The organism is Azohydromonas caseinilytica, from assembly GCF_012927045.1.
In the GTDB taxonomy this organism is placed as follows: domain Bacteria; phylum Pseudomonadota; class Gammaproteobacteria; order Burkholderiales; family Burkholderiaceae_C; genus Azohydromonas; species Azohydromonas caseinilytica.
Genome location: NZ_JABBFW010000003.1, coordinates 112,981 through 335,550, shown reverse-complemented (window position 1 = coordinate 335,550; position 222,570 = coordinate 112,981). Strand labels below are relative to the sequence as shown.

Here is a 222,570-nt window from a genome sequence, read left to right as displayed (position 1 = left end):
GGTGTCGCTGGACGGGCAGGAGTTCACCGCCGACGTGGACGAGAAACGCCAGTACGACGAGGCCGTGGCGCTGCTGCGCAATGCCGACTTCGCCGGCGCCGCCAACGCCTTCGGCGCCTTCCTCAAGCGCTGGCCGCAAAGCGGCTACGCGCCCTCGGCGCGCTTCTGGCTGGGCAACGCCCAGTACGGCAAGCGTGACTACAAGGAGGCGATCGCCACCTTCCGCGCCTTCGTCAACGCCTCGCCGCAGCACCCGCGCGCAGCCGAGGCGCTGCTGGCCGCGGCCAACGCGCAGGTCGAGGCCAAGGACACGCGCGCCGCGCGCGCCACGCTCAACGAGCTGGTGAAGAACTACCCGCAGTCCGAGGCGGCGGTGGCCGGCCGCGAGCGGCTGGCGGTGCTGAAGTGAACGCCACCGCGGCCCAGGGCGGCGAGGCGCTGCTGGCCGTGCCCGAGGCTGGCGCGCTGGACGAGGCCGACGACGAGCGCCGCTTCGGCGGCCTGCGCCGTCTGCACGGCCCGGCCGCCTACGCGCGGCTGCGCGCCGCGCGGCTGGCGGTGGTGGGCGTGGGCGGCGTGGGCTCCTGGGCGGCGGAGGCGCTGGCGCGCTGCGGCGTGGCTGCGCTCACGCTCATCGACCTGGACCACGTGGCCGAGTCCAACATCAACCGCCAGATCCAGGCGCTGGGCGCCACGCTGGGCATGGCCAAGGTGCAGGCGCTGCGCCAGCGCATCGCCGACATCCATCCCGGCTGCGAGGTGCACACGGTCGAGGACTTCGTCGAGCCCGGCAACTGGCCGGCGCTGCTGCCGCAGCCGGTGGACGGGCTCATCGACTGCTGCGACCAGTCGCGCGCCAAGCTGGCGCTGGCGTCCTGGGCGCTGCGCGAGCGCGTGCCCTTCGTCGGCGTGGGCGCGGCCGGCGGCAAGTTGCAGCCGCAACTCGTCGAGGTGGAGGACCTGGCCCACACCACGCACGACCCGCTGCTGGCCGGGCTGCGCCAGCGCCTGCGCAAGCAGGGCGCGCCGCGCCAGGGCGCCATCGGGCTGCGCTGCGTGTTCTCGCGCGAGAGCGTGCGCGCCCCCGAGGACGCCGCCTGCGAGGTGGACGGCAGCCTCAACTGCCACGGCTACGGCTCCAGCGTCACCGTCACCGCCACCTTCGGCATGGTGGCCGCGGCGGAGCTGATCCGCCTGGTGCTGGCGCGGCGCTGAGCCGCACCGGGGAGGGCGTCGCGGCCGGGCGGGCGCCGATGCGTGCGCACCGGACGGCCGCGCGCCCACGGCAGGCGCTTCGGTGCGCTCCGCAACCGCCTGCGCCACCCCCCGCAAACGTCACTCCCCAAAAAAAGATGGTGAGGGGTTGGCAAAGCGAAAAACCGCTGCTAGAATTCAAGGCTTCGCGAGTGACGACACGGGTTGTTAGCTCAGTCGGTAGAGCAGCGGACTTTTAATCCGTTGGTCGCAGGTTCGAATCCTGCACAACCCACCATCAATCGCGGTTTGCACGGGGGCTCTTAGCTCAGCTGGTAGAGCAGCGGACTCTTAATCCGTTGGTCGTAGGTTCGAATCCTACAGGGCCCACCAACAAACCCCGGCAAGATGGCAACGTGATTCGGCACGCGTGATTTCGGGCTCTTAGCTCAGCTGGTAGAGCAGCGGACTCTTAATCCGTTGGTCGTAGGTTCGAATCCTACAGGGCCCACCAAGATATTGAACCGGACAGCCCGCAGAAAACTCTGCGGGCTGTTTCGTTTTGGGTTGTCCATATTCCCGGACATACCCGCGCCGGTATTCACTGAATCTCCATCCCGATATCCATGCTGCTGTTTGCGGCAGGGATTTGCGCGCCCGCCATCAAAGGCCGGCCTAGCATCTCGCGCATCGTTGGAATGTCCGGGATCGCGAGAGGCGTGCCATGCCCATCCAGCTCAACCACACCATCGTCCACGCCCGTGATGCCGCCGCCTCGGCGCGCTTCCTGGCGCAGCTACTGGGCCGGGGCGAGCCGGCGCGCTTCGGGCCCTTCCACGCGGTGGAGCTGGACAACGGCGTGACGCTGGACTACCTCGACGCCGACGACATCCCGCTGGTGGAGCACTACGCCTTCCTGGTCAGCGAGGCCGAGTTCGACCAGATATTCGCCCGCATCCGCGAGCGCGGATTGCCCTATTGGGCCGACCCGGGCCACCGGCGCCTGAACCAGATCAATCACGGCGACGGTGGCCGCGGCCTGTATTGGAGCGACCCCGACGGCCACAATCTCGAAATTCTTACCAAGCCTTACGGCAGCGGCGGCTGAAATAAAAGGGTCGTCAAGGGAAGCTAAGCGGAGAAATTCCCCCCCCCCCCGGTAATTTCCCCAACTCCTGTGGACAACTCTGTGGGTGAATTGAACACAGCGCGCCTAACTGCTTGATGCACCGTTGGCGCGCTTGGAATGCCTCAAAAAGAGGCAATCTCAGTGCGCCAGCAGCACCGGCAGCGTCATGGACTGCAGCACGGTGCGGCTGGCGCCGCCGAGCATGAGCTCGCGGGCGCGGCTGTGGCCGTAGCAGCCCATCACCAGCAGGTCGGAGTTCAGGTCCGCGGCGCGCGACAGCAGCTCCTCGCCCAGCGTGACCATGGCCGGGCCCTCGCGGTGGTACTGGGCCTCGATGCCGTGGCGGCGCAGCAGCGGCTCGATCTCGTGCGGGTCGTTGTCCCAGGCCACCACGTGCACGCTGGCGCCTTCGGGGATCAGCGGCAGCGCCGCGGCCACGGCGCGCGCGGACTCGCGCGTGGGCTTCCAGGCAATCAGCACGCGGCGCCCGACCTCGTCGAAGCGCCCGGCATAGGGCACGGCCAGCACGGGCTTGCCGCTGTCCAGCACCACGTTCTCGACGAAGTCCGACGCCGTGCCGGCCACGGCGTCGTCGCGGTCGTGCTGGCCCAGCACCACCAGATCGTGCACCAGCGCCTGGCGCACGAAGGCCGGCACCGGGGCCTGGTCGGCGGGCACCTCGGCCCAGTGCGCCCGCGCGCCGGCCTGGTCGAACAGCGCGCGCGCCTGGGCGCGGCGCTCGGCATCGAGCGCGGGCGCCAGCACCAGGCTCTGGCCCTCGGAGAGCAGCTGCCGGCCGGCGGCGGGCGTGGGCGCCGCGGTGTAGAGCGCGGTCACGCCGGCGTCCAGCCGCTGCGCCAGCCGCGCGGCCACGCCCAGGCGCACGGCGCAACGCGGCGAGGCATCGAGGTGCAGCAGGATGGAAGCGATGGGGGTCATGGGGTCTCCCGATGAAGTGTGAGTGCGCGCAATCTAGGAAGCCGCCGCCGCGGCACGCTTGCGCCAGGTCAAGCGCCCCGGCCGCCGCAGGGCGGGTGTGCCGCGGGCGCGACGTACTCACGCCGCCCCGACTCCGCCGCTGTGCCTCAGCCGGCCAGCAGCCGCCGCAGCGCGCCGGCATAGATGCGGAAGACCGGGGCGATGGAGGCCAGCCCCACGGACTCGTCGGCCGCGTGCAGGTTCTGCCCCTCCACGCCGAAGCCGCACAGCGCCGGCACGCCCAGCGCCGCCAGGTAGTTGCCGATGTTGGACGGCCCGGCCACCGCCGTGGGCAGCTCCCGGCCCAGCACAGCCCGGCCGCTGTCGCGCAGCGCCGCCACCAGGGGCTGCGCGTCGGGCAGCCGGTACGCCGGCCAGCCGGGCAGCCACGCCACGCTGGACGCCGGCGCTGCCCAGGCGGCGTCATGCCGGCGCAGCACCGCCTCGATGGCCCGGCGCGCGGCCTCGGCATCCAGCGCCGGCGTCAGGCGCACATCCAGCGACAGCTCGCAGCGGTCGGGCACCTGCGTGAAGCCCGAGCCGCCGTGCAGCGCCGTGACGGTGAGCTGCGCCGGGCGCGGGAAGCCGGTGTCGGCACTGTCGCGGGCCAGCTCCAGCGCCTCCAGCTCGCCCACCAGCCGCGCCGCGCGCACGACGGCATTGACCCCGCGTTGCGAGCTGCCGCCCGAGTGCGCCGCGATGCCGGCCACCGTGACGCGAGCGCGCAGGAAGCCCCGCGCGCCAACGACGATGCGCTCGCAACCGGGATAGCCGATCAGCACCCCGTCCGGCCGCCGCGCCGGCGCGTCGAAGAAGCGTCGCGCCCCGCCGAAGCCGCCGCTGTGCTCGTCCAGGTCCAGCAGCAGGCCCAGCCGCCCGGCAAAGCGCTCGCGCCGCCGGCTGAAATGCCGCAGCAGGTGGCAGAACAGGGCGGCGCCGGCCTTGGAGTCCGCGCTGCCGCGCCCGTACAGCCGGCCGTCCTCGACCACGGCCGAGGTGGGCGCGTGGCGCCAGGTGCCGGGCTCGCCGAAGCCGGCGGTGTCCAGCGTGGCGTTGAGCACGACCCAGGGCCGCTGCGGGCCGGATGGCGCCGCCAGGCCTTCGAGCTCGGCATACAACCCCAGCGGCCGGCCAGCCTCGTCCTGGAGCCGCTCGACGGCAAGGCCCTGCCGCGCGTACCAGGCTGCCATGGCAGTGACGATGGGCTCCATCGCGTCCTCGCCGGCACGGCTGGGAATGCGCACCAGCGCGCTCAGCAGCTCGACGATTTCCGCCTCGGGCACGTCGGGCACGCTGCGGTGGGCAGGGAGGCTCATGGCGCGATTGTCCGGCCCCGCGCGCACGAGGCTTGCCAGGGGCCGGGTTTCACATGCGCGGCGCATCCTCGCCGGCACCACCCGGGAGTCCGTCCATGAATCAAGCCTCCAATTCCCACGGTCCGCGGCGCCGCTCGCTGCTGGGCGGCGTGCTGCTGGCCGGGCTGGCGCCGGGCGTGCTGCGCGCGCAGTCACGGCCGTCCCAGGGCGACGTCGAGCCCGAGGTCGTGACGGTCGCGCGCGGGCTGGAGCAGCCCTGGAGCCTGGCCTTCCTGCCCGACGGTCGCCTGCTCGTCACCGAGAAGGCCGGCCGGCTGCGCGTGGTGGCCGACGGCCGCCCCGGCGCGCCGCTGCAGGGCGTGCCGGCGGTGGACGACCGCGGGCAGGGCGGCCTGCTGGACGTGGTGCTGGCGCCGGATTTCGCTTCCAGCCGTGCCATTTATTTGAGCTTCAGCGAGCCGGCTCCCGGCGGGCGCGGCAACGGCACGGCGGTGGCGCGGGCCGTACTGGAGAACCAGGGGCTCAGCAACGTGAAGGTCGTGTTCCGCCAGGAGCCCAAGGTGAGCAGCACCGCGCACTACGGCGGCCGGCTGGTGTTCGCGCGCGATGGGCGGCTGTTCATCACCCTGGGCGACCGCTTCTCGCGCCGCGACGATGCACAGGACCTGTCCAACCATCTCGGCAAGATCGTGCGCATCGAGGCCGACGGCGGCGTGCCGCGCGACAACCCGCTGGTGAACCAGCCCGGGGCGCGGCCTGAAGTCTGGAGCTGGGGCCACCGCAACGTGCAGGGCGCGGCGCTGCATCCGCGCACGGGCGAGCTGTGGACGCACGAGCACGGGCCGCAGGGCGGCGACGAGCTGAACATCGTCACCGGCGGCAGGAACCACGGCTGGCCGGTGATCACGGCCGGGCGCGAGTACGGCAGCGGCGCCGTCATCGGCCAGGGCGAGACCCGCGCCGACGTCGCGCCCGCGCTGCGCACCTGGGTGCCTTCGGTCGCGCCCAGCGGCATGGCCTTCCTCACCAGCGACCGCTACCCCGGCTGGCAGGGCAGCCTCTTCATCGGCACGCTCAAGGCGCAGCGGCTGATCCGCCTGACGCTGGACGGCAACCGCGTCACCGGCGAGCAGCGCCTGCTGGCCGGCCTGGGCGAGCGCCTCCGCGACGTGCGCCAGGGGCCCGACGGGCGCATCTACCTGCTCACGGACAGCGACGAGGGCCGAGTCTTGCGGCTGGGGTGAGGCTTCGGGAGGCGGGCTGATCTGCGGCATCACGCCAGCGCAAGCGGCCCGCATCCTGCTTCCTCATGGCCGCCTGCGCGGGCATGACGGCATTTGTTCTACCGCCTGCTCCATTCATCGCCGGCTTCGAGCTTTTCTCCGGACCGCACTGGACTTTTTCGAGGCGTTTCCGCCCCGCATGCCGGGACGCCCCGCCGCTGCCTTGAACCCGCCGTCTTGAATCCGCAACGCAAGGCACCGCAAGTAATTGGTGCACCGCACAATCCCCAGCATGAGTGCCACCCCCGCGATTGCCGACTGCTCGCTGCCCATCGAGGGCCTGAACGGCGACGCGTGCGTGGCACGGGTGCAGCGGGCGCTGGCGGCGGTGCCCGGCGTGCGGCAGGCCGACGTCAACCTGGCCGCCGAAGCCGTGCATGTGCAGGCCGAGGGCGCGGTGTCGCTCAAGGCGCTGCGCGCGGCGGTGCAGCGCGCGGGCTACCGCCTCAGCGAGCAGCAGCTGCGGCTGCGCATCGAGGGCCTGAGCTGCGCCGCCTGCGGCGCCCGGGTCGAGCGCGTGCTGCAGCGCCAGCCCGGCGTCATCTCGGCCGGCGTCAATGTCGCCACCGGCATGGCCGACGTGGTGCTGGCCGCGCGCGATCCCGAATTGGCCGGGCTGGAGCAGGCCGTCGCGCGCGCCGGCTTCCAGGTCCGGCCGGTGGAGGAGGAGGGCGCCGCCGACATGCCCCGGCCCGATCCCGCCGCCAACGGCGCGCCGGTGCTGGCGGCGCTGCTGCTGGCGGCCCCGCTGGCGCTGCCCCTGCTGGGCCCGGCCTGGACGCTGCCCGGCTGGCTGCAGCTGCTGCTGGCCACGCCGCTGCAGCTGCTGCTGGGCGCGCGCTTCTACCGCTCGGCCTGGCAGGCGCTGCGCACGCGCGGCGTCAACACGGACCTGCTGGTGGCACTGGGCACCTCGGCCGCTTACGGCCTGAGCGTCTGGCTGCTGGCCACCGGCGGCGCGCGGCTGCACTTCGGGGCCTCGGCCGGCGTCATCGCGCTGGTGCTGCTGGGCCGCTGGCTGGAGGCGCGGGCCAAGCAGCGCGCCGGCGCCACGCTGCGCGCCCTGCGGGCGCTGCAGCCGGCCTCGGCGCGCGTGCGCCGCGAAGACGGCCGCGAGGCCGATGTGCCGCTGGCGCGCCTGCGCGGTGGCGACCTGGTGGTGCTGCGCCCGGGCGAGCGCATCGCCGTGGACGGCGACATCGTCGAGGGCCGCGGCGAGGTGGACGACTCCCCGCTCACCGGCGCACGCCGGCCCGGGCTCCGCGGGCCGGGCGAGCGCGTCAGCGCCGGTGCCGTCAACGGCGCGAGCCGGCTGCTGGTGCGCGCCACCGGCGTGGGCGCGGACTCGACCCTGGCGCGCCTGGTGCGGCGGCTGGAGGCGGCACAGGCGGCCAAGGCGCCGGCGCAGCGCGTGGCGGACCGCGCCTGTGCCTGGCTGGTGCCGGGCGTGCTGGCGCTGGCGCTGCTGACGCTGCTGGGCTGGGGCGCCGCCACGCACGACTGGCAGCGCGCCGTGCTCCATGCCGTCGCGGTGCTGCTGGTCGCCAGCCCCTGCGCGCTGGGCCTGGCCGTGCCCGCGGCGCTGCTGGCCGGCACCGGCGTGGCGGCGCGCCACGGCATCCTGATCCGCGACATCCAGGCGCTGGAGCTGGCGCAGTCGCTGTCGGTGGTGGCCTTCGACCCGGCCGGCACCTTCGCCGAGGACTGCGCCGAAGCGCCGGGCGGCGGCGATCGGCTCAAGGAGGGCGCCGTCCAGGCGGTGCGGCGGCTGCACGCCATGGACATCGACACCGTGCTGCTCAGCGGCGATGCCGCCGCCCGCGCCGGCGCGGTGGCGCGCGCGCTGGGCATCGCCGAAGTGCGCGCCGGGGTGCCGCCGCAGGACCGGGCCGCCATCGTGGCCGGGCTGCGTGCGCGCGGGCGCGTGGCGCTGGTCGGCGACGGCCTGGACGACGCGCCGGCGCTGGCCGCCGCCGACGTGGGCATCGCCATGGCCGGCGCGGACGGCGCGGTGCCGGCCGCGGGCATCACGCTGCTGCGCCGCGACCCGGCGCTGGTGGCTGATGCCATCGCCATCGCGCGGCGCACCGGCGCGACCCTGCGCCAGAACCTGGGCTGGGCCGGCGCGCACCACCTGGCCGGCCTGCCGCTGGCGGCCTTCGGATTGCTGGACCCGGTGCTCGCGGGCGCCGCCATGGCCTTCAGCAGCGTCGTCGTGCTCGGCAACGCCCTGGCGCTGCAGCGCTGGCGGCCGGGGCGGTGACACGGTGGTGGCCCGCGCCTTCCGAGGAGTCCCGAGTGATGAAGCGCGATCCGAATTCCTGGGCGTTGTCCGGAACGCCGAAGCGCCCCGCATCCCCTCGCCCGCACAGAGGGGCAGGGGTGAGGGCTGGTGGAGCCGACGAAACGCCGCGATGGCGTGGCGGCGCCGCCCTCGTCCTGGCCGCCGCGCTTGCTCTTTCCGCCTGCGCCGGCTACTCCCCCTCCAAGGTCGAGCCCGGCATGAGCGCCGAGCAGGTGCAGGCCATCATGGGCGCGCCCACCGGGCGCTACGCCAACCCTGACGGCGGCACGCGGCTGGAATACGCGCGCGGGCCCATGGGGCTGCACACCTACATGGTCGATCTGGACGCCAGCGGCCGCGTCACGGGCTGGAAGCAGGTGATGGACGAGCGCGAGTTCAACGCCATCACGCCCGGCATGCCGGTGCAGGAGATGCTGCGGCGCATCGGCCGCCCGGCCTACGTGCGCGGCGGCGGCTGGCAGCCCGGGCAGGTCTGGTCGTACCGCTACGACAGCCCGTTCTGCCTGTGGTGGCAGATCTCGGTGGTGGGGGACACCGTCAAGGACGCGGCCTACGGGCCCGATCCCCGTTGTGAACATCCGGAAAGGTTCAATTCGTGATTCGGCTCTACGGCATTCCCAACTGCGACACCGTCAAGCGCGCCCGCGCCTGGCTTTCCGGGCAGGCGCAGGCGCATGAGTTCGTGGACTTCAAGAAGCAGGTGCCCGACGCGGCGCTGCTGCGGCGCTGGAGCGAGGCGCTGGGCGGCGTCGAGGGGCTGGTGAACCGCCGCGGCACCACCTGGCGCCGGCTCGACGAGGCCCAGCGCGCCGGTGCCGAGCAGCCGGAAGGAGCGCTGGCGCTGCTGCAGTCGCAACCGAGCCTGATCCGGCGTCCGGTGGTGGAGTGGCCGGACGGCGCCGTCACCGCCGGCTTCGACGAGGCCGGCTGGCGCGAACGGCTCCCGGGCTGAGCCCCGTGGCGGCGCTCCGGCCGGGCTCAGGCCGCCGCTGCGCCGTTCCAGCCGCCCCTGCGCCGCGCCGCGCCCGCCACCACGCCCAGTCCGCACAGCAGCAGCGCCACCGTGCCGGGCTCGGGAACGGGCGGCGGCAGGGACAGGGGGGTGGCCTCGAGCTTGCCCCCGGCGGTGATCCCGGCCTGCAGGTAGCCCATCACCGCCGCGCCGCTGGCGTTGCTCAGGCTCAGGCTGAAGGCCGAGTCGAAGCCCTGCCGCGTCGGCGCGCCGTTCGCGGGCGTCACCAGGTCGTGGATGAAGCTGCCCACGGTGGAGAGCGCGGCGTCCTCCAGCGTGAAGTACACCGAGGCGTACGCCAGCTCCCGGGTGGCCTGGCTCGGCGCCACCGTGGACTCGGCCCGCAGCGAGGCGTGGCCGCTCCAGACCACCTGCGTGTACGGCGCGAGCAGGAAGTTGTTGGTGCCGCCGTTGCCGCCGACGACCAGGGCTGCCAGCGCCACCGCGTCGAAGAAGGTGCCCTCGCGGCGGCCGGCACGGGCGCCGTCGTTGAGCAGCTGGCCCTGCGCCGACAGGCTTGCGCCGTGCCCGGCCAGGGAGCCGCCGATGGCGGCCGAGGACGACACGCCCGGCAGGCCCGCCGTGGCGCTCAGGGGCACGAACATGTTCAGGCTGTCCTGGGTCCGGTCCTCCGAGCGCAGGGCGAAGCCGGCGGCCGAGAGATCGCGGTCGACCTGGAAGGCCCGCGCCGCGCCCAGGGTGCCGCCGTGGAAGCGCGGCGCCGTCAGCAGGGTGATGCCGGGGTCGATGCCGTCGTCGGGCCGCAGGTCGATGAGGCTGTAGCCGAAGCCGCTGACCACGGCCGAGCTGCGGATGTCGGCGCGGGCCGCGCCGCTGCCCAGGGCGAGGGCCAGGGCCGCCAGGGCCAGCGCGTGGGTCTTAGCGTGCATGGCGCGCCTCCCCGGCTTGCCGGCGCTGCCGGCGGTGGCAGGCGCCGATCACGCCCAGGCCGCACAGCGTCAGCCACGCCACGGCGGGCTCGGGCACCGGCTGGAAGGACTGGCCCTCGACCCGCATCTGGCTGCTCAGGACGGCATAGGCCGGGGCCGCGCTCTCGTTGGCGAAGAACAGCTCGATGTCATGGCTCGCGCTGGCGTGGCCGGGGCGGTACCTCGGCACTTCGACCGCGGCCGTGAACGAGTCGCTGAAGCTGCCGCCGTAGCTCCAGACGCTGATCCCGGCGCCGGCGTAGGCGGACTCGCGGCCGCCCTTGACCTTGGGCAGCGTGGTGAGCGCATCCAGTGCGATGCGGCCGGTCCAGACCACCTGCGTGAACGGCGTCAGCAGGATGGGCTGGAAGCCGCTCACCCCGCTGAGGCGCGCCGGTGCGGCGTCCACCAGGAATCGGCCGCCCAGGGCCGGGTCGGCCAGGGGATTGCGGGCCTGGCCCTGCAGGACGGCGCTGAAGCCGTGCTCGGCCAGCGCGCCGGACAGCTGCGCCGAAGCCTCGACATGGGGCGTGGCCACGGCCCGGCCGACACTGGGGAAGAACTGGTAGGCCTGTGTCCAGTCGCGGCTGCGGGAGAGCTGGGTGCGCGGGCTGCCGGGCTCCCCGGCCTGCGCCCACTCCGACGCGTTGGTGCTGAGCTCCGCGAAAAAGCTCACCGGGTTGACGCTCATGGCCGGCGCGATGCCGTCGTCGGGATTGAGGTCGATGAGGCGGTAGCCGAAATCCGTCAGCCGCACGCTGGCCGACGCGTCGGCCCAGGCCCCCGGAGGTGCTGCCCCCAGGGCGGCAGCCAGGGCCAATGCAACACGCTTGTCCATCGGGTACTCCTGAAAGCGGCAAAAGCGAGCCGCCCCCGACATTGAAAACAAATGTCCTGAATTTTGAATCCCGCTCTCATACTGCCGCAAATCGATGGAAATATTAAATTGCTGACACGCAGCCCAACAATGGAAGACGATTGATGACGGACAGAAATTTGATTTCGTGTCCTGGTGTATTGGCCTGACGCAACTATTTCATTTGTCCTGTGGCGGCTGGGCGCGCCATGGGCGACAGGCACGACGGCGCCGTGCTTGCCTCCAGGCCGGGCGGATGCGCCGCAATGGTGCGCCGCGCACCACGCGCCGCACCAGAACGGCCTTGCCGGCCACGCCGCGCCGCCGCGCGGTGCATGGGGGCGTGAATCCTCCGCACCATTGCGGGCACCGAACTTGCGGTGAAGGTGCATGCCGCCTGCAGGTGGTGCGAACACGGCGAACACGGCGCGGACGAGGGCCGCGCAACGGAGGAGCAATGGATCAGGTCAAACAGGGCACTGACGCCCTGTTCATTTTGTTGGGCGCCATCATGGTGCTGGCGATGCACGCGGGTTTCGCCTTCCTGGAACTGGGCACGGTCCGCAAGAAGAACCAGGTGAATGCCCTGGTGAAAATCCTGGTGGATTTCGCCATTTCCACCATTGCCTATTTCTTCGTGGGCTATACCGTGGCCTACGGCGTGAATTTCTTCAGCGGCGCGGAAACCCTGGCGGCGCGCAATGGCTTCGAGCTGGTGAAATTCTTCTTCCTGCTCACCTTCGCGGCGGCGATTCCGGCCATCGTCTCCGGCGGCATTGCCGAGCGGGCCAAGTTCCATCCGCAGCTGGTGGCCACGGCCATCCTGGTGGGCTTTTTCTATCCGATGTTCGAAGGCTCGGTCTGGGCCCACAGGTTCGGCTTCCAGGATGCGCTCAAGGCCCTGGGCGGTGCCGAGTTCCACGACTTCGCCGGCAGCGTGGTGGTGCATGCCGTGGGCGGCTGGATCGGTCTGGCCGCGGTGCTGTGGCTGGGCCCGCGCAACAACCGCTACCGCAAGGACGGCGCCATGAGCGCGCACCCGCCGTCGAGCATTCCCTTCCTGGCGCTGGGCGCGTGGGTGCTGGCGGTGGGCTGGTTCGGCTTCAACGTCATGAGCGCGCAGACCATCGACAAGATCTCCGGCCTGGTGGCGGTGAACTCGCTCATGGCCATGGTCGGCGGCACGCTGGTGGCGGTGCTGATGGGCAAGAACGACCCGGGCTTCGCCTACAACGGCCCGCTGGCCGGGCTGGTGGCGGTGTGCGCCGGCTCCGACCTGATGCACCCGGCCGGCGCGCTGGTGGTGGGCGCGGTGGCCGGCGCCATCTTCGTGCTGATGTTCACCCTCACGCAGAACCGCTGGAAGATCGACGACGTGCTGGGCGTGTGGCCGCTGCACGGGCTGTGCGGCGCCTGGGGCGGCATCGCCGCGGGCATCTTCGGGCAGCCGGCGCTGGGCGGGCTGGGCGGCGTGAGCTTCGTGTCGCAGCTGCTGGGCACCCTGGCCGGCGTGGCCTGGGCCTTCGCCGGCGGGCTGCTGGTCTACGGCGGGCTGCGCTTCGCGGTGGGCTTGCGCCTGTCGCAGGAACAGGAGTACGACGGCGCCGACCTCTCCATCCACAGGATCGGCGCCACGCCGGAGCGCGAGGCGAGCTGGTGAGGCGCTGGGCGGGACCACGCCGCCTGGCCCGTCCGCTGCTTGCACCCAGCTGAGGGCGGCCTGTTTTAGCGTGTGCCCGCAGCCACGGGATTGCGTCGAAAGCCGTTCCATTACCCTGGATTACGCCCTTGCCGCGACCAGGGAGACGCCGCCGTAGATTGGTGCCTTTATCCGCCCGGGAAGCCGCAGGAACGGACATGGACAACGGCGCAATCGGCCACGGCCGCGAATCGGAAGACGCCCTGGTGCTGCAGGGGCGGCGCTACAGCCTGACCGTGGCGCCGGCGTACCAGGACCCGCTGGTGCAACGGGAGAGCAAGAACGTGCTGCGGCAGCTGAGCCTGCACGACGTGACGGAGCACCTGGACCTCGCGGTGGAGCTGTTCCAGATGGCCTACCACGCCGCCGCCGGGGCGCGCTGCGGCGCGGTGCCGGTGGAGATCGCGGCCCTGCAGAGCCAGCTGTCGCTGCTGTGCAGCGACGCGCTCAAGACCATGGCGGGCTTCCGCGCCGAAACCAACCACATCGTCGGCCAGCTGGTGCAGACCTACCGTGCCCTGCTGGCCGGCCAGGAAGGGCTGGCCGCGCTGCGGCTGGCGCACTGCGCCGAGGCTTCGGCCAGCCTGTCCGCCGCGGCCGAGGCGCTGGCGATGCAGATGCGCCAGCTGCAGGTGGAGACGGCCAAGGTGCGCGCCAGCACGCTGCAGGCGCTGTCCAGCCAGCGCGAGCGCCAGCTCGGCGCCGAGAAGGCCGGGCTGGAGATGCTCAAGCGCCAGCGCGCCGAGCGCACGCTGCGCACCGAGCTGGTGGAGCAGCTCGCGGGCATGGAGGCGCTGCACCACGAGGCGCGCGCGCTGCAGGAAAGCGACTCGGCCCGCGCCCTGGTGATGGGCATGGTGTCGGCGCTGGCCGGCACGGCCGGCGTGGGCCTGGGCGCCTTCACCGCCATGCTGGACCCGGTGGACACGCTGCTGGCCGCCGATGCGGACGGCGCGGAAGGCGCCGACACGGCGCAGGCCCGGCGCGAGGCGCAGGCGTGCCGCGAGGCCGCGGAGGCGGGGCTGGGCCAGCTGCTGGAGGTGCGTGACCGGCAGGCCGGGCTGCAGGCCCGCGTCAACGAGCTCAGCAACCTGCTGGCGCGCATGAACCAGCGCATCGCCGAGCGGACACTGGGCGGCGGGGCCGGCCAGCCGGAGGCCGCGGGTGGCGAGGACGCCGCCGTGCTGGCGCGCTGGCGCGCGCAGCGCGACGCCCTCGGCGACGAGCTCTCCGCCGCCGTGAGCGCGCTGGCCGGCGTCCGCGGCGAGCTGCAGCCGCTGGAGCCCGCCGTCCGCGAGGCGCTGGCCGCCTACGCCGCGGCGGGCGCCGCGCTGCAGGAGCTGGCGCGCCAGGGCGCCACGCGCCAGCGGGCCGCCACCGGCGCGCACGACATCATTCGCGACGAGAAGCTGCGCGTGCTGCAGCGGCAGCTGACGCTGGAGCAGGACCGGCGCCGCTCGCTGCTGGTGCTGGCGGGCTACGCCCAGGCCCTGCACGGCTTCAGGGCCGTCACCGATGCCGAGGGCGCCACGCTGGCGGTGGGCACGCTGCAGGCGGCGGTGGAGGCGCTGGGGCAGGTGATGGGCTCGCTCACCGACGCCAGCCTGTACTGGAACCAGATGTCGGCCTGCTGCGACCGGCTGTCGAGCGAGGAATTCCAGGCCGAGATCCGCGAGCTCACCGACCCCGGCAGCGGCGTGGACGCCGCGCAGCGGCTGCGCGAGTACCGCGACGCGCGCGTGCTGCGCAGCTTCCTGCGCGACCTGTGCCAGTGGGTGGCCGTCAACGGCCTGGCCGCCGAGCAGCTGCAGGCCGCGGACGAGGCGCAGCGCAAGGCGCTGCAGGGCCTGGCGCCGTCGCCCTCGCTGGAGGCGGCGCTGCGCCAGGCGCCGGCGCTGGCGCGCTACCTGGAGGACCTGGTCGGCCGTCACCTGCGCGCCTCGCGCCGGGCCCAGGTGGCGCTGGAGCGGCAGCAAGCCCTCGTCGCCCAGGTGGCGGTGGCCTGAAGCCGGGCCGGACTCGGCGCCGGACCCGGACCCGGCCCCGGCCCCGTTTCAGCCGCCGGCCGCGGCGCGCCGGCGCGAACGTGCCGCGGCGCCGATGACGCCCAGCCCGCACAGCCACATCGCCCAGGTGCCGGCTTCGGGCACCGGGGGCGCATTCGGGCCCAGGGCCTCCTGGACCGAGCCGAAGGCGGCCACCCGCACGTAGAGATTGCCCAAGGCCGGTGCGGCAGTCTCGTTGGCGAAGGACACGCTCAGCGAGCCGCCGTCCGTCAGCAGCCCGGGCTCCGTCTGGACCAGCTCCAGGTTCTTGAAGAAGCCGTCGAAGGCCTCGCCGCTCCAGGGGTCCGCGGCCTGCACCGTCAGCGCGGCGGTGGCAATCTCGTTGCTGTCGGCGAAGCGGCCCAGCGTGGTCTGCGCGCGCATGGCGTAGTCGCCGCTCCACACCACGCGCGTGAACGGCGTGAGCCGGAACATGGTGGTACCGCTCCAGGGGTCGTCCGCAGGTTGCGTGATGGCCTGGTACGCCGAGCCCTGGTAGGCCGACCCGCCCGCGGCCTCGTTGCGCATCCGGCCCTGGGCTTCGAACAGGAAGCTGTGGTTCGCCACCGCGCCCTCCATGCGTGCCGAGGCCTCGATGCCCGGCGCGATGCCGACGGACGCGGCCATGGGCGTGAACATGCGCAGCCCGTCGGTCTTGAGCTCGCTGCCCGTGAAGGTGTGGCCTCCCGGGTCCAGCCGCGGGTCGCGGCGCCAGAACTCGGCCTCGACGCGCGAGCCGCCCGAGCCCAGGCCGGGCTGCACCGAGAACTCGATGCCGGTGGCGATGCCGTCGCCGGGGTTGAGGTCGATGAGCGTGTAGCCAAAGTTCGTGACCCGGGACCAGGTCTGGATGTCGGCCTGGGCCGGCGCCGTCGCCAGCCCGGCCAGCGCCACCAGGGCCGGCCAGGCCCTGCGTGCCTGCCGGCGCCGCCGCGCCAGGGCCAGCACGCCCAGGCCGCACAGCATCAGCCACGGCGTGCCGGCCTCGGGCACAGGGAGGTAGGTCTGGCCCCAGATGCCCATGTCGGCCCGCAGGAAGCCGAAGGCCGGGGCCGCGCCGGCATTGCTGAAGCTCAGCGACAGGTCGTAACTTTCCGAGATCCCGCCCGGCCCCCCGCGCGGCGTGCGGATCTCGGCATGGAAGGCATCGACGATGCCGGCGCTCTCCGAGTGCAGTTCCAGCCCGACATCGGCCGTGGCCCATTCGTAGCGCAGTCCGGGCCTGAAGCCCGTCTTCTGCGCATCCAGGCTGAGCTGCCCGGTCCAGACCAGCCGCGTGAACGGCGTGAGGGTGATGGCATGGCTGTTGGAGAGGGCGTAGCCCGAGGCGGGCTGGGCGCCGGCGATGAATTCCGTGAAAAACAGGCCGTCGCCGCGCTGGTTGCGGGCCCGTCCTTCCACCACCGCGCTGAAATCATGGGTGTGAATATCGCCGGACAGCAGCGCTGACGCATCGGCGCCGGACAGGCTGGCGGAACGGCCGATGTCGGGGAAAAAGGAAAAATCCGAGCGCCAGCTTTCCTCGCGGTAGACATTCCCGCAGCAGGGGCTGAATTGCTGGGTGACGCGGGCACGCACGCCGGCGCCGTGATTCAGGGCCTCGAAACTCACGGCCGGTGCAATGCCGTCACCGGGATTCAGGTCGATGAGCGAATAGCCGAAACGCGTGAGGCGTACGCTGGCGGTGGCATCGGCCGAAGCAAAACCCGGCGCGGCGGCCAGCACTGCGGCCAGGGTCAAGAATGAATAAGGGGAGCGCATGGCGGACCTCCAATCCTGAAAACAGCCGGCCGGTCCACATCATGGTAGGAAGGGATTTTGACGGACAGAATCCCCGCCTCGCGCTGGCGCAGGCCGGGGAACATATTCATGCCCGGAAACCGGCGGACGACGTTTGCAGAAGATTCATGACAGACGGACATGCCGAAATAAGGCAGCGGCCCTGCGCTCGGCGGGGCGGCCCGGCGCCGGTTTTCCTGCTGCAGGACCGGGGTGCGAATTGATTTCGTCCTGGCCTGTGCCGTGGAATTGTCAGCGTCGCGTCAGGATTCGCGGTGCTGCCATGGCGAGGGCGCCAAAAAGTGCGCGGCCGCGTCTTCCGCGTGGTGGTAACGCCGATGGCCGGTGCCAAAATCTACAGATGATTTACGGCATCACCGATCTGACCACCTTCATCCTCGGCACGGTCTTCATCGTGCTGCTGCCCGGGCCCAATTCGGTCTACGTGATGACGGTGGCCTCGCGCAAGGGCGTGGCAGTGGGCTACCGCGGCGCGGCCGGCATATTCCTCGGCGACACCATCCTGATGATCCTGTCCGCCACCGGCGTTGCCTCGCTGCTGCACAGCACCCCGGCGCTGTTCTACGCGCTGAAATACGCCGGCGCCGCGTATCTCGCTTGGCTGGGATTCAAGCTGCTGAAGGCGGCGTGGCAGGGCTGGAAAGGCGATGAGGTGAGGGCGGGCGAATCTGTGCCGTCGGACGAGGAAAAAAACCTGCGGCCTTTCCGCACCGCGCTGGTGATCAGCCTGATGAATCCGAAGGCGATCCTGTTTTTCGTCTCCTTCTTCATCCAGTTCGTGGCCCCGGGCTACGCGCACCCGGCGCTGTCCTTCCTGATCCTGGGGCTGATCGTGCAGTTGTGCAGCGCGCTGTACCTGACCGTCCTGATATTCGCCGGCGCCCGGCTGGCCGAGAAATTCCGGCGGCACCAGAAGCTGGCGGCGGCGGGCACGGGCGGGGTGGGTGCGGCGTTCATCGGGTTTGGCGTGAAGTTGGCTGGGGCGACGCTGCGCTAATCATTTTCATTATCTGGAGACACTCATGAGCAAACTCCGCCCGCAAATCACCATCGACATCCTGAACCAGCGCGGCCAGGAATACCTGCCCGGCTACCTGGGCATCGAGATGCTGGAAATTTCAGAAGGCGCGTTGCGCAGCCGCATGCCGGTAAAGAAACTCCACATCGCGCCCAACGAATTCCTGCACGCCGCCAGCGTGGTGGCGCTGGCGGATACCACCTGCGGCTACGCCACCATCGCGCATTTGCCGGAAGGCGCCACTTCTTTCACGACCATCGAGCTCAAGAGCAACCACTTGGCGACGGTCAGGGAAGGGGTGATTTCCTGCGTCGCCACGGCCCAGCACCTGGGAAGGAATACGCAGGTTTGGGATGCGGTGGTTTCGGATGAGGCGACCGGGAAGAAGATTGCGTTGTTTCGGTGTACGCAGATGGTGTTGTGGGGTGTCAAATAATTTGCTGAAAATCTAGTGGAATTGGGTGTTGTGGACAAACGGTGTATCGAATATTGACGCTGGATGGTGGACGGGTCAAGGGTTTTTATGCGTTGGGTGTTCTTGGTCAACTAGAGGCAGTGCTGGGAAGAAAGTCGCAAGGCGTAAAGTAACCAAAGTTACGCCTGCCTTCATAAATTGGCGCCACGCAAGCCAGTTGTATGGCTAATTTGAAATAACTGGGTATTGCAGCACCGTGAATGCAGGGCGAGGTCGCAAGCCCGGGGCGTGCTTTGTGCTTTGAATCCTTCAGCCCTGCCAGGGGTTCGAGCCGGAGGAGAAGGCTATGGCAAAGAATCGATGTTCGTCTGTCGCCATCGCATGCTTGGCGGCTTTGCCGGGCGTCGCGCTTGCGGGCAATTTTGCGACAGGGACTTCCGGGAGCAGTGACCGACTTGTCACCGACAACAGCAATTGGACCACCCTGAGAACTGTTTCTATTGCAATCAGTTCGTCCGACACCGCGGTACACGGCTGTGTCGTGAATGCAAGCGCGGACGTTTCCTTCGAGGTGGCTGACGAAGGCGTCAGAAACCGGTATATTTTCACCGTCACTCGGAACGATATCAATCCTCTTACTGACAGCGGCTTCGAGCGTACGCTTTTCTTTGTGGACAACCCGAATGTTCGCGACACCGGAATCAAGCCCGTGGCCACGACGGGCCAATTTACCGGGCTGACCCGGTCAAATGGCTTGAACGGGACCGGTACCCATACCTTCCGTCTTCTGGGAAGAAGGCTGACTGCCGAACCTTCCACCATCGCCGTGACGGATTCGTCCCTGACTGTGGTGTGCCTCCATACGCCCTAGAGATTCACACGGCTGCCGGCGCCGGGGTCATTGTCTTGGTGGTTGAGGTTTTATGTCGCGAACGTCTTTTCTGACAGCCCTAAGTATCGGACTGGGCGTGTTGAATATCATCCAATTTGGATACTGGAGTGTGCAGAGTGGGCAGGACGCGGCTCAGACAACTCCAGTGCCAGGATTGGCGGCAACTCCGGCTCCGAGGCCGATGGCTCCCGAACCGCTGTCGCAGGGGCAGGGCCTCAGCCCGGCTGCTGAGCCAGGCAAAGCCGTTGGCATTTCCGACGGTCTCCTCAGCCTGTCGGTCAAAAATCAGGCGCTGGGCTCAGTGCTGAATGAGATCGGGCGCCAGAGCGGAATTGACTTTCATGTGCCAGGCGAGATTGCCGCGCATCCAGTTTCCGTCTCCATGCGCGGCATGCCGGTTGAGCAAGGCTTGGCCCGGGTGCTGGCCCATTACGACAGCATCTATTATTTTGCTGCGCGAAATTCTGCCGCGCGCAGTCTGGTTTCAGTATGGGTTTATCCGCAAGGCCAAGGTTTCGCTGCGGGAAGCGATAACGGGCACAGGGACGCGGGTCGGCGACTCGACGCGGAATTGGCCTATCGCTCGCCTATTCGGTTGGCCACGGATGCCGATCCCGCCATTCGGCTGCAGGCCATCTCGACGCTCGCTGAAGGCAGTGAGGCGGGCGTGGATCGGGCCACGGCCCGGGCCGCCTTGGAAACCGCCCTGTCCGACCCTGATGCGCAGGTGCGCGCGCAGGCATTGAGTGGATTGGTGAGCAACGACTCGAACGCGGCGTTCGCTTACCAAATTCAGGGCTTGCGTGATGCCGACCCCGCGGTGCGGCTGATGGCCGTGGAAACACTCGCGGCGGAAGGCGAGGGCAGGGCGCTGTTGCAGTCGGCGCTCAACGATCCCGATGAGGCGGTGCGTCAAGCCGCGCGGCTGCAATTGGAGCCACACAGCCCAAAGTGATGGCCGCCTTGCCACTGCGGCTGCTTCCTGAAAGCACGCGCAAATTGCTGATTTCTTGAGCTGACATTCCAAGGCTGGTATTCGTGGCGGGGCAATTTGGCATCTCGCTCGAAGCTGAACTATTTCCTCGTCATGCCCACGCTGGCGGGCATCCACAGGGATTTACACGCAGTTTGGGAGCGCTGGCGTCGTGCGATACAGACCCAGGTCGCACCCCGGCGATCGTGGATGCCCGCCTGCACGGGCACGACGAAGGAGGGTGCGGGCCAGTTGGAACGGGCTGATGCCGAAGTCCGGTCGTCCCCTCGCTCACCCTCCGAATCAGCCATACCTCCCAACTGCTCACCTGTCACGCATCAAGCCACGCCGTCCCTCGGTTGCTATAGAAAAGCCGGCAGCGGAAGGAGGCGCGCATGGCGCTGTTGGTGGTGGGCTTGTTGGCCGGCTTCTGGCTCAGTTTCGGGGCCGCCCTGTGGCTGCTGGGGCGCTTCTGGCCGGAGCTGTCCTACGACACCGCCCTCACCACCATGCTGGGCGCCGGGGTGGTGGGAGGCCTGATCGTTGCACTGGCTCTGCGCCACTGGCGGCGGCGCCGGACGCGGTAGCGCGGGGCGGCAGGGCGGGGCCCCTGCCGTGCGTCCGGGCCGGAGCCGCGCCTGCGGGTTTGGGCTGATGACGCTGGGCGGCAGGCCTTGCGCTCCGCGCCCGCGGGCCGGCCTGCAGCCGATGCTCGGCACGCCGGACCAGGGCGCCGACGGCGGCCCGGCTGTCGCGCAGCTGCTTTGCGCCGAGGCGGCCTGGGCGTTGTGACTTTCGGCCTATTCGCGCCGCCGGCCAGCCCGGTAGAAAACGCCCCCAAGCACTGGTCCCGTATTCCGGTTTCGCGCGGCTTGCAATACCGCCGTCCGGAGTGCCCTGTCGCGGCCGCTCGCGGCCCATAACCCGGAGGACATACCGTGCGAAAAGAAGAAATTCGCAGCACCCTGGGCAGTCGCCCGCTCAGGAGCCTGCTGACAGCGCTGTTGACCGCTGTCGTGCTCGCCGCCTGCGGCGGAGGTGGGGATGGCAGCCACTCGGTTTTCCGGCCGCGGGTCGTGCAGCCTCCGCCTTCCGGGCCGGCGGCGGATGCCCGGAGCGAGATCTCCGATGCCGGCGGTACGCTGGTGGTGACTTCGCCCAACAGCCCCATCCGCGGCGCCAAGGTGGAGATTCCGGCCGAGGCCATGCCCGGCGCCAAGGAAACCATTGCCATCAGCCACCAGGACGCCTTGCCCGGACCGCTCAACGCCGAGGCCCTGGCCTTCGGCGCCAAGGCCATCAGCAAGACGCTGGTGCTCACCCGCTCCGGCACGATCGACTTCGGCCAGGCCGTGCGCGTCACGGTGCCCTTCGACAGGAATGCCCTGGGCGCGAACGCGGTGCCCATCGTCGTGGTCTGGGACGAGAACATCCGCGGCTACAGCCCCGTCACCATCCGCTCGCTGGACCGCGCCAACGGCCAGCTCAGCTTCATGACGGCTCACTTTTCCAAGTACGTCGTCCTGGTGCTGGACCGGCTCTTCGGCACCACGCCGCCGACGCCGGCCTCGCTGGCGACGAATGTCGGCTTCTCGCCCGCGGTGGACGGCTTTTTCGCCCACAACTTCGGCAGCTACGACTCGCCCGGGGGTAACTGCTTCGGCATGGCGGGCTTCTCGGCCTGGTATCACGTGGCCCGTAAGCCCTCCAAAGGCGCCGGCCTGTTCAGCCTCTACAAGGAAGGCAACGGCACGCTGGAAGAGGATGACCAGACCGTGCGCGAGCTGATTTCACGGGCCTACCAGGCCGGTAACCAGAAGGCCCACATCCAGGCCCTGGACTGGGCCAACGACATGAGCTTCCTGACCCGCGCCCTCAATGACCGCTTCACGGGCTTCAGCCTGCTGTCGCAGCTCATCGTCACGAAGCAGGCGCAGATCCTGGCCATGGGCGTGGGCGGCTTCTTCAAGTGGACCAAGGGCCATGCGGTGACGGTGTACGCCTACGACGGCGCGAAGAAGGCCTTCCTGTTCTACGACAACAACTTCCCGGCCGAGGTCGTGGAGCTGCCGTGGGACCCGGTGGCCGGCTTCGGCACCTACACGGTCAAGGCCACCACCTGGGACCGCTTCGCCTTCGCCAGCTTCAACCAGGCCTACTCCCATGCCACGCTGGACAACCTGTTCCAGGGCGCGGAAAGCGGCTGGGCCTCCAGCAAGTTCCCGCGCATCGCGCTGACGGCCCCGACCGAATCGGCCACCGTGAAGAACACCTTCGAGGTGGGCTCGGACAGCAACGTCGCCATCACCGGCGCCGTGCCCCGGGCGGCCGGCGCGCAGAACCCCAATGCCCAGCGCTACGTGCATGTCTACCTCAACGGCACGAGGTTCGGCAGCGCGGTGCCGGTGTCCGGCAGCGACAACACCTTCCGCATCAGCGTGCCCAAGCTGCCCGCCGCCGCGGGTACCGACGTGATGCTGCTGGTGTCGGAAAGCAGCAAGTCCTGGGGCGGCGGTTTCCATGCCTTCAAGCAGTTCAAGGTCCGCGTCGCCGGCCAGTTCTTCTTCCGCAACCTCGGCTTCGAGACCGGCGACTTCACCGCCTGGGCGTCGGAGCGCCATGTCTGGGGTGGCGGCAGCCAGGTCGTGCCCTCGGACAAGAGCGCGGTGGTGGCCGGTGGCAGCTTCGACCCCATTGCGACCGACCTGGGCACCTCGATGTTCGGGCGCTATGCCGGCCGGCTGAACAACCAGGACAACAGCTACCACATCAGTACCCTGGCCCAGGCTGCCGTGGTGCCGCAGGCCACCAACCCGGTGCTGCGCTTTTACTGGGCGGCGGTGCTGGAGGACCCACAGCACGCGCCCAAGGACCAGCCCTACATCGAGGTGACGGTCACGAATCAGACCAAGGGCACCACCCTGTACCACCGCCGCTTCTACAGCAATGACCCCAGCTACACCGGCTGGAAGTCCTACCGCAACGGGCAGTGGAAGTCGATTCCGTGGCAGCTGGTGGAAATTCCCGCCGCCGCCCACGTCGGCGACACCTTCGCGCTGAAGGTCGAGGCCGCCGACTGCGCGCTGGGCGGGCATGGCGGCTACGCCTACATCGACGCCGAGGAGTGATGCGGCCTGTTCGCCGTCAGGCCCCTACGGAAAGCCGCCCCGAGGGCGGCTTTTTTCCGCGCCGACGGTCCGGAGCTCACGCCGCCTGCAGCAGCTGCCGCAGCACGAACGGCAGGATCCCGCCGTGCTTGTAGTAGTCCACCTCGATGGGCGTGTCGATGCGCAGCGTCAGCGTCACGCGCTGGGTGGAGTCGCCGCGGCGGATCAGCAGCGTGGCCTCGCTCTGCGGCCGCACCTCGCCCGGCGGCAGCTCGATGTCGATGACCTCGTCGCCACGCAGGCCCAGCGAGCGCCAGGAATCGTCACCTCGGAACTGCAACGGCAGCACGCCCATGCCGATCAGGTTGCTGCGGTGGATGCGCTCGAAGCTGCGCGCCACCACGGCCCGGATGCCCAGCAGCTGCGTGCCCTTGGCCGCCCAGTCGCGGCTGGAGCCGGTGCCGTACTCCTCGCCGGCAAAGATCACCGTCGGCACGCCCGCGGCCTGGTACTTCATGGCCGCGTCGTAGATGAACATCTTCTCGCCCTGTTCCGGCCCGTCGAGCTGGAACAGCGTCAGGCCGCCTTCCTCCACGGAGCCGTCCGGCTTGGGCGGCAGCATCAGGTTCTTGATGCGCACGTTGGCGAAGGTGCCGCGCATCATCACCTCGTGGTTGCCGCGCCGCGAGCCGTAGCTGTTGAAGTCGGGCTTGAGCACGTGGTGCTCGATCAGGTACTGGCCGGCGGGCGAGGCCTCCTTGATCGAGCCGGCGGGCGAGATGTGGTCCGTGGTGATCGAGTCGCCGAACAGGGCCATGATGCGCGCCCCCTTCACGCCGCTGACCAGCGCCTGCGGCTGGATCGTGAAGCCCTCGAAGAAGGGCGGCCGGGCGATGTAGGTGCTCTCCGGCCAGTCGTAGACCTGCCCGGCCACGCCCGAGATCGCCTGCCACAGCGGGCCCGGCGCGCTCTCCACCTTGGCGTAGTTGGCCTTGAAGGCCTCCGGGTCCATGGCGTGGCGCATCAGCGCGTGGATCTCGTCGCTGCTGGGCCAGATGTCGCCCAGGTACACCGGCTTGCCGCCGCTGCCGTGGCCCACCGGCTCGCTCATCAGGTCCCTGAGCACCGTGCCGGCGATGGCGAAGGCCACCACCAGCGGCGGCGAGGCCAGGAAGTTGGCCTTGATGTTGGGGTGGATGCGCGCCTCGAAGTTGCGGTTGCCCGACAGCACCGCCGCGCACACCAGGTCGTTGCGCCAGATCACCTCGTTGAGCTCGGGCGTGAGGTCGCCGGCGTTGCCGATGCAGGTGGTGCAGCCGTAGGCCGCCACCGCGAAGCCCAGCTTCTCCAGGTAGGGCAGCAGCCCGGCCTTCTGCAGGTACTCCGTGACCACGCGCGAGCCCGGCGCCAGCGAGGTCTTGATGTGCGGCTGCACCGTCAGCCCGGCCTCCACCGCCTTCTTGGCCAGCAGCCCGGCGGCCAGCAGCACGCCGGGGTTGGAGGTGTTGGTGCAGGAGGTGATGGCGGCGATCAGCACGTCGCCGTTGCGGATCTCCAGCCCGCTGCCGGTGGTGGTGAAGACCTGCCGCAGCTTCTCCGGCGGCTGGTTGAAACCGTTCTGCGGCACCGGCTTGCTGAACAGCTCGGTGAAGGTGCTGGCGAGCTGGCCCAGCTCGATGCGGTCCTGCGGACGCTTCGGGCCTGCCACGCTGGGCTGCACGGTGGAGAGATCCAGCGACACCACCTGCGAGTAGTCGATGTCCCCGGCATGCGACACGCCGAACAGGCCCTGCGCCTTCCAGTAGGCCTCGAACAGCTCGATGTCGGCCTCGGGGCGGCCGGTGCCGCGCAGGTACTCGACGGTGCGCTCGTCCACCGGGAAGAAGCCCATGGTCGCGCCGTACTCGGGCGCCATGTTGCCGATGGTGGCGCGGTCGGGCAGGGCGAGGGACCGGGTGCCCTCGCCGAAGAACTCCACGAACTTGCCCACCACGCGGTGCTTGCGCAGCAGCTCCGTGACGGTGAGCACCAGGTCGGTGGCGGTGACGCCCTCGTTGAGCTTGCCGGTGAGCTCGAAGCCGACCACGTCGGGCGTGAGCAGGTACACCGGCTGGCCCAGCATCGCCGCTTCCGCCTCGATGCCGCCCACGCCCCAGGCCACCACGCCCAGGCCGTTGATCATGGTGGTGTGGCTGTCGGTGCCGACCAGGGTGTCGGGATAGCTCACGCCGTCGGCGTTGCGGTGCAGGCCGCGCGCCAGGTACTCCAGGTTGACCTGGTGCACGATGCCGAAGCCCGGCGGCACCACGCGGAAGGTCTCGAAGGCCTGCATGCCCCACTTCATGAACTGGTAGCGCTCGCGGTTGCGCTCGAACTCCAGCTTCATGTTGAGGTCCAGCGCCTCGGGCTTGCCGTAGTGGTCGATCATCACCGAGTGGTCCACCACCAAGTCCACGGGCACCAGCGGCTCGATGAGCTTGGGGTTGCGGCCCTGGTCGGCGGCGACGTTGCGCATGGCGGCCAGGTCGGCCAGCAGCGGCACGCCGGTGAAGTCCTGCAGCACCACGCGGGCGACGACGAAGGGAATTTCCTCCTGCCGCTCGCCATTGGGCTGCCAGCCCGCGAGCTGCTCGACGTGGCTGGAGGTCACTTTCTTGCCGTCGCAGTTGCGCAGCACGCTCTCCAGCACGATGCGCAGCGACACCGGCAGCCGCTTCACCTGCGGCCATTGCTCGGCCAGCCGCGGCAGTGAGAACAGCTTGCCGCTGCGCCCCGAGGGCGTGGAGAACTCGGTGAGGGTGTTCGCGAAGGCATGCGCCATGGCCAGGACTCCCGGGGTTGTGAGCCGCAAATGCCGGCAAGTGCCGCGCCTGCGCGGCGGGTCGCGGGCGTTGACGGCGAGCAGGCGTTGGGCGGAGCGGCCACCCCGGCTCAAGCCAGCCGCTCGCGCAGCCGCGGCACGGCCCAGTCCATGAAGGCGCGGATGCGCGGCGACAGCAGCCGCGCCTGCGCATGCACGAGGCTGACCTGCACCGGCGGCGGCTCCCACTCGCGCAGCACGCGCACCAGCTGGCCCGCGTCCTCCAGCGCGCGCGACTGGTAGCCCAGGAAGCGGCCCAGCCCCAGGCCCTGCCGGCAGGCTTCCAGCACGGCATCGACCTGGTTGGACGCAAGAACCTCCGGCACAGCGACGCGCAGGCTCTCCGCCCCGCGCGCGAAGCCCCATTCCGCGCCGCTGAGCCCGGTGAAGCGCACGGCGCGGTGGCTGGCCAGCTCGCGCGGATGGCGCGGCTCGCCATGCCGCGCCAGGTACTCGGGGCTGGCGCACAGCACCCGCGCGGTGTGGCCCAGCGCCACCGCCACCAGCGAGGAGTCCGGCAGCGGGGCGATGCGGATGGCCAGGTCCACGCCTTCCTCCAGCAGGTCGATGACGCGGTCCAGCAGCAGCAGCTCGGCGCGCAGCGCCGGGTACGCGGCCACGAAGCCGGCCACCAGCGGCGCCACGTGCAGGCGGCCGAACATCACCGGCGCCGTGATCACCAGCCGCCCGCCGGGCTGCAGCCGGCGCTCGGTGAGGGCGCTTTCCATCTCCTCCACCTCGGCCAGCACGCGGCGGCAGCGCTCGAAGTACTCGCGCCCCTCGTCGGTGAGCGCCAGGCGGCGCGTGGTGCGGTTGAGCAGCCGCACGCCCAGCGCGCGCTCCAGCGCCGCCAGGCTGCGCACCACGGCGGTCAGCGACACGTCCAGCCGCTGCGCCGCCGCCGTCAGGCTGCCGGACTCGACGATGCGCACGAACGCGGTCATGGCCTTGAGCTTGTCCATGGCCGTGCATTGAACCGCAAGGCGCAGTAATGAAGTGCGCTCGCCTCTATTTATTGCACTCGGCGTTGGGTCGAGCATCGGGGCTCCCGCCACCCGCCGAGTCCGCCGCCATGTCCAGACACTTCGCCGACATCGCCTACACCCCCGGCGTGCGCGCCATGCAGCGCCGCTACGCCGGGCGCGAGGCGCCCCCGCACCCCGGCCCGGCCGAGGCGGTGCTGGGCTCGCGCGAACGGGACTTCATCGCCGCGCGCGACAGCTTCTTCCTCGCCACCGTGAGCGAGACGGGCTGGCCGCATGTGCAGCACCGCGGCGGGCCCGCCGGCTTCCTGCGGGTGCTGGATGACACCACGCTGGCCTTCGCCGACTACGGCGGCAACCGGCAGTTCGTCAGCGTCGGCAACCTGCAGGCGCAGCCGCGCGCGGCGCTGATCCTGGTGGACTACCCTGAGCGCCGGCGCCTGAAGCTGCTGGCCGAGATGGAAGTCTTCGACCTGGAAGCGGCTTCACTCGGGCTGCGCGAGGCCGTGCTGCGCCCCGGCGCGCCCGCCGCGGAGCGCGTCATGGTGCTGCGCCTGGCGGCCTTCGACTGGAACTGCTCCCAGCACATCACGCCGCGCTACTCGCAGGCCGAGCTGGCGGCGCTGGGCGTGCCACTGCCCGATTTCCCATCACGCCAAGGAGGCGCCCTGTGACCGCGAAGCTCTACGACTTTCCCCTGTCCGGCAACTGCTACAAGGTCCGGCTCTTTGCCGCGCTGGCCGGCATTGCGCTGGAGCTGATCCCGGTCGATCTGCGCGCCGGCGAGCACAAGCAAGCGCCGCTGATCGGGCTCAATCCCTGGGGCCAGGTCCCGGTCCTGGTCGATGGCGAGGTGGTGCTGCGCGACTCGCAGGCGATCCTGGTCTACCTGGCCTCGCGCCAAGCCGACGAAGGCTGGCTGCCGCGCGACCCGGCCGGCCTGGGGACGGTGATGCAGTGGCTGTCCACGGCCGCCAACGAGGTGCAGAACGGCCCCGGCGCGGCGCGCCTGGTGCGCAAGTTCGGTTACGACCTCGACCACGAGGACGCGCTGCGGCGCGCGGCGCGGCTCCTGGGGCTGATCGACGCCCACCTGGCGCGCCACGACTGGCTGGCGCTGGGGCGGCCCACCATCGCCGACTGCGCGGTGTTCCCCTACGTGGCCCTGGCGCCCGAGGGCGGGGTGGCGCTGGAGGACTTCCCTCACATCGGGCGGTGGATGGAGCGCATCAGGGCGCTGCCGGGCTTCGTGCCGATGCCGGGGCTGTGAGGCCCGTGTGAGGGAGGCCGCGCAGCCTCAGCGCCCTCTCAGGAACAGCGCGTCCAGCTCCTTCATGCTCACCTGCCGCCAGGTGGGCCGGCCGTGGTTGCACTGGTCGGCGCGCTCGGTGGCTTCCATCTCGCGCAGCAGGGCGTTCATCTCTTCGAGAGTGAGACGCCGGTTCGCGCGCACCGCGCCGTGGCAGGCCATGGTGGCCAGCATCTCCTCGCGGGCGCGCTGCACCACGCGGCTGGAGCCCACCTGCGCCAGCTCGGCCAGCACCGAGCGCACCAGCTCGGGCAGGTCCGCGTCGGGCAGGGCGGCCGGGCGGCTGCGCAGCGACAGCGAGGTGGCCGACAGCGGCGCCACGTCCAGCCCCAGCGCCAGCAGCGCCTCGCGCTCGCCTTCGGCGGTGGCGATCTCGGTGGGCGTGGCCGGCATGGCCTCGGGAATGAGCAGCGGCTGCGCGGGCAGCCGGCCCTCCAGCGCCTGCGAGCGCTTGAGACGCTCGTAGACGATGCGCTCGTGCGCGGCGTGCATGTCCACGATCACCAGGCCCTGGGCGTTCTCCGCCAGCACGTACACGCCGCCCACCTGCGCCAGCGCCCGGCCCAGCGGCCAGGCCGCGGGCTCCGCGCCGCGCTCCACCGGCGCGGCGCGCGGTGCCTCGCGCAGCGCGGTGGCGGCGGCACTGCCGCCCATGGACGCCGGCACGGCGCCGGCCGCTGCCGCCGCGGGAACGAAAGCCGGGGCGGACGCGCGCGGCGGCACGGCCGATTCGCCGCGCAGCGCGCCCCAGGCCGCCAGGCCGCCGCTGCCCGAGGGCGTGCGCCAGGGGCCGTCGTCCCAGCGCCGCGGCGTGGGCGCGTCGGCCAGGGCCAGGCCGGCCTGGTGCCGCAGCGGCGGGGCGGACTCGATGCGCGGCGCGGTGATGGACACGCCACCCGGCGCGGCCGCCATCGCCAGGCCGGCGTGGACCGGGCGCGGTACGTCCACCTCGTCGGACGCGCGCGTGAGCGCCAGCGCCTGCACCAGCGCCTGGCGCACCGCCTGGTGCACGGCGCGGCTGTCGCGGAAGCGCACCTCGATCTTGGTCGGGTGCACGTTCACGTCCACCAGCTCCGGCGCGATGTCCAGGAACAGCACGTAGGCCGGCTGGCGGCTGCCGTGGAGCTGGTCCTCGTAGGCCGAGCGCACGGCATGGGCGACCAGGCGGTCGCGCACGAAACGGCCGTTGACGTAGAGGTACTGCACGTCGGCGCGGCTGCGCGCGGCCTCGGGGTTGCCGGCGCGGCCGTCGATGCGCAGCGGCCCGGCGGCGGCCTGCACCCCGCGGCTGGCGGCGATGAAGTCGATGCCCAGCACCTCGCGCATGCGCTGCGTCAGCGGGTTGTCCTCGGGCAGCAGCCCGGCGCCGGCGGCGCGCCACTGCGCGGCGAGCTTGCCGTCATGCCAGACGGAAAAGCTCACGTCCGGCCGCGCCAGCGCGTGGCGGCGCACGGCGTCCAGCGCATGCGCGAACTCGGTGCCCTCGCTCTTGAGGAACTTGCGCCGCGCCGGCGTGTTGAAGAACAGCTCGCGCACCTCCACCGTGGTGCCCACCGCGCGCGCCGCGGCCGTGAGCTCGCCGGTGCGCGCGTCCAGCCGGTGGGCATGCGCGGCTTCCAGGGCGCGGCTGGCGATGCACAGCTCCGCCACCGAGGCGATGGCCGCCAGGGCCTCGCCGCGGAAGCCCATGCTGCGCACGTGCTCCAGCTCGGAGAGCGAGGCGATCTTGCTGGTGGCGTGGCGCTTGACGGCCAGCGCCAGCTGCGGCGACGGGATGCCGCCGCCGTCGTCCTCGACCACGATGGCGCGCAAGCCCCCGCCGGTGAGCCGCACCGTCACCTGCGTGGCGCCGGCATCGAGCGCGTTGTCCACCAGCTCGCGCACCACCGAGGCCGGGCGCTCCACCACCTCGCCGGCGGCGATCTGGCTCACCAGGGCATCGGGCAGTTCGCGGATGGGGCGGCGCGGGGCCAGGGCGGCAGGGGCATTCATTGCCGGGATTGTAGGAAGCGGGCCGCGGGCGCCCGGGATAATGGGCTCCATGGACATGTTCGCCCAGCTCCTCGATTTCATCCTGCACGTGGACGTGCACCTGATGGCCTTCGTGCAGGCCTATGGCGCGTGGGTCTACGCGCTGCTGTTCCTGATCATCTTCGTCGAGACCGGCGTGGTGGTGATGCCCTTCCTGCCCGGCGACTCGCTGCTGTTCGTGGTGGGCGCGCTGTGCGGCCTGGACCTGATGAGCCTGCCGCTGGCCATGGTGCTGCTGTTCGTGGCGGCGGTGCTGGGCGACCAGCTCAACTACAGCATCGGGCGCTGGTTCGGCCCGCAGGTGTTCCGCTGGGAGAACTCGCGCTTCTTCAACAAGGCCGCCTTCGACGCCGCGCACCGGTTCTACGAGAGGCATGGCGGCATCACCATCGTGCTGGCGCGCTTCATGCCGTTCATCCGCACCTTCGTGCCCTTCGTGGCCGGCGTGGCCGAGATGACCCGGGCCAAGTTCAGCTTCTACAACGTCTCCGGCGGCGCGCTGTGGGTGGCGTCGCTGACGCTGGCGGGCTACCTGTTCGGCAACATCCCGTGGGTCCAGGCCAACCTGAACCTGATCATCTACGCCCTGATCCTCGTGCCCGCCGCCATTGCGCTGCTGGGCGCGTGGAAGGCGCGCCGGGCCGGGACGGCCTGAGGCTCGGCCATCAATGACAAAGCGGCCCCGAGGGGCCGCTTTCGTTTTGAAGGCGCGAACGGCCTACAGCGTGCGGTTGCGCGCCAGCGGCGGGTTCTTGGCGAAGTAGCGCCGGATGCCGGTGCTCACCGCCTGCACCAGCTCGGCCTGGTAATCGGCGCTGGCGAGCTTGCGCTCCTCCTCCGGGTTGGAGATGAAGGCCGTCTCCACCAGGATGCTCGGGATGTCGGGCGCCTTGAGCACCGCGAAGCCCGCCTGCTCGACCTGGCGCTTGTGCAGCCGGCCCACCTTGCCGATCTGGCCCAGCACCTCGTCGCCGAGCTTGAGGCTGTCCTTGATCTGCGCCGTGGTGCTCATGTCCAGCAGCGCGCGCATCACGTGCGCGTCGCCGTTCTTGAGGTTGGTGCCGCCTATCAGGTCCGAGGCGTTTTCCTTCTGCGCCATCCAGCGCGCCGCGGCGCTGGACGCCCCCTTGTCGCTGAGCGCGAACACGCTGGCGCCGCGCGCCTCGGGCGTGAAGAAGGCGTCGGCGTGGATGGAGACGAACAGGTCGGCCTGCACGCGGCGCGCCTTGTTCACGCGCTCGTGCAGCGGCACGAAGAAGTCGTCGTCGCGCGTGAGCATGGCGCGCATGCCGGGAATGGCGTTGAGCCGGTCGCGCAGCTGCCGCGCCACGGACAGCACCACGTCCTTCTCCTTGAGGCCGCTGGGGCCGACGGCGCCCGGGTCCTCGCCGCCATGGCCCGGGTCCAGCGCGACCACGATCAGCCGGTCGATCTTCCTGAGCTGCTCGGCCGTGGGCGGCGGGGGCGGGGCGGGCGTCATCGGCGGTGCCGGGGGCGCGGCGGCCACCTGCGGCGGCCGGCCTGCCGGGTTCGCCGGCTTGGGCGCGGGCGGCTTGGCGGCGGCGACGGGCGGCGCTTCGGGAATGCCGGGCCGATCCATGCGGCCGATGAACTCGCCCAGCGCGTCCTGCACCGAGCGCGCGGCCTGCTGCTCGGCCTGCGTCTTCTCGCGCAGCAGCGCCAGCAGCGGGTCGGGCGCCTGGGTCGGGTACAGGTCGAACACCAGCCGGTGCTGGTAGGCCGCCACGGGCGTGAGGCGGAACACCTGCGGCGCCGTGGGCTGCTTGAGGTCCACCACCAGCCGCACCGTGCGCGGCTGGTTCTGGCCCACGCGCACGCCGGCAATGAAAGGATCGTCCGCGCGCACCTTGCCCACCAGCTCGCGCAGCTCGGGACTGAGCTCCAGGTTGTCGATGTCGATCACCAGCCGGTCGGGTGACTCCATCAGCTGATGCCGCGCCACCAGCGCCTGGTCGGCCTCGATGGTCACGCGCGTGTATGCCTCCGCGGGCCACACGCGCACGGCCACGATGCCCGCGCCCCAGGCCAGCTCGCCCGCGCCCAGCAGCAGCGCCAGCGCGCCGCCGCGCTTCAACAGCCCGCGGCGGTCGAAGGAGGGATGCGGAATACAGCGCGGCTTGAAGTCGCTCATGCCAGCACCTCCAGCAGTTCCAATCCGCGCGCACTTTGCGCCCGGGCTTGCAGTTCGCGCGAGTCGTCGTCGCATATGCGCAACGTCAGCACCAGGTCGGCCGGCGGCAGCACGCCCGCGGCCTTGTCGGGCCACTCGGCGAGCTTGAGCCCCGGCGCGGCGAAGACGTCCCGGAAGCCCGCGTCCTCCCACTCGCGCGGGTCCTCGAAGCGGTAGAAGTCGAAGTGCGAGATGGCCAGCCCCTGCGCCTCGTGCGGCTCCAGCACGGCGTAGCTGGGGCTCTTGATGCGCCCGCTCACGCCCAGCGCGCGCAGCAGGTGCCGCACGAAGGTGGTCTTGCCCGCACCCAGCGGCCCGTGCAGCTCGATGAAGGCGTCACGCAGCGCGGGCGCGGCCGCCAGGCGCTGCGCGCAGGCGGCGGCATCGGCCTCCGTCGGCCAGTGGAAAAGGCGGCTTTCTAGAATTGGGGGATGGGATTGCAGGGTCATGAAGCGCTCGCATTGCTGGAGCCACTGCGCGGCTGGGCGCGCGAGCTGGGATTTTCCCAGATCGGCATCAGCGGCGTGGACTTGAACGATGCCGAGCCGGGCCTGCGCGCCTGGCTGGAGGCGGGCTTCCACGGCGGCATGCACTACATGGCTGCGCATGGCATGAAGCGCGCACGGCCCGCGGAGCTGGTGCCGGGCACGGTGAGCGTGATCACGGCGCGCATGGACTACCTGCCGCGCGCCACGCCCGATGGTTGGCAGCGCATCGAGTTCGAACGGCTCGACCAGCCGCTGGCCGCGGGCGTGTCGATGTATGCGCGCGGTCGCGACTATCACAAGGTGTTGCGCGCGCGGCTGCAGAAGCTGGCCGACCGGCTCGCCGCGGCCGTCGGCCCGTTCGGCCACCGCGTCTTCACCGACTCGGCGCCGGTGCTGGAGGTGGAGCTGGCCACCCGCGCCGGGCTGGGCTGGCGCGGGCGCCACACGCTGACGCTGGCGCGCGACGCGGGCTCGACCTTCTTCCTGGGCGAGATCTACGTGGACCTGGCGCTGCCCGAGAGTGAGCCGGCCTCGGGGCACTGCGGCGCCTGCAGCGCCTGCGTGGACGCCTGCCCGACGCAGGCCATCGTCGCGCCGTACCGGCTGGATGCGCGGCGCTGCATCTCCTACCTGACCATCGAGCACGACGGGCCCATCCCCGTCGAGCTGAGGCCGCTGCTGGACAACCGCATCTACGGCTGCGACGACTGCCAGCTGGTGTGCCCCTGGAACAAGTTCGCCCGGCGCTCGCCGCTGCCGGACTTCGACGTGCGCGCGCATTTTGAGGCGCCCACGCTGCTGCAGCTGTGGGGCTGGAGCGAGGCCGAGTTCCTGTCGCGCACCGAGGGCAGCCCGATCCGGCGCATCGGCTTCGACCGTTGGCAGCGCAACCTGGCGGTGGCGCTGGGTAATGCACTGCGCTCGGGGTTGGGCGCGGCGGACGAGGCCGCCGTGGTGCAGGCGCTCAGGGCGCGGCGCGAGGCGGCCGGCGAGCTGGTGCGCGAGCACATCGACTGGGCGCTGGCACAGGCCGGCGCGGCGGCAGCCGAAGGCCTGGAAGCCGTCGCTTAACCCTGCAGCCTGGCCAGCGACCACAGCGCCACCGGCACGCTGACCATGCCCAGCAGCGTGGACAGCGTCACCAGCCCGGCGACGAAGCCCGGGTGCCCGCCCAGCCGGGCCGCCAGCACGTAGCAGGTGGAGGCCGTGGGCAATGCGGCGAAGGCCACCACCACCAGCTGCTGCACCGGCGGCAGGCCCAGCAGCTGCACCAGCCCCAGCGCCACCAGCGGCAGCACCGCGTGGCGGATGGAGAGGAAGGCCGTGGCCAGCCGCGGCGCCTCGCGCAGCGCGCCCAGCTGCAGCCCGGCGCCCACCGCCATCAGGCCCAGCGGCAGCGCCGCGGTGCCGACGCGGTGCAGGCTGGTGGCCACCGCGTCTGGGAACTTCAGGCCGATCAGGTTGCCGGCGAGCCCGGCCACGGTGCTGAGGATGAGCGGGTTGCGCATCAGCTCGCGTCCGAAGTGCTGGCCGCCATGGCGCGCCAGCGGCCACACCGCGGCGACGTTGCACAGCGGGACGCAGAACGCGATCACCAGCGCGATGGCCGCCACCGCCGGCGCACCACCCAGGCGCTCGGCCAGCGCCAGGCCAATGTAGGAGTTGAAGCGGAAGGCCGTTTGTGCGCCCGAGGCGTGGGCAATGCGGTCCACGCCGCGCAGCAGGCCCAGCGCGTAGGCCAGCACGATGCCGCAGCCCACCACCGCCATGCCGCTGAACACCAGCGACAGCATCGCGCCGGGCTGCAGCGGGTTGCGCACGATGGCGTTGAACAGCAGCACCGGGAACAGCAGGTAGTACACCAGCCGTTCGGTCGCTTCCCACACCGGGCGGTTCAGCGCGGTGTAGCGGCAGATCACGAAGCCCGTGGCGATCAGCAGGAAGTCGGGCAGCAACAACAAGGCTTCGTTCATCCCGGCAGTGTGCCAGCGCGGTTTTCACGGGGCCGGCAGCGGGGCGGCGTGGGCCGGCACGGCAGCCCGCGATACGGGACGGGCCGCGCGGCGTCGGGCGCGTGGCTGTAACCATCGGCCACAATCACCCGGAGGCCGGACGGTCCGGCCCTTGGATGGAGACGAGCGGATGAAAAGACAACGTCTGCGGATGCTGGGCGCGCTGCTGGGCCTGGCCGCGGCCAGCCCGCTGCTGATGGCGCAGGGCTATCCCGCCAAGCCGGTGCGGCTGGTGGTGCCCTTCGCGCCCGGCGGCACCACCGACATCATTGCGCGCACCGTGTCCGAGCGGCTGGGCGCGGCGCTGGGCCAGACCGTCGTGGTCGAGAACAAGGGCGGCGGCGGCGGCATCGTCGGGGCGATGGAGCTGGTGAAGTCCGCGCCGGACGGCTACACGCTGGGCGTGGCCACCGTCTCCACCACGGCGGCCAATCCGGCCATCAACCCGCGCGCGGGCTACAACCCGCTCACCGACTTCACGCCGATCATCAACCTGGCGGCCACGCCCAACCTGATCGCAGTGCACCCGAGCTTCCCGGCGCACAACTACGTCGCCTTCATGGACCTGCTCAAGAAGAACCCGGGCAAGTTCAGCTACTCCAGCTCGGGCACCGGCGGCATCGGCCACCTGCAGACCGAGCTGTTCAAGAGCCTCACCGGCGTGTTCATCACGCACATCCCGTACCGCGGCGCGGGCCCGGCGCTCAACGACACGGTGGCGGGGCAGGTGCCCATCATCTTCGACAACATGCCCTCGGCCCTGCCGTTCGTGAAGGAGGGCAAGCTCATTCCCATCGTGGTGGCCGCGCCACAGCGCCTGGCCGTGCTGCCCAACGTGCCGACCTTCAAGGAGGTCGGGCTGGAGCCGGTCAACCGCATGGCCTACTACGGCATCGTCGGCCCCAAGGGGCTGCCCAAGGACATCGTCGAGAAGGTGTCGGCCGCGGCCAAGCAGGCGCTGGCCGATCCGGCGGTGAGGAAGCGCATCGAGGACACCGGCTCGCTGGTCGTGAGCAACACGCCCGAGCAGTTCGCGGAGCAGATCCGCGCCGAGTACGAGGTCTACAAGGGCGTGGTCGCACGCCAGAACCTGCGCCTGGAGTGACGTGACAGCAGCAGTACCCGACATCGCGGCCGCCGCGGCGGCCTCCGCGCCGCGCGAGGCCAGCCGCGTGGCCATCGAGCGCTTCGTGCAGGCGCTGTGGGTCGAGGACGGCCTCTCGGCCAACACGCTGGAGGCCTACCGGCGCGATCTCTCGCTGTACGCCGACTGGCTGGCCGGGGAGGCCGGGCGAGCGCTCGACGCCAGCACCGAGGCCGACCTGCGCGGCTACATCGCCGCGCGCCACGAGGGTACGCGCGCCGCCACCGCCAACCGGCGGCTGACGGTGTTCAAGCGCTACTTCCGCTGGGCGTTGCGCGAGCACCGGCTGCAGCAGGACCCGACGCTCAAGCTGCTGGCCGCGCGCCAGCCGCTGCGCGTGCCCAAGTCGCTGTCGGAGGCGCAGGTGGAGGCGCTGCTGGCTGCGCCGCCGGTGGCCGAGCCCCTGGGCCTGCGCGACCGGGCGATGCTGGAGCTGATGTACGCCAGCGGGCTGCGCGTGAGCGAGCTGGTGCAGCTGGGGATGCTGTCGGTGGGCCTGGCCGAGGGCGTGCTGCGCGTGGCCGGCAAGGGCGCCAAGGAGCGGCTGGTGCCCTTCGGCGAGGAGGCGCACGGCTGGCTGCGGCGCTACCTGGCCGAGGCGCGCCCGGCCATCCTGGGTGCGCGCCAGAGCGACGCGCTGTTCGTGACGGTGCGCGGCGAGGCCATGACGCGGCAGATGTTCTGGCAGCTGGTGAAGAAGCACGCGCGCGCCGCGGGCATCGACGTGCCGCTGTCGCCGCACACGCTGCGCCATGCCTTCGCCACGCACCTGCTCAACCACGGCGCGGACCTGCGCGCGGTGCAACTGCTGCTGGGGCACGCCGACATCTCCACCACCACGATCTACACCCACGTCGCGCGCGAGCGGCTGCGCGCGCTGCACGCGGCGCACCACCCGCGCGCCTGAGCCGCGCCGCACCAAAACGCACGGGCCAGTTGCCGGCTCAACCGCCCATGAAAAAAGGCCGGTCTCGCGACCGGCCTTCTTCATGCTTGCCGAGGCAGCGGGAAGCTGCGATCAGAAGTTGTGGCGCACGCCCACGGCGAAGGACGAGAAGTCGTTGCCCAGCGCAGACACGCCGCCGTAGTCGACGTTGTCCTTGTTGTTGATGCGCGTGTAGAAGGCGTAGACCTTGGTGCGCTTGCTCAGGTTGTAGTTGTAGGCCAGCGTGTACTGCAGGGCGCTGGTGTCGTCTTGCTTGACGCCGTTGACCTTGAGCTTGTTGGCATAGCCCACGTTGGCATGCAGCTCGCTGCCGCCGAAGGTGTACATGGCCGCCACGCGATAGGAGTCGCGCTTGACATCGCCCGAGCCCGCGCCAGCCACTTCCACGTCGAACTTGTCGCGGATGTAGTAGGCGCCGACGGTGACGGGGCCCAGCTCGTACAGGGCGCGCAGGCCCAGTTGCTTGGCTTCAACCGACAGGCCAGGGGTCCCGCCGATCGCGTCCGTCACGAAGTCCGGGGCGGTGCCGTCAAGATAGGACGCACCCAGGTGCAGCGGGCCGCGATCATAGTTCGCGACGACTTGAGCCGTGTTCTTGGCGCCGGCTTCCTTCAGGCCGAACTGGGCCTCGACCACCAGGCCGCCGAAGCTGGGCGTGTTGTAGGAGATGGTGTTCTGCTTGAAGCCCGAACCCAGATACAGGGCGTCCGAAGACGTGCCGGTGTCATGGTTGTGCAGGCTGATGTAGTCGGCCGTCGCGTAGTACGCGGCGGTGGCGCCCATGTTGCCCAGGCGCACGCGGCCGAAGTTGCCTTCCACACCGACCCACGACTCGCGGCCGAAGATCGCGCCAGTCTGCGTCTGGCGGCCATCGTCGGAGTTAAAGCCGCTCTCCAGCAGGAACAGGGCCTTCAGGCCGCTGCCCAGGTCTTCGGTGCCGCGCAGGCCCCAGCGCGAGGAGTTGTTGACCATCTGCGTCGAGGTCGCGTCGCCGTCCTTCAAGCGCTCGACGGACGTGTTGACGCGGCCATAGACCTGGACCGAGCTCTGGGCGAAAGCGGTGCCGGCGGCCAGCACGGCGGCCACGGCGATGAGGGAACGCTTCATCGAAGAATCCTTTGAATGTGATTCGGGTCTGTTTCGACCCGATGTCACTCATTCTAAAAAGGCCTTCCTGCATTCCTCCGGAGCCGACCGCCCGGCGGGCGTTTTCTGTGACTTCGGCGCAACAGTGGGATGCGGACATTGGATGTCCGCACAACCAGCTTGCCGGCAGCTCAGCGGCCGCGCAGGTGGGCCGGCGCTTCCAGCCGCTTGGCCAGCGTGGACAGCAGCAGCGTGAGCACCAGGTACAGCGCCGAGATGGCGAGATAGGGCTCCCAGTAGCGCGAGTACGCGCCCGCCACGGTGCGCGCGGCCAGCGCGAGCTCGGCCAGGCCGATGGCCGACACCAGCGACGAATCCTTGATGAGCGTGACGCCCTCGTTGACCAGCGCCGGCACCATGCGCCGGAAGGCCTGGGGCAGGATCACCTCGCGCATGGCCTGCGCATGCGTCAGGCCCAGGCTGTAGGCGGCCTGGGTCTGGCCGCGGTGGATGCTCTGGATGCCGGCGCGAAAGATCTCGCTGATGTAGGCCCCGGCGTTGAGCGTGAGCGCCAGCGCGCCGGAGAAGAAGGCGCCATGCTCCTGGCGGAACTCGCGCGCGGCGTCACCCGTGAGCAGCAGCCCGGTCTCCGGATGGATCAGCGTGGGCATCAGCGCGAAGTGCACCAGCAGGATCTGCACGAACAGCGGCGTGCCGCGGAAGAAGGTGACGTAGCCCAGCGTCACGGCGCGCGCGAGCTTCATCAGCCAGCGCACCACCGGCGCCTTGGGCTCGGGCGCGTCCGCGGAACTGCTCACCAGCCCCAGCAGCGCGCCCAGCACCAGCCCGGCGCCCACGGCCACCAGCGCGAGCTTGACCGTCATCCACAGCGCGGACGCGAACAGCGGGCCGTAGCCCGCCAGGATCTCCCAACGTAAATCCACTTCGGCCCGGCCTTACTTCGAAGCGGCCGGGGCCGCGTTGGCGGCGGCCGGGGCGCTGCCGAAATACTTGGCGTAAATGCGGTCGTAGGTACCGTCGGCGCGGATGCCGGCCAGGCCCTGGTTAATCATCTCCAGCACCGCGGTGTTGCCCTTGCGCACGGCGATGCCGTACTGCTCGGGCGTGAAGCTCGGGTCGCTCACGGTCTTGAAGCCCGCGCCGGCGTTGTTGGCCACGTAGTGGATGACCACGCCGTTGTCGGCCACGACCGCGTCCACGCCACCGGATTCCAGCTCCTTGAGCGCCAGCGGCGTGGACTCGAAGCGCTTGATGGCCGCGCTGTTCTTGCCCAGCAGCTTGGTCACGACCTCGTCACCGGTGGTGCCAGTCTGCACGCCGACCTTCAGCGGCTTGAGATCGTCGAACTTCGCGACCTTGGAGCCCTGCTTGACCGCGATGAGCTGCACGGCGTCGAAGTAGGGCGCCGTGAAGTCCATGGTCTGCTTGCGCTCGTCGGTGATGGTGATGGCCGACACCAGCACGTCGCGGTCGCCCTGCTGCAGGGCGTTGAAGATGCCTTCCCAGGGCGTGTTGACGAACTTCACCTGCACACCGGCCTTGGCGGCGATGGCGCTGACGACGTCGATGTCGAAGCCGACGATCTCGCCCTTCTCGTTCTGCGACTCGAAGGGGGCGTAGGCCGCGTCGGTGCCGACGACATAGACCTTGGCCGGGGCCGAGGCGGTGGCGGCGGGGCCCGACGCCGCGGGTGCCGTGGAGGTGGCGGTTTCTTGCTTGCCGCAAGCGCCCAGCAGCATGGCGGTAGCCAGCATGCCGGCGCTCAGAAAGGTGCGGCGGGTGGAAAGTCGGCTCATGGCGTGACCTGTCCGAAAATGGTGTTGTGGAATGTGGGGCGGGAGTGTAGGCCTTGCGTGCACGCACCATGCCCGCCCGGCGTCAAGCCTGCCGGGCGAAAGTTCACGGCGCAAGGCAGTCCCGGGCCGCGTTTACCCGGGCGTGCCGTCTTCAGGGCATGAGCCCGGCACGCTCAGCCCTGCTGCTCCAGCGCCAGCAGCTCGGCCTGCGTGAACTCGGCCGCCAGCCGCGCGGCATGGTTGAAAGGCGGGCGTGGGCGCGGCGCCTGGTAGCGCTCGGTGAGCACGGGATAGTGCGCGATCGGGTCCAGGCCCCGTTGCGCGCACAGCCAGCGGTACCAGCGGTTGCCCACTGCGACATGGCCAACCTCGTCGCGCAGGATCACGCTCAGGATCTCCACTGCGCGCGGATCGCCGGCGCGGCGGAATTTCTCCTGCATCGGCGGCGTGGCGTCGAGCCCGCGGGCTTCGAGCGTGCGCGGCACCAGCGCCATGCGCGCCAGCGCGTCGCCCGCGGTGCGTTGCGTCATCAGCCACAGGCCGTCGTGGGCCTCGAAGTCGCCGTAGTCGTGGCCCAGGCTGTGCAGGTGCTCGCGCACCAGGCTGAAGTGCAGCGCCTCCTCGGCCGCCACGCGCGTCCAGTCGCGATAGAAGGCTGGCGGCAGGTCGGCAAAGCGCCACACCGCGTCCAGCGCCAGGTTGATGGCGTTGAACTCGATGTGCGCCACCGCGTGCAGCAGCGCCGCGCGGCCGGCCGGGGTGAAGGGCGAGCGCAGGGGCACCTGCTTGGGCTCGACCAGGCGCGGCCGCGCCGGGCGCCCGGGCAGGCCCGGCGGTTCCTGCAGTTGCACGGCCGGGTCCAGCGCGAACGCGTCGAAGTCGTCATGCAGCGCGCTGGCGAGAGCGCACTTGGCGGCGGGATCGGGCTCGCACAGGGCGCGCAGCGCGGCGCGGCGCAGGCAGGGCAGATCGGTCATGGCGGTGGCGGCAGGCGCGGCGGTGGTGGCGTTCAGGCGGCGCCGAAGGGGGCGGCGCGGCCGGGCGCAAGTCTTGCCCTCGGGGCGGGGGTGAAGGCGGCTCCTAGAATTATCGGCTCGCGGCAGGCCGGGCTCGTTCCGGCCGCCCCTTTGCCGTGCCGCGCCCCCGGCGAGCGCATCGTCCGCACCCGAGCCCCGGCCCGGCGCGGCTTCCGCAGTACACAAACCCCAATCACGACACCATGAGCGATCTGCACAAATTCCTGTTCGAGGGCCTGCCCGTGCGCGGCATGCTGGTGCGGCTCACCGACAGCTGGCGCGAGGTGCTGCAGCGTCGCGAAGCCAGCGGCGGCTACCCGGCCCCGGTGCGCGAGCTGCTGGGCCAGATGACGGCCGCGGCCGTGCTGATGCAGTCCAACATCAAGTTCAACGGCGCCCTGGTGATGCAGATCTTCGGCGACGGCCCGGTCAAGATGGCCGTGGTCGAGGTGCAGCCCGAGCTGCATTTCCGCGCCACGGCCAAGGTGGTGGGCGAGGTGCCCGAAGGCGCGCAGCTGGAGGCCATGCTCAACGTCCACAACCGCGGCCGCTGCGCCATCACGCTCGACCCGCGCGACCGCCAGCCGGGCCAGCAGCCCTACCAGGGCGTGGTGCCGCTCTCCGCCATGGGCGAGGAGTTCCACGCGCTGCAGAGCATCTCGGCCGTGCTGGAGCAGTACATGCGCCAGTCCGAGCAGCTGGAGACGCGCCTGGTGCTGGCCGCCAACGACGAGGTCGCCGCCGGGCTGCTGATCCAGCGCCTGCCCATCGAGGGCGAGGGCAACCTCGAAAAGCGCGAGAAGCGGGCCGAGGCCGAGCTGCTGGCCGAAGGTTTCAACCGCATCGCGCACCTGGCCAGCTCGCTCAAGGCCGAGGAACTGCTGACGCTGGACGCCGAGACCATCCTGCACCGCCTGTTCTGGGAAGAGGACGTGCGCCGTTTCGAGCCGCAGCAGCCGCGCTTTGCCTGCACCTGCTCGCGCGAGCGCGTGGGCTCGATGCTCAAGAGCCTGGGCCGCGAGGAGATCGACTCCATCGTGGAGGAGCGCGGCGAGGTGGAGATCGGCTGCGACTTCTGCGGGCGCCAGTACCACTTCGACGTGGTGGACGTGGGCGAGCTGTTCACGCCGGAGCGCGACCAGCCGCCGTCATCGACGGCGGTGCAGTGAGATCGGTCCCAAGACTGTTTCCAGCGGGTTTACGGTTTTCGCAACCGGCACGCTGTTTGTGCGAAAACGGTGTTCTCTGAGTTGACAATCCAGCGACTCAGACGTCGCTGGCCTTGTGCCCCGTCGCCCGCAGCGCGTGCTCGCACTGCGGGTCGTCGCAGTCTTCGCACACCCACTGCCAGGCCGGCTGGGCCGCTTCGCGCTGCTGCAGCCGCGTGAACAGGCCCGCGCGCGGCGCGGGCAGCGTGCGCAGCCAGGGCGAGAGCGCGTCCAGCGCGTGCTCCAGGCGCGCTTCGCCTGCGCCGTGCACCACCGACCACGACAGGCCCTGGGCCAGCAGCAGGCCGCGCACGAGGCGGTCCACCGGCGCGCGCACCTGCGCGCCGTCGCGCAGGTGGGCGTCGGCGACCCAGGGCAGGTCCAGCGCGGTCAGCAGCGTCGCGGCGCAGCGGCGCTGGAAATCGGCCGCCATCGCGTGCAGCGAGCGGTCGTCGAAGAGGTATTCGCTGTAGACGGCGGTCATCAGCGGCGTGGTGTCGGCCACCACCAGGTCGTGCGCGGCGGCGACTTCCTCGATGCGCCGCTGCTGCGCCAGGGCGATGGCGGCCTGCTCGTCGGCGCGCGGCGTGCGTCCCTCGCGCTCGCACCACTCGCGCAGCACCTCCGGCACCCAGGCGGTGCGCAGGCCGGTGTCGCGCGCCAGCCGCTCGGCCAGCGCCTGCGCCAGCGCGGTCTTGCCGGTGCTTTCGGCGCCGAGCAGGGCGATGACGTTGAGGCGATCGGACATGAGTTAAGGACCGGCCAGCAGCCCGGCAAAGTTCATTGCAATCTCGCCTTGATCTTGAAATGACCCGTTCGCCCTGAGGTATCGAAGGGCGAATCGGCAAGGCTGCAATGGCGGTCGCACAGCGGGGGCCGTTCATCCTTCGATACCTCAGGACGAACGGAATACTTCACTGTGAGCGCAGAAATGATCAGGCGGAAGCGGGTTCCAGCCCCTGCGGCCGCCGCGCCAGGCGCGCCCAGCGCCGCCAGCCCACGGCCGAGAGCACCGCGAACACGCCATAGAGCAGCACGGTGAGCCACAGGCCCTTGAAGGCGAAGAGCGCGACGCTGGCGATGTTGACCACCAGCCAGGTCGGCCAGTTCTGCACGTACTTGCGCCCCAGCAGCCATTGGCCGGCCAGGCTGGCGACGGTGGTGAAGGCGTCGGCGTAGGGCACGTCGGAGTCGGTGACGCTGTGCAGCAGCCATCCTGCCAGCGGCCAGGCCGCCAGCGTGACGGCGCCCAGCCGCAACAGCCCGCGGCGGCCGAGGTCGCGCACCTGCAGCGCGCGGCCGTCGTCCTGCGTGCCGCGCAGCCACTGCCACCAGCCCCAGAAGGCGGCGGCGATGAAGACGAACTGCAGCAGCGCCTCGCCGTAGAGGCGGTTGCCGGCGAAGAGCAGGGCGTACAGCGCGCTGCTGGCAATGGCCAGCGGCCACGCCAGCGGGTTCACGCGCAGGTTGCAGTGCACCATCCACAGCGCCAGCACGAAGGCCAGCACCTCGGCGCGGCTGACCGCCACGCCCCACAGCGTGAACGCCGCCGCCTGCAGCCAGTCCATCACGGTGCCGTCAGTGCCGCGCCGGGCTGAGCTGCACCAGGATCTCGTCGGGCTTGAGCATGCCCAGCTCGGCGCGGGCGCGTTCCTCGACCATCTCCAGGCCTTCGCGCAGGTCGGCCACCTCGGTGGCCATGCGCTGGTTGACCTCGCGCGCCTGCGCGTTGGCCTGCTGCTGCGCCTGGACCTGCGCGCGCAACGCTTCCACGTTGCGCACGCCGCCCTTGCTCCACCACAGCTCGTAATGCACCAGCGCCAGCAGCGCCAGCAGCACGAGGGTCACCAACCGCATGACGGGCTCCTGGTGCTCAACGGCCGTCCGCCCGGTGGCGGAGCAGGGACTTCATGGCGCGGCGGACCTTCAGCGCAGGTTGTAGAAGGCGGCGCGGCCGGGGTAGACGGCGATGTCGCCCAGGTCCTCTTCGATGCGCAGCAGCTGGTTGTACTTGGCCATGCGGTCGCTGCGGCTCATCGAGCCGGTCTTGATCTGGCCGGCGTTGGTGGCCACGGCGATGTCGGCGATGGTGGAGTCCTCGGTCTCGCCCGAGCGGTGGCTGATCACGGCGGTGTAGCCCGCGCGCTTGGCCATCTCGATGGCGGCGAAGGTCTCGGTCAGCGTGCCGATCTGGTTGATCTTGATGAGGATCGAGTTGGCGATGCCCTTGTCGATGCCTTCCTTCAGGATCTTGGTGTTGGTGACGAACAGGTCGTCGCCCACCAGCTGCACGTTCTTGCCCAGGCGCTGCGTCAGGTGTGCCCAGCCTTCCCAGTCGCCTTCGGCCATGCCGTCCTCGATCGAGATGATCGGGTACTTGTCGCACCAGGTGGCCAGGATGTCGGTCCACTGCGCGGCGGAGAGCTTCAGGCCGCCTTCGCCTTCCAGGACGTACTGGCCGTCCTTGTAGAACTCGCTGGCGGCACAGTCCAGGCCGATGGCGATCTGCTCGCCGGCGGTGTAGCCGGCCTTGTCGATGGCTTCCAGGATCAGCTGGATCGCGGCCTCGTGGCTTTCCACGCTGGGGGCGAAGCCGCCCTCGTCGCCCACCGCCGTGCTCATGCCCTTGGCGTCGATGATCTTCTTGAGCGCGTGGAACACCTCGGCGCCGTAGCGGATGGCCTCGCGGAAGCTCGGGGCGCCCACGGGGATGATCATCATCTCCTGCAGGTCCAGGTTGTTGTTGGCGTGCGCGCCGCCGTTGATGACGTTCATCATCGGCACGGGCATCTGCACCGCGCCCATGCCGCCGAAGTAGCGGTACAGCGGCAGGCCGGACTCTTCCGCGGCGGCGCGCGCCACGGCCATCGAGACGGCCAGCATCGCGTTGGCGCCCAGGCGGCCCTTGTTGTCGGTGCCGTCGAGGTCGATCAGCGTCTTGTCCAGGAAGGCCTGCTCCGAGGCGTCCAGGCCCAGCACGGCCTCGGAGATCTCGGTGTTGATGTGCTGCACGGCCTTGAGCACGCCCTTGCCCAGGTAGCGGCTCTTGTCGCCGTCGCGCAGCTCGATGGCCTCGCGCGAGCCGGTGGAGGCGCCCGAGGGCACGGCGGCGCGGCCCATGGTGCCCGACTCCAGCAGCACGTCACATTCCACGGTGGGGTTGCCGCGGCTGTCCAGGATTTCGCGTCCGACGATGTCGACGATGGCACTCATGGGGAAGTCTCTCCGGTGGGGTTTCAGTTGGAAAAGGCACGCGCTGCGCGGCGTGCCGGCCGTTGCATGGACGGCCTTGGGGCTGGCCGCGGCGCCGTCAGGCGACGCCTTCGACCAGGATCATGCGCATCACACCCGCGCCTTCACGCAGGCTGCGCGCATGGGTGTAGGTCTCGCTGCGGTAGAAGCCCCGCGCCTGGTCGGCGTCGGCAAAGCGCAGCACCACCAGGCGCTCGGGCGTCCAGGGCCCTTCGAGCACCTCGATGGCGCCGCCGCGCACCAGCACCTCGGCGCCATGCTCCTGCATGGCGCGGGTGCTCCACTCGCGGTAGCGGGCCATCTTCTCGGCGTCGGTGATGGTCACGTCGGCAATGATGTAGGCGCTCATGGGCAGGGCTCTTCTTCTCAGCAGCTGAAGTCGTTTTCGAGCAGGGGCTGCGACTTGATGACGCGGTCCAGCGCCAGCAGCTGCTCCAGCAGCGCGCGCATGTGCTTCAGGGGCACGGCATTGGGGCCGTCCGACAGCGCCTTGGCCGGGTCGGGGTGCGTCTCCATGAACAGGCCGGAGATGCCCACCGCCACCGCCGCGCGCGCCAGCACCGGCACGAACTCGCGCTGGCCGCCGCTGCTCGTGCCCTGGCCGCCGGGCAGTTGCACGGAGTGCGTGGCGTCGAAGACGACCGGCGCGCCCGTCTCGCGCATGATCGCGAGGCTGCGCATGTCGGAGACGAGGTTGTTGTAGCCGAAGCTCACGCCGCGCTCGCAGGCCATGAAGGCGTCCTCGTCCAGGCCCTTCTCGCGCGCGGCGGCGCGGGCCTTGTCGATCACGTTCTTCATGTCATGGGGCGCCAGGAACTGCCCCTTCTTGATGTTCACCGGCTTGCCCGACTGGGCCACGGCGCGGATGAAGTCGGTCTGGCGGCACAGGAAGGCCGGCGTCTGCAGCACGTCCACCACCGCGGCCACGCGCTCGACCTCGGCCTCGCTGTGCACGTCGGTAATCACGGGCACGCCCAGTTGCGAGCGCACCTTGGCCAGGATCTCCAGGCCCTTGTCCATGCCGGGGCCGCGGAAGCTGGTGCCGCTGGAGCGGTTGGCCTTGTCGTAGCTGCTCTTGAAGATGAAGGGGATGCCGAGCTCGCCCGTCATCTCCTTGAGCCGTCCGGCCACCTCGATCTGCAGGTCCTCGCTTTCGACCACGCAGGGGCCGGCCATGAGGAAGAAAGGCTTGTCGAGGCCGACCTCGAATCCGCACAACTTCACGCGGGTCTCCTTCAGCGCTGGGCTTTCTGGGCGGCGCGGTGGTCCAGCGCGGCCTTGACGTAGCTGATGAACAGCGGGTGGCCGTCCCAGGGCGTGCTCTTGAACTCGGGGTGGAACTGCACGCCGACGAACCACGGGTGCACTTCCTGCGGCAGCTCCACCATCTCGGTGAGCTTTTCGCGCTGCGTGATGGCCGAGATGATCAGCCCGGCCTGCTGCAGCTTGTCCAGGTACAGCTCGTTGGCCTCGTAGCGGTGGCGGTGCCGCTCCGTGACCACGTCGCCGTAGATGCGGTGCGCGATGGTGCCGGGCTTGACGTCCGAGCTCTGCGCCCCCAGGCGCATGGTGCCGCCCAGGTCCGAGCCGGCATGGCGCTTCTGGATCGTGCCGTCGGCCTCCTGCCACTCGTCGATGAGCGCGATCACCGGGTGCGGCGTATTGGGCTCGAACTCGGTGCTGTTGGCGCCGGTCAGGCCCGCCAGGTGGCGCGCCACCTCGATGGTCGCGACCTGCATCCCGAGGCAGATGCCCAGGTACGGGATCTGGTGCTCGCGGGCGTACTGCGCGGCCAGGATCTTGCCCTCCACGCCGCGCTTGCCGAAGCCGCCGGGCACCAGGATCGCGTCGTACTGCGCCAGGCTGTCCACGGTCTCGGGCGTGAGCAGCTCGGAGTCCACGTACTCGATGTTCACGCGCGCATGGTTGTGGATGCCGGCGTGGCGCAGCGCCTCGTTGAGCGACTTGTACGAGTCCGACAGGTCGGTGTACTTGCCGCACATGGCGATGGTGACCTCGGTCTTCGGGTTGGTCACCTCGTACACCAGCTTGTCCCACTGGCGCAGGTCCGCGGGGCGGGTGAGCAACTGCAGCTTCATGCAGATGAGCTCATCGAGCCCCTGCTCGTGCAGCATGCGCGGCACCTTGTAGATGGTGTCCACGTCCCACATCGAGATCACGCCGGCTTCCTGCACGTTCGTGAACAGCGAGATCTTGTCGCGCTCGTCGTCGGGGATGCGGCGGTCGGCGCGGCACAGCAAGGCGTCGGGCTGGATGCCGATCTCGCGCAGCTTCTGCACCGTGTGCTGCGTGGGCTTGGTCTTGAGCTCGCCGGCGGCGCCGATCCACGGCACGTAGGTCAGGTGCACGAAGGCGGTGTTGGCCGGGCCCATGCGCAGGCTCATCTGGCGCACGGCTTCGAGGAAGGGCAGCGACTCGATGTCGCCCACCGTGCCGCCGATTTCCACGATGGCCACGTCCACCGCGTCGGCCGTGCCGTAGCCCGCGCCGCGCTTGACGAAATCCTGGATCTCGTTGGTGATGTGCGGAATGACCTGGACGGTCTTGCCGAGGTAGTCGCCGCGGCGTTCCTTCTCCAGCACCGACTTGTAGATCTGGCCGGTGGTGAAGTTGTTGCTGCGCTTCATCCGCGTGGTGATGAAGCGCTCGTAGTGTCCCAGGTCCAGGTCGGTCTCGGCGCCGTCGTCGGTGACGAACACTTCGCCATGCTGGAAGGGCGACATCGTGCCGGGATCGACGTTGATGTAGGGGTCCAGCTTGATGAGGGTGACCTTGAGGCCGCGCGATTCGAGGATCGCGGCCAGGGACGCCGACGCGATGCCCTTGCCCAGCGAGGACACCACACCGCCGGTGACGAAGACGAACTTGGTCATGGAGCGCGCATCCGCTTGGAGTGCCCGGGTGCCGGCGCACGGATGCCTTGGTGGTAAAGCGCGATTATACGGGCCGCCTCCGGCGCTCCCCTGACGCGCGGGCTTGCCTCAGGGCATGTCGGCCAGCAATTCGAGCACGAGTGCCGCGGTGTCTTCGGGGCTTTCCATCGGATACAGGTGCGTGCCCTCGATCCAGCGAAAGCGCGCGCCGGCCAGGCGCCGGGCCAGCTCGACGCCGCCCTGGCGCATCTCCTGCGAGCGCGTGCCCGCGACGAAGCCCATGGGGCATTGCAGCGGATGGCGGCGCAGCGTGCGCGCCAGGTCGTGCGGCAGCGTGTCGTAGATGCGCGTCTCCACCTCGGGCTCGAAGGCCAGCCGCACGCGGCCCTCGCGCTCGACGAAGCCGGCCTGCACGTAATCGGCCAGCACCCGCGGGTCCCAGGTGCTGAACACCGATTTGCTCACGAAGTGCTGGCGCACGGCCTCGCGCGTGGGCCACTCGCGCCGGCGCCGGCGCGACACCCGCCCCGGCGAGATGCGCTGCATCAGCCCGGTGAGCTTGACCAGGCGCACGGCCTGCGCGCGCCAGCCGGCGAAGATCGGCGAGTCCAGCACCACCACGCCGCGCGCCAGCCCCGGGCGGCGCGAGGCGGTCTTCAGGCACAGCAGCCCGCCCAGCGAATGCCCGACCAGGAACACCGGCGCCTTGGCGTGCTGCTCGATGAAGTGCGCCAGCTCGTCGCGCAGCCGGCCCCAGCCGTCGCCGACCGGGAAGTGCGGGTCATGGCCGAACTGCCGCGGCGCCAGCACCTCGTAGCCGGCCGCGCGCCAGGCCTCGAACAGCCGCGCGTAGGTGCCGGCCGGGAAGCCGTTGCCGTGGGCGAAGACGATGCAGCGCTTGCCGTCGCTCATCCCGCGGCCAGCCGCGTCTCGGGACCGACGACCTTGGTCAGCGGGTCGTAGCGCGCCGAGCTCGCCAGCAGCGGGTGGGCGCTGTCGCCGCCGTCCCAGCGCGGGTTGTCCATGCCGTCGAACACCTCGCGCAGCCGCTGGCCCCAGGTGCCGCGCACCATCTCGAAATAGGGGTTGTGCTCGTCGATGCAGATCATGCGGTCGCAGCGCAGCTCGCCGGCGCGGTAGACCAGCAGGTCCAGCGGCAGCCCCACCGAGAGGTTGGACTTGAGCGTGGAGTCCATCGACACCAGCGCGCACTTGGCGGCCTGGTCCAGCGTGGTGCGCGGGTTGATCAGGCGGTCCAGCACCGGCTTGCCGTACTTGCTCTCGCCGATCTGGAAATAGGGCGTCTCGCGCGTGGCCTCGATGAAGTTGCCTTCGGAATAGATCAGGAACATGCGCATCGGCTCGCGCCCGATCTGGCCGCCGAAGATCAGCGAGGTGTTGAAGTCGATGCCGTGGCGCTTGAGCGAATGCCCGTCCTGCTCGTAGACGCGGCGCACCGCGGCGCTGAGCACGCGCACCGCGTCGAACATGCTGCGCGCGTTCCAGATCGTGATCGGCGGCTCGCCCGCGGGGCCCTCGATGCGCTCGACCTGCAGCAGCTCCCGCACCGACTGCGAGATGCTGAGGTTGCCCGCCGACAGCAGCGTCATGAAGCGGTCGCCCGGGCGCTCGTACACCATCATCTTGCGGAAGGTGCTGATCTGGTCCATGCCCGCGTTGGTGCGCGAATCGGACAGGAAGACGAGGCCGGCGTCGAGCCGGATACCGATGCAGTAGGTCATGTCGCCTCCGCGAGGAGAGTTTTCAATCGGTACAGAGCGTCCAGCGCTTCGCGCGGGGTGAGCGCGTCGGGGTCGATGCCCGCCAGCGCCTCCTCCAGCGCCGAGGGCTCGCGGGCGGGCTCTTCAGGGATCGCGGGCGGCGCGGCGAACAGGTCCACCTGCGTCTGGCCGCTGCGCTGCTGCGCTTCCAGCGCCTCCAGCGTCGCGCGCGCCTGGCGGATCAGCGAGGCGGGCATGCCCGCCAGCCGCGCCACCTGCACGCCGTAGCTGCGGCTGGCCGGCCCGCTCTGGATCTCGTGCAGGAACACGATGTCGTGCCCGCTGCCCTCCACGGCGCTGACGTGCGCGTTGAGGGCCTGCGGGTGCTTCTCCGGGAAGGCCGTGAGCTCGAAATAGTGCGTGGCGAACAGCGTGAAGGCGCGGTTGCGGTCGTGCAGGTGGCTGGCGATGGCGCCGGCCAGCGCCAGGCCGTCGAAGGTGGAGGTGCCGCGCCCGATCTCGTCCATCAGCACCAGGCTGTGCTCGGTGGCGCCGTGCACGATCGCGGCCGCCTCGGTCATCTCCAGCATGAAGGTGGACTGCGCGTTGGCCAGGTCGTCGGCCGCGCCGATGCGGGTGTGGATCGCGTCCATCGGACCCAGCCGGCAGTTCTTGGCGGGCACGTAGGAGCCCATGGCCGCCAGCAGCGCGATCAGGGCCACCTGGCGCATGTAGGTGCTCTTGCCGCCCATGTTCGGGCCGGTGATGACCAGCATGCGCGTGCGCGCATCGAGCCGGCAGTGGTTCGAAATGAAGGCGCCGCCGCCGGTTTCCGCCAGGCGGGCCTCGACGACCGGGTGGCGCCCGGCCTCGATGTCGATGCAGGGCTGCGGCACGAACTGCGGCCGGCACCAGTTGAGCGTGGCGGCGCGCTCGGCCAGGGTGGAGAGCACGTCCAGCTGCGCCAGGGCGCGCGCCAGCGCCAGCAGCACCGGCAGGTGCGGCTGCAACTGGTCCAGCAGCTGCTCGTAAAGCCACTTTTCGCGCGCCAGGGCGCGCTCCTGCGCCGACAAGGCCTTGTCCTCGAAGGCCTTCAGCTCCGGCGTGATGAAGCGCTCGGCGTTCTTGAGCGTCTGGCGGCGGCGGTAGTCGTCGGGCACGCGGCCGAGCTGGCCGGTGGTGACCTCGATGTAGAAGCCGTGCACCTTGTTGTACTGCACGCGCAGGTTCGAAATGCCGGTGCGCTCGCGCTCGCGCGTCTCCAGCGCCAGCAGGAAGGCGTCGCAGTGCTCGTTGATGCCGCGCAGCTCGTCGAGATCGGCATCCAGCCCCGGCGCGATCACGCCGCCGTCGCGCAGCAGCGCCGCGGGCTCGGCCAGCAGCGAGCCCTGCAGCAGCCCGGCGATGTCGGGCGGGGGTTGCAGCGCGGCCTTGAGCATCAGCAGCAGCGGCGCGCCCTCGGGCACGGTGGCTTCCAGCGCGGGCAGTGACAGCAGCGTCTCGCGCAGCCCGGCCAGCTCGCGCGGGCGCACCTGGCGCAGCGCGATGCGCGAGGCGATGCGCTCCACGTCGCTGATGTGGCGCAGCCGCTCGCGCAGCGGCTCGAAGCCCTGGGTGTGCAGCTCGGCGATGGCCTCGTGGCGCGCCTTGGCGGCGTCGCGCGCGCGGGCCGGCTGCGTCAGCCACTGGCGCAGCAGCCGGCTGCCCATGCCGCTGCGGCAGCAGTCCAGCAGCGACAGCAGGGTAGGGCCGTCGTCGCCGCGCAGGGTCTGCACCAGCTCCAGGTTGCGCTGCGTCGCCGGCGGCAGGTCCAGCAGCTCGTCGGCGCGCTCCACGCGCAGCGTCGCCACGTGCGACAGCGCCTGCCCCTGGGTGTGCTCGGCATAGGCCAGCAGCGCCGAGGCCGCAGCCTGGGCCACGCTCAGCTCCTGGGCATTGAAGGCCTGCAGGCTCTGCACCTGCAGCTGCGTGCACAGCTTGCGCAGGCCCCCGGCGCTGTCGAACTGCCAGGCCGGGCGGCGGGTGAGCGCCGCGCCCGCGGCCACCAGCGCGGCCGGCGCCTCGCCCTCGGCGCCGTGGATGATCTCCGCCGGCGCCAGCCTTGTGAGCCAGCCCGGCAGCTCGCGCTCGCTGCACTCGGTCAGGCCCAGCTGCGCGCTGGACAGGCCCAGCCAGGCCAGGCCCCAGACGTTGCCCTTGCGGTGCGCGGCCAGCAGCAGCGTGTCCTGGCGCTCGTTGAGCAGCTCGGTGTCGGTGACGGTGCCGGGCGTGACCACGCGCACCACCTTGCGCTCCACCGGGCCCTTGGCGTTGACGTCGCCCACCTGCTCAGCGATGGCCACGGCCTCGCCCAGGCGGATGAGCTTGGCGAGATAGGTCTCCAGCGCGTGCACCGGCACGCCGGCCATGAGCACCGGCTCGCCGTTGCTCTGGCCGCGGCTGGTCAGCGTGACGTCGAGCAGCCGGTTGGCGCGGCGGGCGTCCTCGTAGAACAGCTCGTAGAAGTCACCCATGCGGAACAGCACGAGCGCTTCCGGAAACTCCGCCTTGATGCGGAGGTACTGCTGCATCACCGGCGTGTGGCCGGCCAGTGCCTTCTCGTCCAGGGCCATTGCGCAGTGGGCCTCGATCAGAACGGGGCGTCTTCGCCGGGCGGCGTGGCCGGGGCCGCCGGCGCGGCCGCAGCGGTAGGCGCGGCCGGCGCGCTGGCGTCGCCCTTGCGGATGCGCACCGGGCCCTTCTTGGGCGTGGGCTCGGCCGCCGCGGCGGGCTCGGCCTTCAGGCTGTCGGCCAGCGCCTGCTCAGGCGTGGGCAGGTCGGCCGGGGCGGATTGCGCGCCTTCGGTCTCGTCGGCCTTGATGACGCGGGAATAGGGCGCCAGGGTCTGCACCAGCTGGCCGAAGATGCGCGGCGTACCGGCCACGACCTCGCGCTGGAACAGGTAGTCGCTCTCGCCGGTGAAGTTGCCGATGAGGCCGCCGGCCTCGGTGATGATCAGCGAGCCCGCGGCCACGTCCCAGGGGTTCAGGCCGGTCTCGAAGAAGGCGTCGTAGTAGCCCGCGGCGACATAGCACAGGTCCAGCGCGGCGGCGCCGGGGCGGCGCAGGCCGGCGCACTGCTGCATCACCTCCTCGAACATCTTCAGGTAGCGCTTGAAGTTGTCGCCGCGGCGGAAGGGAAAGCCCGTGCCGATGAGCGCGTCCTGCATGCGCGTGCGCTTGGACACGCGCAGGCGGCGGTCGTTGAGGTAGGCGCCGCGGCCCTTGGTGGCGTAGAAGAGGTCGTTGCGCGTGGGGTCGTACACCACGGCCTGCTGCACCACGCCGCGGTGCGCCAGCGCGATGGACACCGCGTAGACCGGGAAGCCGTGGATGAAGTTGGTGGTGCCGTCCAGCGGGTCGATGATCCAGACGTACTCGCTGTTGCGCGCGCCATGCTCACGGCCCGACTCCTCGGCCAGGATGCCGTGGCCGGGATAGGCCTGCAGCAGCGTCTCGATGATCACCTGCTCCGCGGCCTGGTCCACCTCGCTGACGAAGTCGTTGGGGCCCTTGGTGTTGATGCGCAGCAGGTCCAGGTCCAGCGAGGCGCGGTTGATGATCGCCCCCGCCGCGCGAGCCGCCTTGATGGCGATGTTGAGCATGGGGTGTAGCGCTTGGGACATGGATCGGCCTTGAAAATGAGATCGGGTGGGCGCCATGCCAAAGGCACGGCGGCGGCGCGGGAGACGGCTGCGGGAAGGAAAGAGCGGGCAGCGACAATCCGCGCTGCGCAAAACCCTGAATTCTAGAGCCGATGCCCGATTCCGCAGCGCCAGCAAGCCCCACGCCCAGCCCGGGCCAAGGCGAATCCGCGCGCGCCGTGACGCCTGACACGACCCGCTTCGTATTGCTCCACACCAGCCATCCCGGCAACGTCGGCGCCGCCGCGCGCGCCATGAAGGTGATGGGCTTTGCCGACCTAGTGCTGGTGCGCCCGCGCTTCGCGGACGTGCTCGCGCGCGAGGAGACCGTGGCCATGGCCAGCGGCGCGGCCGACATCCTGGCGCGCGCGCGCATCGTGGACAGCCTGGCCGAGGCGCTGGAGGGCGTGTCCTTCGCCTGCGCCACGGCCATGACGCCGCGCGACTTCGGCCCGCCCACCCACGCCCCGCGCGAGCTGCTGCCGCGGCTGGCCGCCGGGCCGCACCGCGTGGCCTTCGTCTTCGGCAGCGAGCGCTACGGCATGAGCAACGAGGAGGTGTACCGCTGCCACGCCTGCATCAGCGTGCCCACGCATCCCGAGTACGGCTCGCTCAACCTCTCGCAGGCGGTGCAGCTCGTCGCCTACGACTGGCGCCAGGCGCTGGGCGGCTTCGGCGTGCAGCCGCGCGTGCCGGACGCCACGCTGGCCGACGGCGTGGCGGTGCAGGGCGCGCTGGAGCACTGGCGCGAGGCGCTGGTGGAGATCGGCTTCCTCGACCCGGCCGCGCCCAAGAAGCTGCTGCCGCGGCTGCAGCAGCTCGTCAACCGGGCCCAGCCGACGGCGGAAGAAATCCACATCCTGCGCGGCATCGCGCGCGCCGTGCAGCGCGCCGCGCGCAAGGGTCGCCACTGAATTTGCATTCGTGGTGGCGCTGCGTGCGCAACAGGGTCCGCCCGCGTTGCCTACACTTCGCTACCCCCTCGGGAAGTCATGACCATGTTCAGCCGCCTGCGTGAAACCATCTCCTGCATCCGGGAGCGCGACCCTGCCGCGCGCTCCAACTGGGAGGTGCTCACCTGTTATCCGGGCGTGCATGCGCTGATGTTTCATCAGCTGTCGCATTGGTGCTGGCGGCACGGGCTGCGCTGGCTCGGCCGCTTCGTCTCGCACCTGGGGCGCTTCTTCACCGGCATCGAGATCCACCCGGGCGCGAAGATCGGCCGGCGCGTGTTCATCGACCACGGCATGGGCGTGGTCATCGGCGAGACAGCCGAGGTCGGCGACGGCTGCACCATCTACCAGGGCGTGACGCTGGGCGGCACCTCGCTGACGCGCGGCTCCAAGCGCCACCCGACGCTGGAGCCGGGCGTGATCGTGGGGGCCAATGCGCAGGTGCTGGGCGGCTTCACCGTGGGTGCGGGTGCGCGCATCGGCTCCGGCGCTGTGGTGGTCAAGCCGGTGCCGCCGGGCGCCACGGCGGTGGGCAACCCGGCGCGCGTGCTGCAGGCCGAGGTCGAGGCCGCGCGCGAAGCCGCCGCCGCGCGCATGGGCTTCTCGGCCTACGGCGTGACGCAGGGCGACGACCCGGTGGCGCAGGCCATGAAGGGCCTGATCGACAACGCCTCCAGCCACGAGCACCAGATCGCGCTGCTGTGGCAGGCGATTGAAAAACTCTCGTCCCGCGCCCGCGAGCTGCCCGCCGACGAGTTGCCGCGCGACGCCCACACCACCGAGCAGTTCGACGCCGAGCGGCTGAACCGGCTGGTGAAGTAGGGTTTTGAAGGCCGCGCGCCCAAAACGCCAGCCCGCATGAGAAACGGCGCCCGCGGGCGCCGTCGTCACGTCCGGAAGCGAGCCTTCAGGCCTTGGGCGGCCGGATCGCCGACTTGGGCCGGAACGCCTTGCAAACGGCCGGATCGGTTTCGAGGTACGGCCCGCCGATGAGGTCGATGCAGTAGGGCACCGCGGCGAAGATGCCCGGCGCCGGGGGCGTGGCCTGGGGCAGGCCTTCCAGCGTTTCCGCAATGGCCTTGGGCTGGCCGGGCAGGTTGATGATCAGCGCCTGGCCGCGGATCACCGCCACCTGGCGCGAGAGGATGGCCGTGGGCACGAAGCGCAGGCTGATCTGGCGCATCTGCTCGCCGAAGCCCGGCATTTCCTTGTGCGCCACGGCCAGCGTGGCCTCGGGCGTGACGTCGCGCGGCGCGGGGCCGGTGCCGCCGGTGGTCAGCACCAGGTCGCAGCGCTGCTCATCGACCAGCTCGCGCAGCGTGGCACTGATGCCCTCTTGCTCGTCGGGAATGAGCCGCTCCACCCACTGCACCGGGTTGCGCAGCGCGCGCGACAGCCAGTCGCGCAGCGCGGGCAGGCCCTGGTCTTGGTAGACGCCGGCGGAGGCGCGGTCGCTGATGGACACCAGCCCGATGCGGACCGGGTCGAACTCGTTGCCGGTGGCGTTAGCAGGCTCACTCATCGTCGCGGATCTCCGGCTTGATGAACTGGAACAGCTCACGCCAGGCGCGGCCATGGCGCTGCTCGGGCGGGGCGGCGGCGTCCTTCTGCGCGGCGCGGATGAGGCTGCGCAGCCGCTGCACGTCGCTGTCCGGATGCGCGCGCATCCACCGCGTGACGGCCTCGGGGTCGGCGACCAGCTCCTCGCGCCAGCGCTCGGCGCGGTGCAGCTTCACGGCGTCCTGCGCGTGGCCGAGCTTGAAGGCCGCGACGGCCTCGCGCAGCGGCTCCACGTCGGCCGAGCGCATGAGCTTGCCCACGTACTGCAGTTGGCGCCGGCGCCCCTCGTGCGAGCGCGTCTTCTTGAGCTCGCGCAGCGCGGTGAGCAGGCCTTCGTCCATCGGGATGGCGGCCAGCCGCGTGTCGGGCAGCTCGATCAGGTCCTGCCCAAGCTTCTGCAGCTCATGGGCTTCGCGCTTGAGCGCGGACTTGCTGGGGCGTTCGCCCTCGCCCTCGTCGGGCTGGAAATCGGATTCAGGGATGGACATAGCGATTCAAAAGCGCTGGGTATGATAGCCCCGGCCCCTCTACACACCCCTGCAGCAAGCCCTCCATGACCCGTTCCAACGCCCCGGTTTTTGCCTACACGCGCGAGCAGTTCGAGCAGATCGTTGATGACGCCCTGGCGCTTGCCAAGAAGCTCGGCGCCAGCGATGCCGGTGTGGAGGTCTCCGAGGGCGTGGGCCTGTCGGTGTCGGTGCGCAAGGGCGAGCTGGAGAACGTCGAGCGCAACCGCGACAAGTCCGTGGGCATCAGCGTCTACATCGGCCAGCGCCGCGGCAACGCCAGCACCTCCGACTTCTCGCCCGCCGCGCTGGAGCAGACCGTGCGCGCGGCCTTCGACATCGCCCGCTTCACCGCCGAGGACCCGGCCGCGGGCCTGCCCGACGAGCAGGACCTGGTCTCGGCCGAGGACGCCGCGCGCGACCTGGACCTGTTCCACCCCTGGGACATCGACGCCGAGGCCGCCGCCGAGCTCGCGCGCCGCTGCGAGCAGGCCGCCTTCGACACCGACCGCCGCATCACCAACTCCGAAGGCGCCGGCGTGTCGGCGCAGCAGGCACACTTCCTGTCCGCCAACACCCGCGGCTTCAAGGGCGGCTACGCCAGCTCGCGCCACTCGCTGTCGGTCGCGCCCATCGCCGGGCGCGGCGACGGCATGCAGCGCGACCACTGGTACACCTCGATGCGCAACGCCTCCGAGATGGCCAGCCCGGAGGCCGTGGGCCGTTACGCCGCCGAGCGCGCGCTCTCGCGCCTGAAGGCCCGCAAGATCGCCACCTGCGAGGTGCCGGTGCTGTTCGAGTCCACGTTGGCCGCTGGCCTGATCGGCGGCTACGTGCAGGCCACCAGCGGCGGCGCGCTCTACCGCAAGGCCACGTTCCTGCACGACAGCCTGGGCAAGCAGACCATGGCCGAGCACCTGGACCTCGTCGAGGACCCGCACATCCTGCGCGGCAAGGGCAGTGCGCCCTTCGACGACGAGGGCGTGGCCACGCGCCGGCGCACCGTGGTCGAGGCCGGCGTGACGCAGGGCTACTTCCTCTCCAGCTACTCGGCGCGCAAGCTGGGCCTGCGCACCACCGGCCATGCCGGCGGCTCGCAGAACCTGCACTTCACCAGCCGCCTCACCCAGCCCGGCGACAACCTCGACGCGATGCTGCGCAAGCTCGGCCGCGGCCTGTTCGTGATCGAGCTGATGGGGCAGGGCGTCAACTTCGTCACCGGCGACTACTCGCGCGGCGCCACCGGCTTCTGGGTCGAGGACGGTCGCATCGTGCACCCGGTGCAGGAGATCACCATCGCCGGCAACCTCGCCGAGATGCTCAAGCAGATCGTGGCCGTGGGTGCCGACGAGTACACCATGGGCAGCAAGACCACCGGCTCGGTGCTGATCGAGCGCATGAAGGTCGCCGGGCTCTGAGCCTGGTTCTCGTTCTTCGCATCGAAGGCATTCCGTTCGGGCTGGGCCATTCGACAGGCTCAGGGCGAACGGAAACTTTCAACCTCGATCCGGGTCGCCCAGCCTGTGGAACGGCTCGCGCTTCGCTTGCACTTACGCGCTTCTGACGCATTTGGTTGCCGGCGTACACTTGCCGGTTGGCCCGCGCGGCGGGTCCGTCACGCGCATTACCCCTACCGCTGAGACAAGCTCATGAAGAAACTGCTCACCCTCCTGAGTGCGGCGCTGGCCGCGACCTTCGCGCAGGCGGCCGACATCAAGGTTGGCGTGGCCGAGGCGCTGTCCGGCGGCGCCGCCCAGTACGGCACGGCCATCCGCAACGGCTTCCAGCTGGCCGCCGACGAGATCAACGCCGCGGGCGGCATCAACGGCAACAAGATTGCGCTGGTCATCGAAGACGAGCAGGGCAAGAAGGAAGAGGCGATCAACGTCTTCAAGAAGCTCATCTTCCAGGACCAGGTCCTGATGGTCTTCGGCCCGACGCTCTCCAACTCCGCGCAGGCCGCCGACCCGATCGCGCAGGGCGCCAAGACCGTGGTGTTCGGCACCTCCAACACCGCCGACGGCATCACCTCCATCGGCGACTTCGTGTTTCGCAACTCCGTCACCGAGGCCGACGTGCTGCCCGAGACGCTGAAGATGGCGGTCAAGAAGGCGGGCGTGAAAAAGGTGGCCGTGCTCTACGGCAACGACGACGTCTTCACCAAGAGCGGCTACGACAACTTCAAGAAGGCGCTGAGCGACCTCAACATCCCCGTCACCACCACCGAGACCTTCGCCAAGGGCGACGTGGACTTCAAGGCGCAGCTCACCAAGATCAAGGCCACCAACCCCGACGCCATCGTGCTGTCGGCGCTGCTGGCCGAGGGCGCGCCGATCATGGTGCAGGCCCGCCAGCTGGGCCTGAACGTGCCCATCATCGGCGGCAACGGCATGAACTCGGTCAAGGTCTTCGACCTGGCCAAGGAGCGCGCCGAAGGCCTGTGGGTGGGCAGCCCCTGGTCCATCGAGAACCAGTCGGAAGCCAACCGCAAGTTCGTGGTGGCTTACACCTCCAAGTTCAAGACCGCGCCCGACCAGTTCGCCGCCCAGGCCTATGACGGCCTCTACATCGCCTCGCAGGCGATGAAGAAGATCAAGCTCAGCGGCAACATCGCCGCCGACCGCGTGGCGCTGCGCAACGCGCTGCCCGACGTGAAGCACAACGGCGTCACCGGTGCCTTCCAGTTCCGCCGCGCCACCGACAAGGCCGGCCGCCCCGCGGGCTATGACGCGCAGCAGACGGCCATCGTCAGTGTCACGCGCGGCGGCAAGTTCACCATCGAGAAGTAATAGGGAATAGGGCGCTACCAAGTTCCGGGCCCTTACTGACCCGTTCGTCCTGAGGTATCGAAGGACGAATCCGTCAGGCTCGAACGCCAACCGCACAGCCGGGGCCGTTCATCCTTCGATGCGCCGCAAGGCGCACCCTGTGCTGAGGTATCGAAGCATCAGGACGAACGGATTCATCAGATCCTGGACTTCTTGAGCTGCGTTTGAGCCAGCGGCGCGCCCCAAGGCGCGCCGCGCTCACTTTGGCCTCAAGGACTTTTCATGCTTGAACAACAACTCATCAACGCGCTCTCGCTGGGCTGCGTGTATGCCCTGTTCGCGCTGGGCTTCACGCTGGTCTTCGGCGTGCTGGGCGTGATCAACCTTTCGCACGGCGCCATGTTCACCGTGGGCGCCTACGCGGCGCTGGTGTTCGTGGAGCAGTTCCAGCTGCCGCTGTGGGCCGCCACGCTGGCGGCGGCGCTGGTCAGCGGCGTGTTCGGCCTGCTCATCGACCGCCTGGTGCTGCGCCGGCTGCGTGCCAACAACGCGCCGCACCTGATCCCGATGATCACCACCATCGGCATCGGCATCGCCGTGACCAGCGCCATGCAGGGCCTCTTCGGCGCCGAGAACAAGCGCTTCCCGCAGGAGGTGGTGCCGGAGTCGGCGCTGGACCTGGGCGGGCTGCACCTGACGGTGCTGGAGCTGGGCATCATCCTGCTGTCCTTCGCGCTGATGGCCGTGCTGCTGCTGGGTATCCAGCGCACGCAGCTGGGCCGCGCGCTGCGCGCCATCGCCGAGTCGCCCAAGGCCGCGTGGCTGCTGGGCATCAACGTCGAAGGCCTGTTCATGCTGACCTCCTTCGTGGCGGCGGGGCTGGGCGGGCTGGCCGGCGTGCTGATCGGGCTGTCCTCCAACGCCATCTTTCCGCTCATGGGCCAGCCCATGCTGCACAAGGGCATCGCCGTGATCATCCTGGGCGGCATGGGCGACATCCGCGGCGCGCTGCTGGGCGGGCTGTTCCTGGGCTTCGCCGAGGTGATGTCGGTGGCCTACATCGGCTCGACCATGCGCGACGCCGTGGCCTTCGGCCTCTTGTTCCTGATCCTGCTGGTGCGGCCCACGGGCCTGTTCGGCAAGATGCAACAGCGCAAGGCGTGACGACCCGATGGATGCCTTCGACAACTTCTGGGCCGTCTACAGCAACCTGGTGCTCACGCTGGGCACCAACGCGCTGCTGGCGCTGTCCATCTACCTCACGCTGTCCTGCGGGCTGCTGGCCATGGCCAACGCCGCGTTCATGGGCATCGGCGCCTACACCGCCTCGCTGCTCACCATGAACACCGCCACGCCGTTCCCGCTGGCGCTGCTGGCCGGCATGGTGGCGCCCTCGCTGGTGGCCTTCCTCATCGGCAAGCCCACGCTGCGGCTGTCGGGCGTGTACCTGGCCATGGCCACGCTGGGCTTCGGCGAGGTGGTGCGCATCCTCATCCTCAACACCGAGGACTGGACCGGCGGCGCGCTGGGCCTCAACGGCATTCCGCAGCTGACGCAGTGGTGGCATGTGGCGCTGGCCGTGGTGCTGGCGCTGTTCGCGCTGTGGCAGCTGCGGCGCACGCGCATCGGGCGGGCGTTCGAAGCGATCAAGGAAGACGAGACCGCCGCGGCGCTGATGGGCATCGACGTGGCCGCGCACAAGATGCTGGCCTTCGTGCTGGGCGCGGCGCTGGCCGGCCTGGCCGGCGCGCTCAATGCGCACTTGACCTTCTTCATCGGGCCCAACGAGTACGGCTTCGACCGCGGCGTGGAGATCCTGACCATGGCGATCCTGGGCGGCATCAACGGCCTGAGCGGCCCGGTGCTGGGCGCGGTGATCCTGACGCTGCTGCCCGAGCTGCTGCGCGGGCTCAAGGATTTCCGCCTCGTGGTCAACGGCCTGATCCTGGTCGTGATCACGCTGTTCCTGCCGCGTGGGCTGTGGGACCCGATGCGGTTCCGCCGCCTGCTGGGCCGGGGAGGGTAATGCGATGCTGAAGCTCGCCAACGTCTCGATGCGCTTCGGCGGCCTGCACGTGCTGCAGGACGTCAACATCGAGCTGCCCCCCGAGGGCAGCATCTTCGGTCTGATCGGCCCCAACGGCGCCGGCAAGACCACCGTCTTCAACCTCATCACCGGGCTGTTCCGGCCCACGGGCGGCGCCATCACCTTCGGCGGCCAAAGCCTCATCGGGCTGCAGCCGCACGAGGTCACGCGCGCCGGCATCGCGCGCACCTTCCAGAACATCCGCGTGTTCAAGGAGATGAGCCTGCTCGACAACGTGGTGGTGGGCATGCACCGCCACCTGGGCTACGGCGCTTTAGGCACGCTGCTGTCCAGCCCCGGCGTGCGCGCCGCGGAAAAGCGCGCCCGCGAGCGCGCGCTGGAGCTGCTGAGCTGGGTGCGGCTGGACCACAAGGCCGGCTCCACCGCCGACAGCCTGTCCTACGGCGAGCAGCGCCGCCTGGAGCTGGCGCGCGCCCTGGCCACCGAGCCCAAGCTGCTGCTGCTGGACGAGCCGGTGGCGGGCATGAACGCCAGCGAGAAGACGGAACTCATGCACGAGATCCGCAACATCCGCGGCCGCGGCTACGCCATCTTCATGATCGAGCACGACATGCGCTTCGTGATGGGGCTGTGCGAGCGCGTGGCGGTGCTGAACTTCGGCCGCATCATCTGCGACGCCACGCCCGAGGTGGTGCAGAACGACCCGCAGGTGATCGAGGCCTACCTGGGCCGCGACGAGGACCCGCTCCAGGAAGCCACGCAGGAGGCACGGGCATGAGTGCGAACGTGAGCCACACCCCGCTGCTGCGCGTGGAAGGGCTGCAGGTGGCCTACGGCCACATCGAGGCGGTCAAGGGCATCGACTTCGAGCTGCGCGAGGGCGAGATCACCGCGCTGGTGGGCGCCAACGGCGCGGGCAAGTCCACCACGCTGATGGCCTTGTCGGGCCTGGTGAAGCCGCGCGCCGGGCGCTTCCTGTTCGAGGGGCAGGACCTGGGCCAATTGAAACCGCACGAGCGCGTGGCGCGCGGCATCGTGCAGGTGGCCGAAGGCCGCGCCATGCTGACCACGCTGACCGTGCGCGAGAACCTGGAGCTGGGCGCCTACAGCCGCCCGGGCCGCAAGGCCGCGGCGGGCGAGCTGGAGCGCATCTTCGAGCTGTTCCCGCGCCTGAAGGAGCGGCTCGACGGCTACGCCGGCAACCTCTCCGGCGGCGAGCAGCAGATGCTGGCCATCGGCCGCGCGCTCATGGCCAAGCCGCGCGTGCTGCTGCTGGACGAGCCCTCCATGGGCCTGGCGCCGATCGTGGTGCAGGAGATCTTCAGGACGCTGGTGAGCATCAACCGCAGCGGGCTGACCATCCTGCTGGTCGAGCAGAACGTGCGCCAGGCGCTGCGCATCGCCAGCCAGGCCTACGTGCTGGAGACCGGCCGCATCGTGCTGCAGGGCAACGGCCGCGCGCTGCTGGACGATCCGAAGGTGCAGGCGGCGTATCTGGGGGGCTGATCCCACTTCTGGCTTGTGAGTGAAGTCATCCCGTTCGTCCTGAGATATCGAAGGATGAACGGCCCCTACCGCGGTGCCGCCATCGCAGCCTGTCGGATTCGTACTTCGATACCTCAGTACGAACGGGTCATTTCACGACCAAAGTGGAATCGGTATGAGGCGGGCGGGCCCGGACGGCCTCCTTGAGCGGCGCGTCGCCACCTCCTCAAACCGCCTCCCGCTCCACCCCCGCGCCCTCGCGCCGGTAGGCCTGGAGCCACTCCACCAGGGCCGCCGCCGGCAGCGGGCGGCTGAAGAAGTAGCCCTGCGCCTGGTCGCAGCCGGCCTGGCGCAGGAAGTCGCGCTGCGCCTGCGTCTCCACCCCCTCGGCCACCACCTCCAGCCGCAGCTGCTGCGCCAGCGCGATGACGCCGGTGGCGATGGCGGCGTCCTTGGGCGCGTCGGGCAGGTCCTGCACGAAGGAGCGGTCCAGCTTCACCGCGTCCAGCGGCAGCCGCTTGAGGTAGGCCAGCGAGGAATGGCCGGTGCCGAAATCGTCGATGGACACCTGCACGCCCAGCGCGCGCAGCGCCTGCAGCAGCCGCGCCGCCTCCTCCGGGTCGCGCATCACCATGCTTTCGGTGAGCTCCAGCTCCAGCAGGCTGGGCGGCGCGCCGCTGTCGTGCAGCGCGCGGCGCACGTTGGCCAGCAGCTCGCCGTCGGCGAACTGGCTCACCGACAGGTTCACCGCCACCCGCAGCGGCCCCAGGCCGCGCTGGTGCCAGGCCGCCGCGTCCGCCAGCGCCTGCGACAGCACCCAGCGGCCGAGCTCGGCGATGAGGCCGACGTCCTCCGCCAGCGGGATGAACTCGCCCGGACTGATCGCGCCCCACTCCGGATGCACCCAGCGCGCCAGCGCCTCCACGCCGGTGACGCGGCCGTCGGCCAGGGCGATCTTGGGCTGGTAGGCCAGCGTCAGCTCGCGCCGGTCCACGGCCCGGCGCAGCGCCGCCTGCAGCGCCAGGCGGCGCTGCGCCTGCGCGTCCATGCGCGCGGCGTAGAAGGCGTAGCGGTTCTTGCCCGCCTCCTTGGCGCGGTACATGGCGATGTCGGCATGGCGCAGCAGCGTGGCGGCGTCCTGGCCGTCCTCGGGGTACACCGCCACGCCCACGCTGCCGGTCACGGGGCATTCGTGGCCCTGCACCAGGTAGGGCACGGCCAGCACGCTCACGAGCTTGCGCGCCAGCTTCTCCAGCGTCTCGGGGCTGCCCACGTCCTCGGCCAGCACCACGAACTCGTCGCCGCCGTGGCGCGCCACCAGGTCGGCGCGGCGCAGGTTGGCGCGCAGCCGCGCGGCCATCTGCCGCAGCAGCTGGTCGCCGGCGGTGTGGCCCAGCGTGTCGTTGATGGCCTTGAAGCGGTCCAGATCGACGAAGCACACCGCCAGCCGCGCCTGGGCGCGGCGGCTGCGCTCGATGGCGTGCTGCAGCTGCGTCACGAACAGGTTGCGGTTGATGGCGCCGGTGAGCGGGTCGTGGTGCGCGGCGTGCAGCAGCTCCTGCTCGGCCCGGCGGCGCTGCAGGAACTGGCCGAACTGCGAGCCCAGCGTGCGCGCCAGCGCCACCAGCCCGGCGTCGGGGGCGCGCACGCTGCTGGCGCGGCGGAACTCCAGCACCCCGGCCGCCGTGCCGGCGAAGGCCACCGGCACTGCCAGCGCGCCCGGCGTCGAGGCGGCCGCCGCGGCGCCCGCGTCGTCGGGCAGTGCCCGCGCCGTCCAGGCCGGCTCGCGCTGGTGCCAGGCGCGCTGCACCCATTCGCCGGGCGTGTCGGAGGGCACGGCGCTGGCCTCGGCGCCCGGCGCGCACCAGCGCTGGGTGCAGCGCAGGGCAGAGCCGTCCCACTGCCAATGGGCCGCGGCCTGCCAGTCCAGCGTCTCGCACCAGATGTGGAACAGCTGCTGCAGCGCCCGGGCCTCGTCGCTGCTGTCGGCCAGGATGCGCGTGGTGGCGTGCTCCACGGCCAGGCGCAGCTCGCCGTGCTTGCGCTCGCTGATGTCCATGAGCGTGCCGCGCAGCTGGCGCACGCGCCCCGTTGCGTCGCGCTCGGCCCGCACGATGGCGTGCAGCCAGCGCTGCTCGGCATGCTCGCCCGGGCCCGGCGGCGCGTCGGTGTCCGCCTCGCCCGACCAGGGCAGCAGCCGCAGCTCCAGCTCGAAGCCGGCGCCGTCGGCGGCCGCCTCGCGCAGGCGCTGGTTGAAGAGCGCGCGGTCGGCGGGATGCAGCCGCTCCAGGGCCGGGGCGCCGAGCAGCCGCTGCGCCTGCGTGGAGGCCTGGAACTCGTCGGTGTCCACGTCGAAGCGCCAGCTCCCGAGGCGTGCCACGCGCTGGGCCTCGGCCAGCTCGGCTTCGCTGTGGCGCAGCTCCTGCGTCATGGTCTGCGCCAGCGCGATGGCGCGTCCGCGCGCGCTGGACAGGGTGTGCACCAGCGCGAACATCAGCAGCGACATGCCCAGACCCGCCGCCAGCACCGTCCAGGGCAGGGCGACGTTGGAGGCGTAGTCATCGGCAAAGATCTCGGTGGGGCCGACCTGCAGCAGCCAGCGCCGTCCGCCGATCTCCAGCAGGTGCTCGGCGCGCAGGTCCGCCGGCATGGCCGCGTCCGCGTCGGGGTTGGCGCTGTCGTAGAGCAGCGAATCAGGGTCCGCGGGCAGCGGCGCGCCGTCGATGGGACCGTTGTCGTAAATGCGCAGCTGCAGGTTGCGCCGCATGCCGGGCGAGAGCGTGGCGGCCACGAAGCTGTTCATGTTCAGCCCGGCGCCGACCACGCCAAGGAAGGCCTGGCGGCGCTGCTCCACGCTGTCCAGCGGCATGCCGGCCTGGTAGACCGCCATGCGCAGTTGGAAGTTGGACGTGGTGGTGGTGGGGCTGGCCGGCAGCACGCGGCCCGAGGCGGAGAGGCGCCCGCTGTCGCGGGCCCGCTCCAGCGCCGCGCGGCGGGCGCCGTCGCTGGCCAGGTCAAAGCCGAGGTTGGGCTCCATGCCCTCGTGCGGCTCGATGTACTTGACCACGTAGTACGCCTCGCGCCGGATCTCGGGATGGATGCGGAACGCCGCGTAGCCGCCGGGCTGCAGGCTGTGGTCCTGGCGCACCGCGCGCTCGAAGGCGTCGCGCTCCTCGTGGCGCACGAGCTCGGTGAAGCTCAGCAGCTGCAGGCCCGGGTAGCGCCGGGCGAGGTCGAGGCTGTGGGCGTAGCGGCGGAAATCCGCGCGCGAGACGGTGTCGGAGCCGTTGAAGAAGGCCGAGAGCCCGTGCAGCACGTCGGCGTAGGCGCGCAGCCGCATCTCGATGGCATCGCGCGCCTCGCGCGACTGGGCCTGCAGGCGATGCTCCAGCGCCTCCTGCGCCTGGGTGCGCAGCCAGGCGAAGGCGGCGATCGACAGGAGCATGCCGGCTGCCAGCACGCACCAGGCCAGACGGCCCGGGGACGAGGCGAACAAGGCGGTGCGAGGCATGAGGGCGCGGGGCGGCCGGCGATGTTGGACGGGAGAAAGGCGAAGGCGTGCCGCTGCGGCGGGGCCGTGCTGCCGGTCGCGGCGGCGCGACGCGCGGCGGCCCCATGGTGCGGCGCAGCACCGGCTCAGTGTCGCTGATGGAATCGACGCGGACCTTGTGGCGCCAGCCGCTGCAACCGGGCCGGTTGCGCACTATTGCCGCGAAACGAGGCCGGCGGATGAGACGAAATGCCGGCGCTGGAGGCGCCGTCCAGGCCCGCCCGCGGCGGGCCTGGCGCCGTCAGCTCAGCCCTGCTGCTGCTGGGCCTGCACGAACAGCTTGGTGCTGCGCGTGCCGGTGCGGCAGAAGGCCAGCACGGGCTTGGGCAGCTCCTGCAGCAACTGGCCGAAAGCCGCGGCCTCCTCGGGCGACTGGTAGCCCGGCGCCACCGGCAGGTGCCGGTACTCCAGGCCGGCGGCGCGGGCCGCGGCCTCGACGGCGGCGCTGGTGGGCTGCTCGGGGCCGCCCTCGAAGTCGGGACGGTTGTTGATCACGCTGCGGAAGCCGGCGCGCGCGACCTCGGCCATCGCCTCGGGCGGCAGCTGCGGCGCCACGCACAGCTCGGCGGTCAGGGCGCGCACGGGGAGTTCGGTGGGGGTGCTCATCGCGCCAGCTTAGCGGCTGAGGGCCTGCTTCACGGCGGCGGACACCAGCGCCATCTCGGCCTTGCCGGCCAGCCGCGCCTTGGCCGCGCCCATCACCTTGCCCATGTCGCCCGGGCCGGCGGCGCCGAGCTCGGCCACCAGCGCATCGACCTCGGCCTGCACCTCGGCCTGGCTCAGGCGCTGCGGCAGGTAGCCCTGCAGCACCGCCATCTCGGCGCTCTCGACGTCGGCCAGGTCCTGGCGCCCGGCCTGGGTGTAGGCCGCGATGGAGTCCTTGCGCTGCTTGACCAGCTTGTCCACCACCGACACCACCTGCGCATCGTCCAGCGTGATGCGCTCGTCCACTTCCTTTTGCTTGATCGCCGCCAGCAGCAGCCGGATGGTGGACAGCCGCGCCGTGTCCTTGGCGCGCATGGCGGACTTCATGTCCTCGGTGATCTGGTCCTTCAAGGCCATCGTCGAATCTCCAAATTCGGTTCCGGAAATGCAAAAGCCCGCGACGGCGTCCCGCGCGGGCTTGACTGTCTCCACAGTGACGAGCCGCGAGGCTCGCGCCGGATCAGTACAGCTTCTTGGGCAGCTGCATGCTGCGCACGCGCTTGTAGTGGCGCTTGACGGCGGCAGCCTTCTTGCGCTTGCGCTCGGCGGTGGGCTTCTCGTAGAACTCGCGCGCACGCAGCTCGGTCAACAGGCCCAGCTTCTCAATGGTGCGCTTGAAGCGGCGCAGGGCCACATCGAACGGCTCGTTCTCTTTGACGCGAATCGTGGTCATGAAAAGGGATTTCCTTCGGTAGTTGCGCTCGGTGTCCAGCACCGGATGTTCCGGAGTCCGAGAACCGGATCGACACGCGCAGGTTTGCCAGCAAAACGCGGAGTATAACCCACGTGAACCGGTGCTCGGCAAGATGATGAGTATCAAGACCTGCAGAAAGCGCGCGATCCGCAAGTGCCCGGTCCGGTGATGCGCCCGTGCCGCGACTGTGATCCATCACGCCGCGGCGTCATCTCAGCCGCTCATATGGATCTCATTTGGTTCTCGAACGCTGAAAGCCCGTTCGTGCTGAGGTATCGAAGTACGAACGGGCGCTGCGGCCTGCCGCGCAGCCGGGGCCGTCCACCCTTCGATACCTCAGGGCGAACGGAATACGGGTTTCGGAACTTCATGGGGCACTTATCACCCCCGGCGGCTCACTGCCCCGCCATCGCCCGCGCGCAGGCCGCGGCGCTGGCCCAGGCCCACTGGAAGTTGTAGCCGCCGAGCCAGCCGGTGACGTCCACCACCTCGCCGATGAAGTGCAGCCCCGGCTGGCGCTTGCTCTCCATCGACTGCTGATTCAGCTCGCGCGTGTCCACGCCGCCGGCCGTGACCTCGGCCTTGCGCCAGCCCTCGCTGCCGTCGGGCGTGAGCTCCCAGCGCGACAGCGCCGCGCCCAGCGCCGCGAGCTCCTTGTCGCGCGTCTGCGGCATGGGTGTGCTGGCATCGACATCCGCGCGCGCCAGCCAGGCGTCAGCCAGGCGCTGCGGCAGCAGCGCGGCGACTTCGTTGCCGAGCTGCCGCTTGGACTTGCCCTTGGCTTCGCGCAGCAGGGCGCCCACGTCGCGCCCGGGCGCGAGGTCGATGCGCAGCGGCTGCCCCGGCTGCCAGAAGCTGCTGATCTGCAGCACCGCCGGGCCGCTCAGGCCGCGGTGCGTGAACAGCAGGTCCTCCAGGAAGCGCATGGGCTTCTTGCCGCTGCCGGTCTCGATGTGGACTTCCAGCGCGATGCCCGACAGCGGCGCGAAGGCGGCCCAGGTCGGTGCGTCGAAGGTCAGCGGCACCAGGGCAGGGCGCGGCTCGATGACGCGATGCCCGAACTGCTTCGCCAGCCGGAAGCCGAAGTCCGTGGCGCCGATCTTGGGAATGGACAGCCCGCCCGTGGCGACCACCACCCGCGCGGCGCTCTGGGTGCCGCGGTCGGTGTCGATCTCGAAGCCGGTGGGCGTGGCGCGCACGTCCAGCACCTTGCACGGCTGCCAGCGCGTGACGCGCCCGGCCTCGCACTCGGCCAGCAGCATCTCGATCACGTCCTCGGCCGAGCGGTCGCAGAAGAGCTGGCCCTTGTGCTTCTCGTGGAAGGGGATGGCGTAGCGCTTGAGCAGGTCGATGAAATCCGCCGGCGTGTAGCGCGCCAGCGCCGAGCGGCAGAAATGCGGGTTCTCGCCCAGGTAGTTGGCGGGGGCGGCGTCGCGGTTGGTGAAGTTGCAGCGCCCGCCGCCGGAGATGCGGATCTTCTCCGCCACCTTCGGGGCGTGGTCGATGACCAGCACCCGCAGGCCCAGCTGGCCCGCAATACCGGCGCAGAACAAGCCGGCCGCGCCGGCGCCGACGATGACGCAATCCCATGGTTCAGACATGGGGCGCGATTGTCGCGGCAGGGCGCTGTCAGGCGCTGCGGCGGGTGCTTTGCAGTGCGCCGTCCGTGACGGCCTGCGCAGCCTCGACCTGGTTTTCAGCCTGCAGCGCCAGCGTGCGCGCGTGCAGCACCTCGCCGATGACCATCACCGCCGGGCTGCCCAGCCCGGAGGCCTGCAGCGCCTGCGGCAGCTCGGCCAGCGTGGTGACGAGCTCGCGCTGCTGCGGCAGGCTGGCGTGCTGGATCACGGCCGCCGGCGTGTCGCCCGGCAGGCCCTGCATCAGCCCGGCGTGGATGCCGCCCACCTGCGCCACGCCCATGTAGATCACCAGCGTCAGCCCCTGCGCCGCCGCGGCGCCGAGCACGGCCCAGTCCGGCGTGCTGCCGCCCGGCTTGGCATGGCCGGTGACGAAGATCACGCCCTGCGCATGCGCGCGGTGCGTCAGCGGCACGCCGATGGCGGTGGCCGCCGCCAGGCCGGAAGTGATGCCGTTGACCACGCGCACCGGGATGCCCTGCGCCTGCAGCGTCTGCACCTCCTCGCCGCCGCGGCCGAAGATGAACGGGTCGCCGCCCTTGAGCCGCACCACGCGCTCGCCGGCCAGCGCCTCGGCGGCCATCAGCCGCTCGATGAAGGCCTGCGGCGTGCTCTCGCAGCCGCCGCGCTTGCCCACCGGCACGAGGCGCGGCGGGCGTTTCAACCCGCGCAGCGCGAACTCCACCAGCGCCTGCGGCACCAGGTCATCGACCAGCAGCACCGTGGCGCGGCGGATGGCGCGCAGCGCCGCCAGCGTCAGCAGCTGCGGGTCGCCCGGGCCGGCGCCCACCAGGGTGCAGTCGCCCACCGCGCGGCGGCTCGTGCGCCTGTGCCCGGACAGGGCCTGCAGCGGGGAGGCCGTCGTGGCGGCAGCGGAGGAGGCGGGGTCGGTCCGGTCGGTCATGGATCTGCAACGTTGTTCAGGCGCTGGGAGCCAGTGCTTCGTCCTGCATGGCGGCCAGCGCGCCCATCAGCAACTCCACCTGGCGCTCCAGCGGCGCGGGCGCGGGCTTCTCGCCGCTGAGCACGGACTGGATGTAGAGCGCCGTGGTGGCGGCGTCGTTCTCGCGCGGCAGCACCGGCAACTGCGCCAGCGCACCTTCCTGGGGCGCGCAGGACAGCGCCGGGTGCGGCACGCCGCGCAGCGTGAGGTCCATGCGCGGCAGCCGGCGCGCGTCGGCCACCGGCTCGCCCTCGGTGCCGCGCAGCAGCAGCATGTCGGCGCCCTCGGCCTGCGCGTACTGCGCCAGCAGCTGGCCGAACTCGGGATGGGTGTAGTTGCACACCCGCAGCCCGCGCGCGCCGCTCACCGGGTCGAGCATCTTGGCGATGGTGTGCCCGGAGTTGCGCAGGCCCAGCACCCAGCGCACATCCAGCAGCCGCGCCAGCGAGGGGCACAGCGCATCGATGCGCAAAAAGGCCGGCTCGTGCCGCGCCCAGGCGCGCTCCACGTCCTTCACGCCCTGCGCCACGGGCAGGCCCAGGTCATGGAAGACCTCGGCGCTGGTGACGCGCTTGGGGTCCTGGATCGGGCCGTGCACCAGCACGCGCGCGCCTTCCTGGGCCAGGCGCAACGCCAGCAGCGGCGTGAGGTTGGGCAGCCGCCGCGCGCCGTTGTAGCTGGGCAGCATCACCACGGGCCGGTCCGAGGGGATGGGCACGCAGCGCTCGTGCACCGCGGCCAGGAAGCCCGCCAGCTCCACGGCCGTCTCGCCCTTCATGCGCATGGCGATGGCGAAGGCGCCGATCTCCAGGTCGCTGACGCTGCCGTCCAGCACCTGCGCCATGAGGTCCTGCGCCTGCTCGGCGCTGAGTGAGCGCGCACCGGCAGCGCCGCGGCCGATTTCCTTGATGTAGCTCGAAATGCTCATGTGCCATTGTCCCCCGGCCCGGTTTCGCAAGAAGCGGGCCGGCATGTCGCGCCCGGGGCGATGAATTTGCTTCTCGGACTGGAAGAGCCCCGTTCGGGCTGGGCTTGTCGAAGCCCCTGCCATGCCCGCGGGCCAGCGCCTGCCCTTCGACAAGCTCAGGGCGAACGGGAGACTCATCCCCAGCGGCGAATCGCCATCAAGCCGCCACCGCGGGCGCGACGCCCGCGGGCGTGGTTTCGACCAGCGTCTTGAGCGCGGGCACGCAGGAGCCGCAGTTGGTGCCGCAGCGCAGCCGCGACTGCAGCTGCGCCAGCCGCTCGCCCGCGCCGCCGCTGCAGCTCGCCAGCGTCTCGCGGATCTGCGGCTCGCTGACGTTGAAGCAGGCGCACACCTGCTTGCCGCGCGGCGCCAGCGCCACCGGCGCCTTCGATCCCGGCGCCAGCAGCAGCCGGCCGTAGGCCTGCGCCGGCAGCTCGTCCTGCAGCAGCGCCTTGATCCAGCCCTCGGCGCTGGCGTCGCCAGCCAGCAGCACGGCTTCGAGGCGGCTGTCGCTATCGACGGTGGCCAGCCGCACGCTGCGGCGCTGGCCGCGCTTGCGGTCCTCGTAGCGCAGCGCGCGCACGCCCGCGCCGGACAGGCCCAGCAGCCGCTCGACCTCGTCGACCAGCTCCAGCGGCGGCGGGCTGTCGGCCGCGGCGCGGAACAGCAGGCCGCTGCGCGCGTGGCCGAAGGGCACGCAGCTGGCGTAGTCGAAGCGCTCCATCAGCGCGCGCAGGCCCGCGCGCGCCGCGTACGCGTCCTCCTGAGGCAGCCAGGCCAGCCCCAGCAGCCGCCACGGCAGCTCGGCTTTCAGCAACTTCACCGCGGCGTGCTTGAGTTCGGGCTGCTTGGAGATGGGGCAAAACGTGGGCGAGGTCAGGACGTTCACGCCAGCCAGCGGCTCACCGCGGCTGCTGCGGCCGGAGACGAACTCCGAGCCCCAATGCATCGGGATGAACGCCTGCGTCAGCGGTACGGCCTCGCTGGCCACGGCCGGCAGCACGATGGAGCCGCGCCGCGAGGTGACATGCACCAGCTCGCCCTCGGCCAGTTTCAGTCGCGCCATCTCCTGCGGATGCAGCTCCACCGCCGCCTCGGGCACATGCCCGAACAGCCGGCCCAGCACGCCGGTGCGGCTCATGCCATGCCACTGGTCGCGCAGGCGCCCGGTATTGAGGCTGAACGGGAAGCGCCCGTCGCGCGGCTCGGCCACCGGCTCATAAGCCAGGTCGGCGAACTTCGCCTTGCCGTCGGCGGTGGGGAACACGCCGTCCTCGTAGAGCCGCTGCCGGCCCTCGGTGGCCCCTTCGGGCAGCGGCCACTGCTGCGGGCCCTGGCCCTCCAGCATCGCCCAGCTCAGGCCGGTGATGTCCAGGTCGCGCCCGCGCGTGCTCTCGCGGTGCTCCAGCCAGGCGGCCTCCGGCCCGGCATAGGGGAATAGTGAGGGTTTACCCGGACGCAGCCGCGCCTCCAGCCGCTGCGCGAACTCGGTGGCAATCGAAAAGTCGGTGCGCGCCTCGCCCGGCGCCGGCACCGCGGCGCGCACGCGGCTGATGCGGCGCTCGCTGTTGGTGACGGTGCCTTCCTTCTCGCCCCACGAAGCGGCCGGCAGCAGCAGGTCGGCGAAGGCGGCGGTGGCGGTGTCCCTGAAAGCCTCCTGCACCACCACGAACTCCGCGCGCTGCAAGGCGCGGCGCACGGTGGCCTGGTCGGGCAGCGACTGCGCCGGGTTGGTGCAGGCGATCCACAGCGCCTTGATCTCGCCGTCGGCCGCCGCCTCGAACATTTCCACCGCCGTCCGGCCCGGCTGCGCCGGCACGTCGTCTACGCCCCACAGCCGCGCCACCTCGGCGCGGTGCGCGGGGTTGGCCAGGTCGCGGTGCGCGGACAGCAGATTCGACAGGCCGCCCACCTCGCGCCCGCCCATGGCATTGGGCTGGCCGGTGAGCGAGAAGGGCCCGGCGCCGGGCTGGCCGATCTGGCCGCAGGCCAGGTGCAGGTTGATGAGCGCCGCGTTCTTGGCCGTGCCGTTGCGGCTCTGATTCAGGCCCTGGCAGTACAGGGACAGCGTGGGCGCGCGCCGGCCGTCCCCGCTGTCCAGCCCGGCGAACCACTTGGCGGCCGTCACGATGTCCGCCTCGCGCAGCCCGGTGATGCGGGCCGTCTCGCGCAGGGTGAACTCGCGCACCCGGCTCCTCAGCGCCTCGAAGCCGCTGGTGTGGGCGGCGATGTAGGCGTTGTCGGTGAAACCCTCCCACAGCATCTGGTGCAGCAGGCCGTGGAACAGGGCCACGTCGGTGCCCGGCTGCAGCGCCAGGTGCAGGTCGGCCAGGGCAGCCGTCTCGGTGCGACGCGGATCGACCACGATCAGCCGCAGCGCCGGATTGGCGCGCTTGGCGTCCTCGATGCGGCGCATGAGGATGGGGTGCGCCCAGGCGGTGTTGGAGCCGGCGATGAAGAGCGTGCGCGCGTGCGCCAGGTCCTCGTAGCAGGCGGGCGGGGCATCGGCGCCCAGCGTGGCCTTGTAGCCGGCCACGGCCGAGCTCATGCACAGGCGTGAGTTGGTGTCGACGTTGTTGGTGCCGACCAGGCCCTTGGCCAGCTTGTTGAAGACGTAGTAGTCCTCGGTGAGCAGCTGGCCCGAGAGGTAGAAACCCACCGCGTCCGGGCCGTGGCGGCGGATCACGCCCTCGAAGGCGTCCACCGCCTCCGACAGCGCCTCGTTCCAGCCCAGGCGCTGCGGCGCCGCGCCGCGCTCGGGGCGGCGCAGGGGGTGCAGCAGGCGCTGGCGCAGCGTCACGGGCGCGGCGGCGGTGAGGTGCAGCGTGCTGCCCTTGCTGCACAGCCGGCCGAAGTTGGCCGGGTGCAGCGGGTCGCCGCGCACGCCGCTGATCTGCGTGCCGTCGGATTCGATGATCACGCCGCAGCCGACGCCGCAGTAGGGACAGGTGGAACGGGTTTCAGCCATGGCGAAGCCGTGTGTGGTGATGCGGGGTGGGGCGGTCAGGTGGCTTGCGGAGCGGGCTGCTGCCCGGGGCGCGCGCCGCGGCAGGGGCCGGCCTGGGGCAGCGGCAGGTCGATGCCCAGGGTGTCGATCTGGTGCTGGTCCAGGTACACGACGCCGCCGTCCACCTTCACGGCAAAGGCGGGCGTGCAGCCCTCGTCGGGCGCGGCGGCCTGGCCGTCGTCCAGGCCGATGCTCCAGTTGTGCAGCGGGCAGGCGACGCGGCGGCCGCTGACGAGGCCCTGCGACAGCGGGCCGCCCTTGTGCGGGCAGCGGTCAAGCAGGGCGAACACGTCGTTCTCGGCATTGCGGAACAGGGCCACGGCCGGGCCTTGGGTGCGCTCCAGGCGGCGGGCGCCCAGCACGGGCAGGTCGTCCACGGTGCAGACGGGAATCCAGGTGCTCATCGGTTCTCTCGCTGGGTGGGGATGCGGGCCACGGTCAGGCCTGGGCCGGCGTCTGAGCTTCGGCCGGGGTGGGGACGGGCAGGCGCAGCGGCTCGAATTGGCGCGTGTCCACGCCGGCCTGCACGCTCTCGTGCCAGGGGTCGGGCTGGCCGTCGAGCGCGAACTGCAGCCGCGCCCACAGCGCCTGGCGGCCCTCGGCGTCCTCCAGCACGCGCTTCTTCACGTAGTCCAGCCCCACGCGCGCGACGAAGTGCACCGTGCGCTCCAGGTAGACACCTTCCTCGCGGTAGAGCTGCAGGAAGGCGCCGGCGTGCTCCAGCACCTCCGCGGCCGTCTTGACCTTGACGAGGAACTGCGCCACCTCGGTCTTGATGCCGCCGTTGCCGGCGACATGGATCTCCCAGCCGGAATCGACGCCGATGACACCCACGTCCTTGGTGCCGGACTCGGCGCAGTTGCGCGGGCAGCCGCTGACGGCCATCTTGACCTTGTGCGGCGAGTACATCGCCCACAGCGCGTGCTCCAGGTCCTTGCCCAGCTGCGTGCTGTCCTGGGTGCCGAAGCGGCACCACTCGCTGCCCACGCAGGTCTTCACCGTGCGCAGCGACTTGGCGTAGGCCAGGCCGCTGGGGAGCCCCAAGTCGCGCCAGACGGCGCGCAGGTCCTCCTTCTTCACGCCCAGCAGGTCGATGCGCTGGCCGCCGGTGACCTTGACGGTGGGGATGGCGTACTTGTCCACCACGTCGGCGATGCGGCGCAGGTCGGCGGCGCTGGTCTCGCCGCCCCACATGCGCGGAATCACCGAGTAGCGGCCGTCCTTCTGGATGTTGGCGTGCGAGCGCTCGTTGACGAAGCGGCTCTGGGGATCGTCCTTGGCCAGCTTGGGCCAGGTGCTGATCAGGTAGTAGTTCAGCGCCGGGCGGCAGCTGGCGCAGCCGTTGGGGTTGCGCCAGCCCAGGTGCTGGCAGACCTCGGGGATGGACAGCAGCCGGTCCTGGCGGATGGCGTCGCGCACCTCCTGGTGGCTGCGGTCGGTGCAGCCGCACATCGCCTTCTGCTGCGGCGTGGCGGAGTAGTCGCCGCCGGCGGTGAACATCAGGATCTGCTCGACCAGCCCGGTGCAGGAGCCGCAGGAAGCGCTGGCCTTGGTGTGCCTGCGCACTTCCTCCAGCGTGAACAGGCCCTTGTCCTTGATGGCCTTGCAGATCGTGCCCTTGGTGACGCCGTTGCAGCCGCACACTTCGTCGCCGTCGGCCATCGCGGCGGCCTTGTTGTGGCCCTGGTGGCCGGCGTCGCCGAGGTGGTCCTCGCCGAACATCAGCTTGTCGCGGATCTGGGCGACGCTGCGGCCTTCGCGCAGCAGCTTGAAATACCAGGCGCCGTCGGCGGTGTCGCCGTAGAGGCAGGCGCCCACGAGCTTGTCGTCCTTGAGCACGAGCTTCTTGTAGACGCCGCCGAAGGGGTCGCTCAGCACGATCTCCTCGCAGTCCGCGCCGCCGTTGAAGTCGCCGGCGGAGAACAGGTCGATGCCCGTGACCTTGAGCTTGGTGCTGGTCTGGCTGCCCTGGTAGCGGCCGATGCCGAACTGCGCCAGGTGCGTCGCGCACACCTTGCCCTGCTCGAAGAGGGGCGCCACCAGCCCGTAGGCCACGCCGCGGTGCGCGGCGCATTCGCCCACGGCGTAGATGCGCGGGTCGGTGACGGTCTGCAGCGTGTCGGTGACGACGATGCCGCGGTTCACGTGCAGCCCGATCTTCTCGGCCAGCGCGGTGTTGGGGCGGATGCCCGCGGCCATCACCACCAGGTCGGCCGGGATCTCGCGGCCGTCCTTGAACTGCACCGCCATGACCCGGCCTTGCTGGTCGCCGATGAGCGCCTGCGTCTGCGCGCCCATCTCGAAGCGCAGGCCGCGCTCCTGCAGCGACTTCTGCAGCATCCGGCCGGCCACGTCGTCGAGCTGGCGCTCCATCAGCGTGGGCGCGAGGTGCACCACGCTCACCTGCATGCCGCGCAGCATCAGCCCGTTGGCCGCCTCCAGGCCGAGCAGGCCGCCGCCGATGACCACGGCGTGCCGGTGCGTCCTGGCCGTTTCGATCATGAACTCGGTGTCGGCGATGTCGCGGTAGGCGATGACGCCGTCGAGCTCCTTGCCCGGCACCGGGAGGATGAACGGGTTGGAGCCGGTGGCGATCAGCAGCCGGTCGTAAGGCGCCTCGATGGTTTCGCCGGCCTTGGTGGTGCCGCGCACGATGCGCCGGGCGCGGTCCACGCCGGTGACCTCGCAGCCCAGGTGCAGCGTGATGCCGTGCTCCTCGTACCAGGACAGCGGGTTGAGGATGATCTGGTCGAGCGTCTGCTCGCCCGCGAGCACGGGCGACAGCAGGATGCGGTTGTAGTTCGGATGCGCTTCGGCGCCGAACACCGTGATGTCGTAGAGATCGGGTGCGATCTTCAGTAGCTCTTCGAGCGTGCGCACGCCGGCCATGCCGTTGCCGATCAACACCAGTTTCATCTTCTTCATGGCTGCGTTCCTTCAGGCGGCACAAGGACGGGACATCGGGATGCGGACAATCGCCGCATGAGCTTCGAGGTGGACATCGGGCACGCCAGCCGGCGCGGCCCGCGGGCGGTCAACGAGGATTTCGCCGGCGCGCTGCGCGAGAAGCGCGGCCTGGTGGCGGCCATCGCCGACGGCGTGTCCACCGGCGGGGGCGGGCGCGAGGCGGCGCAGACCACGGTGATGGGGCTGCTGTCGGATTTCTTCGCCGCGCCGGCCACCTGGGACACCACCGTGGTGCTGGACCGCCTCATTGCCGCGCAGAACAACTGGCTCGTGGCCGTGAACCGCCAGCGCCAGCTCGGCGGCGGCTGGCACCGGCGCGAGGCCGGCCGCGTGGACGAGCCCACCACGGCGCTGACCACGCTCACGGTGCTGGCGCTGGAGGGCCGCGGCTACACCGTGGCGCACGTGGGCGACACGCGCGCCTGGCTGCTCAGTGGCGGCGAGCTGGCGCCGCTGACGCTGGACCATGCCTTCGACCACCCCGACCAGCGCAGCCGCCTCACCCGCGCCGTCGGCCTGGACGAGGCGCTGAGCGTGGACTACGCGCAGGGGCCGCTGCGCGTGGGCGACCTGTTCCTGCTCAGCACCGACGGCGTGCACGGCGTGCTCAAGCCCGCGCGGCTGGCGGCGCTGGCCGGGCAGGGCAGCGCGCAGGCGGCCAGCGAGGCCATCGTCGAGGCGGCCATCGCCGCCGGCGGGCGCGACAACGCCAGCGCGCTGGTGGTGCGCGTGCTGGGGCTGGACGCGGGCCGGCTGGAGGACGAGCTCACCCGTGGGCGCCAGCTCGCCGCGCCGGGCCGTCTGAAGGTGGGGGATCGGCTCGACGGCTTCACCATCACGGCGCTGGTGGCCGACAACGGCGTGCACCGCCTCTACCAGGCGCGCGGCCCGCAGGGCGCGCTGGTGGCGCTCAAGACGCTGCACGAGGCCCGCGCCAGCGACCCCGAGGAGCGCGCCATGCTCGCTCACGAGGCCTGGCTGGGCCAACGCCTCGCCGAGGCCGACGCCGAAGGTTTCATTGGCGTGCACGAGGTGCCCAATGCCAGCGCGCTGTACACGGTGTTCGACTGGCATGGCGGGCAGACGCTGGAGCAGATGCTGGCGGCGGGCCGGCGTTTCACGGTCGATGAGGTGGTGCGCGGCGCCATCGCCGTCACGCGCGCCGTGGGCCGGCTGCACCGGCTGGGCGTGGTGCACCGTGACCTGAAGCCCGGAAACCTGCACCTGGGCGAGGACGGGCGCTGGCGCCTGCTGGACCTGGGCGCCGCGCTGAGCGCGCATGCCCCCGAGGCGCAGCGCGAGCTGCACGCGGGCACCCCCAGCTACATGAACCCCGAGCAGTGGGAGGGTGCGCCGGCCGACGCCGGCAGCGACCTGTTCGCGCTGGGCGCGACGCTGTACCAGTGGCTCGGCGGCCGGCTGCCCTACGGCGAGGTCGAGCCCTACCAGAGCGGCCGCTACCGGCGCGACCCGCGCCCGCCGTCGCGGCTGCGGCCGGACGTGCCGATCTGGCTGGACCACGTGGTGCTCAAGGCCGTGGCGCGCGACCCGCGCCAGCGCTTCGAGACCGCCGAGGAGCTGCTGCTGGCGCTGCAGCGCGGCGCCTCGCGCGGCGGCGTGGGCGCGCCGCCGGCCACGCCGCTGGCCGTGCGCGACCCGCTGGCGCTGTGGAAGGCGGCGCTGGCGGTGTCGCTGCTCTTCAACGCGCTGCTGGTCGTGTGGCTGCTGTTCCTGCCGCGCTAGCGAAGCCATGGCCATCCTCGGCATCGTCACTTGGTGAGTGCAGCCTCAGGCGCGGCGGCGGGCGCCGACGCGGGTCACGCGCGGGGCGGCGGGCTGGGCCGCCGGCGTCGCGGTGGCGCGGGCACGGCCGCCCTTCTCGGCCCAGGTGCGGGTCCAGCGGATCTGCACCACGCGCAGCATCGCCAGCATCACCAGCGCCAGGGCCGTGAAGGCCAGGAAGCCGCCGAGGTAGCTGCCGGTGAACTCCTTGGACAGGCCCATGGCGTTGGGCAGGAAGCCGCCGCCCAGGGCGCCGACCTCGCCGATCATCGAGCCCGCCACCGCGGTGGCCAGCGGCCAGCGCAGCGGCACGAGCTGGAACAGGGCGCCGTTGCCCGCGCCCAGAGCGGCGAAACAGAGCATGAACAGCAGCGTGGTGCCCACCAGCGAGGTGCCGGCGAAGCCGCAGGCCGCCAGCGTGGCCGCCACCAGCAGCAGCACGCCGGAGAGCGTGTTGACGCCGCCGATGCGGTCGGAGATCCAGCCGCCGAGCACGCGCACCGCCGAGCCCATGAGCGTGGCCAGCATGGTGAGCTGGCCGGCCTCGACCTTGGTGACCTTGAACTGGTCGTGGAAGTAGGTGGGCAGGAAGCTGGCCAGGCCGATGAAGCCGCCGAAGGTGACGACGTAGATCAGGCTGAAGGCCCAGCCGTCCTTCTCGAACAGGCAGCTGATGTGCTCGCGGAAGCTCTGGTGCTCGCGGTCCGGCGGCTCCTTGGCGGCGAACCACATCACCGCCAGCGGCAGCAGCATGGTGGCCGCGGCCAGGCCGTACACCGTCTGCCAGCCGTAGGCCGTGGCCAGCGGCGGGGCGAACAGCACGGCCAGCACGGTGCCGGAGTTGCCCGCGCCGGCAATGCCCATGGCCAGGCCCTTGTACTGCGGCGGGAACCAGCCGCTGCCCAGGCTCAGCGCCACGCCGAAGCTCGCGCCGGCGATGCCCAGCAGCACGCCCATGGCCAGCACGCCGTCGTAGCTGTCCACGAACACGAAACCGAACAGCAGCGCCGCGATGATCAGCGTCATCTCGACCATGGCGGCGTTCTTGCGGCCGATGTACTGGGCCAGCACGCCCAGCGGGAAGCGCATCAGCGCGCCGGCCAGGATCGGCACCGACACCATGAAGCCCTTCTGCGCGGCCGACAGGCCGTAGGCCTCGCTGATGAACGGGCCCATGGCGCCGTTGAGCACCCAGACCGCGAAGCAGAAGTCGAAGTAGAGGAAGGAGGCGGCCAGCGTGGGCCAGTGGCCGGCGCGGGCAAAGGTCTTGAAGCTCGACATCGTGGCGAGGCGCTCAGCGGCGCGTGAGGCGGGAGGACGTGAAGGCAGATGACGACAGCGGTCTCATGTGGCTTCTCCAGGGGGGTACTGCTGGGCGCCCGCGGCGGGCGCGGGCAACGGAGGCACATGCTGGTCACGACGCTGTGGCCAGGACCGGGCGTGCGGGGCCGGCGGTCCGGGCGCAGCGGTGCGCCCGGCGGCCTTTCTGCACCATCCGTGCCAACCCCGAGAGCCGGGTCGGCGCAGGCCCGGCTGCCTGCGGGCGGCCCGAAGCTTGCGGAGCCTTTCCCATGCTGTCTTCCTCCTCTAGCCGCCCGGCCGCTGCGCCGGCCCGCTCCATGACTTCCGCCCTCGTCGTCTGCGCCCCCGGCACCTCCGCGCCGCCGCTGTCCGAAGAGCTCCAGGCCGCCGGCATTCACGTCCTTGGTGCCTGCGAGTGCGACAAGCTGGTGCAGCAGGCCCTGCGTTGTGCACCGGACGTGGTCGTGTGCTGGGAGCCGCAGCCGGCGCAAGGCGGCTTGTTCGAGGCCCTGGAGCTGCTGGCGCGCACGCAGCCCATGCCGGTGCTGGTGTTCACCGCCGATGCCAGCGTGGAGGGCGCGCAGCGCGCGCTGGCGCTGGGCGTGGCGGGCTGGGTGGTGCACGGCTACGCGCCGACGCGGCTGCGCGCGCTGCTGCAGCTCGCGCGCACGCGCTTCGAGCATGAGCAGCGCCTGCGCGGCGAGCGCGACGAGGCGCAGCAGCGGCTGGAGGAGCGCAAGCTGGTGGACCGGGCCAAGGGCATCCTGATGCGCTCGCACGGGCTGTCGGAGGACGAGGCCTTCCGCCGCCTGCGCGGCGCGGCCATGCAGGGCAAGCTGCGCGTCGGGCGGCTGTCGCAGCATCTCATCGACGCGGCGCGCGATGCCGAGGCCATCAATCGTGCCGGGCAGCTGCGCATGCTGTCGCAGCGCCTGGTGGCGCTGCAGGCGCTGCGGCTGGCGCCCGCGCCCGATTTCGAAGCCGCCGCGGCCCAGGCCGCCGCGCGCCAGCAGGCGCAGCGCAACCTGGAGCACCTGGACCGCACGCTGTCGCAGGCCACGCTGGGCGACCTGCTGCAGCCGCTGCAGTCGGCCTGGACTCTGCTGGAGCGCTCACTCGATGCCGCGCCGCAGCTCCCCGACCTGGGTGCGCTCGACACCGCGGCCGAGGCGCTGCTCGGGGCGGCCGAACGGCTCACGCGCGCGCTGGAAGCCAACAGCGCGCTGCAGACCCTGTCCGCGGTGAACCTGGCCGGGCGCCAGCGCATGCTGGGCCAGCGCCTGCTCAAGCAGGTGCTGATGGGGGCGCTGCTGGACACATCCGAAGGCGCGCAGGCGCTGTCGCAGGCCGCGGCCACGGCGCGCGAGTTCGACCAGGCGCTGCAGCGGCTGCAGCAGCTGCCGCTGAGCTCGCCGGCCATCCGCATCGCGCTGGATGCCGCCGCGCGCGAGTGGCTGCGCATGCAGCAGGGCGTGCGCGAGGCCGGGCACCCGACCGGACGCCGCCAGCTGGCGCTTGCGGCCGAGGCGCTGCTGGCCCGCTTCGAGGAGCTCACCAGCGACTACGAGCGCAGCGCGCAGCAGCTCTTCGACTGATTCGGCTTTCTCCATCGAAGCTGAAATATTTCTGTGTCATGTCCGCACAGGCGGGCATCCACGCGGGCCGGGATGCAGCCCGGAGTTCGTGGACACCCGCCTACGCAGGTGTGACGAGGTTTTTTCAGGGCGAACGACGACCTGGAATGAAACCCCGTCGCCACGGCGTACCCTCGCTGCATCGACGGCGTCCCGATCCGATCCCGCATGGACATTGAACCTTCCTCACTCGCCGCCACGCCCGGCGCTCCCGCACCGGCCGACACGGCCCTGGCCGCCGAGCTGGGCCGGCTGCTGCCGGCCTGGCTGTCGCGCCAGGGCACGCTGCTGGCGGTCAAGGACGTCAACAGCGGCGCCTACGTGCACGTCAACGAGGCCATGGCCCAGTGGCTGCGCTGCGACTGGGCCGAGCTGCTGGCGCAGGGCGATGCGGCGCTGGACCCGCCGCTGCCGGCGCCGCTGCGCGCCGCCGAGACGCACGCGCTGCAGCTGCCGCCGGACAAGCCGCTGCACAGCGAGCACCGCTTCGAGTGGCGCGGCGAGCAGCACGAGTTCAGCGTCTGGCGCGAAATCCTGCTGCTGCCCGATGGGCGGCGGCTGCTGTGCAGCCTCTGGACCGACCTGGCGCCGCGGCGCCGCGATCAGCAGCGGCTGCGCGAGCTGCTGCAGCAGCTGGAGCAGCAGCAGCGCCTGAATGACGAGCTCTCGCGCCAGGGCATGAACAGCGGCGCGCTGGACCGGAGCACCGGGCTGCACCTGCGCGCCTACTTCGACGAGCAGCTGGAGCGCGCGCTGAGCGCCTTCAGGCAGGAGCAGCGCGAGTTCGCGCTGGTGTGGGTGGCGCTGGACCCGCCCGGCACGCGCTCCTGGGACGAGCCGGCGCTGGCCAGCGTGCGCGCGGCGCTGGCGCGGCTGCTGCGCGGCAACACCCGGGCGGCGGATTCGACCTGCCGCCTCGACGGCCAGCGCTTCGCGGTGCTGATGTCCAACATGGGGCTGGCGCTGGCCTACGGCCGCATGGAGCAGCTGCGGCGCGAGTGCGCGGCGCAGATCGTGGTCAGCGCGGGCCAGGAGCTGCGCTTTACGGTTTCCATGGGCGTGGCGAGCTGTCCGCACACCGCCCCGGAGGGCGGCGCGCTGGTGGCGGCCTGCGAGGCGGCGCTGGCCGAGGCGCAGCAGCGCGGGGGCAATCAGGCCGTGCTGGCGCGCGTGCCGTTCGAGCCCAGGCGCTGAGCCGCCGCGCGTGGCGCGCGGCCTGTGCCGGCGTGCCGGCGTGCCGGGGCGGTTGCGTCCGCACCGGCATGGCCCGCGTCCTCAGCCCTGCAGGCCCTTGTAGAGCATGTAGGCGGCCAGCAGGTACAGCAGCACGGCGAAGGCGCGCTTGAGCTGGCGCACGTCCAGCGCGTGCGCGGTGCGCGCGCCCAGCGGGGCCAGCATCACGCTGGCGGCCGCGATGACGCCCAGCGCCGGCAGGTACAGGTAGCCCACCGCGCCGGGCAGTGCCGGCGTCAGGCCGATGCCGCCGATGAGATAGCCGGCCGTGTTGGCCAGCGCGATCGGAAAGCCCAGCGCCGCGCTGGTGGCCACCGCCTGGTGGATGGGCACGTTGCAGCGCGTCATGAAGGGCACCGACACGAAGCCCCCGCCCGCGCCCACCAGGCCGGAGAGGAAGCCGATGCCGCTGCCCGCGGCGGCCTGGCCGAGCCGGCCCGGCATGTCACGGTCGGGGTGCGGCGCGCGCGCGCGCAGCATCTGCGTGGCCGAGAAGGCGACGAAGGCCGCGAAGAACAGCGCCAGCGCCTGCCCCTTGATGAGGGCGAAGGCGCCCGCGCCGGCCAGCATGCCGCCCAGCACGATGCCCGGCGCCATGTTGCGCACCAGGGGCCAGCGCACCGCGCCGCGCTTGTGGTGCGCGCGCACGCTCGACAGCGAGGTGAACACGATGGTGGTCATGGACGTGGCGATCGCCATCTTCACCGCCATGTCCGACGGCACGCCGCGATGCGACAGGATGAAGCTCAGGAAGGGCACCAGCAGCATGCCGCCGCCGATGCCCAGCAATCCGGCCAGAAAGCCGGTGCAGCAGCCCAGCAGCAGCAGCTCGGCCGCGAGAGTCAGGTCCATGGTGCAGAGGAAACCAACGGGCTTGGCCGCGGCAACGCGCAAGCAGGCGCTGCACTGGCCGGAACCGCACCAGCTGCCGCAAGGGCTGAACCCGTGTGAGGAGAGAAGAAGGGGTGTCCACCGCGAGCCGTGGGCCGCATTCCTGAACCCAGGGGATTCAGGTGGGTCCGGTCAGCAGGACTTCGGGTTCGTCTGACGCGAGACGATCGCGCCCATCCAGCAATTTTCCAGGCCCTTGCTCGCGAGAGCATCGGTTCAAGGAAATATAGAACCCACGCGAACGCGGCGGACGAGGTGGATTTTACGCCCTGCCTCCACCAGCTTCGGAGGAGGCCGCGCATCAACCCTGTCAAGTCGTGCGCGAAACCGCTTCGTCCGCCTCCAGCGCGCGGTCGATGCGGTCGATGAGCGCCTGCAACTGCGCGGCCGTGGCGCTGTCACCGGCCGGCGCGGCCGGTGCCGGGCTCGGCGCCTGTGCCGGGCGCTGCACCAGCTGGTAGGCCAGGTTGAGCGCGGCCAGCACGGCAATGCGCTCGCGCGCCTTGATGCGGCCGGCATCGCGGATGGCCGTCATCTCGCGGTCCACCTGGGCAACGGCAGCCTGCAGCGCCTGCTCGCCGCCGTCGGGGCAGCCCAGCAGGTAGCTCTGGCCGAGGATGGTGACTTCGAGCTGTTTCATGGGTTCGGGGCGCGGCAGCGGCGGGATCAACCCTGGCGGGTGTCGGTGGCGGAGATCCGCTCGATGAGGACATCGATGCGCGAACGCGCGGCGTTCAGGCGGGAGCGCAACTGGTCGCGCTCGGTGCTGAGCTCGGCATGCTGGCGTTGCAGCTCGGCATGGGCGTGCTGGAGCTGCTCATGTCGGCGCGCAAGCAGCTCGATGCGCTCGGCAAGTTCTTCCAGGGTCGGCATGGTTCGGAGGGCGGGACGAGGCCGGGGATTGTAGGCGGCAGCACCCTCAGGCCCGGGCGCTCTGGAACAAGTCGCAGCAGTCGGTCACACCGCAACGCTCGCACAGCGGGCGCCTTGCCTGGCACACGTAGCGGCCATGCAGGATGAGCCAGTGGTGCGCATCGACGCGGTACGGCTCGGGCACCCGGCGCAGCAGCCCCTGTTCGACCTCCAGCGGCGTGCGCCCGGGCGCCAGCCCGGTGCGGTTGCCGACGCGGAAGATGTGCGTGTCCACCGCCATGGTGGGTTCGCCGAAGGCGACGTTGAGCACCACGTTGGCCGTCTTGCGTCCCACGCCGGGCAGGGCCTCCAGCGCCTCGCGGCTGCGCGGCACGCGCCCGCCATGCTGCTCCACCAGGATGCGGCTGGTGTTCCAGAGGTTCTTGGCCTTGGTCGGGTACAGGCCCACGCTGCGGATGTAGCCGGCGATGCCCTCGATGCCCAGCGCCATCATCTTGCGCGGCGTGTTGGCCACGGGGAACAGCCGCCGCGTGGCCTTGTTGACGCCCGCGTCGGTGGACTGCGCCGACAGCAGCACCGCCGCCAGCAGCTCGAACACGTTGGTGAATTCCAGCTCGGTGGTGGGCTGCGGATTGGCCGCGCGCAGCGTGGCAAAGAGGCGCTCGACCGCCTGATCGTTCATGGGACTCGTCACACCCTGGATGCGCGCTGCGCGCGGGCCCGGGCCAGCGCGGCCTCGATCACGGCGCGCTTCTTGTCCAGCGTGGCCGGGTCCTGGTGCTGGCTGTGGGCGGGCAGGTCGGCCAGCTTCAGCTCCGCCCTGGCGATGAGGCGCTCGCGCGTGTCTTCCTCGGCCTGCGCCAGGCGGGCGCGGTGCGCGGCATAGCGCCGGCGCGCATGCTCGGCCTGCGCCGGGCTCCAGGCGGCCCAGCCGGTGGCGGTGGTCACGGGCTCCATCACGATGCAGTCCACCGGGCAGGCCAGCAGGCACAGCGCGCAGCCGGTGCACTCGCTCTCGATGACGGTGTGCATGCGCTTGGTGGCGCCGGCGATGCAGTCCACCGGGCAGGCCTTGATGCACAGCGTGCAGCCGATGCACCAGGCCTCGTCGATGAAGGCCACTTGGCGCGGCCCTTCGCTGCCGCAGGCCGCGTCCAGCGGGCGCGGCGCCTGGCCGGTGAGCTCGGCCAGGCGGCGCACGCCCTCGGCGCCGCCGGGCGGGCAGCGGTCGATGGCGGCCGTGCCCTCGGCCACGGCCTGGGCGTAGGCGCGGCAGTCGGCGTAGCCGCAGCGCGTGCACTGCGTCTGCGGCAGGGCCGCGTCGATGGCCGCGGCCAGGCCCTGCAGCGGCAGCAGCGCGCCGGTTTCAGTCAGAACTTCAGGCACCGGCTTTCGTGGTGGAGCGCTTGGAGCGCGTGGGCGCCGGCAGTGGCTCGGCGGACGTGTCGGCGATGGCGGCGGGCTGCTGCGCCTGGGCGGGGGCGTCGCCGTCGTAACGGGCGATGAAGTCGCGCACCTGCGGGTACACCTTCTCGCGCCAGCGCCGGCCCGAGAAGATGCCGTAGTGGCCGGCGCCTTCCACGTCGTAGTGGAATTGGCGCTCCTTGGGGATGCCGGTGCACAGGTCGTGCGCGGCGCGGGTCTGGCCGGCGCCGGAGATGTCGTCGAGCTCGCCCTCGATCGTCAGCAGCGCGCTGCTGGTGATGTCCTGCGGCCTGACCAGCTCGCCGTTGACCACCCAGGTGCCGTTGACCAGCGCGAAGTCCTGGAACACGGTCTTGATGGTTTCCAGGTAGTAGTCGGCCGGCATGTCCAGCACGGCGTTGTACTCGTCGTAGAACTTGCGGTGCGCCTCGGCGCTGTCCTCGTCGCCGCGGATGAGGTCGAGGAAGTAGTCGTAGTGCGAGCTCAGGTGGCGATCGGGGTTCATGGCCACGAAGCCCGTGTGCTGCAGGAAGCCCGGGTACACGCGGCGGCCGGCGCCGGGGTAGTTGGGCGGCACGCGGTAGATCACGTTGTTCTCGAACCACTCGTGGCGCTTGTTCATCGCCAGGTTGTTCACGGCCGTGGGCGAGCGCCGGGCGTCGATGGGGCCGCCCATCATGGTCATGGTGCGCGGCGTGGCCTCGCCGCGGCTGGCCAGCAGCGACACCGCAGCCAGCACCGGCACCGTGGGCTGGCACACCGAGATCACGTGGACGTCCGGGCCGATGTGGCGGATGAAGTCCTGCACGTAGGCCACGTAGTCGTCGAGGTGGAACGCGCCGGCCTCGGCGGGCACCATGCGCGCGTCGGTCCAGTCGGTGATGTAGACCTTGTGGTCGTGCAGCAGCGCGCGCACCGTGTCGCGCAGCAGCGTCGAGTGGTGGCCCGACAGCGGCGCCACCACCAGCACCGTGGGCTGGCCCTTCATGGCGGTCAGGGCCTGCAGGTCGTCGCTGAAGCGCTTGAAGCGCAGCAGCCGGCAGAAGGGCTTGTGCAGCGCCACGCGCTCCTGCACCGCGACTTCCACGCCGTTGACGGTGGCGGACGTGATCTCGAACTGGGGCTTCTCGTAGTCCTTGGCCAGCCGGTGCAGCAGGTCCAGGGCCGCGGAGATGCGCTGCGCCAGGGGCGAATGCGCGAATGGGGACAGCGGATGGTCGTACAGCTTGGAGGCCGCGCTGGCGAACTCGGAGAAGGGCGCCATCAGGGCGCGCTGGCTTTCATACAGCTGGTACAGCATCGGAAAGAACCTCGCAGGCAGGATTTAGGGGGCGACGTCAGGGACGGCAATCAGAATGCGCGCGCTTCTTGAGCCGGACCTGACGAATGTGCGACTGCAGCAATTTTCGTGCGTGGCACGGCCAGAGGCTGCCACTGCCCGGGATGCCAAGGATGGACAAAGGGCCGAAATCCGGCCCTTGTGCGATGCAGTTCACGCAAATCAAACCGCCGCCGACTGCCCCGGCGGCGGCCTGAGGCCGCAACGGCCTTAGGCGACCTGCGCGATGGCCTTGGCCACGGCGTCGATGTTGCGGCTGTTGAGCGCGGCCACGCAGATGCGGCCGGAGTCCACGCCGTAGACGCCGAACTCGCCGCGCAGGCGCTGCATCTGCTCCTTGGTCAGGCCCGAGTAGCTGAACATGCCCTTCTGGCGCACGATGAAGGAGAGGTCCTGCTTCACGCCGGCGGCCTGCAGCTTCTCCACCAGCAGCGAGCGCATCAGCTTGATGCGCTGGCGCATGCCGGCGAGCTCCTCTTCCCATTGCGCACGCAACGAGGGCGTGCTCAGCACCGTGGCCACCACCTGCGCGCCATGGGTGGGCGGGTTGGAGTAGTTGGTGCGGATCACGATCTTGAGCTGGCTGAGCACGCGCGCGGCCTCGTCGGCGCTGTCGCACACCACGCTGAGCGCGCCCACGCGCTCGCCGTACAGCGAGAAGCTCTTGGAGAAGGAGGTGGAGACGAAGAAGTCGATGCCCGCGGCCAGGAACTGCTGGATCACGGCGCCGTCCTCGGCGATGCCCTCGCCGAAGCCCTGGTAGGCCATGTCGAGGAAGGCCACCAGGCCGGCGCTCTTGACGGCCTCGACCACCTGCGTCCACTGCTGGGGCGTGATGTCGTAGCCGGTGGGGTTGTGGCAGCAGGCGTGCAGCACCACGACCGTGCCCTTGGGCGCGGCCTGCAGCGCGGCGAGCATGGCGTCGAAGCGGACGCCGCGGTTCTCGGCGTCGTAGTACGGGTAGGTGCCGACCTCGAAGCCGGCGTTGGTGAACAGGGCGCGGTGGTTTTCCCAGCTCGGGTCGCTGATCAGCACCTTGGCCGCCGGGTTCACGCGCTTGAGGAAGTCGGCGCCGATCTTGAGGCCGCCGGTGCCGCCCAGGGCCTGCACGGTGGCGATGCGGCCACCCTTGACGGCGTCGCTGTCGGCGCCGAAGACCAGGCCCTGCACCGCCTTGTCGTAGGCGGCGATGCCGTCGATGGGCAGGTAGCCGCGGGGCTTCTTGGCTTCGAGCAACTGCTGCTCGGCCGCGGCGACGCACTTCAGCAGGGGCAGCTTGCCTTCATCGTCGAAGTACACGCCCACGCCCAGGTTGACCTTGGCGGGGTTGGGATCGGCGGCGAACTGTTCGTTGAGGCCCAGGATCGGGTCGCGCGGGGCCATTTCGACGGCGGCAAACAGGGACATGGGTGCTTCCAGGAAGAAGGAGAGGGGCGCTGCCGGTGGGGGTACGGGCAATGCGCTAGGCTGTCGGATTGCCCGCCGGCCTGGCCGGAGGGCGCGCAATTCTAAGCGCCGCGCTCCGGCGCCACGCCGTTTTCCCAGGTTTTCCAGAGACCGCCCGATGCCTTCTCCCAAGCCCGTCCCGAGCGCCGCCGCTGCCCCCGAGCCGCAAGAGGTGGCGCCAGCCGCCGCGCCGCAGGGCGAGTTCGTGCGCTATCCCGGCTCGCCCTTCGAGCTGTTCCAGCCGTACCCGCCCGCGGGCGACCAGCCCACGGCCATCGAGCAGCTGGTGGAGGGCGTGCAGGACGGCCTGAGCTTCCAGACGCTCCTGGGCGTCACGGGCTCGGGCAAGACCTTCACCATGGCCAACGCCATCGCGCGGCTGGGGCGTCCGGCCATCGTGTTCGCGCCCAACAAGACGCTGGCGGCGCAGCTCTACAGCGAGTTCCGCGAGTTCTTCCCGAAGAACGCGGTCGAGTACTTCGTCAGCTACTACGACTACTACCAGCCCGAGGCCTACGTGCCGCAGCGCGACCTGTTCATCGAGAAGGACAGCGCCATCAACGAGCACATCGAGCAGATGCGCTTGTCGGCCACCAAGAGCCTGCTGGAGCGCCGCGACGTGGTGATCGTGGCTTCCGTCTCGGCCATCTACGGCATCGGCAACCCGGCCGACTACCACCAGATGGTCATGACGCTGCGCGTGGGCGACAAGATGGGCCAGCGTGACGTGATCGCGCAGCTGGTGCGCATGCAGTACGCGCGCAATGACATGGAGTTCGCACGCGGAAATTTCCGCGTGCGCGGCGACACCATCGACGTGTTCCCGGCCGAGCACTCGGAGCTGGCCATCCGCATCGAGCTGTTCGACGACGAGGTGGAGTCGCTGCAGCTCTTTGACCCGCTCACCGGGCGCATCCGCCAGAAGATCCCGCGCTTCACCGTCTACCCCAGCAGCCACTATGTGACGCCGCGCGAGCGCGTGCTCTCGGCCATCGACGGCATCAAGGCCGAGTTGCGCCAGCGCGTGGACGAGTTCGTGGCCAGCGGCAAGCTGGTGGAGGCGCAGCGCCTGGAGCAGCGCACGCGCTTCGACCTGGAGATGCTGCAGGAGGTGGGCCACTGCAAGGGCATCGAGAACTACACCCGCCACCTCTCCGGTTCCGAGCCGGGCTCGCCGCCGCCGACGCTGGTGGACTACCTGCCGCGCGACGCGCTGATGTTCTTCGACGAGTCGCACGTGCTCATCGGCCAGTTCGGCGGCATGTACAACGGCGACCGCGCGCGCAAGACCACGCTGGTGGAGTACGGCTTCCGCCTGCCTTCGGCGCTGGACAACCGGCCGCTGAAGTTCGAGGAGTTCGAGACCAAGATGCGCCAGTGCGTCTTCGTCTCGGCCACGCCCGCGGACTACGAGCAGCGCCACGCCGGGCAGGTGGTGGAGCAGGTGGTGCGGCCCACGGGCCTGGTCGATCCGGAAATCGAGGTGCGCCCGGCACTGCACCAGGTGGACGACGTGCTGCAGGAGATCCGCGACCGCGTGGAGCGCGACGAGCGCGTGCTCATCACCACGCTGACCAAGCGCATGGCCGAGCAGCTCACCGACTACCTCACCGACAACGGCGTGAAAGTGCGCTACCTGCACTCCGACGTGGACACGGTGGAGCGGGTGGAGATCATCCGCGACCTGCGCCTGGGCCTCTTCGACGTGCTGGTGGGCATCAACCTGCTGCGCGAGGGCCTGGACATTCCGGAGGTGTCGCTGGTGGCGATCCTCGACGCCGACAAGGAGGGCTTCCTGCGCGCCGAGCGCAGCCTGATCCAGACCATCGGCCGCGCCGCGCGCAACGCCTCGGGCAAGGCCATCCTCTACGCCGACAAGATCACCGACTCGATGCGCCGCGCCATCGGCGAGACCGAGCGCCGCCGCGCCAAGCAGGTGGCCCACAACGCCGAGCACGGCATCACGCCACGCACGGTGCGCAAGCAGGTGCGCGAGATGATCGACGGCGTGGTCTCGGACAAGACCGCCAAGGACGACCTCAAGAACGCCCAGGCCGCCGCCGCCGTCGAGGCGATGAGCGAGAAGGACCTGGGCAAGCGCATCAAGCTGCTGGAAAAGCAGATGCTGGAGCACGCGCGCAACCTGGAGTTCGAGCAGGCGGCGCGGCTGCGCGACCAGCTGGCGCTGCTGCGCGAGCAGGTCTTCGGCGCCGCCACGCACGACAGCAACGTCGTGCCCTTGACCGGGCGCGGTTGACCCGCACCTGTGAGCCTGTCCCGCCCCGGTGTGTGGCGGGCCGGCGGCGCCGGCTCCGGGGTTGCGCCAGCGCAAGCTTCTTGCTGGCGCACCATCGTTGCAGGGTGTAAACCCCGATGACGTCAAGGGAACTTGCGCCTAGCTCCCCCAGATCCAAAGGGTGGCTTCATGTATAATCGACCAAAACACTCGGAATAAGCCGGGTGGGGGCCCCAGGAAGGGGCACGGTCGCATGACGGCCGACCCGTGTGATCCGCGGGAGGACAGGGTCAGCGATTGCCGCCGGTTGCGGCACAGGAGTACTTCGATGCGTCTTACCACCAAAGGCCGTTTTGCCGTCACCGCGATGATCGATCTGGCACTGCGCTCGCATTCGGGCCCGGTGGCTTTGGCGGCGATCAGCCAGCGCCAGCAGATCTCGCTGTCGTACCTGGAGCAGCTGTTCGGCAAGCTGCGCCGCCACGAGCTGGTCGAGAGCACCCGCGGCCCGGGCGGCGGCTACTCGCTGGGCCGCAAGGCCGAGGACATCACGGTGGCCGACATCATCGTCGCCGTGGACGAGGCCCTGGACGCCACGGGCTGTGGCGGCAAGGAAAACTGCATGGGCGAGGACTCGGGCAAGTGCATGACGCACGAGCTCTGGACCAACCTCAACAACAAGATGATCGAGTACCTGGACTCGATCTCGCTGCAGAAGCTCGTGGACGACCAGATCGCCAAGGGCGTGTCGGTGGAGGAGGCGCCCGTCAAGCGCGCCATCTCCAGCACGCCGGTGGTCAAGCCGATCAAGGTCACGGCGCCGAACTCGGTGTTCGCCCTGGGCAACGCCTTCACCAAGTGAGCTCGGCCGGCGCCTGAAGGCGCCGCCTTCCGCAGCAGTAACCACCCGCGGGCGGCGCGTGCCGCCCGCCCAACGCACGACAAAGCTTCCTTCCCATGGACATGACGCCGCACTTCCCGATCTACATGGACTATGGCGCCACCACGCCGGTGGACCCGCGCGTGGTGGACGCGATGGTGCCGTGGTTGCGCGAGCATTTCGGCAACCCCGCCTCGCGCAGCCATGCCTGGGGCTGGGAAGCGGAAGAGGCCGTGGAGAAGGCGCGCGCGCAGGTGGCGGCGCTGATCAATGCCGACCCGCGCGAGATCGTCTGGACCTCCGGCGCCACCGAGTCCAACAACCTGGCCATCAAGGGCGCGGCGCATTTCTACAAGACGCGCGGCAAGCACATCATCACCGTCAAGACCGAGCACAAGGCCGTGCTCGACACGGTGCGCGAGCTGGAGCGCCAGGGCTTCGAGGCCACGTACCTCGACGTCCAGGAGGACGGCCTGCTCGACCTGGAGCAGTTCAAGGCCGCGCTGCGCCCGGACACGATCCTGGTCTCGGTGATGCTCGTGAACAACGAGATCGGCGTGATTCAGGACATCCCGACCCTGGGCGCGATCTGCCGTGAGCGCGGGATCATCTTCCACGTCGACGCGGCGCAGGCCACCGGCAAGGTGGACATCGACCTGCAGACGCTGCCGGTGGACCTGATGAGCCTGGCCTCGCACAAGACCTACGGGCCCAAGGGCATCGGCGCGCTGTACGTGCGCCGCAAGCCGCGCGTGCGCCTGGAGGCGCAGATGCACGGCGGCGGCCACGAGCGCGGCATGCGCTCGGGCACGCTGCCCACGCACCAGATCGTGGGCATGGGCGAGGCCTTCCGCATCGCCAAGGAAGAGGGCCCGGCCGAGCGCGAGCGCATCCGCGCGCTGCAGCAGCGGCTGCTCAAGGGCCTGTCGGACATCGAGCAGACCTTCGTGAACGGCCACCTCGACAAGCGGGTGCCGCACAACCTCAACATCAGCTTCAACTTCGTCGAGGGCGAGTCGCTGATCATGGGCATCAAGGGCATCGCCGTGAGCTCGGGCTCGGCCTGCACCTCGGCCAGCCTGGAGCCCAGCTACGTGCTGCGCGCGCTGGGCCGCAGCGACGAGCTGGCCCACTCCAGCCTGCGCATGACGATCGGCCGCTTCACCACGGAAGAGGAGATCGACTACGCGATCACCACGCTCAAGGACCGCGTGGCCAAGCTGCGCGAACTCTCGCCGCTGTGGGAGATGTACCAGGACGGCATCGACATCAGCACGATCCAGTGGAGTGCGCACTGAGCCATGAGCTGAAGGCGCGTTGGTTTTCTAGACATTTGGAGTAACGGTCATGGCATACAGCGACAAGGTGGTGGACCACTACGAGAACCCGCGCAACGTGGGTTCCTTCGCCAAGGGCGACGAGACGGTGGGCACGGGCATGGTGGGCGCGCCGGCCTGCGGCGACGTGATGAAGCTGCAGATCAAGGTCAACCCGGCCACGGGCTTGATCGAGGACGCCAAGTTCAAGACCTACGGCTGCGGCTCGGCCATCGCGTCGAGCTCGCTGGTGACGGAATGGGTCAAGGGCAAGTCGCTGGACGAGGCGCTCACGATCAAGAACACCCAGATCGCCGAGGAGCTGGCGCTGCCGCCGGTCAAGATCCACTGCTCGATCCTGGCCGAGGACGCGATCAAGGCTGCGGTGGACGACTACAAGGCCAAGCACGGCTCGACCGTGGCGCAATAAGGCCATGGCAGTCACGTTGACCGAAGCGGCGGCGCGCCACGTCACGCGCTACCTGGCACGCCGGGGCAAGGGCGTGGGCGTGCGGCTGGGCGTCAAGACCACCGGCTGCTCGGGCATGGCCTACAAGCTGGAGTACGCCGACGAGGTGGCGCCCGAGGACCATGTCTTCGAAGGCCATGGCGTCAAGATCCTGATCGATCCCAAGAGCCTGCCCTACCTGGACGGCACCGAGCTGGACTTCGTGCGCGAAGGCCTCAACGAGGGCTTCAAGTTCCACAACCCGCGCGAGAAGGATCGCTGCGGTTGTGGCGAGTCCTTCCGGGTCTGAGTCCCTTGCGCTCGCATGCCGGTGCCGCCTTCGGGCGGCACTGTCGTTGCGTGGCTGACAATGCGCGCGCGCCGCGCCACACGATCCACCGGCCCGGCCCGCGTTCATGAACCTCTCCGACGACGATTTCACGCTGTTCGGCCTCGCGCCGAAGTTTTCCATCGACCGTGCCGCGCTCGACACCTGCTGGCGCCAGTTGCAGGCCCGGGTCCACCCCGACCGCTTCGCGGCCGAAGGCCCCACCGCGCAACGCCTGGCCATGCAGTGGTCGGTGCGCGTCAACGAGGCTTACCGGCGGCTGCGCGATCCGCTCACGCGCGCGGCCTACCTGTGCGAGCTGCGCGGCGCGCCCATCGAGGCACACAGCAACACCGCCATGCCCGGCGCCTTCCTGATGCAGCAGATGGAATGGCGCGAGGCGCTGGAGGAGGCCCCCGATACCGCGGCCGTGGAGGCGCTGGACGAGGAAGTGCGGGCCAGCGAGCGGGCATTGCTGGACGAGGTGCGGCAGCTGCTCGACGAGCGCAACGACCCCCCCACGGCCGCGCAGCGCGTCAGAGCCCTCATGTTCGTCGCGCGCTTTCGAGAGGACATCGAGGCCCGACTGGACGCGCTGGGACAATAACGGCCCTCCCAGAGCACGCAAAACAAAAGACATGGCACTGCTGCAGATCTCCGAACCCGGCCAGACGCCGGACCCGCACCAGCGACGCATCGCCGTGGGCATCGACCTGGGCACCACGCATTCGCTGGTGGCCGCGGTGCGCCATGGCGTGGCCGAGTGCCTGCCCGACGAGCAGGGCCGCGTCATCCTGCCCTCGGCCGTGCGCTACCTCGACGGCGGCCGGCGCCAGATCGGCCACGAGGCCCTGGCGGTGCAGGCCGACGATCCGGAGAACACGGTCGTCTCCGTCAAGCGCTTCATGGGCCGCAAGCTCGCCGACCTCAGCGGCCACGCCAAGCTGCCCTACCGCTTCGTGGACCAGCCCGGCATGGTGGCCGTGCACACGCGCGAGGGCGTCAAGTCGCCGGTGGAGGTGTCGGCCGAGATCCTGGCCACGCTGCGCTACCGCGCCGAGGACACTTTCAACGACGACCTGTTCGGTGCCGTCATCACGGTGCCCGCGTACTTCGACGATGCGCAGCGCCAGGCCACCAAGGACGCCGCCAAGCTCGCCGGCATCAACGTGCTGCGCCTCATCAACGAGCCCACCGCGGCCGCCGTGGCCTACGGCCTGGACAACGGCAGCGAGGGCCTCTACGCCGTCTACGACCTCGGCGGCGGCACCTTCGACATCTCGCTGCTGCGCCTGACCAAGGGCGTGTTCGAGGTGGTGGCCACCGGCGGCGACGCCGCGCTGGGGGGAGACGATTTCGACGCCGTGCTGGCCGACTGGGCGCTGGCGCAAAGCGGCCGGGAGGCCGTGGGCGCGGACTTCAGCGCCCACGACAAGCGCGCGCTGCTGGTGAGCGCGCGCGCGGCCAAGGAAGCGCTCAGCAGCCAGGAGCAGGCCGTGCTGCGCTGCGAGCTGGCCGACGGCGTCATCGAGGTGCCGGTGACGCGCGCGCAGTTCGAGGAAGTCACCAAGCCGCTGGTGGACCGCACCCTGGGCAGCGTGCGGCGCGTGCTGCGCGACGCCAAGGTTGCGCGCGACGAGGTGCAGGGCGTGGTGATGGTGGGCGGCTCCACCCGCATGCCGGTCATCCGCCACGCCGTGGGCGCGTACTTCGGCCGCGAGCCGCTGGTGAACCTCAATCCGGATGAAGTCGTGGCCCTGGGCGCGGCGGTGCAGGCCCACCAACTCGCCGGCCATGCCGGGGCCGACGACATCCTGCTGCTGGACGTGATCCCGCTGTCGCTGGGCATCGAGACCATGGGTGGCCTGGTGGAGCGCATCATCGAGCGCAACACCACCATCCCCGTGGCCAAGGCGCAGGAGTTCACCACCTTCAAGGACGGCCAGACCGCCATGGCCATCCACGTGGTGCAGGGCGAGCGCGAGCTGGTGGCCGACTGCCGCTCGCTGGCGCGCTTCGAGCTGCGCGGCATCCCGCCGCTGGTCGCGGGCGCGGCGCGCATCCGCGTGACCTTCGAGGTCGATGCCGACGGCCTGCTGCATGTCTCGGCCCGCGAGCAGAGCACCGGGGTCGAGGCCTCGGTGCAGGTGAAGCCCAGCTACGGCTTGGCCGACGAGGACATCGCCCGCATGCTGCAGGAAGGCTTCTCGCAGGCCGATGCCGACATGAGCGCCCGCGCGCTGCGCGAGGCCCGCGTCGAGGCCGAGCGCATGCTGCTGGCCACGCAATCGGCGCTGGCCGCCGATGCCGACCTGCTCGATGAGCAGGAACGTGCCGACATCGACGCGCTCATGCGCGAGCTGGCCGAAGTGGCCGAGGGCGAGGACCACGCCGCCATCAACGCCGCCGTGGAGCGCCTGGCCAAGGGCACCGAAGCCTTTGCCGCCGCGCGCATGAACCGCGGCATCCAGTCGGCGCTCACCGGCCGCACCATCGAAGAAGTCTGAAGGGAAAGCTCTCCATGCCCGTCATCCGCATCCTCCCGCATGAGGAGTACTGCCCTGAAGGCGCCACCATCCAGGCCGAGCGCGGCACCTCGATCTGCGAGGCATTGCTGGACAACCACATCGAGATCGAGCACGCCTGCGAGCTGAGCTGCGCCTGCACCACCTGCCACGTGGTGGTGCGCGAGGGTTTCAACTCGCTGGGCGAGATGGACGAATCCGAGGAAGACCTGCTCGACCGCGCCTGGGGTCTGGAGCCCACTTCGCGCCTGTCCTGCCAGGCCATCATTTCCGACAAGGACGTGACCATCGAGATCCCGAAGTACTCGATCAACCACGCGCGCGAGAAGCACTGAGCTTCTTTCGTTCTTGGCAAAAAAACGCCTGCGTGCCGAAGCAGCGCAGGCGTGAAGGATGGGACGGCCCGCATGCGGTCGGGCTGTCCCGCCGCAGCTTCGGTCAGGCGGCGCGCTTCTCGCCGTGGCGGGTGTAGAGGAAGTCCAGCACCTGCTTGCGCAGCCGGATGTAGCCCAGGTCCTCGGCCAGCGCGACGCGGTCGCGCGGACGCGGCAGGTCCACGGTGGCGATCTCGCCGATGGTGGCGGCCGGGCCGTTGGTCATCATCACGATGCGGTCCGACAGCAGCACGGCCTCGTCCACGTCGTGCGTGACCATCACCACCGTGCTGCGCGTGCGCGCCACGATGCGCAGCAGCTCGTCCTGCAGCTTGGCGCGGGTGAGCGCGTCCAGGGCGCCGAAGGGCTCGTCCATCAGCAGCACCTTGGGCTCCATGGCCAGGGCGCGCGCGATGCCCACGCGCTGCTTCATGCCACCCGAGACCTCGTTGGGGCGCTTGGCGATGGCGTGGCTCATGCCCACCAACTCCAGCGCCGCGAGCGTGCGTTGCCTGAGCTGCGCCTTGCTTTCCCTGGCGCCGAACACGCGCTCCACGCCCAGGTACACGTTGTCGTGGCAGCTCAGCCAGGGCAGCAGCGAGTGGTTCTGGAACACCACCGCGCGCTCCGGGCCGGGGGCCGTGATCTCACGGTTCTCGCACAGCAGCACGCCCTGCGTGGGCCGGGTCAGGCCGGCGATGAGGTTGAGCAGCGTGCTCTTGCCGCAGCCGGAGTGGCCGATCAGCGACACGAACTCGCCGTGGGCGATGCGCAGCTCGATGCCCTGCAGCGCGTGGAAGCGGCCCTTCCTGGTGTCGAACACCATCTCGGCGCCTTCGATGCGGATGAAATCTTGCATGGCGGGTCTCCTTGGGCGTCTGCCCGGCTCACTCGTCGAAGGAAAAACGCTTGGCCAGGGCCACCAGCGCCTGCTCCAGCAGCAGGCCCACCACGCCGATGACGACGATGGCGATGATGATGTGCTGCACGTTGAGGTTGTTCCACTCGTCCCAGACCCAGAAGCCGATGCCCACGCCGCCGGTCAGCATCTCGGCCGCGACGATCACCAGCCAGGCGGTGCCCACCGACAGCCGCACGCCGGTGAGCATGTAGGGCAGCACGGCGGGGAAGAGGATCTTGCGCGCCAGCGTCAGCTCGCTGAGGTTGAGCACGCGCGCCACGTTGAGGTAGTCCTGCGGCACGCGCTGCACGCCCACGGCGGTGTTGATGACCATGGGCCAGATCGAGCAGATGAAGATGGTCCAGATCGCCGCCGGGTTGGCGGCCTTGAACACCAGCAGCCCGATGGGCAGCCACGCCAGCGGCGACACCGGGCGCAGCAGGCTCACCAGCGGCGACACCATGCGGTTGAGCAGGCTGAAGCGGCCGATGAGAAAGCCCAGCGGAATGCCCACCAGCGCCGCCAATCCAAAGCCCACGGCCACGCGCTGCAGCGAGTTGAAGATGTTCCAGCCGATGCCCTGGTCGTTGGGGCCGTTGCGGTAGAAGGGGTCCGCGAACAGCTGCACGGCGGCTTCCCAGGTTGCGGCCGGCGTGGGGAAGGTGCTGCTGCTCATCGTGAGCAGGGCCCACACGCCGATCAGCAAGGCGATGCCGGCCAGCGGCGGCAGCACGGCGCCGGTGAGGGCGCGCAGGTCGATGAGCGGGCGGCGCTCCACGGCGGGCCTGGCGGCCGGGGCGGCCTTGACCGCAGTGGGCGCGGGCTGCGCCGCGGCCTCGGCCACGGCTTCGGCAGGGGCGTGAAAGACGGCACTGACCATGGTCTTCTCCTGTGGTGCGGTTCGTGGCTCAGGCGGCCTTGGACTTGAAGGAGTCGGCGTACCGGGCCGGGTCCTTGCCGTCCCACACCACGCCGTCGATGAGCTTGCTGCTGCGCATCACGTCCTTGGGCACGCTGACCTTCAGGGCGGAGGCGGCCTCGCGGTAGAGATCGATCTGGTTGATCTGCTTCGCCACGCCCAGGTAGTCGGGGTGCGCCTTGAGCAGGCCCCAGCGCTTGTGCTGGGTGAGGAACCACATGCCGTCCGACAGGTAGGGGAAGTTCACGGCCCCGTCGTTGAAGAACTTCATGTGGTTGGGGTCGTCCCAGGTCTTGCCCAGGCCATTCTGGTAGCGGCCCAGGATGCGCTGGTTGATGGCGTCCACGCCGGTGTTGACGTAGGCCTTGTCGGCCACGGTTTCGGCCATCTTCATCTTGTTCTGCAGGCTGGCGTCGATCCAGCGGCTGGCCTCCATCACGGCCATCACCACGGCGCGGGCGGTGTTGGGGTACTTCCTGACGAAGTCGCCGGTGCAGCCCAGGACCTTCTCGGGGTGGTCCTTCCAGATGTCCTGCGTGGTGACGGCGGTGACGCCGATGCCGTCCATGATGGCGCGGTGCCCCCAGGGCTCGCCCACGCAGTAGCCGTCCATGTTGCCCACGCGCATGTTGGCCACCATCTGCGGCGGCGGCACGGTGATGACCTTGGCGTCCCTCATCGGGTCGATGCCGGCGCTGGCGAGCCAGTAGTACAGCCACATGGCGTGCGTGCCGGTGGGGAAGGTCTGCGCGAAGGTGTATTCGCGCTTGTCCTTGGCCATGAGCCTGGCCAGCGACGGGCCGTCCACCGCGCCGGCCTCGGCCAGCTTCTTCGACAGCGTGATGGCCTGGCCGTTGTGGTTGAGCGTCATCAGCACGGCCATGTCCTTCTTGGGGCCGCCCACGCCCAGGTGCACGCCGTAGACGAGGCCGTAGAGCACATGCGCCATGTCGAGCTCGCCGTTGACGAGCTTGTCGCGCACGCCGGCCCAGGAGGCTTCCTTGGTCGGGACGATCCTGACCCCGTACTTCTTGTCGAAGCCCAGCACCGAGGCCATCACCACCGAGGCGCAATCCGTCAGCGGGATGAAGCCGATGCGCACCTCCTCCTTCTCCGGCTTGTCGGAGCCGGCGGCGTGGACCGCGGCTTGCAGGCCAGGCACGAAGCCGGTGGCGGCGGTGGCTGCCGAGGCGGCAGCGGCCCTGACGATGGAGCGGCGTCCCATGTTGATCGCGTCCTTGTTCATCGAAGTCCCTGTGGGTTTGTCGTGCGGGCAATGAAAAACGGCGTCCCTGTGACCCGCGGTGCTCGCGCCTGCGGGGCATGGGGACGCCGTCGTCCTGATGGCTTGCCCGACCGGCCTTGGCCGGGTGCCGTGATTCGTCGGGAGACCGCCTTTGGCCTCCCGGCGTGAATGTCGCAAGCCCTGTGCCAGGCTGCGCTCCCGGGAAAAGCCGTTTCAGGGCCGTCCTTGTGCACCAAGGCGAGCCGTCGTGGCCCGCCGCGGTGCGCGGCCTTGGTGCTTATCCGAGCAGATCCGCCACGTCGATGATGCGTTGCGCCACTTCGGCGAGCCTGAGGCCCTTGTCCATCGCGGTCTTGCGCAGCCGGGCGTAGGCCTGGGCCTCGTCGATGCCCTGGCGCTTCATCAGCAGGCCCTTGGCGCGTTCGATCACCTTGCGCTCGTCGAGCTGGTTGCGCGCGTCGGCGAGTTGGCGGCGCAGGTCCTCCTCGTGGCGAAAGCGCGCCAGGGCCACCTCCAGCACCGACTTGATGCGCTCCGGCGCCAGGCCCGCCACCACGTAGGCCGTCACGCCGGCGGCGATGGCGGCGCCGACATGCGAGGTGTCCTCGTCGTCGGTGAACAGCACGATGGGGCGGCGCGCGTCGCGCGTGGCCATCACGACATGCTCCAGCGTGTCGCGCGCCTGGCTTTCGGCGTCCACGATGATCATGTCGGGCTGGATCTGCGCCAGCCGCTCGGGCAGGAAAGGGTCGATGGGCAGCACGGCGACGATGTTGTAGCCATGCTGCAGCAGCCCGATGCGCAGGCTGCGCGAGCGCTCGACCTCCACCAGGGCGGCGGTGTCGGCCGGGTCTGGGCTCAGGGAATCAGGCGCAACGATGACGATGCGCAGGGCCTTCTGGGCGTTCATGGCGCCGGCGGCTTGCAAGCTTCACGCCATTGCGCCGGGGAGGGGCGGCGGGTGCTGGCTACACTGCCGCGCGATGAATGTGCTGGGAATCGAATCCTCCTGCGACGAGACGGGCGTGGCCCTCGTTCAGCTCTCGCCCGACGGCGGCGTGCCGCGCTTGCGCGCCCACGCGCTGCACAGCCAGATCGAGATGCACCGTGCCTACGGCGGCGTGGTGCCAGAGCTGGCCTCGCGCGACCACATCCGCCGCGTGCTGCCGCTGGCGCGCCAGGTGCTGACCGAGGCCGGCAGCACGCTGGACGACGTGGACATCGTCGCCTACACGCGCGGCCCCGGCTTGGCCGGCGCGCTGCTGGTGGGCGCGGGCGTGGCCTGCGCGCTGGCCGCGGCGCTGGGCAAGCCGACGCTGGGCATCCACCACCTCGAAGGCCACCTGCTGTCGCCCTTCCTCTCCGATGATCCGCCGGAATTTCCCTTCGTGGCGCTGCTGGTGTCCGGCGGCCACACGCAGCTCATGCGCGTGCAGGGCGTGGGCGACTATGAGCTGCTGGGCGAGACCATCGACGACGCCGCGGGCGAGGCCTTCGACAAGTCGGCCAAGCTGCTGGGGCTGGGCTACCCGGGCGGGCCGGCGCTGTCGCGGCTGGCCGAGTTCGGCGACCCGGAAGCCTTCGCGCTGCCGCGTCCGCTGCTGCACAGCGGCAACCTGGACTTTTCCTTCGCCGGCCTGAAGACCGCCGTGATGACCCAATTGCGCAAGCTCGGCCCCGAGGTGTGCGAGCAGCCCAAGGCGGACCTGGCGGCCAGCACGCAGGCGGCGATCGTGGACGTGCTCAGCGCCAAGTCCATGAAGGCGCTCAAGCAGACCGGGCTGAAGCGGCTGGTGGTGGCGGGCGGCGTCGGTGCCAACCGCGCGCTGCGCGCCAACCTGAATTCGCTGTGCCGGCGCGCCGGCGTGCGCGTGCACTACCCGGAGCTGCACCTGTGCAGCGACAACGGCGCCATGATCGCCCTGGCCGGCGCCATGCGGCTGCAAAGCGGCCGTGCCAGCGCCGAGCACGACTACGCCTTCGACGTGAAGCCGCGCTGGCCGCTGGCCGAGGTTTGACACGGGAGGCCGGGCCGGTGCGGCTGGCGTCCACCGGGTTGCTGTCCCACTCCACCGTCCGTTCGGACCTTTTGCCGATGCACGACTTCATCCGCTCGTCCCTGGCCGCGCTGCCGGCGTCCAAGATCCGCGAAGTGGCCAACGCCGGCCTGGGGCGTCCCGACGTGCTGGCCTTCTGGTTCGGCGAGAGCGACGAGGTGACGCCGCCCGAGGTGCGCGAGGCGGCGGCCGCCTCGCTGGCCCGCGGCGAGACCTTCTATTCGCACAACCTCGGCCTGCCGGAGCTGCGCGAGGGGCTGTCGCACTACATCTCGGCGCTGCATGCGCCGGTGGGTGTGGAGCGCATCGCCGTGACCAGCGCCGGGGTGAGCGCGCTGATGGTGGCGGCGCAGCTGCTGCTGTCCGCCGGTGACGAGGCCGTGGCGGTGGTGCCGGTGTGGCCCAACATCACGGCTCAGCCCGAGATCCTGGGCGCGAAAGTGAAGCGCGTGGCGCTGCACCCGCAGCGCGGCGCCTGGCGGCTGGACCTGCAGGAGCTGCTGGACGCGATCACGCCCGCCACGCGCGCGCTGCTGGTCAATGCGCCCAACAACCCCACGGGCTGGACGCTGTCGCGCGCCGAGCAGCAGGCCCTCCTGGCGCACTGCCGCCGCACGGGTACCTGGATCGTGGCCGACGAGGTCTACGAGCGGCTGTGGTGGGGACAGGGCGATGAGCCCGGTGCCGAAGCCGGCCCGGCGGCGCCCAGCTTCCTGGACATCGCGGCGCGGGAAGACCGGCTGATCGTCACGCAAAGCTTCTCCAAGAGCTTCCTCATGACCGGCTGGCGCCTGGGCTGGCTGGTGCTGCCCGCTGATCCACGCGGGCAGGCGCTGGAGGCGGCGGGCAAGCTGCTGGAGTTCAACAACTCCTGCGCGCCGGTGTTCATCCAGCGCGGCGCGCTGCAGGCCCTGGCGCTGGCTGAGGACTTCGTGCCCGGCCTGGTGGCACGGCTCAAGGCCGGGCGCGACACGCTGCTGGACGGTCTGGCCCGGCTGCCCGGCATCGAGGTCGCCGCGCCGGCGGGCGGGATGTACGCCTTCTTCCGCGTCGAGGGGCAGGACGACTCGCTGGCCCTGGCCAAGCGGCTGGTCACGGAGCACGGCCTGGGGCTGGCGCCGGGCGCGGCCTTCGGGGCGGAAGGCGAGGGCTGGCTGCGCTGGTGCTTCGCCTCCAAAGACCTTGCGCGGCTGGGCCTGGGCGTGCAGCGGCTGGCCGGGGCGCTTGGCCTATAATCGAAGGCTTCGCGCGCCCCCAAGGCGCGTGAAGTTCCAAGCGCACGGCGCGGGTCGGTTTCACCCGCGACCGCAAGTGAAAACGGAAACCGCGGCAAGCCCGAACAGGTCTGCGCCCGGTTTCCAGCACCAGGAAATCCCATGGCCATTGCAGACATCATCAAGGCGGACATCATTGCCGCCAACGCCCGCGGCACCGCCGACACCGGTTCTCCCGAAGTCCAGGTCGCCCTGCTGACGGCTCGCATCAACGAGCTGACGCCCCACTTCAAGACCCACGCCAAGGATCACCATGGCCGTCGCGGCCTGCTGAAGATGGTCAACCAGCGCAAGCGCCTGCTGGCCTATCTGAAGAGCAAGGACGCCGACCGCTACGTGGCGCTGATCCAGAAGCTGGGCCTGCGCAAGTAAGCCTTGCATGAATGACGGGAGCCTGTACTGCAGCCGCAGCACAGGCTCTTTGTCTTTGGAGAGCTGGGGAAACCGGCGTTGATGTGTCATTCCAGGGGGGCTGCCGCTTGCTGCAACCTCGCTGGAATGGCATCCGCCCCGTCCTCGACGCGCTCCCGGTTCCCAGGCACCACCGCCCCAAGCGTGCCGAACATCCGGAGAAAACAATGAGCCTGTTCAACAAGGTCACCAAGACGTTCCAGTGGGGTCCGCACAGCGTGACGCTGGAAACCGGCGAGATCGCGCGCCAGTCCAGCGGCGCCGTCGTCGTCAACATGGAGGACACCGTGGTGCTGGCCACCGTCGTGGCCGCCAAGAACGCCAAGGCGGGCCAGGACTTCTTCCCGCTGACGGTGGACTACATCGAGAAGAGCTACGCCGCGGGCAAGATCCCGGGCAGCTTCTTCAAGCGCGAAGGCCGTCCCAGCGAGCTGGAGACGCTGACCAGCCGCCTCATCGACCGCCCGATCCGCCCGCTGTTCCCTGAGGGGTTCTACAACGAGGTGCAGGTGGTCATTCACGTGCTCTCGCTGAACCCGGAAGTGCCGGCCGACATCCCGGCCATGATCGGCGCCAGCGCCGCGCTGGCCATCAGCGGCATCCCCTTCAACGGCCCGATTGGCGCGGCCCGCGTGGGCTACGCCAACGGCGAGTACCTGCTCAACCCGACCAAGGAACAGCTTGCCAGCTCCAAGATGGACCTGGTGGTGGCCGGCACCGAGGCCGCCGTGCTGATGGTGGAGTCCGAGGCCGACCAGCTCGGCGAGGAAGTGATGCTGGGCGCCGTGGTCTTCGGCCACGAGCAGGGCAAGATCGCCATCGCCGCCATCAACGAGCTGGTGCGTGACGCCGGCAAGCCCGAGTGGAACTGGCAGCCGCCGGCCAAGGACGAGGCTTTCATTGCCACCGTCAACGGCCTGGCCGAGGACAAGATCCGCGCCGCCTACCAGATCCGCTCCAAGCAGGCCCGCCGCCAGGCCACCGACGAGGCCTACGCCGCCGTCAAGGCCGCGCTGGCCGAGCAGGGCGCCGCCTTCGACGCGGTCAAGCTCGAAGCGATGCTGTTCGACATCGAGGCGCGCGTGGTGCGCAGCCAGATTCTCAACGGCGAGCCGCGCATCGACGGCCGCGACACCCGCACGGTGCGCCCGATCGAGATCCGCACCGGCGTGCTGCCGCGTACCCACGGCTCGGCGCTGTTCACCCGCGGCGAGACGCAGGCCCTGGTGGCCGCCACGCTGGGCACCGAGCGCGACGCGCAGCGCATCGATGCGCTGGCCGGCGAGTTCGAGGAGCGCTTCATGCTCCACTACAACATGCCCCCGTTCGCCACCGGCGAGACCGGCCGCGTGGGCAGCCCCAAGCGCCGCGAGATCGGCCATGGCCGCCTGGCCAAGCGCGCGCTGGTCGCCGCGCTGCCGAGCAAGGACGACTTCCCCTACACCATCCGCGTCGTTTCCGAGATCACGGAGAGCAACGGCTCCTCGTCGATGGCCTCGGTGTGCGGCGGCTGCCTGAGCCTGATGGACGCCGGCGTGCCGATGAAGGCGCACGTGGCCGGCATCGCCATGGGCCTGATCAAGGAAGGCAACCGCTTCGCGGTGCTGACCGACATCCTGGGTGACGAGGACCACCTCGGCGACATGGACTTCAAGGTGGCCGGCACGCCCTCGGGCATCACCGCGCTGCAGATGGACATCAAGATCCAGGGCATCACCAAGGAGATCATGCAGGTCGCCCTGGCGCAGGCCAAGGAAGCGCGCCTGCACATCCTGGGCAAGATGCAGGAGGCCGTGGGCGGCGCGCGCGAGGACGTGTCGCAGTTCGCCCCGCGCCTGTACACGCTCAAGATCAACCCCGAGAAGATCCGTGACGTGATCGGCAAGGGCGGCGCCACCATCCGCGCGCTGACCGAGGAGACCGGCACCCAGATCGACATCGCCGAGGACGGCACCATCACCATCGCCTCCACCGACGCCGAGCGTGCCGAGTTCGCCAAGAAGCGCATCGAGGAGATCACGGCCGAGGTCGAGGTGGGCAAGATCTACGAAGGCCCGGTCACCAAGATCCTGGACTTCGGTGCCCTGATCAACCTGCTGCCCGGCAAGGACGGTCTGCTGCACATCAGCCAGATCGCCCACCAGCGCGTGGAGAAGGTCACCGACTTCCTGACCGAAGGCCAGGTGGTCAAGGTCAAGGTGCTGGAGACCGACGACAAGGGCCGCGTCAAGCTGTCGATGAAGGCGCTGCTGGAGCGTCCGGAAGGCATGCCGGCGGAAGAGGATCGCCCGCGCCGCGAGTACGGCGACCGTCCGCCGCGCCGCGAGTACGCCGACCGCGGTGAGCGTCCGCGCCGCGAGCCGCGCGAACCGCGCGAGCCGCGTGCCGAAGGTGGCAACGGCAACGGCGAGCCGCGCGAGCAGCAGCCGGTGCTGGCGCAGCCGCAAGCGGGCGAAGGCCAGGGCGAGTAAGCGCCATGCGTGCCGTCGAGATCGGCCAGTTCGGCGGGCCCGAGGTGCTGCGTCTGGCGACGCGGCCCGATCCGGTGCCCGCCGCCGGCGAGCTGCTGGTGCGCGTGACGGCGTCGGGCGTGAACCGTCCCGACGTGGTGCAGCGCAAGGGCCATTACCCGCCGCCGCCGGGCGCCTCCGACCTGCCCGGGTTGGAGATTGCCGGCACGGTGGCGGGCGGTGATCCGGCCGAGCTCGCGGCTGCCGGCTTCAAGCTCGGCGACCGCGTGTGCGCGCTGGTGGCCGGTGGCGGCTATGCCGAGCTCTGCGTGGCGCCCATTGCGCAGGTGCTGCCCGCGCCCGCGGCGCTGTCCGACGTGGAGGCCGCGGCACTGCCCGAGACCTTCTTCACGGTGTGGCAGAACGTGTTCGAGATCGCGCGGCTGCAGCCCGGCGAGACGCTGCTGGTGCAGGGCGGCTCCAGCGGCATCGGCGTCACCGCCACGCTGCTGGCCAAGGCGCTGGGCTCGAAGGTCATCGTCACGGCCGGCAGCGACGACAAGTGCGCGGCCTGCGTGGCGCTGGGTGCTGATCACGCCATCAACTACCGCACGCAGGACTTCGTCGAGGAGGCCAAGCGCCTCACCGGCGGGCGTGGCGTGGACGTGATCCTGGACATGGTGGCTGGCGACTACGTCGGACGCGAGCTGCAGTGCCTGGCCGACGACGGCCGCCTGGCGATCATCGCCGTGCAAGGCGGTACCAAGAGCGCCATCGATGCCGGCCTGGTGTTGCGCAAGCGGCTGCAGATCACGGGCTCCACGCTGCGCGCGCGCAGCGTGGCCTACAAGGCCCAGCTCGCCGCGGCGCTGCGGGTCAAGGTCTGGCCGCTCATCGAGGCCGGGCGGGTGAAGCCGGTGATTCACAAGGTGTTCGAGGCCGCGCAGGCGGCCGAGGCGCATGCGCTCATGGAATCGAGCACGCACGTGGGCAAGATCGTTCTGACTTGGTGAACAGAAAAAAATGACTTCTAGACGCAAGCTGGTGGTGGGGAACTGGAAGATGCACGGCAGCCACAAGGCCAATGCCGAGCTGCTCGAAGGCGTGCTAGCGGCACGGCCCTTCGGCGCCGACGTGGCGGTGTGCGTACCGTTCCCGTTCCTGTCCGAGACCGCCGTGACGCTGGCTGCCGGCGACATCCGCTGGGGTGCGCAGGACTGCTCCGCGCACGAGCAGGGGGCTTACACCGGTGAGGTGTCGGCCGCCATGCTGCGCGAGTTCGGCTGCCGCTACGTGATCGTGGGTCACTCCGAGCGTCGGGCCTATCACGCCGAGAGCGACCAGCTCGTGGCCGACAAGGCCAAGATTGCCCTGGCCCATGGCGTGACGCCCATCGTGTGCGTGGGCGAGACGCTGGCGCAGCGCGAGGCCGGTGAGACGGCCGCCGTGGTCAAGCGCCAGCTCTCGGCCGTGATCCACACCCTGGGCCATTGCGTGGCCGAGATGGTGGTGGCCTACGAGCCGGTCTGGGCCATCGGCACCGGCAAGACCGCTTCGCCCGAGCAGGCGCAGGAAGTGCACGCACTGCTGCGTGCGCAACTGCAGGCCGCTACGCCGCGCGCGGGCGAGATGCGGCTGCTCTATGGCGGCAGCGTCAAGCCCGACAACGCCGCGCAGCTCTTCGCGCAACCCGACATCGACGGCGGCCTCATCGGCGGCGCCGCGCTGAAGGCAGCGGACTTCGCCGCCATCTGCCGCGCCGCGGGCTGAGGTCGCATCCGACACGAGAGATTTATGAGTATTTGGTTCAACATCGTCCTGGCGCTGCAGCTGCTCACGGCCCTGGCCATGATCGGCTTGGTGCTGGTGCAGCATGGCAAGGGTGCCGACATGGGCGCCTCGTTCGGCAGCGGCGCTTCCGGCAGCCTGTTTGGCGCCACGGGCAGCGCCAACTTCCTGTCGCGCTCCACCGCCGTCTGCGCCACCGTGTTCTTCGTGTGCACGCTGGCGCTGGCCTATCTCTCGGGCTCACGTCCTGAGCCTGTCGGCAACGATGCCAGCGTGCTCGATCGCGCGGTGCCCGCGGCCAGCGCTCCGGCGGCCTCTGCGCCGGCGCAGATTCCGGGTGCGATTCCGCCGGCTGTGGCGCCCGCCGTGCCGGCGCCGATTGCGCCTGCAGCTTCGGAGGCGATTTCGCGGTAGAATCTTCGTTTCGCTGCTGACTTGTTGATGCAAGTCAGCGCGTTGCGAAGGGGCCGCGCTCATTGAATTCTTGGGCGCAGCATCGGTCCGATGCGGACCACTGCTGCGGCGCTGGCCTGCTTTGGGTGGCAGGGTGGTGCAGTGGCTCACTTGATGAGCCAGCGACAGCAAAAAACCTTCGGGTTGACCCTCAAATCAGGGAAAACTGTTATAGAATTCAGGGCTGCCGACAAGCAATTCCTCAAGCGAGTCGTGCAATGCCTGATAAGGCCGACGTGGTGAAATTGGTAGACACGCTATCTTGAGGGGGTAGTGGCGAAAGCTGTGCGAGTTCGAGTCTCGCCGTCGGCACCAAACAAGCTTGACCTCCTTGCAGGGTTCTGGACCGGCGCCTTGCAAAGCGCCCTGGCACAGAGGCAGGGAAACCGCGGGCGCGCTCGGTAGGCAGTCAACATTGGCTGCCAGGGCGCGCTTTTTTGTGGCCGGTCTTCTTTCACACCCAACCAACACAGCACGCTCATGGACCTGCAGCAGTACCTGCCCGTCATCCTGTTCATCCTGGTCGGCGTCGGAGTTGGTGTAGCGCCCCAGATCCTGGGTTTCCTGCTGGGCCCGAGCCGACCTGATCCGGCCAAGAACTCGCCCTACGAGTGTGGCTTTGAGGCCTTCGAGGATGCGCGCATGAAGTTCGACGTGCGCTACTACCTGGTGGCCATTCTCTTCATCCTGTTCGACCTGGAGATCGCGTTCCTGTTTCCGTGGGCGGTCTCGCTGCGCGAAATCGGCGTGTCAGGTTTCGTGGCCATGATGGTGTTCTTGACCATCCTGGTGGTTGGCTTCATCTACGAGTGGAAAAAGGGCGCCCTGGATTGGGAATGAGCCCTGCTGCATTTCACTCGGCAAAAGGACATTGACGGACTGACCCCATGGGCATCGAAGGCGTTCTCAAGGAAGGCTTCGTCACCACTTCGGTGGACAAGCTGATCAACTGGTCGAAGACGGGCTCGCTGTGGCCCATGACCTTCGGCCTGGCATGCTGCGCGGTGGAGATGATGCACGCGGGCGCCGCGCGCTACGACATCGACCGCTTCGGCATGCTGTTCCGCCCCAGCCCGCGCCAGAGCGATCTCATGATCGTGGCGGGCACGCTGTGCAACAAGATGGCGCCGGCGCTGCGCAAGGTCTACGACCAGATGGCCGAGCCGCGCTGGGTGCTCTCGATGGGCACCTGCGCCAACGGCGGCGGCTACTACCACTACAGCTACTCCGTGGTGCGCGGTTGCGACCGCATCGTCCCGGTGGACGTCTACGTGCCGGGCTGTCCGCCCACGGCCGAGGCGCTGCTCTACGGCATCCTGCAGCTGCAGGCCAAGATCCGGCGCGAGAACACGATCGCGCGCTGACCGCTCCCCGGTAGCAAGAACCGCATGACCACCTCCCTCGACAATCTGCAGTCGGCGCTGGAATCCGCGCTGGGCAACAAGATCAAGGCCTTCAAGCGCGATCGCGGCGAGATCACCATCACCGTCTCCGCGGCCGACTACATGGACGCGGCGCGCGTGCTGCGTGACGACGCGCGGCTGAAGTTCGAGCAGCTCCTTGATCTGTGCGGCGTGGACTACTCCACCTACAAGGACCAGCCCTGGGACGGTCCGCGCTTTTGCGTGGTGCTGCACCTGCTGTCAGTGAGCCTGAACTGGCGCGTGCGCGTCAAGGTGTTCGCGCCGGACGACGACCTGCCCATCGTGGCCTCGGTCACCGAGGTGTGGAGCGCGGCGAACTGGTACGAGCGCGAGGCCTTCGACCTCTACGGCATCGTCTTCGACGGCCACGTCGACCTGCGCCGCCTGCTCACCGACTACGGCTTCATCGGCCACCCGTTCCGCAAGGACTTCCCGGTCTCCGGCCACGTGGAGATGCGCTACGACACCGAAAGCAAGCGCGTCATCTACCAGCCCGTGACGATCGAGCCGCGCGAGATCACGCCGCGGATCATCCGCGAAGAGAACTACGGCGGCCTGCACTGAGTATCGCGCCATGGCAGAGATCAAGAACTACACCCTGAACTTCGGTCCTCAGCACCCGGCCGCGCACGGCGTGCTGCGCCTGGTGCTGGAGCTCGACGGCGAAGTCATCCAGCGCGCCGACCCCCATATCGGACTGCTGCACCGCGCCACCGAGAAGCTGGCCGAGACCAAGACCTACATCCAGTCGCTGCCCTACATGGACCGGCTGGACTATGTCTCGATGATGTGCAACGAGCACGCCTACTGCCTGGCGGTGGAGCGGCTGCTGGGCATCGAGGTGCCGCTGCGCGCGCAGTACATCCGCGTGATGTTCGCCGAGCTCACCCGGCTGCTCAACCACCTGCTGTGGCTGGGGGCGCACGGCATCGACTGCGGTGCGATGAACATCCTCATCTACTGCTTCCGCGAGCGTGAGGACATCTTCGACATGTACGAGGCGGTGTCGGGCGCGCGCATGCACGCGGCCTACTTCCGTCCGGGCGGCGTCTACCGCGACCTGCCCGACAGCATGCCGCAGTACAAGCCCTCCAAGATCCGCAACGCCAAGGCGATTGCCAAGCTCAACGAGAACCGCCAGGGCTCGATGCTGGACTTCATCGAGGACTTCTGCAACCGCTTCCCCAAGAACGTCGACGACTACGAGACGCTGCTGACCGACAACCGGATCTGGAAGCAGCGCACCGTGGGCATCGGCGTGGTCAGCCCCGAGCGCGCGCTGAACCTGGGCTTCAGCGGCCCGATGCTGCGCGGCTCGGGCATCGCCTGGGACCTGCGCAAGACGCAGCCCTACGACGTCTACGACCGCATGGAGTTCGACGTCCCTGTCGGCACCAACGGCGACACCTACGACCGTTACCTGGTGCGCGTGCAGGAGATGCGCGAGGCCAACAAGATCATCAAGCAGTGCGTGCAGTGGCTCAAGGCCAATCCCGGCCCGGTCATCACGGACAACCACAAGGTGGCGCCTCCTCCGCGCGTGGACATGAAGGCCAACATGGAGGAGCTGATCCACCACTTCAAGCTCTTCACCGAGGGCTTCCACGTGCCCGAGGGCGAGGTCTACGCCGGGGTGGAGCATCCCAAGGGTGAGTTCGGCATCTACTTCATCAGCGACGGCGCCAACAAGCCGTACCGCATGAAGATCCGCGCCCCCGGCTTTGCCCACCTCGCGGCACTGGACGAGATGGCGCGCGGCCACATGATCGCCGACGCCGTGGCGGTGATCGGCACCATGGACATTGTTTTCGGCGAGATCGATCGATGAGTTCGCAATCCTTCTTCGCGCCCGCCACGCTGGAGCGTTTCGCGCGCGAGGTCGCCAAGTACCCCGCCGGGCAGCAGCAGTCCGCCGTCATGGCCTGCCTGTCCATCGTGCAGCAGGAGCAGGGCTACGTGTCGCGTGAGGCCGAGCTGGCCATCGCCGAGTACCTCAACATGCCCGTCATCGCGGTGCACGAGGTCACGACCTTCTACAACATGTACAACCAGCGCAAGCTGGGCAAGTACAAGCTCAACGTCTGCACCAACCTGCCGTGCCAGCTGCGCAACGGCCAGGGCGCGCTGGAGCACCTGTGCCAGAAGCTGGGCGTGGAGGAGGGCGGCACCACCGCCGACGGCCTCATCACGGTCCAGAAGTGCGAGTGCCTGGGCGCCTGCGCCGACGCGCCGGTGATGCTGGTCAACGACCGCCAGATGCTGAGCTTCATGAGCAACGAGCGTCTGGACGAGCTGGTCGACACGCTCAAGGCGCAGGGGTGATCCGCATGCTCGACCTCTCCAAGTTCCAGGCGACCGGCCGCGAGACCTGTTTCCACGGTCGCCACATCCAGCCCCAGATCTACGCCGGCCTCGACGGCAGCAACTGGCACCTCAAAGACTACGAGTCGCGAGGCGGCTACCAGGCTCTGAAGAAGATCCTGGGCCTCGACGGCGGCCCCGGCATGACGCCGGAGCAGGTCATCGCCGAGGTGAAGGCCTCGGGCCTGCGCGGCCGCGGCGGCGCGGGCTTTCCGACCGGCCTGAAGTGGAGCTTCATGCCGCGCGCCTTTCCGGGCCCGAAGTACCTGGTGTGCAACTCCGACGAGGGTGAGCCGGGCACGTGCAAGGACCGCGACATCCTGCGCTACAACCCGCACATCGTCATCGAGGGCATGGCCATCGCCGCCTACGCGATGGGCATCAACACGGGCTACAACTACATCCACGGCGAGATCTTCGAGGTCTACGAACGCTTCGAGGCGGCCCTGGAAGAGGCCCGTGCCGCAGGTTTCCTGGGCAACAACATCCTGGGCAGCAGCTTCAGCTTCCAGCTGCATGCGCACCACGGCTTCGGCGCCTACATCTGCGGCGAAGAGACGGCGCTGATCGAGTCCATCGAGGGCAAGAAGGGCCAGCCGCGCTTCAAGCCGCCGTTCCCGGCCAGCTTCGGCCTCTACGGCAAGCCCACCACGATCAACAACACCGAGACCTTCGGTGCGGTGCCCTGGATCATCCGCAACGGCGGCCAGGCCTACCTGGAGGTGGGCAAGCCCAACAACGGCGGCACCAAGATCTTCTCGGTGGTCGGTGACGTGAACGCGCCGGGCAACTTCGAGGTGCCCATGGGCACGCCCTTCGCGACGCTGCTGGAAATGGCCGGCGGCGTGCGCAAGGGGCGCAAGCTCAAGGCCGTGATCCCGGGCGGCTCCTCCGCGCCGGTGCTGCCCGCGCAGATCATGATGGACTGCACGCTGGACTACGACTCGATCGCCAAGGCCGGCTCCATGCTGGGCTCGGGCGCGGTGATCGTGATGGACGACAGCCGCTGCATGGTCAAGAGCCTGCTGCGCCTGTCCTACTTCTACCAGCACGAGAGCTGCGGCCAGTGCACGCCGTGCCGCGAGGGCACGGGCTGGCTGTGGCGCGTGGTGGACCGCATCGAGCACGGCAAGGGTCGCATGGAAGACCTCGACCTGCTCAACTCGGTGGCCGACAACATCCAGGGCCGAACCATCTGTGCGCTGGGCGACGCTGCGGCGATGCCGGTGCGCGCGATGCTCAAGCATTTCCGCGACGAGTTCGCGTACCACGTCGAAAACAAGCGCTGCCTCGTGGGCGGTGCCTGAGACACAACTTCAAGGTGAAGGTGCACCGCACCGGGGCGCCCCGTGCCTGAGCGCGCGGCGGCGCCTTCACCCCGATAAGCCATGGTTGAAATCGAACTCGACGGCAAGAAGGTCAGCGTAGCCGAAGGCAGCATGGTGATGCATGCGGCCGAGGCTGCCGGCACCTACATTCCGCACTTCTGCTACCACAAGAAGCTCAGCATCGCGGCCAACTGCCGCATGTGCCTGGTGGAAGTGGAAAAGGCTCCCAAGCCGTTGCCCGCCTGCGCCACGCCGGTGACGCAGGGCATGATCGTGCGCACCAAGAGCGACAAGGCGGTCAAGGCCCAGCAGTCGGTGATGGAGTTTCTGCTCATCAACCACCCGCTGGACTGCCCGATTTGCGACCAGGGCGGCGAGTGCCAGCTGCAGGACCTGGCCGTGGGCTACGGTGGCTCCAGCTCGCGCTACGCCGAAGAGAAGCGCGTGGTGTTCCACAAGGACCCGGGCCCGCTGCTCTCCATGGAGGAGATGACGCGCTGCATCCACTGCACCCGCTGCGTGCGCTTCGGCCAGGAGATCGCCGGCGTGATGGAGCTGGGCATGCTGCACCGCGGCGAGCACTCCGAGATCACGACCTTCGTCGGCCAGACCGTGGATTCCGAGCTGTCGGGCAACATGATCGACCTGTGCCCGGTCGGCGCGATCACCAGCAAGCCCTTCCGCTACAGCGCCCGCACCTGGGAGCTGTCGCGCCGCAAGAGCGTCAGCCCGCATGACAGCACCGGCGCCAACCTGATCGTCCAGGTCAAGGCCAACCAGGTCAAGCGCGTGCTGCCGCTGGAGAACGAGGCCGTCAACGAGTGCTGGCTGGCCGACCGCGACCGCTTCAGCTACGACGCGCTCAACAGCCCCGCGCGCCTGACCACCCCGATGATCAAGCAGGGCGGCGAGTGGAAGACCGTGGACTGGACCACGGCGCTGGAATACGTCGCCAACGGCCTCAAGCAGGTCAAGGCCGAGTTCGGTGCGCAGTCCATCGGCGCCATCGGCTCCGCCCACAGCACCGTGGAAGAGCTGCACCTGCTGGCCAAGCTGGTGCGCGGTTTCGGCAGCGACAACATCGACTACCGTACCCGCCACGCCGACTTCGCCAACGTCGATGCGCCGGGCACCGCCCGCTGGCTGGGCCTGCCCATTGCCGAGCTCTCGACGCTGGACCGTGCCTTCGTGATCGGCTCGTTCCTGCGCAAGGACCATCCGCTGTTCGCGCAGCGCCTGCGCCAGGCCGCCCGCCATGGCGCCCAGATCAGCAGTCTGCATGCGCTGCATGACGACTGGGCCATGTCCGTGGCGCACCGCCTCACCGCCGCGCCCAGCGGCTGGGTGCAGGCCCTGGCCGAAGTGGCTGCTGCCGTCGCCGCCGGTGCCGGCGTGGCCGCGCCCGTGAAGGCGGAAGCCACCGACGCCGCGCGCGCCGTGGCCGACTCGCTGCTGTCGGGCGAGCGCAAGGCCGTGCTGCTGGGCAATGCCGCCGCGCAGCATCCGCAGGCCGCCACGCTGCTGAAGCTGGCCAGCTGGATCGCCGAGCACACCGGAGCCAGCGTGGGCTACCTGACCGAAGCGGCCAACACCGTGGGCGCGCAGCTGGTGGGCGCGCTGCCGCAGAAGGGCGGCCTCGACGCCGGCCAGATGCTGACGCAACCGATGAAGGCGCTGCTGCTGCTCAACACCGAGCCGGTGTGGGACGCCGCCGACGCCGCCGCGGCCACGGCCGCGCTGCAGGGCTCGGGCCTGGTGGTGGCGCTGACCTCGTTCAAGGACGCCGCGGTACCCAACGCCGACGTGCTGCTGCCCATCGCCCCCTTCGCCGAGACGGCGGGCAGCTTCGTCAATGCCGAGGGCCGGCTGCAGAGCTTCTACGGCGTGGTCAAGCCCGTGGGCGACACGCGTCCGGCCTGGAAGGTGCTGCGCGTGCTGGGCAACCTGCTGGGCCTCGACGGCTTCAATCAGGAGAGCGCCGAGGAAGTGCGCGCCGAGGCGCTGGGCGACGGCAGCGGCATCGCCGCGCGGCTGTCCAACCGCAGCGCCGCGCAACTGCCGGCGACCATCGCCCCGGCCACGCCGGGCCTGTTCGAGCGCATCGCCGACGTGCCCATCTACGGCAGCGACATGCTGGTGCGCCGCTCCGGTCCGCTGCAGCTCACCGCCGACGCCCGTCCGCCCGTGGCCAATCTGCCCAGCGCGCTGTGGCAGGCGCTGGGTCTGGCCGAAGGCCAGCGCGTGCGCCTGACCCAGGGTCAGGCCATTGTCGAACTGCCGGCCCGCGAGGATGCCACGCTGGCCCCCAACGCCGTGCGCGTGAGCGCGGCGCACCCGGATACCGCCACGCTGGGCGCCATGTTCGGCGCCATCACCGTGCAGAAGCTCTGAGGATGGCCAAGCGATGATCGATTCCCTCTATCAATTTGGCAGCGCCAGCATGGACGCCACCCTGTGGACGGTGGTGTGGTCGCTGATCAAGATCGTGGCGGTGCTGCTGCCGCTGCTCGGTTGCGTGGCCTACCTCACGCTGTGGGAGCGCAAGGCCATCGGCTGGTCGCAGATCCGCCCGGGCCCCAACCGCGTGGGCCCTTTCGGCCTGCTCACGCCGATTGCCGACGCGGTCAAGCTGATCTTCAAGGAGATCATCCGCCCGACCGCGGCCAACAAGGGCCTGTTCTTCCTGGGCCCGATCATGACGATCATGCCCGCGCTGGCGGCTTGGGCCGTGGTGCCTTTCGGCCCTGAAGTGGCGCTGGCCAACGTCAACGCCGGCCTGCTGTTCCTGATGGCCATCACCTCGCTGGAGGTGTACGGCGTGATCATCGCCGGCTGGGCCTCGAACTCGAAGTACGCCTTCCTGGGCGCGCTGCGTGCCTCGGCGCAGATGGTGAGCTACGAGATCGCCATGGGCTTCTGCTTCGTGGTGGTGCTGATGGCGGCGGGCAGCCTGAACATGACGGACATCGTGACGTCGCAGGACCGCGGCCGCTTCGCCGACATGGGCCTGAACTTCCTGTCCTGGAACTGGCTGCCGCTGCTGCCGATCTTCGTCGTCTACTTCATCTCCGGCCTGGCCGAGACCAACCGTCACCCCTTTGACGTCGTGGAAGGCGAGTCCGAGATTGTGGCCGGTCACATGATCGAGTACTCGGGCATGAGCTTCGCCATGTTCTTCCTGGCCGAGTACGCCAACATGATCCTGGTCTCCACGCTGGCCGTGATCCTGTTCCTCGGCGGCTGGCTGCCCCCGATCGACGCACCTTTCCTCAATTGGATCCCGGGCTGGATCTGGCTGGCCGCCAAGGTCTTCGTCGTCGTGACGATGTTCCTGTGGGTGCGCGCCACGTTCCCCCGCTACCGCTACGACCAGATCATGCGTCTGGGCTGGAAGATCTTCATTCCGGTCACCCTGGTGTGGCTGCTGGTGGTGGGCCTGTGGATTCAGTCGCCCTGGAACATCTGGAATTAAGCCATGTCTGCCCTCAAGGACTTCTTTTCGAGTTTCCTGCTGCTGGAGCTCTTCAAGGGCATGGCCCTGACGGGGCGCCACTTCCTCTCCAAGACCATCACGGTCCAGTTCCCGGAGGAGAAGACGCCGCTGTCTCCGCGCTTTCGCGGCCTGCACGCGCTGCGCCGCTACGAGAACGGCGAGGAGCGCTGCATCGCCTGCAAGCTGTGCGAGGCGGTGTGCCCGGCCATGGCCATCACGATCGAGTCGGACATCCGTGACGACGGCAGCCGCCGCACCACGCGCTACGACATCGACCTGACCAAGTGCATCTTCTGCGGCTTCTGCGAAGAAAGCTGCCCGGTGGACTCCATCGTCGAGACGCACATCCTCGAGTACCACGGCGAGAAGCGCGGCGACCTGTACTACACCAAGGACATGCTGCTGGCGGTCGGCGACCGCTACGAGCGTGAGATCGCAGCCAACAAGGAGGCCGACGCCCGCTACCGCTGACGGCCCCCGCGTGCCGCCCGCACGCATGCCCCTTGCGGCGCATGCGTGAGGGCTGCCGCGTGCCCGCGTGTCTCAAGCGTCCAACGACATGACCACGACCGCTCTGTTCTACCTCTTCGCCACGGTGCTGCTGCTGGCGTCCTTCGCCGTGATCACGGCGCGCGACACGGTGCACTCCGCCTTGTACCTGGTGCTCGCCTTCTTCACCGCCTCGTGCGTGTGGATGCTGCTCAAGGCCGAATTCCTCGCCATCACGCTGGTGCTGGTGTACGTGGGCGCCGTCATGGTGCTGTTCCTCTTCGTGGTGATGATGCTCGACATCAACACCGACGCCTTCCGGCACAACTTCTGGAAGCACTTCCCCATCGCCGGGCTGGTGGGCGCGCTCATCGCCCTGGAGATGGCACTGGTGCTGACCAGCGGCTTCAACGTGCCCGAGGCGGCCCCGGTGGACCCCAGGCTCGCTGAGCTGGGCAACACCAAGCTGCTGGGCATCGAGATCTACACCAACTACCTGTACCCGCTGCAGATCGCGGCCGTGCTGCTGCTGGTGGCCATCGTGGCGGCCATCGCGCTGACGCTGCGCCGCCGCAAGGACTCGCGCTACCAGGACCCGTCGCAGCAGGTGCGGGTGAAGAAGGCCGACCGGCTGCGCATCGTGCAGATGCCGCCGGTGGTGCAGGCCAAGAACGCCGCGGAGGAGGGCAAGGCATGAATCTCGGACCCATCACGTTGGGGCATTACCTGTCGCTGGGCGCGATCCTGTTCGCGCTGTCCGTGATCGGCATCTTCCTCAACCGCCGCAACCTCATCGTGCTGCTGATGGCCATCGAGCTGATGCTCCTGGCCGTCAACCTGAACTTCGTCGCCTTCTCGCACTACCTGGGCGACATGGCGGGCCAAGTCTTCGTGTTCTTCATCCTGACCGTGGCGGCCGCCGAGTCGGCCATCGGCCTGGCGATCCTGGTGGTGCTGTTCCGCAACCGCTCGACGATCGCGGTGGAAGAGCTCGACACGCTCAAGGGTTGACGCGGGAAGGCCATAAAAAATGTCTGCAGAACTGTCCAAGAACCTGCTGCTGGTCGTGCCGCTGGCGCCGCTGGCGGGCTCCATCGTGGCGGGCCTGGCCGGGCGGGCCGTCGGCCGCCGCGGCGCGCACCTGATCACGATCCTCGGGGTGCTGATCTCCTTCATCGTCTCGGCCATGGTGCTGGCCGATGTGATCAACGGCGCGCGCTTCAACGGCACGGTCTACGAGTGGATGACGCTCGGCGACCTGAAGATGGAAGTCGGCTTCCTCGTCGACGGCCTCACGGCCATGATGATGTGCGTGGTGACCTTCGTGTCGCTGATGGTGCACATCTACACCATCGGCTACATGCACGAGGACCCGGGCTACCAGCGCTTCTTCTCGTACATCTCGCTGTTCACCTTCTCGATGCTCATGCTGGTCATGAGCAACAACTTCCTGCAGCTGTTCTTCGGTTGGGAAGCGGTGGGCCTGGTGAGCTACCTGCTGATCGGCTTCTGGTACACGCGGCCCACGGCGATCTTCGCCAACATGAAGGCGTTCCTGGTCAACCGCGTGGGTGACTTCGGCTTCATCCTGGGCATCGGCCTGCTGGCCGCGTACACCGGCACGCTCAACTACGGCGAGGTCTTCGCGCAGTCCGAGAAGCTCTCTACGCTGGTGTTCCCGGGCACCGACTGGATGCTGATCACGGTGGCGTGCATCTGCCTGTTCATCGGCGCCATGGGCAAGAGCGCGCAGTTCCCGCTGCACGTGTGGCTGCCCGACTCGATGGAAGGCCCGACCCCGATCTCGGCGCTGATCCACGCCGCCACCATGGTGACGGCGGGCATCTTCATGGTCACGCGCATGTCGCCGCTGTTCGAGCTGTCGGACACCGCGCTGAACTTCGTGCTGGTCATCGGCGCCATCACGGCCCTGTTCATGGGCTTCCTGGGCATCATCCAGAACGACATCAAGCGTGTCGTTGCGTACTCCACGCTGTCGCAGCTGGGCTACATGACGGTGGCGCTGGGCGCGTCGGCCTACTCGGTGGCGGTGTTCCACCTGATGACGCATGCGTTCTTCAAGGCGCTGCTGTTCCTGGGCGCGGGCTCGGTGATCATGGGCATGCACCATGACCAGGACATCCGCAACATGGGCGGCCTGCGCAAGTACATGCCCATCACCTGGATCACCTCGCTGCTGGGCTCGCTGGCGCTGATCGGCACGCCGCTGTTCTCGGGCTTCTATTCCAAGGACAGCATCATCGAGGCGGTGCACGCCAGCCACCTGCCGGGTGCGGGCTTCGCGTACTTCGCGGTGATGACCGGCGTGTTCGTGACGGCCTTCTACTCGTTCCGGATGTACTTCCTGGTCTTCCACGGCAAGGAGCGCTTCGGCCAGGCTCACCATGATCACCATGGCGACCATGACGACGAGGAGCCTTCGGAAGACCACCACCACGGCCTGGCGCCGGGGCAGAAGCCGCACGAGTCGCCGCTGGTCGTGACGCTGCCGCTGCTGCTGCTGGCCATCCCGTCGGTGATCATCGGCTACTTCACGATCGAGCCGCTGCTGTTCGGCGACTTCTTCAAGGATGCGATCTTCGTCAACCTGGAGAAGCACCCGGCGATGGAAGAGCTGGCGCACGAGTTCCACGGCGCGCTGGCCATGGCCGCGCACGGTCTGCAGACGGTCGTGTTCTGGCTGGCGCTGGCCGGCGTCGTGACCGCCTACGTGTTCTACATGATGGTCCCGGCCATTCCGGCCGCCATCAAGCGCGCCGCGGGCCCGATCTACCGCCTGCTGGACAACAAGTACTACATGGACGCGTTCAACGAGCATGTGCTGGCCGCCGGTGCCCGGCTGCTGGGCAAGGGCCTGTGGAAGGGCGGCGACGTCGGGATCATCGACGGCGCGCTCATCAACGGCTCGGCCAAGGCCGTGGGCGGTATCGCGGGCATCGTGCGCCTGGTGCAGACCGGCTACCTGTACTGGTATGCCCTGGTCATGATCCTGGGCGTGTTCGGGCTGATGACGTGGCAGCTGTGGCCCCAGCTGACGAGCCTCTTCGGGCGTTGATAGGCAGGGCGGAGAAAAAAGATGGGATTGTTGAGTGTGGCCATCTGGCTGCCGGTCGTGGTGGGCGGCCTGCTGCTGGCGTTGGGACGAGATGATCAGGCCAAGACCGTGCGCTGGCTGGCCCTGCTGGGCTCGGTGGCGGGCTTCCTGGTGACGCTGCCGCTGCTGTCGGGCTTCGACAACAGCACCGCCGCGATGCAGTTCGTGGAGCGCGCGCCCTGGATCGAACGCTTCAACGTGTTCTACCACCTGGGCCTGGACGGCATCTCGCTGTGGTTCGTGCCGCTGACCGCCTTCATCACGGTGATCGTGGTGATGGCGGGCTGGGAAGTGATCACCGAGCGCGTGAACCAGTACATGGGCGCGTTCCTGATCCTCTCGGGCCTGATGATCGGCGTGTTCTCGGCGCTGGACGGGCTGCTGTTCTACGTCTTCTTCGAAGCGACCCTGATCCCGATGTACATCATCATCGGCGTCTGGGGCGGCCCGCGCCGGGTGTACGCGGCCTTCAAGTTCTTCCTGTACACGCTGGCCGGCTCGCTGCTGATGCTGATCGCGCTGATCTACCTGTACTACAAGTCGGGCGGCAGCTTCAGCATCCTCGACTGGCACGCGCTGCCGCTGCCGCTGTCGGCGCAGACGCTGCTGTTCTTCGCCTTCTTCGCCGCCTTCTCGGTGAAGGTGCCGATGTGGCCGGTGCACACCTGGCTGCCCGACGCGCACGTCGAGGCGCCCACCGGCGGCTCGGTGGTGCTGGCGGCGATCATGCTGAAGCTGGGCGCCTACGGCTTCCTGCGCTTCTCCATGCCCATCGCCCCCGATGCGGCACGCGAGTACGACTGGTTCATCATCTCGCTGAGCCTCATCGCGGTGATCTACATCGGCCTGGTCGCGCTGGTGCAGAACGACATGAAGAAGCTGGTGGCCTACTCGTCCATCGCGCACATGGGCTTCGTGACGCTGGGCTTCTTCATCTTCAACGAGCTGGGCGTCTCCGGCGGCCTGGTCCAGATGATCAGCCACGGCTTCGTCTCCGGCGCGATGTTCCTGTCCATCGGCGTGCTCTACGACCGCGTGCACTCGCGCGAGATCGCGGCCTATGGTGGCGTGGTCAACACCATGCCCAAGTTCGCGGCCTTCGCGCTGCTGTTCTCCATGGCCAACTGCGGCCTGCCGGGCACCGGCGGCTTCGTGGGCGAGTGGATGGTGATCCTGGGCACGGTCAAGTCCAACTTCTGGCTCGGCATGCTGGCCGCCACCGCGCTGATCTCGGGCGCCGCCTACACGCTGTGGATGTTCAAGCGCGTGTACTTCGGCGCCGTGACCAACGACAACGTGCGCTCGCTCAGCGACATCAACCTGCGCGAGTTCGCCATGCTGGCCGTGCTGGCCGTGGCCACGCTGTGGATGGGCCTGTATCCGAAGCCCTTCACCGATTCGATGCACGTGTCGGTGAACCAACTGCTGGCTCACGTCAGCACCTCCAAGCTGGCCAACACCGCCGAGGTGAAGGACGCCGCCACGGTGGCCAACGCCTCCAAGCCGAACTGAGCCGCACGGGGAGTCTCAGACAATGAACCAATTCAACTGGCTGGTGGTCCAGCCCGAGATCGTGCTGCTGACGATGGCCTGCGTGGTCGCGCTGGCGGACCTCTTCGTCAAGGACGAGCAGCGCCGGCTGACCTTCTGGCTGGCCCAGCTGTCGCTGGCCGTGGTGGCCTTCCTGCAGGTCGATCAGCTCAGCGCCATGATGCAGGCCGACCAGCTCGGCACCGGCCTGACCAGCATGTACGGCATGCAGAAGATGGTCGTGGCCGACCCGATGGGCCGGCTGCTGGCGGTGTGCGCCACGCTGACGCTGATGGCCACGCTGGTCTTCGCGCAGTCCTACATCAGCACGCGCGACATGCTCAAGGGCGAGTTCTTCTCGCTGTCCATGCTGTCGCTGCTGGGCGTGCTGGTCATGCTCTCGGCCAACAACTTCCTGGTCATCTACCTGGGCCTGGAGCTGATGACGCTGTCGCTGTACGCCCTGGTGGCGCTGCGGCGTGAACATGCCGTCTCCACCGAGGCGGCGATGAAGTACTTCGTGCTGGGCGCGCTGGCCAGCGGCTTCCTGCTCTACGGCCTGTCGATGATGTACGGTGCCACCGGCACCCTGGACATCGGCGGCACGTTCGAGGCCATCCAGGGCGGGCTGATCAACCGTGACGTGCTGACCTTCGGCCTGGTGTTCATCGTGGCCGGCCTGGCGTTCAAGCTCGGCGTGGTGCCCTTCCACATGTGGGTGCCCGACGTGTACCAGGGCGCTCCCACGGCCGTGACGCTGCTCATCGCCGGCGCCCCGAAGCTGGCGGCCTTCGGCATCACGATCCGCCTGCTGCACGAGGGCATGAACGGCCTGGCCCGCGACTGGCAGCAGATGCTGATCGTGCTGGCCGTGGCCTCCCTGGTCATCGGCAACCTGGCCGCCATCGCGCAGACCAACCTCAAGCGGCTGCTGGCCTACTCGACCATCGCGCAGCTGGGCTTCATGCTGCTGGGCCTGACGCCCAGCGTCATCGGCTCCAACACGCTGTCGGCGCCCAACGGCTACAGCTCGGCGCTGTTCTACCTGGTCACCTACGTGCTGACCACGCTGGGCACCTTCGGCCTGATCATGCTGATCGCGCGCCACGGCTTCGAGGCCGAGGAGATCAGGGATCTGGCGGGCCTGGGCAAGCGCAGCCCCTGGATGGCCGGCGTGATGCTGATCCTGATGTTCTCGCTGGCCGGCATCCCGCCGACGGTGGGCTTCTACGCCAAGCTGGCGGTGCTGCAGTCGCTGGTCACCACCAACGATCCGGCCTACATCACGCTGGCCGTGGTGGCGGTGCTGCTGTCGCTGATCGGCGCCTTCTATTACCTGCGCATCGTCAAGGTCATGTACTTCGACGAGCCGACCGAAGGTGTGGCCATCACCGGCCCGGCGGGTGCCCGCGCGCTGCTGGCGCTCAATGGCGCTGCGGTGCTGGCACTGGGCGTGCTGCCGGGTGGTCTGATGGCGCTGTGCCGCGACGTCATCGTCAAGGCGCTGGCGACCTGAGCCCGAGGCCGACATGAGCCACGGCGCCGAAGTCACGCTGGTGCTGCTTGCCGCCGTGGTCGCCGCCAACTTGCCGTTCTTCACCGAGCGGCTGCTGCTGGTAGGCCCGCGGCGTGCTCCCAAGGCATTTGGCTGGCGGTTGCTGGAGCTGCTGCTTCTGGCACTGCTGACGCTGGGGCTGGGTCGCCTGCTGGAAGCCCGCATCGGCCAGATCTACCCGCAAGGCTGGGAGTTCTATGCCGCGATGGGCTGCCTGTTCCTGACGCTGGCCTTCCCCGGCTTCGTCTGGCGTTACCTGAGGCGGCACCACCATGGCTGAGGACGATCACCTGCGCGAACACCGGCTCCAGTCGGAGACGGTGTTCGAAGGCAACTTCCTGAACGTGCAGCGCGACAAGGCGCGGCTGCCCGGTGGTCACGAGACCGAGCGCGAGTACATCCGCCACCCCGGGGCCTCCGTGGTGGTGCCGGTGCTTGATGACGGGCGGCTGGTGCTGGAGCGCCAGTACCGCTACCCGCTGCAGCGCGTGATCCTGGAGTTTCCGGCCGGCAAGATCGACCCCGGCGAGCCGCCGCTGCACACCGCCGTGCGCGAGCTCATCGAGGAAACCGGCTACTGCGCCGACGAGTGGGCCTATGCCGGGCCCATCCACAACGCCGCCGCCTATTCCGACGAGGTCATCCACCTGTTCTTCGCCCGCGGCCTGCGCGAGGGCGAGGCGGCGCTGGACCACGGCGAGCACCTGGACGTGGTGCTGATGACCGAGGAAGAGCTCGACGCCCTGGCCGCGCGTGGCGAACTCAGCGATGCGAAGACGCTCATCGGGCTGCTGTGGCTGCACAAGTGGCGGCAGAAACAGTGGTCACTGGACTGGCAACCCGCTCCCGAGCTGGGCGGCGACGATAATTCCCCGCATGAAGGTGCTTGATCTGCGCTGCGACCGCGGCCATGGCTTCGAAGGCTGGTTCGGCTCGGAAGACGACTTTGCGAGCCAGCACGGCCGCGGGCTGGTGGAATGTCCGCTGTGCGGCAGCCAGAGCGTGAGCCGCCTGCCCAGCGCGCCGCGCCTGAATCTGTCCAACGCGCGCGAGCCCGTGGCGCAGCAGCCCAAGAGCGGCGAGCCGGTAGCGGCCACGCCGGAAGCGCAGCAGCTGCAGGCGCTGTGGATGCAGGCCGTGCGGCATGTGATGGCCAACACCGAGGACGTGGGCGAGCGCTTCGCCGACGAAGCGCGCCGCATTCACTACGGTGACGCGCCCAGTCGCGGCATCCGCGGCCAGGCCAGCCCGGACCAGGCGGCCGAGTTGGTGGAAGAGGGCATCGACGTGATGCCTCTGCCCATTCCCAAGGTGCTCAAGGAACCGATTCAGTAGGCAGTCGCGCTGCCCCCATGACGACCCGGCCACTGGCCGGGTTTGTCTTTTGGGGCATCAGTGGGCGTGGCGCTGCAAGGCTTTCCGTTACAGCACGCGCCCGGGATTGAGCACACCCTGCGGGTCCAGCGCCTGCTTGATGGCCCGCATCAGCCCCAGCGCCGTGGGCGACTTGCGCTGCGCCAGCTCCTCGCGCTTGAGCGAGCCGATGCCATGCTCGGCCGAGAAGCTGCCGTCGAAGGCCTGCACCGCGTCGAACACGACCCGGTTCACCGCCGCCTCGTGTTCGCGCAGGAAGGCCGCGCCATCGCCCCCCTCGGGCACCTGCACGTTGTAGTGCAGGTTGCCGTCGCCCAGATGGCCGAAGTTGACGATGCGCACGCCGGGGAACGCCGCCTGCAGGGCCGCGTCGGCTTGCGCACAGAAGGCCGGGATGTTGGACACCGGCAGGGCGATGTCGTGCTTGATGTTGAGCCCTTCCTGGGCCTGCGCCAGCGAGATCGACTCGCGCACATGCCACATCGCCTTGGACTGCGCCTGGCTCTGTGCCACGGCGGCGTCCTCGATCAGGCCGTCCTCCAGCGCCGCGGCCAGCAGTGCCTCGAAGCGCTCCTGGGCGTGCGTCTCGCTTTCCTCGTCGCTCTGTTCCAGCAGCACGGTCCAGGCGGCGCCGGGCAGGGGGCGGGGCAGCTCGGGGAAGTGCTTGGCCACCAGGTCCAGCGCGAAACGGCCCATCACCTCGAAGCCGGTGAGGCCGGCGCCCAGCCTGGCGCGGGCCGCCTTCAGTAGCGCCACCGACTGCTCCAGCGATGCGCAGGCCGCCATGGCCGTGGTCACGGCGGCGGGCTGCGGGAACAGCTTCAGCGTCGCGGCGGTGATGACGCCCAGCGTGCCCTCGCTGCCGATGAACAGGTCGCGCAGGTCGTAGCCGGTGTTGTCCTTGCGCAGCCCGGACAGGCCGTCCCAGACCTCGCCCTGCGCCGTCACCACTTCCAGCCCCAGGCACAGCTCGCGCGCATTGCCATAGCGCAGCACCTGCGTGCCGCCGGCGTTGCTGGCCAGGTTGCCGCCGATGGTGGCGCTGCCCTCGGCCGCCAGGCTCAGTGGAAACAGCAGACCCTGTGCCCCGGCCGCTTCCTGCACCGCCTGCAGCACGCAGCCGGCATCGACCGTGAGCGTGAGGTTGGCGGTATCGAACGAGCGCACGCGGTTCATGCGGCGCAGGCTCAGCACCAGCTGGCGCCCGGTGTCATCCGGCACGCTGCCGACCACCAGCCCGGTATTGCCGCCCTGCGGCACCACCGTCACGCCATGCTGCGCGCACAGGCGCAGCACGGCCGCCACCTGCGCCGTGTCGGCCGGTCGGGCCACCGCCAGCGCCTTCCCATGCCAGCGCTTGCGCCAGTCCACCTCGTAGGCACTGAGGTCCCCTTCGCTCAGCACATGCTCGGGGCCCAGGGTGGCCCGCAGGGCGTCCAGAAATTCCGCGCTCATGACTTCTTCCCTTCAGCGGCAGGCGCATGCTTGAGGCGCCAGCGCACATGCGTGGCGCAGGCGACGAACAACAGCAGGCACAGCAGAACTTCAATCAGCGCCAGCCAGGCCCCTGGCGGCGGCTCGCTGGTGGCACGCACCACGCCCTCGGCGAAGTAGATCCACACCAGCAGGCTGACCCAGCGGTAGGTGTACATGCGCCGCTTGAGCAGCCCGGCCAGCGGCACCACCAGGGGCAGCACCTTCAAGGCCAGCGTGCCGCGCCCGGTGGGCGCCAGCCACAACTCCCAGGCCAGTCCCAGGACGATGAGCCCCAACAGGCTGGCCACGGCCAGGTCGCGCGTGCGGCGCACCATCGGTGGCAGCGGATTCAAGATTGGCTCAATCGACATGTTTGGCATCATAGTGTTGATGAATACTCCCCCCGCCCGCTGGCGTGGCCGGTGGTTGGGCGCGTGGCGGATGCTGCGCCACTGGCCCTGGCGCGACACCTTTCTGACGCTGCATCAGCGCTTCCGCGACGACAAGCTGAGCCTGACGGCCAGCAGCCTGACCTTCACGACGCTGCTGGCGCTGGTGCCGCTCACCACCATGGCCTTCGCGCTGTTCTCGGCCTTCCCGGTGTTCGGTGCGTTCCAGACCGCGCTGGAGAAGTACTTCATGCAGTCCCTGGTGCCGGACAACATCTCGCGCCAGGTGCTTGGCCAGTTGACGCAGTTTGCCGCCAAGGCCCGGCGCCTGAGCGGCGTGGGGTTGGTGCTGCTGGGCGGCACGGCGGTGGCGACCATGCTCACCATCGACCGCGCGCTCAATGCCATCTGGGCCGTGCGGCGGCCGCGTCCCATCGGCCAGCGCGTGCTGGTGTACTGGGCCGCGCTCACGCTCGGCCCGCTGGTGATGGGCGTGAGCCTGTCCGTCACCTCGTACGCGCTGTCGGCCTCGCAGGGCTGGGTGCACACGCCGCCCTGGGGCGTGAGCCTGCTGCTCAACGTGTTCGAGTTCGCGCTGCTGGTGGCCGGCGTGGCGGCGCTGTTCCGCTACGTGCCCAACACGCTGGTGCGCTGGCCGCATGCCTTGGCCGGCGCGCTGTTCGTGGCGCTGGGCTTCGAGCTGGCCAAGGACCTCATCGGCTGGTACTTCAGCAAGGTGCCGACCTACTCGGCCGTCTATGGTGCCTTCACCACGCTGCCGATCCTGCTGGTGTGGCTGTATGCGGGCTGGGTGATCGTGCTGCTGGGTGCGGTGATCGCCGCCAGCGCGCAGAGCCTGACGCAGCGCACGGCACGGCTGCCCAGCGGGCCGGGCCAGCCCTTCGCGCTGGCGCTGGCGACGCTGCGGGTGCTGGTGGCGGCGCAGCGCGAGGGCAGGCCGGGCCGTTCGCAGCCGGCCCTGGCCGAGGTCCTGGGCGTGGACCCGGTGCGGCTGGAGCCGGTGCTCGACACCCTCATCGCGCTGGACTGGATCGGCCGCCTGGAAGAGGGCGGCGCCCAGCGCCTGGTGCTGCTGTGCGACCCGGCGCGCACGCCGGCGGCGCCGCTGATCGACCGCCTGCTGCTGGAGCCGGCGCCGGTCACCGGCGCCTTCAGGGCGCAAGCCGGCGTGGAGACGATGTCGCTGGAAGAACTGCTGCGCTGAGCGCGGCGCGGCTCTCCCGGCGCGGTCTATGCTCCCGATCGAGCGGCGTGCCGTCACGGTGCGCCGCCGCATGCGGCCTTGCCGCGGGGAGCAGCCAGTGAACGCCAGCGACGAATTCACCGCCTTTGTCACCCGGGAGCTGCAAAGCCTGCGCCTGGCCGGCCTGTTCAAGGAGGAACGCGTCATTGCCGGCCCGCAGGGGCCGCGCGTGCGCCTGGCCGACGGGCGCGAGCTCATCAACCTGTGCGCCAACAACTACCTGGGGCTGAGCGCGCACCCGCGCGTGGTGCGGGCGGCGCAGCAGGCCATGGACACCCATGGCTACGGCATGAGCTCGGTGCGCTTCATCTGCGGCACGCAGGACCGGCACAAGGCGCTGGAGGCGCGGCTGTCGCGCTTCCTGGGCACCGACGACACCATCCTCTACGCCGCGGCCTTCGACGCCAACGGCGGGCTGTTCGAGCCGCTGTTCACCGAAGAGGACGCCATCGTCAGCGACACGCTCAACCATGCCTCCGTGATCGACGGCATCCGGCTGTGCAGAGCGCGCCGCTACCGCTACGCGCATGACGACATGGCGGACCTGGAGCGCTGCCTGCGCCAGGCCCGCGCCGACGGGGCCCGCTTCGTGCTGGCCTTCACCGACGGCGTGTTTTCCATGGACGGCAGCGTGGCGCAGCTCGACCGCATGCGGGCGCTGTGCGATGCGCATGGCGCGTTGCTGGGCATCGACGACAGCCACGCCACCGGCTTCGTAGGCCCCACCGGCCGCGGCACGCACGAGCACCGCGGGCTGCTGGTGGACGGCGCGGCGCGGGTGGACTTCATCACCGGCACGCTGGGCAAGGCGCTGGGCGGCGCCTCGGGCGGCTTCACCAGCGGCCGGCGCGAGGTCATCGAGCTGCTGCGGCAGCGCTCGCGGCCGTACCTGTTCTCGAATTCGCTGGCGCCGGCGATCGTCGGCGCGTCGCTGGCGGTGCTGGACCTGCTGGAGGAGAGTGCCGAGCCGCGCCGCCGCGTCATGGACAACGCCCGCTGGTTCCGCGCCGCGATGAGCGAAGCCGGCTTCGATCTCAAGCCGGGCGAGCATCCCATCGTGCCGATCATGGTCTACGACGCGCCCAAGGCGCAGGCATTGGCGGCACGGCTGCTGGAGCTGGGCGTGTACGTGGTGGGCTTCTTCTACCCGGTGGTGCCGAAGGGCCAGGCGCGCGTGCGCGTGCAGCTCAGCGCCGCCCACGAGCGCGGGCAGCTGGAGCAGGCCGTGGCCGCTTTCAGGCAGGCTGGACGGGAACTGGGGCTGGTGCCATGAGGGCGGCCGGCGTGGTACGGCAGGGGGAGGTGGCGTGGTGAGCGGTGGTCCGAAGATTCTGGTGGTGGGGGCCAACGGCCAGATCGGCAGCGAGCTGGTCGAGGCGCTGGCGCAGCGGCATGGGCGCGAGGCGGTGGTGTCCGCCGACCTGGCGCCCACGGGCCGCGTGCCCGGCGTGGCGCACGAGGTGCTGGACGCCACCGACGCGGCGGCGCTGGGCGAGGTGGCGCGGCGCCATGGCATTACGCAGCTGTACCTGCTGGCCGCGGCGCTGTCGGCCCGCGGCGAGCAGCACCCGACCTGGGCCTGGGACCTCAACATGAGAAGCCTGCTCAACGTGCTGGAGCTGGCGCGCACGCTGCCGCTGCAGCGCGTGTTCTGGCCCAGCTCGATCGCCGCCTTCGGCGCCTCCACGCCCAAGCAGGCCACGCCGCAGCACACCGTGATGGAGCCCGACACCGTGTACGGCATCTCCAAGCTCGCCGGCGAGGGCTGGTGTGCCTGGTACCACCGCCGCCATGGCGTGGACGTGCGCAGCCTGCGCTACCCCGGCCTCATCAGCTGGAAGACCGCACCCGGCGGCGGCACCACCGACTACGCCGTGGAGATCTTCCATGCCGCGCTGGCCCATAACCGCTACACGTGTTTCCTGCGCGAGGACCAGGCGCTGCCGATGATGTACATGCCTGACGCCATCCGCGCGACGCTGGAGCTGATGAGCGCGCCGGCCGGGTGCATCCGCGAGCGCCGCGCCTACAACCTCGCCGGCATGAGCTTCACGCCGCGGCAGATCGCCGATGCCATCGCGCGCCGCCTGCCGGGCTTCACGCTGCACTGCGAGCCCGACTTCCGCCAGGCCATTGCCGAGAGCTGGCCCGGCTCCATCGACGACGCGGCGGCGCGGGCCGACTGGGGCTGGACGCCGCGCTACGACCTGCAATCCATGGTGGACGACATGCTGGCCGCGCTGCGCCCATCGTGATTGCGCGTAAGGGATTGACCTGCGGGCTGTGCTATGTTGGTTGCAGTCCGTTTTTTCATTGTTTCCGAGGAATTTCATGAAGGTCAGCGACATCCTTCGCGTCAAGGGCAACACCCTTTTCACCGTCACGCCGGACGAGTCTTTGGCCGTGGCGCTGCAGACCATGGCCGACCACGACATCGGCTCGCTGGTGGTGGTGAGCTATGGCGACGTGGTGGGCATGCTCACTTTCCGCGAAGCCATCCAGGCCGTGGTGCGGCTGGGCGGCAAGCTCGAAAACTCCACGGTGCGCAGCGTGATGGACGACTTCCCGCTGAGCTGCACGCCCGAGACGCCGATGGACGAGGTGCGGCGCATGATGCTGCAGCGCCATGCGCGCTACATGCCCGTGCTGGACAAGCGCACGCTCATGGGCGTGATCTCCTTCTACGACGTGGCCAAGGCCGTGGTGGACGCTCAGGACTTCGAGAACCGCATGCTCAAGGCCTACATCAAGGACTGGCCGGCCGAGGAGGGCGCCGCCGCGTCGCTGCCCCCGGCGGCCTGAGCCACGGCCTGCGGCTGTCACAATGCAGGGCCCGCGCCAGCGGGCCCTTTTTCTTTTGACCTCCTCGCAGCAGCGCACTCCCATGTCCGGCAGCACCCTTGGCGAACTCTTCCGCGTCACCAACTTCGGCGAAAGCCACGGCCCGGCCATCGGCTGCGTGATCGACGGCTGCCCGCCGGGGCTGGAGCTCAGCGAGGCCGACATCCAGGCCGAGCTGGACCGGCGCCGCCCCGGCACCTCGCGCCACGTCACGCAGCGCAACGAGCCCGATGCCGTCGAGATCCTCTCCGGCGTGTACGAAGGGCAGACCACCGGGGCGCCGATCTGCCTGCTGATCCGCAACACCGACCAGCGCAGCAAGGACTACGGCAATCTGCTCGACACCTTCCGCCCCGGCCATGCCGACTACAGCTACTGGCGCAAGTACGGCGTGCGCGATCCGCGCGGCGGCGGCCGCTCCTCGGCGCGGCTGACGGCGCCCACGGTGGCAGCCGGCGCGGTGGCCCGCAAATGGCTGCTGCAGAAGCACGGCACGCGCTTCATCGGCTGGATGTCGGCGCTGGGCGCGACCGAGATTCCCTTCGAGGGCTTCGAGCACATCCCCAACAACCCGTTCTTCGCGCCCAACGCCTCGATCATTCCCGAGCTGGAAGCGCAGATGGACCAGCTGCGCCGCGACGGCGACTCCATCGGCGCGCGCATCAGCGTCATCGCGCAGGGCGTGCCCGCCGGGCTGGGCGAGCCGCTGTTCGACCGGCTCGACGCCGACATCGCGCACGCCATGATGGGCCTCAATGCTGTTAAGGGCGTGGAGATCGGCGACGGCTTCAAAAGCGTCGCCCAGCGCGGCTCGGAGCATGGCGACGAGCTCACGCCCGAGGGTTTCACGAGCAATCATGCCGGCGGCGTGCTGGGCGGCGTGAGCACGGGGCAGGACTTGGTCGTGTCCATCGCCATCAAGCCCACCAGCTCGATCCGCACGCCGCGCGCTTCCATCGACCGCGCCGGCAATCCCACCACGGTGCAGACCTTCGGGCGCCATGACCCCTGCGTTGGCATCCGCGCCACGCCCATTGCCGAGGCGCTGCTGGCGCTGGTGGTAATGGACCATGTGCTGCGCCACCGCGCCCAGTGCGGCGACGTGGTGCTGCCGCTGCCGCCCATCCCGGCCGCCGCGCCGCGCTGAGCCCGACAACGGATTCGGTCAATCCCAAAGCAAACCGGCCCGCGAAGGGCCGGTTTTCGTTGCGGCTCGCCGGCGTGCGAGGCCAGCGAGAGAGGGCGCGGCTTCAGTGCCTGGCCTGTGTCGCACCGCTGAACAGCGTGCGGCCGGCGTCGGCGAAATGGCCGCCCCAGTTGAGCCAGTCGTTCCAGCCGCTGGCCGCCATCTGCGCCATCTGCCGCGTTGCCTCCTGCAGCGGCCACATCAGCGGGCCCGCGGCCATCGGGCTGAGCACATGCTCGACCTCGGCCTGCAGCATCTCGGAGTCGCCGCCGAAATGGGTCTGCAGCCGCAGCCAGTTCAGCGCCGACTCCCAGTAGGCGCTCTGCAGTCGCACCAGCCCGTTGCTCGCTTCCTGGCACAGCTGCAGCGCCTGGTTGGTGCCCAGCTCGGTCAGGCGCCGCGACAGGCGCAGCAGGCCGTCGAAGTCGGCCTGCGCCAGGCTGGTCTGTACCGTTGCCAGGTCGCTCAGGTTGCGGGCGTCCTGCAGCTGCTGGCCCAGCCGCTCCAGGCTCTGCAGCAGCTGCTGGCTGAGCTCGGCCTGCGCCTGGCCCAGCTCCTGCGTGCCGCGCAGCGCGGCGTTCAAGGCGGAGAGCTGCCAGCGCAGCTGCTCGCGCGTGGTGCGCTCGCCCCAGCTGTTGATCACGCTGTCCAGCGTGGCGTTGCCTTCGGCCAGGGGCTCGTTGGCCGAAGCGGTCAGTTCGATGGCGGGCGCGCCCAAGGCAGTGTGGGCCGCCGGCGTGCGGGCGCTCTCCAGCGCGGCGTCGGCGGCGGCAGCCAGCGGCGAGCGCGGGCTGCGGTTGGAGGAGGTGGCGCGTTGCGGGGAAGTCGACACGTGGTTCACTCCTTCGAGACCTGGCGGCGGTGGCCGGGTGGGGCCGTGCGCGGCCCGTCGAGACAAAGAGTCCGTGACCATAGTGGCTGCCGCAGCCCCGGACAACCCGGGGTTTCCTGTCGTGACACTTCGCCAACCAGGGCTTGGCCGACTCAGGTGCTGCCGCGCACGACCAGCGTGCAGCCCACGTCGATGGCGGGGCGCGGCACGCTCTGGCCCTGCATGAGCTGCAGCAGCATCGCGGCGGCCTGGCGCCCGATCTCCTCGCGCGGCGTGTGCACGGTCGTCAGCGGCGGCAGCATCTGGTCGCTGCCGGCCAGGTCGTTGAAACCGGCCACGGCCACGCGCTGCGGCACCGGCACGCCCAGGCGCAGCGCGGCCAGCAGCCCGCCCTGCGCCAGGTCGTCGTTGCAGAAGAAGAGGGCGTCGGCTTCCTCGTGCTCGCGCAGCGCGCGCTCGAACAACTCCGCGCCCAGCGCCATGGAGGAGCGGCGCGGATCGAGCAGCTCCAGCGCTTCGTCGTACAAGCCGGCGCCGCGCAGCGCGTCGCGGTAGCCCTGCAGCCGCTGCAGCGTGCGCGGGTCGAGCTGCGCGCCGATGAACATCACGCGCCGGCGCCCGCGCTCGACGAGGTGCCGCGTCATGGCGTAGCCCGCCGCCGCCTGCGAGAAGCCCACGCTGTGCACGCCCGGCGCCTCGCTCGTTTCCATGACATGCACGCAGGGCACGCCGCTGGACTCGATCAGGCGCCGGCTGCCCTCGGTGCGGTCGAAGCCGGTGAGCAGCAGCCCGGCCGGGCGGTGCGCCATGTAGCCGCGCAACAACTGCTCCTCCTCGCCCGGGTCGTAGTGCGTCACGCCGATGAGCGTCTGGTAGCCCGCGGGCAGCAGCGTGGCGTGCACCGCCTCCAGCAGATCGACAAAGAGGTTGTTGCTGAGCATGGGCACCAGCACCACCACCTGCGAGCTGCGCGCCGAGGCCAGCGCGCGCGCCGCCGGATCGGGCACGTAGCCCAGCCGCTCCGCCGCCTCGCGCACGCGCGCCACCAGCGCCGGGTCCACGCTGCGCTGCCCGCGCAGCGCGCGCGAGGCGGTGATGGGGCTCACGCCCGCGGCGTGGGCGACCTCGTCCAGCGTGATGCGGCCCGTGGCGCGGCGTCGGAGGGTGGTCATGTCGGTGTTTTCCCTGGCTTTGTTATAGTTGCGGCCCATTTTAGGATAGCGCTGTCCCAGTCAAATTCCATGGTGCTGTAGAACAGCCTCGGATTGCGATGGGTTGGGCGGACCATGAGGTCCGATTTTTTGAATCTTTTGGGACAGCGCTATCCCATATCCAGCCTGACTCGGACAGCCGGGTGGATGCGACGAAGGAGACTTGCATGGACTCGATTGTGGTCATGGGGGTGGCCGGTTGCGGCAAGTCCAGCCTGGGCGCCGCGCTGGCGCGCTCGCTGGGCCTGCCGCTGGTCGAGGGTGACGATTTCCACCCCGAGGCCAACCAGCAGAAGATGCGCGCCGGCGTGCCGCTGACGGACGAGGACCGCGCCGGCTGGCTGGACGCGCTGGCCGCGCAGCTGGCCGCCGCGCCGGACGGCGTGGTGCTGACCTGCTCCGCACTCAAGCGCGCCTACCGCGAGCGCCTGCGCGCCGCTGCGCCGGGCCTGCGCTTCGTGCACCTGGTGCTGGAGCGCGACGAGGCGCTGCGCCGCGTCGCCTCGCGCTGCGCGCACCTGTTCCCGCCCAGCCTCGTGGCCAGCCAGTTCGCGACGCTGGAATCCCCGGCCGGCGAGCCCGGCGTGATCGAGGTGGACGCGACGCTGCCGCCCGAGGAGCTGGCAGCCGCCGTGCTGAAGCAGCTGCAAGGGGGTGCCCGATGAGCCGTGCCGCCACGACGCGGCTGGCCGAGTCCGCCATGGCGCTGTGCCTGGCGGTGATGGCCGGCGCGGTGTTCGTCAACGTGGTGCTGCGCTACGGCTTCGGCGAGGGCATCGCCGCCAGCGAGGAGCTGTCGCGCCTGCTGTTCGTGTGGATGGTGTTCATCGGCGGCACCGCCGCCTACCCGGCCGGGCAGCACATGGCCTTCACCAGCCTGCTGCGGCCGTTGCGCGGCAAGCCGGCCATGCTCAAGGCCGTGACGCGGCTCATCCACGCGCTGACGCTGCTGGCCTGCGTGCTGCTGGGGCAGGGCGCCTGGCAGCAGGTGGTGGTGGGGCTGGACAGCCACAGCACCGTGCTCAATTACCCGGCCGCGCTGCTGCCGCTGCCGGCTTTCCTGTGCGCCGCGGCCATCGGGCTGATGGCGCTGGTGGACCTGCTGCGCGGCAAGGCCATCGATTTCGGCCACGACTCCGAGGTGGAATGACATGACGGCGGAAGCCTGGGCCTTCGTGGTCTTCTCGGGCGGCATGCTCGCCTTCATGGGCATCGGCATGCCCATGGCCTTCGCGCTGGTGCTCACGGGCGCCGGCATGGCCTACGTGCTGGAGTTCTGGGACACCCAGCTGCTGGCGCAGAACCTGGTGGCCGGCGTGGACAGCTTCCCGCTGCTGGCCGTGCCCTTCTTCATCCTGGCCGGCGAGCTGATGAACGCCGGCGGCATCAGCCGCCGCATCATCGAGATGGCGCGCGCCTGGGTCGGCCACATCCGCGGCGGGCTGGGCTTCGTGACCATCGGGGCGGCCATCATGATGGCCAGCATGAGCGGCTCGGCCCTGGCCGACACCGCGGCGCTGGCCACCATCCTGCTGCCCATGATGCGCCAGCACGGCTACCCGATGAACTCGTCGGCGGGCCTGATGGCCGCGGGCGGCATCATCGCGCCGATCATCCCGCCCTCGATGCCGTTCGTGATCTACGGCGTCACCACCAACACGTCGATCTCGGCGCTGTTCCTCTCCGGCATCGCGCCGGGGCTGATGATGGGCGCCGGGCTGATCATTGCCTGGAAGCTGCAGCTCAAGAAGTTCGACGTCGCCACCGACGCGCCGCTGCCGCTCTCCGGCCGCCTGCGCGCCACGGCCAAGGCCTTCTGGGCGCTGCTGATGCCGCTGATCATCATCGGCGGCATGAAGAGCGGCGTGTTCACGCCGACCGAGGCGGCGGTGGTGGCGGCGGCCTACGCGCTGTTCATTGCCTTCTTCGTGCACCGCGAACTGACGCTGGGCGAGTTCCACCAGGTGCTGGTGCGCGCCGCGCGCACCACGGCCATCGTCATGTTCCTGTGCGCCGGCGCCCAGGTGGCGAGCTACATGGTGACGCTGGCGGATCTGCCCACCACGCTCACCGGCTGGCTGGGCCCGATGGTGGAGCACCCGCGCGTGCTCATGGCCGTGATGATGCTGGTGCTGGTGCTCATCGGCACGGCGCTGGACCTCACGCCCACCATCCTCATCTTCGCGCCGGTGATGCTGCCCATCGCCGTCAAGGCCGGCATCGACCCGGTCTACTTCGGGCTGATGTTCGTGCTCAACGGCGCCATCGGCCTGATCACGCCGCCGGTGGGCACGGTGCTCAACGTGGTGGCCGGCGTGGGCCGGCTGCAGCTCCACCAGGTGATCCGCGGCGTGAACCCGTTCCTGGTGACCTACGCCGCCATCCTCGTCCTGCTCGTCGTCTTTCCCCAGCTCGTGACCGCGCCCGTCGCCTGGATGCGCTGACACGTCGCGAGCCCGTTCCTTTCAGGAGTGTTTCTCTCATGAAGTCCCTTCGCCGTTCCCTGCTGGCGCTGGCCGCCGGCTCCCTGACCGCCACCGCGCTGCTCGTCGCCACGCCGGCCACCGCCTTCGCGCAGGACATCAAGCCGCGCCTGATCCGCTTCGGCTACGGCCTCAACGAGCAGAGCAACCAGGGCCGCGCCGTGAAGCTGTTCGCCGAGGAGGTGCAGAAGGCCTCGGGCGGCAAGATGAAGGTGCGCGCCATCGGCGGCGCCGCGCTGGGCCCGGACACGCAGATGCAGCAGGCGCTCATCGGCGGCGCGCAGGAAATGATGGTCGGCTCCACCGCCACGCTGGTGGGCATCACCAAGGAAATGGCGCTGTGGGACACGCCCTTCCTGGTCAACAACGTCAAGGAGGCCGACGCGCTGCTCGACGGCCCCGTCGGCCAGAAGGTGATGGACAAGCTCCAGGAGAAGGGCCTCGTCGGCCTCGTCTACTGGGAAAACGGCTTCCGCAACCTGACCAACTCCAAGCGCCCGGTGACCAAGCTGGAGGACATGAGCGGCATCAAGCTGCGCGTGATGCAGAACCCGGTGTTCCTGGACAGCTTCAAGAGCCTGGGCGCCAACGCCGTGCCGCTGCCGTTCTCGGAGCTGTTCACCGCGCTGGAAACCAACGCCGTCGACGGCCAGGAAAATCCCTTCAACACCATCGTCTCCAGCAAGTTCTACGAGGTGCAGAAGTACCTGACCGTGACCAACCACGTCTACAGCCCGTGGATCGTGCTGGTGAGCAAGAAGTGGTGGGATGGCCTCTCCGCCGCCGAGAAGAAGGTGCTGAGCGATGCCGCGAAGAAGAGCCGCGACTTCGAGCGCCAGGACACCCGCACCGAGGCGGCGCAGGCGCTCAAGGACCTCAAGGCCAAGGGCATGCAGATCAACGAGCTCTCGCCCGCCGAGGCCAACCGCATGCGCGAGAAGCTCACGCGCGTGAACGCAGGCATCGCCGCCAACGTGGGCATGGACCTCTGGACCGATACCCAGAGCCAGCTCGCCCAGCTGCGCGGCGGCAAGTAAGCCACCGTCACGGGCAGCGCGTGCCAAGCGCGTTGCACCGTGTTGCATCCGGTGGGCTGTGGGTTCCTAAGTGAAAACCCTAAAAACTCAAAAAATTTGGGCCGGACTGTCATCCGGCCCGGCGATTGCCTCGTTGTGAGCAGACCGTCCCGATGGACGCCACGCAGATGCAAGCCATGACGAAGCACGCCGCCCACACTCGCCCCGCCGAGCGCAAGCACGCCGACCCGCTTTTCGACGGCACCGACAGTGCCGACAAGGGCCGCAAGTTCGAGCCGTTCTACATCGCTCCGCTGGGCCACGACCGGCGCGTCGGCGGCCGTGCCCGCCGCTTCGACCAGAAGCGTTAACTCCCGCTTACCGATGGCCGCCGCCGCGCGGCCCTCGGGCTGAGCCAGCGCAAGGTGCCCGCCGCGGCACCGCGCGATGCTGGACTTCCCAATGCGCCGGCGGCCGCCTTCGCGGCCCGCGCTGCACCAAGGAGTCCGCATGCCCAACGCGCCTCATCAGTCTTTCCAGCCCCTGGACCCGGGCCGCGTCAACACCATGGACCCGGTCGAGCTGCGCTACTGGTGCGACCAGCTGCACTGCGGCGAGGACGAGCTCAAGGACATCGTCGATCGCGTCGGCGAGCATGTCGCCGCCGTGCGGCAGGCGCTGGAAGAGCGACGCGGGCAGCGCTGAGCGACCTTGACGCTCGCCTAGTTCAAGCGCGCAGGCAGCGGCTTGATTGTTTACTAGAGCTGAGCAATCGAGCTGCGGAGTGTCACTCGGTGACTAGACCGTTGCCCGTGGGTTGACGATCGACGCTGCAAGCCGCTTCTTCGCGCGGCTCAGCACTCCACGATGTTGACCGCGAGGCCGCCGCGGGCGGTTTCCTTGTACTTGGTCAGCATGTCGGCGCCGGTCTCGCGCATGGTCTTGATGACCTTGTCCAGGCTGACGTGGTGCGTGCCGTCGCCGCGCAGCGCCATGCGCGCGGCGTTGATCGCCTTGACCGAGGCGATGGCGTTGCGCTCGATGCACGGGATCTGCACCAGACCGCCCACCGGGTCGCAGGTCAGGCCCAGGTGGTGCTCCATGGCGATCTCGGCCGCGTTCTCCACCTGCGCCGGCGTCCCGCCGGTGACGGCGCACAGGGCGCCGGCCGCCATCGAGCAGGCCACGCCCACCTCGCCCTGGCAGCCGACCTCGGCGCCGGAGATGCTGGCGTTTTCCTTGTAGAGGATGCCGATCGCCCCGGCCGTGAGCAGGAAGTCCACCACGCCCGCGTCGGTCGAGCCCGGCACGAAGCGCCGGTAGTAGTGCAGCACCGCCGGCACGATGCCCGCGGCGCCGTTGGTGGGCGCCGTCACCACGCGCCCGCCGGCGGCGTTCTCCTCGTTCACCGCCAGTGCGAACAGGTTCACCCAATCAATGACGGCCAGCGGGTCCTGCGGCCCGCCCGCCGCCTCCTGTGCCGCGAGCTGGCGCCACAGCTCGGGGGCGCGCCGGCGCACCTTGAAGCCGCCGGGCAGCACGCCCTCGGTGCGGCAGCCGCGCTCCACGCAGCGCTGCATCACGTCCCAGAGGCGCAGCAGCCCGGTGTCGATCTCCGCGTCGCTGCGCCAGTGGCGCTCGTTGCGGCGCATCAGCTCGGCAATGCCGCAGCCCTCGCGCTCGCACAGCGCCAGCAGCTCCTCGCCACTGTGGAAGGGGTAGGGCAGCACCGTGGTGTCGGGCGCGATGGCGCGGTGCCGGCTGCCGTCGGCCGCCACCTCCTCGCTGATGACGAAGCCGCCGCCCACCGAGTAGTAGGTGCGTTCGGCGATGGGGCTGCCGTCCGCGTCCAGCGCCCGCAGCGTCATGCCGTTGGCGTGGAAGGGCAGCGTCCGGCTGCGGTGGAAGCGCAGGTCCGTGGCGCCGAAGGCCACCGGCTGCGTGCCGCCCAGCGGCAGCCGCTGCTCGGCCTGCAGGCGCTGCAGCAGGGCGGGGATGGCGTCCACGTCCACCGTCTCCGGGTCGTGGCCGGCCAGTCCCAGCCACACCGCCTTGTCGCTGCCGTGGCCCTTGCCGGTGGCGCCCAGCGAACCGTAGAGGTCGCACTGCACGCGGGCCGTGGCCTCCAGCAGGCCCTCCTGGCGCAGCCGCTCGGCGAACAGCCGCGCCGCGCGCATCGGCCCCACCGTGTGGGAGCTGCTGGGGCCGATGCCGATGCGGAACAGGTCGAAGACCGACACCGCCATGGTTGAACTCCTTCAGGCGCTGCCGGCCGCGCGGTCAGTCCTCGTAGGACGCCGTGGGCGGGCAGGTGCAGAACAGGTTGCGGTCGCCGTGCACGTTGTCCACGCGGCCCACCGGCGCCCAGTACTTCTGGCGCCGCAGGGCGGCCACCGGGTAGGCGGCCTGCTCGCGCGTGTAGCCGTGCGGCCACTCGGCCTTGAGCAGCGATTCGGCCGTGTGCGGCGCGTTCTTCAGCGGGTTGTCCTCGCGCGGCCAGGCGCCGGACTCGACCTGCGCGATCTCCTGGCGGATGGCGATCATCGCGTCGCAGAAGCGGTCCAGCTCCACCAGCGGCTCGCTCTCGGTGGGCTCCACCATGAGCGTGCCGGCCACGGGGAAGGACAGCGTCGGCGCGTGGAAGCCGTAATCGATGAGCCGCTTGGCCACGTCCTCGGCCGTGACGCCGGAGCTGTCCTTGAGCGGGCGCAGGTCCAGGATGCACTCGTGCGCCACGCCGCCACCCTGGAGGCCCTCGACACTGCCGCTGAAGTGGATGTCGTAGTGCGCCGACAGGCGCGCGGCCACGTAGTTGGCCGACAGGATCGCCGTCTCGGTGGCGGCCGTCAGGCCTTCGGCGCCCATCATGCGGATGTACATCCAGCTGATCGGCAGCACCGCCGCGTTGCCCAGCGGCGCCGCCGACACCGGGCCCACGCCGCCCTGCGCTTGCGCGCCGCCCGGCTGGCCGGGCAGGAAGGGCACCAGGTCTTCCACCACGCACACCGGGCCGACGCCGGGGCCGCCGCCGCCGTGCGGGATGCAGAAGGTCTTGTGCAGGTTCAGGTGGCTGACGTCGCCGCCGAACTCGCCCGGCGCCGCCAGGCCCACCAGCGCGTTCATGTTGGCGCCGTCCACGTACACCCGGCCGCCATGCTGGTGCACCAGCGCGCACAGCTCCTTCACGTGGCCGTCGTAGACGCCGTAGGTGGAGGGGTAGGTGATCATGATCGCCGCCAGCTTGTCCGAGTGCGCCTCGCACTTGGCGCGCAGGTCGGCCAGGTCCACGTTGCCCATGGCGTCGCACTTCACGACCACCACCTTCATGTTGACCATGCCGGCGCTGGCCGGGTTGGTGCCGTGGGCGGACTCGGGGATCAGGCACACGTCGCGATGGCCCTGGCCGCGCGAGGCATGCCAGGCCTGGATCGCCAGCAGCCCGGCGTACTCGCCCTGCGAGCCGGCGTTGGGCTGCAGGCTGATGCCGGCGTAGCCCGTGGCCTGGCACAGCCAGGCGCGCAGCTGCTCGTCGAGCAGCCGGTAGCCTTCGAGCTGGTCGGCCGGGGCGAAGGGGTGCACATGCGCGAAGGCCGGCCAGGTGATGGGGATCATCTCGCTGGTGGCGTTGAGCTTCATGGTGCAGGAGCCCAGCGGGATCATGCTGCGGTCCAGCGCCAGGTCCTTGTCGGAGAGGCCGCGGATGTAGCGCAGCATCTCCGTCTCGCTGTGGTGCGTGTTGAACACCGGGTGCGTCAGGAAGTCGCTCTGGCGCGCCAGCGCCGCGGGCAGCAGCGGGGCGCTGCGCTCCAGGTCGGCGAAGGTGGGCACGGCCTGCTCGCCGGCGAACACCTTCCACAGCGCCTGCAGGTCCTCGCGCGTGGTGGTCTCGTCCAGCGTGATGCCCAGCGCCTCGTTGCCGGCGCGGCGCAGGTTCATGCCGGCGGCTTCGGCGGCGGCCAGCAGGCCGGCGCTGCGCTCGCCCGTGAGCACCTGCAGCGTGTCGAAGGCTTCTTCATGGGCCAGCGTCCAGCCCAGCTGCTTCAGGCCCGCGGCCAGGATCGCGGTGTAGGCTGCCACGCGGCGCGCAATGCGCTTGAGGCCTTCGGGGCCGTGGTAGACGGCGTACATGCTGGCGATGACCGCCGGCAGCACCTGCGCGGTGCAGATGTTGGAAGTGGCCTTCTCGCGGCGGATGTGCTGCTCGCGCGTCTGCAGCGCCAAGCGCAGCGCCGGCGCGCCGTGGGCGTCCACGCTCACGCCCACGATGCGGCCCGGCAGCGAGCGCTTGTGGCTGTCGCGCGTGGCCATGTAGGCGGCGTGCGGGCCGCCGCAGCCCATGGGCATGCCGAAGCGCTGCGTGCTGCCCACGGCGATGTCGGCGCCCAGCTCGCCCGGCGCCTTCAGCAGCGTCAGCGCCAGCAGGTCGGCGGCGACGATCACCTGGCCGCCGCGGGCGTGCACGGCGTCGGCCAGCGGCTTGAGATCGAGAATGCGGCCGGTCACGCCCGGGTACTGGAACAGCGCGGCAAAGCAGTCGTGCTCGCCGGCGGACTCGGCCGGGCCGGTGACGATCTCGATGCCCAGCGGCTCGGCGCGGGTGCGCATCACCTGCAGCGTCTGCGGCAGCACGTCGTTGGCGACGAAGCAGCGCGTGCTCTTGCTCTTGCCCACGCGCATCGCCAGCGTCATGGCCTCGGCGGCGGCGGTGGCCTCGTCCAGCATCGAGGCGTTGGCGATGTCCAGCGCCGTGAGGTCCGTGACCATGGTCTGGAAGTTGAGCAGCGCCTCCATGCGGCCCTGCGAGATCTCCGCCTGGTAGGGCGTGTAGGCCGTGTACCAGGCCGGGTTCTCCAGCACGTTGCGCAGGATCACCGTGGGCGTCAGGGTGCCGTGGTAGCCCTGGCCAATGAAGCTCTTGAGGATGCGGTTGCGCGCGGCGATGGCGCGCAGCTCCAGCAGCGCCTGCGCCTCGGTGGCGGCGGCGGGCAGGTCCATGGGACGGCTGCGCGCGATGTTGCGCGGCATCACCGCTTCGATCAGCGCGGCGCGCGACGCGGCGCCGATCACCGACAGCATCTGCGCCTGCTCATGCGGCTCCGGGCCGATGTGGCGGAAAACGAATTCGGACCTGTTCTCGAGCTCGGCCAGCGGCGGGAAGTTTTCAGGCATGGTGAGAAGGGCGGCTGAAGGGCGGATGAGGGGTGTGCGGCGCGGGCGGCGGCGCCTGCCGGGAATTCATATCGGCGCGGCAATCGGCTTGCCGCGCGCGGCACGGGCGCCAGGGCCCGTGCCGGAAAACATCACTGTTCGGACTCGACCAGCGCGTCGTAGGCCGGCGCGTCCATGAGCGCTTCGTACTCGGCCAGGTCCTTGACGTGGACCTTGAAGAACCAGCCCTGGCCCATCGGGTCGGTGTTGGCCAGCGAGGGGTCGTCGCGCAGCGCCTCGTTGACCTCGACGATCTCGCCGCTCACGGGCATGTACAGGTCGGCGGCAGCCTTCACGGACTCGACCACGCCGGCCACTTCGCCCTTGGCGAGGGTGCGGCCGACCTCGGGCAGGTCAACGAACACCACGTCGCCCAGCGCGTCCTGCGCGTGCTTCGTGATGCCCACCACGGCGGCCTCGTGGTCTTCTTCGATGCTGATCCATTCGTGGTCGGGCGTGAAACGGGTGCTCATGGGCAGGGCTCCTCGGTGGTGCGAAAGGCGCGGGGCGCCGGGTTGGAAACGGAGTCGAACGATGCGGGAATCGGGGCACGCCTCCTTTGCGGGTCGCTCGGGCATGCCTCGGAGAAAGGGTCAGCCGCGGTGGTAGCGGTGCGGCGCGAAGGGCATGGCCACCACGCGCATGGGCTGCGGCTTGAGCCGCACCTCGGCGCTGAGGTCGGCGCCCGGGACGGCATGGGCCGCGTCCACGTAGGCCATGGCGATGGGCTTGCCCAGCTGCGGCGACAGCGTGCCGCTGGTGACCTGGCCCACGCGCTGGCCCCGTGCGTCCAGCACCGGCGCGCCCTCGCGCACCGGGGCGCGCTCCAGGCCGAGCAGGCCCACGCGCTTGCGCGGCGCGCCGTTGGCGAGCTGCGCCTCGATGGCCTGGCTGCCGGGATAGCCGCCGGCGCGTGCGCCGCCCGGGCGGCGCACCTTCTGGATGGCCCAGGTCAGGCCGGCTTCCACCGGCGTGGTGGACTCGTCGATGTCGTGGCCGTACAGGCACAGGCCCGCTTCCAGGCGCAGCGTGTCGCGCGCGCCCAGGCCGGCAGGCTTTACTTCGGGCTGCGCCAGCAGCGCCTTGGCCAGGGACGCGGCGGCCTCGGCCGGCACGGAGATCTCGAAGCCGTCCTCGCCGGTGTAGCCGCTGCGGCTGACGAAGCACTCGGCGCCGTTGAGGCTGAAGCTGCCGGTGCCCATGAAGGTCAGCGCCGCCACGCCGGCGTCCAGCCGCGCCAGGGCCTGCACCGCCAGCGGGCCCTGCAGCGCCAGCAGCGCGCGCTCGGGCATGGAGACGACGTGGCAGCGATGGCCGATCTGGGTGCGCAGCAGCTGCAGGTCGTGGTCCTTGCGGCTGGCGTTGATGACCATGAACAGGTCCTGCGGGCGGCGCGTGACCATCAGGTCGTCCAGGATGCCGCCGGCGGTGTTGGTGAAGAAACCGTAGCGTTGGCGCCCGATGGGCAGGTCCGCGATGTCCACCGGCACCAGCGACTCCAGCGCCTGCGCCGCTTCCGCGCCCTCCAGCCGCACCTGGCCCATGTGCGACACGTCGAACAGCGCCGCCGCCTCGCGGCAGTGCCGGTGCTCGGCCAGGATGCCGGCGGGGTAGCTCACCGGCATCTCGTAGCCGGCGAAGGGCACCATGCGGGCGCCCAGCTCAAGGTGCAGCGCGTGCAGTGGCGTGCGCTGCAGGACGGGGGGAACGGTGTCGGAGGTGGCGGTCGGAGCGGTCATGCGGGTCTCCCAAGGGCGGGCGGCCACCGGTGAAGGTGGTGCTTATTGCCCCCGCTGTCCGCTTTACCTGAGAGATTGGCGAGGGCCTCCACTTGAGGATGCCACTGCGCTTGCCCCTTCGGTGGACTGCAACACCCGGTACGGGCGCAGTCTCTCTCCAGTGAGGTGTCGCCCCTTCGAAAACGGGCGCTTGCCAGTCCTTTTGCCTGAGCGTTCGGGGCCAAGCCCCTGCGCCTTCGGCGGCCCCGTGATCACGGGGCTCTCTCCTGGCGGCCGGCAGTGTAACAGCGGCTCACACCCGACCGGCCCCGATTGCGACAGGGATGTCGGTTTGAGACAAAAAAGCCGACATGGGCGATGGTTGGGCGCTGTGCCCGGCAACCGTCGCCCGCCCGGGGCTCACATGCCCGCGTAGTTGGGCCCGCCGCCGCCCTCGGGCGTGACCCAGACGATGTTCTGCGTCGGGTCCTTGATGTCGCAGGTCTTGCAGTGCACGCAGTTCTGGGCGTTGATCTGCAAGCGCTCGCCGCCGCCCTCGGCCGGCACGAACTCGTACACCCCGGCGGGGCAGTAGCGGCTCTCCGGCCCGGCGAAGGTGGGCAGGTTGATGCGCGTGGGCACCGCCGCGTCCTTGAGCGTGAGGTGCGCGGGCTGGTTCTCCTCATGGTTGGTGTTGCTGACGAACACCGAGGAGAGGCGGTCGAAGGTCAGCACGCCGTCGGGCTTGGGGTACTCGATGCGCGGGAACTCCGCCGCCGGGCGCAGGTTGACGTGGTCGGGCAGCTTGCGGTTGAGCGTCCACGGCGCCTTCTTCACGCCCAAGCGCGGCAGCAGCCACTGCTCGATGCCGGTCATCAGCGTGGCCGTGCCGCGGCCCTTCTTGAACCACTGCTTGAAGTTCTTGGCTTGCAGCAACTCCTCATGCAGCCAGCTCTTTTCGAAGGCTTCCGGGTAGGCTGAGAGTACGTCGCCGCTGCGCCCGGCGCCCAGCGCCTCGAAGGCACTTTCAGCGCACAGCATCCCGCTCTTGATGGCGGCATGGCTGCCCTTGATGCGGCTGGCGTTCAGATAGCCCGCGTCGCAGCCCACCAGCGCGCCGCCCGGGAACACCGTCTTGGGCAGCGACAGCAGCCCGCCGGCGGTGATGGCGCGCGCGCCATAAGAGATGCGCTTGCCGCCCTCCAGGTGTTTCCTGATCGCGGGATGCGTCTTGAAGCGCTGGAATTCCTCGAACGGGCTCAGCCAGGGGTTCTGGTAGTCCAGGCCCACCACGAAGCCGATGGCAATCTTGTTGTCCGCCGCGTGGTAGATGAAGGAGCCGCCGTAGGTGCTGGCATCCAGCGGCCAGCCGGCGGTGTGCACCACCAGGCCCGGCTTGTGGTTCGCCGCCGGCACTTCCCACAGCTCCTTGAGGCCGATGCCGTAGCTCTGCGGGTCCTTGCCCTCATCCAGCCGGAAGCGCTCGATGAGCTGCTTGCCCAGGTGGCCGCGCGAGCCCTCGGCAAAGATCGTGTACTTGGCGCACAGCTCCATGCCGAGCTGGAAGTTTTCCGTCGGCTCGCCGTCCTTGCCGATGCCCATGTTCCCGGTCGCCACGCCGCGCACCGAGCCGTCCTCGGCGTAGAGCACCTCCGCCGCGGCAAAGCCGGGGAAGATCTCCACGCCCAGCTCTTCGGCTTGCCCAGCGAGCCAGCGCACCACCTCGCCCAGGCTGACGATGTAGTTGCCGTGGTTCTTGAAGCAGTCGGGCAGCAGGGCGTGCGGGGTGGCTTTCGCGCCGGTCTCGGAGAGGAACAGGAACTCGTCCTCGGTGACGGGCTGCCTGAGCGGCGCGCCCTTGTCCTGCCAGTCGGGGAAGAGCTCGTTGAGCGCGATGGGGTCCATGATGGCCCCGGAGAGGATGTGGGCGCCGGGTTCGGAGCCCTTTTCCAGCACCACCACCGAGATCTCCGAGCCCGCGGCGGCGGCGAGCTGCTTGAGCCGGATGGCGGTGGCCAGCCCCGCGGGGCCGGCGCCGACGATCACCACGTCGTAGTCCATGGACTCGCGCGGGCCGTACTGTTCGAGCAGTTGCTGCGGCGTCATCGAGATTTGAGCTGCTGTGGGAAAAGCCCGTCATCTTAGACCGCTCGTTACACCCTCCGCGCCTCGCGCCCAGTCGCGGCAGGCCCGTCCCGGGCGGGCGGCGCGGCCGTGCTATCTTGGCCGGCCCATTTGAACGCAGTCGAAGGAGGCTGCTGCCTCATGAGCTATCAGATCGATCTTTCGGGCCGCGTGGCTTTCGTCACCGGCGCCTCGGGTGGACTGGGTGCGCAGTTCGCGCGCGTGCTGGCGCGGGCCGGCGCCGGCGTGGTGCTCTCGGCGCGCCGCGTGGAGAAGCTCAAGACGCTGCGCGCCGAGATCGAGGCCGAGGGCGGCGACGCGCACGTGGTGGGGCTGGACGTGACCGATCCGGACAGCATCCGCGCCGCCGTGGCGCATGCCGAGACGGAGATGGGCGCCATCGACATCCTCGTCAACAACGCCGGGGTCAATGCGCAGCAGAAGCTGCTGGAGGTCACGCCCGAGGACTACGACTACGTCATGAAGTGCAACCTGCGCGGGGCCTTCTTCATGGCGCAGGAGGTGGCCAAGCGCATGATCGGCCGTGCACAGGGCGCCCTGCCGGGCACCTTCACCGGTGGTCGCATCGTCAACATCTCCTCGATGGCCGCGCAGCGCATCCAGGCCGAGTCCGGCGCCTTCGGCATGAGCAAGGCGGCGCTGATCTACATGACGCGTGCCATGGCGCTGGAGTGGGGTGGTTTCGGCATCAACGTCAATGCCATCTGCCCCGGCTACATCGACACCGAGCAGAACCACCACGAGTGGACGCACAGCACCGCGCAGGATCTGGTGAAGATGACGCCGCGCAAGCGCATCGGCCGCCCGCAGGACCTGGATTCCGTGCTGATGATGCTCTGCGCCAACGAGAGCCACTTCATCAACGGCGCCGTGGTCGCGGCGGACGACGGCTTCGGAGTCTGGTAATGGCCCTGCGCGACCTGACGCCCGCCGAGGGGCGCGTGCTGGCCGTGCTGGTGGAGAAGCAGGCCACCGTGCCGGACACCTACCCGCTGTCGCTCAACGCGCTGGTGGCGGGCTGCAACCAGAAGAGCGCGCGCGACCCGGTGATGAGCCTCTCCGAGGCCGACGTGCTGGAGGCCATCGAGGGCCTGCGCGAGCTGTCGCTGGTCAACGAGGTCAGCGGCATGCGCGTCACGCGCTACGACCACAACGCCCCGCGCGGCCTGGGCGTGCCCGGCGCGGCCGCGGCGCTGCTGACCACGCTGCTGCTGCGCGGTCCGCAGACCGCCGCCGAGCTGCGCGCCAACAGCGAGCGGCTGCACCGCTTCGCCGACACCTCGTCGGTCGAGGGCTTCCTGGAAGAGCTGGCCGAGAAGGACCCGCCGCGCGTGGTACGGCTGGCACGCTCGCCGGGCGCGCGCGAGGCGCGCTGGGCGCAGCTGCTCACCGGCGAGCCCGCGCTGCCCGTGGCCAGCGCCGAGGAGCTGGCGGCGCCGAAGCCGGCACGTGCCGACGAGATCGCCGCGCTGCGCGCCGAAGTGGCGGAGCTGCGCGCGCTGGTGCTGCGCCTGGCTTCCGAGCTGGGCGTGGACGCCAACCTCAAGAGCGAAGCCTGAATTTCCAGTCCACACATCGATGCGATTCGACCTGCCCGAAGAGAAGAAACTCGTTCACGAGATGCGGATTCCCATCCGCTGGGGCGACATGGACGCCATGGGCCATGTCAACAACACCGTCTATTTCCGCTACCTGGAGATCGTGCGCGTGGACTGGCTGCAGTCGCACGGCGTGCCGCCCGACCCCGGCGGCAGCGGGCCGGTGATCATCAATGCCTTTTGCAACTTCCTGCAGCAGCTGGAGTACCCCGGCGAGCTGCTGGCGCGCTTCTACGTGGCCAGGCCCGGGCGCAGCAGCTTCGAGACCTACACCACGCTGGAGCGGGTAGACCGCCCCGGCGACATCGCCGCCAGCGGCGGCGCCAAGGTGGTGTGGGCCGACTCGGCCACCAAGCGCTCGGTGCCGCTGCCGGAGTGGGTCAAGTCCCTGCTGGATTGAGGCCGGCGGCCCCCGCCAGGCGGTTCAGGCGCTCAGCAGCTTGTGCACCAGCTCCGGCGTGGTGGAGGCGCCGTACTTGCGCATCAGCCGCGCGCGGTAGACGTCCACCGTGCGCGGGCTGATGTTGAGCTTTCGGCCGATGAGCTTGCTGGTGAGGCCGTCGATGAGCAGCGCGGCGATCTCGCGCTCGCGCGCCGTGAGCTCGCAGCCCAGGCGCCGGCGCGGGGACAGGTCCTCGAAGCTCCAGATGCCCGCGGCGTGCGGCTGCGCCGGGTCCAGCGCGCGGCCGGAGACATGGCACCAGAACAGCTCGCCGCCCTGCGGGCCGCCCACGCGCTTCATCACGCGCTCGTCGGCGTACCAGCCCTGCTGGTCGAGGCTGGCCACGATGCGCTGCCCGGTGCGCTCGAACTCCTCGACACTGGGGTAGAGCATCTCGAAGGAGCGGCCGACCAGATCCTCGCGCTCGGCGCCGAACATGGCCAGCATGTGGCGGTTGCAGTCCAGCATCTGCCGATTGCGTGAAATCACCAGCCCGATGGGTGCGAGGTCGAAAGCGGTGCGGTAATCCAGCGGTGCGAGTTCAGGCGCATTCGGCGGCGGCAATTGCATTTGTGGTGGCTCCGGAATTGGCTTTAGGCAATTCTACTTAATAACTACTTAATGCGTTAAGTAGTACAGTGCGCCGTTCCCAAGCAGGAGACCCTGGATGAACAAGCTCTACCCAAGCGCCGCGGAAGCGCTGAAGGGCATCGTCAAGGACGGCCAATTGCTGGCCGTCGGCGGCTTTGGCCTGTGCGGCATTCCCGAAGCCCTCATCGCCGCGCTGCGCGACAGCGGCGTCAAGAATCTGACCGTCATTTCCAACAACGCCGGCGTGGACGGCTTTGGCCTGGGCCAGCTGCTGGAAACCCGGCAGATCCGCAAGATGATTTCCAGCTACGTGGGCGAGAACAAGGAATTCGAGCGCCAGTACCTGGCTGGGGAATTGGAGCTGGAATTCACGCCGCAGGGCACGCTGGCGGAGAAACTGCGTGCCGGTGGCGCCGGCATTCCGGCCTTCTTCACGCGCACCGGCGTGGGCACGCTGGTGGCGGAAGGCAAGGAAACGCGCGAGTTCGACGGCCATACCTACATCATGGAGCGCGCGCTCACTCCCGAGGTGTCGCTGGTTAAGGCCTGGAAGGCCGACAAGAGCGGCAACCTGGTGTTCCGCCGCACGGCACGCAACTTCAACCCGGCCGTGGCCATGGCCGGCAAGATCACCGTGGTGGAAGTCGAGGAGATCGTCGAGGTCGGCGACATCGATCCGGACGCCGTGCACCTGCCGGGCATCTACGTGCAGCGCCTCGTGCTCAATCCGCATCCCGAAAAGCGCATCGAGAAGCGCACCACCCGTCCGGCCGCCTGAAGGAGAAGCAACATGCCCTGGACCCAAGACCAGATGGCCGCCAAGGCCGCGACCGAGCTCCAAGACGGCTTCTACGTCAACCTCGGCATCGGCATCCCGACGCTGGTCGCCAACCACGTGCCGCAAGGCATCGAGGTGTGGCTGCAGAGCGAGAACGGCATGCTGGGCATCGGCCCGTTCCCGACCGAGGACGAGGTGGACGCCGACCTCATCAACGCCGGCAAGCAGACCGTCACCACCATTGCCGGCTCCAGCATCTTCGGCTCGCACGAGAGCTTCGCCATGATCCGCGGCGGCAAGATCAACCTCAGCATCCTGGGCGCGATGCAGGTCAGCGAGAAGGGCGACCTGGCCAACTGGATGATCCCCGGCAAGATGGTCAAGGGCATGGGTGGCGCCATGGACCTGGTGGCCGGCGTGCCGCGCGTGATCGTCGTGATGGAGCACGTGGCCCGCAAGAAGGACGGCACCGAGGACCTCAAGATCCTGCCCAAGTGCACGCTGCCGCTGACCGGCGTGGGTGTGGTGCACCGCATCATCACCGACCTGGCGGTGATGGACGTCACCCCGCAAGGCCTGAAGCTGGTCGAGCTCGCCCCCGAAGTGACGCGCGAGTACGTGCAGTCCAAGACCGGCGTGACGCTGCTCTGAGCCGCGCGCCGCGCTGACAACGAGCCGCCTGCGGGCGGCTTGTTCTTTGGGGCGCCGGCTACAGCCACCAGGCCCACAGCCGCGCCGTCTGCTCCATCAGCCGCTGGCGCAGCGGGCGCCGCCGCCACTCGGCCGGCTCGATGCGGCGCGAGGCGGCCAGGTCGCGGTTGAACACCTCGCGCATGCGCGCGCCGAAGGCCGGCCCCAGCACCACGGCGTTGAGCTCCTGGTTGTGCAGGAAGCTGCGCCAGTCGAGGTTGGTGGAGCCCACGGTGGACCACACGCCGTCGATCACCGCCGTCTTGGCGTGCAGCAGCGCGTCGCGGCGCTCGTACAGCTCCACGCCGCTGTCCAGCAGCGCCTGGTAGTAGGCGCGCCCGGCGGCGAGCACGAAGGCGCTGTCGCTGCGGCTGGGCAGCAGCATCCTGATCTTCACCCCGCGCCGCGCCGCCTCCTGCAGGGCGTCGAGCAGCTGCGGATCGGGCACGAAGTACGCGGTGGTGATGAGGATCTCGAACTCCGCGCTGCGCAGCGCCGAGATCAGCGTGGCGTAGATGAAGCTGTAGGGCTCGTCGGGCGAGCTGCCGATGGCGCGCACCACCTCGCTGCCCGCCGGCTGCTGGGTGGGGAAGTAGTCGCGCGGCGGCAGCGCCGGACCGTGCTGCGCGGTCCAGGTGGCCATGAACAGGCGCTGGTACTCCGCCACCACCGGGCCCTCGATCTGGATCTGCGTGTCGCGCCAGGGCAGTTCGTCGGCCCGGTGCTGCCGCTCCTGTTGCCGGCGCACCGAGCGGGCGCGTGAGCCCGAGCCCGAGAGCGAGCCGCCGGAGTAGACGCCGCTGATGTTGATGCCGCCCAGGAAGGCCACGCGGCCGTCCACCACCAGCAGCTTGCGGTGGTCGCGCTGGTTGACGTTCCAGCCGCGGCGCACCTTCAGCGGGTTGACCGGGTTGAACTCCAGCACCTGCACGCCCGCCTCGCGCAGCGGGTCGAAGAACGCCTTGGGTGTGCCGATGCTGCCTACGCTGTCGTAGATGAGGTTGACCTGCACGCCCGCGTGCTGGCGCTCCAGCAGGGCCTCGCGGAAGCGCCGGCCGACGTCGTCGTCTTCCAGGATGTAGAACTCCAGGTTGACGTGGTCACGGGCGCCGCGGATGGCGGCGAACATGGCCTCGTAGGTGTCCGGGCCGTCCTGCAGCAGCTGCACGCGGTTGCCCGCCACCAGGGGCGAACCCACCAGCGCCTCTTCCACGGCGAGGTGGCGATCCAGCACGTCGTTGGGCCGGCCGCTGCGCTGTACCCGCTCCAGGATCGCCTGGCTCTGCGCCGCCGACAACGGCCCGTGCGCGCCTTCGACCTGCACCGGTCGCCGTGACAGCGCCAGGTCCGGGACGATGCTCGGCAGGCCACCGCAACCGGCCAGCCACAGGCACAGCAGCAGCCACGGCAGCTGCGCCAGCAGCCGCCGGCACTCCCGCGTCGGGCTCATGGCAGGGTCCTTGCTGCAGTGGGGCTTCGCATGCCGGTGTCAAGGCAAGCGGTATGCGCGAACAAGGAGAACAACATGCGACGGACCTGCAACCAGGGGATCACCACCATGCCCCGGGCTTTGCCCTGGGCCGGCGCCGCCCGGCGTTGGCGCGGTGGGGTACAGCGCCGGGCGCTGCTGTGCGTGCTGGTGGCCGCGGCCCTGGCGGGCTGCGGCACGTGGCCGTCCGGGCCGTCCGGCGCGGGCGCATCGACGCCGCCGCGCGCCACCTTCAGCCGCATGGCCGTGGCGGCCGCGCACCCGCTGGCGGCGCAGGCTGGCCTGCAGATGCTGCGCGAAGGCGGCTCGGCGGTCGATGCGGCGGTGGCAGTGCAGATGGTGCTGACGCTGGTGGAGCCGCAGGCCAGCGGCATCGGCGGCGGCGCCTTCCTGTTGACTTGGGACGGCCGGCGCGTGCAGGCCTTCGACGGCCGCGAGCGCGCGCCCGGCGCGGCGGGGGAAGCGTTGTTCCTGCGCCCGGACGGCAGCCCCATGGCCTTTGCCGAGGCCGTGGTCGGCGGCCGCTCGGTGGGCGTGCCGGGCGCGGTGGCGATGCTGCAGGCGGCGCAGCGCCAGCACGGGCGGCTGCCCTGGGGGCGCCTGTTCGAGCCCGCCATCCGTCTGGCGGAGGAGGGTTTCGACGTCACGCCCTACCTGCACCGCCAGTTGGTGCAGGAGAAGGCCACGCTGCAGGCGCAGCCGCGCGCGGCGGCCTACTGGCTCGGGCCCGATGGCGAGCCCTGGCCGGTGGGGCACCGGCTGCGCAATCCAGCGCTGGCGCAGGTGCTGAGGGGCATCGCGCGGGACGGCGCCGCGGCCTTCTACGAAGGGCCGGTGGCGGTCGACATCGTCGCCCAGGTGCAGGGCCACCCGGTCAATCCCGGAGGGATGACGCTGGCCGACCTCGACGGCTACCTGCCCCGGGAGCGGGCGCCGATGTGCACGCTGTGGCGGGTGCGATACCGCGTCTGCGGCTTCCCGCCGCCGTCCTCGGGGCACCTGGCCGTGATGCAGATGCTCGGCATGCTGGAGCGGCTGCCGAACGTGGGCGAGCCGCTGCAGCAGGGGCTGCCCGCGCCGGCCTGGCTGCATGCCTACACCGAGGCGGCACGCCTGGCCTTTGCGGACCGCGCCGCCTACGTGGCCGACCCGGACTACGTGCCCGCGCCGGGCAACGACTGGAACACCCTGCTCGATGGCAACTACCTGCGCCGGCGCGCCGCGCTGGTGAAGCCCGTGAGCATGAGGACCGCGCAGCCGGGCCAGCCGGGGCCGTTGCCCCAGGCCCAGGCACCGCAGGCCGAGCAGCCGGAGTACGGCACCAGCCACGTCAGCATCGTCGATGCCCAGGGCCGGGCGGTGTCCATGACCACCACGATCGAGGCCGTCTGGGGCTCGCGGCTGCTGTCCGACGGCGGCACCGGCCTGCCCGGGGGCTTCATGCTCAACAACGAGCTCACCGACTTCTCTTTTGCGCCGCGCGATGCCCAGGGCCGTCCGGTGGCCAATCGTGTACAGCCGGGCAAGCGGCCGCGCTCCAGCATGAGCCCGACGCTGGTCTTCGATGCGCGCGATGGCCGGCTGCTGATGTCGCTGGGCTCACCCGGCGGGGCCGCGATCATCCACTACACGGCCAAGACGCTGTTCTTCACGCTGGGTGCCGGGCTGGCGCCGCAGGCGGCCGTGGAGCTGCCCAACTTCGGCAGCATGAACGGGCCCACGCTGCTGGAGCAGGGACGCTTCCCGGCGGCCACGCTGCAGGCGCTGCGCGAGCGGGGCCACGAGCTCAGTGAGGTGGCGCTGGACAGCGGCATCCAGGCGCTGCTGCGCGTGCCTGGCGGCTGGGTGGGCGGCGCCGATCCACGGCGCGAGGGTGTGGTCGTGGGCGAATGAGCCCTGTTGAATGCGGCTGCGGCCTTGAGGGCATGGGCGCCGTGCCAGTACGCGCAGGCATCCGGCCGGCGTCGACGGCCAGCACCGCATGGGAAGCGATTAAATATTTGAAGACTGGAGATGCAGGTTCATTGGTTGTCTGTTTTTTCAAAATTTGTAAGAAATTTGGGTTTAATGCGTTGAATGGTTATTTCTCTATTCCTTCATTTCGGGTCTTGACCTGCGTTATCCGTGGTTTGAAATGACGTCCTCGTCCTTGGCGATGCTATAAGTCGCAAAACTTCCAAAGGTATCGCAGGGGACTCGCACCGTAGCCTAGTGAAATTCCCGGGTTCTTGAGTTTCCTGGGCGGGCAGCGGGATTTTCTGCAGTTTTGGTGCCAAGGCTTGGCGCCGATTCAGCTTGCAAGACGGGTGTGCACAGGATGTCCGAAGTCAATGTCATCCCACGCGAGGAGCCCCTTGCGCCAGTTTCGACGCGGTCCACCGGACGGGCCGTGGGGCGCTCGCTGCTGTACTTCCATGTGGCGGTGGCGGCGCTGTCGCTCTGGATCGCGCAGTATCCTCCGCTGGGCGACGTGCCCCAGCATGCCGCACAAGTGGCGCTGGCGCTGGACCTGCTGCAGGGCCGCTCGCACTGGTCGGACATCGTCGCCTTCAACTTCTTCACGCCCTACCTGATCGGCTATGGGCTCATGGCGGCGGCGGCCCAGTTCATGTCCATGGCCAGTGCCGTGAAACTGGTGCTGTCGCTTTCCGTCGTGGCGTTCTTCTGGGCCGCTTCGGCACTGCGCCGGCGCTTCCAGGCCCCGGCTTTCCTGGACTGGCTGGTATTGGGCGGGTTTTTCGGTTTCGCCTTCAAATGGGGCTTCCTGACTTTTCTGCTGGCGGCGCCTATCGGCATATTTTTCATTCTGAGGGCTCTTGATTTTGCCGAGCAGGCCACCTGGCGGAATTTTTGGCTGCTGGTGGGTTTGGGGGTGTTGCTTTTCTTTTCACACGGCCTGGTGTTCGTGGCCTGCGTGGGCATCGGCTTCTGCTATGCCGTGCTGGGTATTTCCGATCGGCGCCAAGCGGTCTTCATGCTGCTTCCCTATGCCTTGCTCGGCCTGCTGGCACTGGTTTATTACTACTTTGCCCAGGAGGTGAATCACGGGCAGAACATGGAGGCCAGGGGATTCAACTGGGATTTGACGCCGCGGCGTTTCGTGCGGTTTTTTCGATACCAGTGGGACGTGGCCGCGGTGGAAAAGCAGCAGGTCGGCTACGTGCTCAACAGCCTGGCCTTCGCCTTGTTCTATCTCGCACCCTTCCTGCTGGGCCTGCGCCTGCAGCCCACGCTGCGCCGCGTGATCCCGTTTGCCGTGGTGCTGCTGATCGGGCTGGTCGTGCCCCAGACGGCGATGGCGACGGCCTTCCTGTACGAGCGCTTCGCGCTGTTCCTGCTGCCCTTCTACGTGCTGATGTTCGTTCCGGCCGAGGCGCCGGCGACCGCGTCCGGGCACGTTGTCAGGGCAATGACCCTGGCGGCGGTGCCCGCCCTGTGCCTGGCCATGACGGCTTCACGGGCCTGGCAGTTCCACCGCTTCAATGAGGAAAGCCGGGATTTCAAGGCCATCCTGGATGCCATTCCGGCACAGCAGCGGGTGCTGTCGCTGATGTTCGACAAGGGCAGTTCGGCCGCGGCCAACCCGCACACCTACCTGCATTTCCCTTGCTGGTACCAGGCCGAGAAGCACGGCTTCGTCGATTCCAACTTCGCGCAGATGCTGCCCCAGATCGTGCGCTTCAGGCCTGGCGAAGCGCGGGTGCAGACGCCTTTCGAATGGCGGCCCTACCGCTTCGACTGGACCAAGCACCGCGGCGAGCGCTACGACTATTTCGTGGTCCGCAGCGTGAACCGGCTGTTTCCCCACTTCCTGTCCCTGCCGTGCCAGGTCGAGATGGTCACGACCTCGGGAGCCTGGGCGCTCTATCGCCGCACGCCGGCCAGCTGCCATGGGGTATCGCAGGTGTCGAAGCCCGCAGGCGCTGCCGGGGGCTAGGTACCGACCAGATGGCAGGGGGCCTGGGGCGTCGTCCTGGCCGCCCCCGGCCGATGTCAGCCGGCGGTGGCCTGGGCCGCCTCGCGCACCAGGGCCGGGCCGCGGTAGATCAGCCCGGTGTAGATCTGCACCAAGTCCGCGCCCGCGCGCAGCTTGGCCTGGGCGTCGGCGCCGCTGAGCACGCCGCCCACGCCGATGATGGGATAGCCGCTGCCCAGGGCCGCGCGCAGCTGGGCGATGACGCGGTTGCTGGCCTCGAACACCGGGCGGCCGGACAGCCCGCCGGTTTCCTGCGCGTGCGGCAGGCCCTGCACGGCGTCGCGCGCCAGCGTGGTGTTGGTGGCGATGACGCCGTCGATGCCATTGGCACGCAGCGTGGCGGCGATCACCTTCACCTGCGCCTCGTCCAGGTCGGGCGCGATCTTCACGAACATGGGCACGGTGCGGCCGTGCTGGCGCTGCAGCGCCTGGCGTCGCTCCTGCAGCCGCGAGAGCAGGGCGTCCAGCGCCTCGTCGCTCTGCAGCGCGCGCAGGTTCTTGGTGTTGGGGCTGGAGATGTTGACGGTCACGTAGTCGGCATGCGGGTACACGCCGTCCAGGCAGATCAGGTAGTCGTCCACCGCGTTCTCGATGGGCGTGGCGGCGTTCTTGCCGATGTTCAGGCCCACCAGCCCGCCGCCGGCCCGGAACGTCCGGGCCTGCTGCACGTTGGCCAGGAACGAGGCCAGGCCCTCGTTGTTGAAGCCCAGGCGGTTGATCAGCGCTTCCTTTTGCGGGATGCGGAACATGCGCGGCTTGGGGTTGCCCGGCTGGCCCTTGGGCGTGACGGTGCCGACCTCGATGAAGCCGAAGCCCATGGCGCCCAGGCCGTCGATGCAGCGGCCGTTCTTGTCCAGCCCGGCGGCGAGGCCGATGCGGTTCTGGAAGCGCAGCCCCGCCACCGTTACCGGCGCGCTCACGCGCGGCTGGGACCACAGGCACTGCGCCGGCGTGTTCTGCAGCCGGGCAATGCTGTTGAGGGTCAGTTCGTGGGCCTGCTCCGGATCGAGGCCGAAGAGGAAGGGGCGGGTGAGAGCGTAGGGGACCAGGGACATTCCCGGATTGTCTCAAAGGGCGTCACCGATAATCCGCGCCCATGAATCAGGACCAACTCAAGGCCCTCGTGGGCCAGGCCGCTGTCCAGCACGTCGTGCCGGGCAGCGTGGTGGGCGTGGGCACCGGCTCCACGGTCAATCACTTCATCGACGCGCTGGCCGCGATCAAGGACCGCATCGCCGGCGCGGTGTCGAGCTCCGAGCGCAGCACCGAGCGGCTCAAGGCGCACGGCATCCCGGTGCTGGACACGAGCACGGTGCAGGGCATTCCCGTCTACGTGGACGGCGCCGACGAGATCGACCACCAGGGCTTCATGATCAAGGGCGGCGGCGCAGCGCTGACGCGCGAGAAGATCGTCGCCGACCTGGCCGAGCGTTTCATTTGCATCGCCGACGAGTCCAAGCTGGTGGACGTGTTGGGCAACTTCCCGCTGCCGGTCGAAGTGATCGGCATGGCGGCGGCCCAGGTGGCGCGGCGCTTCAAGGCCCTGGGCGGCGAGGCCAGCATCCGCCCCGGCGTGCTCACCGACAACGGCAACCCGATCCTGGACGTGCGCGGCCTGCGCATCACCGATCCGCTGGCGATGGAAACCGAGGTCAACCAGTGGCCCGGCGTGGTGACGGTGGGCATCTTCGCCCGCCACAAGGCGCAGGTCTGCCTGCTGGGCACGGCCGAAGGCGTGAAGACGCTGAGCTTCTGATGCTGGTTCCGGGCGGCGCTGCAGCCGCCCATTGACTTCCGCGACGGCGCTTCAGGCTCCGTCGTCCGTTTCGGCCGGCGCCTTGCGCGCGCGGCGCACGCCGAAGCGTGCCGGGTCCACCGCCTCCACCAGCTCCGCCTCCAACGGGAAAGGGCCGCCGCCGACCCAGGCAGCGATCAATTCGCCCAGCAGCGGCGCCCAGCCGATGCCGCGCGAGGCCAGCGCCGTGCACACGAACAGCCCCGGCATGCGCGGCAGCTCGCGCACGCGCTGCGCGGACGCTCCCGGCTGCGGCACGGCACCCACCACCGGCAGGCGGTCGTCGGCGAGCGTGCGCCAACCCACGCGGCCGGCCAGGGGCAGCGCCTGCGTCGCCAGCTCGATGCCCAGCCGCCGCAGGCGCTGCAGATTGAAAGCCTGGTCCTCGGCGCGCAGGGCGGGGTCCAGGTCCTGCAAGCTGGCCGTGGCGCCACATACGAGGCTGTCATCCTGCAACGTGAGCGCGTAGCCGCCGCCGGCCACGGGCAGGCGCGGGCGACGCAGGCCCGGCGTGTCGGCCGGGACGAGCGTGACCTGTCCGCGCTGCAGCCCCAGCGGCCAGGTCGGCGCATCGCCCAACAGCGGTCGAAGCAACGTACAGGCTTGTCCCGCATTCGCCAAGACTACGGCGCTGGCCTGCGAGATCTTTTGGCCGACGGCATCCAGGGCGGACCAGGCACCGCCTTCCCGCTGGCACAGCGCCTTCACCTCCACGCCGGTACGCAGCGCGATGCCGGGCCGATTCAGCCAATGGCGCACCAGCGCGCCGGGCTGCAGCCAGCCGCCGCCGGGATAGAGCCAGGCCGGCTCCCGCAACGGCAGGCCACTGCGTTCGCTCGCCGCCTCGGGCGTCAGCGGCTGCACGTAGTCGGCGGGCAGCCCTTGCGTCGCCAGCAGGGCGTGCATGGCTTCCAAGCTCGCATCGGCCCCGGCCAGGCGCAGCAGGCCGCCGAGCTGGCCGGGGATGTGGCCGCCGTGGATCAGCGGGGCATAGGTGCGCTGCGCCAGCAGCGCGGCGGCGCGGTTGAAGCGCGCATGCGGCCCGTCCTGGCCGTTGACCACGCCGTGGAACAGCCCGCCGCGGTTGCCCGAAGTTTCACTGGCGGGCTCGGCATGGCGCTCCAGCACCGTGCAGTGCCAGCCGGCGGCGGCCAGGGCCTGGGCGCAGGCCGCGCCGGCGAGGCCCGCGCCGATGACCAGGGCGGTGCGCGGCGCCTCCGAGTCGACCCGGGCCGACAGCGGATGCCCCGCCGCACGGCGCGGCACGAACACCGGTGCGTAGCGGGCACGCGTCATCTCGCGCTTGCTGTCGAAGCCGGGGGCGCGTTCCACCTCGAAGCCGGCCGAGCGCAGCCCGTCGCGCACCGGGCGCGCCACGCTCCAGGTCGCGGCCGTGGCGCCAGGCGCGGCCAGCCGGCCCAGTGGCTTGAACACCTGCGCGGACCACAGTGCCTCGTTGCGCGCGGGCGCGAAGCCGTCCAGGTAGAAGGCATCCGCTTCCACCAGCAACTGCGGCAGCCATTGCGTGGCGTCGCCCCAGGCCAGCTGCAGCACCACGCGGCCGCCGTCGAGGTGCAGCGTGTGCAGGTCCGGGCTCAGCGGCGGCCAGGCAGCCATCAACTCGGCCGCGAGCTCGGGCAGGGCGGACGCGGCATGGGCGCGGCGCAGGTCCTCCAGGCGCGGCGGGTGCAGGTCGATGGCGACGTAATGCAGGCGCCCGCAGCGCTGCGCGTCGGCACGCCAGGCCTCCCAGGTCGCCAGGAAGTTGTTGCCCAGGCCGAACCCGGTTTCCAGGATCACGAAGCGCGTGCGGCCCTGCCAGCGTTGCGGCAGCCCGTTGCCCTGCAGGAACACGTGGCGCGCCTGCGCCTGCGCCCCGGCGCGGGCGTGGTAGACGTCGCCGAAATCGGGCGCGTGCGGCACGCCCTGCGCATCGAACTCGATGCGGGCCGGTGCGATGGGGAAGCGCTTCATGGGCGGGGAGAAGGGAAGGTCCGGAAACGACAAGGGGCACCGAAGTGCCCCTTGCTGCTCGCGTGGCGCGAAGTGCGCGCGGCGTCGATCAGACGCGCTTGCGGTACTCGTGCGTGCGGGTGTCGATTTCGATCTTGTCGCCGTTCTCGACGAACAGCGGCACGGCGATCTCGAAGCCGGTGCCGACCAGGCGGGCGGGCTTCATGACCTTGCCCGAGGTGTCGCCCTTGACGGCCGGCTCGGTCTCGATCTCGCGCACCACAGTGGTGGGCAGTTCCACGGAGATGGCCTTGCCGTCGTAGAACACCACTTCCACCGCCATGTTGTCTTCGAGGTAGGAGATGGCGTCGCCCATGTTCTCGGCCTCGACCTCGAACTGGTTGTACTCGGCGTCCATGAACACGTACATCGGATCGGCGAAGTACGTGTAGGTGCACTCCTTCTTGTCCAGGATGATCTGGTCCATCTTGTCGTCGGCCTTGAAGACGACTTCAGCCCCGCCGCCATTGAGCAGGTTCTTCATCTTGATGCGCACCGTAGCGGCACCGCGGCCGCCGCGGCTGTATTCGGTCTTGAGCACGACCATCGGGTCTTTGCCCTGCATGATCACGTTGCCGGCGCGGATTTCCTGAGCGAGTTTCATGGCGAGATTCCAGTAGAGAGTGGCTGCACGAATTGAACGCTCGGTGCTGCCTGGTACTGCGCGTTTGACGGTGCGTCTCACGACGCGGCCCTGCGCAAAGCCAATGATTCTACCGTCTGGCAGCTACGAAGCCCTGCAGCTGCGTCGTCAAATCGTGATGGTTTTCAAGGCTTTGGCGCCAGCGGGCACACGCCGCGCGCCAAGGAGCCTCATCCGGCAGGGCCGGCGGCGCCTCGTTCAGGCCGTTCCAGGCGCCCCACAGCCGGCGCAGTGACCCGGCCCATGCGGCGCCTTCGCAGCCCTGCAGGAAGCGGTCGAGGAAGGCCTGCAGCTTGGCCGCGTGCACGCCGTCGTGCTGCTCGTAGATCTGCCACACGAAGGGCTCATTGGCCCACTGCGCGCGCACGAAGGAGTCCTCACCGCGCACGAAATTCAGGTCGCTGGCCCACAGCAGGTGGTCATAGTCACGCTGGGTGAGCCAGGGCAGGCAGTGCAGCCGCACGCCCTCGGGCAATGTGCCGATGTCGGCCTGCGCCGCGCCCGGCGCGGCCAGCAGCAGCGTGGGCCGCTCGGCCAGCCAGGGCCACAGCGCGGGCAGGCGGCGGTAGCAGAACAGGCTCACCACGCGCTCCCGCGGCTGCCAGCCCGTGCCCTGCGCATCGAGCCAGGCGGTGCGGTCGAAGGCGGCGCGGCGCGTGGGCAGGTCGCGCTCGCGCAGCAGCCCGCCGGTGGCCGGCGTGAAGCCGGGATAGAAGAAGAATTTCACGAGCCCGGCGCCCGGCCCCGAGAACTGCGGCGACTGCAGCCCGTGCGAGCGCTCCACGTAGGCCTCGGCGCTCAGGTACTCCAGGTTGATCCACACCGGCGCTTTCACCTGGGCCGCCATGCGGGCGACGAAGCCCGCGGGCGGATCGCAGCCGAACAGCTCCACCACCACCTCGCCGGGTTCAGGAAAGTCGCCGTCCTCGCGCCAAGGAAGCACTTCCACGCCGGGATGGCCTTGCGGCGCCATCCAGGCCAGGGCCGAGGCATCGTCCACCCACAGCCGCGCGCGCTCGCCGCGATCGGCCAGATCGGCGGCCAGGCGCCAGCCCACACCGAGGTCACCGTGGTTGTCGATCACACGGCAGAACAGGTCCCACAACATGGCGCGATTATCGGAAGCCTCAGAATCACGCCCTCCATGAGCCAGCCCCTACCTCCCGAAGACCCCGCGCTCGCCCCCGGCACCATGGCGGGCGACGAGCTCGGCGCCGAGGCCGCCGCGGCGCCGCGGCGCGCCGCGCTGCTGGCCGAGGTGGCGCAATTGCCCGCGCTGCCGGGCGTCTACCGCTACTTCGATGCCGTCGGCAACGTGCTCTACGTGGGCAAGGCCAAGAACCTCAAGCGGCGCGTCTCCAGCTACTTCCAGAAGGACCACGGCGGCACGCGCATCGGCGTGATGGTCGGCCGCATCGCGCGCATGGAAACCACCGTGGTGCGCACCGAGGCCGAGGCGCTGCTGCTGGAGAACAACCTCATCAAGGCGTTGAACCCGCGGTTCAACATCCTGTTCCGCGACGACAAGAGCTACCCGTACCTGCAGCTCGTCTCGCACCGCTTCCCGCGCCTGTCCTACTACCGCGGCGCGGTGGACAAGAAGCACCGCTACTTCGGGCCTTATCCCAGCGCCTGGGCCGTCAAGGAGTCGATCCAGCTGCTGCAGAAGGTGTTCCGGCTGCGCACCTGCGAGGACACCGTCTTCGCCAACCGCAGCCGGCCCTGCCTGCTCTACCAGATCCGCCGCTGTACCGCGCCCTGCGTCGGCCTGATCAGCGACGCCGACTACACGCGCGACGTGCAAAACGCCGAGCGTTTCCTGCGCGGCGAGCAGCAGGAGCTGCTGGACCAATTGCAGCAGCGGATGATGGAACACGCGGAAAGCTTCGAGTACGAGAAGGCGGCCGAGCTGCGCAACCAGATCCAGGCCCTGTCGCGGGTGCTGCAGCAGCAGTCGGTGGAGGCCAACAGCGCCTCCTCGGCCGAGAAGGACGTGGACATCCTGGCCGTGAAGGTGCAGGGCGGACGCGCCTGCGTGAACCTGGCCATGGTGCGCGGCGGGCGGCACCTGGGCGACCGGGCGCATTTCCCGGCGCACCTGGAGGACGCCGCCGCCATCGGCGCGGCCGAGGCGGAGGAGGGCGACGGCGTCGAGGGCGCCGCGCCGCCGGAGGTGCCGGCCGAGGTGCGCGTGCTGGAGGCCTTCATCGCGCAGCACTACCTCGACAGCGCCGTGCCGCCCTCGCTGGTGCTCAGCCATGCGGTGGACCAGGCGCTCATCGACGCGCTGTCGCAGCATGCCGGCTTCAAGGTCAGCGCCCAGCACCAGCCGCGCGAGCAGCGCCGCGTCTGGCTGCAGATGGCGCAGCAGGGCGCGGAGCTGGCGCTGGCGCGGCTGCTGGCGCAGGAGGGCTCCCAGCGTGCCCGCACCCTTGCCCTGGCCGAGGCATTGAGCCTGGAGGTGCAGGACCTGGACACTGTGCGCATCGAGTGTTTCGACATCAGCCACACGGCCGGCGAGGCCACGCAGGCCAGCTGCGTGGTGTTCGAGAACCACCAGATGCAAAGCGCCCAGTACCGCCGCTTCAACATCACCGGCATCACGCCCGGCGACGACTACGCCGCCATGCGCCAGGTGCTCACGCGCCGCTACGGCAAGCTGGCCGAGGGCGTGGCCGCCGGCACGGCGCGCATGCCCGACGTGGTGCTGGTGGACGGCGGCCGCGGCCAGGTCAGCATGGCGCGCGAGGTGTTCGAGGAGCTGGGGCTGGACCTCTCCCTCATCGTCGGCGTGGAGAAGGGCGAGGGGCGCAAGGTCGGGCTGGAGGAGCTGGTCTTTGCCGATGGGCGTCCCAAGGTCTACCTGGGCGCCGACTCGGCCGCGCTGATGCTGGTGGCGCAGATCCGCGACGAGGCGCACCGCTTCGCCATCACCGGCATGCGCGCCCGGCGCGCCAGCGTGCGCACCGGCAGCAGCCGTCTGGAAGACATCCCGGGGGTCGGCCCCAAGAAACGAGCCCGGCTGCTGCAGCGCTTCGGCGGTGTGCGCGGCGTGGGTCAAGCGAGCATCGACGAACTCGCCAGCGTCGAAGGCATATCCAAGGAACTGGCGGAGGAGATCTACCGTGCGCTCCACTGAAGCCCCGCGCCCACTGCGTTGGTGGGCCCTCATCGCAACCGCATTGGGCTTGAGCGCCTGCGGCGTGCCGCGCGCCCCATCCGGGCCGGCCGACATTCCGGCGCACTCGCCCTCGGCCATCGAGCCGATGGCGCCGGTGCCCGGCGTGGCGCCGCTGTCCAGGTCGGGCCGGCCGGCCGACTGGACCGCCTACAAGATGCAGGCGGCCATGCGCCTGGTGGCGGCCAACCCCGACATGTCCTACATGGGCGAGGTGCCCGATCCGCTGCTGGCTATTCCCGTGCTGGAGATCGAGCTCAACCGCGACGGCAGCGTGCGCAACATCAACGTGCAGCGCGTGCCCCGGCAGGCCAAGGACACGGTGCAGCTGGCCATCGACGCCGTGAAGCGCGCAGCGCCCTTCGGCGACGTGTCGCACCTGCCGCGGCCGTGGAAGTTCAGCGAGGTGTTCCTGTTCAACGACGACCGGCGCTTCAAGCCGCGCATCCTCGACCAGTGAGGGGCTCCATGCCGGCCCTGCCCACGGCGGCGGCCGGCGCGTGTTCAGCAGGCACAATGCCGGCATGTTCTTCAACCTGCCCACCCTGCTGACCTGGGCCCGCATCGTGGCCATACCGCTGATCGTGGCGGTGTACGAGCTGCCGTTGCGTCCGACGACGCAGAACCTGGTGGCCACGGTGCTGTTCATCGTGTTCGCGCTCACCGACTGGGCCGACGGCTGGCTGGCCCGGCGGCTGAATCAGACCTCCTCCTTCGGCGCCTTCCTGGACCCGGTGGCGGACAAGTTCCTGGTCTGCGCCTCGCTGCTGATCCTGGTGCAGCTCGACCGGGCCGACGCTCTGGTGGCGCTGGTGATCATCGGCCGCGAGATTGCCATCTCGGCGCTGCGCGAGTGGATGGCCCAGATCGGCGCCTCGCGCAGCGTGGCGGTGCACATGGTGGGCAAGCTCAAGACCACGGTGCAAATGGTCGCCATCCCCTTCCTGCTCTATGACGGGCGCGTGTTCGGGCTGGACACGCGCTTCTGGGGCACGGGCCTGATCTGGCTGGCCGCCGTGCTCACGATCTGGTCGATGGTCTATTACCTGCAGAAGGCGCTGCCCGAGATCCGCGCCCGCGCGCGTTGAGCGCCCAGGCGCCGGCGGTGCGCGGCACCGCGCTCCTGGCCGCCATGCCGGCCGTCTTCGTGCTGATCTGGAGCACCGGTTTCATCGTCGCGCGCTACGGCATGCCGCATGCGCCGCCGCTCACCTTCCTGAGCTGGCGCTACGCGCTCTCCGCCCTGGCCTTCGGCCTGTGGATCGCCCTCAGCCGCCCGGCCTTCCCGCGCAACGGCGCGCAGGTGCTGCACCTGGCGCTGACCGGCGTGCTGATGCACGCGGGCTACCTGGGCGGCGTCTGGGCCGCGGTCAAGGCCGGCATCCCGGCGGGCACGGTGGCGCTGATCGTCGGCCTGCAGCCGGTGCTCACCGCGCTGTGGGTGTCCGCCAGCGGCCAGGAGGCGCGCGCCAGCGCCCGCCAGTGGCTCGGCTTGCTGCTGGGCCTGCTCGGCCTGCTGCTGGTGGTGTGGCGCAAGCTGGGCACCGGCGAGGTGACCGGCTTCAACCTGCTGCTGTCCATCGGCGCGCTGCTGTGCATCACCGTGGGTACGCTCTACCAGAAGCGCCACGTGAAACCGTGCGACGTGCGCACCGCCAGCTTCGTGCAGCTGCTGGCGGCACTGGTGGTGACGCTGCCGCTGGCCGCGCTGGAGTCCGAGGGCATGCGCTGGCACCCGGAGCTGATCGGCGCGCTGGCCTGGTCGGTGGGGGCGCTGACGCTGGGCGCCAGCTCGCTGCTGTACCTGCTGATTCAGCGCGGTGCTGCCACCCGCGTCACCAGCCTGATGTACCTGGTGCCACCCTGCACCGCGCTGCTGGCGTGGCTGCTCTTCGGCGAGCCGCTGGGCCCGGCGGTGCTGGCCGGCATGGCGCTCACGGCGCTGGGCGTGAGCCTGGTGGTGCGCGGCGCCGGGCGTTGAGGACGCCGCGGAGCGTGCCGGCCGGAAGCGCTCAGCGTGGCCGCGAGATGCGCCCGTTGAGCTGCAGGAAGCCCTTGGCCGGCATGGCGCTGATGTCCTCGATCAGCTCCAGCGTGCCGCCGCCGCTGGCGTAGGCGAAGCGGCCCGTGCCGCCGGTGATGGTGAAGCTGCCGTTGAGGCCCAGCTGTCCCGGGACCAGCGGTGTGCTGGTGCCCTCGTAGCGGCCCTGGATCTGCTCGCCGCTCGCCGTGGTGATCACGAACTCGCGGCTCTTGAAGGCGTAGGGCGGCAGGAAGTAGGGGCTGGTGGAGGTCACGCAGTCCTGCGCCGTGAAGCTGAAGCTGCCGATCACGGAGCTCAGCCCGTTGCCGCTGCTGCTGCCCAGCGCGGCGCTGCCGTAGGCGGGCGCCTCGCCGGCACAGGCGTTGGTGGGAGAAGGGTCCAGCCACTCGGTGACCGAGGCCGAGGCCTTGAAGGGGAGGGTCGTGCCGGCGCTGTCGGCCAGCGCCAGGGGCGGGGTGCCTGCCAGGAGGCCAGCGCACAAGGTGGAAGCGAGGAAGGGACGTGAGGCCATGGGAGGTCCAGAGTTTGTTACTTAAAGAAACGAACTCTGGATCATGGTCCCAGCCGGGCGCAGTCCTGGCAAAGCGCGACCGGAATGTGGCGCAGCCACGACGCCCGGGCCCCCGCGTGTAGGCGCGCCATGCGCCTTCCAGGAGTGAAAGTGGTCGCGACGTCCGCAACCGCTTTCACCGTGGTCAGGAAGACCAGCGGCCTGGGTCGGGCGCTCAGAAATCCGCCTGCAGCGACAGCCGCCAGGTACGCGGCGCCAGCGGGTACAGGTAGATGTGGCCGTACTGGTAGGGCGACTCGCGCCAGGCGCGGCGGTCGAAGGCGTTGTCCACGCCCAGGCGCCAGGTGAGCGTGGTGTTGTCCACGCGCTGGGTGTAGCGCGCCGCCAGGTCCACGCGCGTCCAGCCGCCGATGCGCGGGCTGTCGGCTTGGGGCAGCAACGTGCGCTCGCCCTCGTAGACCAGCCAGCCCTGCAGGTTCAGCCCGGGCAGGGCGCCCACGTCGTGGCCGGCCATCAGGCGCAGGGTGCGCTCGGGGACGTTGGCGGGGCGCACATCGGCGCTGAGGCTGCTGTCCTCGATGCGCGCGCGCAGGGCCATGGCGCTGGCGGCGAACTGCCAGGCGCCACTGCGGCGCTCCACCAGGGCCTCGACGCCGCGATGGCGCTGGCTGCCATCCACGAAGTAGTCCGTACCGGTGTCGGTAACCACCGGGCGGTCGATGTCGAAGGCCACCAGCGTCCATTGCAGGTCATAGGCGGTGCGGCCCTTGAGGCCGATCTCGGTCTGGCGGCTCTTCTGGGCCGACAGCGCTTGACCCGCCTGTGCGCCGTAGCTGCTCTTGTTCGGGGTGACGTAGGACTCGATGCCCTGGCCCCAGCTGGCGTAAACGATGTGCTGCGGCGCGAAGGCGTAGCTGACGGCGGCCCAAGGCGTGGTGAAGGACTGGCTGTAGTCCGTGGGGCGCGAGCCGTCGGTGCGCACGCTCTCGCGATCGAGCCGGGTGTGGCGCAGGCCCAGCCAGCCGCGCAGGCGTTCGGTGAGCTGGATTGCGTCGCGCAGATACAGCTCGGTGGAGCGCTCGTCGCGGTTGGTGTTGGGTGCGGTGCCCAGTGCCGGCAGATTCACCACGGTGCGGCCGTCAATGGTGCCGCTGCCGACGATGACGCCGTCGTCCAGACGCGGCTGCAGGCGGCTCTCAAAGCGGGTGAACAGCACGCCGGCGCTCAGGTCGTGGCTGATCGTGCCGGTCTGCACGCTGCCGGCCAGGTTCAAGTCCAGCGCGTCACTGCGGCGGCGCTCGTTGTCGCTCTGGAACGCATAGAAATCAAAGCTGCTGTTGCTGCAGTAGCGGTCGTAGACCCCTTCGGCATCGCAGCCGAAGGGATAGGCCAGCCGGTCATCCGTCTTCAGCCGCTGCGTCATCGCATGCGCCGTGGCCTTCCAGCCGCCTTCGAGCTTCTGGGTCAGGCGCAGCGAGGCGGTGTTGGCGCCGAACACCACCGGCCTCGACCAGGGCTGGTTGTTGAGGTTGATGCGCGGGTCGATGGCGTGCGCGTCCGGCACCACCGGGCCCAGCATGCTGAAGCCCGGCACGCTGGGCTGCGACTGGCGGCTGTGCTCGATCTCCGCTTCCAGCAGCGTGTCGCGTGTGAGCTTCACGTCGCCGGCCAGGGCCAGCAGGTGGCGCTCGCCATGGAGGCTGTAGGTCTGCGGGCGCAGCCGCTCGGCGCCGGCATTGAGGCGCAGGCCGTAGCGCTCGTCCTCGCCGAAGCGCTGCGACAGGTCCACGGCGGCGGCCACGGTGCCGTTCTCGCGCCAGCCGAGGGCGGCGCTGCGCACGGTGCGGTCCGGGCGCTTGACGCTGTAGTTCACCAGCCCGCCGGGCGCGCTGGTGCCGGCCTGGATGCCGCTGGTGCCCTTGAGCAGCTCGATGCCGGCCTTGTTCTCCAGCCCGATGGGCGTCTCGCCGCTGATGGGCAGCCCGTCGCGGCGGTAGTTGAAGCGGTTGTCCAGCACGTAGCCGCGCGCGCTGAGGTTGCCGTAGTAGCCCTCGGCGTTGTAGGCGTCGGAGAAGGAGGCATCCAGCCGCGTGAGGTCGCGCAGCTCGCGCGCGCCGGTGTCGCGCAGTTGGGCCTCGCCCAGCACGCGGGCGCTGATGGGCGTGGACGACAGCGGCTGCTCGCCGAAGCCGCTGACGGCCGGGGCCGGCGTGCGGCCGGTGACGGTGATGGTGGTGGTCGGGGCGCTCGTGGCGGCGGCGTCCTGGGCCTCCTGGGCCGAGGCGGGCAGCGCCAGGATGGCGGCGGCCAGGGGTGTGAGCGCGAACAGGACGCGCGGCGTGATGTGGTGGGCCATCGATGTACAGCAGTGCCGCGACAGGGCGGCAAGGCCACCGCAGGCCCTGCGGCATCCGAAGCTTCCCTGCGCGAGGATTACCTCAAATCAGGTTCAAAGGGACTTTCTCAGCCGCAGGTCCGAGACGGACCTCCAGCACCCCCAGCGAAGAGCGCGGATTATGGCGGCAGCGCCCCCACCACCTGTGGCTTGCGGGCCACGTGCGGCCCTGCCGGCGGCGCGGTCATGGCTGGCGCGACCATGAAAAAAGGCCCGCAGCGCGGGCCTTTCTCGGTGTGAGCCTGCGTGAGGCGGCTCAGTCGAACACCGGCGTTTCCACGCCCAGCACCTTGTGCAGCTTGGGGCTGGTGGTCGTGTACTGCAGGTGCACCTTCTTCTCCGGGAAGATGTAGGGCACGGCGCCGAAGGCGGCCAGCGCGGCCTCGTGGAAGCCCGACAGGATCAGCTTCTTCTTGCCCGGATAGGTGTTGACGTCGCCCACGGCGAAGATGCCCGGGACGCTGGTCTGGAACTTCTCGGTGTCCACCACGATCTGCTTGCGCTCCAGCGCCAGCCCCCACTCGGCGATGGGGCCGAGCTTGGGGCTCAGGCCGAAGAACACCAGCAGCATGTCCATGGGCACCACGCGCGTGACGCCGTCACCGCCGGTGACCTTCACGCCGCTGAGCGTCTGGCCGTCGGCGCTGGTCTCGATGCCCGTGATCTGGCCGACGATGAACTGCATCTCGTAGGCGTCGCACAGCTCCTTCATCTTGGCCACCGAGGCCGGCGCGGCGCGGAAGCCGTCGCGGCGGTGGATCAGGATGACGCTCTCGGCCTTGTTCGGGCCTTCCTGCACGAAGTTCAGCGTCCAGTCCAGCGCGGAGTCGCCGCCGCCCACGATCACCAGGTTCTTGCCGGCGAACTGCGCGGGGTTCTTGACGCGGTAGAAGACCTGCTTGTCGTTGAAGGCGTCCAGGCCCTCGACCTTGAGCATGCGCGGCTGGAACGAGCCCACGCCGCCGGCGATGAAGATGGTCTTGGTCAGGAAGCGCGTGCCCTTGCTGGTCTCGACGTAGAAGCGGCCGTCGTCCTGCTTCTGCACCGTGGTGACTTCCTGGCCCAGGTGGAAGGTCGCGCCGAAAGGCTCGATCTGCTTGAGCAGGTTGTCCGTCAGCTCCTTGCCGGTGCACACGGGCACGGCCGGGATGTCATAGATGGGCTTGTCGGGGTAGAGCTCGATGCACTGGCCGCCGGGGTAGGCCAGCGAGTCGATGATGTGGCACTTGATCTCCAGCAGGCCCAGCTCGAAGACCTGGAACAGGCCACAGGGGCCGGCGCCGACGATGACGGCATCCGTCTCGATGGGGCCGTCATGGCTGCCTGCCGTCTTGGCGATCTCTTCGTTCAGTTGCGGTTCCATGGTCTTCTACTGCTTACTTGATGAGTTGGTCCAGCTTGCCGGTGCGGTCCTTCCACTCCTCGGCATCGGGCAGCGACGCCTTGCGCTTGGTGATGCTGGGCCACTTCTTGGAGAGCTCGGCGTTCAGCGCGATGAACTGCTGCTGGTCGGAAGGCACGTCCTCCTCGGGCAGGATGGCGTTGACCGGGCACTCGGGAATGCAGACCGCGCAATCGATGCACTCGTCCGGATCGATCGTCAGAAAGTTGGGGCCTTCCCGGAAGCAGTCCACGGGGCACACATCGACGCAGTCGGTGTACTTGCAGCGGATGCACGATTCGGTGACGACGTGGGTCATGACTTTTGGAGTAGGGGGGTTACACGCACGGGCCGAACGGCCGCTGCGAAAGACGGAAAAACGTGGATTTTAAAGCCTGAGGGTTTCCACCGAAACCTGCGCTGCCTCAAGGGCATCAGCGGACGTTGTTTCCAAGGCATCCAGCGCCGTCGCGCCGGCGCCCACGATCACCACGGTGGGCCGGCCCGCGTGCGAGGCCGCGGCCTCGGCCAGCGTGGCCACGTGGTGGCGGCTGGCGCGCTCGTCGGCCGTGCCGGCGCAGGACACCACGCTGACATGCTCGTCCGCCGGCCAGCCGGCGTCGAGCAGGCGCTGCGACAGCGCCGGCAGCGCATGGCCGGCCATGTAGAACACCTCGGTGTCGGCGCTGCGGCTGGCGCGCAGCGTGCCCGCGCGCGTCATGGCCGTGCTCAGGCTGACGTTGCGCCCGCGCCCGCGCCGCGTGAGCGGCCGCTGCGTCGCGGCCGCCGCCGCCATGGCCGCGGTGACGCCGGGCACGACTTCGCTCTCGATGCCCGCGGCCCGCAACGCCACCAGCTCTTCCTCCAGGCGGCCGAAGATGCTGGGATCGCCGCCCTTGAGCCGCGCCACGAGTTCATGCCGTTGTGCCTGCTCCACCAGCAGCGCGTTGATGCGCGCCTGGCCGGTGCTGTCGCGGTAGCCGCGCTTGCCCACGTCGAGCCACTGCGCCTGCGGCGCGTAGGCGCGCAGCGCGGGATCGGTGAGCGCGTCGAACAGCACCACCTGCGCCGCGGCCAGCCGCTGCGCGCCGCGCACGGTGATGAGGTCCGCCGCGCCGGGGCCGGCGCCGATGAAGACCACCCGGCCCATCAGCTCAGCCGCGCCTCAGGCCGGAAGCGCGCTCTGCTTGACGTGCAGACCGCATTCCTTGGCCGACTCGTCCTCCCACCACCAGCGTCCGGCGCGGAAGGGCTCACCCAGCGAGATGGCGCGCGTGCAGGGCGCGCAGCCGATGCTGGGGAAGAACTGGTCGTGCAGCGCGTTGTAGGGCACGTCGTGCAGCTTGATGTAGTGCCACACGTCGCCCCAGCTCCAGTCGGCCAGCGGGTTGAACTTCACGCGGCCCTTGTCGTCCTGGTCCTCGAAGGGGACGCTGCCGCGGTTGTCCGACTGCTCGCGGCGCATGCCGGTGACCCAGGCGTCGCGCTGGGCCAGCATGCGCGACAGCGGTTCCAGCTTGCGCACGCCGCAGCAGCTCTTGCGCAGCTGCACGCTCTCGTACATGGCGCGCTCACCATGGCGGCCGACGAACTCGATCACGGCTTCCTGCACGGGGCGGTACACCTCGACCTCGATGCCATAGCGCTCGCGGATGCGCGGCAGCACCGCCAGCGTCTCGGCGTGCAGCACGCCGGTGTCGAGCGTGCCCAAGGCAATGGGCAGCTGGTGGCGGCCGATCAGGTCGGTGAGGACCATGTCCTCGGCGCCGAGGCTGTTGGCCAGCACGACGCGGCCGGGGAAGCGCTCGGCGGCGTCGCGCAGCAGGTCCAGGGCGCGCGCGACCTTGGATTCGAAGTCGGCGCTGGGACGGGCGTGGAGTTCGATGGCGCTCATGGCTTTCAGCTCCGGGCGTAAGGCTGCGACTCGTAGCGGGCGAACAGCGGTTGCGGATGCACCGTGTCGCCCTGGTAGTGGCCGCCGAAGAAGCCCAGCGCGCGCCGCGCCGACTCGATCTTCTGGTCGGCGCGCAGCTGGGCGGCGTCAAAGCCGGTGCGCTGCAGCAGCGGCAGCATGTCCACCAACACCTCGCCGGTGGCGCGGATCTCGCCCTTGAAGCCGTAGCGCGCGCGCAGCAGCCGGGCTTGCGAGTAGGCGCGGCCGTCCACCCACTTGGGGAAGTGCAGGGCCACCAGCGCCAGGCGCGGCAGGTCTTCGGCCAGCGCTTCCACCTCGGCGTCGTTGGGCAGCATCACGCCCACGGCCACGCCCTCGGGCCATTCGCCGCGCACGGCGTGCCACTGCTCCAGCGTCAGCAGCCGGTGCGGCGCCGGGGCGGGATGCACCTGCGGGCCGTCCTCGCCGCTCACCTGCTGCCAGCGGTCCTGATGGGGGTCAATGAACTTCATGGATTGCAACTCGAAAGACGGTGGGAATCAGGCGGTGGCGGCTTCGCGCACGGCGGTGGCGCTGCGCACGGCGTCGGCGGCGGTCTTGAAGGGCGCGAGGCCCAGCCGGCGCACTGTGTCGATGAAGCGCTCGCCCTCGGTGCGCTGGGCACGGTAGGTGTCGATGATCGCCTCGATCACGTCGGGCACCTCGTCGGCGGCAAAGGACGGGCCGATGACCTTGCCCGCCACGGCCTTGCCCGACAGCGCGGAGCCGTCCGAGCCGCCCAGCGTGATCTGGTACCACTCGCTGCCGTCCTTGTCCACGCCCAGGATGCCGATGTGGCCGCTGTGGTGGTGGCCGCAGGAGTTGATGCAGCCGGACATGTGCAGGTCGATGTCGCCGATGTCCCACAGCTCGTCCAGGTCCTGGAAGCGCTCCGTGATCGCCTCGGCGATGGGGATGGAGCGCGCGTTGGCCAGGGCGCAGAAGTCGCCGCCGGGGCAGGCGATCATGTCGGTGAGCAGCCCGATGTTGGGCGAGGCGAAGCCCGCGCCCTTGGCGGCCTGCCACACGGCGTAGAGGTCGGCCTCGCGCACCCAGGGCAGCAGCAGGTTCTGGTCGTGTGTCACGCGCAGCTCGCCCAGCGAGTAGCGGTCGGCCATGGTGGCGGCGGCTTCCATCTGCGCCGAGGTGGCGTCGCCGGGGGCCTGGCCCACGCGCTTGAGCGACAGCGTCACGGCGCGGTAGCCGCTGACCTTGTGCGCGTGCACGTTGCGCTCCAGCCAGCGCGAGAAGGCCTGTTGCTGATCGCCATGGCGCGCGGGCTGGAAGCCGCTGGGCGCCGGGCGCACGCCGGCGGGCAGCGCGAAGCTGGCGGCCACGCGCTCGAGCTCGCGCAGCGGGATCAGGTGCGCGGCGCCCTCGGCGTCCTGCTCCAGGATCTTGCGGAACTCCTTGTTGACGGCGTCGAAGAACTTCTGGCCCTCGGCCTTCACCAGGATCTTGATGCGGGCCTTGTAGAGGTTGTCGCGGCGGCCGTAGCGGTTGTAAACGCGCACGATCGCCTCGATGTAGACGAGGATCTGCTGCCACGGCACGAAGGCGGCGATCTCGGCGGCGATCACCGGGGTGCGGCCCATGCCGCCGCCCACGAACACCTTGAAGCCGACCTCGCCGGCCTCGTTCTTGAGCAGCTGCAGGCCGATGTCATGCCACAGGATGGCCGCGCGGTCCTCGGCGGCGCCGGTGATGGCGATCTTGAACTTGCGCGGCAGGAAGGCGAACTCGGGGTGCAGCGTGCTCCACTGGCGCAGCACCTCGGCGTAGGGGCGCGGATCGACCTGCTCGTCGGGCGCGATGCCGGCCAGCGCGTCGGTGGTGATGTTGCGGATGCAATTGCCGCTGGTCTGGATGCCGTGCATGTCCACCTCGGCCAGCAGCTCCATCACGTCGGCCGACTGGTGCAGCGGAATCCAGTTGTACTGGCAGTTCTGCCGCGTGGTGAAGTGGCCGTAGTCGCGGTCGTACTCGCGCGCGATGCGGGCCAGCTGGCGCAGCTGGCGGCTGTTGAGCTCGCCGTAGGGCACGGCCACGCGCAGCATGGGCGCGTGGCGCTGGATGTACCAGCCGTTCTGCAGGCGCAGCGGACGGAACTCGTCGTCGCCGAGCTCGCCGCGCAGGTTGCGCTCGAGCTGGTCGCGGAATTGCGCGGCGCGAGCGCGCACGAACTGGCGGTCGAAGTCGGTGTACTTGTACATGTCAGTTGATCACTTTCAATCCGGCGGTCACCAGCGACGCGCACAGCAGCGTGCGCACGACCTTTTCAGGCATGGCACGGGTGAGTCGGGCGCCGAGCCAGATGCCCGGCAGCGAGCCGATGAGCAGACTGGCGAGCAGGCCCCAGTCCACATGGCCCAGCGAGGCGTGGCCGATGCCGGCCACCAGCGTCAGCGGCACGGCGTGGGCGATGTCGGTGCCCACCAGCCGCTGCGCGGGGACGCGAGGATACAGCAGCAAAATCAGCGTGGCCCCGATGGCGCCGGCGCCGATGGAGCTCAGCGACACCAGCACGCCCAGGATCACGCCGGCCAGCACCGTCAGCGCCGGCTTGCGCGACTCGGGCAGCCAGCGCTCCAGCTTCAGGCCCAGCGCCAGCCAGACCTTCTTGTAGGCCACGGTCACGGCGGTGAGCAGCAGGGCGATGCCCAGCGAGAAGGTCAGCGCGCTGGCCCAGCCCTTGGTCACGCCCGTGAAGTGCATCAGCGCCAGCGTGGCGATGGCGGCCGGCACGCTGCCGGCGAGCATCAGCCCGGTGATGCGGTAGTCCACATGGCCCATGCGGTGGTGCGCCACCGCGCCGCCGGACTTGGTGATGCCGGCAAACCACAGGTCCGTGCCGATGGCCACGGCGGGATGCAGCTTGAACACGCCGATGAGCAGCGGCGTCATGAGCGAGCCGCCGCCCACGCCCGTGAGGCCGACGATCAGCCCCACGCCCAGGCCGCCCAACACCGCCACCAGATCCATCTGCGTTTTCCGTGATTCGTTATGCGGTCCTCACGGACCCCGAGGACCTGAAATGTAGGGTGCACCCTTATATTTCAAAAGAACATAAAAGTTTTTTGCTTATGGGATATCGGAGCTAAAGACCTGCTCCAGCACCCGTAACAGGGCTTTTCTAGAATCACGTCCCATGTTTCGAAGTTCCCGCTTGCCGCGTCGGCGCCTGCTGGCCGCGCTGCCGCTGCTGGCCCTGGCCGCGTGCCAGACCGTGCCGCCCACCGTGTCCACCACGGTTTCCACGCCGGTGGCGACCACGCCGCCGCTCACCGCCTCAACACCGTCCGTGCCGCGCGATCCGCCGCGCATCGGCTTGGCGCTGGGGGGCGGCGCGGCGCGCGGCTTCGCGCACATCGGCGTGATTCAGGTGCTGGAGGAGGCCGGCATCAAGCCCAGCCTGGTGGTCGGCACGTCCGCCGGCAGCCTGGTCGCGGCGCTGTACGCCAGCGGCCTGAACGGCGCGCAGCTGGGGCAGCTCGCGGTGGCGATGGACGAGTCGGCCATCACCGACTGGGCCTTCCCCGGGCGCGGCCTGCTGCGCGGCGAGGCGCTGGCGCGCTACGTGCGCGAGCAGACCGGCGCCAAGCCGATCGAGAAGATGAAGCTGCCGCTGGGCATCGTCGCCACCGACCTCGACAGCGGCGCGCCGATCCTGTTCCAGCGCGGCGACACGGCCACGGCGGTGCGCGCCTCCAGCGCGGTGCCGGCGGTGTTCCAGCCGGTGCGCATCGGCAGCCGCGAATACGTCGATGGCGGGCTGGTGTCGCCGGTGCCGGTGCGCTTCGCGCGGCAGATGGGCGCGGAGCTGGTGGTGGCGGTGGACATCACCAGCCCGCCCGAGGGTCAGCCCACGGGCGACGCCATGCGCATGCTGCTGCAGACCTTCTCCATCATGGGCCGCAGCATCAACCACTTCGAGCTGCGCGAGGCCGACCTCGTGCTGCGCCCCAGGCTCGACGGCGTGAGCAGCGCCGACTTCACCGCGCGCAAGCGCGCCATCCAGGCCGGACGCGAGGCGGCGCAGGCGCTGTTGCCGCAGCTGCGGCAGCGCATTGCCATGCTGAGTCAGTGAGGGAGTAGGGCGGCGGCCGAACGGCCGCTGCGGTGGGCCGGCCGGAGGGCCCGGCCCAAAGAAAAGCCCGGCGGGCGCCGGGCTGAAGGTACCCTGAAACCACTTTCCCCAGGTACCGAGGAGACAACCTTTGCAGCGGCACCAAGACCGCCTCGTCAGCCGGGCTGGCACCCGGCCGCGAATGAAGGTTGATCAGGCGGGGCGCTTGGCCGCGGCCTTGGCGTTGGCGGCCACGTTCTGCGTGGCCTTCACGGCGCTGGTGGTCATGGCCTGGAAGTTGGCTTCGGCCACGTCAGCGGCTTGCTTGGCGGCCTTCTGCACGCTTTCGTAGGCGTTGCTGGCGGCGGCCACGGCGGACTTCACCAGGGCCACGGCGTTCTCGGAGCCGGCCGGGGCGTTCTTGACGGCGCTGTCCACGAAGGCGGTGAAGTTCTTCTGCAGGTCAGCCAGCTGGGCCTCGACGACCTTGCCCACTTCGGCGTTGGTGGCGGCGGTGATGTCATACACCTGACGGCCGTAGGCCACGGCCTTCTCGGCGGCGGGCTGCAGCAGGCCGGCTTGCAGCGACAGCAGCTCCTGCGGGTCCTTGGCGGCCAGGGCAGCCTTGGTGTTCTCGGCGGCGTCGTTCAGCGCGGACTTGGCAGCCTGCACGTTCAGTTCGACAACCTTTTCCACGCCTTCGAAGGCCTTGTTGGCCAGACCGAAAGCGGTCTCGACGTTGGCTTTCTGGGCAGCGATGAATTGTTCGGCGGTCAGCATTTCAGTCTCCGGGTTACGGGTTGAAGGGGGGATTTGCAATACTTTTGCTGCAGTGCAGCATGGATGCAAGTATAGAGAGATCGCTTTTTGCTGCAAGAACTTTTTGCTGCACCGCAACAAGAGAGTAAGGACTTTCCACAGCCGGCTTGCCTGCGCCGCCCTGGAGGGCTCTGGGGCGCTGGGCACAATGCCCGGATGCAGGCTTACTACTCGGATCAGTTTGTGCTGCCCCTGCCCGAAGGGCACCGCTTCCCGATGGCCAAGTACGCGCTGCTGCGCGAGCGCGCCGGCACCGATCCCGGCATCCGCTTGCTGCCGGCGCCCGCGGCCAGCGACGGCGAGCTGGCGCTGGCGCACGAGCCGCGCTACGTCACGGCGGTGGCCGAGGGGCTGCTGAGCGCCGCGGAGCAGCGGGAGATCGGCTTCCCGTGGTCGCCGCGCATGGCCGAGCGCGCCCGGCGCTCGGTGGGCGCCACGATTGCCGCCGCGCGCGCGGCGCTGGAAGAGGGCGTGGCCGCCAATCTCGCCGGCGGCACGCACCACGCCTATGCCGGCAAGGGCAGCGGCTATTGCGTCTTCAACGACGTGGCCGTGGCGGCGCGGCTGATGCAGGCCGAGGCGCACCGCCGCGCGCGGCGTCTGCTGCGCGTGGCCGTGATCGACCTGGACGTGCACCAGGGCAACGGCACGGCGGCCATCTTCAAGGACGACGACACCGTCTTCACGCTCTCGCTGCACGGCGCGCGCAACTTTCCCTTCCGCAAGGAAGCCAGCGACCTGGACGTGGAGCTGCCCGACGGCTGCAGCGACGAGGCGTACCTGCAGGCGCTGGACCGCGCGCTGGAAGCGTTGTGGAGCCGCCACGGCGACCGGCCGCCAGGGCTGGCCTTCTACCTCGCCGGCGCCGACCCGCACGAGAACGACCGCCTGGGCCGTTTGAAGCTCACTGCGCAGGGCATGGCCGAGCGCGACCGCCGCGTGCTGGACGCCTGCCGCCAGCGCGGCGTGCCCGTGGCACTGAGCATGGCCGGCGGCTACGGCCACGACCTGGCGCGGATGGTGGAGATCCAGTTCCGCACGCTGCAGCTGGCGCAGCGCAGCTGGGCCGCTTGGCAGGCGTCCATGGGCCGGGACGCTTCAAGGGCGCCCGCCGCCTGAGCGCGGCGGCCGGGAGTGGCGCCCTCCCTAGAATGCCGCCTCCTTCGACTTCGGCAGCCGCCGTCGCCTCCAGGCCCGGCGCGGTCTGACCTTTCTCGCCTGTCCATGCTTCCTGTTCACACTGCCCGCCGGGCCGGCTGCGCCGCGCTGTTGTTCCTCCCGCTGCTGGCGCGGGCCGCCGAGATCGACGGCAGTGAGCTGTCCGCCTGGTGGGCGCTGCCCTTTGCCGGGATGCTGCTGTCCATCGCGCTGCTGCCGCTGCTGCTGCCGCATGTGTGGCACCACCACTTCGGCAAGATCTCGCTGGGCTGGGCGCTGGCCTTCATCGTGCCCTTCGCGGCGGTGTTCGGCTTCGGCGTCGCGGGCGGCGCCTTCGTGCACACGCTGCTGGCGGAATACCTGCCCTTCGTGATCCTGCTGACGGCACTGTTCACCACTGCCGGCGGCATCTACATCCGCGGCAACCTGCACGGCAGCCCGGGCACGAACTGCACGCTGATGGCCGTGGGCGCGGTGCTGGCCAGCGTCATGGGCACCACCGGCGCCTCGATGCTGATGATCCGCCCGCTCATCCGCGCCAACGACAACCGCCGCCATGTCGCGCACGTGGTGGTGTTCTTCATCTTCATCGTCAGCAACGCCGGCGGCGCGCTCACGCCGCTGGGCGATCCGCCGCTGTTCCTGGGCTTCCTGCGCGGCGTGGAGTTCGGCTGGACGCTGCGCCACCTGCTGAGCCCGACGCTGTTCCTGGTCGGCGCGCTGCTGGCCGTGTTCTGGCTGATCGACGGCTGGTACTACCGCCGCGAGGGCGTGCTGCCGCAAGACCCCACGCCCGACACCGAGCGGCTGGGCCTGCTGGGCGGGATCAACCTGCTGCTGCTCGCGGCCGTGGTCGGCCTGGTGCTGATGAGCGGCACCTGGAAGCCGGGCCTGCGCTGGCACGTCGCCGGCACCGAGGTCGAGCTGCAGAACCTGCTGCGCGACGCCGGCCTGGTGGGCGTGACGCTGCTGTCGCTGGCGCTCACGCCGGCCACGGCGCGGCTGGCCAACCAGTTCTCCTGGGCCCCGATGCAGGAAGTCGCCAAGCTCTTCGCCGCCATCTTCCTGACCATGCTGCCGGTGCTGGCCATGCTCAAGGCCGGCGCCGCCGGCCCCTTCGCCGCCGTGGTGCAGGCCGTCACCGGCCCCGACGGCCAGCCGCTGCCCTGGGCCTACTTCTGGTTCACCGGCGTGCTCAGCAGCTTCCTGGACAACGCGCCCACGTACCTGGTGTTCTTCAACCTGGCCGGCGGCGACGCGCAGGTGCTGATGAACGCGCTGGCGCCCACGCTGGCCGCTATCTCGGCCGGCTCGGTCTACATGGGCGCCAACAGCTACATCGGCAACGCGCCCAATTTCATGGTCAAGGCCATCGCCGAGGACCGCGGCATCCGCATGCCCAGCTTCTTCGGCTACATGCTGTGGTCGGGCGCCGTGCTGCTGCCGCTGTTCGCGCTGCTGACCCTGATCTGGTTCCACTGACACCGACTCAACCAGGAGACAAGCCATGTCCGACAAGCCCGCCGTGCTGGTGGCGCGCAAGGTGTTCCCCGAGGTCGTGCAGCGCCTGGCGCAGCACTTCGAGGTGGAGGACAACCCCGAGGACCACATCCATTCCCCCGAGGAGCTCACGGCCCGGCTGCAGGGCAAGGCGGGCGCCTTCGTGACGCTGAGCGAGCGCATCGACGCCGCACTGCTGGACGCGCATCCGCAGCTGCGTGCCGTGTGCAACATGGCCGTGGGCTACAACAACATCGACGTCGCGGCCTGCAGCGCGCGCGGCGTGCTGGTGAGCAACACGCCCGACGTGCTGACCGAGACCACGGCCGACTTCGGCTTCGCGCTGATGATGGCCACCGCCCGGCGCATCACCGAGTCCGAGCGCTTCCTGCGCGAAGGCCGCTGGGACCGCTGGGCCTACGACATGTTCGCCGGCAGCGACATCCACGGCGCCACGCTGGGCATCCTGGGCATGGGCCGCATCGGGCAGGGCATCGCCCGGCGCGGGGCCCTGGGCTTCGGCATGAAGGTGGTCTACCACAACCGCAGCCGCCTCCCGGCCGAGCAGGAGGCGCCGCTGGGCGCCCGCTACGTGGACAAGGAGACGCTGCTGCGCGAGTCGGACCATCTCGTGGTCGTGGTGCCCTACGCGCCGGCCACGCACCACTCCATCGGCGCGGCGGAGCTGGCGCGGATGAAGCCCACGGCCACGCTCACCAACATCGCGCGCGGCGGCGTGGTGGACGACGCCGCGCTGGCGCAGGCGCTGCGCGAGGGCCGCATCGCGGCGGCGGGGCTGGACGTGTTCGAGGGCGAGCCCCGGGTGCACCCGGCGCTGCTGGCGCTGCGCAACGTGGTGCTCACGCCGCACATCGCCAGCGCCACCGTCGCCACGCGGCGCGCCATGGCCGACCTGGCGGCGGACAACCTGATCGCCGCGCTCACCGGCGGCGTGCCGCCCACGCCGGTGAATCCGCAGGTGCTGGCGCGCTGAAGGCCCGGGCTCCGCGCCGCCGGCGCGGGGATGCGTAATCGCCACAACGGCACGCCCGATGCCGCTTCCTAGACTGAAGTGCTTGCATAACGAGGTCTGGGCATGGGGCTGGGGATTCAGCCGGCACGGCGCCGGCTGCTGCAGGCCGGGCTGGCGGCGTTGCTGCCGCTGCCGGCGCTGTCGAGCGCGCAGGGCGCCGCCGCATCACGCACGATCCGCCTGGTGGTCACCACCACCGGCAGCGGCGAGGCGCTGGCGCGGGCGCTGGCCGGGCAGTTGAGCCAGCAACTGGGCGTGCCGGTGGTGGTGGAGCCGCGCGCCGGTGCGGTGGGCCTGGAGTCGGTGGCACGCGCCGCGCCCGATGGCCACACGCTGCTGCTGGCGCACAGCGGCACGCTGGCGATGCAGGCGGTCGCGGCGGGGCGGGGCAGCACGCGCAGCGGCGATTTCGTCGCGCTGGGCCCGGTGGCCAGCCAGCCGCTGGTGCTGCTGGTGCCGGCCGCCAGCCCGATCCACAACGTGCCGGACCTGCTCATGCATGCCCGCTTCGGCTCGGTGCGGCTGGCCTATGCCTCCACCGGCGTGGGCAGCGCCGGCCACCTCGCGGGCGAGCTGCTGCAGGAGCTCGCCGGCGTGAAGCTGCAGCATGTGCCCTACAAGGGCCTGGCCCCGGCGCTCACCGAGCTGCTGTCGGGCCAGGTGGACCTGATGTTCAGCGCCCTGCCGCCGGTGCTGCCGCAGCTGGAGAGCGGGCGGCTGCGCGCCCTGGGCGTCACGGGGGCGCGCCGCAGCGCGGCGCTGCCCGGCAGCCCCACGCTGGCCGAGGCCGGCATCAAGGGCTACGAATGCGCGCCGGCCTACGGCCTGCTGGCGCCGCGCGGCACGCCGCCCGAGATCACGGCGCCGCTGAGCGCGGCGCTGGCCAAGGCGCTGGACAACAGCGCCGTGCGCGAAGCGCTGCGCCAGGAGGGCGCCGAGCTGCTGTCCACGACCGACTTCACGGCCTTGCTGCAGGCGGAGAGCGAGAAATGGGGCCGGCTGCTGCCCAAGCCGGGCCTGCGCCCCGAGTGAGGCCGGCGGCCGGCTGATCGCAAGAATCCGGGATTGTCACACTGGGGATAACAGTAGGGTCACTCAGTGGCTTGACGGGACTTCAATGTGAACCTGGCGTTCACAATGCCGGCCTGATGGCGCCAGCGGCCGTACTGCCGTTAAGGCAGCCGCGCAGCCGCGCGGCCGGACAGAGCCCAGCCGGGCCGCCGCGGTGACGGCCCCGGAGGCGGATCAGCCCGCCATGCCTTGGTGGCGCAGCAGCGCGTCGATCTGCGGCTCGCGCCCGCGGAAAGCCTTGAAGCTGTCCATCGCCGGACGGCTGCCGCCGGCTTCCAGGATCTCGCGGCGCAGGCGGCGGCCCGTCTCGGTGTCGAACACGCCGGCCTCCTCGAAGGCGCTCCAGGCGTCGGCGCTGAGCACCTCGGCCCACTTGTAGCTGTAGTAGCCCGCCGAGTAGCCGCCGGCAAAGATGTGCGAGAAGGCGTGCTGGAAGCGGTTGAAGGAGGGCGGGATCAGCACCGCCACTTCCTGCCGCACCTCGTCCAGGATCTGCTGGATGCGCTGCGGCGCGCCGGCCTCGGAGTGGATGCGCATGTCAAAGAGCGCGAACTCCACCTGCCGCAGCGTCGCCATGCCGCTCTGGAAGTTCTTGGCCGCGAGCATCTTGTCGTAGAGCGCGCGCGGCAGCGGCTCGCCGGTGTCCACGTGGGCCGTGAGGCGTTGCACCACTTCCCACTCCCAGGCGAAGTTCTCCATGAACTGGCTGGGCAGCTCCACGGCGTCCCATTCCACGCCGGAGATGCCCGAGACGCCCAGGTCCGCCACCTGCGTGAGCATGTGGTGCAGGCCATGGCCGAACTCGTGGAAGAGGGTGATGACGTCGTCGTGCGTGAGCAGCGCGGGCTTGCCGCCCACCGGCGGCGCGAAGTTGCACACCAGGTGCGCCACCGGCGTCTGCAGCCCGCCTTCCGGGCGCTGCCAGCGGCCGCGCACGTCGTCCATCCAGGCGCCGGGGCGCTTGCCGGGACGGGCGTAGGGGTCGAGGTAGAACTGGGCGATGAGCTGGCCGCCGCGCTCGACGCGGAAGAAGCGCACGTCGGGGTTCCAGGTCGGTGCCTGGTCGGGACGGATCGCCACCTCGAACAGCGTCTCGATGATGCGGAACAACCCCTCCAGCACCTTCGGCTCGGTGAAGTACTGCTTCACCTCCTGGTCGCTGAAGGCGTAGCGCGCCTCCTTGAGCTTCTCGCTGGCGAAGGCCGCGTCCCAGGCCTGCAGGTCGGGCAGGTCCAGTTCCTTGGCCGCGAACTCGCGCAGCTCCTGCAGGTCTTTCTCGGCGTAGGGGCGGGCGCGGCGGGCGAGGTCGCGCAGGAAGTCCACCACCTGCTGCGGGCTGTCGGCCATCTTGGGCACCAGCGACAGCTCGGCGAAGCTGCGGTAGCCCAGCAGCTCGGCCTCTTCCTGGCGCAGTTGCAGGATCTCGGTCATGAGCGCGCTGTTGTCGCGCTCGGCCGGCCCCTGCTCGCTGGCGCGGGTGGCGTAGGCGGTGTAGAGCTGGCGGCGCAGCTCGCGGTTGGTGCCGTACTGCATCACCGGGAAGTAGCTCGGGAAGTGCAGCGTGATCTTGTGGCCGTCCTTGCTCTCGGCCTGCGCCGCGGCGCGCGCGGCGGCCTTGACGTCCTCGGGCACGCCGTCGAGCTGTTCCTCGCTGGCGTAGAGCGCGAACTTGTCGGTGGCGTCCAGCACATGCTCGCTGTACTTCTGCGACAGCTCGGCCAGGCGCTCCTGGATCTGCGCGAAGCGCTCCTTGGCCGCGCCCTGCAGCTCGGCGCCGGAGAGCACGAAGTCACGCATGGCATTGGACAGCGCCTTGCGCCGCGGCGTGCTGAGCTCTGCAGCGGCCGGGCTCTGGGCGATGGCCTTGTACTTGGCGTAAAGCCGCTCGTCGGCACCCAGGCGCGTGTAGAACTCGGTGACCTTGGGCAGGTTCTCGTTGTAGGCCGCGCGCAGCTCGGGCGTGTCGGCCACGTGGTTGAGATGGCCCACCGCGCCCCAGGAGCGGCCCAGGCGCTCGGTGGCCACGTCCAGCACGGCCGACATGGCGTCGTAGTCGGCCGGCACTTCCGGCCCCACGGCGCGCTCCAGCGCCGTGCCGGCCTGCGCCAGCAGCTCATCGACGGCCGGGCTCACATGCTCGGGTCGGATGCGGTCGAAGGCCGGAAGCTGGGAAGAGGGAGTGTCGAGCAGCGGATTGGTCATGGGCTGGCAGGCGGACTGGTGAAGCCGCGCAGGTGGTGACTGAAGGGGTCAACACAAGATATCGCGGCCACGGCGCCCACCCGCGCCGGCCCATGGCTTTTTTGCTTGCTGGGCTCAGGCCGCGGCGGCAACGCGCTCGGCGGCCTCGACGGTGTTGACCAGCAGCATTGTGATGGTCATCGGGCCGACCCCTCCCGGCACCGGGGTGATCCAGGACGCGACCTCGCGCACGCCGTCGAAGTCCACGTCGCCGCAGAGCTTGCCCTCGTCGTTGCGGTTCATGCCCACGTCGATGACCACCGCGCCGGGCTTGACCATGTCGGCCGTCAGCACGTTGCGCTTGCCCACGGCCGCCACCACGATGTCGGCCTGGCGCGTGTGCTGCGCCAGGTCCGGCGTGGCGCTGTGGCACACCGTGACGGTGGCGTTGGCCTGCAGCAGCAGCATCGCCATGGGCTTGCCCACGATGTTGCTGCGCCCGATCACCACCGCGTGCTTGCCGCGCGGATCGCAGCCGATGGCCTTGAGCATCTGCATGCAGCCGTAGGGCGTGCAGGGCTTGAAGCCTTCCTGGCCCACCATCAGCGCGCCGGCGCTGGCCACGTGGAAGCCGTCCACGTCCTTGAGCGGGGAGATGGTCTCGATGACCTTGTGCGCGTCGATGTGGGCGGGCAGCGGCAGCTGCACCAGGATGCCGTGGATGGATGCGTCCTCATTCAATGCGCGCACGCGCGCCAGCAGCTCGGCCTCGCTCATGGAGGCGGGGTACTGCTCCAGCACCGAGTGCAGCCCGGTGTCGTGGCAGGCCTTGACCTTGTTGCGCACGTACACCTGCGAGGCCGGGTTGTCGCCCACCAGGATCACGGCCAGCCCCGGCGTGTGGCCGCGGCTGGTGAGGGCGGCGGCGCGCTGGGCAAGCTCGGTGCGGATCTGGCGCGAGAGGGCGACGCCGTCAATCAGCTGCGCGGTCATGGTGAGGACACTCCTGGAAGACTGAAAGAAAAAGGGCCGCATGCCGCGGCCCCCGGGGGTTGCTGAAGAAGGTCAGGCCGTCTTGCTGTGCGCGCCCAGCGCGATCTTGAGCAGGTCGGCCACGGTGTTGGCGTTGAGCTTTTCCATGATGTTGGCGCGGTGCGCCTCCACCGTCTTGATGCTGATGCCCAGGTCGTCGGCGATCTGCTTGTTGAGCCGGCCCGCGACGATGCGCTCCAGCACCTGGCTCTCGCGCGTGGTCAGGCGCGACAGCAAGGCGTCGCGGCTGGCCTGCTCCTGGTGCTGGCTGAAGGTGTTGCGCGCCTGCTCCAGCATGCGCTCCACCAGCGACAGCAGCTCCTCTTCCTTGAAGGGCTTTTCGATGAAGTCCATCGCGCCCTTCTTCATGGTCGTGACGGCCATGGGCACGTCGCCATGGCCGGTGATGAACACCACCGGCAGCGGGCTGCGGCGCTCCAGGAGCCGGTCCTGCAGCTCCAGGCCGCTCATGCCTTCCATGCGGATGTCGGCGATGAGGCAGGCCACCTCGCGCGGGTCGAAACGGGAGAGGAAGGATTCGGCCGAGTCAAAGCACTTGACGCGGTAGTCCTTGCCTTCCAGCAACCACTGCAGCGAATCGCGCACCGCCTCGTCATCGTCGACGACGTACACGGTGCCTTTCTTGGGAATCAGGCTCATGGGCTGGTTGTCTCGGTCGTTGTGTTGGAATCGGACGCCGAAGGTGCCGCCGGCTCGATGCGTGCGCCCGGCTCGACCGGCAGGGTGAACGAGAAGCGGCAGCCCACGACAGCGTTTCCATTGTAAATGTTCTCCGCGCGCATCCTGCCGCGGTGCGACTCGATGATGGAGCGGCACAGCGACAGCCCGATGCCCAGGCCCTCGGCCTTGGTCGAGAAGAAGGCTTCGAACATGCGGCCCAGTACCTCCTCCTTCATGCCCGGGCCCTTGTCGGTGACGCTGAACTCGATCACGCCGCCCTCCTCGGCGGTGTGGCGCGGCACGACGCGCAGCTCGATGTGGCGCCGCGCCGGCGGCAGCTTGGCCATGTCGATGGCCTCGGCCGCGTTCTTGAGCAGGTTGAGCACGACCTGCTCGATGAGGATCGGGTCCACCATCAGCGTGGGCAGCCGCTGCGCCACGTAGGTGTGGATCTGCACGTGGCGCCGGCGCAGCTCGATGCCGGCCAGGTCCACCGCGTCCTCGATGATGGCGCGCGCCTGCGCCGCCTGGCGTTGCGGCTCGCTCTTCTTCACGAAGGCGCGGATGCGGTGAATGATCTGCCCGGCGCGCTCGGCCTGGCGCGCGGTCTTCCGCAGCGCCGCGATCAGGTCGTCCTTGCCGATGGCGTCGGACTGCACGCGCGACACCATCCCGCTGCAGTAGTTGGCGATGGCCGTCAGCGGCTGGTTCAGCTCGTGAGCCACCGAGCTGGCCATCTCGCCCATGGTCACCAGGCGGCTGGTGACCTGCGCCTTCTCCGCCTGCAGCCGCTGCTGCTCCTCGGCCTGGTGGCGCGCGGTGATGTCGGTGGCGATGAGCATCTGCGCCAGCCGGCCGTCGGTCCACTGCAGGTAGCGCGAGCGCACGTCGAACCACTTCTGCAGCGACTCCACGAAGACCTCGCGCGGGTCGGAGCCGGCCTGGGTCAGCTCCTGCACCGGCAGCCCGCCGAAGGTGTCCACCGAATCCTCCACCACGCCCGGCTGCGCCGAGGTGCCCGCCAGCAGCGCGTGGCCGCGCGCGTCGGCGCCGAACCACAGCCGGTAGGAGCGGTTGGCGAACAGCAGCTCGCTCTGCTCCACCGACAGCACCGACACGGCCGCGTCCAGCCCTTCCAGCACGGTGGTGAAGCGCTCGTGCGAGGCCGAGAGCTGGTCGCGGATGCGCTTGGCCTCGGTGATGTTGGTCATCGAGGTCATCCAGCCCGTCTGCTGGCCCTTGGGGTCGATCAGCGGCGAGACGTACATGCGCGCGTCGAACATCGAGCCGTCCTTGCGCATGACCTTGACCTCCACGCCGCCGGCGGGGCTGCGGCCCTGCAGTTCCTGCCGCAGCAAGCGCGCGTTCTCGTCCAGGCGGTCGGGCGGCCAGTGCGGGTAGGGCGGCCGGCGGTCGATGAGCTCGGCCTCGGAGAAGCCCGTCATGGCGCAGAAGGCCGGGTTGACGTAGGTGATGCGCCCCTGCAGGTCCATGGCCCGCATGCCCGTGAGCATGGAGTTCTCCATGGCGCGGCGGAAATTGGTCTCCTGGATCAGCGCGTTCTGGATCTGCGTGCGCCGGCGCATGTGGCGCCATGCGCCCAGCAGCATCCACACCGTCAGCACCGACAGCGCCACCACCATCCAGAACAGCGTGTTGCTGATCAGGCCGATGGAGGTGCGCCAGCCCTGGCCGCGCAGCACCAGCCCCGTGCCCGCGGGCGTGAGCGGCACGTCGTGGACGATGGTGGCGCGCTTGCCGGCGCCGCCAGCCGGCGTGCCGCCGTTGCCCGCGAGCTCGTTGCCCGCCTCGTCCAGCACCGTGATGGCATGGCGGCGCGTCACTTCCGCCGGCACCAGCAGCCGCTCCAGCGCCTGCACCGAGTACTCCGCCACCAGCGAGCCCACGAAGCCGTTGCGGTCGATCAGCGGCACGTGCACCTGGAACACCGGCACGCCCGCGGCGTTCTGGAACGAGCGCGAGTACACGGGCGCCTGCAGGTCGCGCGCGGTGCTGAAGGCGCGCTCGGGCTCGCTGCGGCGCCCTTCCATCGGCAGCGACGGGTCGGGCCCGCCGTTGTGCGTCAGGCCTTCCAGACCCGGCGCCAGCCACTGGCCCAGCAGCTGGCGCTTGGGCGCCAGCCACAGCAATTGGGTCAGCTCGGGCCGCTCGGCGGCAAAGCTGCGTGCCTGGCCCTCGAAGCCGCGGCTGTCCACGGTGCGCGTGGCCAGCTCGCGCGCAAGGCGCAGCAGTTGCTCCTGGCTGTCGATGAGCCGCAACTGGATCTGCTGCTGCGCGATCTCGGTGTCACGCCGCAGCGAATCCGTCTCGCGCTCGATCTCTTCGTTCCGCAAATACCAGAAGGCCGAAATGATTGCCGCCAGGAACAGCAGCACTGACACCAGCGGACCGACGGTGACGAAGCGGTCCTGGCGCGAGGGCGATTGGCTGCGCCACCAATGGCCGAAAAGGCGCCGGCGCACAGCCGGCGCGGGTCGGGCAGAAGAAGGCGGCGAGGCAGACATCCTCCGAATTATCAAGGCCCCAGGGGAGGGTAGCGCTGCGACAGGTCATGCCGCGCCGCAGCAATATTCCGCATTATGAAAGTGCAACGCACTATTTGAAAAATGCAGTGCCTGTGCGACACTGCGCCACCCTTTAGCCAGACACCCAAAGAGGAGACCCCATGTCGGCATTGCCTGAACAGTTCATCGGTGCGGCGGCCAATGACCAGGACCCGCAGGAAACCCGCGAATGGCTCGACGCGCTGTCGGCCGTGATCGAAAGCGAAGGCCGCGAGCGCGGGCATTTCCTGCTGGAGCAGCTGCTGGAGCACGCGCGCCAGAACAGCATCGACATGCCGTTCTCCGCCACCACCGGCTACGTCAACACCATCGAGCCGCAGGAAGAAGAGCGCTGTCCGGGCAACCTCGAGATCGAGGAGCGACTGCGCGCCTACATGCGCTGGAACGCCATGGCGATGGTGGTGCGCGCCAACCGCCACAACCCCCCGGACGGCGGCGACCTGGGCGGCCACATCTCCAGCTTCGCCTCGCTGGCGACCATGCTGGGCGCGGGCTTCAACCACTTCTGGCATGCCGCCACGCCCGAGCACGGCGGCGACCTGCTCTACATCCAGGGCCACTCGGCGCCCGGCATCTACGCCCGCGCCTACCTGGAAGGCCGCATCAGCGAGGAGCAGCTGCTGAACTTCCGCCAGGAAGTGGACGGCAAGGGCCTCTCCAGCTACCCGCACCCGAAGCTGATGCCCGAGTTCTGGCAGTTCCCGACGGTGTCCATGGGCCTGGGCCCGCTGATGGCGATCTACCAGGCGCGCTTCCTGAAGTACCTGCACGCGCGCGGCATCGCCGACACCTCCAAGCGCAAGGTCTGGGTGTTCCTGGGCGACGGCGAGATGGACGAGCCCGAGAGCCTGGGCGCCATCGGCCTGGCCGCGCGCGAGAAGCTCGACAACCTGATCTTCGTCGTCAACTGCAACCTGCAGCGCCTGGACGGCCCGGTGCGCGGCAACGGCAAGATCGTGCAGGAGCTCGAAGGCGAGTTCCGCGGCGCGGGCTGGAACGTGATCAAGCTGCTGTGGGGCGGCTACTGGGACCCGCTGCTGGCGCGCGACAAGGAAGGCATCCTCAAGAAGGTCATGATGGACACCCTCGACGGTGACTATCAGGCCATGAAGGCCAACGACGGCGCCTACGTGCGCAAGCACTTCTTCGGCCGCCATCCCAAGCTGCTGGAGATGGTGTCCAAGATGAGCGACGACGACATCTGGCGCCTGCAGCGCGGCGGCCACGACCCGCAGAAGGTGTTCGCCGCCTACCACCGTGCCGTGAACACGGTGGGCCAGCCCACGGTGCTGCTGATCAAGACCGTCAAGGGCTACGGCATGGGCAAGATCGGCGAGGGCAAGAACACCGCGCACCAGACCAAGAAGATGGCCGAGGACGACATCCGGGCCATGCGCGACCGCTTCAACATCCCCATCCCCGACGACAAGCTGGAGGAGGTGCCGTTCTACAAGCCCTCCGACGACATGCCGGAGATGAAGTACCTCCACGAGCGCCGCAAGGCGCTGGGCGGCTACCTGCCCGAGCGCCGCACCAAGGCCGACGAGCAGCTGACCGTGCCGCCGCTGGAAACCTTCAAGGCCGTGCTGGAGCCCACCGCCGAGGGCCGCGAGATCAGCACCACGCAGGCCTACGTGCGCTTCCTGACGCAGCTGCTGCGCGACAAGGAAGTGGGTCCGCGCGCGGTGCCCATCCTGGTGGACGAGGCCCGCACCTTCGGCATGGAAGGCCTGTTCCGCCAGATCGGCATCTACAACCCGGCAGGCCAGCAGTACACCCCGGTCGATAAGGACCAGGTCATGTACTACAAGGAGGACAAGGCCGGCCAGATCCTGCAGGAAGGCATCAACGAGGCGGGCGGCATGAGCTCGTGGATCGCCGCGGCGACGTCGTACTCGACGAACAACCGCATCATGGTCCCGTTCTTCGTGTACTACTCGATGTTCGGCTTCCAGCGCATCGGCGACCTGGCCTGGGCCGCGGGCGACATGCAGGCGCGCGGCTTCCTGCTGGGCGGCACCTCCGGGCGCACCACGCTCAACGGCGAGGGCCTGCAGCACGAGGATGGCCACAGCCACATCCTGGCCGGCACCATCCCCAACTGCATCTCCTACGACCCGACCTTCGCGCACGAAGTCGGCGTGATCCTGCACCACGGCCTCAAGCGCATGGTCGAGAAGCAGGACAACGTCTTCTACTACCTGACGCTGCTCAACGAGAACTACCCCATGCCCGGTCTCAAGGCGGGCACCGAGGAGCAGATCATCAAGGGCATGTATCTGCTGGAGGAGGCGCCCGCCGAAGCCAAGGTCACGGTCAACCTGCTGGGCAGCGGCACCATCCTGCGCGAGTCGATGGAAGCCAAGAAGCTGCTGGAGGCCGACTGGGGCGTGGGCGCCAACGTCTGGAGCTGCCCGAGCTTCAACGAGCTGGCCCGCGACGGCCAGGACGCCGAGCGCTACAACCTGCTGCACCCGACCGCCGAGCCGCGCGTGGCCTACGTCACCGAGCAGCTGGGCGCGCATGCCGGCCCGGTGATCGCCTCGACCGACTACATGAAGAACTACGCGGAGCAGATCCGCGCCTTCATCCCGAAGGGCCGCAGCTACAAGGTGCTGGGCACCGACGGTTTCGGCCGCAGCGACTTCCGCTACAAGCTGCGCGAGCACTTCGAGGTCAACCGCCACTACGTCGTCGTGGCCGCGCTCAAGGCCCTGGCCGACGAGGGCGTGCTGCCGGCGCGCACCGTGGCCGAAGCCATCGCCAAGTACGGCCTCAACGCCGACAAGATCAACCCGCTGTACGCCTGACGCGGCGCCGCACAACAACAAACGGAGATATTCCCCATGGCATTGGTGGATGTGTTGGTCCCGGATATCGGGGACTTCAAGGACGTGGCGGTGATCGAGGTGCTGGTCAAGCCCGGTGACACGGTGCAAGCCGAGCAGAGCCTGATCACGGTGGAGAGCGACAAGGCCTCCATGGAGATCCCCTCGTCGCACGCCGGCGTGGTCAAGGAACTGCTCACCAAGATCGGCGACAAGGTGAGCGAAGGCTCGCTGGTGATGCGCGTGGAGACCGGCGCGGCCGCAGCCGCCGCCCCGGCGCCGGCGCCCGCGGCGCCGGCCGTGGCGCAGCAGCCCGCACCCTCCGCGGCGCCCACGCCCGCGGCCGCGGCCCCCGCGCCGGCCGCCGGCGGCGGCCGGATCGAGGTGAAGGTGCCCGACATCGGCGACTTCAAGGACGTCGCCGTGATCGAGGTCTTCGTCAAGCCCGGCGACCAGGTCAAGGTCGAGCAGAGCCTGATCACCGTGGAGTCCGACAAGGCCTCCATGGAGATCCCGTCCTCGCACGCCGGCACCGTCAAGGAAGTGCTGGTGAAGCTGGGCGACAAGGTCAACGAGGGCTCGCTGCTCGTGATCCTGGAGGGCGCCGGCGGCGCCGCCGCCCCGGCACCCGCGCCGGCTGCCGCGGCCCCGGCGGCGGCCGCACCGGCCCCGTCGTCGGCCACCGTGGTCGCGCCCGACCTGGCGCCTGCGGGCACGCGCACGTCGCCGACGGCGGCGCTGCCCGCGCACGAGCCCACGGCGCCCAAGGGCAACCTGCCGCACGCCTCGCCCTCGATCCGGCTGCAGGCCCGCGCGCTGGGCGTGCCGCTGGAAGAGGTCAAGGGCAGTGGCCCCAAGGGCCGCATCACCCAGGACGACCTGCAGAACTTCGTCAAGGCCGTGATGGCCGGCACGGCGCAGACCAAGGCGGCCGCCGCCAAGGCGCCCGCCGCGGCCGCCGGCGGCGCCTTCCCGGGCCTGCTGCCCTGGCCGCAGGTGGACTTCGCCAAGTTCGGCCCCGTCGAGCGCAAGGACCTATCGCGCATCAAGAAGATCAGCGGTGCCAACCTGCACCGCAACTGGGTCGTGATCCCCCACGTCACGAACCACGACGATGCCGACATCACCGAGCTCGAAGCCTTCCGCGTGCAGCTCAACAAGGAGAACGAGAAGTCCGGCGTCAAGGTGACGATGCTGGCCTTCCTGATCAAGGCCACCGTGGCCGCGCTCAAGAAGTTCCCCGAGTTCAACGCCTCGCTCGACGGCGACCAGGTGGTGCTCAAGCAGTACTTCCACATCGGCTTCGCCGCCGACACGCCCAACGGCCTGGTGGTGCCGGTGATCAAGGACGCCGACAAGAAGGGCGTGCTGCAGATCAGCCAGGAGATGTCGGAGCTGGCCAAGAAGGCCCGCGACGGCAAGCTCGGCCCGGCTGACATGACCGGCGGCTGCTTCAGCATCTCCTCGCTGGGCGGCATCGGCGGGCGCTACTTCACGCCCATCATCAACGCGCCGGAAGTGGCGATCCTGGGCGTGTGCAAGAGCACGATGGAACCGAAGTGGGACGGCAAGCAGTTCGTGCCGCGCCTGACGCTGCCGCTGTCGCTGTCGTGGGACCACCGCGCCGTGGACGGTGCCGCCGCCGCGCGCTTCAACGCGTACCTGTGCCAGATCCTGGCGGACTTCCGCCGCGTGCTGCTGTAAAGGAACCGACGACATGGCACTGATCGAAGTCAAGGTTCCCGACATCGGCGATTTCAAGGACGTCGCGGTCATCGAGGTGCTGGTCAAGCCCGGCGACACGGTGAAGGAGGAGCAAAGCCTCATCACCGTGGAGTCGGACAAGGCCTCCATGGAGATCCCGTCCTCGCACGCCGGCACCGTCAAGGAGCTCAAGGTCAATCTGGGCGACAAGGTCAGCGAAGGCTCGCTGATCCTGATGCTGGAGGCCGAGGGCGCCGCCGCCGGGGCACCGGCCGCCGCCGCACCGGCCCCGGCGCAGCCGACTGCGCCCGAGTCCTACTCCAAGGGACAGGAGCAAGCCTTCCCGAAGGCGGCGCCCGTGGCGCCCGCTCCCAATGCCGCCACCTTCTCCGGCACGGCCGACCTCGAGTGCGACATGCTCGTGCTCGGTGCCGGCCCGGGCGGCTACTCCGCCGCCTTCCGCGCCGCCGACTTGGGGCTGAAGGTGGTCCTGGTCGAGCGCTACGCCACCCTGGGCGGCGTGTGCCTGAACGTGGGCTGCATCCCGTCCAAGGCCTTGCTGCACGTCGCCGCGGTGATGGACGAGGTCAAGCACTTCGCCGACCTGGGCGTCACCTTCGCCGAGCCGACGGTGGACATCGACAAGATGCGCGCCCACAAGTCCAAGGTCGTGGGCAAGCTCACCGGCGGCCTGGGCGCGATGGCCAAGATGCGCAAGGTCACCATCGTGCGTGGCTACGGCAACTTCGTGGACCCGCACCACGTCAAGGTGCTGGAAACCGGCGGCGAGGGCCAGGAGCGCACCGGCGGCGAGAAGGTCATCCGCTTCAAGAACTGCATCATCGCCGCCGGCTCGCAGGCGGTGCGGCTGCCGTTCCTGCCCGATGACCCGCGCATCGTGGACAGCACCGGGGCGCTGCAGCTGCGCCAGCAGCCCAAGAAGATGCTGGTCGTCGGCGGCGGCATCATCGGCCTGGAGATGGGCACCGTGTACTCCACGCTGGGCGCACGCCTGGACGTGGTGGAGATGCTCGACGGCCTGATGCAGGGCGCCGATCGCGACCTCGTCAAGGTGTGGCAGAAGATGAACGCCCCTCGCTTCGACAACATCATGTTGAAGACGAAGACGGTGGGCGCCGAAGCCACGGCCGACGGCATCCGGGTGCAGTTCGAGGGGCTGGACGGCGCCAAGAGCGAAGGGATGTACGACCTCGTGCTGCAGGCCGTGGGCCGCACGCCCAACGGCAAGAAGATCGGCGCCGAGAACGCCGGCGTGGTGGTGACCGACCGCGGCTTCATCCCGGTGGACGTGCAGATGCGCACTAACGTGCCGCACATCTTCGCCATCGGCGACATCGTCGGCCAGCCCATGCTGGCGCACAAGGCGGTGCACGAGGCGCACGTGGCGGCCGAGGTGGCTTCGGGCGACGAGCATGCGCGCTTCGATGCGCGGGTGATCCCCAGCGTGGCCTATACCGACCCCGAGGTGGCCTGGGTGGGCCTGACCGAGGACGAGGCCAAGCAGCGTGGCGTCAAGGTGAAGAAGGGCCTGTTCCCCTGGACGGCCTCCGGCCGCGCCATCGCCAACGGCCGCGACGAGGGTTTCACGAAGCTCCTCTTCGATGCCGAGACGCACCGCATCCTGGGCGGCGGCATCGTCGGCACGCATGCCGGCGACATGATCGGCGAGATCGCGCTGGCCATCGAGATGGGCGCGGACGAGGTGGACATCGGCAAGACCATCCACCCGCACCCGACGCTGGGCGAGAGCATCGGCATGGCTGCGGAAGTGGCCCACGGCACCTGCACGGACCTGCCGCCGCAGAAGCGCTGAGCGACGACAGTCCCGCGCCACACCGGCGCGGGGCCGTTACGGCTCACCATGAAAAACGCGCCGTCATTGCGGCGCGTTTTTCATGCACAGCAGGGCGCGTGCCCGCGCCCACCGCTTATTCGATATCTGCGGTATGCAGCCCGAACTGGCCGTGCTTGCGGTCCTCGAAATAGCGCTTGAGCGTCTCGCGCACGGTGCGGAAGGCGATCTGGTCCCAGGGGATGTCGGCCTCGCTGAACAGGCGCGCCTCGATGGTCTCGGGGCCGGGGTCGAAGGTGGTGTCCTGCAGTTGGGCCAGGTAATACAGGTGGACCTGGCCGACCTGGCGCACGTTCATGACGCTGAACAGCGGCCCGAGCTCGATATGGGCGCCGGCTTCTTCGGCCGTCTCGCGCAGCGCGCCCTGGGAAGTGGTTTCGCCCAGCTCCATGAAGCCCGCCGGCAGCGTCCAGAAGCCGCGCCTGGGCTCGATGTTGCGCAGGCACAGCAGCACCTGGTCGTTCCAGGTCGGCAGGGTGCCGACGACGTTGAGCGGGTTCTCGTAGTGGATGCGGCTGCAGGCCGGACACACCGCGCGTTCCCGGTTGTCATCAGGTGGAATGCGGTATTGCACATGGCTACCGCAGGCGGGGCAGTGCTGGATCCTGCTGCGCTCGGACAAAAGCATAGGCTGAGTTTAGCGTGGCCCTCCGAGGCCCCGGGCGTGGTGCAGGGTTCACGCCATGCCCGAACGCGCTCGCGCAGGTTTATGCTGCGCTGCGTCAATCCCGCAATCTCGCAGTTACGTTAGACGTCAGACATGCAGCTGTACAACTACTTCCGCTCCTCAGCCTCGTACCGCGTGCGCATTGCGCTGGCCCTCAAGGGCCTGGCCTATGAATACAAGCCGGTGCATCTGGCCAAGAGCGAGCAGTTCGGCGAGTCCTACGGCGCCGTGTCGGCATCGCGGCTGGTGCCGCTGCTCAAGGATGGCGATGCGACGCTGACGCAGTCGATGGCCATCATCGAGTACCTCGACGAGACCCACCCGCAGCCCCCGCTGCTGCCGGCCGATCCGCTCGGGCGCGCCCGCGTGCGGGCCCTGGCGCAGGACATCGCCTGCGAGATCCACCCGCTCAACAACCTGCGCGTGCTGCGCTACCTGGTGCGCTCGCTCAAGGTCGGCGAGGAAGAAAAGAACCGCTGGTACCGGCACTGGGTCGAAACCGGGCTGGAGACGGTGGAGCGCCAGCTCGCGAACCATCCCGCCACCGGCCGCTTCTGCCATGGCGACACGCCGACCCTGGCCGACTGCGTGCTGGTGCCGCAGATCTTCAACGCCCAGCGTTTCGAATGCCGCCTCGATCACGTGCCCACCGTGATGCGCGTGTTCGAGACCTGCATGCAGCTCGACGCCTTCTCCAAGACGCAGCCCTCCGCTTGCCCCGATGCCGAGTGAGGCCCTGCAGGGCGTGATGAGGCCGCAGTGGCCGGCGCCGGCCAATGTGAGCGCGCTCATGAGCACGCGCGCCGGCGGCGTCAGCGCCGCACCCTGGCACAGCTGCAACCTGGGTGACGCGGTGGGGGATGACCCGGCCGCCGTGGCCGAGAACCGGGCCCGCTTCACGGCGGCCCTGGGCGCCGTGCCGGCCTGGCTGCGCCAGGTGCACGGCACGCGGGTGTTGCGGGTGAGCCTGGCGGATGCGCGGGCCACGGCGCAAGTGCCGCCCGAGGCCGACGCCGCCGTCACCAGCGAGCGCGGCGTGGCCTGCGTGGTGCAGGTCGCGGACTGCCTGCCGGTGCTGTTTGCCGCCCTCAATGGCCGCACCGTGGGCGCCGCGCATGCGGGCTGGCGCGGGCTGGCCGGCGGGGTGCTGGAGAACACGCTGTCCGAGCTGTGCGCGGCGGCGCAATGCGCGCCGCAGGACGTGGTGGCCTGGCTGGGGCCCTGCATCGGCCCGGCGCAGTTCGAGGTGGGCGCCGACGTGCTGCGCGGCTTCGGCGTCGATCCGGCCGCGGGTGATCCGGCCTTCGTGTCACGGCCTCGCGATGACGGCAGTGCGCGCTGGCTGGCCGACCTGCCGGCGCTGGCGCGGCGGCGGCTCGAAATGGCAGGTCTGCGTCAGATCAGCGGCGGACAGTGGTGCACGGCAGCGGATGCTTCAAGGTTCTTTTCGTTCCGGCGCGACCGGGTCACCGGACGGCAGGCTGCCGCGGTCTGGCTCGGCTAGCGCCTCGGCGCGCCGGCGCGCCTGGCGCCGTGCCGGCGTGCCCATGAGGTACAGCACGATGGACAGCGGCAGCACGCCATACAGCAGGAAGGTGAAGACGGCCCCCAGCACCGTGCCGCTGGGCGCCATGGCCTCGGCCACGGCCATCATCAACACCACGTACAGCCATCCCAGAGCCACCAAGTACATAGGACAAACCCGCGCTTACGCAGAATGACGTATTTCGTAGAATGAAAACAGTTGTCATGATGCGGTAAGACGCGGGGCCTACAACGCTACACAGCAGCGGTTTTCGTGAAAAAAGTCCTGAGGAGACGAGCATGACACTCAACCCCATTCCCACGTTGCAGCAGTTTGGCGACAACGCTTCGGCACTGAGCGCAGCCATCTCGGACGCCCTGCGCACCATGTCCGGGCTGAACCTGCCGGTGCAGGCCATGACCAAGCTGCAGGGCGAATACCTCAATCAGGCGACCGCGCTGTGGAACCAGACCCTGGGCCGCCTGCAGCCCGATGGCCAGGCGCAGCCGACGCAGCTGGGTGACCGCCGGTTCTCGGCCGAGGACTGGGCCAAGAACCCGGCCGCCTCCTACTTGGCGCAGGTGTACCTGCTCAATGCCCGCACGCTGATGCAGATGGCCGAGTCCATCGAGGGCGATGCCAAGGCCAAGGCGCGAGTCCGCTTCGCGGTGCAGCAGTGGATCGACGCCGCGAGCCCAAGCAACTTCCTGGCGCTCAATCCCGAGGCGCAGCGCAAGGCGCTGGAGACCAAGGGCGAAAGCATCACGCAGGGCCTGCAGCAGCTTTGGCACGACATCCGGCAGGGCCATGTGTCGCAGACCGACGAGAGCGTGTTCGAGGTGGGCAAGAACGTCGCCACCACCGAGGGCACCGTGGTCTACGAGAACGAGCTGTTCCAGCTGCTGGAGTACAAGCCGCTGACGGATAAGGTGTTCGAGAAGCCCTTCCTGTTCGTGCCGCCGTGCATCAACAAGTACTACATCCTGGACCTGCAGCCCGACAACAGCGTGATCCGCTACACCGTGGCGCAGGGCCACCGCGTGTTCGTGGTCAGCTGGCGCAACCCGGACGCCTCCATTGCCGGCAAGACCTGGGACGACTACGTGGAGCGGGGCGTGATCCGCGCCATCCGCGTGGTGCAGCAGATCAGCGGCAAGGAGCAGCTCAATGCGCTGGGCTTCTGCGTGGGCGGCACCATCTTGTCCACCGCGCTGGCGGTGCTGGCCGCGCGCGGCGAGCAGCCCGCGGCCAGCGTCACGCTGCTGACCACGCTGCTGGACTTCAGCAACACCGGGGTGCTGGACCTGTTCATCGACGAGGCCGGCGTGCGGCTGCGCGAGATGACCATCGGCGAGAAGGCGCCCAACGGCCCGGGGCTGCTGGGCGGCAAGGAGCTGGCCACCACCTTCAGCTTCCTGCGCCCCAACGACCTGGTGTGGAACTACGTGGTGGGCAACTATCTCAAGGGCGAGGCGCCGCCGCCCTTCGACCTGCTGTACTGGAACTCCGACAGCACCAACCTGCCCGGGCCCATGTTCTGCTGGTACTTGCGCAATACCTACCTGGAGAACAAGCTGCGCATCCCGGGCGCCCTGAGCGTGTGCGGCGAGAAGGTGGACCTCTCGCGCATCGAGGCACCGGTGTACATCTACGGCTCGCGCGAGGACCACATCGTGCCCTGGGAATCCGCCTACGCCAGCACCCAGCTCCTTTCGGGGCCCAAGCGCTATGTGCTGGGCGCCTCGGGCCACATCGCCGGCGTGATCAACCCGCCGCAGAAGAAGAAGCGCAGCTACTGGACCAACGAGCAGCTCGCGGGCGACCCCGCCAAGTGGCTGGAGTCGGCCACCGAGCACCCGGGCAGCTGGTGGAGCGACTGGAGCGACTGGCTCAAGCCCCATGGTGGCAAGGAGGTTGCCGCGCCCAAGGCGCAGGGCAACAAGAGCTACAAGCCCATTGAGCCCGCCCCCGGGCGCTACGTGAAGCAGAAGGCCTGAGCCGCGGGAGCAGCGCCGTTTTTTACCCCGACCTTGACAAAGAGGAGATAAGCATGACCGACATCGTCATCGTCGCCGCAGCCCGCACCGCCGTGGGCAAGTTCGGCGGCACGCTGGCCAAGACCCCGGCTCCGGAGCTGGGCGCCGTGGTCATCCAGGCCCTGCTGGAGAAGACGGGCGTCAAGCCCGACCAGATCGGTGAAGTCATCATGGGCCAGGTGCTGGCCGCCGGCGCGGGCCAGAACCCCGCGCGCCAGGCGATGATGAAGGCGGGCATCGCCAAGGAGACGCCGGCGCTGACCATCAACGCCGTGTGCGGCTCCGGCCTCAAGGCCGTGATGCTGGCCGCGCAGGCCGTCGCCTGGGGCGACAGCGACATCGTCATCGCCGGCGGCCAGGAGAACATGAGCGCCAGCCCGCACGTGCTGATGGGCAGCCGCGACGGCCAGCGCATGGGCGACTGGAAGATGGTCGACACCATGATCAACGACGGCCTGTGGGACGTGTACAACAAGTACCACATGGGCATCACGGCCGAGAACGTGGCCAAGCAGTACGAGATCAGCCGCGAGCAGCAGGACGCCCTGGCCCTGGCCAGCCAGCAGAAGGCCACCGCCGCGCAGGAAGCCGGCCGCTTCAAGGATGAGATCGTTCCGGTCTCGATCCCGCAGCGCAAGGGTGACCCGCTGGTGTTCGACACCGACGAGTTCATCAACAAGAAGACCAACGCCGAAGCCCTGGCCGGCCTGCGCCCCGCCTTCGACAAGGCCGGCAGCGTGACCGCGGGCAACGCCTCGGGCATCAACGACGGTGCCGCCGCCGTGATGGTGATGTCGGCGGCCAAGGCGCAGCAGCTGGGCCTCAAGCCGCTGGCGCGCATCAAGAGCTTCGGCACCAGCGGCCTGGACCCGGCCACCATGGGCATGGGCCCGGTGCCGGCCTCGCGCAAGGCGCTGGAGCGCGCCGGCTGGCAAGTCGGTGACGTGGACCTGTTCGAGCTCAATGAAGCCTTCGCCGCGCAGGCCTGCGCCGTGAACAAGGAACTGGGCGTGGACCCGGCCAAGGTCAACGTCAACGGCGGCGCCATCGCCATCGGCCACCCCATCGGCGCCTCGGGCTGCCGCGTGCTGGTGACGCTGCTGCACGAGATGCAGCGCCGCGACGCCAAGAAGGGCCTGGCCGCGCTGTGCATCGGCGGCGGCATGGGCGTGGCGCTGGCCGTCGAGCGCTGAGCAAGGCAGCGGGGGCGCCGGCCGGCGCCCCCGATCCGGCGTCCCGCGGCGGGCGCCGGACACTGGATTCAAGCAAACCACCAAGGGCCTGAGACAGCCCTCTGAAGGAGAGAGAGATGGCACAAAAACTGGCTTACGTGACTGGCGGCATGGGTGGCATCGGCACCTCGATGTGCCAGCGCCTGCACAAGGACGGCTTCAAGGTCATCGCTGGCTGCGGCCCGAGCCGTGACTACCAGAAGTGGCTGGATGAGCAGAAGGCGCTGGGCTACACCTTCTACGCCTCGGTGGGCAACGTGGCCGACTGGGACTCCACCGTGGCCGCCTTCGAGAAGGTCAAGGCCGAGCACGGCACCGTGGACGTGCTGGTCAACAACGCCGGCATCACGCGCGACGGCCAGTTCCGCAAGATGAGCAAGGCCGATTGGCAGGCCGTGATGTCCACCAACCTCGACAGCATGTTCAACGTCACCAAGCAGGTGATCGACGGCATGCTCGACAAGGGCTGGGGCCGCATCATCAACATCTCGTCCGTCAACGGCGAGAAGGGCCAGTTCGGCCAGACCAACTACTCCGCCGCCAAGGCCGGCATGCACGGCTTCACGATGGCGCTGGCGCAGGAAGTGGCGGCCAAGGGCGTGACGGTCAACACCGTGAGCCCCGGCTACATCGCCACCGACATGGTCAAGGCCATCCGCCAGGACGTGCTGGACAAGATCATCGCCACCATCCCCATCAAGCGCCTGGGCACGCCCGAGGAGATCGCCTCCATCGTGGCCTGGCTGGCCGGCGAGGAGTCGGGCTTCACCACCGGCGCCGACTTCAGCTGCAACGGCGGCCTGCACATGGGTTGACCCTTGCCATGGTCCGTGCGGCCCATTCGCGGCCGTGTGGCCTCAGGCAAACGAAGGCCGCGCACCGCGCGGCCTTTTTTCATGCCTCACCCGGCACGGTGCCGGGCAGGGGAGGCGTCAGGCAGCGAGCGTCGCCTGCGGCGCCATGGCCGCGGCCAGCCGGTTGGCCGCGCTGATCACGGCCCAGACCGAGGCGGTGACGATGTTGTCGCTCAGGCCCACGCCGAAGCGCGTCCCGGCCGTACCGGGTGCGCTGGCCTCGACGATGGCCAGCGCCTGGGCATCGGCCCCCGTGCCGGTGGCGCGCTCCTCATAAGCCTCGATGCGCAGCGGCAGGCCCAGCGCATCGACCGTGGCGGCGATCGGGCCATTGCCCTGGCCGCTCAGCGTCCGGTGCTCGCCGTCCATCAGCACGGTCAGCTCGACGCGCCGCCCGCCGTCCTCCAGCCGGTGCTCCAGGTAGCGGATAGCCTCATCGCCGCGGCCCAGGCCTTGGAAATAGGTGTGCTGGAACAGCGCCCACAACTCGCCGCCCGACATTTCCTTTTCGCAGGCGTCGGCGTGGCGTTGCACCACGCCGCTGAATTCGACCTGCATGCGCCGCGGCAGGACGATGCCCCGTTCACGCTCCAGCAAGAAGGCAATACCCCCCTTGCCGGACTGGCTGTTGACCCGGATCACGCCGTCATAGGTGCGGCCCAGATCGGCGGGGTCGATGGGCAAATACGGCACTTCCCAATGAGTATCGGGGCGTTGCGCCGCAAGTCCTTTCCTGATCGCGTCCTGGTGCGAGCCGGAAAATGCCGTGAATACCAGGTCGCCGGCATAAGGGTGCCGGGGATGCACCGGAATGGCGGTGCATTCCTCGGCGATGCGCACCACGCCATTGATGTCCAGAAAATCCAGGCCGGGGTGGATGCCCTGGGTATAGAGATTCAGCGCCAACGTCACGATATCCACGTTGCCGCAGCGCTCGCCATTGCCGAACAGGCAACCCTCCACGCGGTCGGCGCCGGCCATCAGGGCCAATTCGGCCGACGCCACCGCGCTGCCCCGGTCATTGTGCGGATGTACCGAAAGAACGATGTGTTCACGCGGCGCGAGATGCCGGTGCATCCATTCGATCTGGTCGGCAAACACATTGGGTGTGGCATTCTCGACCGTGGTGGGCAGATTGATGATGATTTTCCGGTCCTCAGAAACTCCCCAAGCTTCAATGGCCGTCTGGCAGGCCTGCAGTGAAACCTCCAGTTCCGTGAGATTGAAGGTTTCCGGGGAATACTGCAGCACCCATTGGGTTTGCGGACATGCGTCGGTGAGCCGCCGCAGACAGGCCACATGGTGCCGGACGAGCGCCATGACCTCGGCCACGCTCATGCCGAACACGATGCGCCGCCAGGCCGGCGCGGTGGCGTTGTAGAGGTGCACGATGGCACGGCGCGCCCCGCGCAGCGCCTCGACGGTGCGGGCGATCAGGTCCTCGCGTGCCTGTGTCATGACCATGAGGGTCACGTCCTCGGGAATCAGGCCCTCGTCGATGAGCTTGCGCGTGAAATCGAAGTCGATTTGCGAGGCGGCCGGAAACCCGATCTCGATTTCCTTGAAGCCGATGCGCACCAGCTCCTGGAACAGTTTCAGCTTGCGCTCCCCGTTCATGGGTTCGAACAGGGACTGGTTGCCGTCGCGCAGGTCGGTGGAGAGCCAGACCGGGGCGCTGGAAATGGTGCGGCTCGGCCACTGCCGGTTCGGAAGAGATACGGGTGTGAAAGGGCGGTATTTGGCCGCGGGATTCTTCAGCATGAGGGCTCCACGAACGTTTTTTCGGCGCCGGCCCATAGGGCAGTAGGCACCGGTGTCAATGCGAAATGACGGAAAACCGAATTCCCCTGCAGCGCCTGATCGATATCAGGGCTGGTTCGTGGGCCGGGGTGGGGGGATTCGGGTGGCGGTGCGCTCAACGCGCCGGCAAGACATGCACGAGCCAACCCCGGCCAGGCGACAGGCCTAGGTCCAGGGTTAGCGAGAAAGTGGCGTGCATGCCCAAATGCTAGCAGATACTTTTCAGGTGTCCGGCGTGATCGGTGGCGCCGATTTCACTCATTCCACAATGCCGGCCATGAAATACTTGATCACGCCCTTGGCCGCGAAGCCCAGCAAACCAAAGCCCAAGGCCAGGAACAGAATGAAGGTGCCCAGCTTGCCCGCCTTCGACTCGCGCGCGAGCTGGAAGATGATGAACACCATGTAAAGCATGAAGGCCGTGACACCGACGGTCAGGCCCCATTGGGCAAAGTTTTCCTCGTTGAATTCGAACATCGTGATTTTCTTCTGATCGCTGCGCCGGGCGGCTCCCTCCGCCGCCCGCCGGGCCAGGGCAGCCCGCAGCGTTACAAGGCATCAGGCCGTCATGGCAGCTCCGGCCAGAGGGAGGTGTCCACCAGGTCGCGGTAGGCATGCCAGCTCGCATGCGCCAGCCACGGCACCACCACGATCAGCCCCAGCAGCAGGGTTGCCATGCCCAGCAGCGTCAGGCTCATGATCAGCGCCGCCCACAGCGCCAGCGGCAGCGGGTGCTCCATCACCACGCGCCAGCTGGTCAGCACCGCCACCAGCACGCCGACCTTGCGGTCGAGCAGCATGGGCATCGCCACGACGGAGGAGGCGAACACCGGCGCCGCCAGCACGCCGCCCAGCAGCAGCCAGGCCTGGAACAGCCGGCTCTCGCCGGAGAGCACCACGTGCAGCAGGAAATCCGTCGGCGTGCGCACCGGCGCGGGCGAGAAGGTGAGGATGAACGACGTGGAGGTCATCACCCACCCCGTGCCGGCAAAGGCCAGCAGCATCCCGAACACGATCAGCCGCCCGTCGTTGGGCTTCCAGGCCTGCAGCGCGGTGCGCAGCGTGGCCGGCTGCCGGCGCTGCAGCGCGCGGCTGACGGCGTACAGCCCCGTGGCCAGCAGCGGCGCCACCAGCAGGAAGCCGGAGAAAGCGCCGGCCAGCAGCCAGAAATGCTCGCGCGCCAGCACCGTTAGCACCGCGCCGAACAGCGCGATGGCCACGCCGTGCACCAGCCCCGGCCATGGCGCTCGCCGCAGGTCGCGCCAGCCGGCCGCCAGCCAGCCCAGCGGGCGCAGCAGGGGAATGGGCCGCACGCCGAAGCGGCGGGATTGCTCTATGGCGGGCTCGGAGGTTCGCATGCGTCGAGAGGCGACTGTCGCCGAAGTGGGGACGCCCCACTTTAAGCCGCCTCAAGGCTGCGCCAGCAGCTCTCGCGCGGCGGCTTGCAGGCTTTCGTCGCCGCCGTCGCGCAGTTCCAGCCGCGGCGCCTGCGCCAAGTGGCGGAAATGCCGGTCCATGGAGCGCAGGTACAGCGGGTCGTAGTGCTCGCGCATGAGCTCGGCGAAGACCTCGGCCCAGTCGCCCGCGCGCGCCATGCCCTGCCAGCGGTGCACGGTGTCGTGCCCGCGCAGCTCCACCAGGCCGTCGATGAGGCGGCAGAAGCGCTCGGGGTCGGCGGCAAAGAAGCCGTACTCCTGCAGCAGCAGCTCCACCCGCGCGGCCTCGCTCATTTCCACCACGGTGCAGCGGCCGTGCTCGCGCAGCCGGGTGATGAGCGCATCGGGCACGCGCACGTTGCCCACCTTCTGGCTCTCGCTCTCCACGAACACCGGCCGGGCCGGGTCGAGCCCGCGCAGCGCCTGCCACAGCAGGGTGTCGAAGCGCTTCTGCGGCGGCTGCGGCTGGTTGGGCAGGCCGCCCAGCACCGAGCCGCGGTGGCAGGCGAGGGCTTCCAGGTCCAGCACCTGCGCTCCTTGCGCGCGCAGCGCCTGCAGCAGCCGCGTCTTGCCGCTGCCCGTGCGCCCGGCCAGCACGCGGAAATCGAAGGCTTCGGGCAGGCGCTCCAGGTCGTCGCGCACGATGGCGCGGAAGGCCTTGTAGCCGCCGGCGAGCTGGTAGGTGCGAAAGCCGATCTGCGACAGGAACCAGGCCAGGCTGCCGGAGCGCTGGCCGCCGCGCCAGCAATACACCAGCGGGCGCCATTCGCGCGGCTTGTCGGCCACATGCTGTTCGATGTGCTGGGCGACGTTGCGCGCCACCAGCGCCGCGCCCACCTTGCGGGCGTGCAGCGCCGAGACCTGCTTGTAGAGCGTGCCCACCAGGCGGCGCTCGCCGTCATCGAGCACGGGCCAGTTCAGGGCGCCGGGCAGGAAATCCTCGGCGTATTCGCCGGGCGAGCGCGCGTCGATGACGCCGTCGTACTCGGCCAGCCGCTCCACGGCCTCGCGGGCCTCCACGATGGTCAGGGACATGGGGTTTGAAAACTCGTCGGTTCTGGCGTTCGCGCCGCGCGGCTCGAAGCGCCACGAGGCTTCGACCGGCCCGGCGCGAACGAGGTTTCAGTGGGGCAGCGGTGCGGCGGCGTCGAGCAGTTCGCTCTCGATCTGCAGCTGCTTGCGCGGGCTCTGCAGCTCGGGGCCGTCCACCAGGAACGTGTCTTCCACGCGCTCGCCCAGGGTGCTGATCTTGGCCAGCTGCAGGTTGATGTGGTGCGCCGCCAGCACGCGGGCCAGGGCGTACAGCAGCCCGGAGCGGTCGCTGGTGCTCACCGACAGCAGCCAGTGCTGCGCGCGCTCGTCCGGGCGCAGCGACACGCGCGGCATGACCGGGAAGGACTTCACCCGGCGCGACACCCGGCCGCGGCTGGGCTCGGGCAGCGGGCCGCTGGCGCGCAGCGCCGCGGTCAGCTGCGTCTCCACCAGCGCCGTGAGGTCGCGGTAGCTGGCCGAGCCGGGCTCGTCCAGGCGCGGGTGCACGACCTGGAAGGTGTCCAGCGCGTAGCCGCTGCGCGTGGTGTGGACCTTGGCGTCCTGGATGTTGAAGCCCGCGCCGTCGAAGTAGCCGCACAGCCGCGCGAACAGGTCGGCGCGGTCGGGCGCGTAGACCAGCACCTGCAGCCCCTCGCCGATGGGGGAGGGCCGCGCCCGCACCACCGGATCGGCGCTGCCGACGTAGCGCCACAGCGCGCGCGCATGCCAGGCGATCTCGGCGGCGTCGTGGCGCGCGAAGTAGCTCACTTCCAGCGTCTTCCACAGCGGTCCTTCGGTGCCGGGCAGCTGCGAGGCCAGCGCCAGCAGCGAGCGCGCCTCGGCCTTGCGGGCCTCGATCTCGGCCTCCTGGCTGGGCTTGGCGCCGCCCAGGGCGCGCAGCGCCAGGCGGTACAGGTCCTCCAGCAGCTTGCCCTTCCAGGCGTTCCAGACCTTGGGCCCGGTGCCGCGGATGTCGGCCACGGTGAGCAGGTACAGCGCGGTGAGCGTGCGCTCGTCGCGCACCTTGGCCGTGAAGGCCAGGATCACCTCGGGGTCGGAGAGGTCCTCCTTCTGCGCCGTGCGGCTCATGCTCAGGTGCTCGGCCACCAGGAACTCGCACAGCTGCGCGTCTTCCCTGGGCACGCCATGGTCACGGCAGAAGCGCCTCACCTCGGCCGCGCCCAGCTGGGAGTGGTCGCCGCCACGGCCCTTGGCCACGTCGTGGAACAGGGCGGCGATGTAGAGCACCCAGGGCCGCTCGAACTGCAGCGCCAGCTGCGAGCAGAACGGGTACTCGTGCGCATGCTCGGGCATGAAGAAGCGCCGCACGTTGCGCAGCACCATCAGGATGTGCTGGTCCACGGTGTAGACGTGGAACAGGTCGTGCTGCATCTGGCCCACGATCTTGCGGAACACCCACAGGTAGCGCCCCAGCACCGAGCTCTGGTTCATGAGCCTGAAGGTGCGCGTCTGCCCTTCGGGCGCCTGCAGGATCTGCAGGAAGGTGGCGCGGTTGACCGGGTCGCGCCGGAAGTTGCCGTCCATCAGCGCGCGCGCGTTGTAGAGCGCGCGCCAGGTGCGCGCCGACAGGCCCTTGACGCCCACGTTGCGCTGAAACACCAGGAAGGTCTGCAGGATGGCGTGCGGGTCGCGGTCGTAGAGATCGTCGCTGGCGACTTCCAGCATGCCCGCGCGCTCCAGGAAGCGCTCGTCGATGGGACGCATGGGCGCATCGCGCGAGCCCTGGATCTGCTCTTCCATGTTGAGCAGCACGATCTGGTTGAGCTGCACCACGGCCTTGGCGGCCCAGTAGTAGCGCCGCATCAAGGATTCCGATGCGCGCTGCGTGCGCGTGCCGCGGTGCCCGAAGCTCTCGGCCACGGCGGTCTGCAGATCGAACACCAGCCGGTCCTCGCGCCGCCCCGCCACCAGGTGCAGCCGCGCGCGGATGAGCTTCAAGGTGCCCTCGTTGCGCTGCAGCTGCAGCGCCTCGAAGGGCGTGAGCAGCCCGTTGGCGGCCATGGCGCGCCAGGTCTTGCCCAGCCCGGCGGCCAGCGCCACCCAGCGCAGCACCTGCAGGTCGCGCAGGCCGCCGGGGCTTTCCTTGCAGTTGGGCTCCAGCGCGTAGGGCGTGTCCTCGTACTTGACGTGGCGCTGGCGCATCTCCAGCGTCTTGGCGCGCAGGAAGGCCTTGGGGTCCACCGAGTCTTCGGCCGCCTTGCGGAACTCCGCGAAGAGCTTGCGCGGGCCGGTGAGCAGGCGCGACTCCAGCAGCGCGGTCTGGATGGTCACGTCGCGCTGCGCCTCGGCCACGCACTCATCGAGCGTGCGCACCGAGGAGCCGATCTCCAGCCCGATGTCCCAGCACGCGGTGATGAACTGCTCGATGGCCGAGCGCAGCGCCTGCTGCAGCTCGCCGTCCGGGCCATCGGGCGGCTGCTCGCACAGCGTCCAGCCGTTGGGCAGCAGCAGCAGCACGTCCACGTCGGAGTAGGGAAAGAGCTCCCCGCGCCCGTAGCCGCCCACGGCCACCAGCGCGGCTTCCGGGGGCAGGCCGCAGTGCTGCCACAGCGCCGCCAGGGTGGCGTCCACGTGGCGCGCCAGGCCGCGCAGCAGCCGCGTGGTCGCCGGCACGCTGGGCCGCGTGTCGCGGAAGGCGTCGATCAGCGCGGCCTTGCCGCTGCGGAACTGCTGGCGCAGCGCCGCCAGGTCGCCTGGCGGCGGGCTCAACTGGGCAGACATGGACGCCTCCTTCGTGCGCGCGTCAGGCCGCCGCGGCGGCCTGCAGCACGAAGGCGGGCGGCGGCGGCGAGCCGGCGGACAGCGTCAGGATCTCGTAGCCGGTCTCGGTCACCAGCACCGTGTGCTCCCACTGCGCGGAGAGCGAGCGGTCCTTGGTGACGATGGTCCAGCCGTCGTAGCGGCCGCCCTTGCGGTCTTCCTTGATCTCGCGCTTGCCGGCGTTGACCATGGGCTCGATGGTGAAGACCATGCCCGGCACCAGCTCCTCCAGCGTGCCCGGGCGGCCGTAGTGCAGCACCTGCGGCTCCTCGTGGAACTTGCGCCCGATGCCGTGGCCGCAGAACTCGCGCACGATGGAAAAGCCCTGGCCCTCGGCGAAGGTCTGGATGGCATGGCCGATGTCGCCCAGCCGCGCGCCGGGCCGCACCTTCTGGATGCCCTTCCACATCGCCTCGTAGGTGATGGTGCACAGCCGCCGCGCGGCGATGCTGGCGTCGCCGACGATGTACATGCGGCTGGTGTCGCCATGCCAGCCGTCCTTGATGACGGTGACATCGATGTTGACGATGTCGCCCGACTTGAGCGCACGGTCGTTGGGGATGCCGTGGCACACCTGCTCGTTGATCGAGGTGCACACCGACTTGGGATAGGGTGGGTAGCCGGAGGGCTGGTAGTTCAGCGGCGCGGGGATGGCCTGCTGCACGTTCACGATGTGGTCATGGGCCAGCTTGTCGAGCTCGGCGGTGGTGATGCCAGGACGCACATGGGGCGTGAGCATGTCCAGCACCTCGGACGCGAGACGGCCGGCGACGCGCATGCCTTCGACATCGGCTGCGCTCTTGATGGTGATCGTCATGGAGGGGGATTATCTCACCCCCCTCTAAAATCACGGGTTTTGCACATACATGCCGCCCTGCTGCGCGCATGTGCAGTCTTCCTGACGCGAGCTCCCCAGCGTGACCAGCAAACACCTGTTTTCCTTCGAGGGCGGCAATGCCCTGTCGTCCTTCCGCGCCCAGGCGCTGCTGCAGCGGCTGCAGGCCATCAGCCCCCGCATCACCGGCGTGAGCGCGCGCTACGTGCACTGGGCCTGGGCCGATGCGCCGCTGTCGGACGAGGCCCACGGCAAGCTGGCCGCGCTGCTGGACTACGGCAGCCCCTACGCCGGCGAGGCCGCCGGCGCGCTGGTGGTGGTGATGCCGCGCCTGGGCACCGTCTCGCCCTGGGCCTCCAAGGCCACCGACATCGCGCACAACTGCGGCCTCTTGCTGCACCGCGTGGAGCGCGTCACGGAGTACCGCCTCACGCTCAAGAGCGGGCTGCTGGGCGGCGTGAAGGCCCTGGAGCCGCGCGAGCTGCAGGAAGCGGCGCTGCTGCTGCACGACCGCATGACCGAAAGCGTGGCCTTCGAGCGCGAGGCCGCGGCGCACCTGTTCGATGAGCGCCAGGCCGAGCCGCTGGCGCACGTGGACGTGCTCGGCCGCGGCCGCGCCGCGCTGGAGCAGGCCAACACCGAGTTCGGCCTGGCGCTGTCCGAGGACGAGATCGACTACCTGGTCAACGCCTTCACCGGCCTGCAGCGCAACCCCAGCGACGTCGAGCTGATGATGTTCGCGCAGGCCAACTCCGAGCACTGCCGCCACAAGATCTTCAACGCGGAATTCATCATCGACGGCGAGCCGCAGCCGCTGTCGATGTTCGGGATGATCCGCAACACCGAGAAGACCAACCCGCAGCACAGCATCGTCGCCTACAGCGACAACGCCGCCGTGATGGAAGGCGGCCCCGTCGAGCGCTGGCTGCCCGAAGGCTTCACGAATGCCCCGCGCTACGGCGCGCGCCAGGAAACGGCGCATGTGCTGATGAAGGTGGAGACGCACAACCACCCGACGGCCATCTCTCCCTTCCCGGGCGCCTCCACCGGCGCGGGCGGCGAGATCCGCGACGAGGGCGCCACCGGCCGCGGCGCGCGGCCCAAGGCGGGCCTCACGGGCTTCTCGGTGTCGAACCTGCACCTGCCCGGCACCAATGAGCCCTGGGAGCAGGACCCGGTCGGCAAGCCCGAGCACATCGCCAGTGCCCTGCAGATCATGACCGAGGGCCCGCTGGGCGGCGCCGCGTTCAACAACGAGTTCGGCCGGCCCGCCCTGGGCGGCTACTTCCGCGTCTACGAGCAGACCGTGGACGGCGTGCGCCGCGGCTACCACAAGCCCATCATGATCGCCGGCGGCCTGGGCGCCATCAGCGACGGCCAGACCCACAAGCTCCCGTTCGGCGCCGGCACGCTGCTGGTGCAGCTCGGCGGCCCGGGCATGCGCATCGGCATGGGCGGCGGCGCCGCCAGCTCCATGGCCGCGGGCACCAACACCGCCGCGCTGGACTTCGACTCGGTGCAACGCGGCAACCCGGAGATCGAGCGTCGGGCCCAGGAGGTCATCAACCACTGCTGGGCGCTGGGCGAGAACAACCCGATCCTGGCCATCCACGACGTGGGCGCGGGCGGCATCTCCAACGCCTTCCCGGAACTCGTGGATGGTGCAGGGAAGGGCGCGACCTTCGACCTGCGCAAGGTGCCGCTGGAGGAATCCGGCCTGGCCCCGAAGGAGATCTGGTGCAACGAGAGCCAGGAGCGCTACGTCCTGGCGCTGAACCCGGACCTGCTGCCCCTCTTCGAGCAGATGTGTGAGCGCGAGCGCTGCCCCTTCGCCATCGTCGGCGTCACCACCGACGACCGTGAGCTGATCCTGGAGGACGGCCCCGGCGGCGAGCGCGCCATCGACATGCCCATGGACGTGCTGCTGGGCAAGCCGCCCAAGATGCAGCGCAACGTGCAGCGCGTGCAGCGTCAGGGCGCGCCGCTGGACCTCTCCAACGCCACGCTGGAGCAGGCCGCCTTCGACGTGCTGCGGCATCCGACGGTCGCCTCCAAGCGCTTCCTGATCACCATCGGCGACCGCACCGTGGGCGGCCTGTCGCACCGCGACCAGATGGTCGGCCCCTGGCAGGTGCCGGTGGCCGACTGCGCCGTGACGCTGGCCGACTACGCCGGCCTGCGCGGCGAAGCCATGAGCATGGGCGAGCGCACGCCGCTGGCCGCCCTCGACGCGCCGGCCTCGGGCCGCATGGCCGTGGCCGAGGCGGTGCTGAACCTGCTGGCCGCGCCCATCGAGCTGGAGCGCGTGAAGCTGAGCTGCAACTGGATGGCCGCCTGCGGCGAGCCCGGCGAGGACGCCGCGCTGTACGACACCGTCAAGGCCGTGGGCATGGAGATCTGCCCGCAGCTGGGCATCGGCGTGCCCGTGGGCAAGGACAGCCTGTCCATGCGCACGCGCTGGAGCGATGCCGGCGGCGCCAAGCAGGTGGTGGCGCCGGTGTCGCTGATCGTGTCGGCCTTCGCCACGCTGGACGACGTGCGGGGCACGCTCACGCCGCAGCTGCAGGACGGCGACAGCACGCTGATCCTGGTTGACCTGGCCGAGGGCCAGACCCGCATGGGCGGCTCGATCCTGGCGCAGACGCTGCAGCAGTTCGGCGACGCCGTGCCCGACCTGGACCAGCCCGAGCAGCTCAAGGCGCTGGTGCAGGCCGTGAACCGGCTGCGCGCCGAGGGCAAGCTGCTGGCGTACCACGACCGCAGCGACGGCGGCCTGTGGGCCGCGGCCTGCGAGATGGCCTTCGCCGGCCACCGTGGCGTCAGCCTCAACGTGGACCTGCTGGTCACCGAGGGTGACGGCATCAGTGACAGCCGCGCCGACCATGGCGACGCCAAGAACTGGGCCACGCACGTGAGCGCGCGCCGCAACGAGCTCACGCTCAAGGCGCTGTTCAACGAGGAGCCCGGCGTGCTGCTGCAGGTGCGCCGCAGCGAGCGCGACGCCGTCATCGCCGTGCTGCGCGAGTTCGGCCTGAGCCGCCACAGCCACGTGGTGGGCACGCCCAACGACCGCGGCGTCATGGAAGTGTGGCGCGACACCAAGGCCGTGTTCTCCGCGCCGCTGCGCGACCTGCACCAGGCCTGGGACGAAGTGAGCTGGCGCATCGCCCAGCAGCGCGACAACCCGGCTTGCGCCGACGCCGAGCATGCCGCCGCCGGCGCGCAGGACGACCCGGGCCTGCACCTGCACCTGAGCTTCGACCCCCAGGAGGACATTGCCGCGCCGTTCCTGAACCTGGACGTGCAGCCCAAGGTGGCGATCCTGCGCGAGCAGGGCGTGAACTCGCAGGTGGAGATGAGCTACGCGGTGGCGCACGCCGGCTTCGAGAGCTACGACGTGCACATGAGCGACCTGCTGGCCGGCCGCACCCGGCTGGACCAGTACCAGGGCTTCATCGCCTGCGGCGGCTTCAGCTACGGCGACACGCTGGGCGCGGGGGAGGGCTGGGCGCGGACCATCATGTTCCACCCGGAGCTGGCCGAGCAGTTCGCCGCCTTCTTCGGGCGTGGTGAAACCTTCGCGCTGGGCGTGTGCAACGGCTGCCAGATGCTGGCGGCGCTGGCGCCGATCATCCCGGGCGCGCAGGCCTGGCCCAAGTTCACGCGCAACAAGAGCGAGCAGTTCGAGGCGCGGCTGAGCCTGGTGGAGGTGCTGGACAGCCCGTCGGTCTTCCTGCAGGGCATGGCCGGCAGCCGGCTGCCCATCGCCGTCTCGCACGGCGAGGGCTACGCCGACTTCTCGCAGCGCGGCGACGCCGCCGCGGTGGTGCGCGCCATGCGCTTCGTGGACCACCACGGCCAGCCCACCGAGCAGTACCCCTTCAACCCCAACGGCAGCCCCGGCGGCCTGACGGCGGTGACCACGGCCGACGGCCGCTTCACGGCGCTGATGCCGCACCCGGAGCGCGTGTTCCGCAATGCGCAGATGAGCTGGAGCGGCGCCGGCGTGGAGGGCGTCAGCCCCTGGATGCGCATGTTCCGCAACGCGCGCAAGTGGGTGGGCTGACAGAAATTCCACGGAGTCCGAGGGCGTCCGAATTCCGTTCGGGCTGAGCCCTTCGACCGGGCTCAGGACAGGCTTGTCGAAGCCCTGCAGGCGATGCGAGCGCCTGCCCTTCGACAGGCTCAGGGCGAACGGGGAAGGTTCCGTTCGGTGTGCTTTTGGGCCAGCCACAATGGCGCTTCGAGCCACCGCCGGAGCCGCCATGAACGAGCCATCTTCGCCTGCCGTGCAGGCCGTGCGCCCCGACCGCGAGGTGATGAGCACGCAACGGCTGCCGTACTTCACCGGCATCTCGGGCCGGACGGTGGGCGCCACCGGGCTGGCGATGCACCTGGTGGTGATCCCGCCCGGCGCCGCGTCGCAGCCGCATGTACACCTGGGCTACGAGACCGGCATCTACGTGCTGGAAGGCCGCGTCGAGACGCGCTGGGGCGAGCGGCTGCAGCACTCGGTGGTGAGCGAGGCGGGCGAGTTCCTGTTCGTGCCGCCGGGCGTGCCGCACCAGGCGATCAACCTCAGCGCCACTGAAGCCGCGCGCGCCGTGGTGGCGCGCAACGACCCGGCCGAGGCCGACAAGGTGCAACCCTGGCCGCCCGCCGCATCCTGATGAACGACATGGACGCCCATACCGACACCGATACCGACCGCCGCCTGGAAGCGCTGGAGATCAAGGCCAGCTTCGCCGACGACCTGCTGGAAGAGCTCAACCGCACGGTGGCGCGCCAGCAGCTGCAGATCCAGCACCTGCAGCAGCAGCTGCGGGCGTTGCAGGAGCAACTGCCCGCCGCCGGCACCACGCGCAGCCTGCACGACGAGCTGCCGCCGCATTACTGAGCTGAGCCGGCTGGTTCCGCGGCTGCATGTGCCGGCGGGGCGCCTGCGCGGCCGTTCGGCGAGGCAATGAACTCAATGCCGGTCGGCACGCGGCGCCCGGGTCGAGGTGCCGGCGGCTGAGCTGGTGTCGCTGCCGCCACTCATGCCGGTGCCGCCCGTCCCGCTGCCGGTGGTCGAGTTGGCGGACCCGCTGGCCGTGTCGCGGTTCGTGCCGGGCGTGAGCGCGTCAGCGGTGGCGTTGCCGGCCTGGCGCGCCTTGTCGGCGGCCGATTCGCCGGTGCGGGTCACGGTGGCGGTGTCGGAGCGCGGCACGGCCTCTTTCATCGCTTCCCGGGCCTCGGAGGGCGTCACGCCCACCGTGCTGTCCGGCGTGGTCGTGGTCGAGCTTTGCGCGAAGGACGCGGCCGACAGGGCGCTCAGGGCGACGGCCAGAAGGAGCTTGCGGTGCTGAGACATGAGGGTGTCCTTGGTGGTTGGGTGTCAGTCCGCTTCGGCAACCGCCATGCCGGGCCGACCGGGCCGCGAGGGGCGCGCCGTCGCGGGAACTTGGCTTGCTGCCGGCGCGGCCCGCGTTGCAGGAGCAACCGTCGCTACGCGGCACGGCCCGGGCGGCACCCCGCGCGCAATCGGGGCTTTCAAGGCTGGCACGGCGCGCAGCTTGCCCGCAGGCTGGCGGGCCGGTGGCGGCGCCCGCCGCCACGTTCACAACACGGGAGTCCCGCCCTATGAAATCCATCGCCTCGATCCTGCTGCACCTGGATGCCGCGCCGCACAGCCGCGAACGCCTCGCACTGGCCTGCCGGCTGGCCCGGCGCCTGGACGCCGGCCTGCTGGCGCTGTACGGCGCCGCGCCCAGCGCCACCAGCCTGGTGCCGCTGCCCATGGGCGGCGGCGGGCTGACCATGGAGGACGTGCAGCGCGACGAGCAGCGCCGCGCCCAGGCCCGCGCCTGGTTCGAGGAGGCCGCCGCGGCGGGCCAGCCCAAGCTGAACTGGTCCGAGCTGCGCGCCGCCGCGCCGGTGGCCGAGGGTTTTGCGCGCGAGGCGCTGCTGCACGACCTGATCGTGATCGGCCAGCAGGACGCCGAGGCCGACGACAACGCCGGGCTGCCCGACGATTTCGCGGAGGAGGTGGTCATCGACAGCGGCCGCCCGGCGCTGCTGGTGCCCTTCGCCGGCCGCTTCCAGGACGTGGGCCAGCGTGTGCTGGTGGCCTGGAAGCCTTCGCGCGAGGCCGCCCGCGCGCTGTCCGCGGCGCTGGCGCTGCTGCAGCCCGGGGCGCAGGTGCACGTGGTGTCCTGGGGCAGCGACCCGACCGAGCTGCGCCCGCTGCTGCAGCACCACGGCATCGAGGCCGAGTTCCACGCCGAGGGCGGCGACGACGGCCAGGTGGGCGAGCTGCTGCTGTCGCGCGCCGCCGATTTCGGCGCCGACCTGCTGGTCATGGGCTGCTACGGCCGCAGCCGCACCCGCGAGCGCCTGCTCGGCGGCGCCAGCCGCTCGGTGTTCTCGGCCATGACGGTGCCGGTGCTGATGTCGCATTGAGCACCGTGGAGGGCGGCGCGAGGCCGCCTTCCGTCAACGCGCCTGCGCCGGCGGGCGCGTCCGGTAGAACTGCATCGGCACCGCCTTGAGGCTGGCCTTCTCGGCCGCGCGCGCCTGCTGCAGCACGTTCTTCTTGATGCGGCCCACCACGTGCATCTCGCAGGGCTTGCAGTCGAAGCGCAGCGTCAGCACCTCGTCGCCATGCGTGATGGTCAGCGGCTCGGCGCGCACCGTGCCCTGCACGCCCGTCACGCCCTTGGCCTGCTTGGGGCACAGGCTCAGGCTGAAGCGCACGCAGTGCTTGGTGATCATCAGGCTGGCCTCGCCCAACGCCTCGTGGCTTTCATATGCCGCCTCCACCACCTTCACGCCGTGCTTGACGTAGAAGTCGTGCGCCTTGCGGTTGTAGACGTTGGCCAGGTAGCTCAGCGTGTCCTCGGGGTAGGGCACCGGCGGCTGCACCGGCGCGGCGGGCAGCAGCCGCTCGCGGCAAGCCTCGCGCTCGGCCTCCAGCGCCGCCACGGCGTCGCGGCGCAGCGCGTTGAGCGCGCCGGCCGGCACGAACCAGGGCTTCGACAGCCGCAGCGTCACCTCGCGCGCCTCGAAGATCGTAGCGCCGAGCTTGCCCAGTTGCTCGCGCAACTGCGGCTCCACCCGCTCCGGATGCTGGGCCCGCTCGTGCGCGTGCGCGAGCTCCGCGCGCGCGTAGTGGCCGTCCTCGTCGGTGAGCGACAGGGCGAAGCCATCGGGCGTTTCCTCGAAGTGCAGGTCCACCGCGATGCGCCTCTCCGACGACTTCTTGCGCAGCAGCCGCTCCCAGGCCATGTCGCGGTTGCGCTGCAGCACCGTGTCGCGGCGCAGGTCTTTCAATTGCGCCACCGGTTCCTTGGGGACCACGCGCCAGCGCGTGCCCGCGTCGTCCAGCGCCTCCACGGTGTTGACCTGCACGCCCTGCAGCTCCTGCTGCAGGTCAAACCAGGTGATCGAATCGCCGTTGTTGAGCGCGCCCACGCCTTCATCCAGCACGACCTCAATGTGGTCCTTCGCCACCTTGCTCACATGGCCCAGCGGCAGCCCGGCGTGCTTGGGGGTGTCGAAGGCGCCGATGTCGTCCTGGCGGCCGTTGACGAAGTAATCGGTCGTGCCGCGGTTGAAATTGCGGTCCGGGTCCGGCTCGAAGAAGAACGTGGTGCGGCCGCTGGAGGCGCGGGACAGCGCCGGGCGCTGCTCCAGCACCTCGTCGAGCAGGCGCCGGTAGTGGGCGGTGATGTTCTTCACGTAGCCCATGTCCTTGTAGCGGCCCTCGATCTTGAAGCTGCGCACCCCAGCATCGACCAGCGCGGCGAGGTTGGCCGACTGGTTGTTGTCCTTCATGGACAACACGTGCTTGTCGTGCGCCACGATGCGGCCCTGCGTGTCCGTCACGGTGTAGGGGAGGCGGCAGGCCTGCGAGCAGTCGCCGCGGTTGGCGCTGCGGCCGGTGAAGGCATGGCTGACGTAGCACTGGCCGCTGTAGGCCACGCACAGCGCGCCGTGGACGAAGAACTCCAGCACCGTCTCGCGCGGCAGGGCGTCGGCCACGGCGCGGATCTGCGGCAGCGTCAGCTCGCGCGCCAGCACGATCTGGGCGAAGCCCGATTCGGCCAGGAACTTCGCCTTCTCCACGCTGCGGATGTCGCACTGCGTGCTGGCGTGCAGTTGCAGCGGCGGCAGGTCCAGCTCCAGCAGGCCCATGTCCTGCACGATCAGCGCGTCGGCGCCGGCGTGGTAGACGTCCCAGGCCATGCGCCGCGCGTCGTCGAGCTCGTCGTCGCGCAGGATGGTGTTGAGGGTGACGAAGATCTTGGCGCCGAAGCGGTGGGCGTGTTTCGTCAGGCGCTCGATGTCGGCGACGGCGTTGCCGGCCGAGGCCCGGGCGCCGAAGCCCGGGCCGCCGATGTACACGGCATCGGCCCCGTGGTTCACGGCCTCGATGCCGATGTCGGCATCGCGGGCCGGGGAAAGCAGTTCAAGTTGACGGGATCGGTGCTGCGCGCTCATAGGGCGCGCATGGTAGCGGCCGGGCGCTGTCCGACCGGGCGCGGGGTTTCGTTCCGGTTTCAATCGCGTCACAAAAGGGCCCGTTCGCACTGAGGTATCGAAGTGCGAATCCGTCAGGCTGCGATGGCTGCATTACGGCAGGGGCTGTTCCCCCTTCGATACCTCAGGGCGAACGGAATACTCCATAGAACAGGCAGCTTCGACTACCCCGCCTGCTGCCCCAGCTTCTCCAGCTTGTGCAGCCAGTCGGCGCGCTGCTTCTCGTCCAGGTCGCCGATGCGGCCGATCAGTGTCTCGTGGATGGGGGCGATGCCCACGAAGCCGAGGATGTTGCGCTCCAGCGACTTCAGGCTGTGGGCGCGGAAATAGAAGCGGTAGATCAACGCCGGCATGCCCATGGTCACCACCACGCGCGCCGAGCGCCCGCTCAGCCCCTTGTTGGCCAGCGGGTTCTTGCCCTCGGGGTGGAAGGCGAAGCCCGGCCGCGCCACCTGCTCGAAGAAGCCTTTGAGCAAGGCCGGCATGCCGCCCAGCCACAGCGGAAAGAAGATCACCAGGTGCTGCGCCCAGCCGATGGCGTGCTGGGCCTCGACCAGGCTCGTGGGCAGCATGCCGTCCGTCCACTGCGCTGGGCTGCGCAGCATGGGGAAGTCCAGCTGCCCCACGTCGATGCGCCGCACGTCATGCCCATGGTCCTCGGCGCCGCGGGCGTAGGCGTCGGCCAGCGCATGGTTGAAATGCCGCTCCGTGGCGTCGGGGTGGCCCTGCAGGATGAGGATGCGTGTCATGGCTGCGATGCTGGCAGCGAAGCGGCGCCGCCGGCCTGCCGCCCGTCAAGACGCGTGGGTGGCCGCTCAGCTCTCGCCGGCCGCCAGCTTCACGCTCACCTGCCGCGCCTTGCCAGCGCGCCAGACGCTGAGCGTGACGGTGTCGCCGCTCTGGTAGCGCTCCAGCTCGTTGAGCAGGTCGTCGAAGTCCGCCACCGGCGTGTTGTTGACGGCGGTGATCACGTCGCCGGCGACGATGCCGCCGTCGCGGGCGCGCACGAAGGGCTCCAACCCCGCGCGCTGCGCCGGGCTGCCCGGGCTCACGCGCAGCAGCGCCACGCCCTTGGGCAGCTTCAGCGCCTCGGTGAGCTGCTGCGGCCCGGCGGCGATGCCCAGCGAGGGGCGGACGATGCGCCCGTCGCGGATGAGCCGCGGCACGATGCGGTTCACTTCGTCCACCGGAATGGCGAAGCCGATGCCCGAGCTGGCGCCACTGGGGCTGTAGATCGCGGTGTTGACGCCGATGAGGCGCCCGGCCGAGTCCAGCAGCGGGCCGCCGGAGTTGCCGGGGTTGATGGCGGCGTCGGTCTGGATCACGCCGCGGATGGTGCGGCGCGTGACGGACTCGATCTCGCGGTTCAGGGCGCTGACGATGCCCGTGGTCATGGTCTGGTCCAGCCCGAAGGGGTTGCCGATGGCGAACACCTTCTGGCCCACCTGCAGGTCGCGGCTGGCGCCCAGGGCCAGGGGCGTGAGCTTGGTCTTGGACTGGATGCGCAGCACCGCCAGGTCGCGGTCCGGGAACGCGCCCACCAGCTCGGCGCGGTAGCTGCTCTGGTCGGCCAGCGTCACGCGCGCGGCGTTGGCCTCCTGGATGACGTGGAAGTTGGTGACGATGTGCCCGGCGTCGTCCCACACGAAGCCCGTGCCCGTGCCGGTGGGCACCTGCGCCACGTTGAGCGAGAAGAAGTCGCGCTGCAGCGCCAGGCTGGTGATGTTGACCACCGAGGGCGAGACGCGCTTGAACACGTCGATGTTGTTGCGCTCGTCGCTGTCCAGCGGCCCGCGCGGCGCCACCGCGCGCGGCTGGGCCTCGCCGCGGCTCTCGGCTTCGCAGGACCACAGCATCCCCGTGCCCAGCACGCTGGCGGCCAGCAGCAGGCCGGGAACGGCGGCGGAACGGCGTCGGAGCAGGGGTGACTGGAACAGCTTCATGCGCAACGAATCGTGAACGGGGGAGGGCCGATGATAAGGAGCGGCCGAAGAGCGCCCCGCTACGATGGCCGCCATGCCCTTGTCCCACCGCTTCGACCGCCTGGACGCCCTGCGCGGCTTCGCCATGGTCTGGATGGCGGTCTTCCACTTCTGCTTCGACCTCAACAACTACCGGCTGCTGGAGCCGCGCCAGAACTTCTACCTCGACCCGTTCTGGACGCTGCAGCGCACCGCCATCGTCAGCCTGTTCCTGTTCTGCGCCGGGCTGTCGCAGGCGCTGGCGCAGGAGGCCGGGCAGGGCGGCCGGCGCTTCTGGCGGCGCTGGGCGCAGATCGCGGGCTGCGCGCTGCTGGTGTCGGCGGGCTCGTGGTTCATGTTCCCGCGCAGCTGGATTTCCTTCGGCGTGCTGCACGGCATGGCGCTGATGCTGATCCTGGCCCGCGCGCTGGCGCCGCTGCGCCGGGGCTTGTGGCCCCTGGCGCTGGCGGCGCTGCTGCTGCCGCGCTTCGTGCAGTCGCCGCTGTTCGACAACCGCTGGCTGAACTGGACCGGCCTGGTCACGCGCAAGCCGGTGACCGAGGACTACGTGCCGGTGCTGCCCTGGCTGGGCGTGCTGCTGCTGGGCCTGGCCGCCGGCCAGTGGCTGCTGGCGCACCGGCGCGAAATGCTGGGCGGGCCGCTGCCGCGGGCCTTCGCGCCGCTGGCGCTGCTGGGCCGCTGGCCGCTGAGCTTCTACATGCTGCACCAGCCCATCCTGATCGGGCTGATCCTGCTGGCGATGCAATTGCGCTGAGGGCGGGGCGCCTCGGCTCGCGGCTGAGGTGCGGCAACTTTCCCCGTTCGGCACTGCACCCGCGCCGGTGCGGCGGCGTCTTTTCTTCGTCCCGCCCCTCAGCAGGCCGCCGCCGCGGCCGATAGCAAGTCCTTGACCCGCAGCATCAAAAACCCGGAACAGCGCCGGACCTCTCCGCGTGACGGGTTAGGCTTGCGGCCTTTTTTGCCCCGGGGCTAGTCCCGGGGCGGCGACGACAGGGCGTCTTATGACAAATGAGGTGAGCGCCTCCCAGAAGGCGCAGAAGGCACGGGGCTGGCGGCCGGGCCGCGGGGCGGTGGAGGCCGCGAGCCGCAGGCAGGTGGAGCTGCTGGCGAGGGCAGGCGGGACGGCGCGGGCCGGGACCGCCGGCTTCCTGCCGCGCTGGGCCTGCCTGATGCTGGCGGCACTGTGTGCCGGGCTGGGCGGCTGGGCCAGCGTGGTGACGCTGCGCTACTTCGAGTACGGCGCCCGCGCGCTGGAGGCCGACGAAGGCGCGCGCGCCCTGGCCAGTGCCACCGCGCTGCTGCTGGTGGTGCTGGAGATGGCGGCGTTCGCCCTGGCCGCGCTGCTGCCGCGCGAGCGCCTGCGCGCGCAGCGCTGGGGGCTGGCGGTGCTGGCCACGGCGGTGCTGGCCTTCGAGTGCATGACCATCGTGCTGGTGCAGCAGGGCATCACCCGCGCGGCGGACGTGGGCGCCGAGGCCCGGCAGCAGCGCGCCCAGGAGCTGCGCAGCTCCATTGCCGCGCTGCGCGCCACCGCGGAAGAGCTGCGCATGGCCGCCGCGGCGTCCTCGCAATCCAAGGTGCTGGCCTCGCGCCAGTCCGCCGCCGAATCGCTGAACGTGGCGCTGGAGACGGAGCGCCGCATCCAGGCCGTGACGGCCGAGCTGGGCGTGCTGCTGGCGCAGCAGACGCCCACCGCCACGCAGATCCTGGGCGAGCGGGGCGCGCTGGCCTACGCCGTCACGCGCGGCTTGCTGGTCTCAGTCGCCGGCCTGGTGCTGTTCGGCGCCGCCGGGTCGCTGCTGCGGGCCGCGGGCGAGAACGGGACGGAGACCGTGTCCGGCCCGGCGGTGGGTGTGTCCGGCCGGGGTGTGCCTGGTGTGTCCGCGGACACGTCGGGTGTGTCCGTGGGCGCGCCGCCGATCCGCTTCAGCACCGGCTTCGCCCTGGCCGCGGCGCCGCTGGCCGCCGGGGCCGTGGTGCCGGCGACGGTGAGCTGGGCGGAGCCGTCCCGAGGCGTGATGGTGCCGGCCGGGCCCGCGCCGGCCGTTCCGGCGCCGGCTGAAAACCGCTCGGCCGATGTGTCCGTCGGTGTGTCAGCGGGTGTGCTCGATGTGTCTCCGGCGCCTGTGTCCGGTGTGGCTGTCGCGTCCATGGGTGTGTCCGAGGCTGTGTCTGTGTCGGAGCCTGCGGCGGCGGGTGTGTCCGTGGCTGCCGCCGACGAGCCGGTGCCGCCGCCCGCGGACGGGCCGGACGCGCCGGCGCCGGAGGCCGCTGCCCTGGACGCGGTGGACGCCGCCGCCGAGGACGCGCGCCTGGCGCGGGTGCGTGCCGGCGTACGCGCGGGCCGCATCGCGCCGAGCATCCGCGGCGTGCAGGCCGCCGTGCACTGCGGCGCGCCGATGGTGCGGCGCTACCTGGCGCAGCTCGAAGCCGAAGGGCTGATCCGGCGCGACGGGCGCGGCTACGTGCGTGTCGAGGAAGAGGAAATCGCGGCCTAAGTTGGCGTCGCGCAAGCCATTTCCGGCCGGGAAGC

At 69.9% G+C, this 222,570-nt stretch carries 199 protein-coding genes, 4 tRNA genes, 1 other RNA gene and 2 riboswitches (1 of these 206 only partly in view); of the genes, 112 read left to right on the top strand and 92 right to left on the bottom strand.

Annotated elements, in window-relative coordinates; all coding sequences use genetic code 11:
• The 6 genes from ybgF to HHL10_RS06910 all read left to right on the top strand — a co-directional run.
• Window positions 1-409, top strand: the 3' portion of a protein-coding gene (ybgF, locus tag HHL10_RS06940) for a tol-pal system protein YbgF (protein WP_169159605.1). The gene continues 356 nt to the left of window position 1, outside the view; 409 of the gene's 765 nt are visible here — the last part of the coding sequence; its start codon lies beyond the left edge, outside the window; its stop codon occupies window positions 407-409.
• A 29-nt stretch (window positions 410-438) separates the two neighbouring features.
• The gene (locus tag HHL10_RS06935) at window positions 439-1,215 is read left to right on the top strand and encodes a tRNA threonylcarbamoyladenosine dehydratase (protein WP_169159662.1); all 777 of its coding nucleotides are present in this window, start codon (window positions 439-441) and stop codon (window positions 1,213-1,215) included.
• Between the two features lie 201 nt (window positions 1,216-1,416).
• Window positions 1,417-1,492, top strand: a tRNA-Lys gene (locus HHL10_RS06925).
• A gap of 19 nt (window positions 1,493-1,511) precedes the next feature.
• Window positions 1,512-1,587 (top strand) — tRNA-Lys (locus HHL10_RS06920).
• Window positions 1,588-1,632: 45 nt separating this feature from the next.
• A tRNA-Lys gene (locus HHL10_RS06915) sits at window positions 1,633-1,708 on the top strand.
• A gap of 210 nt (window positions 1,709-1,918) precedes the next feature.
• Window positions 1,919-2,302 (top strand): VOC family protein, encoded by a 384-nt coding sequence (locus tag HHL10_RS06910; RefSeq protein ID WP_169159603.1) that lies wholly within the window; start codon window positions 1,919-1,921, stop codon window positions 2,300-2,302.
• A gap of 159 nt (window positions 2,303-2,461) precedes the next feature.
• On the opposite strand, the gene HHL10_RS06905 is transcribed toward HHL10_RS06910, so the two are convergent.
• Both HHL10_RS06905 and HHL10_RS06900 read right to left on the bottom strand, forming a co-directional pair.
• Entirely contained in the window at window positions 2,462-3,262 is an 801-nt protein-coding gene (locus HHL10_RS06905) for a universal stress protein (RefSeq protein ID WP_205832934.1), read from the bottom strand.
• Window positions 3,263-3,408: 146 nt separating this feature from the next.
• Complete coding sequence (locus HHL10_RS06900) at window positions 3,409-4,617, bottom strand: M20 family metallopeptidase (RefSeq protein ID WP_169159602.1); 1,209 nt, start codon at window positions 4,615-4,617, stop codon at window positions 3,409-3,411.
• Between the two features lie 95 nt (window positions 4,618-4,712).
• Here HHL10_RS06900 and HHL10_RS06895 point away from each other — a divergent pair, with 95 nt between their 5' ends.
• From HHL10_RS06895 to HHL10_RS06880, 4 genes are all read left to right on the top strand, one after another.
• On the top strand, window positions 4,713-5,861 hold the full coding sequence (locus HHL10_RS06895) for a PQQ-dependent sugar dehydrogenase (RefSeq protein WP_169159601.1): 1,149 nt from the start codon (window positions 4,713-4,715) through the stop codon (window positions 5,859-5,861).
• Between the two features lie 271 nt (window positions 5,862-6,132).
• Window positions 6,133-8,163 (top strand): heavy metal translocating P-type ATPase, encoded by a 2,031-nt coding sequence (locus HHL10_RS06890; protein WP_169159600.1) that lies wholly within the window; start codon window positions 6,133-6,135, stop codon window positions 8,161-8,163.
• A 239-nt stretch (window positions 8,164-8,402) separates the two neighbouring features.
• A complete protein-coding gene (locus HHL10_RS06885) occupies window positions 8,403-8,804 on the top strand; it encodes a hypothetical protein (RefSeq protein WP_235971137.1) in 402 nt (133 codons plus the stop codon).
• Window positions 8,801-9,157 (top strand): Spx/MgsR family RNA polymerase-binding regulatory protein, encoded by a 357-nt coding sequence (locus HHL10_RS06880; RefSeq protein WP_375138941.1) that lies wholly within the window; start codon window positions 8,801-8,803, stop codon window positions 9,155-9,157. Before HHL10_RS06885 ends, HHL10_RS06880 begins: the two co-directional genes overlap by 4 nt.
• Window positions 9,158-9,183: 26 nt before the next feature.
• On the opposite strand, the gene HHL10_RS06875 is transcribed toward HHL10_RS06880, so the two are convergent.
• Window positions 9,184-10,107 (bottom strand): PEP-CTERM sorting domain-containing protein, encoded by a 924-nt coding sequence (locus HHL10_RS06875; protein ID WP_205832933.1) that lies wholly within the window; start codon window positions 10,105-10,107, stop codon window positions 9,184-9,186.
• The gene (locus HHL10_RS06870) at window positions 10,097-10,984 is read right to left on the bottom strand and encodes a hypothetical protein (RefSeq protein WP_169159598.1); all 888 of its coding nucleotides are present in this window, start codon (window positions 10,982-10,984) and stop codon (window positions 10,097-10,099) included. The genes HHL10_RS06875 and HHL10_RS06870 overlap by 11 nt, the downstream gene beginning before the upstream one ends.
• Window positions 10,985-11,459: 475 nt before the next feature.
• On the opposite strand from HHL10_RS06870, the gene HHL10_RS06865 reads away from it, so the two are divergent.
• Window positions 11,460-12,662 carry an ammonium transporter gene (locus HHL10_RS06865; protein ID WP_169159597.1) on the top strand — a complete coding sequence of 401 codons (1,203 nt, stop codon included), beginning with the start codon at window positions 11,460-11,462 and terminating at the stop codon, window positions 12,660-12,662.
• A gap of 197 nt (window positions 12,663-12,859) precedes the next feature.
• Complete coding sequence (locus HHL10_RS06860) at window positions 12,860-14,707, top strand: coiled-coil domain-containing protein (RefSeq protein ID WP_169159596.1); 1,848 nt, start codon at window positions 12,860-12,862, stop codon at window positions 14,705-14,707.
• Window positions 14,708-14,755: 48 nt separating this feature from the next.
• On the opposite strand, the gene HHL10_RS30415 is transcribed toward HHL10_RS06860, so the two are convergent.
• Window positions 14,756-16,507, bottom strand: a complete 1,752-nt coding sequence (locus tag HHL10_RS30415; protein WP_235971135.1) for a PEP-CTERM sorting domain-containing protein — start codon at window positions 16,505-16,507, stop codon at window positions 14,756-14,758.
• A gap of 379 nt (window positions 16,508-16,886) precedes the next feature.
• Between HHL10_RS30415 and leuE the strand changes: the two genes are divergently transcribed.
• The 6 genes from leuE to HHL10_RS06825 all read left to right on the top strand — a co-directional run bounded on the left by leuE (window position 16,887) and on the right by HHL10_RS06825 (window position 22,972).
• A complete protein-coding gene (leuE, locus tag HHL10_RS06850) occupies window positions 16,887-17,543 on the top strand; it encodes a leucine efflux protein LeuE (RefSeq protein WP_169159595.1) in 657 nt (218 codons plus the stop codon).
• Window positions 17,544-17,568: 25 nt separating this feature from the next.
• Window positions 17,569-18,000, top strand: coding sequence for a PaaI family thioesterase (locus HHL10_RS06845; RefSeq protein ID WP_169159594.1), 432 nt, complete (start codon window positions 17,569-17,571; stop codon window positions 17,998-18,000).
• A gap of 325 nt (window positions 18,001-18,325) precedes the next feature.
• Window positions 18,326-18,850: a hypothetical protein gene (locus HHL10_RS06840; RefSeq protein ID WP_169159593.1), complete on the top strand. Its 525-nt coding sequence runs from the start codon at window positions 18,326-18,328 to the stop codon at window positions 18,848-18,850.
• A 202-nt stretch (window positions 18,851-19,052) separates the two neighbouring features.
• Window positions 19,053-19,826, top strand: coding sequence for a HEAT repeat domain-containing protein (locus HHL10_RS06835; protein ID WP_169159592.1), 774 nt, complete (start codon window positions 19,053-19,055; stop codon window positions 19,824-19,826).
• A 413-nt stretch (window positions 19,827-20,239) separates the two neighbouring features.
• The gene (locus HHL10_RS06830; protein WP_169159591.1) at window positions 20,240-20,431 is read left to right on the top strand and encodes a hypothetical protein; all 192 of its coding nucleotides are present in this window, start codon (window positions 20,240-20,242) and stop codon (window positions 20,429-20,431) included.
• Window positions 20,432-20,920: 489 nt separating this feature from the next.
• On the top strand, window positions 20,921-22,972 hold the full coding sequence (locus HHL10_RS06825; protein WP_169159590.1) for a hypothetical protein: 2,052 nt from the start codon (window positions 20,921-20,923) through the stop codon (window positions 22,970-22,972).
• 76 nt (window positions 22,973-23,048) lie between these two features.
• Here HHL10_RS06825 and acnA read toward each other — a convergent pair whose 3' ends face one another.
• Both acnA and HHL10_RS06815 read right to left on the bottom strand, forming a co-directional pair.
• Window positions 23,049-25,772, bottom strand: coding sequence for an aconitate hydratase AcnA (gene acnA, locus HHL10_RS06820; RefSeq protein ID WP_169159589.1), 2,724 nt, complete (start codon window positions 25,770-25,772; stop codon window positions 23,049-23,051).
• Window positions 25,773-25,882: 110 nt separating this feature from the next.
• Complete coding sequence (locus HHL10_RS06815) at window positions 25,883-26,773, bottom strand: LysR family transcriptional regulator (RefSeq protein ID WP_169159588.1); 891 nt, start codon at window positions 26,771-26,773, stop codon at window positions 25,883-25,885.
• Between the two features lie 110 nt (window positions 26,774-26,883).
• Between HHL10_RS06815 and HHL10_RS06810 the strand changes: the two genes are divergently transcribed.
• Both HHL10_RS06810 and HHL10_RS06805 read left to right on the top strand, forming a co-directional pair.
• Window positions 26,884-27,468 (top strand): pyridoxamine 5'-phosphate oxidase family protein, encoded by a 585-nt coding sequence (locus HHL10_RS06810; RefSeq protein WP_169159587.1) that lies wholly within the window; start codon window positions 26,884-26,886, stop codon window positions 27,466-27,468.
• Complete coding sequence (locus tag HHL10_RS06805) at window positions 27,465-28,064, top strand: glutathione S-transferase family protein (protein WP_169159586.1); 600 nt, start codon at window positions 27,465-27,467, stop codon at window positions 28,062-28,064. The genes HHL10_RS06810 and HHL10_RS06805 overlap by 4 nt, the downstream gene beginning before the upstream one ends.
• 27 nt (window positions 28,065-28,091) lie before the next feature.
• On the opposite strand, the gene mutL is transcribed toward HHL10_RS06805, so the two are convergent.
• On the bottom strand, window positions 28,092-30,095 hold the full coding sequence (mutL, locus tag HHL10_RS06800; RefSeq protein ID WP_169159585.1) for a DNA mismatch repair endonuclease MutL: 2,004 nt from the start codon (window positions 30,093-30,095) through the stop codon (window positions 28,092-28,094).
• A 49-nt stretch (window positions 30,096-30,144) separates the two neighbouring features.
• On the opposite strand from mutL, the gene HHL10_RS06795 reads away from it, so the two are divergent.
• Window positions 30,145-30,789, top strand: a complete 645-nt coding sequence (locus HHL10_RS06795; RefSeq protein WP_169159584.1) for a DedA family protein — start codon at window positions 30,145-30,147, stop codon at window positions 30,787-30,789.
• 63 nt (window positions 30,790-30,852) lie between these two features.
• Here HHL10_RS06795 and HHL10_RS06790 read toward each other — a convergent pair whose 3' ends face one another.
• Together HHL10_RS06790 and tsaE are read right to left on the bottom strand one after the other, a co-directional pair.
• Window positions 30,853-32,286 (bottom strand): N-acetylmuramoyl-L-alanine amidase, encoded by a 1,434-nt coding sequence (locus HHL10_RS06790; RefSeq protein WP_169159583.1) that lies wholly within the window; start codon window positions 32,284-32,286, stop codon window positions 30,853-30,855.
• Window positions 32,283-32,774 (bottom strand): tRNA (adenosine(37)-N6)-threonylcarbamoyltransferase complex ATPase subunit type 1 TsaE, encoded by a 492-nt coding sequence (gene tsaE, locus HHL10_RS06785; protein WP_169159582.1) that lies wholly within the window; start codon window positions 32,772-32,774, stop codon window positions 32,283-32,285. The genes HHL10_RS06790 and tsaE overlap by 4 nt, the downstream gene beginning before the upstream one ends.
• On the opposite strand from tsaE, the gene queG reads away from it, so the two are divergent.
• The gene (gene queG / locus HHL10_RS06780) at window positions 32,757-33,884 is read left to right on the top strand and encodes a tRNA epoxyqueuosine(34) reductase QueG (RefSeq protein WP_169159581.1); all 1,128 of its coding nucleotides are present in this window, start codon (window positions 32,757-32,759) and stop codon (window positions 33,882-33,884) included. The genes tsaE and queG overlap by 18 nt on opposite strands.
• Here the strand turns inward: queG and HHL10_RS06775 are convergent.
• On the bottom strand, window positions 33,881-34,786 hold the full coding sequence (locus HHL10_RS06775) for an AEC family transporter (protein ID WP_169159580.1): 906 nt from the start codon (window positions 34,784-34,786) through the stop codon (window positions 33,881-33,883). The genes queG and HHL10_RS06775 overlap by 4 nt on opposite strands.
• Before the next feature lie 190 nt (window positions 34,787-34,976).
• Between HHL10_RS06775 and HHL10_RS06770 the strand changes: the two genes are divergently transcribed.
• Together HHL10_RS06770 and xerD are read left to right on the top strand one after the other, a co-directional pair.
• Window positions 34,977-35,930, top strand: coding sequence for a tripartite tricarboxylate transporter substrate binding protein BugE (locus tag HHL10_RS06770; RefSeq protein WP_375138943.1), 954 nt, complete (start codon window positions 34,977-34,979; stop codon window positions 35,928-35,930).
• A gap of 1 nt (window position 35,931) precedes the next feature.
• Complete coding sequence (xerD, locus tag HHL10_RS06765) at window positions 35,932-36,876, top strand: site-specific tyrosine recombinase XerD (protein ID WP_375138940.1); 945 nt, start codon at window positions 35,932-35,934, stop codon at window positions 36,874-36,876.
• Between the two features lie 111 nt (window positions 36,877-36,987).
• On the opposite strand, the gene HHL10_RS06760 is transcribed toward xerD, so the two are convergent.
• From HHL10_RS06760 to HHL10_RS06745, 4 genes are all read right to left on the bottom strand, one after another.
• The gene (locus HHL10_RS06760; protein WP_169159578.1) at window positions 36,988-38,022 is read right to left on the bottom strand and encodes a porin; all 1,035 of its coding nucleotides are present in this window, start codon (window positions 38,020-38,022) and stop codon (window positions 36,988-36,990) included.
• Window positions 38,023-38,192: 170 nt separating this feature from the next.
• On the bottom strand, window positions 38,193-38,945 hold the full coding sequence (locus tag HHL10_RS06755) for an amino acid ABC transporter permease (protein WP_169159577.1): 753 nt from the start codon (window positions 38,943-38,945) through the stop codon (window positions 38,193-38,195).
• A gap of 12 nt (window positions 38,946-38,957) precedes the next feature.
• The gene (locus HHL10_RS06750; RefSeq protein ID WP_169159576.1) at window positions 38,958-39,818 is read right to left on the bottom strand and encodes a basic amino acid ABC transporter substrate-binding protein; all 861 of its coding nucleotides are present in this window, start codon (window positions 39,816-39,818) and stop codon (window positions 38,958-38,960) included.
• A 173-nt stretch (window positions 39,819-39,991) separates the two neighbouring features.
• Window positions 39,992-40,795, bottom strand: coding sequence for a ferritin-like domain-containing protein (locus HHL10_RS06745; RefSeq protein ID WP_169159575.1), 804 nt, complete (start codon window positions 40,793-40,795; stop codon window positions 39,992-39,994).
• A 242-nt stretch (window positions 40,796-41,037) separates the two neighbouring features.
• Between HHL10_RS06745 and hslO the strand changes: the two genes are divergently transcribed.
• Complete coding sequence (hslO, locus tag HHL10_RS06740; protein WP_169159574.1) at window positions 41,038-42,003, top strand: Hsp33 family molecular chaperone HslO; 966 nt, start codon at window positions 41,038-41,040, stop codon at window positions 42,001-42,003.
• A 97-nt stretch (window positions 42,004-42,100) separates the two neighbouring features.
• On the opposite strand, the gene HHL10_RS06735 is transcribed toward hslO, so the two are convergent.
• The 11 genes from HHL10_RS06735 to HHL10_RS06685 all read right to left on the bottom strand — a co-directional run bounded on the left by HHL10_RS06735 (window position 42,101) and on the right by HHL10_RS06685 (window position 53,573).
• Window positions 42,101-42,790, bottom strand: coding sequence for an AAA family ATPase (locus HHL10_RS06735; protein ID WP_169159573.1), 690 nt, complete (start codon window positions 42,788-42,790; stop codon window positions 42,101-42,103).
• Window positions 42,791-42,977: 187 nt separating this feature from the next.
• Window positions 42,978-43,610 (bottom strand): nicotinamide riboside transporter PnuC, encoded by a 633-nt coding sequence (gene pnuC, locus HHL10_RS06730; protein WP_169159572.1) that lies wholly within the window; start codon window positions 43,608-43,610, stop codon window positions 42,978-42,980.
• Window positions 43,611-43,620: 10 nt separating this feature from the next.
• Window positions 43,621-43,899: a cell division protein FtsB gene (gene ftsB / locus HHL10_RS06725; protein WP_169159571.1), complete on the bottom strand. Its 279-nt coding sequence runs from the start codon at window positions 43,897-43,899 to the stop codon at window positions 43,621-43,623.
• 69 nt (window positions 43,900-43,968) lie between these two features.
• Window positions 43,969-45,255 (bottom strand): phosphopyruvate hydratase, encoded by a 1,287-nt coding sequence (gene eno, locus HHL10_RS06720; protein WP_169159570.1) that lies wholly within the window; start codon window positions 45,253-45,255, stop codon window positions 43,969-43,971.
• 97 nt (window positions 45,256-45,352) lie between these two features.
• Window positions 45,353-45,643, bottom strand: coding sequence for a DUF1330 domain-containing protein (locus HHL10_RS06715; RefSeq protein WP_169159569.1), 291 nt, complete (start codon window positions 45,641-45,643; stop codon window positions 45,353-45,355).
• 17 nt (window positions 45,644-45,660) lie between these two features.
• Window positions 45,661-46,518 (bottom strand): 3-deoxy-8-phosphooctulonate synthase, encoded by an 858-nt coding sequence (kdsA, locus tag HHL10_RS06710; protein ID WP_169159568.1) that lies wholly within the window; start codon window positions 46,516-46,518, stop codon window positions 45,661-45,663.
• A gap of 11 nt (window positions 46,519-46,529) precedes the next feature.
• Window positions 46,530-48,188: a CTP synthase gene (gene pyrG, locus HHL10_RS06705; RefSeq protein WP_169159567.1), complete on the bottom strand. Its 1,659-nt coding sequence runs from the start codon at window positions 48,186-48,188 to the stop codon at window positions 46,530-46,532.
• 108 nt (window positions 48,189-48,296) lie between these two features.
• Window positions 48,297-49,100 (bottom strand): alpha/beta fold hydrolase, encoded by an 804-nt coding sequence (locus HHL10_RS06700; RefSeq protein WP_169159566.1) that lies wholly within the window; start codon window positions 49,098-49,100, stop codon window positions 48,297-48,299.
• Window positions 49,097-49,930 (bottom strand): proteasome-type protease, encoded by an 834-nt coding sequence (locus HHL10_RS06695; RefSeq protein WP_169159565.1) that lies wholly within the window; start codon window positions 49,928-49,930, stop codon window positions 49,097-49,099. The genes HHL10_RS06700 and HHL10_RS06695 overlap by 4 nt, the downstream gene beginning before the upstream one ends.
• Window positions 49,927-52,521 (bottom strand): DNA mismatch repair protein MutS, encoded by a 2,595-nt coding sequence (mutS, locus tag HHL10_RS06690; protein WP_169159564.1) that lies wholly within the window; start codon window positions 52,519-52,521, stop codon window positions 49,927-49,929. Before mutS ends, HHL10_RS06695 begins: the two co-directional genes overlap by 4 nt.
• A gap of 17 nt (window positions 52,522-52,538) precedes the next feature.
• Window positions 52,539-53,573, bottom strand: coding sequence for an inositol monophosphatase family protein (locus tag HHL10_RS06685; RefSeq protein ID WP_169159563.1), 1,035 nt, complete (start codon window positions 53,571-53,573; stop codon window positions 52,539-52,541).
• A 197-nt stretch (window positions 53,574-53,770) separates the two neighbouring features.
• Between HHL10_RS06685 and HHL10_RS06680 the strand changes: the two genes are divergently transcribed.
• Both HHL10_RS06680 and cysE read left to right on the top strand, forming a co-directional pair.
• The gene (locus HHL10_RS06680) at window positions 53,771-54,505 is read left to right on the top strand and encodes an RNA methyltransferase (protein ID WP_310734541.1); all 735 of its coding nucleotides are present in this window, start codon (window positions 53,771-53,773) and stop codon (window positions 54,503-54,505) included.
• Window positions 54,506-54,589: 84 nt separating this feature from the next.
• Window positions 54,590-55,366 carry a serine O-acetyltransferase gene (gene cysE / locus HHL10_RS06675; RefSeq protein ID WP_169159561.1) on the top strand — a complete coding sequence of 259 codons (777 nt, stop codon included), beginning with the start codon at window positions 54,590-54,592 and terminating at the stop codon, window positions 55,364-55,366.
• Between the two features lie 85 nt (window positions 55,367-55,451).
• Here cysE and mog read toward each other — a convergent pair whose 3' ends face one another.
• Complete coding sequence (gene mog, locus HHL10_RS06670) at window positions 55,452-56,066, bottom strand: molybdopterin adenylyltransferase (RefSeq protein ID WP_169159560.1); 615 nt, start codon at window positions 56,064-56,066, stop codon at window positions 55,452-55,454.
• Entirely contained in the window at window positions 56,059-56,592 is a 534-nt protein-coding gene (gene yjgA / locus HHL10_RS06665) for a ribosome biogenesis factor YjgA (RefSeq protein WP_169159559.1), read from the bottom strand. The genes mog and yjgA overlap by 8 nt, the downstream gene beginning before the upstream one ends.
• 65 nt (window positions 56,593-56,657) lie before the next feature.
• Between yjgA and pmbA the strand changes: the two genes are divergently transcribed.
• The 6 genes from pmbA (at window position 56,658) to HHL10_RS06635 (ending at window position 62,931) form a co-directional block, all read left to right on the top strand.
• Window positions 56,658-58,028, top strand: coding sequence for a metalloprotease PmbA (gene pmbA, locus HHL10_RS06660; RefSeq protein ID WP_169159558.1), 1,371 nt, complete (start codon window positions 56,658-56,660; stop codon window positions 58,026-58,028).
• A gap of 231 nt (window positions 58,029-58,259) precedes the next feature.
• Window positions 58,260-59,399 carry an ABC transporter substrate-binding protein gene (locus HHL10_RS06655; RefSeq protein WP_169159557.1) on the top strand — a complete coding sequence of 380 codons (1,140 nt, stop codon included), beginning with the start codon at window positions 58,260-58,262 and terminating at the stop codon, window positions 59,397-59,399.
• Between the two features lie 261 nt (window positions 59,400-59,660).
• A complete protein-coding gene (locus tag HHL10_RS06650) occupies window positions 59,661-60,542 on the top strand; it encodes a branched-chain amino acid ABC transporter permease (RefSeq protein ID WP_169159556.1) in 882 nt (293 codons plus the stop codon).
• 7 nt (window positions 60,543-60,549) lie between these two features.
• Window positions 60,550-61,404: a branched-chain amino acid ABC transporter permease gene (locus HHL10_RS06645; RefSeq protein WP_169159555.1), complete on the top strand. Its 855-nt coding sequence runs from the start codon at window positions 60,550-60,552 to the stop codon at window positions 61,402-61,404.
• A 4-nt stretch (window positions 61,405-61,408) separates the two neighbouring features.
• Window positions 61,409-62,203 carry an ABC transporter ATP-binding protein gene (locus HHL10_RS06640; protein WP_169159554.1) on the top strand — a complete coding sequence of 265 codons (795 nt, stop codon included), beginning with the start codon at window positions 61,409-61,411 and terminating at the stop codon, window positions 62,201-62,203.
• Window positions 62,200-62,931: an ABC transporter ATP-binding protein gene (locus tag HHL10_RS06635; protein ID WP_169159553.1), complete on the top strand. Its 732-nt coding sequence runs from the start codon at window positions 62,200-62,202 to the stop codon at window positions 62,929-62,931. Before HHL10_RS06640 ends, HHL10_RS06635 begins: the two co-directional genes overlap by 4 nt.
• Window positions 62,932-63,136: 205 nt before the next feature.
• On the opposite strand, the gene HHL10_RS06630 is transcribed toward HHL10_RS06635, so the two are convergent.
• The 10 genes from HHL10_RS06630 to nirB form a co-directional block, all read right to left on the bottom strand.
• Window positions 63,137-66,355, bottom strand: a complete 3,219-nt coding sequence (locus HHL10_RS06630; RefSeq protein ID WP_169159552.1) for a bifunctional diguanylate cyclase/phosphodiesterase — start codon at window positions 66,353-66,355, stop codon at window positions 63,137-63,139.
• Between the two features lie 351 nt (window positions 66,356-66,706).
• Window positions 66,707-67,066 carry a protein tyrosine phosphatase family protein gene (locus HHL10_RS06625; protein WP_169159551.1) on the bottom strand — a complete coding sequence of 120 codons (360 nt, stop codon included), beginning with the start codon at window positions 67,064-67,066 and terminating at the stop codon, window positions 66,707-66,709.
• Window positions 67,067-67,075: 9 nt separating this feature from the next.
• Entirely contained in the window at window positions 67,076-67,522 is a 447-nt protein-coding gene (locus HHL10_RS06620; RefSeq protein ID WP_169159550.1) for a GatB/YqeY domain-containing protein, read from the bottom strand.
• Between the two features lie 103 nt (window positions 67,523-67,625).
• A complete protein-coding gene (gene rpsU, locus HHL10_RS06615; protein WP_012346814.1) occupies window positions 67,626-67,838 on the bottom strand; it encodes a 30S ribosomal protein S21 in 213 nt (70 codons plus the stop codon).
• 416 nt (window positions 67,839-68,254) lie between these two features.
• Window positions 68,255-69,460 (bottom strand): BaiN/RdsA family NAD(P)/FAD-dependent oxidoreductase, encoded by a 1,206-nt coding sequence (locus tag HHL10_RS06610; RefSeq protein WP_169159549.1) that lies wholly within the window; start codon window positions 69,458-69,460, stop codon window positions 68,255-68,257.
• Window positions 69,461-69,488: 28 nt separating this feature from the next.
• Complete coding sequence (cobA, locus tag HHL10_RS06605) at window positions 69,489-70,400, bottom strand: uroporphyrinogen-III C-methyltransferase (protein ID WP_169159548.1); 912 nt, start codon at window positions 70,398-70,400, stop codon at window positions 69,489-69,491.
• Between the two features lie 16 nt (window positions 70,401-70,416).
• On the bottom strand, window positions 70,417-71,367 hold the full coding sequence (gene ybiB, locus HHL10_RS06600; protein ID WP_169159547.1) for a DNA-binding protein YbiB: 951 nt from the start codon (window positions 71,365-71,367) through the stop codon (window positions 70,417-70,419).
• Window positions 71,368-71,563: 196 nt separating this feature from the next.
• On the bottom strand, window positions 71,564-74,374 hold the full coding sequence (locus HHL10_RS06595) for a nitrate reductase (RefSeq protein ID WP_169159546.1): 2,811 nt from the start codon (window positions 74,372-74,374) through the stop codon (window positions 71,564-71,566).
• A gap of 35 nt (window positions 74,375-74,409) precedes the next feature.
• On the bottom strand, window positions 74,410-74,817 hold the full coding sequence (nirD, locus tag HHL10_RS06590) for a nitrite reductase small subunit NirD (protein ID WP_169159545.1): 408 nt from the start codon (window positions 74,815-74,817) through the stop codon (window positions 74,410-74,412).
• A gap of 34 nt (window positions 74,818-74,851) precedes the next feature.
• The gene (gene nirB, locus HHL10_RS06585; RefSeq protein WP_169159544.1) at window positions 74,852-77,338 is read right to left on the bottom strand and encodes a nitrite reductase large subunit NirB; all 2,487 of its coding nucleotides are present in this window, start codon (window positions 77,336-77,338) and stop codon (window positions 74,852-74,854) included.
• 57 nt (window positions 77,339-77,395) lie between these two features.
• Here nirB and HHL10_RS06580 point away from each other — a divergent pair, with 57 nt between their 5' ends.
• Complete coding sequence (locus tag HHL10_RS06580) at window positions 77,396-79,123, top strand: bifunctional protein-serine/threonine kinase/phosphatase (protein WP_169159543.1); 1,728 nt, start codon at window positions 77,396-77,398, stop codon at window positions 79,121-79,123.
• 45 nt (window positions 79,124-79,168) lie between these two features.
• Here the strand turns inward: HHL10_RS06580 and HHL10_RS06575 are convergent, their stop codons facing one another.
• Entirely contained in the window at window positions 79,169-80,443 is a 1,275-nt protein-coding gene (locus HHL10_RS06575) for an MFS transporter (protein ID WP_169159542.1), read from the bottom strand.
• A 338-nt stretch (window positions 80,444-80,781) separates the two neighbouring features.
• Here HHL10_RS06575 and HHL10_RS06570 point away from each other — a divergent pair, with 338 nt between their 5' ends.
• Window positions 80,782-82,059, top strand: a complete 1,278-nt coding sequence (locus HHL10_RS06570) for a type IV pili methyl-accepting chemotaxis transducer N-terminal domain-containing protein (RefSeq protein WP_169159541.1) — start codon at window positions 80,782-80,784, stop codon at window positions 82,057-82,059.
• Between the two features lie 207 nt (window positions 82,060-82,266).
• A complete protein-coding gene (locus HHL10_RS06565) occupies window positions 82,267-83,292 on the top strand; it encodes a GGDEF domain-containing protein (RefSeq protein ID WP_169159540.1) in 1,026 nt (341 codons plus the stop codon).
• 81 nt (window positions 83,293-83,373) lie between these two features.
• On the opposite strand, the gene HHL10_RS06560 is transcribed toward HHL10_RS06565, so the two are convergent.
• The 8 genes from HHL10_RS06560 to HHL10_RS06525 all read right to left on the bottom strand — a co-directional run bounded on the left by HHL10_RS06560 (window position 83,374) and on the right by HHL10_RS06525 (window position 89,266).
• Window positions 83,374-84,183 (bottom strand): sulfite exporter TauE/SafE family protein, encoded by an 810-nt coding sequence (locus HHL10_RS06560; RefSeq protein ID WP_169159539.1) that lies wholly within the window; start codon window positions 84,181-84,183, stop codon window positions 83,374-83,376.
• 110 nt (window positions 84,184-84,293) lie between these two features.
• Window positions 84,294-84,478: non-coding RNA, 6S RNA (ssrS, locus tag HHL10_RS06555), on the bottom strand.
• A gap of 54 nt (window positions 84,479-84,532) precedes the next feature.
• Window positions 84,533-84,862, bottom strand: coding sequence for a cell division protein ZapA (locus tag HHL10_RS06550; protein WP_169159538.1), 330 nt, complete (start codon window positions 84,860-84,862; stop codon window positions 84,533-84,535).
• A 26-nt stretch (window positions 84,863-84,888) separates the two neighbouring features.
• Complete coding sequence (locus HHL10_RS06545) at window positions 84,889-85,095, bottom strand: DUF904 domain-containing protein (protein WP_169159537.1); 207 nt, start codon at window positions 85,093-85,095, stop codon at window positions 84,889-84,891.
• A 46-nt stretch (window positions 85,096-85,141) separates the two neighbouring features.
• The gene (gene nth / locus HHL10_RS06540; RefSeq protein WP_169159536.1) at window positions 85,142-85,777 is read right to left on the bottom strand and encodes an endonuclease III; all 636 of its coding nucleotides are present in this window, start codon (window positions 85,775-85,777) and stop codon (window positions 85,142-85,144) included.
• Window positions 85,778-85,785: 8 nt separating this feature from the next.
• Entirely contained in the window at window positions 85,786-86,481 is a 696-nt protein-coding gene (gene rsxB, locus HHL10_RS06535) for an electron transport complex subunit RsxB (RefSeq protein WP_310734540.1), read from the bottom strand.
• Window positions 86,474-87,820, bottom strand: a complete 1,347-nt coding sequence (locus HHL10_RS06530; RefSeq protein WP_169159535.1) for a polyhydroxyalkanoate depolymerase — start codon at window positions 87,818-87,820, stop codon at window positions 86,474-86,476. Before HHL10_RS06530 ends, rsxB begins: the two co-directional genes overlap by 8 nt.
• Window positions 87,821-88,069: 249 nt before the next feature.
• Window positions 88,070-89,266, bottom strand: a complete 1,197-nt coding sequence (locus HHL10_RS06525) for an amino acid aminotransferase (RefSeq protein WP_169159534.1) — start codon at window positions 89,264-89,266, stop codon at window positions 88,070-88,072.
• A gap of 157 nt (window positions 89,267-89,423) precedes the next feature.
• Between HHL10_RS06525 and uvrB the strand changes: the two genes are divergently transcribed.
• The 8 genes from uvrB to fdx all read left to right on the top strand — a co-directional run bounded on the left by uvrB (window position 89,424) and on the right by fdx (window position 97,373).
• Complete coding sequence (gene uvrB, locus HHL10_RS06520; RefSeq protein ID WP_169159533.1) at window positions 89,424-91,562, top strand: excinuclease ABC subunit UvrB; 2,139 nt, start codon at window positions 89,424-89,426, stop codon at window positions 91,560-91,562.
• Between the two features lie 307 nt (window positions 91,563-91,869).
• Window positions 91,870-92,403, top strand: a complete 534-nt coding sequence (gene iscR / locus HHL10_RS06515; protein WP_028997537.1) for a Fe-S cluster assembly transcriptional regulator IscR — start codon at window positions 91,870-91,872, stop codon at window positions 92,401-92,403.
• Between the two features lie 95 nt (window positions 92,404-92,498).
• Window positions 92,499-93,719, top strand: coding sequence for an IscS subfamily cysteine desulfurase (locus HHL10_RS06510; protein ID WP_169159532.1), 1,221 nt, complete (start codon window positions 92,499-92,501; stop codon window positions 93,717-93,719).
• A gap of 49 nt (window positions 93,720-93,768) precedes the next feature.
• A complete protein-coding gene (iscU, locus tag HHL10_RS06505; protein WP_169159531.1) occupies window positions 93,769-94,167 on the top strand; it encodes a Fe-S cluster assembly scaffold IscU in 399 nt (132 codons plus the stop codon).
• Between the two features lie 4 nt (window positions 94,168-94,171).
• On the top strand, window positions 94,172-94,495 hold the full coding sequence (iscA, locus tag HHL10_RS06500) for an iron-sulfur cluster assembly protein IscA (protein WP_066333378.1): 324 nt from the start codon (window positions 94,172-94,174) through the stop codon (window positions 94,493-94,495).
• A gap of 106 nt (window positions 94,496-94,601) precedes the next feature.
• Window positions 94,602-95,120, top strand: coding sequence for a Fe-S protein assembly co-chaperone HscB (gene hscB / locus HHL10_RS06495; protein ID WP_169159530.1), 519 nt, complete (start codon window positions 94,602-94,604; stop codon window positions 95,118-95,120).
• A gap of 31 nt (window positions 95,121-95,151) precedes the next feature.
• The gene (gene hscA, locus HHL10_RS06490) at window positions 95,152-97,020 is read left to right on the top strand and encodes a Fe-S protein assembly chaperone HscA (protein WP_169159529.1); all 1,869 of its coding nucleotides are present in this window, start codon (window positions 95,152-95,154) and stop codon (window positions 97,018-97,020) included.
• 14 nt (window positions 97,021-97,034) lie between these two features.
• Window positions 97,035-97,373, top strand: a complete 339-nt coding sequence (gene fdx, locus HHL10_RS06485; protein WP_169159528.1) for an ISC system 2Fe-2S type ferredoxin — start codon at window positions 97,035-97,037, stop codon at window positions 97,371-97,373.
• Window positions 97,374-97,476: 103 nt separating this feature from the next.
• On the opposite strand, the gene HHL10_RS06480 is transcribed toward fdx, so the two are convergent.
• From HHL10_RS06480 to HHL10_RS06465, 4 genes are all read right to left on the bottom strand, one after another.
• Complete coding sequence (locus tag HHL10_RS06480) at window positions 97,477-98,271, bottom strand: ABC transporter ATP-binding protein (RefSeq protein ID WP_169159527.1); 795 nt, start codon at window positions 98,269-98,271, stop codon at window positions 97,477-97,479.
• Window positions 98,272-98,299: 28 nt separating this feature from the next.
• The gene (gene ntrB / locus HHL10_RS06475) at window positions 98,300-99,193 is read right to left on the bottom strand and encodes a nitrate ABC transporter permease (RefSeq protein ID WP_169159526.1); all 894 of its coding nucleotides are present in this window, start codon (window positions 99,191-99,193) and stop codon (window positions 98,300-98,302) included.
• A gap of 28 nt (window positions 99,194-99,221) precedes the next feature.
• Window positions 99,222-100,478: a CmpA/NrtA family ABC transporter substrate-binding protein gene (locus HHL10_RS06470; protein WP_169159525.1), complete on the bottom strand. Its 1,257-nt coding sequence runs from the start codon at window positions 100,476-100,478 to the stop codon at window positions 99,222-99,224.
• 277 nt (window positions 100,479-100,755) lie between these two features.
• Entirely contained in the window at window positions 100,756-101,388 is a 633-nt protein-coding gene (locus HHL10_RS06465) for an ANTAR domain-containing response regulator (RefSeq protein WP_169159524.1), read from the bottom strand.
• Between the two features lie 73 nt (window positions 101,389-101,461).
• On the opposite strand from HHL10_RS06465, the gene tsaD reads away from it, so the two are divergent.
• The 25 genes from tsaD to HHL10_RS06340 all read left to right on the top strand — a co-directional run bounded on the left by tsaD (window position 101,462) and on the right by HHL10_RS06340 (window position 125,541).
• Window positions 101,462-102,496 (top strand): tRNA (adenosine(37)-N6)-threonylcarbamoyltransferase complex transferase subunit TsaD, encoded by a 1,035-nt coding sequence (tsaD, locus tag HHL10_RS06460; RefSeq protein ID WP_169159523.1) that lies wholly within the window; start codon window positions 101,462-101,464, stop codon window positions 102,494-102,496.
• A 77-nt stretch (window positions 102,497-102,573) separates the two neighbouring features.
• Window positions 102,574-103,770: a pyridoxal phosphate-dependent aminotransferase gene (locus tag HHL10_RS06455; RefSeq protein WP_205832932.1), complete on the top strand. Its 1,197-nt coding sequence runs from the start codon at window positions 102,574-102,576 to the stop codon at window positions 103,768-103,770.
• A 141-nt stretch (window positions 103,771-103,911) separates the two neighbouring features.
• Window positions 103,912-104,181, top strand: coding sequence for a 30S ribosomal protein S15 (rpsO, locus tag HHL10_RS06450; protein WP_169159522.1), 270 nt, complete (start codon window positions 103,912-103,914; stop codon window positions 104,179-104,181).
• A 206-nt stretch (window positions 104,182-104,387) separates the two neighbouring features.
• The gene (gene pnp, locus HHL10_RS06445) at window positions 104,388-106,691 is read left to right on the top strand and encodes a polyribonucleotide nucleotidyltransferase (protein ID WP_169159521.1); all 2,304 of its coding nucleotides are present in this window, start codon (window positions 104,388-104,390) and stop codon (window positions 106,689-106,691) included.
• A gap of 5 nt (window positions 106,692-106,696) precedes the next feature.
• Window positions 106,697-107,683, top strand: a complete 987-nt coding sequence (locus HHL10_RS06440; RefSeq protein WP_169159520.1) for an NAD(P)H-quinone oxidoreductase — start codon at window positions 106,697-106,699, stop codon at window positions 107,681-107,683.
• 10 nt (window positions 107,684-107,693) lie between these two features.
• Complete coding sequence (gene tpiA / locus HHL10_RS06435; protein WP_169159519.1) at window positions 107,694-108,440, top strand: triose-phosphate isomerase; 747 nt, start codon at window positions 107,694-107,696, stop codon at window positions 108,438-108,440.
• 24 nt (window positions 108,441-108,464) lie between these two features.
• Entirely contained in the window at window positions 108,465-108,872 is a 408-nt protein-coding gene (gene secG / locus HHL10_RS06430; RefSeq protein ID WP_169159518.1) for a preprotein translocase subunit SecG, read from the top strand.
• A 269-nt stretch (window positions 108,873-109,141) separates the two neighbouring features.
• Window positions 109,142-109,226, top strand: a tRNA-Leu gene (locus HHL10_RS06425).
• Between the two features lie 165 nt (window positions 109,227-109,391).
• Entirely contained in the window at window positions 109,392-109,751 is a 360-nt protein-coding gene (locus tag HHL10_RS06420) for an NADH-quinone oxidoreductase subunit A (protein WP_169159517.1), read from the top strand.
• 47 nt (window positions 109,752-109,798) lie between these two features.
• Entirely contained in the window at window positions 109,799-110,275 is a 477-nt protein-coding gene (locus HHL10_RS06415; RefSeq protein WP_028997518.1) for a NuoB/complex I 20 kDa subunit family protein, read from the top strand.
• A 24-nt stretch (window positions 110,276-110,299) separates the two neighbouring features.
• A complete protein-coding gene (locus HHL10_RS06410; protein ID WP_169159516.1) occupies window positions 110,300-110,899 on the top strand; it encodes an NADH-quinone oxidoreductase subunit C in 600 nt (199 codons plus the stop codon).
• 10 nt (window positions 110,900-110,909) lie between these two features.
• Complete coding sequence (locus tag HHL10_RS06405) at window positions 110,910-112,163, top strand: NADH-quinone oxidoreductase subunit D (RefSeq protein WP_169159515.1); 1,254 nt, start codon at window positions 110,910-110,912, stop codon at window positions 112,161-112,163.
• Window positions 112,160-112,657: an NADH-quinone oxidoreductase subunit NuoE family protein gene (locus tag HHL10_RS06400; protein WP_169159514.1), complete on the top strand. Its 498-nt coding sequence runs from the start codon at window positions 112,160-112,162 to the stop codon at window positions 112,655-112,657. The genes HHL10_RS06405 and HHL10_RS06400 overlap by 4 nt, the downstream gene beginning before the upstream one ends.
• 5 nt (window positions 112,658-112,662) lie before the next feature.
• Window positions 112,663-114,003 carry an NADH-quinone oxidoreductase subunit NuoF gene (nuoF, locus tag HHL10_RS06395; RefSeq protein WP_169159513.1) on the top strand — a complete coding sequence of 447 codons (1,341 nt, stop codon included), beginning with the start codon at window positions 112,663-112,665 and terminating at the stop codon, window positions 114,001-114,003.
• An 81-nt stretch (window positions 114,004-114,084) separates the two neighbouring features.
• Window positions 114,085-116,415, top strand: coding sequence for an NADH-quinone oxidoreductase subunit NuoG (gene nuoG / locus HHL10_RS06390; RefSeq protein ID WP_169159512.1), 2,331 nt, complete (start codon window positions 114,085-114,087; stop codon window positions 116,413-116,415).
• Between the two features lie 13 nt (window positions 116,416-116,428).
• Entirely contained in the window at window positions 116,429-117,496 is a 1,068-nt protein-coding gene (nuoH, locus tag HHL10_RS06385; RefSeq protein WP_169159511.1) for an NADH-quinone oxidoreductase subunit NuoH, read from the top strand.
• 3 nt (window positions 117,497-117,499) lie between these two features.
• A complete protein-coding gene (gene nuoI, locus HHL10_RS06380) occupies window positions 117,500-117,988 on the top strand; it encodes an NADH-quinone oxidoreductase subunit NuoI (RefSeq protein ID WP_169159510.1) in 489 nt (162 codons plus the stop codon).
• Window positions 117,989-118,076: 88 nt separating this feature from the next.
• Window positions 118,077-118,703 carry an NADH-quinone oxidoreductase subunit J gene (locus HHL10_RS06375; RefSeq protein WP_169159509.1) on the top strand — a complete coding sequence of 209 codons (627 nt, stop codon included), beginning with the start codon at window positions 118,077-118,079 and terminating at the stop codon, window positions 118,701-118,703.
• A complete protein-coding gene (gene nuoK / locus HHL10_RS06370) occupies window positions 118,700-119,017 on the top strand; it encodes an NADH-quinone oxidoreductase subunit NuoK (RefSeq protein ID WP_169159508.1) in 318 nt (105 codons plus the stop codon). Before HHL10_RS06375 ends, nuoK begins: the two co-directional genes overlap by 4 nt.
• Window positions 119,018-119,036: 19 nt before the next feature.
• Window positions 119,037-121,082, top strand: coding sequence for an NADH-quinone oxidoreductase subunit L (gene nuoL / locus HHL10_RS06365; RefSeq protein WP_205832931.1), 2,046 nt, complete (start codon window positions 119,037-119,039; stop codon window positions 121,080-121,082).
• A 21-nt stretch (window positions 121,083-121,103) separates the two neighbouring features.
• Entirely contained in the window at window positions 121,104-122,633 is a 1,530-nt protein-coding gene (locus HHL10_RS06360; protein WP_169159507.1) for an NADH-quinone oxidoreductase subunit M, read from the top strand.
• A 22-nt stretch (window positions 122,634-122,655) separates the two neighbouring features.
• Window positions 122,656-124,167, top strand: a complete 1,512-nt coding sequence (gene nuoN, locus HHL10_RS06355) for an NADH-quinone oxidoreductase subunit NuoN (protein ID WP_169159506.1) — start codon at window positions 122,656-122,658, stop codon at window positions 124,165-124,167.
• Between the two features lie 13 nt (window positions 124,168-124,180).
• Entirely contained in the window at window positions 124,181-124,486 is a 306-nt protein-coding gene (locus HHL10_RS06350) for a DUF2818 family protein (protein WP_169159505.1), read from the top strand.
• Entirely contained in the window at window positions 124,479-125,096 is a 618-nt protein-coding gene (locus tag HHL10_RS06345; protein WP_169159504.1) for an NUDIX domain-containing protein, read from the top strand. The genes HHL10_RS06350 and HHL10_RS06345 overlap by 8 nt, the downstream gene beginning before the upstream one ends.
• On the top strand, window positions 125,083-125,541 hold the full coding sequence (locus tag HHL10_RS06340) for a DUF1178 family protein (RefSeq protein ID WP_169159503.1): 459 nt from the start codon (window positions 125,083-125,085) through the stop codon (window positions 125,539-125,541). Before HHL10_RS06345 ends, HHL10_RS06340 begins: the two co-directional genes overlap by 14 nt.
• Window positions 125,542-125,628: 87 nt before the next feature.
• Here HHL10_RS06340 and HHL10_RS06335 read toward each other — a convergent pair whose 3' ends face one another.
• Entirely contained in the window at window positions 125,629-127,035 is a 1,407-nt protein-coding gene (locus HHL10_RS06335; RefSeq protein WP_169159502.1) for an FAD-binding oxidoreductase, read from the bottom strand.
• Complete coding sequence (locus HHL10_RS06330) at window positions 127,032-127,436, bottom strand: DUF2069 domain-containing protein (protein WP_375138939.1); 405 nt, start codon at window positions 127,434-127,436, stop codon at window positions 127,032-127,034. Before HHL10_RS06330 ends, HHL10_RS06335 begins: the two co-directional genes overlap by 4 nt.
• A gap of 10 nt (window positions 127,437-127,446) precedes the next feature.
• On the opposite strand from HHL10_RS06330, the gene HHL10_RS06325 reads away from it, so the two are divergent.
• The 5 genes from HHL10_RS06325 to aroC all read left to right on the top strand — a co-directional run bounded on the left by HHL10_RS06325 (window position 127,447) and on the right by aroC (window position 132,697).
• Window positions 127,447-128,670 carry a YihY family inner membrane protein gene (locus tag HHL10_RS06325; RefSeq protein ID WP_169159500.1) on the top strand — a complete coding sequence of 408 codons (1,224 nt, stop codon included), beginning with the start codon at window positions 127,447-127,449 and terminating at the stop codon, window positions 128,668-128,670.
• A gap of 70 nt (window positions 128,671-128,740) precedes the next feature.
• Complete coding sequence (gene kbl, locus HHL10_RS06320) at window positions 128,741-129,982, top strand: glycine C-acetyltransferase (protein ID WP_235971155.1); 1,242 nt, start codon at window positions 128,741-128,743, stop codon at window positions 129,980-129,982.
• Window positions 129,983-130,016: 34 nt separating this feature from the next.
• Window positions 130,017-130,964 carry an NAD-dependent epimerase/dehydratase family protein gene (locus HHL10_RS06315; protein WP_169159498.1) on the top strand — a complete coding sequence of 316 codons (948 nt, stop codon included), beginning with the start codon at window positions 130,017-130,019 and terminating at the stop codon, window positions 130,962-130,964.
• Window positions 130,965-131,040: 76 nt separating this feature from the next.
• Window positions 131,041-131,511 carry a CBS domain-containing protein gene (locus tag HHL10_RS06310; protein WP_169159497.1) on the top strand — a complete coding sequence of 157 codons (471 nt, stop codon included), beginning with the start codon at window positions 131,041-131,043 and terminating at the stop codon, window positions 131,509-131,511.
• 82 nt (window positions 131,512-131,593) lie between these two features.
• Complete coding sequence (aroC, locus tag HHL10_RS06305; protein WP_169159496.1) at window positions 131,594-132,697, top strand: chorismate synthase; 1,104 nt, start codon at window positions 131,594-131,596, stop codon at window positions 132,695-132,697.
• Between the two features lie 103 nt (window positions 132,698-132,800).
• On the opposite strand, the gene HHL10_RS06300 is transcribed toward aroC, so the two are convergent.
• Both HHL10_RS06300 and gntR read right to left on the bottom strand, forming a co-directional pair.
• Entirely contained in the window at window positions 132,801-133,568 is a 768-nt protein-coding gene (locus HHL10_RS06300; RefSeq protein WP_169159495.1) for a phasin family protein, read from the bottom strand.
• Between the two features lie 152 nt (window positions 133,569-133,720).
• Entirely contained in the window at window positions 133,721-134,740 is a 1,020-nt protein-coding gene (gene gntR, locus HHL10_RS06295; RefSeq protein ID WP_169159494.1) for an HTH-type transcriptional regulator GntR, read from the bottom strand.
• A 206-nt stretch (window positions 134,741-134,946) separates the two neighbouring features.
• On the opposite strand from gntR, the gene HHL10_RS06290 reads away from it, so the two are divergent.
• The 6 genes from HHL10_RS06290 to HHL10_RS06265 all read left to right on the top strand — a co-directional run bounded on the left by HHL10_RS06290 (window position 134,947) and on the right by HHL10_RS06265 (window position 138,983).
• Complete coding sequence (locus tag HHL10_RS06290; protein WP_169159493.1) at window positions 134,947-135,444, top strand: gluconokinase; 498 nt, start codon at window positions 134,947-134,949, stop codon at window positions 135,442-135,444.
• Window positions 135,441-135,929: a TRAP transporter small permease subunit gene (locus tag HHL10_RS06285; protein WP_169159492.1), complete on the top strand. Its 489-nt coding sequence runs from the start codon at window positions 135,441-135,443 to the stop codon at window positions 135,927-135,929. The genes HHL10_RS06290 and HHL10_RS06285 overlap by 4 nt, the downstream gene beginning before the upstream one ends.
• A gap of 1 nt (window position 135,930) precedes the next feature.
• A complete protein-coding gene (locus HHL10_RS06280; RefSeq protein WP_169159491.1) occupies window positions 135,931-137,223 on the top strand; it encodes a TRAP transporter large permease in 1,293 nt (430 codons plus the stop codon).
• Window positions 137,224-137,261: 38 nt separating this feature from the next.
• Window positions 137,262-138,299 carry a TRAP transporter substrate-binding protein gene (locus HHL10_RS06275; RefSeq protein WP_169159490.1) on the top strand — a complete coding sequence of 346 codons (1,038 nt, stop codon included), beginning with the start codon at window positions 137,262-137,264 and terminating at the stop codon, window positions 138,297-138,299.
• 152 nt (window positions 138,300-138,451) lie between these two features.
• Window positions 138,452-138,649: a hypothetical protein gene (locus HHL10_RS06270; RefSeq protein ID WP_169159489.1), complete on the top strand. Its 198-nt coding sequence runs from the start codon at window positions 138,452-138,454 to the stop codon at window positions 138,647-138,649.
• Window positions 138,650-138,788: 139 nt separating this feature from the next.
• Complete coding sequence (locus HHL10_RS06265) at window positions 138,789-138,983, top strand: DUF3606 domain-containing protein (protein ID WP_169159488.1); 195 nt, start codon at window positions 138,789-138,791, stop codon at window positions 138,981-138,983.
• Between the two features lie 149 nt (window positions 138,984-139,132).
• Here HHL10_RS06265 and HHL10_RS06260 read toward each other — a convergent pair whose 3' ends face one another.
• From HHL10_RS06260 to HHL10_RS06240, 5 genes are all read right to left on the bottom strand, one after another.
• A complete protein-coding gene (locus HHL10_RS06260; protein WP_169159487.1) occupies window positions 139,133-140,524 on the bottom strand; it encodes an L-serine ammonia-lyase in 1,392 nt (463 codons plus the stop codon).
• Window positions 140,525-140,558: 34 nt separating this feature from the next.
• Complete coding sequence (gene gcvP, locus HHL10_RS06255) at window positions 140,559-143,447, bottom strand: aminomethyl-transferring glycine dehydrogenase (protein ID WP_169159486.1); 2,889 nt, start codon at window positions 143,445-143,447, stop codon at window positions 140,559-140,561.
• A 131-nt stretch (window positions 143,448-143,578) separates the two neighbouring features.
• Window positions 143,579-143,959, bottom strand: a complete 381-nt coding sequence (gene gcvH / locus HHL10_RS06250) for a glycine cleavage system protein GcvH (protein ID WP_169159485.1) — start codon at window positions 143,957-143,959, stop codon at window positions 143,579-143,581.
• A 120-nt stretch (window positions 143,960-144,079) separates the two neighbouring features.
• The gene (gcvT, locus tag HHL10_RS06245; protein WP_169159484.1) at window positions 144,080-145,225 is read right to left on the bottom strand and encodes a glycine cleavage system aminomethyltransferase GcvT; all 1,146 of its coding nucleotides are present in this window, start codon (window positions 145,223-145,225) and stop codon (window positions 144,080-144,082) included.
• Between the two features lie 44 nt (window positions 145,226-145,269).
• A riboswitch (glycine riboswitch) is annotated at window positions 145,270-145,396 on the bottom strand.
• A 21-nt stretch (window positions 145,397-145,417) separates the two neighbouring features.
• Window positions 145,418-145,496: riboswitch (glycine riboswitch) on the bottom strand.
• Window positions 145,497-145,624: 128 nt separating this feature from the next.
• Entirely contained in the window at window positions 145,625-147,310 is a 1,686-nt protein-coding gene (locus tag HHL10_RS06240) for an electron transfer flavoprotein-ubiquinone oxidoreductase (RefSeq protein ID WP_169159483.1), read from the bottom strand.
• A 159-nt stretch (window positions 147,311-147,469) separates the two neighbouring features.
• Here HHL10_RS06240 and HHL10_RS06235 point away from each other — a divergent pair, with 159 nt between their 5' ends.
• From HHL10_RS06235 to HHL10_RS06225, 3 genes are read left to right on the top strand one after another with little or no spacing between them, the layout of a single operon-like run.
• Window positions 147,470-148,255: an SDR family oxidoreductase gene (locus HHL10_RS06235; protein WP_169159482.1), complete on the top strand. Its 786-nt coding sequence runs from the start codon at window positions 147,470-147,472 to the stop codon at window positions 148,253-148,255.
• The gene (locus HHL10_RS06230; RefSeq protein ID WP_205832929.1) at window positions 148,255-148,908 is read left to right on the top strand and encodes a YceH family protein; all 654 of its coding nucleotides are present in this window, start codon (window positions 148,255-148,257) and stop codon (window positions 148,906-148,908) included. The genes HHL10_RS06235 and HHL10_RS06230 overlap by 1 nt, the downstream gene beginning before the upstream one ends.
• 19 nt (window positions 148,909-148,927) lie before the next feature.
• A complete protein-coding gene (locus tag HHL10_RS06225; RefSeq protein WP_169159481.1) occupies window positions 148,928-149,347 on the top strand; it encodes an acyl-CoA thioesterase in 420 nt (139 codons plus the stop codon).
• Between the two features lie 24 nt (window positions 149,348-149,371).
• Here HHL10_RS06225 and HHL10_RS06220 read toward each other — a convergent pair whose 3' ends face one another.
• The gene (locus tag HHL10_RS06220; RefSeq protein ID WP_169159480.1) at window positions 149,372-149,959 is read right to left on the bottom strand and encodes a LuxR C-terminal-related transcriptional regulator; all 588 of its coding nucleotides are present in this window, start codon (window positions 149,957-149,959) and stop codon (window positions 149,372-149,374) included.
• 97 nt (window positions 149,960-150,056) lie between these two features.
• Here HHL10_RS06220 and HHL10_RS06215 point away from each other — a divergent pair, with 97 nt between their 5' ends.
• Entirely contained in the window at window positions 150,057-150,758 is a 702-nt protein-coding gene (locus tag HHL10_RS06215; RefSeq protein WP_169159479.1) for a CoA transferase subunit A, read from the top strand.
• A gap of 12 nt (window positions 150,759-150,770) precedes the next feature.
• Window positions 150,771-151,409, top strand: coding sequence for a 3-oxoacid CoA-transferase subunit B (locus tag HHL10_RS06210; RefSeq protein ID WP_169159478.1), 639 nt, complete (start codon window positions 150,771-150,773; stop codon window positions 151,407-151,409).
• 58 nt (window positions 151,410-151,467) lie between these two features.
• On the opposite strand, the gene HHL10_RS06205 is transcribed toward HHL10_RS06210, so the two are convergent.
• Entirely contained in the window at window positions 151,468-152,898 is a 1,431-nt protein-coding gene (locus tag HHL10_RS06205; RefSeq protein ID WP_169159477.1) for a phospholipase D-like domain-containing protein, read from the bottom strand.
• Between the two features lie 75 nt (window positions 152,899-152,973).
• Between HHL10_RS06205 and HHL10_RS06200 the strand changes: the two genes are divergently transcribed.
• The 3 genes from HHL10_RS06200 (at window position 152,974) to HHL10_RS06190 (ending at window position 156,874) form a co-directional block, all read left to right on the top strand.
• Window positions 152,974-154,830 carry a gamma-glutamyltransferase family protein gene (locus HHL10_RS06200; protein WP_235971127.1) on the top strand — a complete coding sequence of 619 codons (1,857 nt, stop codon included), beginning with the start codon at window positions 152,974-152,976 and terminating at the stop codon, window positions 154,828-154,830.
• A complete protein-coding gene (locus HHL10_RS06195) occupies window positions 154,827-155,075 on the top strand; it encodes a hypothetical protein (RefSeq protein ID WP_169159476.1) in 249 nt (82 codons plus the stop codon). Before HHL10_RS06200 ends, HHL10_RS06195 begins: the two co-directional genes overlap by 4 nt.
• 251 nt (window positions 155,076-155,326) lie before the next feature.
• Entirely contained in the window at window positions 155,327-156,874 is a 1,548-nt protein-coding gene (locus HHL10_RS06190; protein ID WP_169159475.1) for a hypothetical protein, read from the top strand.
• Between the two features lie 56 nt (window positions 156,875-156,930).
• Here HHL10_RS06190 and HHL10_RS06185 read toward each other — a convergent pair whose 3' ends face one another.
• Complete coding sequence (locus HHL10_RS06185) at window positions 156,931-157,968, bottom strand: quinone-dependent dihydroorotate dehydrogenase (RefSeq protein ID WP_169159474.1); 1,038 nt, start codon at window positions 157,966-157,968, stop codon at window positions 156,931-156,933.
• 41 nt (window positions 157,969-158,009) lie between these two features.
• Here HHL10_RS06185 and rpiA point away from each other — a divergent pair, with 41 nt between their 5' ends.
• Complete coding sequence (gene rpiA, locus HHL10_RS06180; protein WP_169159473.1) at window positions 158,010-158,669, top strand: ribose-5-phosphate isomerase RpiA; 660 nt, start codon at window positions 158,010-158,012, stop codon at window positions 158,667-158,669.
• Window positions 158,670-158,720: 51 nt separating this feature from the next.
• On the opposite strand, the gene mnmC is transcribed toward rpiA, so the two are convergent.
• The 3 genes from mnmC to earP form a co-directional block, all read right to left on the bottom strand.
• Complete coding sequence (gene mnmC, locus HHL10_RS06175; protein ID WP_169159472.1) at window positions 158,721-160,682, bottom strand: bifunctional tRNA (5-methylaminomethyl-2-thiouridine)(34)-methyltransferase MnmC2/FAD-dependent 5-carboxymethylaminomethyl-2-thiouridine(34) oxidoreductase MnmC1; 1,962 nt, start codon at window positions 160,680-160,682, stop codon at window positions 158,721-158,723.
• 88 nt (window positions 160,683-160,770) lie between these two features.
• On the bottom strand, window positions 160,771-161,325 hold the full coding sequence (gene efp, locus HHL10_RS06170) for an elongation factor P (protein WP_169159471.1): 555 nt from the start codon (window positions 161,323-161,325) through the stop codon (window positions 160,771-160,773).
• 109 nt (window positions 161,326-161,434) lie between these two features.
• Window positions 161,435-162,472 carry an elongation factor P maturation arginine rhamnosyltransferase EarP gene (earP, locus tag HHL10_RS06165; protein ID WP_169159470.1) on the bottom strand — a complete coding sequence of 346 codons (1,038 nt, stop codon included), beginning with the start codon at window positions 162,470-162,472 and terminating at the stop codon, window positions 161,435-161,437.
• An 84-nt stretch (window positions 162,473-162,556) separates the two neighbouring features.
• Between earP and uvrC the strand changes: the two genes are divergently transcribed.
• The 4 genes from uvrC (at window position 162,557) to HHL10_RS06145 (ending at window position 166,523) form a co-directional block, all read left to right on the top strand.
• Window positions 162,557-164,503 (top strand): excinuclease ABC subunit UvrC, encoded by a 1,947-nt coding sequence (uvrC, locus tag HHL10_RS06160; RefSeq protein WP_169159651.1) that lies wholly within the window; start codon window positions 162,557-162,559, stop codon window positions 164,501-164,503.
• Window positions 164,490-165,002, top strand: coding sequence for a hypothetical protein (locus HHL10_RS06155; protein WP_169159469.1), 513 nt, complete (start codon window positions 164,490-164,492; stop codon window positions 165,000-165,002). Before uvrC ends, HHL10_RS06155 begins: the two co-directional genes overlap by 14 nt.
• Window positions 165,003-165,066: 64 nt before the next feature.
• Window positions 165,067-165,630, top strand: a complete 564-nt coding sequence (gene pgsA, locus HHL10_RS06150) for a CDP-diacylglycerol--glycerol-3-phosphate 3-phosphatidyltransferase (RefSeq protein ID WP_169159649.1) — start codon at window positions 165,067-165,069, stop codon at window positions 165,628-165,630.
• A 44-nt stretch (window positions 165,631-165,674) separates the two neighbouring features.
• Window positions 165,675-166,523 carry a DMT family transporter gene (locus HHL10_RS06145; RefSeq protein ID WP_169159650.1) on the top strand — a complete coding sequence of 283 codons (849 nt, stop codon included), beginning with the start codon at window positions 165,675-165,677 and terminating at the stop codon, window positions 166,521-166,523.
• A 31-nt stretch (window positions 166,524-166,554) separates the two neighbouring features.
• On the opposite strand, the gene HHL10_RS06140 is transcribed toward HHL10_RS06145, so the two are convergent.
• The 9 genes from HHL10_RS06140 to HHL10_RS06100 all read right to left on the bottom strand — a co-directional run bounded on the left by HHL10_RS06140 (window position 166,555) and on the right by HHL10_RS06100 (window position 175,788).
• Window positions 166,555-167,097: a hypothetical protein gene (locus HHL10_RS06140; RefSeq protein ID WP_169159468.1), complete on the bottom strand. Its 543-nt coding sequence runs from the start codon at window positions 167,095-167,097 to the stop codon at window positions 166,555-166,557.
• A gap of 214 nt (window positions 167,098-167,311) precedes the next feature.
• Window positions 167,312-169,453, bottom strand: a complete 2,142-nt coding sequence (locus HHL10_RS06135) for a TonB-dependent siderophore receptor (RefSeq protein WP_169159467.1) — start codon at window positions 169,451-169,453, stop codon at window positions 167,312-167,314.
• 295 nt (window positions 169,454-169,748) lie between these two features.
• On the bottom strand, window positions 169,749-170,855 hold the full coding sequence (locus HHL10_RS06130) for an NAD(P)/FAD-dependent oxidoreductase (protein ID WP_169159466.1): 1,107 nt from the start codon (window positions 170,853-170,855) through the stop codon (window positions 169,749-169,751).
• Between the two features lie 13 nt (window positions 170,856-170,868).
• Window positions 170,869-171,192, bottom strand: coding sequence for a ferredoxin FdxA (gene fdxA / locus HHL10_RS06125; RefSeq protein WP_169159465.1), 324 nt, complete (start codon window positions 171,190-171,192; stop codon window positions 170,869-170,871).
• A 69-nt stretch (window positions 171,193-171,261) separates the two neighbouring features.
• Entirely contained in the window at window positions 171,262-172,023 is a 762-nt protein-coding gene (cobA, locus tag HHL10_RS06120; protein WP_169159464.1) for a uroporphyrinogen-III C-methyltransferase, read from the bottom strand.
• Between the two features lie 15 nt (window positions 172,024-172,038).
• Window positions 172,039-172,767, bottom strand: coding sequence for a phosphoadenylyl-sulfate reductase (locus HHL10_RS06115; protein WP_169159463.1), 729 nt, complete (start codon window positions 172,765-172,767; stop codon window positions 172,039-172,041).
• A 5-nt stretch (window positions 172,768-172,772) separates the two neighbouring features.
• Window positions 172,773-173,279 carry a DUF934 domain-containing protein gene (locus tag HHL10_RS06110; protein WP_169159462.1) on the bottom strand — a complete coding sequence of 169 codons (507 nt, stop codon included), beginning with the start codon at window positions 173,277-173,279 and terminating at the stop codon, window positions 172,773-172,775.
• Window positions 173,280-173,306: 27 nt separating this feature from the next.
• The gene (locus tag HHL10_RS06105; protein WP_169159461.1) at window positions 173,307-175,019 is read right to left on the bottom strand and encodes a nitrite/sulfite reductase; all 1,713 of its coding nucleotides are present in this window, start codon (window positions 175,017-175,019) and stop codon (window positions 173,307-173,309) included.
• Between the two features lies 1 nt (window position 175,020).
• Window positions 175,021-175,788, bottom strand: coding sequence for a sulfite exporter TauE/SafE family protein (locus tag HHL10_RS06100; protein ID WP_169159460.1), 768 nt, complete (start codon window positions 175,786-175,788; stop codon window positions 175,021-175,023).
• 166 nt (window positions 175,789-175,954) lie between these two features.
• On the opposite strand from HHL10_RS06100, the gene HHL10_RS06095 reads away from it, so the two are divergent.
• Window positions 175,955-176,893, top strand: a complete 939-nt coding sequence (locus tag HHL10_RS06095; protein WP_169159459.1) for a patatin-like phospholipase family protein — start codon at window positions 175,955-175,957, stop codon at window positions 176,891-176,893.
• 192 nt (window positions 176,894-177,085) lie between these two features.
• Here HHL10_RS06095 and phaP read toward each other — a convergent pair whose 3' ends face one another.
• Entirely contained in the window at window positions 177,086-177,652 is a 567-nt protein-coding gene (gene phaP, locus HHL10_RS06090; RefSeq protein WP_169159458.1) for a TIGR01841 family phasin, read from the bottom strand.
• 195 nt (window positions 177,653-177,847) lie between these two features.
• Here phaP and HHL10_RS06085 point away from each other — a divergent pair, with 195 nt between their 5' ends.
• The 4 genes from HHL10_RS06085 (at window position 177,848) to HHL10_RS06070 (ending at window position 182,414) form a co-directional block, all read left to right on the top strand.
• Window positions 177,848-178,810, top strand: coding sequence for a histone deacetylase family protein (locus HHL10_RS06085; RefSeq protein WP_169159457.1), 963 nt, complete (start codon window positions 177,848-177,850; stop codon window positions 178,808-178,810).
• Window positions 178,811-178,915: 105 nt separating this feature from the next.
• Window positions 178,916-180,331, top strand: a complete 1,416-nt coding sequence (locus HHL10_RS06080; RefSeq protein ID WP_169159456.1) for a sodium:proton antiporter — start codon at window positions 178,916-178,918, stop codon at window positions 180,329-180,331.
• Between the two features lie 25 nt (window positions 180,332-180,356).
• Window positions 180,357-181,343, top strand: a complete 987-nt coding sequence (locus HHL10_RS06075) for a 2-hydroxyacid dehydrogenase (protein WP_169159455.1) — start codon at window positions 180,357-180,359, stop codon at window positions 181,341-181,343.
• A gap of 102 nt (window positions 181,344-181,445) precedes the next feature.
• Window positions 181,446-182,414, top strand: coding sequence for a Bug family tripartite tricarboxylate transporter substrate binding protein (locus HHL10_RS06070; RefSeq protein WP_169159454.1), 969 nt, complete (start codon window positions 181,446-181,448; stop codon window positions 182,412-182,414).
• A 213-nt stretch (window positions 182,415-182,627) separates the two neighbouring features.
• Here HHL10_RS06070 and HHL10_RS06065 read toward each other — a convergent pair whose 3' ends face one another.
• The 4 genes from HHL10_RS06065 to HHL10_RS06050 form a co-directional block, all read right to left on the bottom strand.
• The gene (locus HHL10_RS06065) at window positions 182,628-184,655 is read right to left on the bottom strand and encodes a M3 family metallopeptidase (RefSeq protein WP_169159453.1); all 2,028 of its coding nucleotides are present in this window, start codon (window positions 184,653-184,655) and stop codon (window positions 182,628-182,630) included.
• 114 nt (window positions 184,656-184,769) lie between these two features.
• A complete protein-coding gene (gene folD / locus HHL10_RS06060; RefSeq protein WP_169159452.1) occupies window positions 184,770-185,627 on the bottom strand; it encodes a bifunctional methylenetetrahydrofolate dehydrogenase/methenyltetrahydrofolate cyclohydrolase FolD in 858 nt (285 codons plus the stop codon).
• Between the two features lie 72 nt (window positions 185,628-185,699).
• Window positions 185,700-186,326: a response regulator transcription factor gene (locus HHL10_RS06055; RefSeq protein ID WP_169159451.1), complete on the bottom strand. Its 627-nt coding sequence runs from the start codon at window positions 186,324-186,326 to the stop codon at window positions 185,700-185,702.
• The gene (locus HHL10_RS06050; RefSeq protein ID WP_169159450.1) at window positions 186,323-188,872 is read right to left on the bottom strand and encodes a PAS domain-containing sensor histidine kinase; all 2,550 of its coding nucleotides are present in this window, start codon (window positions 188,870-188,872) and stop codon (window positions 186,323-186,325) included. The genes HHL10_RS06055 and HHL10_RS06050 overlap by 4 nt, the downstream gene beginning before the upstream one ends.
• 161 nt (window positions 188,873-189,033) lie before the next feature.
• On the opposite strand from HHL10_RS06050, the gene aceE reads away from it, so the two are divergent.
• From aceE to lpdA, 3 genes are read left to right on the top strand one after another with little or no spacing between them, the layout of a single operon-like run.
• The gene (gene aceE, locus HHL10_RS06045; protein WP_169159449.1) at window positions 189,034-191,742 is read left to right on the top strand and encodes a pyruvate dehydrogenase (acetyl-transferring), homodimeric type; all 2,709 of its coding nucleotides are present in this window, start codon (window positions 189,034-189,036) and stop codon (window positions 191,740-191,742) included.
• Window positions 191,743-191,778: 36 nt separating this feature from the next.
• Window positions 191,779-193,464: a dihydrolipoyllysine-residue acetyltransferase gene (gene aceF, locus HHL10_RS06040; protein WP_169159448.1), complete on the top strand. Its 1,686-nt coding sequence runs from the start codon at window positions 191,779-191,781 to the stop codon at window positions 193,462-193,464.
• Window positions 193,465-193,477: 13 nt separating this feature from the next.
• Window positions 193,478-195,298, top strand: coding sequence for a dihydrolipoyl dehydrogenase (lpdA, locus tag HHL10_RS06035; protein ID WP_169159447.1), 1,821 nt, complete (start codon window positions 193,478-193,480; stop codon window positions 195,296-195,298).
• Window positions 195,299-195,413: 115 nt separating this feature from the next.
• Here the strand turns inward: lpdA and HHL10_RS06030 are convergent, their stop codons facing one another.
• A complete protein-coding gene (locus tag HHL10_RS06030; RefSeq protein WP_205832928.1) occupies window positions 195,414-195,965 on the bottom strand; it encodes an NUDIX hydrolase in 552 nt (183 codons plus the stop codon).
• Between the two features lie 132 nt (window positions 195,966-196,097).
• Here HHL10_RS06030 and maiA point away from each other — a divergent pair, with 132 nt between their 5' ends.
• Together maiA and pgeF are read left to right on the top strand one after the other, a co-directional pair.
• A complete protein-coding gene (gene maiA / locus HHL10_RS06025; RefSeq protein WP_169159446.1) occupies window positions 196,098-196,736 on the top strand; it encodes a maleylacetoacetate isomerase in 639 nt (212 codons plus the stop codon).
• A 58-nt stretch (window positions 196,737-196,794) separates the two neighbouring features.
• The gene (pgeF, locus tag HHL10_RS06020) at window positions 196,795-197,508 is read left to right on the top strand and encodes a peptidoglycan editing factor PgeF (RefSeq protein WP_235971123.1); all 714 of its coding nucleotides are present in this window, start codon (window positions 196,795-196,797) and stop codon (window positions 197,506-197,508) included.
• Here pgeF and HHL10_RS06015 read toward each other — a convergent pair.
• Window positions 197,440-197,697 carry a hypothetical protein gene (locus HHL10_RS06015; RefSeq protein WP_169159444.1) on the bottom strand — a complete coding sequence of 86 codons (258 nt, stop codon included), beginning with the start codon at window positions 197,695-197,697 and terminating at the stop codon, window positions 197,440-197,442. The two genes, pgeF and HHL10_RS06015, sit on opposite strands and share 69 nt — an antisense overlap.
• A 131-nt stretch (window positions 197,698-197,828) precedes the next feature.
• On the opposite strand from HHL10_RS06015, the gene HHL10_RS06010 reads away from it, so the two are divergent.
• The 3 genes from HHL10_RS06010 to phbB all read left to right on the top strand — a co-directional run bounded on the left by HHL10_RS06010 (window position 197,829) and on the right by phbB (window position 201,612).
• Window positions 197,829-199,526 carry a PHA/PHB synthase family protein gene (locus HHL10_RS06010; RefSeq protein ID WP_169159443.1) on the top strand — a complete coding sequence of 566 codons (1,698 nt, stop codon included), beginning with the start codon at window positions 197,829-197,831 and terminating at the stop codon, window positions 199,524-199,526.
• A 53-nt stretch (window positions 199,527-199,579) separates the two neighbouring features.
• Window positions 199,580-200,758: an acetyl-CoA C-acetyltransferase gene (locus HHL10_RS06005; RefSeq protein WP_169159442.1), complete on the top strand. Its 1,179-nt coding sequence runs from the start codon at window positions 199,580-199,582 to the stop codon at window positions 200,756-200,758.
• Between the two features lie 116 nt (window positions 200,759-200,874).
• Window positions 200,875-201,612, top strand: coding sequence for an acetoacetyl-CoA reductase (phbB, locus tag HHL10_RS06000; protein WP_169159441.1), 738 nt, complete (start codon window positions 200,875-200,877; stop codon window positions 201,610-201,612).
• Between the two features lie 117 nt (window positions 201,613-201,729).
• On the opposite strand, the gene leuA is transcribed toward phbB, so the two are convergent.
• The 6 genes from leuA to map form a co-directional block, all read right to left on the bottom strand.
• Window positions 201,730-203,412, bottom strand: a complete 1,683-nt coding sequence (gene leuA / locus HHL10_RS05995; protein WP_169159440.1) for a 2-isopropylmalate synthase — start codon at window positions 203,410-203,412, stop codon at window positions 201,730-201,732.
• A 297-nt stretch (window positions 203,413-203,709) separates the two neighbouring features.
• Entirely contained in the window at window positions 203,710-203,928 is a 219-nt protein-coding gene (locus HHL10_RS05990; protein ID WP_169159439.1) for a DUF2788 domain-containing protein, read from the bottom strand.
• A gap of 89 nt (window positions 203,929-204,017) precedes the next feature.
• The gene (locus HHL10_RS05985) at window positions 204,018-204,809 is read right to left on the bottom strand and encodes a DUF2189 domain-containing protein (RefSeq protein ID WP_169159438.1); all 792 of its coding nucleotides are present in this window, start codon (window positions 204,807-204,809) and stop codon (window positions 204,018-204,020) included.
• A 51-nt stretch (window positions 204,810-204,860) separates the two neighbouring features.
• Entirely contained in the window at window positions 204,861-205,922 is a 1,062-nt protein-coding gene (mnmH, locus tag HHL10_RS05980; RefSeq protein ID WP_169159437.1) for a tRNA 2-selenouridine(34) synthase MnmH, read from the bottom strand.
• Between the two features lie 87 nt (window positions 205,923-206,009).
• Window positions 206,010-208,661, bottom strand: a complete 2,652-nt coding sequence (locus HHL10_RS05975; RefSeq protein WP_169159436.1) for a [protein-PII] uridylyltransferase — start codon at window positions 208,659-208,661, stop codon at window positions 206,010-206,012.
• A 22-nt stretch (window positions 208,662-208,683) separates the two neighbouring features.
• Window positions 208,684-209,517 (bottom strand): type I methionyl aminopeptidase, encoded by an 834-nt coding sequence (map, locus tag HHL10_RS05970; protein WP_169159435.1) that lies wholly within the window; start codon window positions 209,515-209,517, stop codon window positions 208,684-208,686.
• Between the two features lie 100 nt (window positions 209,518-209,617).
• On the opposite strand from map, the gene purL reads away from it, so the two are divergent.
• The 3 genes from purL to HHL10_RS05955 all read left to right on the top strand — a co-directional run bounded on the left by purL (window position 209,618) and on the right by HHL10_RS05955 (window position 214,432).
• Window positions 209,618-213,601, top strand: coding sequence for a phosphoribosylformylglycinamidine synthase (gene purL, locus HHL10_RS05965; protein WP_169159434.1), 3,984 nt, complete (start codon window positions 209,618-209,620; stop codon window positions 213,599-213,601).
• Window positions 213,602-213,800: 199 nt separating this feature from the next.
• Window positions 213,801-214,205 (top strand): cupin domain-containing protein, encoded by a 405-nt coding sequence (locus HHL10_RS05960; protein ID WP_169159433.1) that lies wholly within the window; start codon window positions 213,801-213,803, stop codon window positions 214,203-214,205.
• Entirely contained in the window at window positions 214,205-214,432 is a 228-nt protein-coding gene (locus HHL10_RS05955; RefSeq protein WP_235971122.1) for a SlyX family protein, read from the top strand. Before HHL10_RS05960 ends, HHL10_RS05955 begins: the two co-directional genes overlap by 1 nt.
• 72 nt (window positions 214,433-214,504) lie before the next feature.
• On the opposite strand, the gene HHL10_RS05950 is transcribed toward HHL10_RS05955, so the two are convergent.
• A complete protein-coding gene (locus HHL10_RS05950) occupies window positions 214,505-214,888 on the bottom strand; it encodes a hypothetical protein (RefSeq protein ID WP_169159432.1) in 384 nt (127 codons plus the stop codon).
• A 269-nt stretch (window positions 214,889-215,157) separates the two neighbouring features.
• On the opposite strand from HHL10_RS05950, the gene HHL10_RS05945 reads away from it, so the two are divergent.
• On the top strand, window positions 215,158-215,976 hold the full coding sequence (locus HHL10_RS05945) for a universal stress protein (RefSeq protein WP_169159431.1): 819 nt from the start codon (window positions 215,158-215,160) through the stop codon (window positions 215,974-215,976).
• A 33-nt stretch (window positions 215,977-216,009) separates the two neighbouring features.
• On the opposite strand, the gene HHL10_RS05940 is transcribed toward HHL10_RS05945, so the two are convergent.
• The 3 genes from HHL10_RS05940 to HHL10_RS05930 form a co-directional block, all read right to left on the bottom strand.
• Window positions 216,010-218,016 (bottom strand): peptidase U32 family protein, encoded by a 2,007-nt coding sequence (locus HHL10_RS05940; RefSeq protein WP_169159430.1) that lies wholly within the window; start codon window positions 218,014-218,016, stop codon window positions 216,010-216,012.
• 203 nt (window positions 218,017-218,219) lie between these two features.
• Complete coding sequence (locus HHL10_RS05935) at window positions 218,220-218,804, bottom strand: NAD(P)H-dependent oxidoreductase (protein ID WP_169159429.1); 585 nt, start codon at window positions 218,802-218,804, stop codon at window positions 218,220-218,222.
• Window positions 218,805-218,870: 66 nt separating this feature from the next.
• Window positions 218,871-219,998, bottom strand: a complete 1,128-nt coding sequence (locus HHL10_RS05930) for a S1C family serine protease (protein ID WP_169159428.1) — start codon at window positions 219,996-219,998, stop codon at window positions 218,871-218,873.
• Between the two features lie 64 nt (window positions 219,999-220,062).
• On the opposite strand from HHL10_RS05930, the gene HHL10_RS05925 reads away from it, so the two are divergent.
• Window positions 220,063-220,791 carry an acetyltransferase domain-containing protein gene (locus HHL10_RS05925; protein WP_375138938.1) on the top strand — a complete coding sequence of 243 codons (729 nt, stop codon included), beginning with the start codon at window positions 220,063-220,065 and terminating at the stop codon, window positions 220,789-220,791.
• Window positions 220,792-221,050: 259 nt separating this feature from the next.
• Window positions 221,051-222,535, top strand: a complete 1,485-nt coding sequence (locus tag HHL10_RS05920; protein WP_169159426.1) for a hypothetical protein — start codon at window positions 221,051-221,053, stop codon at window positions 222,533-222,535.
• The last annotated feature ends 35 nt before the right edge of the window (window positions 222,536-222,570 follow it).

Excerpts from the sequence above, each read along its gene's own strand:
- HHL10_RS06910 (WP_169159603.1), top strand. The coding sequence starts at position 1,919 with ATGCCCATCCAGCTCAACCACACCATCGTCCACGCCCGTGATGCCGCC.
- HHL10_RS06905 (WP_205832934.1), bottom strand. The coding sequence starts at position 3,262 with ATGACCCCCATCGCTTCCATCCTGCTGCACCTCGATGCCTCGCCGCGT.
- HHL10_RS06900 (WP_169159602.1), bottom strand. The coding sequence starts at position 4,617 with ATGAGCCTCCCTGCCCACCGCAGCGTGCCCGACGTGCCCGAGGCGGAA.
- HHL10_RS06895 (WP_169159601.1), top strand. The coding sequence starts at position 4,713 with ATGAATCAAGCCTCCAATTCCCACGGTCCGCGGCGCCGCTCGCTGCTG.
- HHL10_RS06890 (WP_169159600.1), top strand. The coding sequence starts at position 6,133 with ATGAGTGCCACCCCCGCGATTGCCGACTGCTCGCTGCCCATCGAGGGC.
- HHL10_RS06885 (WP_235971137.1), top strand. The coding sequence starts at position 8,403 with ATGAGCGCCGAGCAGGTGCAGGCCATCATGGGCGCGCCCACCGGGCGC.
- HHL10_RS06875 (WP_205832933.1), bottom strand. The coding sequence starts at position 10,107 with ATGCACGCTAAGACCCACGCGCTGGCCCTGGCGGCCCTGGCCCTCGCC.
- HHL10_RS06870 (WP_169159598.1), bottom strand. The coding sequence starts at position 10,984 with ATGGACAAGCGTGTTGCATTGGCCCTGGCTGCCGCCCTGGGGGCAGCA.
- HHL10_RS06865 (WP_169159597.1), top strand. The coding sequence starts at position 11,460 with ATGGATCAGGTCAAACAGGGCACTGACGCCCTGTTCATTTTGTTGGGC.
- HHL10_RS06860 (WP_169159596.1), top strand. The coding sequence starts at position 12,860 with ATGGACAACGGCGCAATCGGCCACGGCCGCGAATCGGAAGACGCCCTG.
- HHL10_RS30415 (WP_235971135.1), bottom strand. The coding sequence starts at position 16,507 with ATGCGCTCCCCTTATTCATTCTTGACCCTGGCCGCAGTGCTGGCCGCC.
- leuE (WP_169159595.1), top strand. The coding sequence starts at position 16,887 with ATGATTTACGGCATCACCGATCTGACCACCTTCATCCTCGGCACGGTC.
- HHL10_RS06845 (WP_169159594.1), top strand. The coding sequence starts at position 17,569 with ATGAGCAAACTCCGCCCGCAAATCACCATCGACATCCTGAACCAGCGC.
- HHL10_RS06840 (WP_169159593.1), top strand. The coding sequence starts at position 18,326 with ATGGCAAAGAATCGATGTTCGTCTGTCGCCATCGCATGCTTGGCGGCT.
- HHL10_RS06835 (WP_169159592.1), top strand. The coding sequence starts at position 19,053 with ATGGCTCCCGAACCGCTGTCGCAGGGGCAGGGCCTCAGCCCGGCTGCT.
- HHL10_RS06830 (WP_169159591.1), top strand. The coding sequence starts at position 20,240 with ATGGCGCTGTTGGTGGTGGGCTTGTTGGCCGGCTTCTGGCTCAGTTTC.
- acnA (WP_169159589.1), bottom strand. The coding sequence starts at position 25,772 with ATGGCGCATGCCTTCGCGAACACCCTCACCGAGTTCTCCACGCCCTCG.
- HHL10_RS06815 (WP_169159588.1), bottom strand. The coding sequence starts at position 26,773 with ATGGACAAGCTCAAGGCCATGACCGCGTTCGTGCGCATCGTCGAGTCC.
- HHL10_RS06810 (WP_169159587.1), top strand. The coding sequence starts at position 26,884 with ATGTCCAGACACTTCGCCGACATCGCCTACACCCCCGGCGTGCGCGCC.
- mutL (WP_169159585.1), bottom strand. The coding sequence starts at position 30,095 with ATGAATGCCCCTGCCGCCCTGGCCCCGCGCCGCCCCATCCGCGAACTG.
- HHL10_RS06795 (WP_169159584.1), top strand. The coding sequence starts at position 30,145 with ATGGACATGTTCGCCCAGCTCCTCGATTTCATCCTGCACGTGGACGTG.
- HHL10_RS06790 (WP_169159583.1), bottom strand. The coding sequence starts at position 32,286 with ATGAGCGACTTCAAGCCGCGCTGTATTCCGCATCCCTCCTTCGACCGC.
- queG (WP_169159581.1), top strand. The coding sequence starts at position 32,757 with ATGGGATTGCAGGGTCATGAAGCGCTCGCATTGCTGGAGCCACTGCGC.
- tsaE (WP_169159582.1), bottom strand. The coding sequence starts at position 32,774 with ATGACCCTGCAATCCCATCCCCCAATTCTAGAAAGCCGCCTTTTCCAC.
- HHL10_RS06775 (WP_169159580.1), bottom strand. The coding sequence starts at position 34,786 with ATGAACGAAGCCTTGTTGTTGCTGCCCGACTTCCTGCTGATCGCCACG.
- HHL10_RS06770 (WP_375138943.1), top strand. The coding sequence starts at position 34,977 with ATGCTGGGCGCGCTGCTGGGCCTGGCCGCGGCCAGCCCGCTGCTGATG.
- HHL10_RS06760 (WP_169159578.1), bottom strand. The coding sequence starts at position 38,022 with ATGAAGCGTTCCCTCATCGCCGTGGCCGCCGTGCTGGCCGCCGGCACC.
- HHL10_RS06750 (WP_169159576.1), bottom strand. The coding sequence starts at position 39,818 with ATGAGCCGACTTTCCACCCGCCGCACCTTTCTGAGCGCCGGCATGCTG.
- HHL10_RS06745 (WP_169159575.1), bottom strand. The coding sequence starts at position 40,795 with ATGACCGATCTGCCCTGCCTGCGCCGCGCCGCGCTGCGCGCCCTGTGC.
- hslO (WP_169159574.1), top strand. The coding sequence starts at position 41,038 with ATGAGCGATCTGCACAAATTCCTGTTCGAGGGCCTGCCCGTGCGCGGC.
- HHL10_RS06735 (WP_169159573.1), bottom strand. The coding sequence starts at position 42,790 with ATGTCCGATCGCCTCAACGTCATCGCCCTGCTCGGCGCCGAAAGCACC.
- pnuC (WP_169159572.1), bottom strand. The coding sequence starts at position 43,610 with ATGGACTGGCTGCAGGCGGCGGCGTTCACGCTGTGGGGCGTGGCGGTC.
- ftsB (WP_169159571.1), bottom strand. The coding sequence starts at position 43,899 with ATGCGGTTGGTGACCCTCGTGCTGCTGGCGCTGCTGGCGCTGGTGCAT.
- eno (WP_169159570.1), bottom strand. The coding sequence starts at position 45,255 with ATGAGTGCCATCGTCGACATCGTCGGACGCGAAATCCTGGACAGCCGC.
- HHL10_RS06715 (WP_169159569.1), bottom strand. The coding sequence starts at position 45,643 with ATGAGCGCCTACATCATTGCCGACGTGACCATCACCGACGCCGAGAAG.
- pyrG (WP_169159567.1), bottom strand. The coding sequence starts at position 48,188 with ATGACCAAGTTCGTCTTCGTCACCGGCGGTGTGGTGTCCTCGCTGGGC.
- HHL10_RS06700 (WP_169159566.1), bottom strand. The coding sequence starts at position 49,100 with ATGAGCGACGGCAAGCGCTGCATCGTCTTCGCCCACGGCAACGGCTTC.
- HHL10_RS06695 (WP_169159565.1), bottom strand. The coding sequence starts at position 49,930 with ATGACCTACTGCATCGGTATCCGGCTCGACGCCGGCCTCGTCTTCCTG.
- mutS (WP_169159564.1), bottom strand. The coding sequence starts at position 52,521 with ATGGCCCTGGACGAGAAGGCACTGGCCGGCCACACGCCGGTGATGCAG.
- HHL10_RS06685 (WP_169159563.1), bottom strand. The coding sequence starts at position 53,573 with ATGTCCCAAGCGCTACACCCCATGCTCAACATCGCCATCAAGGCGGCT.
- cysE (WP_169159561.1), top strand. The coding sequence starts at position 54,590 with ATGTTCAGCCGCCTGCGTGAAACCATCTCCTGCATCCGGGAGCGCGAC.
- mog (WP_169159560.1), bottom strand. The coding sequence starts at position 56,066 with ATGAGTGAGCCTGCTAACGCCACCGGCAACGAGTTCGACCCGGTCCGC.
- yjgA (WP_169159559.1), bottom strand. The coding sequence starts at position 56,592 with ATGTCCATCCCTGAATCCGATTTCCAGCCCGACGAGGGCGAGGGCGAA.
- pmbA (WP_169159558.1), top strand. The coding sequence starts at position 56,658 with ATGACCCGTTCCAACGCCCCGGTTTTTGCCTACACGCGCGAGCAGTTC.
- HHL10_RS06655 (WP_169159557.1), top strand. The coding sequence starts at position 58,260 with ATGAAGAAACTGCTCACCCTCCTGAGTGCGGCGCTGGCCGCGACCTTC.
- HHL10_RS06650 (WP_169159556.1), top strand. The coding sequence starts at position 59,661 with ATGCTTGAACAACAACTCATCAACGCGCTCTCGCTGGGCTGCGTGTAT.
- HHL10_RS06645 (WP_169159555.1), top strand. The coding sequence starts at position 60,550 with ATGGATGCCTTCGACAACTTCTGGGCCGTCTACAGCAACCTGGTGCTC.
- HHL10_RS06640 (WP_169159554.1), top strand. The coding sequence starts at position 61,409 with ATGCTGAAGCTCGCCAACGTCTCGATGCGCTTCGGCGGCCTGCACGTG.
- HHL10_RS06635 (WP_169159553.1), top strand. The coding sequence starts at position 62,200 with ATGAGTGCGAACGTGAGCCACACCCCGCTGCTGCGCGTGGAAGGGCTG.
- HHL10_RS06630 (WP_169159552.1), bottom strand. The coding sequence starts at position 66,355 with ATGCTCCTGTCGATCGCCGCCTTCGCCTGGCTGCGCACCCAGGCGCAG.
- HHL10_RS06625 (WP_169159551.1), bottom strand. The coding sequence starts at position 67,066 with ATGAGCACCCCCACCGAACTCCCCGTGCGCGCCCTGACCGCCGAGCTG.
- HHL10_RS06620 (WP_169159550.1), bottom strand. The coding sequence starts at position 67,522 with ATGGCCTTGAAGGACCAGATCACCGAGGACATGAAGTCCGCCATGCGC.
- rpsU (WP_012346814.1), bottom strand. The coding sequence starts at position 67,838 with ATGACCACGATTCGCGTCAAAGAGAACGAGCCGTTCGATGTGGCCCTG.
- HHL10_RS06610 (WP_169159549.1), bottom strand. The coding sequence starts at position 69,460 with ATGTCTGAACCATGGGATTGCGTCATCGTCGGCGCCGGCGCGGCCGGC.
- cobA (WP_169159548.1), bottom strand. The coding sequence starts at position 70,400 with ATGACCGACCGGACCGACCCCGCCTCCTCCGCTGCCGCCACGACGGCC.
- ybiB (WP_169159547.1), bottom strand. The coding sequence starts at position 71,367 with ATGAGCATTTCGAGCTACATCAAGGAAATCGGCCGCGGCGCTGCCGGT.
- HHL10_RS06595 (WP_169159546.1), bottom strand. The coding sequence starts at position 74,374 with ATGGCTGAAACCCGTTCCACCTGTCCCTACTGCGGCGTCGGCTGCGGC.
- nirD (WP_169159545.1), bottom strand. The coding sequence starts at position 74,817 with ATGAGCACCTGGATTCCCGTCTGCACCGTGGACGACCTGCCCGTGCTG.
- nirB (WP_169159544.1), bottom strand. The coding sequence starts at position 77,338 with ATGAAGAAGATGAAACTGGTGTTGATCGGCAACGGCATGGCCGGCGTG.
- HHL10_RS06580 (WP_169159543.1), top strand. The coding sequence starts at position 77,396 with ATGAGCTTCGAGGTGGACATCGGGCACGCCAGCCGGCGCGGCCCGCGG.
- HHL10_RS06575 (WP_169159542.1), bottom strand. The coding sequence starts at position 80,443 with ATGTCGAGCTTCAAGACCTTTGCCCGCGCCGGCCACTGGCCCACGCTG.
- HHL10_RS06570 (WP_169159541.1), top strand. The coding sequence starts at position 80,782 with ATGACTTCCGCCCTCGTCGTCTGCGCCCCCGGCACCTCCGCGCCGCCG.
- HHL10_RS06565 (WP_169159540.1), top strand. The coding sequence starts at position 82,267 with ATGGACATTGAACCTTCCTCACTCGCCGCCACGCCCGGCGCTCCCGCA.
- HHL10_RS06560 (WP_169159539.1), bottom strand. The coding sequence starts at position 84,183 with ATGGACCTGACTCTCGCGGCCGAGCTGCTGCTGCTGGGCTGCTGCACC.
- HHL10_RS06550 (WP_169159538.1), bottom strand. The coding sequence starts at position 84,862 with ATGAAACAGCTCGAAGTCACCATCCTCGGCCAGAGCTACCTGCTGGGC.
- HHL10_RS06545 (WP_169159537.1), bottom strand. The coding sequence starts at position 85,095 with ATGCCGACCCTGGAAGAACTTGCCGAGCGCATCGAGCTGCTTGCGCGC.
- nth (WP_169159536.1), bottom strand. The coding sequence starts at position 85,777 with ATGAACGATCAGGCGGTCGAGCGCCTCTTTGCCACGCTGCGCGCGGCC.
- HHL10_RS06530 (WP_169159535.1), bottom strand. The coding sequence starts at position 87,820 with ATGCTGTACCAGCTGTATGAAAGCCAGCGCGCCCTGATGGCGCCCTTC.
- HHL10_RS06525 (WP_169159534.1), bottom strand. The coding sequence starts at position 89,266 with ATGTCCCTGTTTGCCGCCGTCGAAATGGCCCCGCGCGACCCGATCCTG.
- uvrB (WP_169159533.1), top strand. The coding sequence starts at position 89,424 with ATGCCTTCTCCCAAGCCCGTCCCGAGCGCCGCCGCTGCCCCCGAGCCG.
- iscR (WP_028997537.1), top strand. The coding sequence starts at position 91,870 with ATGCGTCTTACCACCAAAGGCCGTTTTGCCGTCACCGCGATGATCGAT.
- HHL10_RS06510 (WP_169159532.1), top strand. The coding sequence starts at position 92,499 with ATGGACATGACGCCGCACTTCCCGATCTACATGGACTATGGCGCCACC.
- iscU (WP_169159531.1), top strand. The coding sequence starts at position 93,769 with ATGGCATACAGCGACAAGGTGGTGGACCACTACGAGAACCCGCGCAAC.
- iscA (WP_066333378.1), top strand. The coding sequence starts at position 94,172 with ATGGCAGTCACGTTGACCGAAGCGGCGGCGCGCCACGTCACGCGCTAC.
- hscB (WP_169159530.1), top strand. The coding sequence starts at position 94,602 with ATGAACCTCTCCGACGACGATTTCACGCTGTTCGGCCTCGCGCCGAAG.
- hscA (WP_169159529.1), top strand. The coding sequence starts at position 95,152 with ATGGCACTGCTGCAGATCTCCGAACCCGGCCAGACGCCGGACCCGCAC.
- fdx (WP_169159528.1), top strand. The coding sequence starts at position 97,035 with ATGCCCGTCATCCGCATCCTCCCGCATGAGGAGTACTGCCCTGAAGGC.
- HHL10_RS06480 (WP_169159527.1), bottom strand. The coding sequence starts at position 98,271 with ATGCAAGATTTCATCCGCATCGAAGGCGCCGAGATGGTGTTCGACACC.
- ntrB (WP_169159526.1), bottom strand. The coding sequence starts at position 99,193 with ATGGTCAGTGCCGTCTTTCACGCCCCTGCCGAAGCCGTGGCCGAGGCC.
- HHL10_RS06470 (WP_169159525.1), bottom strand. The coding sequence starts at position 100,478 with ATGAACAAGGACGCGATCAACATGGGACGCCGCTCCATCGTCAGGGCC.
- HHL10_RS06465 (WP_169159524.1), bottom strand. The coding sequence starts at position 101,388 with ATGAACGCCCAGAAGGCCCTGCGCATCGTCATCGTTGCGCCTGATTCC.
- tsaD (WP_169159523.1), top strand. The coding sequence starts at position 101,462 with ATGAATGTGCTGGGAATCGAATCCTCCTGCGACGAGACGGGCGTGGCC.
- HHL10_RS06455 (WP_205832932.1), top strand. The coding sequence starts at position 102,574 with ATGCACGACTTCATCCGCTCGTCCCTGGCCGCGCTGCCGGCGTCCAAG.
- rpsO (WP_169159522.1), top strand. The coding sequence starts at position 103,912 with ATGGCCATTGCAGACATCATCAAGGCGGACATCATTGCCGCCAACGCC.
- pnp (WP_169159521.1), top strand. The coding sequence starts at position 104,388 with ATGAGCCTGTTCAACAAGGTCACCAAGACGTTCCAGTGGGGTCCGCAC.
- HHL10_RS06440 (WP_169159520.1), top strand. The coding sequence starts at position 106,697 with ATGCGTGCCGTCGAGATCGGCCAGTTCGGCGGGCCCGAGGTGCTGCGT.
- tpiA (WP_169159519.1), top strand. The coding sequence starts at position 107,694 with ATGACTTCTAGACGCAAGCTGGTGGTGGGGAACTGGAAGATGCACGGC.
- secG (WP_169159518.1), top strand. The coding sequence starts at position 108,465 with ATGAGTATTTGGTTCAACATCGTCCTGGCGCTGCAGCTGCTCACGGCC.
- HHL10_RS06420 (WP_169159517.1), top strand. The coding sequence starts at position 109,392 with ATGGACCTGCAGCAGTACCTGCCCGTCATCCTGTTCATCCTGGTCGGC.
- HHL10_RS06415 (WP_028997518.1), top strand. The coding sequence starts at position 109,799 with ATGGGCATCGAAGGCGTTCTCAAGGAAGGCTTCGTCACCACTTCGGTG.
- HHL10_RS06410 (WP_169159516.1), top strand. The coding sequence starts at position 110,300 with ATGACCACCTCCCTCGACAATCTGCAGTCGGCGCTGGAATCCGCGCTG.
- HHL10_RS06405 (WP_169159515.1), top strand. The coding sequence starts at position 110,910 with ATGGCAGAGATCAAGAACTACACCCTGAACTTCGGTCCTCAGCACCCG.
- HHL10_RS06400 (WP_169159514.1), top strand. The coding sequence starts at position 112,160 with ATGAGTTCGCAATCCTTCTTCGCGCCCGCCACGCTGGAGCGTTTCGCG.
- nuoF (WP_169159513.1), top strand. The coding sequence starts at position 112,663 with ATGCTCGACCTCTCCAAGTTCCAGGCGACCGGCCGCGAGACCTGTTTC.
- nuoG (WP_169159512.1), top strand. The coding sequence starts at position 114,085 with ATGGTTGAAATCGAACTCGACGGCAAGAAGGTCAGCGTAGCCGAAGGC.
- nuoH (WP_169159511.1), top strand. The coding sequence starts at position 116,429 with ATGATCGATTCCCTCTATCAATTTGGCAGCGCCAGCATGGACGCCACC.
- nuoI (WP_169159510.1), top strand. The coding sequence starts at position 117,500 with ATGTCTGCCCTCAAGGACTTCTTTTCGAGTTTCCTGCTGCTGGAGCTC.
- HHL10_RS06375 (WP_169159509.1), top strand. The coding sequence starts at position 118,077 with ATGACCACGACCGCTCTGTTCTACCTCTTCGCCACGGTGCTGCTGCTG.
- nuoK (WP_169159508.1), top strand. The coding sequence starts at position 118,700 with ATGAATCTCGGACCCATCACGTTGGGGCATTACCTGTCGCTGGGCGCG.
- nuoL (WP_205832931.1), top strand. The coding sequence starts at position 119,037 with ATGTCTGCAGAACTGTCCAAGAACCTGCTGCTGGTCGTGCCGCTGGCG.
- HHL10_RS06360 (WP_169159507.1), top strand. The coding sequence starts at position 121,104 with ATGGGATTGTTGAGTGTGGCCATCTGGCTGCCGGTCGTGGTGGGCGGC.
- nuoN (WP_169159506.1), top strand. The coding sequence starts at position 122,656 with ATGAACCAATTCAACTGGCTGGTGGTCCAGCCCGAGATCGTGCTGCTG.
- HHL10_RS06350 (WP_169159505.1), top strand. The coding sequence starts at position 124,181 with ATGAGCCACGGCGCCGAAGTCACGCTGGTGCTGCTTGCCGCCGTGGTC.
- HHL10_RS06345 (WP_169159504.1), top strand. The coding sequence starts at position 124,479 with ATGGCTGAGGACGATCACCTGCGCGAACACCGGCTCCAGTCGGAGACG.
- HHL10_RS06340 (WP_169159503.1), top strand. The coding sequence starts at position 125,083 with ATGAAGGTGCTTGATCTGCGCTGCGACCGCGGCCATGGCTTCGAAGGC.
- HHL10_RS06335 (WP_169159502.1), bottom strand. The coding sequence starts at position 127,035 with ATGAGCGCGGAATTTCTGGACGCCCTGCGGGCCACCCTGGGCCCCGAG.
- HHL10_RS06330 (WP_375138939.1), bottom strand. The coding sequence starts at position 127,436 with ATGCCAAACATGTCGATTGAGCCAATCTTGAATCCGCTGCCACCGATG.
- HHL10_RS06325 (WP_169159500.1), top strand. The coding sequence starts at position 127,447 with ATGAATACTCCCCCCGCCCGCTGGCGTGGCCGGTGGTTGGGCGCGTGG.
- kbl (WP_235971155.1), top strand. The coding sequence starts at position 128,741 with ATGCGGCCTTGCCGCGGGGAGCAGCCAGTGAACGCCAGCGACGAATTC.
- HHL10_RS06310 (WP_169159497.1), top strand. The coding sequence starts at position 131,041 with ATGAAGGTCAGCGACATCCTTCGCGTCAAGGGCAACACCCTTTTCACC.
- aroC (WP_169159496.1), top strand. The coding sequence starts at position 131,594 with ATGTCCGGCAGCACCCTTGGCGAACTCTTCCGCGTCACCAACTTCGGC.
- gntR (WP_169159494.1), bottom strand. The coding sequence starts at position 134,740 with ATGACCACCCTCCGACGCCGCGCCACGGGCCGCATCACGCTGGACGAG.
- HHL10_RS06290 (WP_169159493.1), top strand. The coding sequence starts at position 134,947 with ATGGACTCGATTGTGGTCATGGGGGTGGCCGGTTGCGGCAAGTCCAGC.
- HHL10_RS06285 (WP_169159492.1), top strand. The coding sequence starts at position 135,441 with ATGAGCCGTGCCGCCACGACGCGGCTGGCCGAGTCCGCCATGGCGCTG.
- HHL10_RS06280 (WP_169159491.1), top strand. The coding sequence starts at position 135,931 with ATGACGGCGGAAGCCTGGGCCTTCGTGGTCTTCTCGGGCGGCATGCTC.
- HHL10_RS06275 (WP_169159490.1), top strand. The coding sequence starts at position 137,262 with ATGAAGTCCCTTCGCCGTTCCCTGCTGGCGCTGGCCGCCGGCTCCCTG.
- HHL10_RS06270 (WP_169159489.1), top strand. The coding sequence starts at position 138,452 with ATGGACGCCACGCAGATGCAAGCCATGACGAAGCACGCCGCCCACACT.
- HHL10_RS06265 (WP_169159488.1), top strand. The coding sequence starts at position 138,789 with ATGCCCAACGCGCCTCATCAGTCTTTCCAGCCCCTGGACCCGGGCCGC.
- HHL10_RS06260 (WP_169159487.1), bottom strand. The coding sequence starts at position 140,524 with ATGGCGGTGTCGGTCTTCGACCTGTTCCGCATCGGCATCGGCCCCAGC.
- gcvP (WP_169159486.1), bottom strand. The coding sequence starts at position 143,447 with ATGCCTGAAAACTTCCCGCCGCTGGCCGAGCTCGAGAACAGGTCCGAA.
- gcvH (WP_169159485.1), bottom strand. The coding sequence starts at position 143,959 with ATGAGCACCCGTTTCACGCCCGACCACGAATGGATCAGCATCGAAGAA.
- gcvT (WP_169159484.1), bottom strand. The coding sequence starts at position 145,225 with ATGACCGCTCCGACCGCCACCTCCGACACCGTTCCCCCCGTCCTGCAG.
- HHL10_RS06240 (WP_169159483.1), bottom strand. The coding sequence starts at position 147,310 with ATGACGCCGCAGCAACTGCTCGAACAGTACGGCCCGCGCGAGTCCATG.
- HHL10_RS06235 (WP_169159482.1), top strand. The coding sequence starts at position 147,470 with ATGAGCTATCAGATCGATCTTTCGGGCCGCGTGGCTTTCGTCACCGGC.
- HHL10_RS06230 (WP_205832929.1), top strand. The coding sequence starts at position 148,255 with ATGGCCCTGCGCGACCTGACGCCCGCCGAGGGGCGCGTGCTGGCCGTG.
- HHL10_RS06225 (WP_169159481.1), top strand. The coding sequence starts at position 148,928 with ATGCGATTCGACCTGCCCGAAGAGAAGAAACTCGTTCACGAGATGCGG.
- HHL10_RS06220 (WP_169159480.1), bottom strand. The coding sequence starts at position 149,959 with ATGCAATTGCCGCCGCCGAATGCGCCTGAACTCGCACCGCTGGATTAC.
- HHL10_RS06215 (WP_169159479.1), top strand. The coding sequence starts at position 150,057 with ATGAACAAGCTCTACCCAAGCGCCGCGGAAGCGCTGAAGGGCATCGTC.
- HHL10_RS06210 (WP_169159478.1), top strand. The coding sequence starts at position 150,771 with ATGCCCTGGACCCAAGACCAGATGGCCGCCAAGGCCGCGACCGAGCTC.
- HHL10_RS06205 (WP_169159477.1), bottom strand. The coding sequence starts at position 152,898 with ATGAGCCCGACGCGGGAGTGCCGGCGGCTGCTGGCGCAGCTGCCGTGG.
- HHL10_RS06200 (WP_235971127.1), top strand. The coding sequence starts at position 152,974 with ATGCGACGGACCTGCAACCAGGGGATCACCACCATGCCCCGGGCTTTG.
- HHL10_RS06195 (WP_169159476.1), top strand. The coding sequence starts at position 154,827 with ATGAGCCCTGTTGAATGCGGCTGCGGCCTTGAGGGCATGGGCGCCGTG.
- HHL10_RS06185 (WP_169159474.1), bottom strand. The coding sequence starts at position 157,968 with ATGTCCCTGGTCCCCTACGCTCTCACCCGCCCCTTCCTCTTCGGCCTC.
- rpiA (WP_169159473.1), top strand. The coding sequence starts at position 158,010 with ATGAATCAGGACCAACTCAAGGCCCTCGTGGGCCAGGCCGCTGTCCAG.
- mnmC (WP_169159472.1), bottom strand. The coding sequence starts at position 160,682 with ATGAAGCGCTTCCCCATCGCACCGGCCCGCATCGAGTTCGATGCGCAG.
- efp (WP_169159471.1), bottom strand. The coding sequence starts at position 161,325 with ATGAAACTCGCTCAGGAAATCCGCGCCGGCAACGTGATCATGCAGGGC.
- earP (WP_169159470.1), bottom strand. The coding sequence starts at position 162,472 with ATGTTGTGGGACCTGTTCTGCCGTGTGATCGACAACCACGGTGACCTC.
- uvrC (WP_169159651.1), top strand. The coding sequence starts at position 162,557 with ATGGCGGGCGACGAGCTCGGCGCCGAGGCCGCCGCGGCGCCGCGGCGC.
- pgsA (WP_169159649.1), top strand. The coding sequence starts at position 165,067 with ATGTTCTTCAACCTGCCCACCCTGCTGACCTGGGCCCGCATCGTGGCC.
- HHL10_RS06145 (WP_169159650.1), top strand. The coding sequence starts at position 165,675 with ATGCCGGCCGTCTTCGTGCTGATCTGGAGCACCGGTTTCATCGTCGCG.
- HHL10_RS06140 (WP_169159468.1), bottom strand. The coding sequence starts at position 167,097 with ATGGCCTCACGTCCCTTCCTCGCTTCCACCTTGTGCGCTGGCCTCCTG.
- HHL10_RS06135 (WP_169159467.1), bottom strand. The coding sequence starts at position 169,453 with ATGGCCCACCACATCACGCCGCGCGTCCTGTTCGCGCTCACACCCCTG.
- HHL10_RS06130 (WP_169159466.1), bottom strand. The coding sequence starts at position 170,855 with ATGGAACCGCAACTGAACGAAGAGATCGCCAAGACGGCAGGCAGCCAT.
- fdxA (WP_169159465.1), bottom strand. The coding sequence starts at position 171,192 with ATGACCCACGTCGTCACCGAATCGTGCATCCGCTGCAAGTACACCGAC.
- cobA (WP_169159464.1), bottom strand. The coding sequence starts at position 172,023 with ATGGGCCGGGTGGTCTTCATCGGCGCCGGCCCCGGCGCGGCGGACCTC.
- HHL10_RS06115 (WP_169159463.1), bottom strand. The coding sequence starts at position 172,767 with ATGAGCGCCATCGAACTCCACGCCCGTCCCAGCGCCGACTTCGAATCC.
- HHL10_RS06110 (WP_169159462.1), bottom strand. The coding sequence starts at position 173,279 with ATGAAGTTCATTGACCCCCATCAGGACCGCTGGCAGCAGGTGAGCGGC.
- HHL10_RS06105 (WP_169159461.1), bottom strand. The coding sequence starts at position 175,019 with ATGTACAAGTACACCGACTTCGACCGCCAGTTCGTGCGCGCTCGCGCC.
- HHL10_RS06100 (WP_169159460.1), bottom strand. The coding sequence starts at position 175,788 with ATGGATCTGGTGGCGGTGTTGGGCGGCCTGGGCGTGGGGCTGATCGTC.
- HHL10_RS06095 (WP_169159459.1), top strand. The coding sequence starts at position 175,955 with ATGTTTCGAAGTTCCCGCTTGCCGCGTCGGCGCCTGCTGGCCGCGCTG.
- phaP (WP_169159458.1), bottom strand. The coding sequence starts at position 177,652 with ATGCTGACCGCCGAACAATTCATCGCTGCCCAGAAAGCCAACGTCGAG.
- HHL10_RS06085 (WP_169159457.1), top strand. The coding sequence starts at position 177,848 with ATGCAGGCTTACTACTCGGATCAGTTTGTGCTGCCCCTGCCCGAAGGG.
- HHL10_RS06080 (WP_169159456.1), top strand. The coding sequence starts at position 178,916 with ATGCTTCCTGTTCACACTGCCCGCCGGGCCGGCTGCGCCGCGCTGTTG.
- HHL10_RS06075 (WP_169159455.1), top strand. The coding sequence starts at position 180,357 with ATGTCCGACAAGCCCGCCGTGCTGGTGGCGCGCAAGGTGTTCCCCGAG.
- HHL10_RS06070 (WP_169159454.1), top strand. The coding sequence starts at position 181,446 with ATGGGGCTGGGGATTCAGCCGGCACGGCGCCGGCTGCTGCAGGCCGGG.
- HHL10_RS06065 (WP_169159453.1), bottom strand. The coding sequence starts at position 184,655 with ATGACCAATCCGCTGCTCGACACTCCCTCTTCCCAGCTTCCGGCCTTC.
- folD (WP_169159452.1), bottom strand. The coding sequence starts at position 185,627 with ATGACCGCGCAGCTGATTGACGGCGTCGCCCTCTCGCGCCAGATCCGC.
- HHL10_RS06055 (WP_169159451.1), bottom strand. The coding sequence starts at position 186,326 with ATGAGCCTGATTCCCAAGAAAGGCACCGTGTACGTCGTCGACGATGAC.
- HHL10_RS06050 (WP_169159450.1), bottom strand. The coding sequence starts at position 188,872 with ATGTCTGCCTCGCCGCCTTCTTCTGCCCGACCCGCGCCGGCTGTGCGC.
- aceE (WP_169159449.1), top strand. The coding sequence starts at position 189,034 with ATGTCGGCATTGCCTGAACAGTTCATCGGTGCGGCGGCCAATGACCAG.
- aceF (WP_169159448.1), top strand. The coding sequence starts at position 191,779 with ATGGCATTGGTGGATGTGTTGGTCCCGGATATCGGGGACTTCAAGGAC.
- lpdA (WP_169159447.1), top strand. The coding sequence starts at position 193,478 with ATGGCACTGATCGAAGTCAAGGTTCCCGACATCGGCGATTTCAAGGAC.
- HHL10_RS06030 (WP_205832928.1), bottom strand. The coding sequence starts at position 195,965 with ATGCTTTTGTCCGAGCGCAGCAGGATCCAGCACTGCCCCGCCTGCGGT.
- maiA (WP_169159446.1), top strand. The coding sequence starts at position 196,098 with ATGCAGCTGTACAACTACTTCCGCTCCTCAGCCTCGTACCGCGTGCGC.
- pgeF (WP_235971123.1), top strand. The coding sequence starts at position 196,795 with ATGAGCACGCGCGCCGGCGGCGTCAGCGCCGCACCCTGGCACAGCTGC.
- HHL10_RS06015 (WP_169159444.1), bottom strand. The coding sequence starts at position 197,697 with ATGTACTTGGTGGCTCTGGGATGGCTGTACGTGGTGTTGATGATGGCC.
- HHL10_RS06010 (WP_169159443.1), top strand. The coding sequence starts at position 197,829 with ATGACACTCAACCCCATTCCCACGTTGCAGCAGTTTGGCGACAACGCT.
- HHL10_RS06005 (WP_169159442.1), top strand. The coding sequence starts at position 199,580 with ATGACCGACATCGTCATCGTCGCCGCAGCCCGCACCGCCGTGGGCAAG.
- phbB (WP_169159441.1), top strand. The coding sequence starts at position 200,875 with ATGGCACAAAAACTGGCTTACGTGACTGGCGGCATGGGTGGCATCGGC.
- leuA (WP_169159440.1), bottom strand. The coding sequence starts at position 203,412 with ATGCTGAAGAATCCCGCGGCCAAATACCGCCCTTTCACACCCGTATCT.
- HHL10_RS05990 (WP_169159439.1), bottom strand. The coding sequence starts at position 203,928 with ATGTTCGAATTCAACGAGGAAAACTTTGCCCAATGGGGCCTGACCGTC.
- HHL10_RS05985 (WP_169159438.1), bottom strand. The coding sequence starts at position 204,809 with ATGCGAACCTCCGAGCCCGCCATAGAGCAATCCCGCCGCTTCGGCGTG.
- mnmH (WP_169159437.1), bottom strand. The coding sequence starts at position 205,922 with ATGTCCCTGACCATCGTGGAGGCCCGCGAGGCCGTGGAGCGGCTGGCC.
- HHL10_RS05975 (WP_169159436.1), bottom strand. The coding sequence starts at position 208,661 with ATGTCTGCCCAGTTGAGCCCGCCGCCAGGCGACCTGGCGGCGCTGCGC.
- map (WP_169159435.1), bottom strand. The coding sequence starts at position 209,517 with ATGACGATCACCATCAAGAGCGCAGCCGATGTCGAAGGCATGCGCGTC.
- HHL10_RS05960 (WP_169159433.1), top strand. The coding sequence starts at position 213,801 with ATGAACGAGCCATCTTCGCCTGCCGTGCAGGCCGTGCGCCCCGACCGC.
- HHL10_RS05955 (WP_235971122.1), top strand. The coding sequence starts at position 214,205 with ATGAACGACATGGACGCCCATACCGACACCGATACCGACCGCCGCCTG.
- HHL10_RS05950 (WP_169159432.1), bottom strand. The coding sequence starts at position 214,888 with ATGTCTCAGCACCGCAAGCTCCTTCTGGCCGTCGCCCTGAGCGCCCTG.
- HHL10_RS05945 (WP_169159431.1), top strand. The coding sequence starts at position 215,158 with ATGAAATCCATCGCCTCGATCCTGCTGCACCTGGATGCCGCGCCGCAC.
- HHL10_RS05940 (WP_169159430.1), bottom strand. The coding sequence starts at position 218,016 with ATGAGCGCGCAGCACCGATCCCGTCAACTTGAACTGCTTTCCCCGGCC.
- HHL10_RS05935 (WP_169159429.1), bottom strand. The coding sequence starts at position 218,804 with ATGACACGCATCCTCATCCTGCAGGGCCACCCCGACGCCACGGAGCGG.
- HHL10_RS05930 (WP_169159428.1), bottom strand. The coding sequence starts at position 219,998 with ATGAAGCTGTTCCAGTCACCCCTGCTCCGACGCCGTTCCGCCGCCGTT.
- HHL10_RS05925 (WP_375138938.1), top strand. The coding sequence starts at position 220,063 with ATGGCCGCCATGCCCTTGTCCCACCGCTTCGACCGCCTGGACGCCCTG.